Below are 226,942 nucleotides of genomic sequence, written 5' to 3' on the forward strand. Positions count from 1 at the left end.
AACGAGTTCGCCCATGTCAACAGGTCGAGATATCCTGCCGTGTCGGTCGTAACCGACAGCGTTCCGCGAAGCTTGCCTGTGTCGCTGCTCACAGCCCCGACATGCGTATCCAGATGCGTGTCAACCCCCAGAATCACTTCGTTTTGTTCCATGCGTGTATCCGTTGTAGTGGGCGCATCGCCAACCCCACTCGCAGGACAGGACACTCATGGTGCAGTACAAAGCTCCTATCAGGTCACAGACGGTGAGCCCGGCAACGCTCGGGGAACGCCGGAACCCGATCGACAGGTCAACGCCAGGGCAGCTCGGCCAATCCCAACACGGGTCAGATCGGTCCGACGTTCGAGGCGTATTCTGAACTGAGTATCCCAACAATTTCCCTTGCGACTCATCGAGCAACGCATGCCGTAGGCGGCCAGCCTCCGCTGGAACTCGTGGCTTGCATACTGGCTGCCGCGGTCCGAATGGCACAGCGCGCCGGTGGCGGGACGGCGGCGAAACCATGCCATCGTCAGCGCGTCCGTCGCGAGATCCGCCGTCATACGCGGTTTGATCGACCAACCCACCACTTCTCGGTTGAACAGATCGAGCACCACGGCCAGGTACAGCCAACCCTCGTCGGTCCAGATGTACGTGATGTCCGAACTGAACACCTGATTGGGCTCGGCGGGCGTGAACTCGCGGTTCAACAGATTCGGTGCAACCGGCAGCTTGTGCTTCGAATCCGTCGTCACGCGATAGCGGCGCTTGTGCAGGGCCCGGATGCCGTTTTCGCGCATCAGTCGTTCCACTCGTGCCTTGCTGGCCGGGTAGCCTCGATCACGAACTTCGTGGGTTATGCGTGGCGAGCCGTATGCTCCCTTGACCTCGGCATGCACCGTGCGGATCAACGTCAGCAATTGCGTGTCCGTCAGTCGCGTTCGTCCCGGTGTTCCGCCGCGCTTCCATGCGCGATAGCCGTTCATGCTGACCGACATCACGCAACACAGCGACGACAGCGGATACTGCCCGACCTGCCGGTCGATCCAGGCATACCTCACAGCAGGTCCTTCGCGAAGTATGCTGCCGCTTTTTTTGCGATCTCAAGCTCCATCTGCAGGCGCTTGTTCTCCGCTCGCAGACGAGACAGTTCCATCTGCTCCGGCGTGACCGGCTTTGCTCCGGCGCCGTTGAGCTTGCCCGACGCCTCGGCCTTCATCCAATTGCGAAGTGTCTGCTCTGAAATGCCCAGCTCACGGGCCACCACGGCCACTCCCTGGCCATCCTTGACACGCTGAACGGCGGCCAGCTTGAACTCCGCCGTGTACACCTGTTTCGGTACCTTGAACATGCCTGATTCCCTTCCTTTCCGTCGAGTTTATACACGACCTCATGGAAGGCGAAATTTCAGGGGAAGCTCATAGTAGGAGTAAGCAGGCCTTCGCCTGCCACCTTGTCGTCGGCGGCCGCACGCTCCCACTGCCCCGGCACTGTTTGCCAAGCTGTGGCGGCTTGTAAGGAGGCTCCTGGACGTAACGGAACCCGCGTGGCCAACTTTTGGGGCACCTTGCCGGGAATTCACTCGGAGTCCCTTTGCCAGCAAGGCATTGCGGCCGATATTTGATCGCCGCCGAGCCAAATATGGGTAGGATCGTGGGTAGGGGGCCATCCGCAAATGAGGGAGTCTTACCTGGCGGGTCTGTGCGAGCGGTGGTTGTAGTCTGCTGCCTTCCGCCACATGGTCTTTCCGGGCTATTCCGACCTCTTCCGTTGATGTCCTCTAGGTCGCTGATTTTAAAGCGGTTTATGGGTAACGACGTGCTTGCGGCTACCGCTGGCGTCCCGCGCAATTTCCTCACGAAGTATGGGGAGCGATGTGGGTTTGTGGGTAGGGAGGGCGACATGGCTGGACGACAGTTGCATCGGCTCAGCGCACTGCGGGTCGCGAAAGAGGTGACGCCGGATCATTACGCGGATGGCGGCGGTCTCTATATGCAGATCGAGGACAGCGGTGCACGTTCATGGGCGTTCCGGTTCAATGTGACTAATACTGATCCGTTGCTCCAGCAGTTTCGCGATCGGCTAGCCTCAGTCTTTATGAAACCGTCTCTAAGCCCGGCCTCGCGTCGGGGGCAGGAGCAGGGGCACGGACCGGGGCAGGACCCGCTAGCGGAACGCCCGCATCTGCCCCGTCATCATCTGCAGCATCTTGTTGGCGGCCACCGAGAGCTTGCGACCTACGCGCGTGACCATATGCGCCTCGGCGTTCTCGAGGATCGGATGCGCGATCTCGATCGCGAACAGCTCCTTGGCCTGTAGCTCGGCCGCCACTGCGAAGGCCGGCATCACCGAGATGCCGAGTCCCGATTTCACGAACTCCTTCAGGATCGCGAAGGAATTGGTGGTGACGATCGGCGCGAGCCGCACGCGCTCGGCGTATTCCACAGCCTCCATCATCTGCCGCGTGCCGTAGGACGGGTGGGTGGCCGCCAGCGGGTAGGTGGCGAGTTGCTGCACCGTCAGCACCTTGTGGCTGCGGCGCGGGAAGTCGGGGCCGACGATCGCCATCATCGGCTGCCGCTTCGAGGCGCGCGACACCAGCTTGGGCTCGGCGGGCGGGTTGTAGACCAGGCCGATCTCGCCCTCGTCGTTCGAGATCTTGCGGATCACGTCGTTGGTGCTGCCCACGTCGAGGTTGACGCGGATCCCGGGGAACTGCCGGCAGAACTGCTGCATCGGCCCGGCCAGTAGGTCGGAGACGAAGCCCTCGCCGAGCACCAGGCTGACCTGGCCGGTCTTGAGCCCGCGCAACTCCTGCAGGCGCGAGATCAGGTCGTCGCGGTGCGCGAGCTGCTCGCGGAAATACTCGATCACGCAGCGTCCCGCCTCGGTGGGCGTCACGCCGCGTGCGTGGCGCTCCACCAGGGTGGCGTCGAGCTCCTTCTCCAGCAGCCCGATCTGGCGGCTCACGGCCGAGGGCGCCACGTCGAGCCAGTCAGCCGCGGCGCGGATCGTGCCGCAGCGCACGGCCTCGTAGAAATAGACGATCCGGCTGTCGGTAAGGGTATCGCTCATGATCCTGGTGTTCTAAAAAAGAGAACAATATCAATATTGGCGTTGATTGATTATACGGGTCGCCGGACCGAACATCGTGGCTATGCAAGGCGGGCCGACGCTGGCGCGCCGGCCTCGAACCAACAGTTATCAGGAGTCGTCGGATGAAAACGGTGGGCGTGATCGGTTTGGGCAACATGGGGCGCGGCATGGCCGGTTCGCTGCGGCGCGGCGACTACACGGTGCTCGGCTACGACGCGGCGCCCGGCGTGGCGCTCGCGCTGGCCGGGCAGGCGGTGCTGTCGGCGCGCGATTCGGTGGCCCAGATCGCGCGCGACGCCGACGTGCTGCTGCTGTCGCTGCCGACCTCGGCGGTGGTCGAGGCGGTGGTGCTGGGTGCGGGCGGCGTGCTCGAGAACGCCAGGCCGGGCAGCATCGTGATCGACACCACCACGGCCGATCCGGACAGCACGCGGCGCGTGGCGGCGGCCCTGGCCGAGCGCGGCATCGGCTTCGTCGACGGCCCGGTGAGCGGCGGCCCGAAGGGTGCGGCCACCGCCACCATGACCATGGTGCTGGGCGGCTCGGACAGCGATATCGCGGCCATCGAGCCGATCCTCGCGGTGATCAGCGCCAAGCGCGTGCATGTGGGCCCGGTGGGCGCCGGCCACGTCACCAAGCTGCTCAACAATCTGCTGACCGGCGTACACCTGCTGGCCGCCAGCGAGGCGGTGCGCACCGCGCGCGCGGCCGGCGTCGATCCGGAAAAGCTGGTCGAGGCGCTCAACGGCGGCTCTGGCCGCAACAGCGCGACGCTGACCAACTACCCGACCTGGATCTTCAACGGCAAGTTCGATTCCGGCTTCACCATGAAGCTGATGCGCAAGGACGTGCGGCTCGCGCTGGGCCTGCTCGACCAGTTCGACAGCGTCGCGCCGGTGGCGCGCCAGGCTGCGCGCGTGTGGGCCGCCAGCGAGGTATTCGTCGCCGACGGCGAGGACTTCAACCGCATCGTCGACTTCCTCGACCCTGCCTGAGGCCGGGCAGCCCGCGCCACGATCCCGCTCGACCCGTATACGGAAACCTGACATGACCCAGCACGCAGACCAGTTGCTCGCCGCCTTCGCGCATTTCTTCCCCGGTGCCGCCACGATCGGCTCGTATATCGACGGCGAACTCGTCGCCGGCCAGGGCGACACGATCCAGCTTTACGATGCGGCGACGGGCGAGGCCACGCTCGCCTATCGCGACGCCGGCGCAGCCGTGATCGACCATGCTGCCGAAAGCGCGCGCCGCGCGCAGTGCGAATGGTGGGCGCTCACGCATGCCGCACGCGGCCGCGTGATGCAGGAGGTGGCGCGTGCGATCCGCGCCGAGGCCGAGGCGATCGCGCGGCTGGAGGCGCTGGGCTCGGGCAAGCCGATCCGCGACTGCCGGGGCGAGGTGGCCAAGGTCGCCGAGATGTTCGAGTACTACGCGGGCTGGACCGACAAGTTCTACGGCAGCGTGATCCCGGTGCCGACCTCGCACCTCAACTACACGCGCCGAGAGCCGGCCGGCGTGGTGCTGCAGATCACGCCCTGGAACGCGCCGGTGTTCACCTGCGGCTGGCAGGTGGCGCCCGCGGTGGCGATGGGCAACGGCGTGCTGCTCAAGCCCTCGGAGCTGACGCCCTTCACGTCGCTGGCGGTCGCCCGGCTCGGCGAGCGGGCCGGGTTGCCGCGCGGCCTGGTCAACGTGCTGGCCGGCTTCGGTCACACTACCGGGCAGGCCGCGATCGCGCATCGCGTGGTGAGCAAGGTGGTGTTCGTCGGCTCGCCGGCCACCGGCGCGCGCATCGCCGAGGCCGCCGCGCGCCGCGTGCTGCCCTGCGTGCTGGAGCTGGGCGGCAAGTCGGCCAATATCGTGTTCGCCGATGCCGACCTCAAGCGCGCCGCGCTGACCGCCCAGGCGGCGATCTTCGCCGGCGCGGGCCAGAGCTGCGTGGCCGGCTCGCGCCTGCTGGTGCAGCGCGCCGTCTATGACGAATTCGTCGCGATGGTGGCTGCCGGGGCGAAGAAGATCCGTGTCGGCGCGCCGCTCGACGATGCGACCGAGGTGGGCCCGATCAACAATCGCAAGCAGTACGACCACGTGATGTCGATGATTGCGCGCGGCGTGGCGGCGGGCGCCACGCTCGCCTGCGGCTCGGCCGAGGCCGTCGGGGAGGGCCGCGGCGGCTACTTCGTGGCGCCCACCGTGCTGGCCGGCGTGTCGAACGCGATGGAGGTGGCGCGCACCGAGATCTTCGGGCCGGTGGTGGCCGCCATCCCGTTCGACACCGAGGAGGAGGCGATCGCGATCGCCAACGACACCGACTTCGGCCTGGCCGGCGCGGCCTGGACCACCGACGTGGCGCGCGCGCATCGCGTGGCCGCGCAGGTGAATGCCGGCACCTTCTGGGTCAACGGCTACAAGACCATCAACGTGGCCTCTCCGTTCGGCGGCTACGGCATGAGCGGCTACGGCCGCTCGAGCGGGGTCGAGGCGCTGTACGAATACACGCAGACCAAGAGCGTGTGGGTCGAGACGGCTGAAGCGCCGCCCACCGCGTTCGGTTATTTGTAACACCGCCCGCATTCGACGGCAGCCGGGCTTCAAGGGGAGATTCGTCATGGAACACGCACTGGGTATCGAGCGCCGCGAGCTTGGCGGCGCGGCCACCGCCAAGGTCCTGCTTTACGCGGCCGGCATCCTGCTGGTCGCCGAATGGATCGGCTCGTTCACGTTCAAGCTCGGACCGGGCAAGGTCGTGCTGCTGCCGATGATCTGGGCGCTGTTGCTCGGCGCCGCGGTGGGGCTGGCCAGCGCGCGCTGGAACAGCAGCGCGCGCCTGAGCGTGCCCGACCAGTTCTTCGCGGCCGCGATCCTGCAGCCGGCGCTGCTGTTGTTCGTCTCCAAGCTCGGGCTGATGGTGGGCAGCGCGCTGCCCAAGCTGGCTTCGGCGGGCTGGGCGCTGGCCTTCCAGGAATTCGGCCACTTCGTCGGCACCATCCTGCTCGGCCTGCCGCTCGCGTTGCTGCTCGGCATCAAGCGCGAGGCGATCGGCGCGACCTTCTCGGTGGGGCGCGAGCCGAGCCTGGCGATCATCGGCGAGAAGTACGGCATGGATTCGGCCGAGGGCCGCGGCGTGCTGGCCGAGTACCTGACCGGCACCGTGTTCGGTGCGGTGTTCATCGCCGTGTTCGCGGGTTTCGTGAGCAGCCTCGGCATCTTCGATCCGCTCGCGCTGGCGATGGGATCTGGCGTCGGCTCGGGCAGCATGATGGCGGCTGCCTCGGGCGCGATCGCCGCGCAGCAGGACCCGGAGACGGCGAAATCGGTGCTTGCCTTCGCCGCGGCCAGCAACCTGATCACCACCACCATCGGCACTTACTTCACGCTGTTCATCTCGCTGCCGCTCGCGGTCTGGGGCTATCGCGTGCTGGAGCCGCTGATCGGCCGCACCACCAAGGCGTCGGCACAGCCCGAGGCGGCCAGCCCGTCGCTGGGCGAAGTGCGGACCGAGGCGCCCGCGCTCGGCTACGGCGGCAAGCTGCTGGCCTGGATCGTGACGGCCGCGATGGCGCTGGTGTGCGACTGGATCGCCCACGGCACCACACCGCTGGCGGGACTGCCGGGAATCGCGATCATGGTGTGCGCGACGATCGTCGGCGATGCGCTGGCGCGCGTGACGGGGCGGCGGATTCCGGCGGTCTGCTGGGTATCGGTGGTGGCGATGTTCCTGACCTCGCCGTGGTGCCCGTGGGCTTCGCAGATCGCCGCGCTCAGCTCGCACAATGATTTCCTCGGGGTGACCACGCCGATGCTGGTATTTGCGGGGCTGTCGATCGCCAAGGACATCCCGGCCTTCCGCCGGCTCGGCTGGCGCATCGTGCTGGTGTCCTTCGTGGCCAATGCCGGAACCTTCATCGGCGCGACCCTGGTGGCGCAGCTGTTCCATATCTGATGCCTCCCGGCACGGCGGTGGGCGGCATGGACCGGCCCACCGCCGTGCCGCGACGACCGACAAAAGCGTTCCCATCCGCATGAAATTGATCGATTCCATCGTCGCGCACGCCGACGAACTGACGGCGATACGCCGCGATATCCATGCCCATCCGGAGGTGGGCTACGACGTGTTCCGCACCGCGGAGCTCGTCGCCGAGCGGCTCGAGCAATGGGGTTATGCCGTCACGCGCGGCGTCGGCCGCACCGGTGTGGTCGGCACCTTGAAGCGCGGCAGTAGCGCGCGCGCGATCGGCCTGCGCGCCGACATGGATGCGCTGCCCGTACAGGAGGCCAACACCTTCGCGCATCGTTCGACGGTGCCCGGCGCGATGCATGCCTGCGGCCACGACGGGCACACCACCATGCTGCTGGGGGCCGCGCGCCATCTGGCGCGGCATGGCGAGTTCGACGGCACCGTGCAGCTGTTCTTCCAGCCGGCCGAGGAGGCGGGCGGCGGCGCGCGCGCGATGATCGAGGACGGCCTGTTTGAGCGTTTCCCGGTGGATGCCGTGTTCGGGCTGCACAACTGGCCCGGCATCGCGGCCGGCGATTTCGCGGTGCGGCCGGGGCCGCTGATGGCCTCGACCAGCCTGTTCCGGATCAACCTGCGCGGTGCCGGCTGCCACGCGGCCATGCCGCACCTGGGCCGCGATCCGGTGTTCGCGGCGGGACAGGTGCTGAGCGCCTTGCAGGCGATCGTCACGCGCAACCGGAATCCGATCGACGGCGCGGTGCTGTCGGTCACGCAGGTGCATGCGGGCGAGGCGATGAACGTGGTGCCGACCGATGCCTGGCTCGGCGGCACGGTGCGGACCTTCTCCGATGCGACGCTCGACCTGATCGAGACGCGCATGCGTGCGGTGGTGGCCGCGACGGCCGCGGCCTTCGATTGCGAGAGCGAGGTGGATTTCCAGCGCCAGTATCCGGCTACCGTGAACGACGCCGAGCAGACAGCGGTGGCGGTGGCGGTGATGCGCGAGCTGGTGGGCGAGGCGCATGTGAACGCGGCCGCCGATCCGACCATGGCGGCGGAGGATTTCTCGTTCATGCTGCGCGAGAAGCCGGGTTGTTATGCGTTCCTCGGGAATGGGGCGGGCGATCATCGCGTGCATGGGCATGGCGGCGGGCCTTGCCTGCTGCATAACGCCAGTTACGACTTCAACGATGCGTTGCTGCCGGTGGGGGCGAGCTATTTCGTGAGGTTGGTGGAGCGGGTTTTGGCGCGATAGGGAAGCGGTGCCGACTTTTCGGGGCCGATCGTGATGAACGAGCGCCGCCGGGGTGATCTCGGTATGGGTGGCGCTCGTTGGTAAACGTTAATTCGACCCGAGCGGATCAGTGCATCGCATGGCAGCTCGTCGTCTCGAAATTTGGGAGACGATACGCTTTCATGTGGCCGCTTCCCAGCGTTTTTAACGGCGTCTTTCAACATCTGCGGAATCGCTCGGAATCGCGATGCGTCGACTGCGGCTGGCGGCCGGGCATCGGCGCATTGGCGCCCCGCACTCAGGTGTCGACCAGCCGGTGCATCGGCGGCGCAGCCGCCGCGTCGGCCGCGCCTGGCTCGCGCGTGATCGCGAAGAGCAGCGCATCGGCGGCGGCCAGCCCCTGGTTGGGGCGCGGTTCCCAGTTCGTGAGCCGGCCTTCGAACCGGAAGCCGAGCCGCGTGAGCGTGCCGGCGGCGGCGCCTTCCGGCGCGCAATACGCGTGAATGCGGCACAGGGCAGGCCGTGCCAGCAGCCAGCGCAGGAGCTTGAGCAGCGCGGCGAGACACGCCCGCCGGCGCCGGTGACCGTCGAGCCGGCTGATCACGACGCCGATCTCCGCGCGCGGCGGCTCGGGCCGCAATTCGATCGCGGCGAGCAGCGTGCCGCTGGCGGCGTCCTCGAGCGCCCACGTATAGCGGCATCCGGCGTGCCAGGCCGCGTCGCAACCGACGATGAACGCCTGCGTTTCGGCGACGTTCGCATGGGTGCGCATCGGCAGCCACGCCGTCACGCCGGGATCGCCGAGCAGGACCGCGAACAGGGCCGGCGCATCGTCCGCGCGAAACGGGCGCAGCCGCACGGCGCCGGCCTCGATGACGCGCGGAACCGCGAAGCGGGGCGCGGCGGCGTCCGGCATGGACGGGCATGTGGCGCACATGTGCGTCAGCGCGCGAGCGTTTCCGACGGCGCTTCGTTGAACAGCTGACGATAGCCGTTCAGCAGCGTCGAGCGATGCTGGACGCCCCAGCGGTTCGCGATGCGCAGCACGCTCGACGTGTGCGCGTCGTCCTCGAGCAGGTCGTGGCGGATATGTTCCATGCGCCGCGTGCGGATCAACTGGCTCGGCGTATAGCCGAGATTGGCCTTGAATGCGGCCTGCAACGCACGTTCCGTGACGCCGATATGGCTGGCCACTTCGCGTACCGACAGATCCGGCCGCTCGAGGTGCTCGACGAGGTAACGATAGGCGCGCCGGTATTTGCCGGGCAGCCGCGCGCTGATGTCGTCGGCGGCGGGCTGCGCGCGTTCGGCGGCCACCGCCGGCACGGCGGCGCTGTCGGCGCGCACGTGGCGCAGCGACTGCAGCGCATAGCGCGCGTACATCTGCGCGTAGTCCTGCAGGCGGCCCTGTTGCTGGCGCAGTTTCGACTGGCAATAGAGCAGCTCGTTGTACCAGTGTGCATGCTGGTTGCCCTGGAACGCGCGTTCGCCGAACACGTGGAGCGTGGTTTCGGCAACGTGCGTGAGGCGCCCCGCGAGCGCGGCCAGCGTGACTTCGAGCCGCAATTCGCGATGGTATTCCGCGAGCCCGGCACCCTGGCTCCAGCGCAGATGCGTTTCGATGCGGGTGAGCGAGGATTCGGCGCCGCCCGCGAGCGCCCGCAGGTGATTCAGATAATCCGCGTGGCGTGACAGGACGCCGATCGGCGGCGTGGCGTCGGGTTGCGCGGGCAACGTCTCGTCGAATGCCTTCGAGCGCGTTTCGAGTGCCGCCGAATGCCAGTAGATGTGATCGGCCAACTGGGCACTCGAACGCAGCTTGTACTGATCGACGATGTCGCGGTTCAGCATGTAGGCGACGCGCGCCCAGCGCGCATCCTGCGCGCAGGCCGCCTGTCCGTGCAACGCGGTAAGCAGCGCATGCACGCCGTCCAGCCGGCCGAGCCTGAACAGCACCAGCACCGAGCCGACGAGGCTTTCGAGCCGCTGGCCGGCGCTGGCGTCTTCGTCGTCGCTCACGCGCTGGAAGCATTTGAGCGCCGTCCCGAGATGGTTCTGGAACAGGGCCTGCCAGCCGGCGTTGCGCGACAGTGCGGCGCGGGCCGTCCGGTGCTCGCCGCGAACGGCCTTCTGCGCATGCCGGTATGCGTCCTCGGCTTCTTCGTACTGCCCGAGCACCAGCAGCACGTCGGCGTACGTCTGCAGGCTCGCATAGTCGGCCGGCACGCCCGGCACGGCCGGCTCGGCGCGCGTCGCCGCGGCAACCGACGCCTCGCGGAACTGGCCGTTCAACATCATGGTGAACAGCGGCGATTCGGCGTCGACCGACGCGAGGGTCGACGCCACGGCGAAGTAGATCGATGAGGACATGAGACGCTCCCGTGATGGATGACACGAACGTGTCGGTGAGCGCATCGTGGCACCGTCGCTTCGCCGCGGCCGGCATTTGTGACGTTCTGTTACTTTCGACGGCCCGTGTGTCCGCGCCGCTCAGGCGCGGCCGCGTCGTACACCCGCAGCGAGCGGTAGCCGCGGAACGCCCCTTCCTGCAGACGCGAGTGCGCGCCGGGTTCGAGCATGAGGCCGGGCATGCGGGCGAGCAGCGTTTCGAATACGACGGCCAGCTGCATGCGTGCGAGCGCGGCGCCCAGGCATCCGTGCGAACCGGCACCGAATACGAGGCCGCCGTGCGCACGATCGAGACGGATGTCGCCCGGCCCGGCGAATTCGTCGGGATCGCGGTTCGCGGCGGCGGCGACCACGGCGACGACATCGCCTTTCGCCATGCGGAGCCCGTCGAGTTCGACGTCGGCGCGCGCGAAGCGAATCATCACGTGCACGGCCGGTTCGACCCGCATCAGTTCGCGAAGCGCGAGCGGCACGCGCCGCGGCTCCTGCACGAGCGCTTGCCACAGATCGCGGCGCGCCAGCGCCTGCGCGAACGTGTTGCCCAGCGACAGCATGGTCGTGCCGTAGCCCGCGATGAACGTCAGCAGCACATTGGCGAGCAACTGGCGGCGCGCGAGCGCCGGGCGCGTGCCGCCGGCCTGCAGCACGGCGCACACGGTATCGAGATGCACGTCCAGCTCGTCGACGAAACGCCGTGTCTGTGCGACGGCCAGCGCGTGGTCCGCAGGCCCGATCGGCATCGCGCTGATCAGCCGGATCGGCCCCATCGACTGAGCCTGCAGGCGCGGCGCGTGCACGGGGTCGATGCCCAGCAGTCGGCATGCCGCGAGCGCCGGCAGGCGCTGCGCGATGTGCTCGACGAGGTCGAAGCGCCGCGGATCGGGAATCTGCTCGAGCAGCGCGTCGAGGTCGCTGGCGAGGTGCGTGCGCAGCGCCGCCAGGCGCGGCTTCGCGAACAGCGGTGCGAACGTCTTGCGCATGCGTTCGTGCATCGAATCGTCGGCAAACAGCATCGTGTCGAGCAGGCCGGCTTCGTCGCGCACGACGTCGCATTCGACCAGCGGCGAACGGGTCGTCAGCGCCGGGTGGTCGAGCACGGCGCACGCGAGCCGATAGCGGCCGACCATCCAGGTGCCGCTGACGTCTCGATAGGCGCCGGGCAGTGCAGGCATCGCGTCGTAGAACGCGTCGCGATCGTCGGTGGCGTCCGTCAGCAGCTCGAAAAGCGTCTTGTGCGGCAGGGTTTCGTCGAACATGGGCATCATGATGAGGTGGGTTTGGTCAACGACGCGTCAGCGAAACGAGCGCGTCGCCCCATTTCTCGAAGATCTGCGCGATCGACTGCACGACGCTGATGATGGTCCTCGCCATCATCGCCATCACGCTGGCCCCGCCTTCGATGACGTTTTCCCATGGCCGGAGCCGCGAGGTCCAGCGGTTGTCGGGCGCGTTCATGCCGGGGCGGCGCGGCTGCCCGGGGCGCTGCATGCCCGGCGTGAAATCGTTCTGAAACGACGGATCCTGCCAGTTGCTCGACGCATCGTACGTGGCGCGATCAGTGAACGCGGACGTGCCGGCACGGGTATCGCGATCACTCGGGTCGAACGTTGTCGAAGGGGTGACCGGCCGCGACGGGAACGGCGTGCGCCGCGGGTCCGTGCGGAAAGCGTCGTCGTCCGACAGCAGCGGGACGCGGCCGTCATCGGATGCCGGTGCGTGGCGGTCGAGCGGCGTGCGCCGCTCATGCAAGGACGAGATCGGACTGACGGAGCGCGGCGGCATTGGCATCCACGATTCGCCCACCTGGGACCGGCCGTCCTCGGACGGTAACTGCGCATAGTGCGCATGGTCGTCGTTTGCCGTCGGCCCGTGACGCGACGGCATCGCACCGACCGGCCGGCGTCCCGGCGGTGCCGACGTGAACGGGGCAGGCGCACCGGGCAGGGGCGACACACCTTCCGCCAATCGAGACGATTCGGGATGCGACACCCACGCCGGAGGCAAATCTTCGCCGTGAATCGATCGGTGGACGTTCGCCCTCCACTGCGCAATTCGCGACTCGCTGGCGGACCTCGGCCGCAGCGCGTGGAATCGCTCGCGGTCCAGCCGCGACGACGCGACGCGGCCGTCATCGCTTCCGGCGTCATGCGCGAGCGCATCGTGCCCGAACTCGTCGGGATGAAGGTTCGAGGCGCGTTCCTCGGTTCTCGGCATGGCGGTCTCCAGACGATCCAGGTGGCCGGCCGAGCGGCGTCGGCGCGGGGGGATGAACGTTTTATACCGGGCCGCCGCGGCCGCGCGGCGCGGCGCGCGAAGCCCCTCGCGCGAGCGCGAAGCAGATGCATCGGCCGCTTTCGCACGCGTCGATGCGTGCCGAAGCGAACGGCGTCAATCCGAAGCGCGGCACCCGCAGCCGCCGATCGACGCTCGACGCGCCCCGCGATACGTCGCTAAGTTTCGCTTCGACGCGGTCGCTGACCGCCATTCCCGATCTTCTCGAGGTCGACCATGAACCAACGTCATTCGGCGCCGCCACGGCAGCGCCGCTGGGTACCGCGCGTCGCGTTGTGCGTGTGGCTCGCCTGCGCCGGCACGGCCGCGCACGCCGATTGTTTCGAATCGGCCGCCGCGTATCACGGTGTCAACCCGATGATCCTGCGGGCCATCGCGAACGTCGAGTCGCGCGGCAATCCGCAGGCGATCCACCGCAACAAGAACGGTACGACCGACATCGGCGAGTTGCAGATCAATTCGATTCATCTGCGCGAGCTGGCCGCCTTCGGCATTCGCGCCAAGGATCTGCTCGACGAATGCGTGAACGTCTACGTGGCCGCGTGGCATCTGCGCAAGCAGATTGCCGCCTACGGCAATACCTGGGACGCGGTCGGCGCCTATCATTCGCGCAGCCCGCGCCTGCGGGACGAGTACGCACGGCTCGTCAAGGCGACGCTCGTGAAGTGGGGGGCGATGTCGATCGACGGTGCGGCGCAATGAACGCGCGGGCGAGCGGCATGCACGACGCGCGGCACGGCATCGCCGTCGTGCCCGGCCAGCGCGCGGTCACCGTATGGCTGACCGGCCTGAGCGGCGCGGGCAAATCGACGCTGTCCGTGCACCTGTGCGCCGCGCTGTCGGCGCGTGGCGTGGTCGCCGCGACGCTCGACGGCGACGTGCTGCGCGGCGGCGCGAGCCGCGATCTCGGTTTCACCCCGTCGGATCGTACGGAAAACGTGCGACGCGCGGCCGAATTCGCGCGCCTGCTCAACGATCAGGGACTCGTCGTCATTGCGGCGCTCATCACGCCGTATCGACGCGAACGCGCGCTCGCCCGCGCGATCGTCGGCGCATCGCGTTTCGTCGAAGTATTCGTCAGCACGCCGCTCGCGGTTTGCGAAGCCCGCGATCCGAAAGGGCTGTACCGGCTCGCGCGGGCCGGCGGGCTCGACGGCCTGACCGGCGTCGGATCGCCGTACGAACGCCCGACTTCGCCGGCGATGGTCGTCGACACCGGCGGCCGCACGCCGGCGCAGTGCACCGACGACCTGCTGCGCCGCCTGGTACCGATGATCGTCCGTGCACCGCGACCCGTGCGGTAGCGGCGCATCCGCCTGTTCCTTCACGACCCGATGCCTTCATGACCCAACTGCTATTGAGCTTCTGCTACGCCAAGCCGTCCGGACACGTGCTCGCGCGCTTCGATGTCGATGCCGACACGTTCGAATGGATCGATCTGGGCGATGTCGCCGCGCAGGTCGTCGGCGCGACCGGGCTGTGCCGCGTCGATGCGAGCTACTACGCGGCGCTGCAGATTCGCGTGCCCGGCACGGTCGGCACGCTGCTGGCCGAAATCGATGCGTCGGCGCGCATCCGGCGCGTGGCGCGGCTTGCGCCGGTGCTGGATGCGCATTCGCTGCTGGCGTGGGATGGCGAACTGCTCGTCGTGAGCAGCGGCACCAACCAGGTGTTCGCGATCGACTGGCCGCGCGACGGCGCGCTGCACCTGCGCGTGTTCTTCGAGATCGAGCCGGGCGTGGATACGCTGCACATGAATTCGCTACAGGCATTCGGCGGACACGTCTATCTGTCGATGTTCGGCTGCAAGCCCGGCGCGTCGTGGCGAGACGCCTGCGACGGGCAGATCCTCGATCTCACCGATGCGGGCCGCGTCGTCAGGCGCGGGCTGCGCCATCCGCACTCGCTGTTCATCGATCGCGGGACCTTGCTGTGCGTGTCGTCGCGCGACGGCAGCCTCGTGCATGTCGCGGGCGCGCCGCGCGGTGCCGACCGGCCGCTCGACGGGTATGTGCGCGGCGCGCTGGCGCATGCCGGGCGATTGTTCGTCGGCACCAGCATGGCGCGCACGCGCAGCAAGAGCCGGAGCGTGGCGTGGCCGGCCGCCGCCGCGCCGGCGCCGCGGGAAGCGGGCACCGGCTGCGGGTTGCACGTGATCGAAGGCGGGCGCCGCGCGCCGCGCTGGATCGACCTGAGCCCGTTCGGCGCCGAACTGTACGACATCGTCGCGTGGGACGGCGAGCCCGTGCGCGGCGCGCGCGCGGACGCGATGGCGAGCCGCCTGCGCGCGGTCAACGCGGAATTCGGCGAGCTGATCGTCGAGTTGTACCGCACGCGCAGGCACCACGGCATCGTGGGCGACATGGTGCGGGCGATGATCGACGCGGGTGTCGACCCCGGCTTCGCGCGCGACGCGCTGTCGACCCTCGCCAACGACGTGCCCGCGCTTCCCGAATGGAGCTATCTGCATGCGCGCCTGCTGCTGGCGAGCGGCGGCGACGCGAACCGGCGCGCGGCGCTGCCGTTCCTGATGAGCGCGCTCGAAGGCGGCTACGACACCTTCGACGTGCTGAGCCGGCTGGCGGAGATCTATGACGCGCTCGGCGATGCGGTCAATGCCGCCGCGCATGCGCAGCGCGCCCTCGCGACGGCGCCGGCCACGCTCGATACACCGCTGCGGGACGGGTTGCATACGATCGCGCGCCGGCCCGGCCGCTGAACGCACGGGCCGGCGCGGCGGCGCTTCGCGCGTCGCGCGACGGCTTCGCGCAAGCGGGGTGGCCGGCCGCGACGAATCCTATTCTCGTATCGGGAACGACGCCGTGCCGTGGATGCCGGCCACGCCTGGTCGCCGGCGCGCGAGCGCCTCCCCGTGGCGCGTGCGGCATTCGCCTCGTCGACTGAAAACCGATCTATCAGGATACCTATGGAACCCTCCACGATTGCGCAACACGAAGCGACCGGTGAACTGCCCGAGGAAACCGAACGTACTCGGGAGGATGCGACGACGTCCCGGCCGGAGTCGACGTCGATGGCCCATCACTCGGCGAGGTTGCCGGCCGCGCGCACCGGCCCGGCCGCCGCTTCCGGCCACGAACCCGTCACGACCCTGCGCCTGCGGCGCATGCCGGTGCCGCGCGACATCGATGCCGAAGTCGGGCGCGCGACATGCGAACACAGGCTGGCGGCGCTCGGCGGCTCGGGCGTACCGGCCGGGCATGTCAGGATCGCGGCCACGACCGCACACGTGCTGTACGGCAAGCACGCCGACCGCATGCCCGACGACGTGCTGCGAAGCCTGCTCGAACGCGCGCCGCTGTACGAACGGCATGGCGTGACGGACGAGAAGGCGCTGCGCGGCTTCCTGAAGATGTCCATCGCGGAGATGGCGGCCCCGCTCGTCGGGCGTTCGGGTTACCTCGTCGCACTGTCGCTTGCCGGCACATACGTGGGCAAGCACGTGCCGTCGCCGGCCACCGGTTTGCCGATCGGTGCGACGGTCATGTTCACGACGACCAACACGACCGGTGCGCGCGAAGGCCTCGAGGCGCACTACATCCCGCCGCTGGAGACGACCGGATTGCCGCCTTCCGTGCAGCGCCGCTACAACCGGTATGCGGAAGAAGCCTTGCCGCCGGGCATGCGGGCCGAGATGGAGCGTCAACTGGTGCGCGCGACGGTTACGATCGTGCCCGTATTGCATGCGATGCATACGGGCGGTTCGCTCGACCAGCAACTGACGGTATTGAACGACGTGTATGCCGACGCTGCGACGTTCTTTGGCGCGGAGACGCTCGAAAGCGCGCTGAGCGCCGTGGGCGGCGCGGTGAAGTCGGCGCTCGGCCGGTTGCGGCAATCGGGCGATGCGATGCGGGAAAAAGGCATCGAGGTGCCGACGCATGGCGAACTGATCGCGCATCAACCGCTCGACCGGCTCGAAGCGAGACTCGCGAACCACAACAAGAGCCTGCTCGAATCGGGCAGCGACGCCGCGCGCGCCATGGGGCAGGGCATCAAGACGCTCTGGACGGAAAGGTTCGTCCGACTGGCGGGCGTGCCGGCGCATGCGGGCTTCGTCATCGCGATCGCGCTCGTGCTGACCTCGCACCTGATCGAACAGGATCCCGACAACGCCAATCTGCCGAAAGGCCGGATCTCGCCGCGTTCGGCGCTGGCGGTGCCCGGTGCGCTGATGATCATGGAGTTCCTTGCGACCGAGGCGTTCGGCACGCTGATCCAGACCTGCGACGCGCTGATATCGAGAAGGCCCGCGCTGGCCCATGACGAGGACGACGTGTCGTCGCGCATCGAGGAAGTCGACGAACACAGCGGCAGCGAACACGGCAGTGAGCCGGTCGTATCGGGTGCGTTGCCCGCGCCGGCGTCGTCGTCGCCCGCCGACGTGTCGCGAGCACTGCCGCCGGCGGAGTCGCCGCGGCGAACGTCGACGGGCGACGCGTCCTGACGTCGCCGTCGTCGCCCGGAGCATCGCGGCCCGAGCGTCGCGGTGTGCCGGGACCCCCGATTCGGGCCGTCACGCATCCGGCACGGCCCGTTTCACCCCATCGTTGTCTCAATCCCCTTCTGCAACCCGAAAGGAAACGTCGAAATGGAATCGGTCAATCCTCACGTTCACACCTCCGACAGCGCGGAACACGCGACGCTCGAGCGTCCGGCATCGCCGTCGTCGCCCGTCGGCCCGTCGAGTTCGACGCTGCCCGAAGTCACGGGCGTGACGCGCCGCAGTGCGATCCCGACGCAGGGCAGCCCGCGTGCGTCGACCACCGAACTCGAGGCCGCCACCAAGCGTTCGCGTGTCGACACGCCCAGTGGCTGGCCGTCGAGCCGCGTGGATACGGCGGCCTTCAGCTTGGGCGCCGAATCGTCCAAGAACAGGGCGCGGCCGACACGCGAACAGCTGTCGTCCCAAGGGCGCGACATCCCGCCGCTCACACCGCAGTCGCTCGGCCACTACTTCTCGCAGGCGGCGGGCAAATGGCCGTCCGCAGACAATCGCGCCAAGCTGCTGGAAGCGATGACGACCAACCTGACCACGCTCTCGACCTTGACGTCGGCGCCGGAGGTCAAGCAGATGCGCCGCGAACTGACGCTGCACTGGCACGCACTGTCCGAGCGCGAGAAAAGCGACGTGCTCGACACGGTCGGCGCCGGGAACAAGCGGCTCGCCGGCAAGCCGAACGTCGCGACGTGGCTCGAACACACGGCGGCCCACATGCCGACCGCGGATGCGGAGCGCCTGCTGGCCGCCTGCGGCGCGCCGGCGCGCACGGCCCTGGAAGAGTCGTTCGGGCGGACGGCCACCGACGAAACGCATCGCGGCACGGTCCGCGCACGCGATGCCGACATGCGCATGACGTTGCCGCTCGATCACATGTACGACTACAAGGGCTTCTACTGGGACAACGGCCGCAAGGTCGGAACCCTGCCGAAGGACGTCGCGGAAAAGCTCCGGGTGTGCGTGATCGGCGCGGGCCCGGCGGGGATCATGGCGGCCGACAGCCTGAACCGCATCGGCGTGACGTCGACGGTGCTCGAGGCGGAAGATCACATCGGCGGCCGCCTCGCGACGCATCGTCGCCAGCTCGAAGACGGCACCCAGAGCCCGACGGCCACGCACCCCGGCGGCATGCGTTTTCACACGACGCACGGCAACTTCTACTGGAGCTTCGCGGAACACTACGAACTCAGGCATATCGATTTCACGAACCCGAGCCAGGTCGGTGCGCTGCTGCTGCTCGAGGACAGCGTGCGCAAGGTGGAGCCGGGCAAGGAGCCGGCCAACCCGGTGTCGAGGCAGGTGAGATCGGACTTCCTCAAGGCGATGGGATCGCTAACGCAGCCGATACGCGACGCGCGGGACGCGGGCGATACGGCGAAATTTCGCGAGTTGTGCGAGGCCGCGAAGAACCGGTTCGATCCGTTCACGTTCAAGGAGGGCGTCGAGCATCTGCTGAAGGAAAACGGCATTCACTGGGACGACAAGCACTGGGAAACCTTCGGCGCGGACGGCATCGGCGTCGGCGGCTACAAGGGCTACTTCAACACGGGCTTTCTGGAGGAAATGCGTTTCCTCGTCGACGAACGGCTCGAAAACCACCAATTGCTGGTGGACGGCGCAGACGAGCCTCTCAAGCGCGTGATCGCGGACACCGACGGGCTGCCGCCCGGCCGCAAGTCGCTCGCGGATCAGGGTGCGATCCGGTTGAATGCGCCGGCCACGGACGTCGAAAAGACGACCAACGAAAAGACCGGCAAGGATGAATACCGCGTGTCGTGGCAGGAAAACGGCGAAACGAAGAGCGAAACGTACGACGAAGTCTTTTTCGCGGCGAGCCCGAAGATTGCGACGCAACTGGGCCTGACGAAGCAGGGCGAGGGCAGCCTCGTCCCGGCGGAACTCGCCGTGGCGCTGGACAGCGTCAACATCGTCGGCGCGACCAAGATGACGATGACCGTGCCGGCCGACGAGTTCCATCCGGAGGAATTGCCGAAGAACCTGCAGTCCACCGCGGAGTTCCAGCAACTGTATCTGCACGCCCCCCCGAAGGAAGGCGCCAACGCGGTGATCTACCTGAGCTACACGCTCGGCGACAACGCGAAGAAGGTCGAGGGCAAGACGAAGAAAGAGCAGATCGAGAACCTGCTCGGCACGCTGCGTGAATCGGCGAAGCGCGCCGAACCCGAGGACGGCCGGAAGCTGCTCAATCTCGCGAACCTGATCGACAAGCACTGGGAAGCGCGCAGTCATTACACGCACTGGACCGAGGTGCCGACCCAGGGCGGCGCATTCAAGATGGACGCGCCGAACGATCTCGACAATACGCGCACGCTGTACGCCAACACGCTGAAGTCGAGCGGGCTGCATTTCATCAACGAGAAGGTGACGGCCGAGGCCGGCTTCGCGAGCGGTCCGCTCGCGGCGGCGATCAACGCGGTGCAGAGCATGGTGAAGCACCGCGGCGGCACGTTGCCCAAGAACCCGCCGCTGGATCAGCAGATCCTGTAGTCGCGCCGGGGCGGCCGCGACGGGCCGGCAGACGTCGCGGCCGCACGCGAAAAGTGCGTCGAAAAGCGGGGTGGCATGAATCCGCAACGACGACGGAGGAATCGCTTGACACGTCCAAAATGGCTTCATATATTCGGCCGGACTGAGGCGCCATGCTCGACGGCGCCTCCGCGGCAATGTTGCCGCGCCACATATGGACGGCTACGAAGCCCCCGAACTTGCGTCGCACGACGCCGGTCCGGGGGCTTTTTGTTTTTCGGGAGAAACGACAGATGGCGGAATACGGCCCTGCGAAAGCGGATGCGGCGCACGCGCGTGCATTCGTGATCGCCTGCGTGCAGATGGAGCCTCGGATCGGCGCGGCGCAGTACAACCTCGCAGTTGCGCTCGAGCGGATCGAGACAGCCGCACGCAACGGCGCGGCGCTGATCGTGCTGCCCGAGCTGGCCAACAGCGGCTACGTGTTCGAGGATCGCGACGAGGCGCTGGCGCTCGCGGAGCCCGTGCCCGATGGCCCGACCGCGCGGGCGTTCGAAGCGATCGCGCGGCGGCTGAATGTCCACATCGTGAGCGGCATCGCCGAACGCGATGGCGCGCGGCTCTACAACTCGGCGCTGTTCGTGGGGCCCGGCGGGTATCTCGGCGTGTACCGGAAACTGCACCTGTGGGACAACGAAAAGCGCTTTTTCGAGCCGGGCGACCGCGGTGTGCCGGTGTTCGACACGCCGCTCGGACGCATTGCGATGGCGATCTGCTACGACGTGTGGTTTCCGGAGACGTTTCGACTGGCCGCGATGCAGGGCGCCGATCTCGTCTGCGTGCCGACCAACTGGGTGCCGATGCCGTCGCAGCCCGACGACCGTCCGGGCATGGCGACCACGTTGACGATGGCCGCCGCGCACAGCAACGGTGTCGCGATCGCGTGCGCGGATCGGGTCGGCATCGAGCGCGGCCAGCCGTTCATCGGCCAGAGCCTGATCGTCGGCGGCGATGGCTGGCCGGTCGCAGGCCCGGCCAGCGTCGATCGCGAGGAGATCGTCTACGGGACGATCGACGTGGCCCGCACGCGTGCCGGACGCGCGCTGAATGCGCGCAACCACGTGTTGCGCGACCGGCGCGCGGATATCTACGACCCGATGCTCGGCACCGGCTGGCCGGTGTCGCCGCCATGACCGCGGCGCCCGTTCCCCGTGCCTCACCTGGCGTCATTCACCCCCGATGCGCCGCGACTCACCACCACTACAAGGAAGCATCATGAGGTCGTTGAACAAGACAATCGCCGCCGCCTTCATCGTCGCGGCATCGATGGCCGCATCGGCGGCCGAGCCCATCCGGATCGGCGTCGCGGTCGGGCTGTCGGGCGCCAACAGCGTCGTCGCGCCGGCCGTCGTGCAGTCGTCGCAACTGGCCGTGGCCGAGATCAACGCGGCGGGCGGCATTCTCGGGCGTCCGGTCGAACTCGTGATCGCCGACGACGGCTCAGGCGCGGTGGGCGCGCAGAAGGCGTACGACACGCTGGTGTTCCAGAAGAACGTCGACGCGATCATCTCGATGGAAACGAGCGCCGCACGCAACGCGGCCCTGCCGATCGTCGCACGCGGCAAGAAGCCGTTCATCTACACGTCGTTCTACGAAGGCCGCTCGTGCAGCCCGTGGATGTACGTGAACGGCTGGGTGCCCGAACAGGTGGTCGCGCCGATCGTCGATTACTTCAACAAGCGCCGCGGCGCGAAGACGTTCTACCTGGTCGGCAACGACTACGCGTTCGGCCGCGGCATGCTCGACTTCACGAAGCAGTACATCGAACAGCACGGCGGGAAGGTGATCGGCGAGACCTACCTGCCGATCGACGGCACCGACTGGACGCCGGTGCTCTCGAAGATCCGCGCGGCGAAACCCGATGCGCTGATCAGCGCCACGGCGGGTGGCGCGCCGAACGTCGCGCTCGCGAAGCAGCTCAAGAGCTCGGGCCTCACGCTGCCGTACGGCAACCTCGCGATCGACGAAGGCACGGCCAAGGGCATGGGCGACGTCGCGACCGGCGTGTTCATGACGGCGTCCTACCTCACCGGCATCGATTCGCCGCAGAACCGCAAGTTCATCGCGGCGCTCGACGGCAAGTTCGGCAAGGACGTGAAGACGCCGAACGAGTTGTCCGAGCCGCAGTACGAAGCGTTCTTCCTTTACAAGGCGGCGGTCGAGAAGGCCGGGTCGACCGATTCGTCGAAGGTCGTGAAAGCGCTCGGCGAGGTGTCGTTCGACGGGCCGCGCGGGACGGTTGCGATGAACCGCAGCCGTCACGTGCCGCTCGCGATGCGCCTCGGGCAGATTCAGCCGGACGGCTCGGTGAAGGTGCTGCAGACGTTCACCGACGTCGACCCCGGCATGCAGTGCCCGAAGCTCAAGTAGGGCGCATCGCGGCGCACACGGGTTCGCCGGCGGCGAACCGGACCTGAACCGGGAGAGAGACATGGGACTGGCATTGGACATCTGTACGACGGCGGCCGTGCTGTTCATCGTGACCGTCGGCCTGATGGTGATCTTCGGCGTGATGCAGATCGTGAACTTCGCGCATGGCGCGCTGCTCACGCTGGGCGCCTACGCGAGCTTCGTCGTGACGCGGCTGGGCCTCGATCCGTGGGTGAGCGTGCCGCTTGCGATCGCGGTGGGTACGGTGGTCGGCATGGCGGTCGAATGGATCATCGTCCGGCCGTTGTACAAACGGCCGCTCGACGCGATTCTGGCCACCTGGGGGCTCGGCATCGTGATCGGGCAAATCATCGTGATGGTGTTCGGCCGTGAAGTGCAGTTCGTCGAAACCTCGATGAAGGGCGCGGTGTCGATCGCGGGCACGGAATACTCGGCCTACCGGCTGGTGCTGGTGCCGATCGCGCTCGGGCTCTGCGCGGGATTGACGCTGCTGCTGTCGGGCACGCGCTTCGGCGTGAAGACGCGGGCGGTCATCATGAACGAAGACCTCGCACGCGGGCTCGGGATTCATTCGGGCCGCATCCGCTTCATCACGTTCGCCCTCGGCGCGGCGCTCGGCTCGCTCGCCGGCGCGCTGATCACGCCGCTGTCGAGCGTCGATCCCGACATGGGCGTCGGGTGGATCGTCAGCGCGTTCATGCTGGTGATGGTCTCGGGGCATTCGATGGCGAGCCTGCTCGTCACGTGCGTCGTGTTCGGCGCATGCCAGGTGCTCGTCAGCACGTTCGTCAGCCCGGTGCTGGGCGGCCTGACGATCGCGGTGCTCGCGGCACTGACGCTGCGCATCCGTCCGCGGGGGTTCGCTCATGGCTAAGGTCGACGCCTCGTTCGAGCCGCATCACGCCGATTCGGCGGCGCAGGCCGCGCGTGCGCCGCGTGCGCAGGCGTGGCGAGATCTCGCGATCATGGTCGCCGTGGCGGCCGCGCTGCTGGTCGCCGGTCCGTTCGTGTTCGGTTCGTATTTGCTGAACGTCCTGATCCAGGCGTTTTTCTTTTCGATCGTCGTGGTGACGGTCGACCTGTTGTGGGGCTATACCGGCTACCTGACCTTCGGCCAGTCGGCGTTCTTCGGCATCGGCGCATACGCGGCCGGGCTCGTGTTCACGCATGGCGGTTTTTCGGTACCGCACGCGATGCTCGCGATCGGCGCGGCGCTCGCCGCGACGGCGGCCGTCGCCGCGGTGCTCGGCTGGCTGTCGTTCTATCGCGGCGCGTCGCCGTTCTTCGCGACCGTGATGTCGCTGGTGCTGCCGATCGTGCTGACGCAGTCGCTGCTGTCGGGCGGCGAATGGACCGGCTCGAGCTCCGGGCTGACCGGCTTCGAGACCTTCGACCTGTCGCTCGCGCAGTGGTACGGGATCGCCGGTGCGGCGCTGCTGGCCGTCGCGGTGCTGGCCTGGGTGTTCGTGCGCAGCGACGGCGGCCGCCTGCTGGTCGCGATCCGCGACAACGAGGCGCGCTGCGCGTATCTCGGCATCAATACGTCGGTCGTCAAGATCGTGCTGCTGATCGCGACCGCGATGATCGCCGGGCTGGCCGGGTTCGGCTACGGCGCGTTCAGCGGCGTGGTCGCGCCCGAGCTGTCCGGTTTCCTGCTCGGGACGCAACTCGTCGTGTGGGTCGCGCTCGGGGGGCGCGGCACGTTGTGGGGGCCCGTGCTCGGTTCGCTGCTGATCAACGTCGCGACGGCCTACCTGAGCGGGAGCATGCCGTTCGCATGGCAGTTGATTCTCGGCGCCGCGTTCGTCGTCGTGATCGTGCTGCTGCCGAAGGGCCTCGTGCCGCTGCTCGCGAGGCCGGTGCGCCGCTTCATCGCGAGCGGGCGGCCGTTGCCGGTGCTCGTGGAGCGGCCGGTACGCGCACGCGAAGCCACGGCCTGCGCCTTGCCCGCCCTCGACATGCGCGCGGTCGAGCGGCATTTCGGCAGTCTCAAGGTATTGCAGGGCATCGACCTGCAGGCGACCGGCGGCGAGCTCGTCGGCCTGATCGGCCCGAACGGCGCGGGCAAGACGACGCTGATGCGCTGCATGAGCGACGGCGCCGAGCGCTCGTCGGGCGCGGTCGCGCTCGGCGGCACGGAGATCGGCCGGATGCCGCCGGAGCGCTGCGTGCGGCTCGGCCTCGGCCGGAAGTTCCAGAACGCCAACGTGTTCGACAGCCTCACCGTGGCCGAATGCCTGCGCATCGCCGGCACCATCGTCGAGCGACCGTCTCTGATGCGTTCCGCGACGACGCTCGCGCTGCCGCCGTACGCGCTGGAGGTGATCCGGGCGACGCGCCTCGACCGCAAGCTCGACGCCGTCGCGAAGGATCTGTCGCACGGCGAGCAGCAGGCGCTCGAACTGGCGATGGTGCTCGCGCTGGAGCCGCGCATCGTGCTGCTCGACGAGCCGACGGCGGGACTGACCAAGGTCGAGCGCACGCAGATCGGCAACGTGCTCGCGGCGCTCGCGCACCGGTACGGGCTGTGCTGCCTGCTCGTCGAGCACGACCTGGATTTTGTCGCGGAAGTCGCGACCCGCATCGTCGTGCTGCATCAAGGCAGGATCGTGATGCAGGGCAGCTTCGCCGACGTGGTGGCGTCGGAACTGGTCCGGACCATTTATTCCGGCAGCGCGCAGGGCGGCGCCGCGGCCGCGCAACAGGAGGCACCATGAGCGGGATTGCGCTCGACGTGAACGCGGTCACGAGCGGCTATCGCGATGCGATCGTGCTGCGTGGCCTGACGATGCGCGTCGCCGCCGGCGAGGCGGTGGCGCTGCTCGGCAAGAACGGCATGGGCAAGACGACGCTGCTGAAGACCATCATGGGCTACCTGCCCAAGACGGGCGGCTCGATCCATGCGCACGGCGCGGACATCACGCGGCTGCCGCCGCACCGGATCGCGCGTGCGGGGATCGCCTATGCGCCGCAGGAGCACGCGCTGTTCCACGACCTGAGCGTGCGCGACAACCTGCGGCTCGGGCTGGCGCAGGCGTCGACGTTCGACGAACGTTTCGCCGAGATCGAACCGGTGTTTCCGGTATTCGCGAGCCGGCTGAAGCAGTATGCGGGGACGCTGTCCGGCGGCGAGCAGAAAATGCTGCTGGTGGCGCGCGCGCTGATGATGCGACCGTCGACGATCCTGCTCGACGAAATCACCGAGGGCCTGCAGCCGTCGGTGATCGACCGGCTCGCCGACGTATTGCTGTGGGAGCGCGAGCGCCGCGGCACGACCTTGCTGCTGATCGAGCAGAACGTGCCGTTCGCGCTGAAGGTCGCCGATCGCTATGCGGTGCTGAAGCAGGGCGCGCTGATCGACGACGGCGATGCGAAGGCGCCGTCGGCTGCCGCGTCGGTCTTCGCGCACCTGCAGGTCTAGCCGGGAGGACGGCCACATGCACGAAACCGGTTTTTATCGCCCGCGCTCCGCGCTGCAGATGCTGGCGCGAATCGATGGTGCGCATGGCGAGCGCGGTCGCGCGATGCACGACGCGTTCGCGCGGATCGACGCAGTCGAGGCGTCGGTCCGCGCGCTGACCGCGGTGGCGTCGCGGGAGGCCGCGCTGGCGGCGGCCGGCGCGGCGGACGGGCCGCTGGGCGGATTGCCCGTCGTCGTCAAGGACATCTTCGACACGCAGGCGTTGCCGACTTGCTACGGTTCGCCGATCTATGCGCAGCACCGGCCGGCCGCCGACGCGGCCATCGTCACGATGCTGCGGCGCGCGGGCGGTGTCGTGTTCGCGAAGAGCGTGACGAGCGAGTTTGCGTACATGGCGCCGACGGTCACGCGCAATCCGTGCGATCCGGGCCGTACCGCGGGCGGCTCGTCGTCGGGATCGGCGGCGGCGGTCGCCGCGGGCTACGCGCCGTTCGCGATCGGCTCGCAGACGGGCGGCTCGACGATCCGCCCCGCGTCGTTCTGCGGGATCGCCGGCTACAAGCCGACCGTCGCGATGCTGCCGACCGCCGGCATGAAGAGCTTCTCGTGGACGGCCGACACCGTCGGCCTGTTCGCGGCGACGGTGCGCGACGTCGCGTACCTGGGCGCCGTCCTGGCCGCGCGCGATCCGCGGACCGTCGCCGCGGCGCCGCTCGACAGTCCCGTGTTCGGCGTGCCCGAGTCGTGGCCGTGGACGCAGCCGTCGGACAATGCGTGCGCGGTGCTCGACACGGCGATCCGCGCGATCGAGCGGGCGGGCGGTCGCGTGCGCCGCGTGCGCTTCGCGCCGTGGATGGCGCGCATGACCGATGCGCACGAGACGATTCAGCGTTACGAGGCATACCGGACGCTGGGTTTCGAGTACGATCGACATCGCGGCGCGTTGACGCCGATGCTCGCGACGTTTCTCGAGCGTGCATCGCAGGTGGACACGGCGAACTATCTTGCCGCCTGTGCCGAACTCGCGGCCGCGCGCGACGCACTCGGCGGCTGGTTCGACGGATTGAGCGCGCTGCTGACGCCCAGCGCGCCCGACGAGGCGCCGGACGGTCTCGCATCGACCGGCGATCCGGCATTCAACCGGAACTGGACCCTGCTCGGCACGCCATGCGTGAACGTGCCCGGCCTGCGCGGCGCACGCGGCGCGCCGATCGGCGTGCAGGTGATCGGCCCGCGCGGCGACGACCTGCGCTGCCTCGCGGCGGCGCGGTTCGTCGAGCAGGCGATCGCCGTCACGTAAGCAAGCGCGTGCCGAAGGCTCGCGCGGGCAGTCACGGCGCGGGCCCGGCACGGTGGGCACGGACACTGGAGGAAACGACATGCAGGCGAAGTCGCAGCAGTCGTCGGGACAGTCGGGCACGGATGCCGGATGGCGCATCGGCGTGCTGTATTCGCGCACGGGCGTGACGGCGGCGACCGAATCCGAGCACTTTTTCGGCACCGTGCTCGCGATCGAGGAAATCAACGCGGCGGGTGGCGTCGACGGACGCCTGCTCGACCCGGTGGTCTACGATCCGCGCAGCGATCCGGACGAGTACCGCCGGCTGGCGTCGCGCCTGATCCAGGACGACGACGTCACGGTCATCTTCGGCTGCTCGACGTCGTCGAGCCGCAAGGCGGTGCTGCCCGTCATCGAGCGCAACAATGCGCTGCTCTGGTATTGCTCGATCTACGAGGGCTTCGAATATTCGCCGAACGTGATCTATACGGGTGCGGTGCCGAACCAGAACAGCATGCAGCTGGCGGCCTATCTGCTGCGCAACCGCGGGCGGCGTTTCTTCCTGGTGGGCGCCGACTACATTTACCCGCGCGAATCGAACCGCATCATGCGCGACATGGTCGAGCAGCACGGCGGCGAAATCGTCGACGAGATCTACCTGCCGAACGACGCCGATCCGGAAGCGCTCGCGGAGGTGGTCCGCCAGATTCGCGCGGCGCCGCCGGACGTCGTGTTCTCGACGCTGATCGGCCGCAGCGCGCGCGCGTTCTACCAGTTGTACCGCGAGTACGGCATCGATCCCGCGCGGGTGCCGATCGCGAGCCTGACCATGACCGAGGGCGAGACGCGCATGATCGGCCCGGAACTGTGCGGCCACCATATCGTGTCGGCCAGCTACCTGAATACGCTCGATCTCGACGGCAACCGGCGCTTTCTGGAATCGTGGCACGCGCGCTTCGGCGAGCAGCCCGCGAGCATGTGGTCGGAGATGGCGTACAACCAGGTCCGCCTGTTCGCGCTCGCGCTGGCGCGCACGCGCAGTCTCGACACGGCGAAGCTGGTCGACGCGGTGCACGACGTCGAATTCGATTCGCCCGAAGGCGTGCTGCGCATCGACCGGGACAACAATCACGCGATCCTCACGCCGCGCATCGCCGTGTGCCGGCCCGACGGCGCGTTCGACATCGTTTGGGAGGGAAGCGGGCCCGTCAAGCCCGATCCGTACCTCGTGTCGTACGGATTCGCCGAGTTCTGGCTCGATGGAGAACGGCCATGACCACGTGGGCGCACCGGCTGTTCGACGATCTGCGCACGTTGCGCGTGCTGGTGATTCATCCGCCCGGCGAGGACCGCAACGTGCTGGTCGAGCAACTGGGCCGGATCGGTTGCCCGGTGACGGTGCTGTGGCCGTTTCCCGCGCAGTTGCCCGACGATGCCGACGCGGTGTTCTTCCTGGTCGGACCGGAGACGCGCCGCGCGGGCAACTGGTGCGCGGCCGATACGCGGGCGACGCTGATCGCGCTGTCGGACTATGAAAATCCGACCGTGCTGAAGATCCTCGTCGATACGCAGGCGCACGGCGTCATCACCAAGCCCTATCGCTCGACGGGCATCCTGAGCACACTGGTGCTCGCGCGAGCGTCGTCCGGCTATCAGCAGCGGCTGCAGAGCAAGATCGGCAAGCTCGAGGACGCAATCAAGGCGCGCCGCCACATCGAGCGCGCGATGCGCATCCTGATCGAATCGCACCAGCTGAGCGAAAACGACGCGTACGAACATATCCGCTCGCGCGCGACCCGCCTGCGCGTGACGGTCGGCGAAGTCGCGACGATGGTGATCGATGCACACGAGGCGATGGAAAAACTCGGCCTCGACAAACCCGCCCGATCCTGATTGAAAGCAGCAGTGAATCGCGTACGGCGAGCGTTCGCGCGCCCCGTGTGCGGCCGGCGCGGCGCGAATCGTAACAGATTGTCAAAGATTGTCTTCGCGCGTTATCCGGCTGGCGAGAATGACTTCAACGCAGACCGGTTTGCTGAAGCATTTCGTTGAGTTCGATGCGGTTGTAGGTCGCACGCAGTGCGTCGCGCGCGGTGATGGCATTCCGGGCGACGAGTTGCGCGAGGCTTTCGTTGAGCGAGCGGGACATGTTGTCCTCCTTGCGCCGGACGAATTCCGCGAGCATCGGGATCTTCGACGGATCGGTGAGGAACGCGCTGATCTGCTGGTTGTGGTTGAACAGCAGTTCGCTGGCGAGCACGAGCTGATCGCCGCTTTCGCTGGGCACGAGGCTCTGGCAGATCACGCCGATCAGCGCGTTTGCGAGCGATGCCGCGTGACGTTCGCGCTGCTCGGCGGGAAAGAACGAAAGCAGGCGCGTGACGGTGGTGAGTGCGCTGCCGGTGTGCATGGTCGCGAACACGAGGTGCCCCGATTCGCTGGCCTGCAGCACGGCCTCGGCGGTTTCGATGTCGCGGATCTCGCCGACCATGATCACGTCGGCGCGCTCGCGCAGCACTTCGCGCATGCCGGCGGAGAAGCTGCGGGTATCGGTCGGGACCTCGCGCTGGGAAATGATCGACTGGTGGCTGTCGAGCGCGTATTCGATCGGCTGCTCGATCGTGACGATATGGCAGTTGCGGGTGCGATTGAGGTGGTCGAGCAACGACGCGATCGTGGTGGTCTTGCCCGAGCCCGTGACGCCGGTCACGAGCACGAGCCCCATGCTCGCGGTCTCGATCGTGGAGCGGATGTACGCGGGCAGGCCGAGCTTGTCGAGCGGCAGCGGGGCGAGCGGCAGGCGGCGGATCGAGATGACGGTCTTGCGACCGTTCGAGGTGCGGTAGACGTGCGCGCGCAGGCGGCAGCCGGTCAGCACGAACTGGCGGTCGATCGCGCCGTCGCGCAGGCGGTTGTCCCAGTCGTCGTCGACGGCATCGAGCATCGGCGCCATCTCGTCGAGCATGATCGGACCGCCGTCGGTCTCGACCCAGCCGCGCGGCGTCTTGATCATGATGGGCCGGTCCTGCTCGATGTGCAGGTCGGTGAAGAAGCGGCGCTGATCGACGAGGTCGAGGATCTCCTGGGTCAGGTCGCGCGGTTCGGACGGGTGACTGTGCATATCGTGTGTCGATTGCAGCGAAGGGGGTAACGCGATCCTCGCAGGCCTCCGCGCGATTGTCCAGCGCGGCGGCGGGGACGCGGCAACCGGCAGGCAAATCATCGGGCGTCGGCGACGCCGTGGCTGGAGGAACGACCTGAATGCGTACGTTGAAGGCATGCATGGTAGCGCTCTGGATGGTCGGAGGCTGGGGGGCCGCGCATGCGCAGGCCACCGGCCCCGGCGGCGCGGCGCTCGACGATCAGGTCTCGGTGGCCGGCGAGGCGCACGATACGCCGCGCGTCACGACGCAGGGCGCGGGCGTGCCGCTGCGCGCCGCGCTGCGCAGGATGGTGCCGGTCACGTACAGCATCAACCTGCCGAATGCCGGCGCATGGGCGGCGACGCCGGTGTCGTGGAGCGCGGGTCATTCGCTCGCGCAAACGCTGCGCGAGATGCTCGCGGGGCATCCGGAACTCGCCGCGCAGGTCGACACCGATTTCCAGCTCGTCACCGTCCGTTACCGGCAGCCGTTCGGCTCCGACACGGTGGGCGCGCTGATGCCGCCACCGGTGCCGCCGATGCCGTCCGCGACACTGCCGGGCGGCGTGGCCGATGGCGGGCCCGCATCGGGTGTCGTGGTCGGCGGCCCGATCGGCGGCGCGGCGCCCGCGAGCCCGATGCCGGATCGCGCGAGCGCGGCCGGCAAGACCGGCGCGTCGCGTCCGTCGGCTCCGGGCTCGTCGCGCGCATCCGCGGCCGCGCCCGCGGACGCGCGTCCGGCGACCCAGGCCGACCGCACGCCGGACACCGAATTGCCGCTTCCCGGCGCGCGCGGTGCCGCGGCGGACCGTCATCCCGTCGCGGGCGCGCTGCCCGCCGGCGCGGGGCCGTTGCCGCCGCCGGCGCGGACGTGGCGCATCGAGCTGTCCGATCGCACGGTACGCGGCGCACTCACGCGCTGGACCCAGGAGGCGGGCTGGCGATTGATCTGGGAGGCGCCGGTCGATTTCGCCGTCGACGCGCCCGCGACCCTGACCGGCACGTTCGACGAAGCGCTGCAATCGGTGATCGGCGCGCTGTCGGCTACCGACGCGCCCGTGCAGGCGATTCTCTATCGAGGCAACAAGGTGCTTCGCATCGTTGAAAAGGGAGCCGGTTAATGCGCCATCTCGCGATCACTCTCGCGCTCGCCGCGACCCTGACGGCCGGCTGTACCGGCCTGTCGGAGAAATTGTCCGCCGCCGTCGACCACGATCACGCGCAGTCGAAGCAAGCGATCGATGCCGCGTTTGCCGGCGACGTCCGCCCGCGCTCGGGTGCCGACAGCGTGATCGTCAAGGATACGCTGTGGCTGTCGGGCACGACGATCAAGCTGAATCATGCGGACGTCCTGCCGCCGGTGTTCCTGCAGCCGGCCACCTTCGACAGCGACGTCGGCTCGCTGGCTGAATTCTCCGAGCGCATTTCGCGGCTCACGCATATCCCGACGCGCGTCTCGCCGAACGCGACCGGCGATGCGCCGGCGAGCGCCCGCGGCGTGTCGACGCCGGTGCTCGGCAACGTGCCGCCACTGCCGCCGTTGCCGGGGCTCGACGCGTCGCGCGGCAACGCGCCCGGCGCGAACGCGATTGCGGGCCTCGCGGCGCCGACCCACATTTCGTATCGCCATGGCGACCTGCGCGGCCTGCTCGATGCCGCCGCCGCACGCTTCGGCGTCTCCTGGAAGCTGGTGAACGGCGCGATCCTGTTCTACTTCACCGACACGCGCACGTTCCAGGTCAACGCGATTCCCGGCGATGCGTCGGTTGATGCACACGTGATGAGCGGCGCGACGAGCGACAACATCGCAGGAGGCGGCAACGCGTCGGCGGGCGGCACGGGTTCGAATTCGAACCAGCCGAGCGTATCGGCCACCAATACGGCCAACACGGTGGTCAACTCGCAGCTGTCGGTGTTCAACAGCCTGAGCGCGTCGATCAAGGCGATGCTGTCGCGCTACGGCAGCGTGGTGTCGTCGCCGGCGACCGGGTCGATCACGGTCACGGACACGCCGGACGTGCTCGATCGCGTCGGGCAGTTCATGGACGCGCAGAATCGCTCGCTGTCGAAGCAGGTGCTGATCGACGTGACCGTGCTGTCGGTCGACCTGTCCGACGACGACAGCTACGGCATCAACTGGCACGCCGTCTACCAGGCGCTCGGCACGTCGTTCTCGCTCGCGAACACGTTCTCGACGACCGCGACCAATCCGGTCTCGTTCACCGCGCAGGTGATCACGCCGAACAGCCGTGCGTCGGGAACGCTCGCGATGATCAGCGCGCTGTCGCGCCAGGGCAAGGTGCGGCGCAAGACATCGGCGTCGATCACGACGCTCAACGATCAGCCGGTGCCGGTGCAGGTGGCGACCCAGCAGGGCTACCTGGCGTCGGTGTCGACGACCAACACCGCGAACGTCGGCTCGCAGACGGCGCTCACGCCCGGCACCGTCACGACCGGCTTCAACATGACGCTGCTGCCGCACGTGCTCGACAACGGCACGGTCCTGCTGCAGTTCTACACGAACATCTCGGCGCTGCTGGAGCTGAAAACCGTCGAGAGCGGCGGTCAGAAAATCCAGACGCCGGAGATCGACACGCGCAATTTCCTGCAGCGGGTGTCGATGAAATCGGGGCAGACGCTGGTGCTGAGCGGTTACGAGGCGTCCAACGACAATCTCACGAAGTCGGGCATCGGCACGCCGAACAATTACGCGTTCGGCGGCGGATACGACGGCGTTCGCGACCGGCAGGAAATCGTGATCCTGATCACGCCGATCATGATGAACGGCGCCTGACGAGCGCGCGACGGATCCCGCCATGGCCACTCACGTCATTCAGATCGGGCACCAGCGCTTCGTCTGCGGGTTGTTCTGGCAGTCGCTGTCGCGGCGCCACGAATTGCGCAAGGAGGCGATCGAACTCGGCAGGAAGCTGAGCTTCGACCTGATGGTGCTGCGCATGGACCGCAGCGTCGCAGCCGCGGGGTTCGCGAACGCCGGCGACGGCGTGCAGTCGGGCGTGGCGTCGCTCGGCATCGTCGTCGCGAAGGCGATCGCGAAGCAGGGCGCGTTCTACAACGGCCGCCAGCAGCCCGCGCCGAACTGGCTGGGCGCGTTCAGGCTGCCCGACGGACGCTGGGCCTTTTTCGCGATCCGCGACGGCTCGTTCTTGCCGAACGGCGATTTCATCGGGTCCGCCGACGAGGTGTTCGAGCGGCTGAACTCCGACTACGCGCTCGGCGGCTGGAACACCGTGATCGGCGATCCCGAGATCGAGCCGATGGGGTTCCACAATTTCTACGCGCGGCGCATCGACGATCTGCTCGACAGCCGGCGCGGCCGCGTGCGGGCACCGCAATGGACCCGCCTGCGTCCGGTTCGGCGCGGCCTGCCGTGGCAGGCGCTCGGGCTCGCCGCGGGCGTCGCGGTCGCGGCGACGGGCGTGTCGGTCTGGTACGCCCATCATCGTGCCGCCGAGCAGCGCGAGCGGGACCGCGCGCTCGCGCTGGCGCGTGCCGGCCTGCGCGCGCGCGCGTCGGGGCCCGCTACCCACCCGTGGGCGAGGCTGCCCGATCCCGGGCAGTTCGCGCGGGCATGCCAGCGGCATTTCGCGCTGCTCGCGCCAGGCGGATGGACGCTCGATCGCTATGTGTGCGATCCGCAGGGCGTGCAGTACGCGTGGTCGCGCAACGGCTCGACGGTCGCGCTGCTGCTCGCGGGCGCGCCGTCCGCGCAACTGGATGCGAGCGGCGAACACGCATCGTTCAGCGAACCGTTCGAGATGGGCACGCCGCGCGACGAAGCGTTGCTGCCGGGCGCGGGCCTGAAGGCGGAGCTGCTCGCGCGGTTCCAGGCGATGAACGTGCCGGCGACGCTGTCGCCGGTCGCGGCGCCGCAGCAGGACGCACTCGCGCCGGTCGGCAGCACGCCGCCGCCGTGGCATCAGTGGCGCTTGCTGGCACGGCTCGGCGGCTTGCCGCCCGAACAATTCACGCCGCTGCTGAGCGCGGCCGGCGTGCGCCTTGTGAAGTTGACCTACCAGGCGGGCGACTGGTCCGCGGAGGGAGTCGTCTATGCGAATTGATACGAGATCTTGCGCCCGTGCCGGGCTGATCGTCGCGGCGCTGATCCGGGCCGGCGGCGCGGTCGCCGCCGCGTCCGAGCCGGCCGCGACCGTGCCGAAAGCATCCGCGGGCGTCGCCGTGGCGAAGCCGCTCGGCGCTGCGCCCGCGAGCGGTGCCGCACAGGAGGCGCCGCCGGCCGGCTGGTCGACCGGGGCCGCCGCGCAACTGACGCGGCTCGAGGAGCAAACCGTGTTGCTCAAGGCCGAGATCAGGAAGCTCGACGCCCAGGCCGAAGTCGCGCAACGGACGGCTGCGCTGGCCCGGCTCGGCAGCGCGGCGACGATCGACCCGGTCGCGCAGAACGTGCGCGTCATCGCGATCGAGGGCTTCGGTCATCGCTATACGGCGATCGTGCAGACCGGTATCGGCGAGCGTTTCGACGTCGCCTCCGGCGACGAATTGCCGAACGGCATGAAGATCGTGTCGATCGGCGCGAACGAGGTCGTCGGGCGCTGGGGCAACGGGCAGAAGATGCGCATGGTGCCGGTGCTCGCGTCGCGCAGCGGTGCCGTGTTCAACGGCGGACCGAACCCGGCCGCGAACGGCGCCGCCAATACCGGTGTGGCGACGGGTGGCGGCGCGCCCGCCGGCACGCTCGTGCCCGCCGCCGATCCCACGGCGGCAGCGGGTTTGCCGCCAGCGTACCAACCGGCCCAGTAGCCAGGCGAGGCTTCCGATGAGCTCACTTCGATTGGGGCGCCCGGGCGCCGCGGCGCCGCAACGGGGCGCCGCCGGCGCCGACACCGCGCATCCGTTGTCCGGCGAAGGCCCGTGGGCCGCAAGCGCGGAAGAGCGCAAGCTGCTGTGCCTGCTCGACGACGGCCGCCTGCTGATCGCCGAGGGCCACGAACTGAGCCCCTACGTGCTGTCCTATCGCGCGCGGCTCGACCGGCTTCGCCATCACTACCGGATGCAGGCGGTCGGGCTCGACGAGGTGCGGCGCGCGTACGAGGGGATGCGCTCCGACGGGACCGGCGAACGCGTCGATCACACGGCGATGCAGGTCCTCGCGAAGGAACTGATCGCGCACGCGTGCCGCGAACGCGCGTCCGACATCCACATCCGCGTGAAGCGCTTCAGCACGGAGATCCTGTTTCGCATTCACAACGAGCTGGTGCGCGTGAGCGAGCAGACCCGCGAGCAGGGCGCGCGCCTGCTCGCGACGCTCTATGCGGCGATGGCGAGCGTCTCTGACAACACGTACAAGCCGCACGAACGCCAGGACGCGGCGATCGGCGACCGCGACAAACTGCCTGCCGAGCTGTTCGGAGTACGCATTGCAACGGCCCCCACCAGTACCGGCAACGTGATGGTGCTGCGACTGCTGTACAACGATGCGGGCGATTCGATCGACCTGCGCCTGCTCGGATTCTCCGATGCGCAGGCCGCGGAGATCGACGAGTTGCGGCGCCTGCCGCACGGCATGAACATCATCAGCGGGCCGACGGGCTCGGGCAAGTCGACTACGCTGCAGCGCGTGCTGGCCGGGCAGATCGCCGAGACCCACGGTTCCGTCCACGTCATTACCGTCGAGGATCCGGTCGAGTATCCGATCGCGGGCGCGGTGCAGACGCCGGTCGTCAACGCGCCGACCGAGGAGGCACGCTCGCTGGCGTTCGCCGGCGCCATCGCCAATGCGATGCGGCTCGACCCGGACACGATCATGATCGGCGAGGTGCGCGACCGCGCTTCCGCGCAAAGCGCGTTGCGTGCGTCGATGACCGGCCATCAGGTGTGGACCACCGTCCATGCCAACAGCGCGCTCGCGATCGTCGACCGGCTCGTCGATCTCGGCCTGCCGCTCGCGATGGTGACCGACGAATCGTTGATCACGGGGCTCGTCAGCCAGCGCCTCGTCAAGCTGCTGTGCCCGCATTGCAAGCAGCGCCTCGCGGGTTCGCCGCAGCAGGACGACGCGCTGGCGGCGCGCGTGCGACGCGCGGTCGGCGCATCGTTCGACAAGGTTTTCGTGCAGGGGCCCGGCTGCGAGCATTGCGGCGGGCGCGGCACCGTCGGCCGTACGGTGGTCGCCGAGGTGATCCGGCCGGATGCGCGGTTGTTCGCCTATCTGCGCGAGGGCGACAGACACGCGGCGCGGGCGTACTGGCTCGACGAGCTCGGCGGCCGCACGACCGTCGAGCACACGATCGAGAAAGTCGCCGCGGGGCTGGTCGACCCGCGCGCGGCCGAACGCATCGTCGGCCCGCTCGTGGCGCGCAACGAACCGGTGCGGCTGCGTCCGGTCGACACGACGGAAGGCCGGCGCGGGAACCCGGGCGGCGCGGTCGCGGGAGCCGGCCATGAATCTTGATCCGCACTTGCGGTGGGCCAAGCTGCAGGCGACGCCGCAAGCGCGCCTGCGGCACTATCGCAAGATCGAGAAGATGCTCTCGAACGGCCTGCCGCTGCTGAAGGTGCTCGAGGAGCTCGAACTGCGCGCGTCGCACGACGGACGCAAGCCGACGCTGCCCGAAGCGATCCTGTTCGGCGAATGGCGCCGCACCGTGCAGAACGGCGGCAGCCTCGCGGAGGGGATGGACGGCTGGGTGCCGCAGGCCGAACAGATGATCGTGCTGGCGGGCGAGCAGTCGGGCCGTCTCGAAGGCGCGCTGCGCTCGGTGACCGGCATCGTGACGTCGGGGCGGCGCATCCGCAACGCGATCGCGCAGGGCCTCGCGTATCCCGTCGCGCTGCTCACGATGATGCTGGCCTATCTCTACCTGTTCGGCGCGAAGCTCGTGCCGCAATTCGCCGCGATCGAGGATCCCGAACGCTGGCACGGCTCGGCACGCCTGCTGTACGACCTGTCCGTGTTCGTGCAGGCGTGGCTGCCCGAATGCCTGATCGTGGTCGTCGTGCTGGTCGCGCTGCTCGTCTGGTCGATGCCGCGCTGGTCCGGGCGCCTGCGCAGCCGTTTCGACAATTACGCCCCGTGGTCGCTGTACCGGCTGATGGTCGGCTCGAGCTTTCTGACTGCGTTCGCGTCGATGCAGGCGGCTGGGTTCACCGTCGAGAAGTCGCTCGCGCAACTGGCCGATCATGCGAAGCCATGGCTGCGCGAGCGTATCGACGACACGCTGTTCGGCGTGAAATCGGGCTTGAATGTCGGGGAGGCGATGCGCATGAGCGGGCACCGGTTTCCGTCGCAGGAAATCGTCGACGACCTGTGCGTATACGCGCAATACAAAGGCTTCGCCGAGTCGCTCAAGACGCTCGCGGACGAATGGATCGAAACGGGCGTCGAGCGGGTGTCCGCGCAAATGCGCGTGCTCAACGGCGTCGCGATCGTGGCGATGGCGATCATGCTGGGAATGCTGATCGTCGGGTTCTTCGGCATCCAGCAGGAACTCGCCGCGATGAGCAGGGCGATGCATTAGGGTCTGTTTAACCACGCAGGTTCATCAACAAGGGGAAAGGCGATGAAAGCGGTCATCACGCACCATGGGATGCCGATGCGAGCGAAGCGGCGCGACGTCGCGCGCATGCCGCCGCCGGCATGGGGGCCCGCGCACCCGGGCGCCGCATTGCAGCGCGGCGCGTCGTTGCTCGAGGCGATTTCCTATCTCGGCATCGCGGCGATCGTCGTGATCGGCGCGATCGCGCTGCTGGCGGGCGCGTTCAGCAGCGCGAACACGAACTCGATCACGGAGCAGGTGAACGCGATCCAGAGCGGCGTGAAAAAGCTGTACATGGGGCAGTCGGCGAGCTATGCGAACCTGTCGAATTCGGTCCTGGCGAGCGCGGGCGTGTTTCCGTCGACGCTCGCGCCGGCGTCCGGCAGCGGCGCCATCACCAACATGTGGAACGGCACGATCACGGTCGCGGCGGCCACGAACAACAGCAACCAGTTCACGATCACCTATACGAACGTGCCGCGCAGCGTGTGCGTCAACAGCGTGACCGCGGGCGGCAGCTGGATCTCGATCACCGTCAACGAGACGGCGCTCACGTTGCCTGCGACGCCGGACAGCGCGGCGACCGCCTGCGCGAGCGGCGACACGAACACGGTGGCCTGGACCTCGACCTGATGCCGGTGAACCGACGCGATGACCCTCGAAACCGAATCGTTGCAGCGGCTGGCTTTTTCCTACCTGTACCTCGGGCATACCCGCATCGGCGACTGCTTCATGGACGGGACCGCCCGGCGCGTGCAGGCGCTGCCCGCGCACCCGGCGCTGCGGGCCGAGCTGGATGCGCTGAAAGCCGCGTGCGGCAGCGCCCGGCCCGGGGCACGGGCGTTCCGGCTCGACTCCGGCGGCGTGTCGTACCGGGTGCGCGTGATGCAGACGCCCGACGGGCCGATGTACGTGCTGCGCCGTCTCGACCCGACGCTCGCGTCGCTGGCGGGGCTCGGCCTGCCCGGCGCCTACGTGCGGCGGCTGCTGCGCGCGGACCTCGACGGCCTCGTCGTGATCTGCGGCGCGGCCAAGAGCGGCAAGACCCGCACGGCCGGCGCGCTCGTGCGCGACCGGTTGACGCTGCACGGCGGCATCGCGATGACGATCGAGGAGCCGATCGACGCGGCACCGGGCGGCGCATACGGTGACGGGATCTGCATCCCGACGCTGACCAGCGCCGACCGGCAGGAGGATTTGCGGGCGGCGCTCGGCTGCGGCGCACGCGTGATCTTCGTCGGCAACCTCGACGATCCGGCGCTGCTGATCGACGTGCTGCTGGCGGCCCGCGAGGGCCACCTGATCGTGAGCACCGTACACGCCGACGACGTGGGCCGGGCGATCGCGCGGTTGCATACGGTCGCGGCCCGCGTGCTCGACGCGTCGTCGGTGCGCTCGCTGCTGGCCGACGGCCTGGCGGCCGTGCTGCACCAGCGGCCCGCATGCCGGGCGCCGGGGCAGCGGAGGTTCGAGGCCCGGTTGCTGATGCTCGCGGACAGCGCGCCGGCGCGGGCGCAGGTGCGCGACGGACGCTACGACGAACTTGGCGACGCGCTGCGCCAGCAGATGAAGTCGATGATCGCGTCGGACGCGCTGGCGTCGCTCAAGGGAGGAGGCTGAATGTTCGCGCTCTGGATCGCGGCTGCGATGATCGGGCTCGCCGGCGTCTACGCGCTCGTCGATGCGCGTGCGGTCGATGCCGCGCCGACCGTCACGGCGATGTCGATGGGACAGAGCATGGCGGCTTACCGGCTCGCCGGCGTGCGGTACGCGCTCGCGAATCCGGCCGCGGCCGGCACGGTATCGGACGGGGCGCTCGCGCCGTATCTCGGCGCAAGCGCGGCCAATCCGCTGTGGCGGGTCTATGTCGCACCGAACATGACGGTCGCGGGCAGCACCGTCGTCGTCTATACGACGTCGACGGTGGCCGGCGCGGCGATTCCCGTGATCGAGGCGCTCGCGTTCCATTCGGCGCTTGCCGGGGCGGCGCACGCGGGCGCGATCGTGTCGCCGGGGAATCCGGCCGTCGTCCTGCCGGCAATCGTCGCCGCCGCCGTTCCGGACGGTGCGCCGGTCTGGATGGCACAAGCGTATTGACGGGCGGCGCGGCGCTGCCCCTGAACTCGTCGACTTCATCATGAGCCCATTACGGAAACGTCAGCGCGGCTTCACGATCGTGGAGATGCTCGCGGCCCTCGCCATCGCATCGCTGATGATCGTCGGCGTCACGGCGATGATCGATACTTCCCTCGCGGACGCGAAGGGGCAGCAGGCGGCTGCCTGGCAGGCGCAGATGACGCAGGCCGCCGCGCAGCTGATTACGCAGAACCAGAGCGCGCTCGCGAGCGCGGCCACGCCGACCGTGCCGGTCGTCGTGCCGCTCGCGGGCGGCGGCTACCAGCTCGCGCGCTATTTGCCGCCCGGCGTGTCCGGCAAGAACGCGTACGGGCAGACGCCGTGCCTGCTGGTCTACGGCATCGACGCGACGACCGTGCAGGGGCTGCTCGTGACCGAGGGCGGCGCGACGATCGGCGACGTGCAGCTCGGCTACATCGCGGCGAATGCGGGCGCGGGCGGCGGCTCGATTCCGCGCACGAACAATGCGGCCGGCGCGGCGTTCGGCGCGTACGGTGCGTGGAGCATCGCGACACCGAACCCGTCGCGCAAATCGTGCTCGGGCAACGCGACCGGGTTCGGCCATCTCGTGAGCCAGGTATTTCCGGCCAACGCGCAGGCGCAGAACGGCGATTTCCTCTATCGCGTCAGCGTGCCGGGCAATCCCGCGCTGAACACGATGCAGGTGCCGGTCACGCTCGCGCAGCAGGACGACTACGCCGCGTGTACGTCCGCGACGGGCTCGATCGCGGCGGATGTGTCGGGTCATGTCGTCACCTGCAGCGGCGGCATGTGGAAACCGATCACGTCGCTGCACTGGCGCGACCCGGTCGCGTCGGCCGCGGCGCTCGGCAGCCTGCCGAATCCGCTGCCGGGCGACGTCGCGGTGACGCTGGCCACCGGCCGCGCGTACACGTTCAACGGCACGGCGTGGCAGGCGCTCGCGGTCAACGAGGCCGGCTATCTCGACCTCGGCAACGCGCAGACGGTCGGCGCACCGTGCGCGCCGGACGAGGCGAACACGACGCCCGTCACCACCGATGCGTCGGGCCGCGTGCTGTCGTGCCGCGACGGCACGTGGCAGACGCAGGCCGAAATCGAACCGGTCACGAACCAGACGGGCTGCACGATCCTGATGGCCTCGCCGAACGCCACCGACTATGCGGGGTGCGGCGGCGTGCCCGGCGGTGCATGGTCGAGCGGACCGTTCACCTACAACGGCGCGAACGGCACTTATTCGTACTACTACTATGTGCCGGTGACGATGGCCAAGCCGGGCATCGTCGCCGTGACGACCTGGGGGCACCTGAACGACGGCGTGAGCACCGGCAAGCGCGGCGCGCAGGCGCAGCTCTCGCAGGCCGTCGACGTGATGAACGATGCGCTCTCGGCGAGCTACGGCCATACCGAAGCGCAATCGCCCACGCTGATCGACGATTCGGGCGGCATCACGACGTCGCTCACGCAAGCCGTGAAGCCGGGCACGTACCGGGTCCGGATCGTCACGAGCTGGGCGACCTACGCCGTCATCACCACGCCGTGGACCAGCAGCCTGCTCGGCCAGCAGAACCAGGCGATTCCCAATACGCCGGTCGTGCATGGATGGACGATCAATACCTACTACTGACCGGGCGCGATGCGAACGGACATGCATGCACCGGAAGCGGGGGCGGTGCGACGGGGCGCCGGGCGTTGACGCGACGGGGCGGCCGGCCAATCATCGATCCCACGACCAGCCTTTCGTGCGAGCGAGACGACCATGCCCACCTTCCGCTTCGGCCTGCTGTTCATCCTCGTCGCCGCATGCATGGCGGCGACGGTCCACGCCGCGCCCGTCAACTGGCATACGCGCATGGTCGACTACACGGCCGACTCGAAGGACATCAAGGACGTGCTGCGCGATTTTGCCGCCAGCCAGGGCATTCCGGCCGATATCTCGAAGGACGTGCAGGGCAGCGTCACGGGCAAGTTCCACATGCCGCCGCAGCGCCTGCTCGACACGCTCGCGTCGTCGTTCGGCTTCGTCTGGTACTACGACGGCCAGGTGCTCGACATCGTGACGCCCGACGAAATGAAGAGCACGCTGATCAAGCTCGATCACGGCAGCACCGCGCAACTGCGCAGCACGCTCGCGGCGATGAACGTGACCGATCCGCGCTTCAGGATCACCTACGACGACGTGCAGGGCGCGGCGATCGTGAACGGGCCGCCGAACTACGTCAAGCTCGTCGGCGATGTCGCGCAGCGGCTCGATACGACGACGCGGCACCGCGCCGGCACGGTCGTGCAGGTCTATGCGCTGCATCACGCGTGGGCGATGGATCGCTCGGTGGTCGCCGACGGGCAGAGCATCAATCTGCTCGGCGTCGCGACGGTGCTCAACAACGTCTATCACCCGCAACAGGGCGGCGGCGGCAATTCGGGTGGCGGCGGCGGGCGCGCGCCGAACGTCCAGCGCGCGCAGCCGATGGGCAACGTCGGCGGCGCGCGCATGCAGGCGGGCGGACCGTCGGCGCCTCTACCGCCGGGCACGACGCTGGCGAACGGCGAGTCGTCGCTGGGCTTGCTGTCGGGCCTGTCGGGCCGGCCTTCGCAACAACTGTCGTCGGCCGTCGCCAGCTCGGGGCCGAATGCCGGCGGGCAGGCGTCGGGCGGCGGCGACGAGGAAGCGCTGCCCGTCATCGAGGCCGACCAGCGCACCAACTCGGTCCTGATCCGCGACACGCCCGACCGGATGTATCAGTATCCGGCGCTGATCCAGCGGCTCGACGTGAAGCCGCGCCTGATCGAGATCGAGGCGCACATCTTCGAGGTCGATACGTCGTCGATCCGCCAGCTCGGCGTGAACTGGACGGCGCACAACAGCCATATCGACCTGCAGACGGGCAACGGCCTGGGCGCGCAGAACACCTACGGCGGCACGCTGACCCAGAATTTCGGCAACACGACGCTGGCCGGAAACGTGACGGCGGCGGCGATGCCGGTGGGCGGCGTGCTGTCGGCGGTGATCGGCAACGCAGGCCGCTATCTGATGGCGAACGTGTCGGCACTGGAGGAGCAGAACCTGGCCAAGATCGACGCCAGCCCGAAAGTCACGACCCTCGACAACATCGAAGCCGACATGGCGAACCAGACGCAGTTCTTCGTGCGCGTGAGCGGATACACGTCGGCCGACCTGTACAGCGTGTCGACCGGCGTGTCGCTGCGCGTCCTGCCGATGGTCGTCGACGAAGGCGGCCGAACGCAGATCAAGCTCGACGTCGCGATCCAGGACGGGCAACTCACGTCGCGGACCGTCGACAATATCCCGGTGATCTCGAGCACGAACATCAATACGTCCGCGTTCGTCAATGAGGGCGAGGCGCTGTTGATCGCCGGCTACAAGAACGACGGCCGCAGCGATACGACGACGGGGGTGCCCGTTCTTTCAAAAATCCCCGTAATAGGTAATTTGTTCAAATATACGGATCGCGAGAACAACCGGATGGAACGTCTGTTTCTGCTGACGCCTCGAATCATCGAGCTATGAGCGTGAAATGCTAAACGAAAGCATTTAATTTTCTAAACACGGCAAGTCGAATTTCGATCGCGATTTACTTTGGCATTTGACGCCAATTTGCGGGTATAAATAAATTTAATATTATTAGCTTTATATTACTAATGATATGCTCGCCGGATTGCCCGCTTCTGATAAACGGAAACCTGAATGGCATCGATGTCGACGAAGCCTGGATCCGATGTGCGTCCGCCATCCGCGATCGACTGGGCGCAGGTCCTGTTCGACGCACAGCCGCAGGGCGCGATTGCCGTCGACGGGCACGGCGCGATCCTGTTCGCGACGCCGGTCGCGGCGCGCCTGCTCGAACGGCCGCTCGACGCCGGCGTGCCGCTGTTGCCGCTGCTGCGCGCGTATCGGCCGGATGACGAAGCGGCCGACGATACGGCTGCGCATGGCACGCTGCAGCGCGATCTCGAACGCGGCATCGAGCTGCAGGCGGCCGACCGCTGGCTGTGGGTGAAGCTCGAGCGAGCCCGCCCGGGCAGTCCCGCCGCGGCCGTCGCGTGGCTGCACGACGTGACGGACCTGCATCAGGCGCTCGACCGCCGTACCGAATCGCTGCGCTTCCTGTCGCACGACCTGCGCTCGCCGCAAAATTCGATCGTCGCGCTCACGCAGCTGCACGAGCACGATCAGGCGGCGTTCGAGGCGTGCGGCGGCATGCAGCGGATCGCCGAACTCGCGCGTTACGCGCTGTCGCTCGGCGATCAGTACATCTTCTCGTCGGTAGCCGATGTCGTTCGTCATCGCGATTTCGTGCGCTTCGATCTGCGCCGCGCGATCCGCAGCCTGATTCCGAAACTCGAGGTGGCCGCCGTCTATCGCGACGTCGCGCTGCGGCTCTGGCTTGCCGACGGGCCGGCCGTATGGATGAGCGGCGTGCAGGTGTTCGTGATGCGCGCGCTGCAGAACCTGATCGACAACGCGATCCAGGCATCGCGTGCCGGGGCGCGCGTGACGGTGTCGCTGCGGGTCGAGGACGGCACGGCGGTCGTGGTGGTCGGCGACGAGGCGGGCGGATTGCCGGGTCTGTCGCCCGATCGCCCGATGACGGACTTCGACGCGCTGTCGCCGAAGGCATCGGGCGGCTACGGCATCGGCCTCAAGCTGGCCGCGCGCATCGTCGCGCTGCACGGCGGCACGCTGCATGCCGAGGTCAATCGCGAGTCCGGCACGGATTTCGTGTTGCGCCTGCCGCGCCTCGTGCTGCAGGCAGGTATCCGAAACTCGCCGGCCGGCCGGCGCACTGGCCCTGCGGCGCTGGAGCGCCAGCCGCTCGACCAGGCCCCTCGTCAGCGGCGCTTGACACCGGGCTGAGGGCCCGAGCGGATCGTAATCATGCTCAATCAGACGCGAATCATGTTGTTGGAGGATGACCGGATCCAGCAGACGATGCTGGTCTCGTGGCTCAAGGCGGAGGGGTATCAGGTCGAGGCGTTCGACAATGGCATCGAGGCACGCAACCATCTGTCGGATCACTGGGCGGACCTGATGATCCTCGACTGGGACGTGCCTGGCCTGTCGGGCGACAAGCTGCTCAGCTGGGTGCGTGGGCGGTCGCGCTCGACGGTCCCGGTGATTTTCCAGACCGTGCATTCCGACGAAGAGGAAATCGTCCGGATCCTCGACACCGGGGCCGACGACTTCCTGATCAAGCCGGTCGACCGGATCGTCTTTCTCGCACGCATCCGCGCGCTGCTGCGGCGTTTCCAGACGGCGGGCAGCGAACGGCGCCGGATGATCGTCGGCGACTACATCCTCGACCGCGCCAACCTGAACATCAGCCGCGGCACGACCTCGCACTCGATCGGCGCGAAGGAGTTCGACCTGCTCTGGCACCTCGCGTCGCATCGCGGCATCGTCGTGCAGCGCCAGGACCTGTATTCGGTCGTCTGGGGCTGGGACGGCGGATCGCAGAGCCGCTCGGTCGACATGTACGTGAGCCGCCTGCGCACGCGCTTGAAGAACCTGAATGTCGACTGGGTGATCCAGTCGGTGTACGGCCGCGGCTACCGGCTGAACCTGGCCGACATGCCCGTGGACCAGGAAGTCGAGCAAGGCGAAGGGGCGATCGAGTACAAGCGTTGAGCGGTTTTTTCGCAAGCGTCTGCATGCTGCTGCATCTCGCGTGCGGCGAGCCCGAGCCGGTCGCGGCGACACCCCGGCCCGCGCCGGCATCGGCCGTGTCCGCGCCGGCGGCAACCGCGCCGCCGCATGCGCGCCGCACGACGCGCACGCGCCCCGCCGGCAAGGCTGCCAGCGACGCGCGCGCTTCGCCGCCTCCGCGGCATAGATCACCCGACTGCCGCGCGCATGCGTGCGCGCTGCCCAACCTGCCGCCGTGGCCGTCCGCGCCGTACCGCTATTCCACCAGCGGCGCCTCGCTGCCGGACACGCTGCGCGCGCTGTCCGCCGCGACGCATGTGCCGATTGCTTTCGACGCCGGGTTGCCGGGCCGCGTCGAAGGGCGCTTCGAGTTGCCGCCGCAGCGCTTCGTCGAGATGCTCGCGCACGGGTACGGGCTCGTCTGGTATTACGACGGCACGGTACTGCACGTCGATGCGGCCGGTACGCAGACCACGCTGATCGTCCGTCTCAACTACGCGCGCCCGGCGGACCTGCATGCACTGCTCGCGCAGACCGGCATCGACGACGTGCGTTTCGTCGCGCGCGACGACACGCCGGCCCGCGGCCTCATCACGTTTCGCGGGCCGCCTGCGTGGATCGCGCTCGTGGGCCGTGCGGCGCAGCGGCTCGACGCCGACGCGCGTGCGCGCGTGAAGACCGCGGTGCGCATCGTGCCGCTCCGCTACGGCAACGCGGCGGACCGCACGGCGTTCGCGAACGGTCGAACCAACGTCGTGCAGGGCGTCGCGACCCGCGCGGCGCGCGTGCTCGATCCCCAAGACAGCCTGCGCGCGACCATCACCGAATACGAGGCGCCGCTGCCGGCGCTCGGCGCCGATGCGGGTACGAACGCGGTGCTGGTGCGCGACCGGCCCGAGCGGCTCGACGCCGACGTGCGGGCGATCGTCGCGCTCGACCGGCCCCGCCAGCACGTCGGCGTCGGCCTGCTGGTGGCCGAAGTCGATGCGGATGCGCTGGGCGCGATCGGGCTCGGCGCGCAGGGTGCCACGGTGATGCGGGCCCGCGCGGCGCGCAACCTGGGCGCCGCGCTGCGCGGCACGCCAGGCGTGCGCATGCTGACCGACAGCGCGCTTCAGACGGACGACGGCGTGGCCGTTGCATGGGAACGGCACGTCGAACAACCCGTCGCGCCGACGGGCGGCCAGCGGGACCCGGCGGCATCGGACGGCACGGCCGCGGCCACGGTGGCGGCCTCCGATCCGGGCCCGGCCACCGACGACGCGTTGCGCATCGTGCCGGCGCTCGACATGCGGACCGAGCCGCCCCGCGTGGTGCTGGCCGTCGAATGGCGCGGTGCGGCGATCGACGTCGCGCGTGCGTCGCTCGGGCCGGGCGAGATGCTCGCGATGGTGGAACCCGGTGCGTCCGCGCCGGCGGCCGGGCATGGATCGATGCGAGTGATCCTGCTCGCGCCGCATCCGGTCGACGGTTGCGCGTCGCTCGCCGAGGCGGGTGAAAGGGCGCCGCCCGGGCAGCCGGCCGCGGCGTGCCGATGAGCGCGGCCCGCGCCGCATGCGCCGGCCGCGACCGCGCGATGGTGCGCGGCCGACACCAACGCCCACGCCGACGCTACGCGCGCAGCCACGCGTAATCGCCGTTGACGATGTTCTGGAACATCTCGTCGGTCGACTCGATGATGTTGCGCCGCCAGTAGCGGCCGTGTTCGGTGTAGTGCGAGACGGTATCGGCGACGACGGCGCCGTCGACATCGGGCGTCAGCGGCAGCCTGAGGATGAGGATGATGCCGCCGGTATCGGCGTCGAGCCCGAGCTGCGCCTGGTCCTGCGCATAGATCAGCAGGTTCGCCTCGAGCATCAGGCGGAAGATCACGAGCGTGCGCCCGGCAGTGACGGTGCCGTAGTGGAAATTCACGTACATGGCCTCGGGATCGTTCTCGAAATGATCGAGCCGCACGTCGAAGCCCTCGACTTCGATCGTGCGCGTCTGCAGCACGTAGTCCGCATCCGGCAGGCCGACGACGGCACAGGTGTCGCGGACGATTTCCGCGAAGCGTTCGATGCTCATGACCGCGACGATCCGGCGCGGGCGAACGCGGCGCGCGCCGCGTCCGCCACGCCCGACGGGATCAGCCTTTCTTCGAATCCTCCTCGGTATCCTGCGCGCCCGTCTTCGCGATGTTGCAGACCGACTGGATCATCGACATCATCACCTGGATCATGGTGGCCTCGATCATGGTGCTGACCATCGTCTGCATCATGCCCATCATTGCCGCGCTGGCGCCAAATGACATAACTTCCTCCGGAACAAGTTGAATGACATGCGGATCGGCACACGACGCCCGTGCGGCTTCGCGTACCGGCCGATTACGCCGGGCACCCGCGCCCGGCGGCTGGACGAGACGCCCAACACCGGTTCAATGGCTGACGGTCGAATCGTCCGCGGCCAGTTCGTTCAGCCGATGGACGAGGCGCTGGCCCGCGATCATCCCGCGGTAGATTTTCTGCAGCGCCGCGCGCTCGTCGGCATCGGCGCAGGCGGCGGTCGCGTCCGATACGCGCTGCGCGCAATCCTCGAACGCGGCCGCGATCGCGCCGATCCGCGCGCCCGCATGGCCGCCCGCGAGCGTCTGCTCGAGGTTCTTCATTTCGTCGATCATGGCTTCCAGTGCGTCGTACATGGCAACTCCTTCGATGGCCCGCGACGGGCCGGGTTGACGGGGAACTAGCGGATCGCATCGCGCCCGGGCACGATCGATTCGCGCAATATCCGCGGGCCGCCGGCGGCGTCGCCGGTACTCGACGTGAACACGTGCTTGACGCCGTCGGTCGTCTGGACGTAACGCGTGGCGCCCACGTCGAGCATCGCGCTGTACAGCACGCCGCTGGTCGCGGGCGCTTCGGTGACGTTCACGTCGAGGCGCCGGATGTTGGCATTGAGGTCTGCGCGCAACTGGCCCAGCGCTTCCTGGAGACGCGCGATCGACGGTGCGACGCCCGTCACGTCGAACACGCCGTCGCCCGCATAGCGCACGCGCACGCCGTCGATGCCGATCGACTCCTCGATGCTGGCGACGTCGTCGTGCGCGACGTCGTACTGGCGCGCGATCGCGTGGTAGTCCGCGCGGGCGAGCAGGGCCCGTGCGGCGATGTCCTGCGAGGTTTCGTCGACGATGCCGTCGACGACGACCGTGTCGCCTTGCGCGCGAACCCGCAGCCCGGCGATGCGTGCGTCGCGGAACTGGCGCTCCAGCCGTGCCGCCACCGAGTGTGCATCGGGCGGCGGCGGCACGTTGCCGCGATCGGGCCAGACGTTGGCGATCACGGAGCCGCCTGCCGCCAGCAACGCGACGACGGCCGCCGCCGCGAGCAGCAGCCGGGTGCGGCGCTTCGCACGGGGCGCGTGTTCGCCGCCGGCCGGCCTGTCGCCGGTGCCGTGGTACAGACCTGCGAGCAATTCGATGTCGGGCGGCCATGCGGCGTCCTCGTCGCCGAAGCACAGCACGGTCGTACCGAAAGGGAACGCGACGAAATCGGGAATCCACACGACCGACTGATCGGGCGCGGCCGCATCCGCGCGCCGCGCGCTGACCGCGCCGTGCGCGTCGAGCTCGACGAACACGTCGTCCTCGTCCCAGTCGGTAATGCAGATATCGGTGTCGTCGGCTGCGCCGATCCGGTAGCGACCGGGCGTCAGGCGCGCCTGAATCCCCGCATGGGTGCCGGTCAGGATGCGCAGTGTCTTCATGGGATGAGAGCAGGTCCGTTGGCAGGCAGGGATTCGGTGATCGGCGCCGCAGATGCATGGCACCGCCGCTTACCGCATGTTTGCGAGTGTAGGCAGCGGCGCGCCGCGATCCGGCCGCGATCGCGAACGCATCGCCCGTGCCGCGAACCGGCGTGCGTTCACGGCGCGTCGCTCCGGGGTACGCCGTTGCGGACGCGCACGATCGCGTCGAGCCGGACCAGCGAACGCGCGCGCAACGCGGCGGTCGACGGGCGCAGGTCGTGGAAGGCCAGCAGCGGGGTGAGCGCGCCGCGTGCGCCGGTTCCGGCGCTCAGCCGCTTGAAGTCGACGAGGAAGCGCAGCAGGTCGTCGTAGCTGCTGGACGCGTCGTCGCCCGCCAGCTGACGGGCTTTCAGGACGTCGGCCGCGACCGCGAACGCGTCGTGCCCCGCGCAACGCTGCAGGATGACCGCTTCGCGCATCGCGTCCGGGTAGACGAGCGGCTGGTCGGCCGTCGATGCGGCGAGCGCCTGGAGTTCGGTGCGGGTGGCGGCGGCCACGCGCCGGATCGCGTCGATGCGCCGCTTGCCGTCCTCGGGCGCGTCGCGGCGCCCCCCGTTCGATTGCGACCCGCCGTCGTTGAACGACGGCATCCGCGCGCCGGGCGCGGCGTCCCGACGCGGCGTCCAGCTGCCGTGTGCGGGATGACGGGACGGGCGACGTTCGTGCTTCGGCGTTTGCTGCGGGCTTTTCGGATGCCGGGACTGTTGCTGTTGTTGCCGATGCTTCTGCTGCGGGTCGGGCCGCGCATTCGGTTGTCGTGGCCGCGGCGCACCGTTGCCGCCGTGGCCTTCGTGGCGCCCCGGCAGGTGCGACGTGTGCGGCAGCCCGCCGTGCGCGGCGAGCAGGTGACGCAGGTGATCGGCCGCGGCCTGGCGCGCGTGCGTGGCGCCGTGCGATGGATGCCATGCGCGCGCCGCGTGCCGGAACATGCTGTTCCGGTACAGCCGCGCACGCAGGTCGATGCGCGCACGCGCGTGCGCGGCCGTGTCCGCCGTGGCCGGAGCGACCTCGTAAGGGCCGGACGCGCCGGGGTCGTGACGGACGGTCGTCATGTCGGCACCGCCGCGCTCAGGAGCCGGAGGGCGAAGCGCAGGATGGTGGTGCCGCCCCAGCCGGCAGTGAGCAGCAACGTCCCGATGACCGCGAACAGCTTGACGCTGTGCGAAATGGTCTGGTCCTGCAGCGACGTGATCGCCTGCAGGAACGCGACGATCAACCCCGACAGCGCCGACACGATGATCGCCGGCAGCGAGATGTAGAGGCAGAGCAGCAAGCCTTGCGAGGTCAGTCCGATCAGGGTGTCCGTATTCATCGCGCGCCTACTTGTAGGTGAGGATCAGGCCGTGAATCAGCGCCGACCAGCCGTCCATCGCCACGAACAGCAGCAGCTTGAACGGGATCGCGACGTTGGTCGGCTGGATCTGGTTGAGGCCCATTGCCAGCAGCACGTTGGCGATCACGAAATCGACGACGATGAACGCGATGTACAGCAGGAAGCCGATCCTGAACGCGTCGGCGAGCTCGGTCAGCGTGAACGCGGGCGCGAGCACGATCAGGTCGTCCTCGTGCAGCGCGTTCGCGAGACTCTCCGGCCAGATCACGTGCGCCGAGCGCATGAAGAACAGGCGCTCGCGTTCGCGCGAATGCGCCTTGAGGAAGGTCCGGAACGGCGCCTGCGATGCGCCGAACGCCTGGACCATGATTTCCGCCGGCGAATTCGCGAGTTGCTCGTGGCGCATCGTGTCGGCCGCGCTCATCCCGATCGGCGCCATCACGTAGAGCGTCACGAGGATCGCGATGCCGTTGAGCACCATGTTCGGCGGCACCTGCTGCACGCCGAGCGCGTTGCGCAGCAGCCCGAGCACGACGACGATCTTCGCGTACGAGGTCACGACCATCGCGACGAACGGGATCAGGCCGATCGCGATGACCGCGACCAGCAGCGCGGTCAGTTCGTTAATCTGCGTCATGGCTGCCGAATACGTCGATGACCCGTACGCCGAGCTGCTCGCCGACCGTGACGAGTTCGCCGATGCCGATCAGTTGCCCGTACGCGACGAGCCGGATGCGCGCGTCGCGCAGCGTGCCCCGCAATTCGATCACGTAGCCCGGCCGCAGCGCGGACAACTGCGCGAGCGGCAGCGTGACCGTTTCGATTTCGAAACTGACGGGCAGCTCGAGTTCGTCTAGCGAGGTCTGGGTCTCGGCGTCGGCGGCGCCGGGCACCGGGTGGTCATTGCGGTCGGTCATGGCAGGTTCCGTATCGAGAACGAGTCGGGGGCCGTCGAGCGTGGCTTGCGCGACGTACTGATGCGTGCCGGCAACGCCCCAGCGCAGTGCAAGCGCGTGGACCGGCGCGGTGCCGTCCGATCCGACGAATGCCGGATCGGCGAAGCGCAACACGACGTCGCCGGGACGCAGGCGCCTGAGCGTCGCGATCGGCAACGCCTTCTCGCCGACGATCAGGTAGCCGGGCACGCGAATCCGGCCGAGCCGCGCGGGCAGCGACAACGGATACCGGGCCATCCGGCGTTCGATCAGGTCGATCCAGCCGGGATCGGCCGGCCCGATCCGACACGCATGGCGGTGCGCACCGTGTATGCAGAGCATGCCGACGGTCGCCGCGCGGCGGCCGTCGCGATGCACGGGGGCATGACGCCCGATCGCCGCGACGCCGACGTTCACGGCGCCGAGCGTGTCGAGCAGGTCGATCAGCGGCGTGAGCAGCAGGCCCGCGATCGCGCACGACAGCGGCGAGCCGTCGTCGTCCGCGAGTGCCGCCAGTGCCGGGTGCGCGTCGGCGTCCAGCCCGATCCAGGCCAGCGCGCCGTCGTACTGCAACGCGACCCAGCACAGGTTGCCGTCCGCCACGTCGCAGGGCACCAGCCGCCGGTCCGCCGCGCCGTCGAGCCCGGCAACGCACGCATCGAGACGCGCATCGCCCAGCAGACGGGCAACGCTCGCGAGTTCCGCATCGATGCGCGGCAGCCCGTTCGGGTCGTCGCGCAGCGCGCGGACGGTGTGGCGAGCAGGTTGGCCGGTGGCGTTCATCGTGTCGTGTGTGAGCGGTTCTTTCGACGGGGCGGTGGGTGCGTGCGCAACCGTTCGTATCGGCTGGCGGTCATGCGACTTCGATCGACACGTGGCGCGCAACGGCGAGGCGATGCAGCAGGTTCGCCAGTTGTTCGTGCAGCACGTGCACATGACGACAGACTAGTTGGCGGATGTCGGGCGCATCGGCGTCGAACCGAAGCGCGAGGTCGAAATACGAAAGGTGCAGTTCGAGCGTGCAGCCTGGCAGCAGGTCGGGATCGAGCCTGAGGCGGACGGTCCAGTTGCCGTTCTCGAGCACGGCCGCGTCGCTGCAGAAATCGGCCACATGCGCGGCAACGAAGCGCATCAGTTCCACCACGCGTACCTGTTCGGCGCCGAGCGCCGCGACGAACGGCCGGACCTGTGCATCGAGCCGCCGCGCGCGCTCGGCCGGCGGCGCGTCGGCGTCGAGATCGTCGTCTGTGCCGTTTGCGCCGGCGTCCGATTGATCCGCTGCGTCGGCAGCGGTGTCGTCGGACGAGACCGCGTCCGTCGGCTTGCGGAGCGCATCGCCCCGTGTGCGCCGGCCGTGCGTACGCAACGCGTCGTGCAGCGCCGCGCGCTCGCCGCGTTCGCGCGCATCGCGTACCAGTTCCGCATAGTCGATACCGCGCCGGCTCCGCGCCGGGCGAGGCGCGCGGTGCGCACCGTCGTCCGCGTCGTCGTCAGGCGCGTGGATGCGCGGCGTGATCGGGTGGGTCGTCATGGCTGTCCCTGCGCGCGGCCGTCATGTCGTGACGCGACCGAGCGGGCGCAGTTCGACGTAATCGCCGAGCTCCTGGTACGAGTACACGCGCAGCCACGGCAGGTGCGCCTCGACCATGCGCCGCACGTAGCGACGGATGTCCATCGACGTGACGAGCGCGACTTCGTCGTGAGGCACGTCGCCCACGTAAGCGCCGATCTGCTCCGCGAGCGTGCGGACTTCGTCGGGCGAGAGCGCGAGATAGTTGCCGGTCGGCGTCTGCTTGATCGACTGGCGAATATGCTGCTCCAGGTCGCTCGTGAACAGGACGGCCTGCAGGGACGCTGCGCCGCCCGTCGCGCTGTACGCGATATACCGGGAGAGATCGCCGCGCACGTATTCGGTCAGCAGCAGCATGTCCTTCTCCTTGGGCCCCCAGTTCACGAGGCTCTCCATGATGCTGCGCGCGTTGCGGATCGGGATGTTCTCTTCCAGCAGGCGCCGCAGCACGTCGGCGACCCGTTGCAGCGGCAACGCCTTCTGCACCTCGGCGACGAGGCCGGGGAATTCGGCGCCGAGCTGCTCCAGCACCCACTGGGTTTCCTGGATGCCGACGAACAGCTTCGCGCGGGCGCGCAGCAGCGCGATCGTGTCGTTGGCGATCACCTGTTCCGCGCGCCACACCGTCGCGCCGCCGGGCGGCTGGCGTTCCGGCGCCCAGTAGCTGTCCGCCTGTCCGCCTGCCGCGCCGGCCTTCTCGCATTGCGCGGCCAGCGCCGGGTCGGCCGCCGCGCCGGGCACCATGACCTTGCCGGGCGGAATCGTCACGGTCAGCGACGGGACGTCCAGCACGAGAATCTCGAACGTACCGGCCGCCAGGTCGGACGCGGTCCACATCGTGATGCCCGGGAACGGCAGGCCTACCTGCTCCTGGAGCAGCATGCGCTGCGCCTCGAACGCGTCGTTCAGCGCGGCGGCCGACAGGCGGTCGGCGAGATCGGGGGCGAGTCGCACGCCGAGCGCGCTGGTGAACTGCGGCGCGTGCCGGAGGATCGTCGGCGCGTCGCCTTTCGATCCCGCGCGCTGCAGCGCGGAGACCGTCTTTCCCGGCGCGGCGGACGACGTGCCGTCGCCGCGCCGCGCGAGCCGGTAACCCGCGACCCCAAGCAGCGCGGACAGCAGCAGGAACAGTTCCCATGGAAAGCCGGGCACCATCGCAAAGCCGAGGAGCAGCACTGCCGCGAACAGCATCGCGCGCGCGTTGCCGCCGAGCTGGCGCAACATGTCCTCGCCGAGCGAGCTGCCTTGCTTGGCCGACTCGTCGGATACCCGCGTGATCATCACGCCCGCGGATACCGCGATCAGCAGCGACGGGATCTGCGACACCATCGCATCGCCGATCGACAGGATCGAAAAGCGGTTCGCCGCGTCGCCGGCCGTCATGTCGTGATAGGCCACGCCGACCGCGATGCCGGCCGTCATGTTGACGAGCGTGATGATGAGGCCGGCGATCGCGTCGCCCTTGACGAACTTCATCGCCCCGTCCATGCCGCCGTAGAGCTGGCTTTCGACCGCGAGCCGCGCGCGCTTGCGGCGCGCCTCGTCGGGCGTCAGCAGGTTTGCGCGCAAGTCCGCGTCGATGCTCATCTGCTTGCCGGGCAACGCGTCGAGCGTGAACCGCGCGCCGACTTCGGCCACCCGCTCCGAACCCTTCGCGATCACGATGAACTGAACGGTCGTGATGATCAGGAACACGACGAGGCCCACGACGAGGTTGCCGCCGACCACGAGCTCGCCGAAGCTCTCGATGATGTGTCCCGCGTCGGCGTGCAGCAGGATCGACTTGGTCGACGCGATGTTGAGCGACAATCGGTAGAGCGTCGTGAACAGCAGCACCGACGGAAACGCCGACAGCTGCGTGATCGACGGCACGTACAGCGTTACCATCAGCAGCACGACGCTGATGCAGATGTTGACCGACAGCAGCATGTCGATCACGAACGGCGGCAGCGGCAGGATCATCAGCGAAACGATGGCCGTGACGAGGGCCGCGATGCCGACTTCGCCGCCCGCGGGCAACTTCAGATTCTTGAACATGTCGCGCTCCAGGTGCGAATCAACGGGGTTCGGCTGCGGGCGTGCCGGGGCCGACCGCTTCGACCCAGCGCAGGATCGCAGCGACGACTTCGAACAGATCGGACGGAATCGGCCGATGCTCGGCCACCTTGTAAAGCGCGCGCGCGACGGGCGGGTTGGCGACGATCGGTATGCCGCGTTGCGTCGCCAGCGCACGAATCTCGAGTGCCGCGTCGTCGGTGCCCTTCGCAAGCACGACCGGCAACGGCGTTTCGCCGCGCACGTAACGCAGCGCGACCGCGTAATGCGTCGGATTGACGACCACCACGTTCGCGCGGCCGACTGCCCCCGACAGGCTTTCGCCGCCGCCGTTGACGAGTTCCTTCGCGCGCTTGCGCCGCTCTTGCTTGAGCTTCGGCTCGCCTTCGCGCTCCTTCATTTCGCGCTTGACCTCGTCCTTCGACATGCGCTGCGCGCGCATCATCAGCCAGTGCTGGATCTTCCAGTCCACCACGCCGACCACGAGGAACAGCACGGCAGCCGCGAACAGCAGCTTCAGCAGCGCGTGCCACAGAATCTGCGAGAGCGCCGCCAGCGGCTCGGCCATCGCGGACGTGATCAACGGAAACAGCGACACGATCACGTGCCACAGCGCGGCGGCGATCACCACGGCCTTGACGCTCATCTTCAGCAGGTCGATCAGCGCGCGCTTCGAGAAGATCTGCTTGAGCCCGGCCGCCGGCGACAGCCGGTCCATCTTCGGCATGACCGGGTCGAACGATACCTGCAGGCCCACCTGCGCGCCGATCGACAGCGCGGCCGCGAGCGCCGCGGCCACGCTGATCGCGCAGCACGCGATCGCGCCGTTGGCCAGCTCGTGCATCAGGACGGACCAGAGCGCGTCCATCGAACGCGCGGACGCGCAGAAATCGATCGCGCGCGAGATGTTCTGGTGGAGGGCGTCGAGCAGCGGATGCCAGGCGAACGTAAAGAGCGCGAGCGAGACGAGCACGAGTACCGCCGCGACGAGATCGACACTCTTCGCCACGGTGCCTTTCTTGCGCGCCTCCTTGAGCTTGCGTCGCGTGGGCTGTTCGGTTTTCTCGTCGCTCATGAACGCTCCGTTCGCGTCGTCATGCGTCGTCGCACGGTAGCGCGGCCGCCGCCCGGGCGCGTGCATGCACGCGAAGGCGGCGCGGCCGGCCCGAAGCGAGCGGCGTCCGTGCCGGCGATGCGCCGCGTGCGCGATGCGGCCTTCGCCGCGCGGGAAATGCCTTCGCACGCATGGCGTTGCCGCCGTGGCGGTTTGCTAACTTGGGAGCGTGGACGGCAGCCGCGTCCCGACATTCCCGTTACCTGAAGGCGGACTCGAACATGGACGGCAAACCCGAATACATGCAGTGCAGCAACAGGCTCGTCAGTGCAATGCGCGAGATCGTGCGCCTTGCGCTGGTCGACAAGTTTCCGAATCCGCGCATGACGAGCGACGAAGCCGAACATCTGCTCGATGCGCTGCACGTGATGCGGCCCGCGCGGCCGGAGCTGATCCTGTACGACGGCTACGTGCACATCGTGCATCGCAACTGGATCGATGCGATCGCGGTGTTCGACGGGCTCGCATCGCGCGGCGAATGCATGCCCGGCGCGCGGGCCATGCTCGTCTATTGCCTGGCGGCGAGCGGCAATGCCGACTGGCGCATCGTGGCCGGCAAGATGCGCGAGGACGAGGGCAGCCTGACCGACGACGCGCGCGCGTTGCTCGATTCGGTCGAGTTGCGCGACGAACTCGAGCGCGCGAATCGCGATGCGCAGGCGACCGGCGTGTTCCACATGACCGACATGATGAAGCGCCTACGCGACCGGCTCGGCATCAAGACGCCGACGTTGCATGACGCGAACGGGCCGGATGCGAATGCCGACGGCGCCCAGCCGTCCGCAGCGACGCCGACCGCGGAAGAAAGCCAGTACCTGCGTCTTTGAACGCGTCGCTCGCATCTTCGAAAAGGGGCTCCCGATGAATCCGATTCCTCCCGTACCCGATTTTCAACTGGCGATCGCACGCGGCGGCGGTGCGACCGGCCTGGCCGACGCGATCGATCCGGGCGTACCGGCATTGCCGGTCGTCGTACCGCCGCACGAGGTCGCGAGCTTCGAGCAGATGATGGCGAGCGGCGTCACGGCGCCGCCGAAGCCGCAGGGCTCCGAGGCCGGATCGCTCGCCACGCACCTCGTGCTCAGCGAGGACGAGGCGCTGCAGACCGTATCCAACGACGCGCTGTACATGCTGCACAACGCGGGCGACATGTCGTTCAACCAGATCGCGGCCGCCTCCGTGCAGATGCAGATCGAGACGGCGAGCCTGCAGGTCGACATGTCGATGAAGATCAGCGTGGTCGAATCGTCGAAAGGCGCGCTGGAAACCCTGATGAAGAACCAATGACCATGAACGCCCGGATCCGGATCGTCGGCCACACGAGCGTGCACGTGTGCGTGGTGTTGTGCGTCGCGCTGTGCATCGCGCTGGCCGGCTGCAAACAGGAACTCTATGGAAACCTCAGCGAGCAGGACTGCAACGAGATCGTCGCGGCGCTGCTGCAGGCGGGCATCGACGCGAAGAAGGAGAGTGCGGACGGCGGCAAGACGTGGAGCGCCAAGGTCGACGATGCACACATCGTGCAGGCGATGAACGTATTGCGCGAGCATGGCCTGCCGGCGCACAAGTACGACGATCTCGGCGATCTCTTCAAGAAGGACGGCCTCGTGTCGACGCCGACTGAGGAGCGCGTGCGCTTCATCTACGGCGTCTCGCAGGAGCTGTCGAAGACCCTGTCGCAGATCGACGGCGTGATGGTCGCGCGCGTGCATATCGTGCTGCCGGACAACGATCCGCTTGCGATGCACGTGAAGCCGTCGTCCGCGTCGGTGTTCATCAAGTACCTGCCGACGGCGAATCTCGCGACGATCGAACCGCAGATCAAGAACCTCGTGGTCCACAGCGTCGAAGGGTTGTCGTACGACAAGGTCAGCCTGACCGCGGTCGCCGGCAGTCCGCTCGACGTGACGCCGCGCGCGCCGTCAGGCGGCGGGGTGTGGCGCACGATCGCGATCGCCGGATGCGTACTCGCGGCGCTCGCGCTGCTCGTCGTCGTGACGCGCAAGCGAGGCCGGCGCGCGAATGACGCAGACGCGCCCGAGGCGTCCGGCGCGCCAGGTGGAAACGCGGCGGGCGGCCTGGCGGCGAAGCTGCCGGTGGGCCCGTTCCGAGGCAAGCCGGCCGCCGACGGCGCAGGGCGCTGACCGGCGCGCGGCACGGCGGACGATCATGGATATCGACAAACACGGCAGTGTCGCCTTCGGTCTCGCACGGCGTCTCGTGCAGTACCAGGCGAATCGTATCGGGCTGCCCGACTGGATCGGGCCGGGCTGGTTTCCGGACGCATGGCGCCGGGCGGCCGGCACGGGCGGCGCGCAGCTCGCCCGGCTGCGGGCGAGCGCGCTGGAGGGCTGGCTCGCGCGGGAAGGGCTGCCGGTGCCGGCATATCGGACGTTTCGCGGCGACACCGGGCGGCTCGGCGCGCTGGCGCTGGACGATGCGCTCGGCGTGCTGTGCCTGCGCGCGCTTTACGGCCGGCGCGCCGAGCTGCGTTACTGGGTCGACCGCGAGAGCCGCGACAAGGTCTGCGGCTGGCTCGGCCGGCACGGCGCGGTGGCGTTGCGCTGGCTGATGGCCGAGCCGCGCGTGCAACCGGTCGACCGCTGGATCCGCGACTTCGGCATGCATCCACTTGATCATCTCGACGAGTACACGCTGAGCTGGGAAGGTTTTTGCCTGTTCCGGACGAGCGGCATGTGCGAACCCGATGCGCCGGCCGGATTGTTGCGCCTGGCGTGGGCGCGCGATGCGGTGGTGGCGCCGTGGCTGCATGCGAATGACGCGGACGCGACGCGCGAGGACAGCCGGCGCGTGCTGATGCGGCTCGACGATTTTTTTGCGGAGGAGGAAACGCGATGATCATCTGGCTGAGACAACCGGGCACCGAACAGGCGGCACGCGCGTGCAACACGGGCGTCGGCGTGCACGCGGATGTCGTGCAACGCGAGGCCCTGGCGTCGCTGGTGCAGCTCGACGCGGGCTATCTCGCGTTGCAGCGCCAACACGCGGAAGTCCTCGCGCAAGCGGCGCGCGATGCCGACAGCATGCTCGCGGCGGCCCGCGCGGACGCGGACGCGCTGCGCGCCGAAGCCCGCGGCGAGTACGACACCGCGCAGCAGCGCGGTTACGACGCAGGGAGCCGCGATGCGCTTTCGCAGTGGTACGCGCGCACCGCGCAGCTGCTCGAGCGGCGCTATGAACTGCAGATGTCGTTGAAGCAGCGCATCGCCGGGCTGGTGGTATCCGCGGTCGAGAAGATCGTCGCGAACGAACAGCCGGCGGCGCTGTTCGCCCGCGCCGGCGATGTGGTCGAACGCATCATCGAAGGCAGCCGGACCCTGCAGGTTCGCGTGCATCCGGACGAGCACGACGCGGCCGTCGAAACCTTCTCGCATGCGGTGGCGCAGTGGCGCGCGCGCGGCCAGCCGGTCCAGCTGACGGTCCATGCGGACCGCACGCTCGACCCGGGCGCGTGCGTGTGCGACACCGACATCGGTTCGGTCGACGCGAGCCTCAAGGTACAGATCGACGCGGTCCGCATGGCGGCCGATGCGGCGCTGCGGCGTGACGCGAACGCGCGGGACGTGCCGGAGACGCTCGCACCGGAGGCGTTCGCCGAAGTCAGGACGCATGCGGCAGCGCCCAGGTTGCCGGAGCCGCCGGAACCGGAACCGGAACCCGCAAGCGGCACGGGCCCGGCCGAGGATATCGGGGTACGAGCATGAGCGAAGTGTCGCGGGACGCCACCGGCATCGATGCGCTGATCCGGCTCACCGACACGCTCGAACAGGAGTTCGACCGTGCGGCGCACCTGTCGACACGCGGCAAGGTGATGGACGCGCTCGGCACGCTGATCCGCGTGAGCGGCATCGACGTCCGCTACGGCGAGCTGTGCGAACTCCGGACCGGGCAGGGCGAGCTGATGCAATGCGCCGAGGTGGTCGGCTTTTCCCGCGACACGGCGCTGCTGTCGCCGTTCGGTCGCCTCGACGGCCTCTCGCGGGACACCCAGGTGGTTGCACTGCGTCGGCCGCTCGCGATTCCGGTCGGTTCCGCGCTGTTTGGCCGCGTGGTCGACAGCATGGGCAGGCCGATCGACGGCCGCGGCCCGATCGACACGACGGAAACCGCCGCGCTCTACGCGGCGCCGCCGGACGCGATGAGCCGCCCGCTGCTCGAGCGTTCGCTCGACACCGGCGTGCGGGTCGTCGACGGGCTGATGACGCTCGGCGAGGGCCAGCGCGTCGGCATTTTCGCGCCGGCCGGCGTCGGCAAGAGCACGCTGATGGGCATGTTCGCGCGCGGCACGCGCTGCGACCTCAACGTGATCGCGCTGATCGGCGAGCGGGGCCGTGAAGTGCGCGAGTTCATCGAACAGATCCTCGGCCCGGAAGGCATCGCGCGGTCCATCGTGGTGTGCGCGACCTCCGACCGCTCGTCGATCGAGCGCGTGAAGGCCGCCTATTCGGCCACCGCCATCGCGGAATATTTTCGCGATCGCGGCAAGCGCGTGCTGCTGATGATGGATTCGCTGACGCGCTTTGCGCGCGCCCAGCGCGAGATCGGGCTGGCCGCGGGCGAGCCGCCCGCGCGGCGCGGTTTTCCGCCGTCGATCTTCGCCGAGCTGCCGCGCCTGCTGGAACGTGCGGGGCTGTCGGAGCACGGCTCGATCACCGCGCTCTACACCGTGCTTGCCGAGGACGAATCGGGCAGCGATCCGGTGGCCGAGGAGGTGCGCGGCATCCTCGACGGGCACATGATCCTGTCGCGCGAGATCGCCGCGCGCAACCAGTATCCGGCCATCGACGTGCTGGCAAGCCTGTCGCGCGTGATGCCGCAGGTGACGGACGACGCGCATCGCGACGCGGCCGGTCATGTGCGCCGGCTGCTTGCCAAGCATCGGGACATCGAAACGCTGCTGCAACTCGGCGAGTATCGGGCGGGCGGCGATCCGGTCGCCGACGAAGCCGTGCGCAAGATCGAGGCCATCCGGCAATTCCTCTGTCAGCGCACCGACGAATTCAGCACACGCGAAGCGACGCGCGACGCGTTGCGCGGTCTGCGTGCGTGAGCGCGGCCGCCGATGCCACGGGCGAAGGGTGACGACGATGAAAGACAGGCGCGTCATGGCATTCTCGACGATCCGGAATCGCCTCACGCGGGCCCGGGCCGCGCTGCGCGACACGCTGGCCGAGCAGCAGCGCGAACGCGACGAGGCCGATGCGCGGCTGGCCGAGCAGCAGCGCGTACTCGCGCACGCGGCGGAAGAGGTCGACCGGCGCACCGCGCGCATCGACCGCCTGCTCGACGGCCGCGGGCCGGTGCGGATCGACGAACTGCTCGACTGGGAGAAGCTGCTGGCCGACGCGCACGCACGGCGCGCGCGCGAACTCGACACGTTGGAGCGGTTGCGGGACGGCGTTGCCGCGATCGAACAGGCGATCGGTACGACCCGCACCGCGATTCTCCGCCACGACGTGCGGATCGACCTGTGCAGCGTGCGGCTGGATCGCCTGGGCCGTCTCGCGGAGGCCCGCGCGGACGATCTGCAGGACGAGGAGAGCGAGGAAACGTTCGTCGCGCGTCGCGGCGCCGCGTCGACCGCGCACACGCCGCGTCGCAGCGCCGCGGAGGGCTCGCGATGATCGATCCGTTCTCGACCGGCATTCCGCAGCTCGGGCGCGCGCTGCTGTCGTTCATGATCCTGGTCGCCGTCTGCGGTGTGCGTCTGCTCGTGCTGCTGACGATCTTTCCGCCGACGGGCGGCGAGCTGATCACGAAGCGCATCCGCAATGCGATGGTCGTGTTGTGGTCGATCTACGTCGCATACGGGCAGCAGGCGATGATGACGCAACTGCATGGCGGATTCCTGCTTGCCGTCGTCGTCAAGGAGGCCGTGATCGGGCTGGTGATCGCGTTCGTCGCATCGCCGGTGTTCTGGGTCGCGGAAGCCGTCGGCACCTATATCGACGATCTCACCGGCTACAACAACGTGCAGATCACGAATCCGAGCCTCGGACAGCAGACGACGCTGACCTCCACGCTGCTGATGCAATGCGCGACCGTTGCGTTCTGGACCCTCGGCGGCATGACGTTCCTGCTCGGCGCAGTGTTCCAGACATACGTCTGGTGGCCGCTCGGCAGCCTGACGCCGGTGCCGCGCGCATTCATCGAGGCGTTCGTGATGCAGCAGACGGATTCGCTGATGGTCACGATCGCGAAGCTCGCCGGGCCGGCGGTGCTGCTGTTGCTGCTCGTCGACGTCGGGGTGGGGCTGCTGTCGCGGATTGCGTCGAAACTCGATCTCATATCGCTCGCGCAGCCGGTCAAGGGCGCGCTGGCCGTCCTGTTGCTCGCGCTGATGATCGGCATGTTCATCGGACAGGTGAAGGACCAGGTTGCGTTGCTGCATGTCGGCGACCAGTTGCGTGCGCTCGCGCTGCCGAGGTAAGGCCCGATTCGCGCCCGGTGCACCGCGCGGGACGACACGCGGCGCAAAGTACCCGTCGAGGAGACATCCCATGCCCGTCGCACCGAGTGTCAGACAGTTTCTCGAGCGTCGCGCGAGGCCCGGCGCGGTGTCGCTCGACCGGTTGCCGCTGGAAGAGGCGCGCCGCTATTTCGCGTACTACGTGCCGCTTGCCGATCTCGCGCCGCGCGGCGTCGACAGCATCGACGAATGCCTGATCGAGATGCGCGACGGCGTGCACATCGCCGCGCGCATCTACTATCCGCGCACGCCCGACTGGAGCGCGCCGCAGCCGGCGTTGCTTTATTTTCATTCCGGCGGCTATGTCGTCGGGTCGCTCGATACGGCCGACGCCGTCTGTCGGATGCTGGCGGCCGACGCACGGTGCGCGGTCGTGTCGGTGTCTTACAGGCTCGCGCCCGAGCACAAGTTTCCGTGTGCGGTGGACGACGCGCTCGACGCGTTACGGTGGCTGCACCGCAAGGCGCTGACCTACGGTCTGGATGCATCGCGTCTGGCCGTCGGCGGCGAAAGCTCGGGGGCCACGCTGGCGGCGGTGGTTGCCGTTCGGGCCCGCGAGATGGACATTGCGCTGGCGATGCAACTGCTGATCTATCCGGCGCTGTCGGCGTCGCTGGGCAGCGCGGCGCACCGGCGTTACGGCGAAGACCATTTCCTGACGCACGACGTGATCCGCTGGATCCATCGCAACTATCTACGGCATGCGGCCGATGCGGCGGACTGGCGCTTTGCGCCGCTCGACGGAGAGCGTCACGCGCCGGCCGATCTGTATGGCGTCGCCCCGGCGTGGCTGGTTTCCGCCGAATACGATCCGTTGCGCGACGAGCATGCCGGTTATGCCGACAAGTTGCGCAGCGCCGGAAATCGCGTGGAGGCGCGGTGCTACCGGGGAATGATCCACGGATTTTTTTCGATGGGGCGCGTGATTCCCGAAGCCGCGTACGCACACCGCGAGGCCGCTGCCGCGCTGCGGGAAGCGCTGGGCAGCACGGATTGATGCAATGGCCGGGAGGCGGCGCGAACGACGGCGGCTCGCGGCTGCTGTTGAAGTGCTTGGAAACTGCTAATCGTGCCCAGAGATTCCGCTAATGTAATACTGCCTGCCGGCCCCATCCGATAAGGCACAGCGGCGGTTTCGAACACTTTTCGAGGTGTTGTATTGCAACAATGTCTGCATGTCGGATGTCCGTTTATTTTGCTGACGCGGTTGTGCGGTCCTTTGATTCCGCCAGCGCGTCTGACGGAGCTCGATAAGGAGCAGCAATGGTGAGTTCGGAGGAATTTGATAGCTATACTAATGAAGTGGCGAATGGCATGAGCCACCAATTGAATCCTGTCGCATGCACCGCCCCCTCTTTGAAACCCTCCGCGCTTCAATTTTTCGCCGGTCAGGTCATTTCCGGGCTGCGCTGCGCGTGATGAGCTGCGACCGAGAGAGAAGCGCACTCGAGAACTATCGGCGGTTACGTTAGCGGAATAAACGGACACCATTAGCAGAATCTACGAACTTCAACAACGGTCGTATTCGGCCAGCCGATCCTCGAGGTTGCCGGTGTGCTCGGGTGCTTGAGCCAACCCGCAATCTGCTCCGGCGACCACTGCAATCGGAGCTTGCTTGCCGCAACCTGGGCGAGTGTCCGATTCCTGACCAGCTTACATGTCTTTGGGCGCCGTGCGCGGTCCCGGGCGAGCGCGTCGGCCTGGCTCGCCCGATAGCTGCTGCCTTCCGCCAGTCAAGGGTTCGCGGGCATTCCGATTTCTTCCGCAGACGTCCTGCAGAGCGCTGATTTTAAAGCGATTCATGGGTAACGATATGCTTGCTGCTTCCGTGGCCGTCGCGCTTGAATTTGCCTCTGCCGGGGCACGCAGCTGGCCGTGAGATGCTGCCATCGGTCCGGCCTTCGTCGCACCGGGCAGTCCGTGGCAAATCGGGGTCGTTGAGAGCGTTGGCCGCAAGCCGCGCGAGGAATTGCTGAACCGGGGAGGGTTCCGCAGTCGTGCCGCAGCCAAGGTGCTCATCGAACGCTGGCGGCAGTTTTACGACGGGCGCCAGCCTCATGCCACACATCGCTATAACTTCCCGCCACCGTCCGTCCGGCCTGGCTGGGTTCCGATAATATCGACGCGAGACTCAGCGTCTGACTGGCTACAAAATTCCGCCGCATGTCACGTAGTCGCGTCGTTGATTTTTGGCAGCCAGGCAAACGCGATTGTCACCAGCGTGACGCCGACGACGAGCATCGGCACCACCATTGGCCACGCGCCCAGTTGATAGCGCGGATCGGTGAAAGCCGCTGCCGTCTGTCCCACGCTGAAAGCGAAGAACATCATGATGAAGCCAGACCAGGATACCGCGCGACCCGCAAGATGAGGCAGGCTGCTGACCGCCCCCGCCTGCCCGCATGGCTGATGGATCCCGTGGCCGAGGCAATACACGCCATGCCCCGCGAGCAGCGGCCAGATGCTCCCGGGAAGCAACGCGCAGCCCACCGCCTGAATCACCGCGCCGGAGAGGCTCAACGTTGCGCCTTGTCGCACCGTTCGCAGCATGCTCTGACGTCGCAACAGCAGGCGGCAGCCATACGTACTCAGGACATAGACGAACGTACCGCTCGCCGGTATCCAGCCATATCGCTGGGGCGACAGGCCGAGATGCCGGATGTAGATTGCGGGAGAGAGCAATAGAAAGCAGAACATGCCGGTGTACGTCGAGGCGGCCAGCAACGCCCATACCCTGAACGTGGCATTGCCGAATATCTCGCGCACGTCCCGGATCGAGCCTCGGCTCGAAGCGATTCTGGCGAAGCTTTCCTCGAAGCCGTACCAGCACATGACGAGCAGCCCGAACGCATACAGGCTCATCCCCGCGAGCACCCATCGCCATCCGGCCAGCTGCGTGACATACGCACCGAGAATCGGCGCGAGGAACGCCATCATCCCCATTCCCATGAAACCACGCGCCATCACGTACGGGCCATCGGCTGCCGAATACCGGTCGCGCACCGTCGCGCGCGCGCATACCAGGATCGCGGCCATGGCAAAGCCCTGCATCGCGCGAGCGGCTACCAGCAGCGCTGCGGTTGAAGCGAGCGCAGCCGCGAGCGCTGCAAGCGCATAGAGCGCCAGGCCACTCAGCAACACGGGGCGGCGGCCGTATCGGTCGGAAAGACTGCCCATCGGCAATTGCCCGATACCGAATATCAATGCGAAAACCGTGAGGCTGACGCTGGCAGACCCCAGCGTTGCGGCGATTTCAGGCAGCGCCGGCAGGTAACTGTCGGTCGCCACCGGCTGGGCCGCCAGCAGAAGCGGCAACATGAGCGCGAAGTTCAGGCGAGCAGGGCGCGTGGTGTCCGGCATGACGGTTTTCGGTACGGTATCGGGCATCGGTAACGCAAGTTGGCTCTGTCAGTGAGGGCGCAGCAGCAAGCTGGAAATGATTGGCGGAAGGGGCGCCGAACACGACGCCCCGTCGAGTGCCGGCTAGCTGCCGACGGATCCTGGCACGTGTTCGCGCACGATGCGATTGCGCGACATCGCCGCGACGCGCAGCCGGTCGTATTCTGCCGTGTCGACCGGTTGAGCGTTCGCTCGTCCCAGGTCGTTCATAGGGACACGATGGGTCTCGCGTGCGCTCAAGGCTGCGAGCGACGCAATCACGGTGATGCCGAACGCGATCGCACCGACGATCAGCCAGACGTGGTGTCCGCCGGGCGGCGCGACCGCCGTGAACAGAGCCGGCAGCATCGCCGTGGCTGCGGTACCGAGGTTCTGCGCGATCGCCATTGCCGAGACGCGCGTGCGGGTCGGGAAGAGTTCCGGATAAAAGGCGGGAAATACGGCGTTGTAGCCCTGATACACGACACCCCACATGAGCATCGACATCGCGAATGCGAGCGGCACGTTCCGGATGCTGATCGCATACAGGTAGGCGAACGCGAGCAGCCCGGCGGCCAGCGAGCCGACGATGATCGGCGGCCGGCGTCCGACCCGGTCGGACAGGTTGCCGACGAACGGAATCACGATCATCGCAACGATATTGCCCACCACCGTGATCCAGAGATAGATATCTTTCTGGAATCCGATTCCATACGCCGGCTGGACCGCATAGGCTGCGCCGAAGATCGTGGCGACGACCGGAATCACGTTCATCATCGACATGCACGCGACGCGCACCATGTCGGGAAAGTGGTGCCTGAAAGCGTCGGCAACGGGCGAGCCGGCTTGCGACCGGTTGCGTACCGCTTCGTCGAAGGCCGGCGACTCGTCGACCTCGCGGCGAATGATCAAGCCCGCAACGATGACCAGCGCACTCAGCAGGAACGGAATGCGCCAGCCCCAGCTATCGAATTGCGCGGACGGCATGTAGTAGGCGAGCGGCAGGAACACGGCGGCGGCCAGCACCTGCCCGGCCTGCACGCCCTGTAGCGTGAAGCTGACGAAGTATCCGCGTCGACCGAACGGCGCGTGCTCCAGGATCATCGAGCTCGCGCCGGTGATCTCGCCGGCCACGGCGAAACCCTGCAGCAGGCGAAGCGTCACCAGCAATGCCGGCGCGATCAGCCCGGCTTGCTGATAGGTCGGCAGGAGGCCGACTCCGACGGTCGAGATTCCCATCAGGAACATGCAGAAAAGCAGGACGGTTTTCCGTCCGCGCGTGTCGCCGAGATGGCCCAGCACGAACGCGCCGATCGGGCGGGACACATAGCCGACACCGTAAGTGGCCAGCGACGCGATGATGGCTGTCGTGGGGCTGCCGTGCGGAAAGAATATCTGCGGGAAGATCAGCGCCGATGCCGTGGCGTAGATGAAGAAATCGTAGTATTCGAGCACCGAGCCGATCCAGCCGCTGATGGCGGCTTTTCTCGATTGGTGCCTGCCCCGGGGCTCGTCTCGCAAGGTCGTGGTCATCGTCGTCTCCAGATATTGATATGTGTGCCGGGCAACGCGGGTGATGCGGGGAGTCGTCACTGCCCGATGTATCGACTCCGTTGTGTGACCTGACCGAGGCCGATCGATACGACGCGCGGCGAGCAACCGCGGTGCGCAACGCCGTGCACCCGGCAGCGATTGCGCATGTGCGTCGGTCCCGCATCGGCAGCCGATACGGGAATCGGCCTATTCCTCGCCGAGCGCCGAGACCGCGGCCCTCAGCGCCAGCAGATAGCTTTGAACACCGAAACCGCAAATCTGCCCGCTGACGATCTCGGCCAGGACGGAGTGATGCCGGAACGGCTCGCGTGCATGAATGTTGGACATGTGCAGTTCGACGATCGGGCACGTGAGGATGGCAAGGGCATCGCGAATGCCGTAGCTGTAATGCGTCCATGCGCCCGCGTTGATCAGCACCGCATCCTGGCGTTCCTCGAAGGCGCGATGAATGCGCTCGCACATCGCGCTTTCGCTGTTTGTCTGGAACGAGTCCACCTGTACACCCAGTTCCTCCGCCAACCCTTGCAGCCGTGCATCGATCTGTGCGAGCGTGATCGTCCCGTACTGTGCCGGGTCGCGCTTGCCGAACATGTTGTGATTGATGCCGTGCAGCATCAGGATCTTCTTCATGCGAATCTCCATTGCGTGTTCAATCAAAGGGCACGGCCAGCCGATCGATCACCGAACTGGTCTCGGGGCGCACGCCGCGCCACCACGCGAACGCTTCGGCCGCCTGCTCGACCAGCATGCCGACGCCGTCCGCGATTCCGTGTACGCCTGCGTTTTTCGCGAGCCGGAGAAACGGCGTCAGACGCTTGCCGTATGCAAGTTCGTAGGCCGTGCCGGCCGGACTGAACACGCTCGGCGGGACCGGCGGCAGGTCGCCGGTCAGGCTGGCCGACGTCGCATTGACGATCAGGTCGAAACGCCCCATCCGTGCGAGGTCTGCGTAGCCGCCGGCAATGAGCGGACCGCGTCCGGCAACCTGCGCGGCCAATGCGCGCGCCTTGTCGACGTCGCGATTCGCGATGACCAGTTCGGCCGGTCCGGCTTCGAGGAACGGTAAAAGCGCGCCGCGTGCCGCGCCGCCTGCACCGAGCACCAGGACACGCTTGCCGGCCATCGGCAGATTGAGGTTCGCTTCGATATCGCGAACCAGTCCGATGCCGTCGAAGTTGTCGGCCAGGATGCGGCCGCCGTCGAACTTGAGCGCGTTGGCCGCGCCCGCGAGCTGCGCACGCTCGCTGCGTTCGTCCGCCATCGCGAACGCGTCGAGCTTGAACGGCGCAGTGACGTTGATGCCCTTGCCGCCGCCCTCGAAAAACGCGCGAACCGCGGCAGCGAAAGCGCCTGCCGGCTCGACGGGCCCCTCGATGGCCGTATAGCTGAGGTCCTGCCGCGTCTCCTGCGCGAAAAGGCCGTGAATCAGCGGGGATTTCGTGTGTCCGATCGGATTGCCGATCACCGCGTACTGGTCGGTCATCATTGGCTCGCTTTTGAATAGAGGACGCCGTCGGCCTGCATCGCATCGATTTCGGCCGAATCGAACCCGAGGGAGCGCGCGACTTCCGCGTTGTGCTGCCCGAGATCGGGCGCGACGTCGCGAATCGTCGTATCGCAATCGGAAAACCGGAACGGCAGGTTGGGCAGGCGCAGTGTCCCGTAGCGCGGATGCTGTTGCTCGACGACCATGCCTCTCGCCTGGATCTGCGGATCGTTCAATACCTCGTCGATGCGCTGCACCTTCGCGCACGGAACGTCGATGCCGTCCAGCAGTTCGAGCACCGACGCGACGGAACGCGCGGCCACCCACGGCTCGACCGCCGACAGAATCTCCGCGCGGTGCGCGTTGCGGCCGGTGCTGTCGTGAAACCGTGTGTCGGCGCCGAAATCCGCCGGGCCGCCGTGCGTCGCGATCAGATCGGCGAAGCGTTTCCACGCGTCGTCGACTTGCGCGGCGATCACGAGATCGCCGTCCGCGGCGCGGAATACGCCGTAGAGCGTCGAGGTCGGCATGTCGTGCCCGGTCTGCGCGGGCAGCACGCCCTGCAGCGTGTAGCACTGCACCGCATATTCGTGCATCGATACCAGCGTGTCGTACAGCGCCATGTCGATGTGTTGCCCGCGGCCGCTCTTCACGCGCCCGAGCAGCGCGGCGTTGATGGCCGCGACCGCATGAATGCCGGTGTACATGTCGCCGAGCGAGATGCGCAGCAGCGGCGGCCGCTCGCCCGGCGTGCCGACCATCTGCATGATTCCGCTCTTGGCTTCCGCGATCAGCCCGAAGCCTGCGCGATGCGCATCGGGACCGGTATGCCCGTACGCCGAAATCGAACAGTAGACGAGGCGCGGATTGCGCGCCGACAGTTCGGCATAGCCGAGCCCGAGCTTGTCCAGCGCGCCCGGCCGATAGTTCTCGATGAACACGTCGGCGGAGTCGCACAGCCGCTGCATGAACGCCTTGCCGCGCGCGTCCTTCATGTTGACGCTCACGCCGCGCTTGCCCATGTTGAGCTGCAGGAAGTAGCCGCTTTGCTGGTCGTCGAGCACGGTCGCGTGCTGGCGTCCGGCGTCGCCTGACCCGGGGCGCTCGACCTTGATGACTTCGGCGCCGAGCGCCGCGAGACAGCGCCCGACATACGGCCCGGCAAGGAAGTGGCTGTAGTCGACGACGCGAATGCCTTCGAGTGGGCGAGCCTGCATTACAGTGCCTCCGGGCGGCGCGGCACCATCAGGCGATGCTCGCCGTGTTGAACGACCTGACCGTCCTGATTGATCAGCTCCGACGGCAGCACGACGATGCCCCAATCCGGGCGACTCTTGCTGGCCCGCATCGAACCGACGCGGAATTTCACGTGCAGCACGTCGCCGACCTTGATCGGCAGCAGGAAATCCCAGGTCCAGCCGAGCGACATGCCCGGCAGAAAGCGATAGTCGCTCTGCGTCTTCAGGCCGTCGGCGATGGACAGGCCGAACAGTCCGTGTGCGACGAGGCAGCCGAAATGGCTCGCGTTTGCGTATTCCTCGTCCACGTGGACGGGCGTATGGTCGCCGGTGAGGTCGGCGTACGCGAGAATGCGCTCCTTGGTCACGATGTAGCTCGGGCTCGTGCACGTGTCACCCTCGCGGGCGTCGTCCCAGTATTTCTCGGCGATCGTCATGGCCGTGCCTCCGCGCGCGGGTTGATCGCCAGTGCCTGCGCGACGCAGGAAGCCGGCCTGGCCTGGATCAGTTCGACGGCGAGCCCGTCGGGCAGGCGAAGCCAGTTCCGCCCCTGCGGCATCTCCGTCACGCCGAATCGTTGTGCCGCGGCCAGTGCGGCCTCCAGGTCCTCGCACATCACGCCGAGATGGGCGAGCCGGCCTTCCGGGCCATCGTGTTCCGGCGCGTGGATGAACTGCAGGCCGCCGAGCGTCCAGTACTGCCGCGGTGCGTCGAGCGTGCCGTCCACTTCGCGCAGGGTCATGCCGAGCACGTCCTCGAAGAAGCGGATGTGCCAGCGGATGTCCTTCACCCAGATCGCTACGTGTTCCAGATAGGCTTTCGGGGCACTCATGCTGCAGCCTCCTCGCGCTGGCGATCGGCCATCGCGCGCTCGAGCCCCTTGATGCAGGCGACGAGCGTGGCATTCACCGGGGTCGGCACGCCGTAGCGCTGCCCGCAGCGCACGACCGAACCGTTGATGAAGTCGATCTCGGTGATCGAGCCCTTCTCCAGGCTTTGCAGCATCGACGTCTTGAAGGACGCGGGCAGCCCCTCGGCGGCGAGCGTCCAGGCCTGTTCGGGATCGGTCATCGACAGCTTCACGCCGGCTGCCTGCGCCGCCGCGATCGCCTCGGCCACGGCCGCGAGCGACGTCGCCTTCAGCAGCGCCTCGTCGTAAAGCTGCCCGTAGGTGAGGCCGGTCAGCCCCGTCAGCGCACCCGTCGCGACATTTACCAGCAGCTTGTCCCACATCGTGCCGACGATGTTGTCGCTGATCGTCGTGGCGAGGCCGGCGGCATCGAACGCGGCGGCGATCGCCTGCACGCGCGGTGTGACGCGGCCGTCGAGTTCGCCGATATAGGTGGTTTTGCCGATCACGCCGGATTCGATGTGACCCGCGCCGCGCAGCACGCCGCCGACGTAGGTCTTGCCCGCGAGGACGCGCTCGCGGCCGACGACGTCGATCAGGATGTCCTCGTGTCCGAGGCCGTTCTGCAGCGACAGCACGGCGGTATCCGGCCCCACCAGCGATTGGGCGCCGCGGATGGCCGCATCGGTCTGGAACGACTTGACCAGCACCACCACCAGGTCGGCCACGCCGACATCGGCAACCCGAGTCGTCGCGTGAACGCGGACGTGGCGGGTGCCGCCCGCGTCGTCGACGCGCAGGCCGTCACCGCGCATCGCATCGACGTGCGCGGGCGAGCGGTCGATCAGCCAGGTCTCGTGGCCGCCTTGGGTAAGGGTGGCGCCGATCGCGCAGCCCAGCGCGCCAGCCCCCAGAATCGCTATTTTCAATGGCTTCTCCTTGACGTATGGCACCACGATAGGAGTCGCCGCTCATGCCGACAATGCAATGGATACAATGGCGTCATTGCCATGGACAATAACGCCGCGATGCCAGCCGATCTGCCCGACCTGAAGCTGCTTCAGCTTTTCGATCTCCTGTACGACATGCGCAGCGTCACGCGCGTCGCCGAGCAACTGGGCCAGAGCCAGCCGACGGTCAGCATCTGGCTCGGGCACTTGCGGGAACACCTGCACGATCCGCTCTTCATCCGGACGCCCGGCGGCATGGCGCCGACGCCGCAAGCCGACGCGCTGATCGGGCCATGCCGGGAAATTCTCGAATCCCTGCGGCGCTTCACTGCATGGGAGATCGCGTTCGATCCTGCGACGGCCCAGCGACGCTTTCGCATCTGCATGACCGACGCGAGCCACATCACGCTGCTCCCGCGGCTACTGGCCCATGTCCGCGCGCAGGCGCCCGGCGTCCGGCTGGAAGCCGCACGGATCGACGGCAATACGGAGCGCGCGCTCGAATCCGGCGAAGCCGATCTCGCGATCGGCTATGTGCCGTGGCTAGGCGGCGGCATTTATCAGCAGAAGCTGTACGACCAGGACTGGGTATGTCTGGCCAACCGGCATCACCCAAGGATTCGCGGTCGCCTCGGGGCGAAGCAGTATCGTTCCGAAGGACATGTCGCCATTACCGCGGGAACCGGGGCGCAACTCCTCGAACAGGCGCTGCGGCAGGCGCGCATCGAGCGAGACGTGGTGCTGGAGTTACCGGGTTTTCTGGGGCTGGGTGCGATCGTCCAGACGACCGACCTGATCACGACGCTACCCCGTCATATCGGCCAGACACTGGCTCAGGCGAGCGATCTGGCGGTTCATGCGTGCCCGATCCCGGTCGAAGGCTTCGCGGTACGGCAGCATTGGCATGCGCGCTATCACCACGAGGCCGGCAACCGGTGGCTGCGCGGCGTCGTGATTCAACTGTTCGGCGCCTCGCATCCGTCCACAGCGTAGGGATGTGCGCTTATTCCGCGTTGCTTGGATCTATCCGTGTCGGGCAGCACGCCGGGTTCGAAGCCTGTGGCTAGTGCCGTGGCCGATTTTCGAGGAGGCGTTTGGCAACGGGTTGGGGCGAGTCGCGCGCGTTGGGTAGGATCATGGGTAGCGAGCCATCTGCGACTGCGGGAGTCCTACCTGCCGGTTCAATGTGAGCAGTAGTTGTAGTCCGCTGCCTTCCGCCATCCCGCTTTCCTGCGAATCGGCGTGCTTCGGATGGCGCGCACTTGCGCCGCGGCGCCGGCGCTGCACAGCGGCCGTAAACGAGCAAACTTGATCGGGAAAAGCACTGAAAGTTTGCGAATTATTTCCCGGTTATAGTGGAACTACTGGTGGTAGGCGAGGCGCGTTTTGCCGATACCGACCAGGTAATGACTGTAGACGGGTGCTGCATGAAAAATAAAATCGAAAAGACCGCCGGACCGATCTGGGGTGTGGCTGCAGGATTGCTTCTTGCCGCCGCAGGACTGAGTCTCGGCATCTTCCCGACGTCCCTGCACAGCTCGGGAACCGCAAACGACTTCATGGCGTCCGGTGCCGCGATGCTGGGCATCTTCCTCGTCGTTTATTCCACGCACGAGTTACGAAGAAAGCGCGCGCACTGAGCGGCCGCGCGGCCGTTGTGATCCACGAAAAACGACTCGGGCCGGCGACGGCTCGGGAATGCGCTTGTCCTCTATGCGCACGAGCCGACGGGATTCGTGCGGGCTACGACTTGCGGATTTCGTGGTTATGGACGAGTTCGACGATTCGCTTCGTCGGGATGCTCGCGCGCAGTTTGTCGACGCCGTCGACTGGAAACCACCGGCATTTCTCGATCTCGTTGTTCGCTTGCGGCGTCTGGTCCGGGCCGACTTCCGCGAAGAACACGTGATGTACCTTCGCGAGCCCGGTGAAATGCATCGAGTAAACGAGGTGCTGGCCGGTCATGCCGGTTTCTTCGCACAACTCGCGATGCGCCGCTTCGAGCGGCGTTTCCCCGCGCTTGATCGTGCCGCCCGGAAGGGCCCAGCGCGACGACGCGCGCGCGACGAGCAACACCTGGCCGTCGCGGTAGCAGACGATCGTCGCTCGTTCTTTAACGGGTACTTCGGTCGGTTGGAGAGAACTCATGGGCTCGGGAGCATGGACACTGGCGTGATTCTAGCCAGCGTTAATCACGGTGCCAAGACGGCATCTGCCGGAGCCGCTCGATCATACGGAAACCGGTCATGTCCAGGATGACTAATGCGAGCACCGGGAACCGACGGGTTGAATCCGAGATGCAAAACAAACCCGAGCGATCGGCACCGAAATTGCACCGATAAGTCAAAGCTGCTCGCAGCGAGCGAATAACCCGCGAATCGACTGGAAATGGAGCGCTTACAGGAGGATTCGCCCGGGTATAGGGGCGCATACTTGAGACCCCAATAACCAGACCGGACACGGCGATGACTACCCTAAGCATGCAAACGATCGTTTGCGGCAAGACCATTCAGGTAGCCCTGATGACCGACACCGCGACGGCCAGCATTTTCGTGATGGACAACGATGACGGTTCTCATCAGCCGCAGATCATGAAGGTGCGCCAGTACCTTGATGCGGGTATGACGGGTGAGGACGTCGTCCGCCATGTGTTGAATATCGTTGTGGCCTCGATCGAGCGGCGTGGCCAGCTATGGGCGCACTGAACTTCTTCTGAGCGGTCGTCTGCACCGGTCGTGCTCCGCCGCGGTTTGCTCGAAAGGGATTCGGTCAGGATGGCGAAACGCACTCGATGCAGGTGTCATGCCTGCGATCGGATCGGAAGCAATCCGCGATCGCGTCCGCCGTCAGGGACAAGCGAAAACCAGCGGCGATCTGGCCGGCTTCGAGGCGCGTGACGATGCAGTTGCATACGCGGCAAAGTGGGCGAAAGGATGGCTGGCCTCCAGGTTGAAGGCAACGCTTGCCTGGGGCGAGTCTCCACGGAGTTCGCTCGCGTCGACCGGGCTTTGCGCGACATCGCCCGTCTTCGGGCCCGGTGTCGATTCAGCTTGCGGCGTCAGGATCGTGCCCGACGCATTCGCTCCACCTTTTGCAAGCGGCAACGATGCGGAAGGGCGACACAAAGGCGATGAAGATCGGGACGGCGGCGCAGCTTCGGTTCGACTTTCGGATCTGGACGCGCGCTACCGCCTGGGGTGTTTCATCTCCTCGGCTTCCATTGCCGCGTTTCGTTCCTCACTCGCGGAAACAGGTTCCATGGCCTCGTCGATCGAGGCCAATGCGTACTCGCAGGCCAGCTTCGTTTCCTCGACGTCGGCGTCGGGCTCCTCGTCGTCATTGACGGGAGGATCGAGCATGTCCCTGAGCATCGTCTCCAGCTCCGGGGTGTCCCATGGTTCGCCCCGTTGTTCTTTCTTCCTGATGTAGTGCCGGATTTCCGCATCCTGTTCGGGCGTCAGTGGAAGGTGCCGGAAGGTGCTGTTCGGGTTGGCGTCAGTCATGATGTTGCTCCGAAGTCCGGCATGAGCCCGGTTTGGCTGCTTCCCGGGATGCATGCCGGAAAAACGATATGGATGACGAACCGACTCGCGAGTAAGGCCGGGTCAAGGCGACTCGCGCGACGGCCGCCGCCGCGGATCCTGCGTTCGCCGAGCTGTTCTGCAGCCTGCAATCCGGCATTCAAGATGTGTTGGGTCCCGAATTGATGTGCAACCGAATTCTCGGACGTGCGTGGCAGATTCTTATTTGCGGAAGTTCGGATCCCGGATTCGATCGAGGCGAGCGGAAAGCTCGGTGATCTGGTATTCAAGTACCTTATTGCGCTCGAATCGTGTCCGGAGTGTGTCGAGCTTGACTCGCCAATACGCCGGATCGCTCACCGGCGATCGGTTGGTGAAGGCGTCGTGTGTCTGCTCGAGCAGTCCGATCGCTCCCCTGATATGAGCCAGTTCGCGCTCCACATCGCAGTACCAGCTCATGTTTTTCGACTCCCGGTTATGGTTCACTTCTTGGCTTGCTGCACGGCCAGCACGTTTGATTTCACTCGAAAAGCCGCCGTGCGGGCCAATTTCGAGCGATGTTGTCGTCAGTGCCCGCACGTAAAATCTCGACCACGGTGACGAAGCCGGCGTCGTCGTCATGCGGGCGGCCGTTCTGCGCCGGCACATGGGGACAAATGAGCGGGCAATATGCGAATCCACGATAGAGACGCACGCTCATGACGAGCTCCTGAACGTTCGGTCGCGACGAATCGCGGGGACGAACGCGTCCGGCCAGTATCGCCAGTGTGGCGCGACGGGGTGGGGCGAAAGGCGTAACGCTGCGCGCGAACGTGAGCGCGATGCAGCAAGAGGGGAGATGGAGGGCGAGCAGTCGAACGGCTCACGAATGCCCTGATGAGTTCATCATACGCGCGTCGCCCTTCGGGTGGCCATCTTATTTCGGGCGACGCGGATCGCCTCTGGTGCGAGGCTGTGGCGGTCTGGCGCGGGCGGGTTGAACCGGCGTGCGGGCTGGCCGACGCGGTGCCTGAAACACCGCGCGGTTGCCGCGCATTCCGTCCTTACTTCTTTTCCGGCAGGAACCAGTTCATCACGAGCGCGCAGATGCCGCCCGTTGCGACGCCCGATTCCAGCACGTTCTTCAGCGCGTGCGGCAGGCTGTTCAGAATGTCCGGCACCTGCGACACGCCGAGGCCGAGCGCCAGCGACACCGCGATGATCAGCAGCGCGCGGCGGTCGAGCTGGACGCCCGCGAGAATGTTGATGCCCGATGCGGCCACCGCGCCGAACATCACCATCGCCGCCCCGCCGAGCACGGGCTCCGGCACGGCCTGCAGCACGCCGGCGACGACCGGGAACAGGCCGAGCACCACCAGCATCCCCGCGATCCAGATGCCGACATGGCGGCTCGCGACGCCGGTGATCTGGATCACGCCGTTGTTCTGCGCGAACACGGAGCTCGGGAACGTATTGAACACGCCGGCCAGCAGCGAGTTCGCGCCGTTGACGAGCACGCCGCCCTTGATTCGTTGCATCCACACCGGCCCTTGGACCGGCTCGTTCGAGATCTTGCTGGTGGCCGTGACGTCGCCGATCGCTTCGAGCGACGTGACGAGGTAGATGATCAGCATCGGCACGAACAGCGACCACGAGAAGCCGATGCCGAAATGCAGCGGCGTCGGGACCTGGAACAGCGCGGCCTGGTGCATGCCGGTAAAGTCGAGGCGGCCGAGGAACGCAGCCGCGAGGTAGCCGATCGCGAGCGCGATGACGAGCGCGGTGCTGCGCACCCAGACGATCGGCACGCGGTTCAGCAGGATGATCGTGCCGAGCACGAGGCCGGACAGCGTCAGGTTCTCCGCGCTCGCGAACGTGCCCTTGGCCATCGCGCCAAAGCCGCCGCCCATGCTGATGAGGCCGACCTTGATCAGCGTGAGGCCGATCAGCAGCACGACGATGCCGGTGACGAGCGGCGTGATCAGGCGCTTCACGAACGGCAGGATGCGCGACACGCCCATCTCGACGAACGAACCGGCCATCACGACGCCGAAGATCGCGGCCATCACGGTCTCGACCGGCGTGCCCTGCTTGACCATCAGGCTGCCGCCCGCGATCAGCGGGCCGACGAAGTTGAAGCTGGTGCCCTGGACGATCAACAGGCCGGCGCCCAGCGGCCCGAAGCGCTTGCACTGGACGAAGGTGGCGATGCCGGAAATCACCAGCGACATCGACACGATCAGGGTCGTATCTCGGCTGGACACGCCGAGCGCCTGGCAGATCAGCAGGCCGGGCGTGACGATCGGCACGATGATCGCCAGCAGGTGCTGCAGCGCGGCGACGAAGGCGACCATCGGCGCGGGCCGGTCGTTCGGGCCGTAGACGAGATCGCGGGCCGATTCTGCGGCGTCGGCGCCGTGGGAGGCGGGTTGGGCGTGGGAAGCGGGTTGCATGGCGAGCGGGCCGGACAAGGTGGAAAGTGCGGCATTTTAGCCGAAGGGCCCGCGGGAGCCGCCGGGGCGCCCTGCGTCAGCCGGCCGTGCGTGTTCCCGCGCTGCGCGCCGGTGTGCGTGGCGCGCGGGAATCCGGATACGCGCGCTGGCAGACCGCAATCACCGCGTCGCGCAGGCGGCGATGGACGGGATCGCCGTGATTGCGCGGATGCCACAGCGCGGCGACGAGGATCGCGGGCAGGCGGACCGGGATCTCGAAGCTGCGCAGCCCGAGGGCTTCCGTGAGCCCGGATGTGAACACGTTGCCGAGGCTCGAGCGCGGCACCAGCGCGATCAGGTCGGTGCTGGCCGCGACACGCATTGCATCGGGGTAGCCGGGGACGACGACGTGCACGGTCTGGCCCGGCCCGGCCCGGTCGGTCGAGTCGTCGGCCGGTCCGCCGAAATCGCCGAGCTGCGATGCGATCACCTGACGGCAGGCCGCATAGCGTGCGGGCGTGATCCTGGCCGACGCGAACAGCGGATGTCCGGCGCGCGCCACCGCGACGTGCCAGTCGTGACCGAGCATGCGGGTGTGCAGCTCGGGTGCGTCGTCGCCGCGCTTGCCGATTTCCAGATCGACGGTGCCGTCGCGCAGCGCTTGTGGATCGCGGTCGGGCTTGGGCACGAAGCGGATGCGCACGTGCGGCGCGACTTCGCCGATCGCGGCGACCACCGGGCCGGACAGCATTTCCATGAACGACGCCGACGCACGAATGGTGAACGTGGATGCGAGCGTCGCCATGTCCACGTCGGCCGTCGCCGGCCGCAGCACGGCGCGCGCGTCGCTCGCGATCGCATGCACGCGGTCGCGCAACGCGGCCGCGTGCGGCGTCGGCACGAGCTTGCGCCCGGCGCGCACGAGCAATTGATCGCCGGTGGAGAGCCGCAGCCGCGTGAGCGTGCGGCTCATGGCGGACGTGCTCAGGCCAAGCCGGCGCGCGGCACCCGTCACGCTGCCTTCCGACAGCAGCGCGTCGAGCGCGGTAACGAGGTTCAGGTCGATGTCTTCCATGCGGACAGGATACGCCACTGCGCGGTCTGGCATGGCGTTCGATGCAACTATCGATTGTATCCGGTGCGTCTGGTGCATGGTCCGGTGCGCGCCTATAGTGGGCGCATCGTGAAACCCGGCAAAGGCGGCAACCATGCAATCGACCGTATCGAACCCCAACGCACTCTCGATCCTGCTCGTCGCGGCTTCGCGCGGCCTCGGGCTTGCGATGGCGGAGCAATTCCTGAACAAGGGCTGGAACGTAACGGGCACCGTGCGTGCAGGATCGGGACGCACGAAGCTGCACGACCTGGCGGACCGCGTCGACGGCCGGCTCGGGATCGATACGCTCGACATCTGCGAGCCGGCGCAACTGGCGGCGCTGCGCGAGCGCCTGTCGGGCGGGCGCTTCGACATGCTGTTCGTGAATGCGGGGACGACCAACGACCCGAACGAAACGATCGGCGAAGTGACGACCGACGAATTCGTGCGCGTGATGATCACGAATGCGCTTGCGCCGATGCGCGTGATCGAGGCGTTGCAGGATCTCGTGACCGCGGACGGCCTGATCGGTGCGATGTCGTCGGGGCAGGGCAGCGTCGCGAACAATGTCAGCGGGATGCGCGAGGTCTATCGCGGCAGCAAGGCCGCGCTGAATCAGTTCATGCGCAGCTTCGCGGCGCGGCAGGCCGACACGCCGCGTGCGCTGGCGCTGATGGCGCCCGGCTGGGTCCGCACGGAGCTGGGCGGGCCCGATGCGCGCCTGACCATCGACGAGAGCGTGCCGAGCCTCGTCGACGTGCTGATCGCGAAGCGGGCGCGCCCCGGGCTCGAATACCTCGACTATCTGGGGCGGACGGTGCCGTGGTAGTCGTCGGCGTGTCGGTGGGCGGAGGGTTACGAACCGACGCGTCGTGAATATGCAGCGAGATTCGACATGTTTTTCGCAGTTCGGTCACGGCGCTGCGAAGGTATTGCCGATTCAATACAATGCGACGACGAGTCAGTGACACGGTGTCGCGCCATCGCGTTTGAATCCATCCGGTTCGCAGCGGATTGCGTGCGCCCCCGTCGCGACGGGCGATTGTCGAACACGGAGCCCCGCATGAATGAACCTTACCTGCAGGTCATTGCACATTTTTACGCGAAGCCGGGCAACGGCGACCGCGTGATCGAACTGCTCGCGGAGCTCGCGCCCGCGACGCGCGCCGAGCCGAAGAATCTCGACTATGCGTATTTCCGGTCACCGGAGGATCCCGATCACATCGTGATCCTCGAGCGTTACCGCGACGCGGACGGCCTGGACGTGCATCGGGAAACGCCGCATTTCCAGCGCATCGGTGTCGGGGCGATCATTCCGTTGCTCGATCGCCGCGACGTGTCGCGCTACATGGTGCAGCCGGACACCGGCACGGCGACGCCACCGGGAGGCACTCGATGAACCCGTTTCAATTCCGTACCGTTCCGACGCAGATCGTCGAATTCGGCGCCGCGCGCCGGCTCGGCGCGTTGTTGCGCGAACGCTTTCCGGCGCTCGTGCGGCTGTGCGTCGTCACCGATGCGTTCCTGCATCGCAGCGGCGTGCTCGCGCCCGCGCTGGAGAGCCTCGCCGCGCACGGCTGGCAGGTCACGGTGATCGACGACGTGATCGCCGATCCGCCCGAGCACGTGGTGCTCGAAGCGACCGCGCGGGCCGTCGCGGCCGATGCCGAGATCGTGCTCGGCCTGGGCGGCGGTTCGTCGATGGACGTTGCGAAGCTGATCGCGGTGCTCGCGCCGGGGCAGCAGGCGCTGGCCGACATGTACGGCGTCGACAAGGTCGCGAGCGTGCGGCTGCCGCTCGTGCAGATGCCGACGACGGCCGGCACGGGCTCCGAAGTGACGGCCGTATCGATCGTCACGGTCGGCGAGGCGCGCAAGATGGGCGTCGTGTCGCCGCACCTGTTCGCGGACGTCGCGATCCTCGATGCCGAGCTGACGCTCGGCCTGCCGCGAGCGGCGACGGCCGCGACGGGCATCGACGCGATGGTGCATGCGATCGAAGCCTATACGTCCGCGCGGCTGAAGAATCCGGTGTCCGACATGCTGGCCGTGCACGCGCTGACGCTGCTGTCGCGCAACCTGCTCGCGGCCTGCGACGACGGCCGCAACCGCCACGCACGCGAGTCGATGCTGGTCGGCGCGATGTTCGCCGGGCAGGCGTTCGCGAACGCGCCGGTCGCGGCCGTGCATGCGCTGGCCTATCCGGTCGGCGGGATCTTCCACGTGCCGCACGGGCTGTCGAATGCGCTCGTGCTGCCGCACGTACTGCGCTTCAACGCGCCGGCCGCCGCGCCGCTGTATGCGGAACTCGCGGCGATCGTCGCGCCGTCGGCGACGGGCAGCGACGAAGCGAGAACGCATGCGCTGATCGCGGAGATCGACCGGCTGATCGCGGCGACGGGCATCCCGCGCACGCTGCGCGAAGTCGGCATCGGCGAGGGCGACCTGCCGAGGATGGCGTCGGACGCGATGCTGCAGACGCGCCTGCTCGTGAACAATCCGCGCGAGGTGACGGAGGCCGACGCGCTGGCGATCTATCGGCAGGCGTGGTGATGCGGCGGACAAGCTGCGCGCTCAGGCCCGCGACGCGCTCGGGTGGTCGGCCACCACGTACGCCGATGCCTGCTTCGTGCCGTCCGGCTTCGTCTGCAGGTAGACGCCCTGAATCTCCGGCTCGAAACCGGGCAGCGCGTTGATCCCGGCTTCGAGCGCGCGGAAGTAGTCGAGCGCCGGGCCGCCCCACGCTTCGCCGGGCACCACGCAGAAGATGCCGGGCGGATAGGGCAGCGCGCCTTCGGTCGCGATCCGGCCTTCGATGCGATCGAGCGTGACGAGTTCGACGTTGTTGCGGATCAGCTCGGCATTCGCGGCCTGCGGCAGCATCGCCTGCTTCGGGAACTGCGCACGCCGGAACATCTGCTTCTGCAGATGCTTCATGTCGTGGCTGCGGTAGAAATCGTGCATGCGCTGGCACAACTGCCGCAGGCGCATGTTGCCGTACAGCTCCGGATACGCTTCGCACAACGACGGGATCGCTTCGCGCAGCGGCGTGTCCTGGTCGAGGTGGCGTTCGAACTGCGCGAGGTGCGCGATCAGATGCTGCAGCTTGCCGAGGCTTTCCGACGGCGTGAGCAGGAACAGGATCGTGTACAGGTCGGCCTTCTCGGGCACGACGCCGTGCTCGCGCAGGTAGCGCGCGAGGATCGGCGCCGGCGCGCCGAACGGCGCGTACTCGTGCGTGTCGCGATCGATGCCGGGCGTCGTCAGCAGCAGCTTGCACGGATCGACGAAGTACTGGTCGTTCGCATAGCCTTCGAAGCCGTGCCACGTGTCGGCCGGATGGAAGCGGAAGAAGCGCAGGTCGTCGACGATCTGCTCGGTCGGGTAGTCGGCCCACGGGCGGCCGTCGACATGCTGCGGAACGAACGGGCGGATCTGGCGGCAGGTCTTCAGCAGCAGCTTGCGTGCATCGACGCCGTGCGCGACGCAGTCGCGCCACAGGCGCTTGCCGGCCGGGCCCGCATGCATCTGCGCGTTGACGTCGAGCGCCGCGAACATCGGGTAGAACGGGCTCGTCGACGCATGGATCATGTACGCGTTGTTGAAGCGCCGGTGATCGCAGAAGCGCTTCTGGCCTTCGATGTGGCTGTCCTTCTTGTGGATCTGCGACGTCTGCGAGAAGCCGGCCTGCTGCTTGTGCACCGACTGCGTGACGAAGATGCCGGGATCGTCGGGGCCGAGCGTCAGCATCAGCGGCGAGCAGTCCTGCATCATCGGGATGAACTGCTCGTAGCCGACCCACGCGGAATCGAACAGGATGTAGTCGCACAGATGCCCGATCCGGTCGACGATTTCCCGCGCGTTGTAGATCGTGCCGTCGTAGGTGCCGAGCTGGATCACCGCGAGCCGGAACGGGCGCGGCAGGTCGGCGCGCTCGGGCGCGACGTCGCGGATCGCGTCGCGAATGCGTGTTTCGTCGAGCGCCGCGCTGTCGACGCCGCCGATGAGGCCCCACGCGTTGCGCGCGGTTTCGAGGTAGACCGGCCGCGCGCCGGACACCACGAGCGCGCCGAGGTGCACCGACTTGTGGTTGTTGCGATCGAACAGCACGAGATCGTCGGGCGCGAGCAGCGCGCTCGTGACGACCTTGTTCGACGTCGACGTGCCGTTCAGCACGAACCAGGTCTTGTCGGCGTTGTAGATCCGCGCGGCGTTGCGCTGCGCTTCCAGCGCGGGGCCTTCGTGGATCAGCAGATCGCCGAGCCGGACGTCCGCGTTGCAGAGGTCGGCGCGAAACAGCGTCTCGCCGAAGAAGTCGACGAACATCCGGCCGAGCGGATGATTCGAGAAGAACTGGCCGCCCTGGTGGCCGGGGCAGTCGAACTCGACGTAGCCGCGCTGCACGTATTCGCGCATGACCTTGAAGAACGGCGGCAGCAGGTTCTCGCTGTAGATATCGGCGGCGGCTGAAATCTGCCGGCCGTAATAGTGGCGGCTGCCGTGCCCGAGCTGGATCACGCCGCTCGCGCTCGGCAGGACCGACGGCGGCACTTCCTGGTCGGGCTCGACCGCGACGAAGAACGGAATCGCGAAGCCGGTTCGTTCGACGGCTTTCAGGATTTTTTGCGCCGAATCGATTCCGACCACGATTGCCGCGATATTCGTGAAATCGGTCTGAAATACGTCGACCTGTTCGTGCGTGGTGAGGAAGGCGCCAATCAGCGCCGGCTCGACTGCGATTTTCAACAGGCTCACGCGAATTCTCCCGTAAATGTGCGGAAACGGGAGCCGCATTCACGCCGGCGCGCAATCCGCGTAATCCGATACGCGCTGCAGCCGATTGAAACGCTCCCGCGAATGCTGAATGCCGAATGCGCACCGCACGAATCAGCCTTGCGCAGCGAGGCTCGGCTGCCGACGGTCAGTGCGCGACGCAGCCGATCGTAGCAACAAAATCCGGCGAATTCAATCGACCGGAAACGGCAATGTCATTGAAAGATGAGTAGGATCAAACAAGCGGGAATTGGCGTGCTGCAATGCACATAAAAATGATCCAATTATGAAATCCGATTTGAAAGGGATCGACGATTTTGCCGAATCGTCGGCTTTTCATCGAAAGGCATCCATGGCATAGTCGGCATCCGAATCGGATGGCGAATCAAACCGGAATGACGAGCGTCTCATGTCGCCGACCGTGGCCTGCTGTCCGCGTGCTCGTGAGACGAACAACACCAACGAAGCATCGGAACAGCGAGGGCAACATCATGAATACATCCACCGGAGGCGTTCGTCGTCTCGGCATGCGTGCGCTGCTGGTCGACGACGAAATCACGCAGGAAACGGCGACCGGGCGCGCGGTCCGCACACTGAGCGCGGAGCTCGCGCAACGCGACATCGACGTGCTCACGGCGACATCCGCCGACGATGCGATCATGCTGATCCGTTCCGATCCGTCGATCCAGTGCGTGCTGCTCGACTGGGATCTCGGCGTGGATGGCCACGGGCCGTCCGAGGCGGTGGTCGAAGCGATCCGGCATCGCAACGCCAACGTGCCGATCTTCCTGCTGGCCGACCGCAGCGTCGCGTCGTCGGTGCCGTCCGCGGTCATGGGCCAGGTCGACGATTTCGTGTGGCTGCTCGAGGATACGGCCGACTTCATCGGCGGGCGCATCCACGCGGCGATCGAACGCTATCGCTCGACCGTGCTGCCGCCGATGTTCGGCGCGCTCGCGAAGTTCTCGCGTGTTTACGAATACTCGTGGCATACGCCCGGCCACACGGGCGGCACGGGCTTCCTGAAGTCGCCGGTCGGCCGCGCGTTCTTCGAATACTTCGGCGAATCGCTGTTCCGCTCCGACCTGTCGATCTCGGTCGGCGAACTCGGCTCGCTGCTCGACCACTCGGGCCCGATCGGCGAAAGCGAGCGCTACGCGGCGCGCGTGTTCGGCGCGCATCGCACGTATCACGTGACTAACGGCTCGTCGACGTCGAACCGCATCATCCTGATGGCGAGCGTGAGCCGCGACCAGATCGCGCTGTGCGACCGCAACTGCCACAAGTCGGCCGAGCATGCGATCACGATGTCGGGCGCGATCCCGACGTACCTGGTACCGACGCGCAACCGCTACGGGATCATCGGGCCGATCGCGTCCGAGCGCCTCACGCAGGTGGCGATCCGCGAGGCGATCGCATCGAACCCGCTCGCGGCCGGGCTTGCCGATCGCCAGCCGAAGCACGCGATCGTCACGAACTCGACTTACGACGGCCTCTGCTACAACGTCGCGCGCGTCGAGGAACTGCTCGGCGCGAGCGTCGACCGCCTGCACTTCGACGAAGCATGGTACGGCTACGCGCGCTTCAACCCGATCTACCGCGACCGCCATGCGATGCACGGCGACCCGCGCGACCATCGTGCGGACCGGCCCACGGTGTTCGCGACGCAGTCGACGCACAAGCTGCTGACCGCGCTGTCGCAAGCGTCGTACATCCACGTGCGCGACGGCCGCAGCCCGATTCCGCATGCTCAGTTTAACGAAACGTTCATGATGCACGCGTCGACGTCGCCGAACTACGCGATCATCGCGTCGAACGACGTCGCGGCCGCGATGATGGACGGCCCCGGCGGCGAAGCGCTGACGCACGAGTCGATCGAGGAGGCCGTCGCATTCCGGCAGATGATCGCGCGGATGAACAACGAGTTCGACGCGAAGGGCGACTGGTTCTTCGAATGCTGGCAGCCCGACACCGTGCTCGAGGCACGCACGGGCCGCACGCTGCCGTTCCACGATGCGCCGCCCGAGCTGCTCGCGAGCGATCCGTCGTGCTGGGTGCTGCGCCCCGGCGCGCAATGGCACGGCTTCGGCAATATCGAGGACGGCTACTGCATGCTCGATCCGATCAAGGTGTCGATCGTCACGCCGGGCGTCGCGCCGGCCGGCGGCCTGATGCCGGTCGGCATTCCGGCGAGCGTCGTCACGGCCTATCTCGATGCGCGCGGGATCGTCGTCGAGAAGACGACCGATTTCACGATCCTGTTCCTGTTCTCGATCGGCATCACGAAGGGCAAGTGGGGCTCGCTCGTCAGCGCGCTGTGCGACTTCAAGCGCGACTACGACGCGAACCTGTCGCTCGACATGGCGATTCCGTCGCTCGCGAAGGAACACGGCGCGCGTTATGCGGGCATGGGGCTGAAGGACCTGGCCGACACGATGTTCGCGGCGATGGAGCAGCTCGGCACGACGCGGCTGATGTCGGAGGCGTTCTCGATCCTGCCGAAGCCGGAGATGAGCCCGGTGCGCGCATACGAGCATCTCGTGCAGGGCCGCGTCGAGCAGGTCACGCTCGACGAGCTGGCCGGTCGTACGGTCGCCACCGGCGTCGTGCCGTATCCGCCGGGCATTCCGCTGCTGATGCCCGGCGAGAACGCGGGGCCGGCAGGCGGCCCGGTGCTCGGCTACCTGAAGGCGCTCGAAGCGTACGACCGCCGTTTTCCGGGCTTCGCGCACGACACGCACGGCGTGGAAGTCGAGGACGGCACGTACCGCGTGTACTGCCTGACGGCCTGAACGAGCGACCGGCCGCGCGGCGGCATCACATCGAAGGATCGAGATCATGGAAAACGCAGCGAGCATGTCCGCCGCGGCCCCGGCGGCCGCGGCGAAGAACCGGATGAACGTCTGGCAGCTCACCATCCTCACGGCGGTCAACATGATGGGCTCCGGCATCATCCTGCTGCCGGCGAAGCTTGCGCAGGTCGGCACGATCTCGCTGCTGTCGTGGATCGTCACGGCCGGCGGCTCGCTCGCGCTGGCCTATGCGTTCGCGCGCTGCGGGATGTTGAGCCGCAAGCCGGGCGGGATGGGCGGCTACGCGGAATACGCGTTCGGCAAGGCCGGCAACTACATGGCGAACTACACGTACGGGCTGTCGCTCGTGATCGCCAACGTCGCGATCGGCGTCACGGCGGTCGGCTATGGCACCGTGCTGTTCGACGCGACGCTGTCGCCGCTGCAGACGGGCCTGTGGACGATCTTCCTGCTCGTGCTGACGACGGTCGCGAACTTCGGCGGCTCGCGCATCACCGGCCGGATCGGCTCGGTGACCGTATGGGGCGTGATCATTCCGGTCGTCATCGTGTCGCTGATCGGCTGGTTCTGGTTCAGCGGCGCGACCTGGGGCGCTGCGTGGAATCCGCACGGCATGTCGTTCGGGCCGGCCGTCGGCAGTTCGATCGCGGTGACGCTGTGGGCGTTCCTCGGGCTCGAATCGGCGTGCGCGAACTCGGATGCGGTGGAGAACCCGGAGCGCAACGTGCCGATCGCCGTGCTCGGCGGCACGATCGCATCGGCGATCTTCTACATCGTGTCGACCAACGTGATCGCGGGGATCGTGCCGAACGCGATCCTCGCGAAGTCGAACGCGCCGTTCGGCATCGCGTTCGCGACGATGTTCACGCCGACCGTCGGCACGATCGTCACCGCGCTGATGGTGATCGCGTGCATCGGCTCGCTGCTCGGCTGGCAGTTCACGGTCGCGCAGGTGTTCAAGAGCTCGGCGGACGTCGGCTACTTCCTGCCGGTGTTCGCGCGTGCGACGCGCACGGGCACGCCGATCGTCGGCATGGTGATCCTGCTCGTCGCGCAGGTCGTGCTGGCGCTGATGACGATCAGCCCGGAGCTGAGCAGCCAGTTCCAGAAGATCGTCGATCTCGCGGTCGTCACGAACCTCGTGCCGTACGTGATGTCGATGGCCGCGCTGATCACGATCCAGAAGGTCGCGAAAGTGCCGCCGGCCAAGGCGCTGGTGACGAACGTGATCGCGATGGTCGCCACCGCGTACAGCTTCTATGCGCTCGTCAGCTCGGGCGAGCAGGCGCTGATGCTCGGCGGCCTGTGCGTGTTCCTGGGCTGGACGCTGTTCGGCTTCGTCAGCGCGCGCTTCTACCAGATGGAAGTCGACGCGCACGTGAAGGAACCGGGGAAGTCGCTGCAGGCGTGAGGGCGGGGTTCTCTGCTGCTAACGGACGCGCCGCTTCGGCAGCGGCGGGATTTTCTTCTTCAGCAAGTCGACGACAGCGCGCACGCGCGGCGGCAGCGGCCGCTGCGCCTGCACGAGCGCGTTGAGCGCGAAGTCGGGGTTCTCGTTCAGCGGAAGAATCCTGACGTCCCGCGGACGACCGGCTCCAGCGTACCGCGTCACCGAAGCCGCGTGTGTTCATCGAAGCGATGAGCGAAAATCGGCATTCGCGCGACCGACAGGAGACGGCGACATGACGCAACAGGATGAAGCGATGCGCACGCGATGCGTCGCATGGCAGATCGCGCAGACGTGGCAGGCGGCCGAATGGTGCCGGCTCGCGGAGACGCGAACGGGAATCGATCTGTCGGGTTCGGTGTCGGGTGCAATCGACGGCGCGCCGTTTCGCATCGACTATGCGATCGCATGCGGCGCCGACTGGCTCACGCGCTCGGCGCGCGTGACACGCTGGCTCGGCACGTTGCCACCGCAACAACTGGACCTCGCATGCGAGGAAGGGCGCTGGACGATCGACGGCGTCGACGCGTCTATGCTCGCGGGCGCGACCGACATCGACCTCGGTTTCAGCCCGTCGACCAATACGCTGCCGATCCGGCGGCTGGCGCTGGCCGTCGGCGACGCTGCGACGATCCATACCGCATGGCTGCGCTTTCCGGATTTCGCCATCGTGCGCGGCGAGCAGCGTTATACGCATACGGCGCCACACGTGTATCGCTACGAGAGCGGCACCTATGCGGCCGATATCGCGATCGACGAAGCCGGCCTCGTCATCGACTACGACGAATGGCGGCGCATCGGCGCGGCGCCTGCGCCGTAACGCGTCGCATCGTGTGTCGGCGACACATCAGCGCGCGTTGGCGACCGTCAGCTTGCCCGGAATCAGCTTCAGCGTGCTGAACGTGTCGGCGATGTTCTGCTGATACGCGACCGTCGCGTCGGTGACGGGCTGCACGCCGTAGCCGGCGCGCTTGAGCGCGACTTCGAGCGTCGGCGCGTCGAGGCCGACGAGCGGCGACAGTTGCGCGGCGACGTCGGGCGTGTGGTCGCGCGCCCAGCGATCGACCGCGTCGACTTCGTCGAGCAGCGCGCGCAGCACCTGCGGGTGAGCGGCCGCGTACTTGCGCGCGGCGAGGTAGTACTGCGTGTTGCGCACGAGCCCTTCGCCGTTCGCGATCACGCGCGCGCCGAGCTGCCGTTCGGCGGCCGCCAGATACGGATCCCAGATCACCCACGCATCGACGCTGCGCTGCACGAACGCGGCGCGCGCGTCGGCGGGCGTCAGGTAGATCGGCTGGATGTCCGCATACGCGAGGCCCGCATGTTCCAGCGCCTTCACGAGCAGGTAGTGGACGTTCGAGCCCTTGTTGAACGCGACCTTCTTGCCGCGCAACTGCGCGACGTTGCGGATCGGCGAATCGGGCAGCACGACGATCGCTTCGCCTTGTGGCGCGGGCGGCTCGTTGCCGATATAGACGAAATCGACGCCGGCCGCCTGCGCGAAGATCGGCGGTGTTTCGCCGACCGTGCCGACGTCGATCGCGCCGGCATTCAGCCCTTCGAGCAGTTGCGGGCCGGCCGGGAATTCGAGCCATTGCACCGCGACGCCCTGGCTCGCAAGGCGTTTCTCGAGCGTGCCGCGGGCCTTCAGCACGACGAAGTTGCCGTATTTCTGGAAACCGATGCGCAGCCGCGTGCCGTTGTCCTGGGCTCGTGCGGGCAGGGTCGCGAGCGGCCCGAGCGCAAGTCCGGCAAGCCCGGCGGCCGCGCCATGCAGCCATTGGCGTCGGCGCGGGTTCGCCGGGGTCGTTTCCACGTCTGCGTGCGGTGTGTCGCTCATCTGGGTGTCCTGCGTGCGGGTTCACGGGCCGCGCGCCAAGGCGGCGCGGCCGGCGCAGGACGGGGCCGGATGCGGGCGATGCTCGCAACGGGCCGGCCCGCGCCGGATTCAGGACGATACGGCCGCGCGGGCCGGCGGCCAACCAATGAATGCGCATATGCAAATCAGCGGCGCTCAGGCTGCGTCTGCGGCGCTTTCCTCGATCGAATCGACGCGGTCCGGATAGAACGCGAGGTGTCCGCGAATCGCTTCGACGGCCGGATACGGATGCTCGTAGGTCCACACCGCGTTGGTCGCGCGTTCGCCGCCGGCCGGGATCGAGTAGTACGCGCAGTCGCCCTTGTACGGGCAGTACGTCGCGTGGTCGGTGCGGCGCAGCAGCGACATGTCGGCGTCTTCGCGCGGGATGTAGAGCACGGCCGGATAGCTGGCCTCGCGCAGCGCCAGCGCGCGGCGCGTATCGGCGACGACCTTGCCGGCCACCGTGACCACCACGCGCGACGGATGCGGCTCGATCGCGATCGGATGATCGGGGCCCGGCGACTTCACGGGACGAGAGGGCGTATCGGAGCTGATCGACATCGTGGGTCCTCCAGGAATCGGCGGCGCGGCGTCGTCGGGCGGATCCCGGCGCGCCTTTGCCGGCGTTTGCCAGCCGATACGATGCGCCAATTCCGGAGAATCTGCAGGGGGCCGGAAGGCGGTGGCGCGGTCGCGTGCTTTGGCGTGGCGCGAAGGATCTGCCGGGCGATGCCCCGGCGCTTGCACGGACATATTCATGCACGGGCAGCGGGATGCGCCCGCGGCGATAAGCAACGCCGAATTAATTGGTAAGCGATCGGCGGGAGGCGCGCGAAGATCGGCGGTCGTCATTCGCATGACTCATTCCTCCTTTCCGCCACCATGAAGCATTCTTTCGTTTCGTCAGCCGCACGTCGCGTGCGTCGCGCACCGCATGCCGTTGTTGCACTTCGTTGCGTGGCTGCATCGCTGCTGCTCGCCGGCGCGGCCACGCAGGCGCTTGCCGCGCCGGCCGGCAAGACGCTCGTGTACTGCACCGAAGGCAGCCCGGCCGGCTTCGATCCCGGCCAGCACACGACGAGCACCGATTTCGACGCGAGCACGTACACGATCTACAACGGACTCGTGCAGTTCAGGCGCGGCACGCTCGATCTCGAACCGTCGCTCGCGACGAGCTGGGACATGTCGCCCGACCAGCGCACGATCACGTTCCACCTGCGGCGCGGCGTGAAATTCCAGACGACCGCATGGTTCAAGCCGACGCGGCCGTTCCAGGCCGACGACGTCGTGTTCACGTTCCGCCGGATGCTCGATCCCGACGATCCGTTCCGCAAGGCCTACCCGGTCAGCTTCCCGTACTTCAGCGATCTCGGCTTCGACCGCAACGTCGAGCGCATCGACAAGGCCGACGACTACACGGTGCGCTTCGTGCTGAAGACGCCCGACGTCGTGTTCGTGCGCAACCTCGCGATGGCGTTCGCGTCGATCCTGTCGGCCGAATATGCGTCGCAGCTCGCGGCACGCCATCGCGAGGCCGACATCAACCAGTTCCCCGTCGGCACCGGGCCGTTCCTGCTGCGCACGTACCAGAAGGATGCGCTGATCCGCTACGAAGCGAACCCCGACTACTGGAAGCCGGACGACGTGAAGCTCGCGCGGCTCGTGTTCGCGATCACGCCCGATCCGGCCGCACGCCTGCAGAAGCTGGTGGCCGGCGAGTGCCAGGTATCGGCGTTCCCGCGGCCGGCCGATCTCGACACGGTGCGGCGCGACCCGAAGCTGGAACTGTTCTCGGGAATGGGCTTCAACGTCGGTTTCGTCGCGTACAACACGCAACATGCGCCGCTCGATCGCGTCGACGTGCGGCGCGCGCTCGACATCGCGATCGACAAGACGGCGATCGTGAAGACCGTCTTCAACGGCGACGCGAAGATCGCGACGAACCCGATGCCGCCCGCGCAATGGTCGTACAACCCGCGCCTGAAGGATGCGCCGCGCGATCCGGCCGCCGCGAAGGCGCTGCTCGCGCAGGCCGGCTTCCCGAACGGCTTCGACCTGACGCTGTGGGCGATGCCCGTGCAGCGCCCGTACAACCCGAATGCGCAGTTGATGGCGCAACTGATCCAGCAGGACTGGGCGAAGATCGGCGTGCGCGCGAAGATCGTCAGCTACGAGTGGGGCGAATACAACCGCCGCGCGAAGCACGACGGGCAGCACGACGCGATCCTGTACGGCTGGTCGGGCGACAACGGCGATCCCGACAACTGGCTCGGCACGCTGCTCGGCTGCGACGCGGTGCATGGCAGCAACCTCGCGAAGTGGTGCAATCAGGATTTCGAAAAGCTGGTGAGCGCGGCGCGCTCGAATGCGGACGTCGCGAAGCGCACGGCGCTGTACGAACAGGCGCAGGTGGTGTTCAAGGACCAGGTGCCGTTCACGCCGATCGCGACGTCGATCGTGTCGCTGCCGGTGTCGAAACGTGTGCACGGGCTGACGTTCTCGCCGCTCGGCGGGCACCGGTTCGACGGCGTCTGGCTGGATTGACGGAGATCGATGGGCGAAGGGCCGGCGCGCTCGCGCGCGCCGGTGCCGGTTCAGGTTGCGGTCAGTTGAGCGCGACGGCCGCCGCCGTTTCGACCGGCGAGCCTTCGAGCGCGACCGATGGCCGGCCGTCGGGGCCGACCGGTACGTCGCCGGTGAGCGTCGTACGGTAGAGCTGGCGGTCGAAGTCGAGATCGAAGATGTCGACGGGTGCGAGATGCGCGGTCGCGCGGTTGTCCCAGAACGCGATGCTGCGCGGTTCCCATTTGAAGCGGATCGTGAATTCCGGCCGCGTCACGTGTTCCCACAGCAGTTCGAGCAGCGCCTGGCTCTCGCGCGGCGTCAGCCCGACGATCGATTTCAGGAAGCTCGGGCTCACGTACAGCGCACGTTCGCCGGTCTCCGGATGCACGCGGACGAGCGGATGCTCGGTCACGAGCGGGCGGCGTTCGACCGCGTCATCGAACGCGCCGGTGGCGCGCGCACCGGCCGGCGGCGTGAAGCGGTGGATGCCGCGCAAGCCGTCGACGAAACCGCGCAGCGGCGCGGACAGCGTTTCGTACGCGCGTACGAGATTGGTCCAGTGCGTGTCGCCGCCGTACGGCGGGATCGTCACGCCGCGCAGGATCGACGCCCACGGCGGGTTCACGGCGGCCGTCACGTCGGTGTGCCAGCCCGTCCACGGCCGGCGCACCGGTTCGCCTTCGAAGCGCGTCGCCTTGCGGTGCTTCGCGATCGAATAGACGGCCGGATGACCATCGACGTGCCCGAACACCGGGTGGCCGACCGTCGGCTCGCCGAATTGCGCGGAGAACGCGACGTGCTGGTCATGCGTGAGGAATTGTTCGCGGAAGAAGACGACGCGCCATTTCAGCAGCGCGGTGCGGATGGCCGCGATCTGCGGCGTGGTCAACGGTTGCGTGAGGTCGACGCCGCGAATTTCCGCACCGATATGGGCGGACAGCGGGATCACGTCGACTGGCTGGGCAGCGGGTTCGGGTAGGGCGCTCATGCGACGCTCCTGGCGGAAGTGAATGGGGCGGATGGCCGACATCGTTGCGCGTGCAAGCGTCGATGCGGTGGCGGGAGGTTCATGGTGGTGTGTCCGGTGGCGATTGGAGCGGAACACGCGGCGGCGCGCACGAAACGGCGCCGCCGCGGTACTCGAACGTTATTGCAGCGTCGCACCCGGCCCCTTCAGCACGACGCTCCGGCGGCCGTCGATGCCGACCGGCACGTCGCCGTGAACGGTCGCGCGGCGCACGACGCGGCGCGCATCGCCGTAGTCGTTGATCGCGTAGTGCTGCGTCGCGCGGTTGTCCCAGATTGCGACGTCGCCTTCCTGCCAGTTCCAGCGCACGGTGTTCTCGAGACGCGTCACGTGCTCGTGGAAGACCTGCAGCAGGTGCGCGGAATCCTGTGCCGACAGCCCCTTGAGCCGCTGCACGAAGTGCCCGAGCACGAGCGTGCGTTCGCCGGTTTCCGGATGCACGCGCACGACCGGATGCTCGGTTTCGTAGACGGTCGACGTGAACACTTCGCGGTAGCGCTTCAGTTGCGTGTCGTCGGCATGCACGTGCGTCGACGCGTAGTCGTATGCGTTCGTATGGATCGCCCACAGCGTGTCCGCAAGTGCGCGCAGCGGGTCGGGGAGATGCGTGTACGCGGCGGCCGTGTTGGCCCATACCGTATCGCCGCCGAACGGCGGAATCACGACCGCGCGCAGGATCGAGATCTTCGGGTACGCATCGACGAACGTGACGTCGGTGTGCCACGAATTCGCCCGGGCGCCGTGCGCGGAATCGAGTTCGAGCAGATGCGCGCTGCCGTCGACGGACGGCACGGTCGGATGCGCGACCGTGTCGCCGAAGCGGCGCGCGAACGCTTCCTGCGCGGTGTCGTCGAGATGGTGCTGGCCACGGAAGAACAGCACCTTGTGGCGCAGCAGCGCGGCCTGGATCGCGTCGAACGTCGCGTCGTCGAGCGTGGCCGACAGCCGGACGCCGGCGATCTCGGCGCCGATCCGGCCGGCAACCTGACGAAGCTGGAGCGGAGCGGCGGCCGTGCGCGGCGCGGCGTGCGAAGCATGCGAAGACGGGTGGGCGGCGTGCTGGACTTCGGACATCGGGAGTCTCCTGGAGTCGGGTCGGTCGAGTCTCCATTCAAGCAGGGAGCGCGCGGAACCGGAACCGATGAATCGTCACAACCTTAGCGTGCGTGCTGCGATGATCGATATGTGTCGTCATGCTGAGCAATGCGGTCGCGACACGTGTCTACCACGCAAGCCGGAATTCACCGATCCGGTGCGCGTGCGGCGTGTCGATGCGCTTGCCGCCCGCGCCGTCGTCGCGCGGCGGTTCGCTATCGTCGAAATCGGCGAACACCGTATCGCGCAACCGCGCGAATTCCGGCGAATCGCGCCGGCGCGGCCGCGGCAGTGCGACATCGACGATGCGTTCGATGCGGCCCGGGCGCGGCGCCATCGTGACGACGCGGTCGCCGAGATAGACGGCTTCGTCGACGTCGTGCGTGACGAGCATCATCGTGATGCGCTCCTGTTCCCAGATGCGCAGCAATTCGTTCTGCATCCGCGCGCGCGTCTGCGCGTCGAGCGCGCCGAACGGCTCGTCGAGCAGTAGCACGCGCGGCCGGTTCACGAGGCCGCGCGCGATCGCGACGCGCTGCGCCATCCCGCCGGACAACTGGTTCGGAAACGCGTGCTCGAAGCCGTTCAGCCCGACGAGCGCGATGTGGTCCGCGATCGCGCGCCGCTTGGCGGCCGCGTCGAGCGGCGAGTTGCGCAGCGCGGCGCCGATGTTCTGTTCGACGGTGAGCCACGGAAACAGCCGGTGATCCTGGAACACGATCCCGCGCTGCAGCGACGTGTCGCGCACGCGTTCGTCGCCGGCGCGAATCTCGCCCGTGTAGTCGGTGTCGAGCCCGGCGATCAGCCGTAGCAGCGTGGACTTGCCGCAGCCGCTCGCGCCGACGATCGTGACGAATTCGCCGGCGCGCACGTGCAGCGATACGTCGTCGAGCACGGCGAGCGACGCGCCGCGTTGCGCGTAGTGCTTGCTTACATGGCGGATGTCGAGCGAGTCGGAGGCGAGGGTCGTCATGGCGGAGCGAGGAAGGTTGTGACAGGAAAGGAGAGGGCGATCACCGCGGCAGGTCGCCTCGCCCGGCCAGCACCTTGCGTTCGATCGCACGCGCGACCGCGTTCAGTGCCCAGCCGGTCACGCCGACCACGATGATCCCGAACAGCACGAGATCCATCCGGAACTGCTCGCTGCCGTCGATCAGCGTGTTTCCGATCCCGCTGCCCGCGACCAGCAGGTATTCGGCGCCGAGCGTCGCGAGCCACGAATAGATCAGGCCGAGATACAGCCCGGTGAAGATCGACGGCAGTGCGGCCGGCAGGATCACGTAGCGGACGAGCTGGAGCCGCGAATAGCGCAGCGCGCGGGCGACGTCGACATACGCGCGCGGCACCGCGTGAATGCCGTCGCAGGTGTGCGCGGCGACGGGCAGCAGCGCGGCGAGCGACAGGAACACGACCTTGGCGACGTCGCCGAGGCCGAACCACACGGAAATCAGCGGAATCCACGCGAACAGCGAGATCTGCTTGAACGTGTCGAAGCTCGGGCCGACGATGCGCGCGGCGATGCGCGACAGCCCGAGCGCGATGCCGAGCAGCAGCCCGCCCGTCGCGCCGATCGCGAAACCGCAGGCTTCGCGCGCGAGCGACGCGGACAGTGCGCGGCCGAGCGCACCGCTCGTGACCTGCGACCACGCGGTGTGCAGGACGTCGGCCGGGCCGACGAGCAGCCCGCTTTTCACGACGTGCGCGGAAGCGATCGCCCACCAGAGTGCGAACGCGACGAGCGGCAGCACGAAGCCGCGCCAGTCGGGCGCATGCAGGCGGCGGGCGGCTGCGACGGGCGACGGCGCGGCAGCCGGCGCGAGCGTCGACGTGGCGGAGTGCGGCATCGGGTAGTCTCCTTCGGTTGGGCGGGCAGGCCGGTTCAGCCGCGAAACGCGGACGGCACGCCGCGGCGCAGGCGCGCTTCGAGTGCGTCGAGCAGCCGGTTGATCAGCAGGCCGACCGCGCCGACCACGACCACGGCCGCCATCACGAGATCGAGCTGGAACAGTTGCCGGCCGTACACGATCAGGTAGCCGAGCCCTTCGGAAGACGCGACGAGCTCGACGACGACGAGCGCGAGCCACGACTTCGTGAAAGCGAGCCGCACGCCGGTCGCGAGCGTCGGGATCGCGGCCGGCAGCACGACGTGGACGATGCGTTGCCGGCGCGTGTAGCCGAACCCGCGCGCGACTTCGTCGAGCGCAGGCGGCGTCTGGCGAAACCCCTGCAGCGTGCTCATCGTGACGGGGACGAGCGCCGCATGCGCGATCAGCAGGTACTTGAGCGGTTCGCCGACGCCGACGAGCAGCAGCAGGAACGGCAGCCAGCCGAGCACCGGAATCTGCACGAGCGCGTTGAAGCTCGGCAGTACATAGGCTTCCAGCGTGCGCGACAGGCCGAGCGCGACGCCGATCGCGAAACCGAGCAGCGAGCCGGCCGCGAAGCCGACCAGCACGCGCTGCAGGCTGATCAGCGTGTGGCGCGCGAGATCGCCGCTCGTCGCAAGCTCGGCGAGCGCGTCGTACACGCGTTCGGGCGGCGGCAGGATCTGCGGTGCGATCCAGCCGCGCGCGCTGCCGACGCTCCACAGCGCGAACAGCAGCGCGGGCAGCACCCACGGCGCGAGCTGCCATGCCAGCCGCTTCACGCTCGCCGCGCGGCGCGGCTGCGCGGCGAGTGCATGCGGCTCGGACGACTGAATCGGGATCGCGGTGTCGCTCATCGGGGCGGGTCCGGGTCAGGAAAGGGGCTTGCCGGCCGCGTCGTAGCGCGGCCAGTAGTGTTCGAGCTTCAGCGTGCGCAGCGCGTTGTCGAGATACTTCGGCTCGAACCAGCCGTCGACGTCGACCGGCTGGCGGATCAGCTTCAGCTTCAGCGCATCCTGTGCGACGGCCTTGTAGCGCGCGACGAGGAACGGATCGATCAGCGGCGACAGGCGATCCTTCAGGCGCTGGTTCGCATAGTCGGCCTGCCACGACGAATACGGGACGCCGCTCTTCGCCCACAGCTTGAACAGCGCATCGCGGTTCGCCTCGTCGGACGACCATTGCGCGCCCTTGACCAGCGCGGTGACGACGCGCTGCACGATGTCCGGATGCGCGCGTTCGAAATCGTCGAGCACGAGCAGATGCGTCTGGCGCGTGTACTGCGGGCCGTCGTTCTGCGATTCGTAGATGATCTTCGCGAGCCCCGCGTCGCGCAGCTTGTATAGCTGGTAGTCGCCCACCGACGCGTCGATGCCTTTCGACGCGAGCGCGGCGAGCGAGCTTGCGGCGTCGAGATTGATCACGCGCAGGTCGCGTTCGCCGAGGCCGTTCTTCGCGAGCGCGTTGTCGGCGACGAGCTGCAGGTTCGTGCCGCGGAAGATCGATACGCGGCGGTCTTTCAGGTCGGTGATCGAACGGATGCCGGAGTCGGGCGGCACCGCGATCTTCACGCCCGAGCGCACGCTCGCAGCAAGCAGCAGGTGCGTCTTGATCCCGTTCGAGCGTGCGAGCACGGCCGGCAGGTCGCCCTGGTATGCGAAGTCGAGTGCCTTGTTGGCGATCGCCTCGTTGACGGCCGGCCCCGCGCCCTTGAAGAACAGCCACTGCACGTTGATGCCGTCGGCCGCGAACTCCTTTTCGACCAGTTGCTGCAATTGCGCGGTGGCGGCGCTGGAGCCGCCGAAGGTCGGCGGATCGCCGGCGCCCTGCTGGGCGACGCCGATGCGGATGGTGGCGGGCTTGTCGGCGTGCGCGGCGGCGGCCGCCAGTGTCATCAGCGTGGCCGCCAGCAGCGACCGCAGCAGGTGCAGCGGAAACGGGAATCGATCGGTCATGGTGCGTCGGGTAGCGTGAAAATGAAATCGGAGGGGGAGGCGTCGAGCCATTCTGGTGGACGCTTCCGGCGCGGGACAAACAACGATTTGAACTATGCTTATCGCCGCCTGGCGGGTTGCGCTTTGCGGGGCCGGGCGCGCCGGTTCCGCGAACGGAAAGCAGATTTGCATATATCGCGGAATCGTTCAGGATTCCGATCATGTTGATTGGCGTGGCCTGCTAATCAGGCAAGCGCCGGCTGGAAAATTCCTGAAATGGCGAAATCGCGGATTTGCGAGATCGCGGATTCGCATGTCGATCGGCATGCGAATCAGGGCGGTGAAATCGACATCAGTCGGTTCAGAAAAACTGATCCGGACCTGTCATGTTTGCCGAATTGTCAGGCGGAGCGTGAACGGATTTCCGGCCGGCACACGCGAACCGCTGCGTGAAACGGTGCGCACGGCCCATCCGGCATACCGAAAAATCGAATGGAAACAGGTTATCCGCCAGACGGAAAATGACGCATCGCGACAGTTAACATGCTTACATCGACGTCCGAATGCCGCGACAAAGAATTTCGACAGACACCTTCATGAATTTCATCATTGCAGGGTGCTATCCATAAATACATTCCGACGCCAAATTATTTGAAATCGTCTCAAAAATTGTCTATACCCTAGACGAATCAGTGCGGTCGGCGTCGTACCGGCGCGGCTGCACGACAGATGTGCGAATGAAACGATCGATGCCGTCGTTGCATGCCGCGCGTCGCAGCGATCGAATGGACTTCGGGGAATGCGAACGGCCTCATGCGGGCGGTCCGCATGAGTCGCAAATGGGCGAACGCCATATGCAGCCGCCGGACCCATGCAGCGTCTTTACGTTCAACGGTCGATCATCGACCCCGTCACACGGAGGTTGCCATGCTGCAATACGTCAAGTCCCTGCTGCGTGATGAACGCGGCGTCAGCTCGCTCGAGTATGCGGTGCTGGCCGGCATCGTCGTGGTCGCGCTGGCAGCGGTCGGCGTGATCCTCAGCAGCACTTCCGGCGGCTTGCCGAGCGTGTTCACGGCGCTGATCACGAAGGTGACGAGCCTGATCTGATCCCCTGAACCCGCGCGCCGCCGACGAATACACGGATCCGCAGCGGTAGAACGTATCCAGCCGGGGGTGCGCCGATGGACGGCTCTCCCATGCTCACTCTCGTGCAGTCGGTGGCCACGGTCGTGCTGGCGTCGCTCGCGGCGCAGGACCTGCGCGACCGGCACTTGTCCAATCGCGCGGTGCTGGCGTTCGCGATGCTGTATTTCGTCGCGGCGGCGCTCGCTCGCGAAGGGCTCGCGCCGCTGGCCGGCCACCTCGCGACCGCCGCGGCGATGCTGCTGCTGTTCGGCGGCTTGCGCCACGCGGGCTGGATCGGCGGCGGCGACGTCAAGCTGGCGGCGGCGGTATTCCTGTGGGCCGGCCCGACGCTGGCGTTCCCCGTGTTGACGATCGTCGGCGCGGGTGGCGCGTTATGCGGCCTCGCCGCGCTCGCGGCCGTCGCGTGGCAGCGGCGCGTCACGCCCGCCCGCGCGGTCGCCGCGCGCGGCGTGCCGTACGGGCTCGCGCTCGCGCTCGGCGGTGCGCTGGCCGTCTGGGCGCCGTTTCCGCACGCGGTTTCGCTTACCTAGCCGGGGGACGCACGCCGCCATGCCCAAACCTCTGAGAATGGCCGTGCTGATCATCGCTGCCGGCATCGGCGCATTCATCCTGCGCGAACTGTACGTCGCCGCGTCGACGCCGTCGGCACCCGGCGAACCGGATCAGGCGCGCGTGCGCGTCGCGGCCGCCGATCTGCCGGAAGGGCTGCTGCTGCGCGACAACGATCTCGCGTGGAAGCGCATGCCGCGCGCGCAGGTGCCGCCGGGCGCATTCGTCGAGTCGCAGCCGGGCGCCGACCTGAAGGGCGCGCTGCTGCGCAACCGCGTCGGCGCCGGCACGCCGATTCGCACGGACAACGTGATTCCGGCCGACGCGCCGGATTTTCTCGCGGCCGCGCTGCAGCCCGGCATGCGCGCGATCTCGGTGCCGGTCGACGACGTGTCGGGCAACGCGGGGCTGATCCAGCCGGGCGACTTCGTCGACGTGGTGCTCACGCAGCAGATCGGCGGCTCGGCGACGTCGCCCGGCACCTTCGAAGCGGAGACGGTCGTGCGGCGCGCGCGCGTGCTTGCGGTCGGCTCGGAATTCCAGCGCGCGAAGACGCCCGCGAGTGCGCCGGACGCGACGGCGCGCGCACGCACGGTCACGCTCGAGGTCGCGCCACGCACCGCGCAGGTCGTGCTGGTCGCGACGCGCCTCGGCTCGCTGTCGCTCGCGCTGCGCAGCTTCGCGACCAGCGACCGGCGGCAACCGGCGGGCGGCGACGAGCAGGAGCCGGATACGCAGCCGGTGTGGGCCGGCGACGTGTCGCGTGCGGCCCGCGAGGCCGCGCGCGCGCAGTCCGCCGGGCCGGCGGCCGGCAGCGCACGGCCGACGGGACAGGGCAGCACGGTCGTGATCTATCGCGGTTCGTCGATCGACGACGGGTCGCGCGGCGGCGGCATCGGCACGCCGGGCCTGCCGCCGCTGCCGTCCGGCCTGCCGGGGCTGTCGGGGATGCAGGGAATGCCGGCGCTGCCGGGCGGCGGCAATGTGGCGGCGGCGGACGGGACGGCGCAGCCGCCGCGGGCGGCGGTGCCGCAATGACGGATCGACGGAGCGGGCCGGCCGTGCGGCGGCCGGTATTTGACGGGATGACGGGAACACGCATGGTGCGCATCGTTCGCTGGATCGCTCTCTGGTGCCTGGCCGGCCTCGTCGCGCCCGGCGTTGCGTTCGCGCAGGGCGTGCGCACGCCGGACGCCGGCGCGGCGCTGTCGATCGCGACCGGCAAGGGCGAGCTGTTGTCGCTGCCGGAGCCCGCGGTCGCGATGTTCGTCGCCGATCCGACCATCGCCGACATCCAGGTGCCGTCGCCGCGCACCGTGTTCGTGTTCGGCAAGAAGGCGGGCACGACCACGCTGATCGCGCTCGGCGCGAACCATCGGCCGATCCTGCGCAGGACGGTGATCGTGCAGGTCGACACGGCGTCGCTGCAGACGGTGCTCGACAGCCGCTTTCCACAGATGAAGCTGACGGTGTCCGGCGCGCCGGGCTCGCTGATGGTGTCGGGCAAGGTGCCGGGCGCGGCCGACGCGGACGCCGTGATGCAGTCGCTCGCGCCGTACCTGCACGACAAGGAAAAGATCGTCAACCGGCTGACGCTGTCGCGCCCGATCCAGGTGAACCTGCGCGTGCGGGTGACCGAGGTGAGCCGCAACGTCACGCAGCAACTCGGCATCAACTGGAGCTCGCTCGGCGCCGCCGGCAACTTCGTCGGCGGGCTGTTCAACGGGCGCACGCTGTTCGACCCGACGAACGGCCTGTTCAACCTGTCGCCGACCGGCGCATTCTCGGTGCTCGGCGGTTTTCGCGCGGGGCGCTGGTCGATCGACGTCGTGCTCGACGCGCTCGATCAGGAAGGGCTGATCACGATGCTCGCGGAGCCGAATCTGACCGCGATGTCGGGCGAGACGGCGAGCTTCCTCGCGGGCGGCGAGATTCCGATTCCGGTTGCGCAGAGCGGCAACACGGGGGTGATCACGGTCGAGTACAAGCCGTTCGGCGTGTCGCTCGACTTCACGCCGACCGTGCTCTCCGACAACCGCATCAGCCTGAAAGTGCGGCCGGAAGTGAGCGAGGTCGACGCGAGCAACAGCGTGACGACGGGCAGCATCAGGGTGCCGGCGCTCACCGTGCGACGCGTCGAGACGACGGTCGAGCTGTCGAGCGGGCAGAGCTTCGCGATCGGCGGGCTGCTGCAGAGCCAGACGGCCGACACCGTGTCGCAGATCCCGGGGCTCGGCCGGCTGCCGATCATCGGCCGGCTGTTTTCGTCGAAGAATTTCCAGGACAACAAGACCGAGGTGGTCGTGATCGTCACGCCGTACATCGTGCAGCCGACCGGGCCCGGCCAGCTCGAGCAGGCGATCGACACCGTCGCGCGGCCGAGCAGCGATCTGGAGTTCGCGGTGCAACACAACCTCGGGCTCGACCTGCTGTCGGGCGACACGCCGCGCCTCGTCGGCGCCGCGGGCTTCGTGTACTGAACCGGAGGGGCGCCCATGCGAGTTCGAACCACCGTCTCCGCACTGCTGCCGCTGGTGCTGGCGGGCTGCATGTCGGCGCCGCCGCCGCTTAACCTGCCCGACGCGCGGTCGATCGGCTTCGACGGCGTGCAGGCGGTGCGGCCCGACTGCGCGAAGCTGATGCAGCCGTCGCATCTCGTCGACGCGGGCTTCGGGCGGCCGGGCGTGCCGTTCGGCTGCGCGACCTACACGAACCTCGCGGCCATGCTCGCGCGGCCGCAGGATCTCGTCGCGCCCGTGCCGTACGGCGGCGCCGACGCGGAAGTCGCGGCCGGCGCGGTGCGCCGCTACGTCGAGGATCGCGTGAAGCAGCCGACGCCCGGCAGGACGCAGACGACGACCGGCTCGCCCGGCCATTGAACCGATTCCCGAGGCTATCGCGATGCTGCCCATGAACGTCCTCGATCGCCAGAACGCCAAGCGCGCCGCGTCCGCCGGCGCGACGGATCTCGTCGCGGTCGTGTCCGATCCCGGCAGCGAGGACGTGATCCGGCGCGTCGCGCACGATTTGTCGATCACGCGTGCGCACCTGCAGACGGGCACCTGCGACGACGCGATCCGGTTGCTGCAGCAGCACGAGCGTTCGCCGCGCCAGCTGGTCATCGACGTGTCGGATTCGGTGCTGCCGGTGTCGGACCTGATGCGTCTCGCCGACGTGTGCGATCCGTCGGTGCGGGTCGTCGCGATCGGCACGCAGAACGACGTCGGGCTGTTTCGCAACCTGCTCGGCATCGGCGTGCAGGACTACATCGTCAAGCCGCTGACCGTCGAGCTGATGCGGCGCGCGCTGACGGCGACGGAATCGGTCGTGCAGGTGCGCACCGGCAAGATCGTCAGCTTCGTCGGCGCACGCGGCGGCGTCGGCGCGACGACCATCGCGGTGAGCCTCGCGCGCTGCCTGGCGGGCGAGAAGCGCCGCCGCGTCGCGTATATCGACCTGAACCTGCATGGCGGCGGTGCGAACTCGATGCTCGGGCTGTCCAGCAACAACGGGCTGGTCGAGTTGCTGAACATGGAGCAGCGCCCCGACGACGCGCTGTTCGACCGCATGTTCGTCACCAAGGGCGACCGCCTGCACGTGCTGTCGGCCGAGCTCGCATACGGCGCCGACGTGCCGCTGGGCGACGGGGCAATCGCGCGCCTGGTCGACATGCTGAAGGACCGTTTTCATTACGTGCTGTTCGACGTCGGCAGCGGCGCCGGCAAGCTGTTCGAGGAGGCGCTCGAGGCGTCCGATCTCGTCTACGTCGTCGCCGACCGCTCGGTGCACGCCGCGTACGAATCCGCGCGGCTCGCGCGCTTCATGCAGGAGCTGCCGGGCGAGCGGCAGCTGTCGATGGTGCTGAACAATCCGCTCGCGCCGGTCGCGGGCCGCGTCGAGCCGGCCGATTTCGCGAGCGCGTTTAGCGGCGCGACGCTGCGGGAGCTGCCGCACGAGCCGCAGACGCTCGCGGTCGCCGAAAACCTCGGCGAGCCGATCGAAGGCGCGAAGCGCCACGGCTTCCTGGACGGGATCCGGCAGCTCGCGAACGGCATCACCGGCGAACCGATGGCCGTCGTCGAACCGTGGTATGCGCGCTTCGTCAAGTGGAGGAAAGGATCGTGACGTTCGGTAACCGCAACCGTCCTTCGCCGGACCCCGCGCCGGCCGCCTCGCCCGCGGCGCCGCGCGCGCCGGCGCCGGAAATCGCGCCCGCGCCGCCGCCGGCCCGCGGGCCCGCGGCCGCCGATGCTCACGAGTCGCTGATCCGCTCCGGCAAGTTCGACGCGATTCGCACCGCGGTGTTTGCGTCGATGAACATGTCGGCGGCGCTGATGAAGACGCGCGACGAAGTGCGCGCGGGCATCGAGCAGGTGGCGGCGCACACGGTCGAGCGCGAGCGCCTGAAGATCACGGCCGGCGAGCAGGTGCTGATCGTCGACGCGATCCTGAACGACATGTTCGGCGTCGGGCCGATCGAGCCGCTGCTCGCCGACGAGACGGTCACCGACATCCTCGTCAACGGGCCCGACCAGGTCTACGTCGAGCGTGCGGGCCGGCTCGAGCTCACGTCGCTGAAGTTTCGCGACGACGCGCACGTGACGAGCGTCGCGCAGCGGATCGCGGCGGCGGTGGGCCGGCGCGTCGACGAGAGCAGCCCGATGGTCGACGCGCGCCTCGCCGACGGCAGCCGCGTGAACGTCGTGCTGCCGCCGATCGCGATGCGCGGCCCGTCGATCTCGATCCGCAAGTTCGCGAAGCGCGACATCACGCTCGCGCGGATGGCGCATCAGGGCAACATCTCGCATCCGATGCTGCAGGTGCTGAAGGTGGCGTGTACGTGCCGGCTGAACATCGTGATCTCGGGCGGCACGGGCTCGGGCAAGACGACGCTGCTCAACGCGCTGTCCCAGCATATCGAGCAGCACGAACGGATCGTGACGATCGAGGACGCGGCCGAGCTGCAACTGTTGCAGCCGCACGTCGTCAGCCTCGAGACGCGGCCGGAGAATACCGAGGGGCTCGGCGGCATCTCGCAGCGCGACCTCGTGCGCAACGCATTGCGGATGCGGCCCGACCGCATCATCCTCGGCGAGATTCGCGGCCCGGAGGCGTTCGACGTGCTGCAGGCGATGAACACCGGCCACGACGGCTCGATGACGACGATCCACGCGAACTCGCCGCGCGACGCGATCAGCCGGCTCGAGAGCATGGTCATGATGGCGAACGCGAACCTGCAGCTGCTGTCGATCCGGCGCCAGATCGCGAGCGCCGTGCACCTGTTCGTGCAGGTCGAGCGGATGCGCGACGGCGTGCGGCGCGTCACGCGGATTACCGAGATCGTCGGGATGGAGGGCGAGGTGGTCATCACGCAGGATCTGTTCGCATTCCGTCAGGAGGGCGAAACGACGCGCGACGCGGTCAAGGGCGTGTTCGACGCGTCGTCGCTGCGGCCGTCGTTCGCGGCGCGCGCCGCGTATTACGGCGTCGAGGACGCGCTCGCCGAGGTGTTCCGCCAATGAGGGCCGCCGACGTGTTCGCGGCCGGCGCGTTCGTCGTGATCCTCGCGATCGGGCTCGCGCTGTCGTCGCTGCTCGATCGCGCGCGCCGCACGCCGGCGCAGCGTATTCGCGAGCGGATGCGGCGCCTGTCGCCGTTGCTCGCGGGCCGCGACGGGGGCGCGGCCGACGGGGCCGCCGTCGCGCTGTTCAATCTCGAACGCCGGCAGGGCCGCGCGCGCACGTGGCTGCGGCGCCACCTGACGCGCGTGCGCGCGGTCGGCGGCGAAGGCGGCGTGCGGATCGTCGTGGCCAGCACGATCGCCGGCGCGATCGCGGCGATCGTCGCGGTGAAGCTGATCGGGCCGCCGGACTTCCTGCGTCCGCTGATCTTCATTGGACTGCCGCTGCTCGCGATGCGCGCCAGCTACCGCTCGCTGATCGAGCGCTTCCGGATCCGTTTTCTCGAAGCGTTCCCGGACGCGATCGACCTGATCGTGCGGGCCGTGCGCGCGGGCATTCCGGTCACGCAGGCGATCAGCACGGTCGGCGACGGCGCGGCCGAGCCGGTGCGCTCGACGTTCCGCACGATGGGCGACAGCCTGCGGGTCGGCGCGGATCTCAAGGACGTGCTCACGCAGGCGGCGGACCGGCTGATGATCGCGGACTTCTCGTTCTTCACCGTCTACCTGCTGCTGCAGCGCGAAACCGGCGGCAGCCTCGGCGAGACGCTCGACGAATTGTCGAGCATCATCCGCACGCGTCGCGACATCCGCCTGAAGACCCGCGCGCTGACCGCCGAAGGGCGGATCACGACGAAGATCATTTCGGCGGTGCCGTTCGTGATGATCGGCGCGCTGTTCCTCGTGAACCGCCCCTACGTGATGCTGCTGTTCACGACGCACGCCGGCAACACGATGCTGACGATCGCAGCCGGGCTGCTGACGGTCGGGCTGCTGTCGATTCGCAAGATCTCGAGACTGGATACCGCGCGATGACGATGTCGATGCTGGCCGCCCGCGGCCTCGAACTGCTGCTGTTGCTCGCCTGCGTCGGCGTGGCGCTCTTCACGCCCGGCGGCGGCACGCGCCGGCGCATCGCCATGCGCGTGCAGCAGGCGGCCGGGCAGCGCGCGCCGTCGCTCGCGGCGGGGCGGCTGCAGCCGGGTGAAGTCCGCCAGGGCCTGACGCGCCGGCTCGCGCAGCTCGGCGAGCGGCTGCCGGTGCTCGACCCGATGCAGCGCGTGAAGCTCGGCCTGCAATTGGCGCGTGCGGGCTTTCGCGACCGCCGCGCGGTGTCGTCGATGATCGGCATCAAGCTGAGCTGCGGCGTGCTGTTCGCGGGTGTCGCGATCGTGTTCAGCCCGTACATTCCACGGCTCGGCGAATACTTCGTGATCCGCGCGCTGGCGATGATCGCCGCGTTCGTGATCGGCGTGATCGTGCCCGAGTACGTGCTCGGCGCGATGATCCGGCGGCGGCGGCGGATCATCGCCGCGTGCTTTCCGGACGCGCTCGACCTGCTCGTGATCTGCACGATGGCCGGCAACAGTCTCGCTTCGGGCATCCGGCGCGTCGCGCACGAACTGGCGCGCATCTGCCCGCCGCTCGCCGACGAGCTGACGGTGTGCGCGGACGAGCTCACGCTGAGCGGCAACGTATCCGCCACGCTCACGCATTTCGCGACGCGCGTCGATTTCGCGTCGGCGCGCTCGCTCGCGACGACGCTCACGCAGTCGCAGCGGTTCGGCACGCCGATCACGCAGGCGCTGCGAACCCTGTCGCGCAGCGAGCGCACCGAGCAGATCGTCGCGCTCGAGGAAAAGGCTGCGAAGCTCGCGCCGAAGATCACGCTGCCGATGATGCTGTTCATCCTGCCGACGGTCGGCCTGATCGCGGCGGGCCCGGCGGCGATCCGCCTGCTCGAGGTACTGAAATGACACGATCCGTCGTACGCGCGTTTGCGCTCGCGGCCGTGCTGCCGCTGCTGGCCGGCGGCTGCGGCGCGCCGGGCGTCCAGACGCGGCCGGTGCTGTCGCACAAGAGCGACGACCCGCAGGCCGAACTGCGCATCGCGGACAGCGCGCTCGCCGGCGGTAACGTCGATCTCGCGTCGACGCTGTACGAGAAGGTGCTCGCGAAGCATCCCGATTCGCTCGCGGCGCGGCTGGGGCTCGGCGACGTCAACTATCGCGCCGGCGACCTGGAGCGCGCGCGGATCCTCTACGACGAAGCGCAGCGGCAGTCGCCCGCGGAGCTCGGCCCGCGGCTCGGGCTCGCGCGCGTCGCATTGCGGCAGCGCCGGCTCGACGAAGCCGCGCAGCGCTATCGCGACCTGCTGGCCGCGCAGCCGAACCATCCGCTCGCGGCGGAAGGGCTCGGCACCGTGCTCGACCTGCAGGGGCGCCATGCGGATGCGCAGGCCGTGTATCGCGACGCGCTGCGCGCGCACCCGGACGCGCAGGGGCTGCGCATCGACCTCGGGCTGTCGCTCGTGCTGAGCAACCGGCCGCGCGAGGGCGTGAACGTGCTGCTCGACGTCGCGGGGCTGCCCGATGCGCCGTGGCAGGCGCGCCAGAACCTCGCGTTCGCATATGGCGTGCTCGGCAACACCGATTCGGCGAAGAAGCTGCTGTCCGCGGACCTGCCCGCGTCGGCGGTGGCCGACAACCTGCGCTTCTACCAGGCGGTGCGCGCGCGGCTCGCGTCGCGCGGGGCTGCCGGCGGCGCGCCGCCGCTGTCGGGCGCGGTGCTGGAGTCGGGCGTCGCGCCGCCGGGAGCGGGGGCCGAAAAATGACACGCGGGGCGACGCTCGCCCGCCGCGCGCGCGGCGTCGTGTCCCTCGAGTTCGTGCTGATGCTGCCGTTCCTGCTGATGGTGCTGATCGGCATCATCGACACGAGCCTGATCCTGTGCGACAAGGCCGTCATCACGAACGCGAGCCGCGAGGCTGCGCGCGCCGGCGTCATGCTGCGCGTGCCGATGCTGACCACGACGCAGATCGCCAACGTCGCGCAGACCTACATGCAGAACAGCCTGATCACCGGCGGCACACCGACGTCGCCGGCCGTGACCGTGACCCAGGCGAACGGCACGACGTCGGGCACCGCGCTGACGGTGACGGTGACCTACACGTATTCGGGGATGGTGCTCGGTTCCGCGTTCAGTGCGCTGACCGGCCCGGTGACGGTCTCGGCCACTTCGGTGATGCTTTATGAATGACGCGGGCGACAAGCGCGCTCCCGGCCCCGCGCGGCAGCGCGGCTCGGTCGCGCTGTTCTTCCTGCTGTTCCTGATTCCGCTGCTGTCGTTCGGCGCGCTGGCGATCGACGTCGCGTGGGTCGCCACGGTGCGCAACCAGTTGCAGAACGCCGCCGACGCGGCCGCGCTCGCGGGGGCCGACGCGATGATGTCGCCGAGCGGCGGCGCGCTGAACTGGTCGCAGGCCGCGCCGGCGGCAAACGGCGTGATCGCGCAGAACTCGGCGGCCGGCGCCGCGCTGTCGACCGGCACGGTGACCACCGGCTACTGGAACGTGACGCGCAGCCCCGCATCGATGCAGGCGACGACCATCACGCCCGGCTCGTACGACGTGCCGGCCGTGCAGGTCACCGTGACGCGCGCGCCGGGCGTGAACGGCGGCTCGATTCCGCTGCTGCTCGGCGGGCTGCTGGGGATTCCCGGCGCGTCCGGCAGCGCGACCGCGGTGGCGGTGCTGGCCGCGCCGGGCGGAGTGGCGGCCGGCGGACTGTTTCCGATCGCGATCGACCAGTGCGTGTACAACCAGTACTGGAACGCGGCGACCAACCAGCCGCTGATCAATCCGCTGACGGGCCAGCCGTACGAGTTCTCGATCACGAACGGCCAGACCTACGGCACGCTGTGCATGGGCGGGCAGTGGACGTCGTTCCAGTCGACGGCGTCCGACACGACGACGATGGGCGGGCTGATGGTGACCGGCAACCCGACGACGCTCAATATCGGCGACAGCATCTACCTCGCGACCGGCGTGAAGGCGACGCTCTACACGTCGGTGCCGGTCGGCACGACGGTGGTGCTGCCGGTCGTCACGCAGACGTCGACCAGCACCTACGTGCCGATCGTCGCGTTCGCGGCGTTCCGCATCGACGTGTCGCTCGGCGGCACGTACAAGTACATCCAGGGCCACTTCGTCGCCGGCGTGAAGATGACCGGCGTTGCGACCGGCGTCGGGCCGTACTACGGCGTGTACGTGCCGCCGCGGCTCGCGCTGTGAGCGCCGGACCGCGCACGGCGCAGCAGCACGAGGAGGGCGGCGAGCGTCACGACCGGGCCGATCTGCGGCAGCAGCAGCCCCGGGTTCAGGTATTCGTAGAGCGGCAGCGCCCACATCAGCGCGATCGTGGCCTGCTCGCCGCGCAGCCAGCCGTCGCGCCAGCCGATCGCCAGCATGCACGCGACCGCGATGCCGAGCCACGCGAGCTCGTAATGCCACACGTACGGGTTCGCCGCGAGCGTCGCGACCGCCAGCACCGCCGCGCGTAAGCGGGTGTCGCGCGAGCGCGTCCACACGACGCATGCGGCCGCGATCGCGATCGCCGCGACGCACGCGTGCGCGGCATACGCGGCGCCGAGCGGCAGGCCGGCGAGGCGGAACGCTGCGAACGGCGTCGGCGACGCGAACCAGAACATCACGCCGTGCTCGAGAATGAGCGCCCGCGCGAGCCCCGTGTTGGCGACGAACAGGCGCAGCGACTCGACGCCGCACACCAGCACGCTCAACGCGCCTAACGCGGCGGTGGCGAGCGCGGCCCACGCGATCGTGCGCCACGCGCGCGCGGCGACCAGCACGAACGGGAACAGCAGCGCCATCTGCGGCTTGACCGACAGCAGGCCGATGCAGAGGCCTGCCCACATCGGCCGCCGGTCGGCCCAGTAGACGGCCAGCGCCGCGCACGAAGTGGTCAGGAACGCGTTCTGCCCGAGCATCGCGGTGACGAACACGCACGGGGCGCTGACTAGCGCGAATGCGCCGATGCGCCGCACGCCGGGCGTCGCGCCGAGGCCCGACACGCGCCATGCGGCAAACCCGAACACGACGATGCCGAGCGCGACGAACAGCGGATAACCGATCGCAAAGGGCAGCAGTGCGAACGGCGTCACGAGCAGCAGGTAGGTGGGCGGGTACAGCCACGCGACGAGGCCTTCTGTGCGGAAATACGGGAACATCGAGGCCGCCAGCCGCGAGAAGGTCGGGAAATCGTACGCCTGCCATGGTGCGCCGTGCAGCATCACGTACGACGCCGACCAGAACACCGAGTAGTCCGCGCCCGGGCTCGCGATGGTCGTGCCCGGCGTGTAGCGGATCACGTACGTCCAGATCGCCAGGAACAGCGCGTGGAACACGAGCACGAACGCGCTGTACGCGACGACGCGCCGCGGCGTCAGCCACGCGCGGACGGGGCGCTCCGCCGAGCGCATCGATTGCCGGGGAATGTCCATGCGCCGCGTGCCGGTTACTTGACGGAGATTTTCCTGGCGGCGTGGCTGGCGGCCGCGGGTGTCGCCGGCCGGCGGCGGGCCGCATGCGCGCGCTTGAGCGGGAACTGCAGCAGCTTCGACGCCGGATGCGTGGCGGCATCCCGCTCGGCGCGGTAGCGCCCCCGCACCAGATAGACCGGGCGCTGCTTCGACTCGTGATAGATGCGGCCGAGGTATTCGCCGATCACGCCGATGCCGACCAGCTGGATGCCGCCGATGAACAGCACGACGGAAATCAGCGACGCGTAGCCATGCACCGGGTTGCCGAGCAGCAGCGTGCGCACGACGATGAACGCGCCGTAGACGAGCGCGAGCATCGCGAACGTGAGGCCGACGTAGGTCCACACGCGCAGCGGCACCGTGCTGAAGCTCGTGATGCCTTCGAGCGCGAAGTTCCAGCGCTTCCATCCGGAGAACTTCGACCGGCCGCCGCTGCGCGGCGCGCGCGTGTATTCGACGATCGCGGTGCGAAAGCCGACCCACGCGAACAGGCCTTTCATGAAGCGTCGCCGCTCGGGCAGCGCGCGCAGCGCGTCGACGACCTGACGGTCCATCAGCCGGAAATCGCCGACGTTCTCCGGCATCTCGACTTCGGAGAGCCGGTTATGCACGCGGTAATAGAGCGCGGCCGCCGCGCGCTGCAGGTAGGGGTCGCACATCCGGTCGGTGCGCTTCGCGGCAACGACCTCGGCGCCCGCGAGCCAGCGTTCGATCATTGCGGGAATCAACGCGGGCGGGTCCTGCAGGTCGGCGTCGATCAGGATTACCGCGGCGCCGGCCGCTTCGTCGAGGCCGGCGGTGAGCGCGGCCTCCTTGCCGAAACGGCGGGTGAGATCGACGACGCGCACGCGCGGGTCGCCGGCCATGACCTCGAGCAGCCGGTCGAGCGTGCTATCGCGGCTGCCGTCGTTGATGCAGACGATCTCGAAGCGGACCGTGTCGAGCGACTCGAGGACGGGCAGCGTTTCGGCAAAGAATGCGTCGATCGTTTCGTCTTCGTCGTGAAACGGCACGACGAGCGAGACCAGCGGCTTTCTGGCGTGCGTGGGCATGCGTCCCCCGAGAGATCCGGCCTGCGCTGCACCGTATGGATTCGGTTGTCGTCCATCGCAGGCCGGACGACAGGCGTTACGATCATTGTAGGCAGAAATCGGCGATTCGTAATACCGATGCGCGGGTTGTGCGGCGGGTTGTTGCGCCGTCGACGCACGGTTCGCCGCCGGCCGGCCGAGGGTACGCGGGCGCCGGGATGAGGTTTTTCGATGTCGAAGGAGAGCGCGATGCAAGTTCAGGACCTGACCGGCGCAGCACTGGACTACTGGGTGGCGCTGGCCGAAGGCCTCGGCGCGCCGTGCGTCGCCGGCGGTGCATGCCGGGCGATCCGTGAGACGGGCGGCGCGAGCGTGTCGTTCGCGCCGTCGTCGTCGTGGACGGACGGCGGCCCGATCGTCGAGCGGCTGCCGTTCGACGCGTTCGAGCGCGACGGCGGGCGCGGCGCGTGGCGGGCCGTGCTGCACCGTGCGGTGCCGGCCGCCGGCGAGCGCTGCACGTTCAACCAGTCGGGGCCGACGCTGCTGATCGCCGCGATGCGCACGCTCGTCGCGTCGACCTTCGGCGAGGACGTGCCGGATCTCGACATGTCGAAACCGCGTTGAGCGTAGCCCGTCGCGTTGCGGCGCGTGGTGCTCGTTGCTTCTGGTGCCTCCTGCCTTCTATCCGGCGGATAGATTCCGGATCGCGATCGACGCGACATCGACGCGCCGCGGCAGGATCGCATCCGCCGCCGCGCGATCGGCGACGCGTTGCAGCACGTCGATGTCGGCGCCGCTGAGGCTGCGTTGCGCGAGCGCTGCGCGGCGCGCGATGTCGGCGGCCGCGTCGGGCGGCAGGCGCGTCAGCGACGCATAGACGCTCGCGTAGTCGGCCGGGTGCGCGAGCGCCCATTGGCCCGCGCGGGTCAGCCGTGCGAGCACGTCCGCGAGCGCCGCGCGTTTCGCGCGGTCGTCGAGCGTGTCGACCGGCGACGTGAGGAACGCGAGCCCCGAATTGATGCCGCTGCCGTCGCGGACGATGCGCGCGCCGCGTCGTACCGCGTGGCCGTAGTACGGGTCGAACGTCGCCCAGATGCCGATCCGCCTGGCTTCGAATGCGGCGAACGCATCGACGGGCAGCACGAAACGCACGTCGACGTCGCGCGGCGCGAGACCGTGTTCGCGCAGCGCGCCGTACAGCTGATATTGCGAGATGCTGCCGCGCGCGGACGACACGACGACGGTTTGCCCTTTCAGGTCGGCGACGGTGCGGACCGGCGAGTCGGGCTGCACGACGATGCCGAGCGACGCCGGTGAGCCGACGCGCGTCGCGACGATCCGCAGCGCCGGATCGCCGAGCGCGGCCGTCAGCACGGGCAGGTCTCCGGCCGGTGCGAGATCGATCGCGCCCGCGCGCTGTGCCTCGAACAGCGGCGCGGCGCCCTGGAAATTGGCCCAGCGGAACCGGTACGGCGTGCCGTCGAGCACGTGTGCGGCTTCGGCCAGCGCGCGCAGGCCGCCGGCCTGGTCGCCGAGCACGAGCGTGATGCCCGACAGGTCGGCGCCGGCCGCGCGGGCTGGCAGTGCGATGCCGCCGGCGAGCGGCGCGGCGGCGAGGGCGGCAAGACGCTGCAGCACGCGGCGGCGTGTCGTGGCGGAAGAGGTGTTCATTGGCGGCATGTCCTCGGTGATCCGCGCGCGTGCGGCGCGGCTGCCGGGCAGGTTACGGAATCGGGTTCCGGCCGACAAACATCGAATCGTGAAATGCATATTCGCGCGGCGACGGCCGGGGCGGCCGATCTCGACGCCCGACGCGCGCGGGCGGCTTATGCGGCCGACGAAACCGTGCGCAGGAACGCCCGCACCGCCGGCGCCTTTTCGAACCGCCGGTGCGCGAGCGCGAGTTCCGACATGATCGGCTTGCCGGCGATCGGCCGGTACACGACGCCCGGCAGCGACACGCAACCGGCCAGCGCATCGGGAATCACGGCGACCCAGCCGTTCACGGACACGCACGCGAGCACTGCGAGCAAGCCGCCCGGCCGCGCGGCGATCACCGGCGCGAAGCGGCCGCGGCGTGCGACTTCGAGCGTGCCGAGCTCCTGTTCCGGCACCGCGAAGCGTGCATCGGCGAGGTCGGCCGCGCGCACGGCCGCCATCGACGCATAGCGCGAATCGGCCGGCACGGCCGCGACGAACACGTCGCGCTGCAGCGTGACGATCCGCAGGCCGCCGGGCAGCGGCAGCGGCGGGCGCACGTACGCGAGGTCGAGCCGGCCCGCGTCGAGCTGGTTCGCGACGTCGTCCATCGGCACTTCGCGCAGGTTCAGCTCGATGCGCGGGTGCGCGGCGCGGAACGCGCCGACCGTGCGCTGCAGCGTGCCCGAATAGACGGCGGACGATACGTAGCCGATCTCGATCCGGCCGAGTTCGCCGCGCTCGGCCAGCGCGGCGAGTTCGCGGCCGCGCTGCAGGTGCTCGAACGCGGCGCTCGCCTCGGCGAGATAGGCCTCGCCGGCCGCGCTCAGCGTGACCGCGCGGCGCGACCGGTGAAAGAGCCGCACGCCGAGCACGCGTTCGGCTTCCTGGATCTGCCGCGTGAGCGCGGGCGGCGCCATGTCGAGCGCGTCGGCCGCCCGGGCGAAATGCAGGTGCTGCGCGACGCTCAGGAATGCGCGCACGTGACGGAATTCGAGCCGGTCCATAATTGCAATTTTCGTCAATAAAACAGTATCGGAGTGTCAATGACAGGCAATACCGGGCAAGCCTAGCATACGGCTCGTTCATCCAGCTTCGGAGTTGCCGATGTCCCAATCCTCCCCGGCGTCGCGTGCGGCCACCGCACCGCAAGCGGGTGCCCGCCTGCCGGCCGCCGTGACGCTTGCCGTCGCGTCGGCGACCTGTTCGCTGATCGTGCTCGACACGAACGTCGTCGCCGTGTCGCTGCCGAGCATCGCGCGCAGTTTTCATGCGAGCTTCGCCGATATCGAATGGGTCGTCAGCGCGTACATGACTGCGTTCGCCGCTTGCCTGCTGCCGGCCGGCGGGCTCGCCGACCGCTTCGGGCGCAAGCGGATGCTCGGCGCGGGGCTTGCGCTCTTTTTTCTCGCGTCGCTCGGCTGCGGCGTTGCGCCGTCGGCCGGCTGGCTGATCGCCGCGCGCGCGCTGAAGGGCGGCGGCGCCGCGCTGCTGCTGACGGCCGCGCTCGCGGTGATCGCGAATCGTTTTCCGGAAGGGCGCGAACGGGCGCGCGCGTGGGCGATCTGGGGGATGTGCATGGGGATCGCGACGGCGATCGCGCCGCTCGTCGGCGGCGCGATCACGCAATGGATCGGCTGGCGCTGGGTGTTCCTGCTGAACCTGCCCGTCTGTGCGCTGCTGGCGGTGGGCGCGCGCGTCGCGATCGACGAATCGCGCGATCCGCACGCGAAACGCGTGGACGCCGCCGGCAGCCTGCTGTTCGGCGCGGCGCTCGCGTGCGCGATCGCCGCGCTGATCGGCGCACCGTCGCACGGCTGGCTGTCGGCCGCGACGCTCGGCCGGCTCGCGCTCGCCGCCGCGCTGTTTGCCGCTTTCATCGGCGCCGAGCGCTGGCAGGCGCGGCCGATGATCGATCTCGCGCTGTTCCGTCAGCCGCGCTTCGTCGGTGCCGTGCTCGCGATGTTCGGCTATGCGGCGTGCGCACAGGTGATGATGACGTTCCTGCCGCTGTATCTGCAGAACGCGTTCGGGATGTCGGCGATCGACGCGGGCCTCGGGATGCTGCCGTTCGCGTTCGCGATGATCGCCGGGCCGTCGCTCGGCGCGGCGCTTGCCGCGCGCGTGTCGTCAGGCGGCGTGCTGGCGGGCGGGCTCGCGCTGATCGGCGCGGGCAACCTCGCGACCGCGGCGCTGACGGCCAGCGGCGACTACCGGCTCGTCGCTATCGGCATGTTCGTGACGGGTTGCGGCGCCGGGATCATGAACGGCGATACGCAGAAGGCGATCATGGCGTGCGTGCCGCCGGACCGCACGGGCATGGCATCGGGCATCAGCACGACGACGCGCTTCTCGGCGATCGTGACGGCCGTCGGCGTGCTCGGCGCGGTGCTGGCGGCGAGCACGCATGCGCGGCTCGACCGGCTGCTGTCGGCCGCGCCCGGCCTGCGCGCGTTCGCCGACGCGCCGTTCATGTCGAGCCTGCTGGCCGGCGATCTGGCGCAGGCGCTCGACCGCGTGCCGCCGTCGGCAGCCGGCGCGCTCGCCCAGGCAGCGCCCGTCGCGTTCGCGAGCGGGTTTGCCGATGCGCTCATGGTGAGCGGCGTGCTCGCGCTCGTTGCGTCAGTCGTTGCATACAAGTTGCTTGCGCAACCGATGCGCGACGCGTAGCGGGGCGTTTTGGGCATGTTTCGCACGCGCCACGACAGAATCATCAAGCTTGCGCGTTCCGGTTTCGTGCAGCGTATTCAAGATGTCATCGACGATCGAGAATCTGTTGCACGTGCTCGCTGCGCTGTCGATCGGCACGCGGCCGTACATGCCGGCAGAATTCCATGGACGCGAAGCGTGTGACGTCACGCACGATCCTGTTGTCGACGCTCGGGTCGATCGTGTTGCTGTCGGTGTTGCCGATGATCGCGCGCCACGGCTGATGCCGTGCGCGGCCCGCGGATCGGGTTGCGTCAGCGCTTTAGCGCGTCGCGACCGGTTGCGGCATCGTGCAACGTGCGGGTCGCGTCGTGCAGCTTGCGCTGCTTGTCGGCAAGCTTGCGCTGTGCCTTCGCGAGCTTGCCCGTGTCGCCGCGTGCTTCGGCTTGCCGCAGGTCCGATTCCGCGTTGCGCACTTCAGCCTGCGCCTTCTCGACGTCGCGCTGCTCGTCACGCACCTTGCGTTCGGCGCGCGCGAGCTGGCCCGCGTCCGTGCAGTTCGCGCGGACCTTCTCCAGCGCCGCCTGCTGGTGCATGGCCTGTTGCGTATTGCCGTGCTGCTTCGCGTAGTCGATCTGCGTCTGCAGCGCGTGGATGCGCGTCGCGCAGTCCTGCGTATCGGCCATTGCGGCGGAGCTGGCGAGCAATGCGATCGGGAGCGTGATGGCGATCAGGGTGTTTTTCATCAGGGATTCCTCGGCGTGCTGCCCGTGGCAGAGCTTGTTGTTGGAGACGTGCATGACGACGCATGGCCGTTCGCTGGACTGCATTGTGCAAGGGCGGACCGGCGCTGGTAAATAGGATCAGTCTGACATGCGGTCTGCGACGCGCAGAGGAAAGCGGAGGAAAAGCGCGATCGGATTGGCGGATCGAGCCGGATCGCCGATGTATTGGCCGCGAGCAGGGTACGCGTAGCTCCGTGGCGATCGATGCGACGACAACCGGTGCGATGCGCGTGCGGCGACATGACGCGCGTTCGCCGTGGTTTAGTGCGATTTCGTCGTGTGGCGCTGATGACGCGCGACGCGTGCGACGAGCGGCCGGCGCGCGGCATGGCAGTGCGTTGCCTTGCGTGCTCGCGGCGGACGCGGCGACTCGGGCGCGGGCGCCGCCGGTTCGGTTGCGGACGCAACCGCCGCAACCGCCGGCAGCGCGGCCTCGGCGTCGAGCCAGCCGCGCGTCGCTTCGGCGATCAGCCCGCGCAGCCAGCGCACGCCTTCGACGCACGATCCCGATTCGTTCCACGTCATCCGGTACACGATATCCGGCGGTTCGACCGGCAGCGCGACCGCGGCGAGCGGCAGCAGCTTCGCGTAGTGCCGCGCGAGCCGGTACGTGGTGGTCAGGATCATGTCGGAGCGCACGAGCGCATGCGCGGCGAGTTCGAAGTGCGGCAGCGTGACGACGATTCGCCGCTGCAGGCCCACGCGTTCGAGCTGCCGATCGATCGCGCCGGACGCTTCGAGCCACGACGGCGTCGGGCACAGCTGCGGCGCTGCCGCGAAATCGGCGGCCGTCATCGCGCCGCGCCGCGCGAGCGGATGCGTCGCGCGCATCAGGCATACGACGCGATCGTCGAACAGATCGTCCTGCCGGAACCGCGACGAGCGGGCCGGGCGATTGTCGATCACGACGTCGAGTTCGCCGTCGGCGAGTGCGCGCTCGTCGTCGAAACCGTCGCCGAGCGGATGGAACACGAGCTGCGCGTTCGGCGCGCGCTCGCGGAACAGCGCGACGAGCTTCGGCACGAACAGCACGTTCAGATAGTCGGGGCAGCCGATCCGGTAGGTGCGCACCGACGTGCGAGCGTCGAACGTCGGCTGCTGGATGCGGATGAAGTCGATCACGCGCAGCGCGTTGCGCAGCGGTTCGATCAGCCGCGCGCCGAACTCGGTCGGCACCATCCCGTAGCGGCTGCGCACGAGCAGCGGATCGCCGAGCAGCGTGCGCAGCCGCTTGAGCGCCGCGCTCGTCGCCGGCTGCGACATGTTCAGGCGCACGGCCGCACGCGACACGGTGCGCTCGGTCAGCAGCACGAGCAGGATGCGCATCAGCCGTGCATCCAGTACGTCGAGCACGTCCGTGGCGGCGGACTCGCTGCGGGGCCGGGCGTTCGGGTCTATTGGGTCCCGCATGCCGATACGCCTCCCGGCGGCACAGAGCACGAACCCGAGCCCGAGCGCGACGCGGCAGCCGGCCGGCGGCCCGTCATTTTGCGAAGGTTCCCGGCCAGCCGACGATCCGCTTCGGACGCGGCGGCGCATACGTGCGGACCTTCGATGTCTTCAGCTTCAGGCGCACCAGCGACTCGGCGAGCGCGACCGCGGCCGATACGCCGTCGACCACCGGCACGCCCGTGCATTCCTCGATCTGCCGGTCGAGGCCGGCCATTCCGCCGCAGCCGAGGCAGATCACTTCCGCGCGATCGTCCTTCACCGCGCGCTGCGCCTGGCCGACGATCGACTCGATCGCGCGGGCCGGATTCTCCTCGAGTTCGAGCACCGCAAGGCCGCTCGCGCGCACCGACGCGCAGCGCGCGTCGAGCCCGGCGAGCTTCAGGCGATCCTCGATCAGCGGCACCGTGCGGTCGAGCGTCGTGACGACCGAGTAGCGATGCCCGAGCAGCATCGCGATGCTCGCGGCCGCTTCGGTGATGTCGACGACGGGCACCGTCAGCAGTTCCTGCAGGCCTTCGCGGCCATGTTCGCCGTAGCCGGCCTGAATCACCGCGTCATACGGCTCGTCGTAGCTCAACACGCGATCCATCACGGCGATCGCCGCGAGGTAGCTCTCGAAGTTGCCTTCGACCGACTCCGCACCGAAGCGCGGCGTCAGCCCGACGATCTCCGTGCCGGGCGACGCGGCGGCCCGCGCCTGCGCGGCGATCGCGTCGGTGATCGACTCGGTCGTGTTGACGTTGACTACCAGGATCCTCATCGGGCACTCCGTATGTGTGGGTTCAGTGTTGCGCGCAGGCGACCGCGATGTGTTCGCCCGAGCGCTCGTCGTATTGCCGTTTGCGATCGGCCAGCAGCCAGTACACGCTGCCCGCGATGGCCGCGCCGAGCAGCCAGGAGAACGGCGTCATCGCGCTGAAGGCCGGCACGACGGCGAGCGTGATCGAGATCAGCGCGGACGGCACGAGCGCCGCGAGCGCCTTGCGGTTCACGCCGCGCGTGTAGAAATAGGCGCCGGTCGGCGCTTCGGTATAGAGGTCGGGCACGTTTACGCGCTGCTTGCGCACGAGCCAGTAGTCGACCGTGATGATCCCGTACAGCGGGCCGAGCAGCGCGCCGAGGCCGGACAGGAAGTAGACGATCACGATCGGGCTGTTGTACAGGTTCCACGGCAGGATCAGCACGGCGATCGTCGCGCTGATCAGGCCCGCGCGGCGGAACGACAGGCGGTGCGGCGCGAGGCTCGTCAGCACGAAGGCCGGTGCGACGAAGTTCGCCATGATGTTCACGGCGACCGTGACGATCAGGAATGCGAGGCAACCGAGCACGAGGAACAGCTTGTTCGGCACCGTCGCGATGATTTCCGTCGGGCTGTGGATGATCTGGCCGTTCAGCTTGAACTGCGCGCCGGCGAGCACGAAGCTGATCGTCGCGAACACGAGGATGTTCACCGGCAGGCCCCAGAAATTGCCGACCCGCACCGTCTTGGCGCTCGGCGACGAGCGGGCGAAATCGCAGAAGTTGAGCACCAGCGTGCCGTAGATCGCGAGCCACAGCGAACCGCCCGCGAAGACCTCCGTCCACATCTTCAGGCCGGTCATCGGCTTGCCGATCGACATCGCGAGATGGCCGCCCGTGCGGCTGAACATCCACGCGGCGAGCGACAGCGTCGTGACGAGGATCACCGGGCCGGCGAGCCCCTCGTACTTGCGGACCATTTCCATCCCGTACGTGAGGATGCCGATCTGCACGAGCCAGATCGCGACGAACGTGATCCAGCCGAGCGTCGACAGCCCGAAGATCGCGTTCCGGTCGAATGCGGCGAGGCCCGGCCAGATCGCGGTGAGCAGCACGCGCAGCACGACGGACGCGAGATAGGTCTGGATACCGAACCATGCGATCGCGATCACCGCGCGGATCATCGCGGGCAGCAGCGCGCCGTAGATACCGAAGCTCATCCGGCTGATCACCGGGAACGGCACGCCGGTCTTCTGGCCCATGTAGCCGGTGAGGTTCATGAAGCAGTACACGAGCACCGCGCCGATCGCGAGCGACGCGAGCATCTGCCAGCCCGACAGGCCGAGCGCGAACAGCCCGATCGCGAACGAGTAGTTCGCGATGTTGTGCACGTCGTTGGTCCACAGCGCAAAGATGCTGTAGCGGCCCCAGGTCCGGCCCTCGGCCCTGGTCGGCGCGAGGTCGGGGTTGTGCAGCCGCGGGCTCAGCGCGGGGGCGCGCGAGGCCGTGTCGGATCGATGCGATGCGTCGTCCGCGCCGAGCACGAGGCCCGGGCGGTGAGTGGCTTCCAGTTGCACGCCGTTGTCTCCTTCCATGTGCGGGGCGCGAAACCGGCAGCGTGTACACGCTGCGCCGGCCTGGCCGCCGTGGACCTTATGTCTCGGATTTGTTCGCGAGTATGGGTGGCCGGCGCGATGATGGGAAATTAAATATTCGGCTGGGCGTCATTTGAAAAATGAATGGAATGCCGTCGGCAGTGGTGGCCCGGTGCGGCATGCGAATTGCTCGCCAGCGGGCTCCATCCACATCGACATCAGCGGAGGTGTCATGCAGCGATATTCATTTCGTCATGTATCGCGAGCCGTCTTCGCCGGCATCCTGATTGCGGGCCTTGCGGCAGGCGCGGGTTGCCAGAAGAAGAGCGACAGCGGCGAGTCGGGCGCAACGAGCGGCATGTCGGCCGCGCCGTCCACCGCGCCGTCGGGCATGCCGGGCAGCGGAGCGGCCGGAAGCGGCGCAAGCATGCCTGGCGCGGCTTCCGCGCCGGGCGGCGCGAGCGGCGGCTGAAGGGCGGCTGAACGACTGGGAGGACGGCGCGCAAGTGCGCCGTTCGCGGATCGAGTGCCGTGCGGGCTTCGCACGGGCGCCGGGTGGCGCGCGTGTGCGCGGCCGTGCGCATGAAAGATTTGCAAGGACCGTTGTAGCGATTCCAGGACCGGGCGGCGCCGGCTCGAGCCGGCGCACGCCGGCCGGACAGGAGGTGCGATGCAGAACGCGGAATCGAACCCTGACCCGCAAAAGCAGCGGGAACAGATCGAGAAGAGCCCGGTAAAGACGCCGGCGGCCGGCGATATACCCGACGCGGCGACCCAGGCCGCCGAGGTGGCGCGGCACCCGCTGACGCCGGAGGCGGTCGCGGGGAAAATGCCGACCGGCCTGCCGCCGATCGACGTCGGCGCGCACGCGGTCGACAGCGGAGACCCCGTGCGGCGCGCGGCCGGCCGGATCGTCACGCTCGACAACGCGAACATGGCGATGACCGACAACACGGTCGACGTCGACGGCAAGGGCATGGAAGCGGCCGCGGGCGCATCGGAGTGGCACGACAACGTGATCCATTCGAATGCGTCGCTCGACGACGCGGTCGATACGCCCGACGAAGGGCTCGGCGGGATCGAGAGCCGCCCGTCCGGCAACCTGCCGCAGATCGCGACGCGGCCGGGCTGGCGCGTGCGCCATGTCGGCGATGTCGATATCGCTGTCGAGCATGGCACCGGCACGCGCGCCGAGCATGTGATCCGTCTCGAGCGGGTCGACTGACACCGAGGCTGGGGATCATCCGGCGGCCGGCGCAACCGCACCGGCCGCCGCGACCGTTTGGAGCCCTTACTGCGGGCCCAGCTCCAGTGCCGACGTATCGGCATCGTTGCCCTGTGCAACGAGCACGTGAATGTCGTTCGGCGTCACGTCGCCGATCCCGCCCGACGGAATCGTCAAGAGCAGCCAGTCGGCGTTGTTGTTGATGGTGACCGGCGCGGTCTTGAGGATCGGTGCTTTGCTGCCGGCCACCGTGACGATCACCTGGTAGCTGCCGCCATTGAGGTAGATCGAATCCTGCGTCGATGCCGGCACTGCGTTCTGGTAGGCCGCGCCCGCCAGCGTCGGGCTTTGCGTCGAGATGTCGGTGCCGGGCGGAACGACGTATACGTCGACGTTCTGCGCGTTCGGCGACGCGTTGAAGCTGCGCACGCGCGCCTTGTCCGACAGCAGGCCCTTGTTGTACGGATCGTCGATGACGGAAATCGCCGACGACTTGCTCGGCAGCGCGATCGTCGTGTAGTGATGGCCGTTCGCCGCGCTGAACGATTGCGCGGCGATGGTCGTCGTCGTGCCCGAGATGTCGTAGCTCGCGTTCTGCGTGCCCGAGTCGATGTCGTGATAGCGCGTCACGCCCTTGTACGCGACACCCGCCTGGTCGATCTTCGCGTTCAGGTAGTAGTCGAGGTTCGGCCCGGCCGGGACCGCGTTGATGAAGCGCGCCTGCGGCTTCGAGATGCCGAGTTCGGTGCCGACGTCGTTGCCGTCGCCGCCGCACGCCGCGAGCACGGAAATGACGGAGCACAGGGCCACCAGTGTTCGTATTGATTTCATGTCGTCCTCTCGTTCAGGGAACCTGCTGGCGACGCGGGAACGCCGCGCTGGATCGCGCGGTGCGCAGCGCAGGTTGGGTGAAGGATGCTGTCCGCCGGGGAGGCGGGCGCGTGGATGGCGCAAGCGATGTGCCTGCGCGGTCGACGAGGGCGGGAAACCCGCGCCCGCGCGCGTGGGGTGGCGGCGCGGGCACGAAACGAGGGCGGGTGTGTGGCGAACGAGCCTGACGCGGGCGGTTGTAAAAAAGGACAGCGTCGCGGCAGGCGACGCGATGCGTCAGCGGTTCACGAGTTTTGCCGGATACGCGAGCGCGAGTGCGCAGCCGACCAGCATGCACGCGGCGAAGCCATACAGCCCCGCGCTTTGCGAATGGAACGTGTCGCGCAGCCAGCCGATGAAGTAGGTGCTGCCGAACCCGCCGAGGTTCGCGATCGAGCACGCGAACGCGATCCCGCCGGCCGCGGCGGAGCCCTTCAGGAACGTGGACGGCAACGCCCAGACGACCGGCATCGCGGCAGCCGCGCCTGCGTTGATCAGCGAAAACAGCAGTACCGTCCCGAGCGTGCCGTGCGACGACGAGGCCGCGATCGCCAGCGCGACGGCCGACACCACGAACGGTACGACGATATGCCAGCGGCGTTCGCGCGCGCGATCCGAGCTCGCGCCGCAATACAGCGTGGCGAGCACGGCCGCGGCATTCGGAATCACCATCAGCCAGCCGATGTGATACGCATCCTTCACGCCGGTGTCGCGCAGGATCGTCGGCAGCCAGAAGCTCACCGCATACAGCCCGAGCAGCACGCACAGGTCGATCAGGCCGAGCGCCCACACCTTCGGATCGGAGAAGGCCTTGCCGAGCGCGTGGCTCTTGTTGCCGGACGGATCGGCGTCGAGATTCGCGCGCAGCATCCGCTTTTCGTCCGCGTTCAGCCATTGCGCGGATTCGATGCTGTTGGGCAGCCAGCGCAGCACCGCGAAGCCGAGCAGCACCGACGGCAGCGCTTCGAGCAGGAACAGCCACTGCCAGCCGCCGAGCCCGTGCGTGCCGTCGAACGCGCGCATGATCCAGCCGGAGATCGGGCTGCCGATCATGCTCGACAGCGGCAGGCCGACCATGAACAGCGCGACGATCCGTGCGCGGCGCGCATCGGGATACCACTGCGTCAGGTACAGCAGCACGCCCGGCAGGAAGCCGGCTTCGGCGGCGCCGAGCAGGAAGCGCACGACGTAGAACTGCATCGGCGTGTGCACGAACATCGTCGCACCCGACAGCAGGCCCCACGTGATCATGATCCGCGCGATCCACAGCTTCGCGCCGACGCGCTGCAGCACCAGGTTGCTTGGGACTTCGAACAGGATGTAGCCGGCGAAGAACAGGCCGGCGCCGAGCCCGTACACGGTATCGCTGAACTTCAGCGCGTCGAGCATCTGGAGTTTCGCGAGCCCGATATTGATGCGGTCGAGATAGGCCGCGAAGTAGCACAGGCAGAAGAGGGTGATCAGGCGCAGCGTGACCTTGCGATAGAGATTGCCGTGCTGCGCGTCGTCGGGGGAAACGGCGGCGCTCGGGTGTGCGGTAGACATGGGATTGCCCCTGTTCGAGTGTGACGGATGAATGGGTGGCCGATCGACGCGGGCGGACATTTCGCCGCGCACTGGAGTCTGTATATCACGGCAATTAAATAGCGTACACACTAGAAAATACCGAATCGCACAGGCATGAATCCGGCCGCTTGAAGGTAAGTGTTTGCATGAGAAAAACCGCGCTTTTGATAGGGCTTTTGACGATCTAAAACGCATGTGAAAATGGCCTGCGAGCGCGCGAAAGCATGCACAAAATTCGTGCGTATGCGCTCAAAAGTGAAGTGTGTGCGCGAGAGTGTGTCGCAGCGTGCAAATGCACGTGAGGCAGCAGGCTCGGACCCACGGGGCGACCGTTCGGCGACGGCATCGGCCGGTGATCCGCCGCTGTCAGGCGATCGTCAGGCGCGATGCGTGCCGGGTGCCGCTAATCCTGATGCACCGCAATGAAGCGGCCGCCCGGCCGCCGGTTGCGCCGAATTGAGGGTGTACACTGCTTGTCTTTCACTTGTATGCGGCACAGGCCTTCACTTTCATGGCGTCTTCCAAGGATTCCTACGACTTTCACGACCAGATCGGACATTTGCTGCGCCGTGCGTATCAGCGGCACGTGTCGATCTTCCAGGAAGCGATCCCCGATTCGGATCTCACGGCCGCGCAGTTCGTGACGCTGTGCGCGGTCAAGGAACGCCAGGCGTGCTCGCTGAACGACATCGTCAAGGCGACCGCGATCGACCAGGCGACGATTCGCGGCGTCGTCGAGCGCCTGAAGACGCGCGCGCTGATCGAGGTGCTGCCCGACCCGAACGACGGCCGCAAGCTGATCGTGCGCGCGACCGCGACCGGGCTCGCGCTGATCGACCGTACTGTGCCGTTCGCGAGGCAGGTGACCGAGCGCACGTATGGCGCGCTCAATCCGGGCGAGCGGGTCGCGCTGCAGTTCCTGCTGCGCAAGATGATGGAAGAAGACGGCGAAGCGTGATGCGCACGCGGGGCGCCGGCCGGGCCTACGCAGCGCCGGCGGTTGCGGGCGCAGCGGCTTCGTCGGCGCTCATCAGCCGGCCAGCCTCGCGCAGCGCGGCGCGCACCGCTTCGGGCGTAAACGGCGGCGCGTAGAACCGCACGCCGGTCGCGTCGAACAACGCGTTCGCGACCGCCGCAGGGCCCGGCACCGACGCCGATTCGCCCGCGCCGAGCGGCGGCTCGCCTTGTCTCGGCATCAGCACGACATCGACGTCCGGCACTTCCGCGAACGTCAGGATCGGATAGCTCGCCCATTCGCGCGACGCGACCTTGCCGTCCGCGAACCGCACGCGCTCCTTCAGCGTGCGGCTCAATACCTGGATCACGTTGCCGTGGATCTGGTGGCGCACGCCATCCGGGTTGATCATCGTGCCGGTGTCCTGGCCGACCGTCACGCGTTCGATGCGTATCTCGCCCGACACGCGATCGACGCTCAGGTCGACGATCCATGCCGACCACGCCGCGCCGAAACCGGGGAAGCGGCTGTGCACGTAGCGCGCATACGCGACGCCGCGGCCGCGCGCGAGCCGCGCGCCGTCGTGTTCGCGATGCGCGTGCGTCGGGCGCGGCGTCCAGCCCGCGCGGTCGGCCACGGCCTGCAGCAGTTCGGTCGCGCGCGTGTCCTGCAGATGGCGCACCCGGAATACGAGCGGATCGATGCCCGTCAACGCCGCGCATTCGTCGACGAACGCATCGTGCGCGAACGAGTTCGGCAGTGCCGACACGCCGCGCAGCCACGACGCGCGCACGAGCGGCGCGAGATCCTCGCAGACGAAGCGGCGATGCGGGCTCGCGTACGGCGACACGGCCGTGCGGTCGCCCATCTCGAACACGCGCGGCTCGGGCGCGATCGTGCCGGTCAGCAAGGCCGCGAGCAGCGGCGCGTCGTTCGACGGATAGCGCGTCGTGAAGTCGTAGCCGAGCAGGCGGCCGTCGCGCGTGACGGTGCCGGTCACCTGCATCAGCTGGCCCGCGCCTTTCGGTTCCCACAGATGTTCGTCCGCACGCGACAGTTGCACGCGCACCGGGCGGCCGACCGCACGCGACAGCAGCAGCGCGTCGCCGCACACGTCGTCCCCGCCGTTGCGGCCGTAGCAGCCGGCCGCTTCCATCCGCACGACGTCGAAATCGGCTTCGTCGCGCGCGACGAGCGTCGCGAGGTCGTAGCGCAGCGATACGGGATTCTGCGTGCCGGACCACACGGTGATCCGGCCGTCGCCCGGTTCCCGGTAGTCGGCGAGCGCGCATGACGGGCCGATCGAGCCGTGCATCTGGAACGGCCACGCATAGGTGCGCGACAGCGTGATCGTGTCGGGCAACGCGCGCGCCGCGTCGACATCGCCTTCGTCGAGCAGCACGCGGCGCTTGGCCGGCGCGGCGGCGATCGCGGCGGCCGGCTCGTCGAGCGGCGGCAGCGCGGCATGCGGCCGCCACGTCACGCGCAACTGGCGCGCCGCGCGGATCGCATGTTCCTCGCGTTCGGCAACTACGCCGACGAAATCGCCGATCGCGACGACAGCCACCAGCCCCGGCACGTCGGCGACCGACGCGCGATCGACGTCGACGAGCGACGTGCCGACGAACGGGCCGCTGTCGTGGCCCGCATACGGCGGCCGCACGACACGGCCGTGCAGCATGCCCGGCACGCGCATGTCGTGCACGAACGTGAGCTGGCCGGTCGCTTTCGCGGGCAGGTCGACGCGCGGCGCCGACTTGCCGACGATCCGGTACAGCGCGGGGTCCTTCGTGGGGGTGTTCAGGTCCAGCGTCAGCGCGATGCGATGCATGGTGACGAGCGCCGCGAACGTCGCCGTTTGCCCGTCCGCCGAAATGGTCCCGTTGTCGATAACCAGCCGCTCCACGTCGACACTGAACCGCTCGGCGGCAAGCGCCAGCAGCGCGTGGCGCGTCTGCGCGGCCGCGCAGCGCAGCGGCGTCGCGGAAATCTGGATCGTCGCGCTCGCGATGGTCGGGCCCTGGTTCGGTGTCGCGGCCGTGTCGCCGAGCACCATCGTCACGCGTGCGGCCGGCACGTCGAGTTCCTCGGCGACGATCTGTGCGAGCGACGTGCGGATGCCGGTGCCGAGATCGACGTGTCCGTTGAACGCGAGGATGCGGCCGTCATCGAGAATCGCGACGAAGACTTCGGGCAGTGCCGGCACGTAGGACGACAGGCTGCCCGGCTGGCCGGGCGCCGGCTTGGGCGGAGGTGCGGGCGGGCGGATCACGGTCAGGCAGCCGTCGCGCACGAGCAATTCGGAACGGTTCACGGGGAAGGTGTCCTGTCGGGAGCGGCGCGGCCGGCGACCGGTTGCGTCGGAGCGGGTTCGGGCGGCGCGCGTCAGGCCAATCTAGGCCGCCAAAAGCGCAGCGTCAATCGCGGGCGACGCATGCGCCGCCCGCGATCCGTCGCGACTCAGCGTGCGTGTGCGTGCATGGCGTCGATCGCCGCGATCGCGTCGTCGAGCGGCATCACGGCCGCATATTTCTGCTGCATGTCGAACAGGTTCGCGTCGTGCGGCGCGATCGCGCGATCGCCGACGCAATCCGCGAGCACGAGCGGGCGGAACCCGTGCGACATTGCGTCGACGACGCTCGCACGCACGCAGCCGCTCGTCACGGCGCCCGCGACGAGCAGCGTCTGCACCGCGCGCTGCGCGAGCCAGGGCGCCAGTTGCGTGCCGAAGAATGCCGATGGCACGGTCTTGCGCACGACGAGTTCGCCGGCCGCGGGCGTGAGCTCGGGCACGATCGCGCTGTTCGGATGATGCTCGGTCAGCGTCGCCATGCCGGGCACCTTCAGCGAGAAGACGTTGTCGTCGCTGCCGTCGTCCGCGTACACGATGCGGCTGTGCGCGACGGGCCAGCCGCGTTCGCGCGCCAGTGCGAGCGCGTGCGTCGTGCGTGCGATCGCCGGCGCGATGTTGCCGCCGCCGAACGTCGCGGGATCGGCGAAGCCGACCACGAAGTCGACGATCAGCAGGCCGATGTTGCCGTGCGGCGGCAGCGGCGTGCCGAAACCCTGCTGGCGGTAGACGTTCGCTTCGGCGTGATGGGAAAGATCGTTCATGGTGTCGGGCGCTCGTCGGTCACGCGGGTTGATCGGTCACGCGGCCGTCGCGCACGACGGTTGCGCCGTCGAGTTCGACCGTGCAGCGGCGCAGCGGAATGTCGATGTGGCAGGTGGTCGTGCGGTTGCCGCCGCCTTCGTTGTTCGGGCCGAGCGAGAACAGGAAGTTGCCCTCGAACGCGCGCGCGTCCATCCCGATCGTCGCCTCGCGGTCGTACAGCCCGAGCGTCGACCAGCGCGCGCGCGGCTGCAGCCCCCAGCCGATATGCGAGATCGCATAGCCTTCGGGGTCGGCGAAGGTCTCCATGTAGTCGCGCAGCAGGTCGGCGTCGACGCCGCCTTCGATGCGCGTCGCATAACCGCCTTCGACGGTCAGCGCGATCGGCTCGCTTACATAGTGCTTCTGCGGCAGCAGGATGTCGCCGCGGTCGATCACGATCGTGCCGCGCGCGGTGCGGTCGTTCGGGTAGGTCAGCGCGAAACCGCTCGGCCAGTGATCCCAGCGGCCGGGCGCGTCGACGAAGCCGTATTCGGCAGTCGGCGGGAAGTCGCCGAGCGGGCAGGTGAGCGCGGTGCCGGCCGCCGACGTCACGCGCATCTCGCGGGCGGCGGCGATTTGCTTCGCCGCGGCGAGCACGCGTGTGCGGTCGGCCAGCGTCGGCACCATCCGCACGAGCACTTCGGGCGGCTCGACCGCGAGCAGGATCTTCGTGCCGGATTTCAGGATCTCGTGCTGTTCGGGCGAGAACAGCAGCGTCATCAGGTCGAGCACGAGGTCGCTCTCGCGCAGCGCGGCGATCGCGGCCTTGTTGCCGGTCAGCGGCGTCGTGCCGAGATACGCGAGCGGGTCGCGGCTGAACGCTTTCTCGCCGTTCACCGGCGGCAGGTCGAGCCGGTTGACGATCGCGCCCATCGATTGCGTCGCGATCAGCGCGCACGACAGCGTCTGCGGGTGGGTGGCCGCGCTCGTCAGGATCGTGACGGTCTGGCCCGGTTCGAGGCGCGACAGCGTGAGCACCTGCTTCCACGCGTCGATCAGTTGGGTGTCGCTGACTGGCATCGTCGGCTCCGGTAAAGGCGTGAGGGAAAAGGGGCGGGCGCCGAGCGATCAGGCCGCGAGCGGCGCGCCGAGAAAGCTGCCGAACGCCGCGTAGAAGCCCGGCGCGTTGTCCCACGGGATCATGTGGCCGGCGTCGGGCACGCGCACGTGCTGCATCGACGGCGTCGCGCGCTGCAGTTCCGCGACGTCGTCGTCGCGCACCACGTCGCCGCGTTCGGCCGTGATCAGCAGCGATGGCACGGCCAGTTGTGCGGCGTCCGCATGGAAATCGTCGGTATGGAATCCTTCATAGCTCGCGCGTACCGCGCGCTCGTCGCAGGTATGCAGCCACTCGGCGCGCAACTGCAGTTCGGCATCGGTCCAGGTCGGGCAGAACGCGCGCATGCCTTCGGCGTCGGTGCCGGCGCGCGCGAGCGCCATCGAGTCGATGTACCACGGCAGCTTGCCCGGATAGTCGCGGCGGTTCGGGCCCGACACGGGCGGATCGACGAGCACGACGGATGCGAGCCCGCGGATGCCGCGCCGCGCCGCACGCGCGGCGATCCGCGCGCCCATCGAATGGCCGACGAGGCTCGTGCGCGGCAGGCCGAGCGCGGCGACGAGCGCCGCGACGTCGTCGGCCTGCGCATCGAGGCTGTAGTCGAGCGATGGCGATGCGTCGGACAGCCCGCGGCCGCGCACGTCGAGCACATAGGTGTCGAACGTCGCGCCGAATGTTTCACCGACGAAACCCCAGGTGATCGCGGGGCTCGTGATGCCGGGAATCAGCACGATCGCAGGGCGCGATGCGCGCGCGCCGGTCGCGCCGCCGTAGCGCAGGTAGTGCTGGCGGATGCCGTTCGCGCGGATGTTCGCGCCGTACAGGAAAGTCGAGGGCATGAATGGACTCCGTCGGAAGGGCAGCGTTCAGTACGCGCCGGACAGCAGCGCGCCGGCGCCGGGCACGACCGGCTCGAGGTCGAGCTCGCGCAGCATCGCGTAGGTGGTCGCGATCGCGGCCGTGATCACCGGCTTGCCCGTCATCGCCTCGACCTTCGCGACGGCCGGCAGCGACGGCATCTGCACGCATGCGGACAGCACGATCGCGTCGGCGTCCTGGTACGGCAGCGTTTTCACGATGTCGGGCAGGCGTGCCGGATCGTGACGGCCGACGTCGAGGTTGTCGGGAATTTCCAGCGCGCGGTAGCCGAGCACTTCAAAGCCTTCGTTGCGGATGTAGTCGACCACGAGTTCCGTCAACGGCTTCATGTACGGCGCGACGACGACGATGCGCTTCGCGCCGATCACCTTCAGCGCGTCGACGAGCGCACCCGCGCTCGTCAGCACGGGCGCCTGTGCACCGTTGTCGGCCGTGTGCTTGGTCAGGCGCGCCTGCGACACGCGGTGGTAGCCGTGCCCCATCGCCATGATCGCGACGAGGCATGCGTAACCGAGCACGTCGACGCGCGCGTCGCTCAGTTCGAGCGCGCAGCGGTCGGATTCGGCATCCATCGCCGCCAGCTCCTCCTTGACGACCTTCTTCATCCGCATCCGGCTCGAGTGATACGTGAAGCGCTCGGGGCGGATCGTTTCGCGCAACCGCAGCATCGCGGGGATCTCGGTTTCCATCGTCGTGTTGGAACTCGGCACGATCTGGCCGATGCGGTAGGTCTTGCTCATGACGGGAGGCTCCGTGTCGGTAAGGGAGGGGCGGCACGCTGGCGCGGGATCGCCGGATTTCGAGCAAAGTCTAGTGTGTACATTTGAAAATGGCAATGGATCAAAATGATGCTCGGCACGTGTTGAGCGTTTGAGCACGTGGATATCCGAGTATTTATCGGTGTTTTCCCGAATGAGATTGCAGCGATCAACAATCCGCTTGTCCTGAATAAATTGAGTGTGTACGCTAAATAAACGCCATTCAATCCGCCCGTTCTAGCGCCGTGTCAGGCGACGGGCTCACGATCAGGAGATCCGCATGAGCACACCCCGTATCGCAATCATCGGCGCCGGTCTCGGCGGCACGGCCGCCGCGGCGCTGCTTCAGCGCGGCGGCTACGACGTCGCGCTGTACGAGCAGGCGCCGGCGTTCTCGCGCCTCGGCGCGGGCATCCACCTCGGCCCGAACGTGATGAAGATCATGCGGCGCATCGGCTGCGAGGACGCGCTGAACACGATGGGTTCGCATCCGGATTTCTGGTACAGCCGCGACTGGCAGACGGCCGACGTGCTCGCGCAGATCCCGCTCGGCGACTACGCGCGCAAGACCTACGGCGCGAGCTACCTGACCGTGCATCGCGGCGATTTCCACGCATTGATGACGCAGGCGGTGACGCCCGGCACGATCCGCTTCGGCAAGCGGCTCGCGGCGGTGGAGGACACCAGCGACGCGGTGCGCCTGACGTTCTCCGACGGCAGCGTCGAGACGGCCGACATCGTGATCGGCGCGGACGGCGTGAATTCGCGGATCCGCGAGCACCTGCTCGGTGCGGAGCCGCCGCGCTATACGGGTTATGTCGCGCACCGCGCGGTGTTTCCGGCATCGCTGCTCGGCAACAAGCCGTACGACATGTGCGTGAAGTGGTGGTCGGAGGATCGCCACATGATGGTCTACTACGTGACCGAGAAGCGCGACGAGTATTACTACGTGACCGGCGTGCCGCAGGCCGAATGGCCCGAAGGCGTGTCGATGGTCGACAGCAGCCGCGACGAGATGCGCGACGCGTTCGCGGGTTTCCACGCCGACATCCAGCACCTGATCGACGTGTCGCCGTCGATCACCAAGTGGCCGCTGCTCGAACGAGATCCGCTGCCGCTGTGGAGCCGCGGCCGGCTCGTGCTGCTCGGCGACGCATGCCATCCGATGAAGCCGCACATGGCGCAGGGCGCGGCGATGGCGATCGAGGATGCGGCGATGCTCGCGCGCTGTCTCGACGAGGTCGGTGCGAGCGACTACGCGGGCGCGTTTGCGCTGTACGAGGCGAATCGCGCGGCGCGCGCGTCGAAGGTGCAGCTCGTGTCGCACAACAACACGTGGCTGCGCACGAACGAGGATCCGTCGTGGGTGTTCGGCTACGACGTGTTCGACGTGCCGCTCGTCTCGCCGTCGCGCAACAACGTGGCGGCCGCGGCCTGACGCGCGCGCGATTCCCGCGCCGGCCGGCGCTTCGCTGTCGCGGGGATCGATGTGCCGGAACCCGTGTTTTTCGGCGTGTTATATGTCGTCGGGCGTGCGCCGGCCCTCGGCCTGCACGCCGCATTCCGGATCCATTCATGTCCCATCCCGCTTCTCCGTCGCGGCCGCTGGCGTTTCGCGTGAACGGCACGCCGCACACCTTCGACGAGGCCGCGCCCGACGCGCCGCTGCTGCTGGTCCTGCGCAACGACTGCGCGCTCAACGGCCCGAAATACGGCTGCGGGCTCGGGCAGTGCGGCGCGTGCACGGTGCTCGTCGACGGGCAGGCGACGCGTTCGTGCGTGGTGCCGGCCGCCGCCGCGAGCGGGCGCGACGTCACGACGCTGGAAGGGCTCGGGTCGCGCGACGCACCGCATCCGATCCAGCGCGCGTTCATCGACGAGCAGGCCGCGCAATGCGGTTATTGCCTGAACGGGATGATCATGAGCACGAAGGCGCTGCTCGACCGCAACCCCGCGCCGGACGATGCGGCGATCCGCGATGCGCTGCGTTTCAACCTGTGCCGCTGCGGCACGCACCTGGAGATCATCCGGGCCGTGCATCGCGCTGCACGCTATCTGCGGGACGGCGATGAAGCATGACCTGAACCCGCCGGTCGAGCAGGGGCGCGTGACGACGCACGAGCCGCGCGACGAAGGCACCGCCGACGTATCGAGTACGCATCACGCACGCTACGAATGGCCGGTCGGCGATACGCGCACGCACGCATCGCTCGATATCGAAACCCGGACCGCACCCGACGGGCGGATGACGAGCTGGCGCTATCGCGCGCAGGCAGCTAGCGCGATAACGGACGATCTTCGCGGTTCGACGATCGAGGGTAAGGAATCCGGCCCCGCATCGCCGTTCGTCTACCGGCACGCGCAGACGTCGATCGAACTGGCCGACGTCGGTCATGCAATTCCCGGCCATGCGCACGTGTTCGCCCGTGAATCCTTCGTCGACGAACTCGCGGGCGCGTTGCGGCGCGACCCGGTCGCGTTGCGCCTGCAGCATCTCGATGCAGCGCGGGATGCGGGGCCGCGCGAGATTATCCGGATGGTCAGCGAACGCGCCGCATGGGGCGCGCCGGTCGCGGCCGACGCGAACGCGCGTTCGCGCGTCAGCGGTCGCGGCTTCGCATTCGATGGCGCCGGCGCGCTTGCGGCACCGTCCGGCGGCGAACCACCGGCAGCAGCTGCCGCACGTGAAGGCGACACGCGCTGGTCCGCATGGGTCGTCGATCTCGATGTCGACCGCGCGACCGGCGACGTCGCGGTGCGGCGCGTCGTGGCCGGACAAGGTGCGGGCAAACCGGGCGACGCATCGATGGCCGGTTTGCCCGCATGGCAGATCGAGGCGGCGATTTCGCGCGTGATGGGCGCGCGGTTGTCGGCGCGGCCCGCGCACGACGAGAGCGATGCCGGTGCGCAGCCGGACGCGATCGCGCATGAACTGGTTGCTTCCGACGATGCGGCGCACCGCGCGCACGGCGAACTGTCCGCGCACGATGCGCGCCGGATCGAGCAGGCGGCGGCACCGGCCGCGGCGGCGATCGCGAATGCGCTGTACGACGCGACGGGCGTGCGTTTTCGCGCACCGCCGTTCGATGCCGAGCGCATTCGCGCGGCCCTCGCGCAACCGGCGCCGGTCGATTGCGGCGATGGGCCGCATGTCGGGCCGCGCCGCGTTTCACGCTGGCGCCGCTGGCTGGCCGGCGGCGGCGCGGGCGGCGTGGTCGGCGGGCTGATCGGGCTCGCGTGCGCGATCCTGCCGGGGCCCGCGCCGATCGCGCCTGTCGCACCCGGCGGCGCGGACGGCGCGATGTGGAGCGCGGCGATGCTCGAACGCGGCCGCCAGGTCGCGATCGCCGGCGATTGCGCGGTATGCCACACCGCGCCCGGCGGCGCGACCAACGCGGGCGGGCTCGCGCTCGATACGCCGTTCGGCACGATCTACACGACGAACCTCACGCCCGATCCGGAAACCGGCATCGGCACATGGTCGTATCCGGCGTTCGCGCGCGCGATGCGCGAAGGCATCTCGCGCGACGGTACGCACCTGTACCCGGCGTTCCCGTACACGGCGTTCGCGAAGCTGAGCGAGCCGGACCTGCTCGCGCTCTATGCGTACCTGATGTCGCAGCCGCCGGTGAAGCATGTGCCGCCGAAGACGAAGCTGCCGTTCCCGCTCGATCAGCGGCGCCTCGTCGCCGGCTGGAACTGGCTGTTTCACGACGCGCGGCCGTTTGCGCCGGACCCGGCACTCTCCGCGATGTGGAATCGCGGCAAGTATCTGGTCGACGGCGCCGGGCACTGCGGCGCGTGCCACACGCCGCGCAATGCGCTGGGCGCGGAGAAGGGCGGCTTCGCGTACCTGTCGGGCGGCGAAGCGGAAGGATGGGTCGCGCCGCCGCTCGTCGCGTCGCCGGCCGCACCGGTGCCGTGGACCGAAGGCGCGTTGTTCGACTACCTGCGCACGGGCTTCTCCGCGCAGCACGGCGTCGCGGCCGGGCCGATGGCGCCCGTCGTCGCGGGGCTTGCGTCGCTGCCCGAGCCGGACGTACGGGCGATCGCGCACTACCTTGCGTCGCTGTCGCCACCCGTCGACGCTGCGGTGGCCGCAGACGCGGCCAGCCGTCAGGCACGCGGTGCGGAAACCGTCGCGACGCTCGGCCTCGAGAACGGCCGCCGCGCGTTCGACGCGGCGTGCGCGGTCTGTCACGCGGAATCGGGCGGCGTCGGGCATTTAGGCGTGCGTCCGCTGATGGGGCTCAACACGAGCGTCAGCCAGGCGGCGCCGGACAACCTGCTGCGCGTGCTGCATCACGGGATCGACCAGCCGGCCACCGACCGGCTCGGTTACATGCCGGGCTTCGGCGACGCGTTCGACGATCGGCAGATGGCCGAACTCGCCGCGTACATTCGCGCGCGCTATGCGCCGGGGCAGCCGGCGTGGCGCAACCTGGCCGAAGCATCGGCGAGGATCAGGCAGGAGCGCGTGCATTGACCGGCGCACGAGCGTGAGGGCACGAAATGGCGCGACGACCGGGCAAAACTACTTGTGCGATGAAAACGGGCGCGGCGCCGGGCTGTAAATCTTGCCTGCATCGGCCATCGTTTAACCATTCGAAACAATGTGTTCGCTGAAAAGGGCATGATCTCCGGCGATCGGGCAGGCATACTGTCGCCTATGTTGTTCAATGCACGTCGGGCCGACGTGTGCCTGCCCTCATGTCCATGTCAGTTTCTTTTCGAACCCTGCGATGGTTGACCGTCGCGGCTGCCGCATGCTTGCTCGCCGCGTGTTCAACCGCTTCCGACGTGACCGCGACGTCGAACCCGAACGTATTCACCGTGACGACGCGCACGGTCGGCGTGTCGACGACGTGGGCCGATGCCCATGAGAAGGCCGTCAACGAAGCCACCAACTACTGCACGCAGCGCGGGATGCGCGCGAGCATGAAGCAGGAGTCGCTGACCGGCGGCCGCCGCGTCGACGCACGCTCCGAACTCGCGTTCGAGTGCCATCCGACCTTCGAGACGGCGTCGAACCCGCGCGGTTGAACGGCTCGCGGCATTGCCGTGCGACTGCCGCCTGAAGCGGCACCTGCGTTTTCCTTCCCCGCATGCAATCCGACCCGCGATACGCGCAAGCGCATCGCGGGTCGGCGCACGTCCGGCGTCGGCTGCGCAGGCTATGCCGGCTGTGCCTCGTACAGCTTCACGCATGCGGAGAAGTCGAGCGTGCCGAGCCCCTGCTGGCTCATCGACTGATAGAGCTGCTGCGCGACCGCGCCCATCCACACCGGCTGGTGCGCGCTTCGTGCGGCTTCGGTCGCGAGCCCGAGATCCTTCAGCATCAGGTTCGCCGCGAAACCGCCCGCATAACCGCGCGCGGCCGGCGCCGCGTCGTTCACGCCCGGATACGGGTTGTATGTGTCCGAGCTCCAGCAGCGGCCGGTCGACGTGTTGATGATGCCGGCCAGCACGGCCGGCTCGATGCCGAGCGCGGCGCCGAGCGCCATTGCTTCCGATACGCCCATCATCGATATCCCGAGCAGCAGGTTGTTGCAGATCTTTGCGATCTGCCCGGTGCCTGTGCCGCCGCAATGCACGACGTTCCTGCCCATGTCGAGCAGCACGGGGCGGATCCGCTCGAACAGCGCGGCGTCCGCGCCGACCATGAAGGTCAGCGTGCCGGCCTGCGCGCCGCCGGTGCCGCCCGACACGGGCGCGTCGGCGAGCGGGAAGTCGCGCTGCGCGGCGGCTTCCGCCACCGCGCGCACGGTGCCGGGGTCGATCGTGCTACAGTCGATCAGCGTTGCGCCTGCGCGTGCGCCGGCCAGCACGCCGTCGTCGCCGAGGTAGACGGCGCGCACGTGCTGCGCGGCCGGCAGCATCGTGATCACGACCGCCCCGCGCGCGGCCGCGTCGCGCGGCGAGCCGGCCGCCGTCGCACCCGCGCGCACCGCGGCGTCGACCGCGTTCGCGTCGAGGTCGAACACTGTCAGCGCGTGGCCGGCCTTGAGCAGGTTGGCGGCCATGGGGCCGCCCATGTTGCCGAGCCCGATGAATGCGATTTCCATGTGCAGTCTCCTGTGTGTCGACCGGACTTGGCGCTTCAGCGCTTAGTCCGGTCCCATGCTTCGCGGTCGACCGGACTTGGCGCTTCAGCGCTTGGTCCGGTCCCATGCTTCGCGGTCGACCGGACTTGGCGCTTCAGCGCTTGGTCCGGTCCCATGCTTCGCGGTCGACCAGACCTGACGCTTCGACGCTTGGCCCGGCCGCATGCATATCTATCAGCGCAGCGCGATCGTCGTGTTCACGCCGCCGGCCGTCGCATCATCGTCGAACCAGCGCGCGGTGACCGTCTTCGTCTGCGTGTAGAACTGCACGACCTGCTTGCCGTACGGGCCGAGATCGCCGAGCTTCGAGCCGCGCGAGCCCGTGAAGCTGAAGTAGGGCACCGGCACCGGAATCGGGATGTTGATGCCGACCTGGCCGATGTCGATCTCGCTCTGGAACTTGCGCGCGGCCGCGCCGCTCTGCGTGAACAGCCCGACGCCGTTGCCCATCGGGTTGCGGTTGACGAGCGCGATTGCTTCGTCGAGCGTGTCGGCTTCGAGTACGACCACCACCGGCCCGAAGATTTCTTCCGTATAGATCGACATGTCGGTCGTCACGCCCGAGAAGATCGTCGGGCCGACGAAGTTGCCGCGCTCGTAGCCGGGCACCTTCACGTTGCGGCCGTCGAGTTCGAGCTTTGCGCCGGCCTTCACGCCTTCGTCGATCAGCGACAGGATGCGTTCCTTCGCGGCCTTCGACACGACCGGGCCGACGTCGGTGCCGGCTTCCGCGCCCGCATTCACCTTCAAGCGCTTCGCCTTCTCGACGAGCTCGGGCAGCCAGTCGCGCGCCGGGCCGACGAGCACGACGACCGACGTCGCCATGCAGCGCTGGCCGGCCGCGCCGAAGCCCGCGCCGACGAGCGCGTTGATCGTCTGCTCGCGGTGCGCATCGGGCAGCACCACCGCGTGGTTCTTCGCGCCCATCATCGACTGCACGCGCTTGCCGTGCTGGCTGCCGAGGTTGTACACGTGCGTGCCGACGCGCGTCGAGCCGACGAACGAGATCGCCTTGATGTCCGGGTGCGTGCACAGGCGGTCGACCACCGTCTTGCCGCCGTGCACGACGTTCAGGACACCTTTGGGCACGCCGGCCTCGATCGCGAGTTCGACGAGCTGCATCGTCGACAGCGGATCCTGCTCCGACGGCTTCAGCACGAACGTGTTGCCGCACACGATCGCCATCGGGAACATCCACAGCGGGATCATGCCGGGGAAGTTGAACGGCGTGATGCCCGCGCACACGCCGATCGGCTGGCGCAGCGTGTAGGTGTCGACGCCGCCCGCGACGTTCTCCGCGAATTCGCCTTGCTGCAGCGTGCCGATCGAGCAGGCATGTTCGACCACTTCGAGGCCGCGGAAGATGTCGCCCTGCGCGTCGGGCAGCGTCTTGCCTTGCTCGGCCGTCAGCGTGTGCGCGATCCGTTCGAGATTGCGGCGCACGAGATCCTGGAACTTCAGCATGATGCGCAGCCGTGCGCCGATCGGCGTCGTTTTCCACGTCTGGAATGCGCGCTGCGCGGACGCGATCGCGGCGTCGACCTCGTCGAGCGTCGCATACGGCACGCGGCCGATCGTTTCCTGCGTCGCGGGGTTGACGATGTCGCCCCATTCGGCGCTTTGCGATTCGACGAACGCGCCGTCGATCAGCAGCTTGGCGGTAGGCAGGGCGAGGGTGGTCTGGGGAACTGCGGCGTTCATGGAACTCTCCGAGAGGGAAGCGGTGTTGCAATGAAAAGGCAGCCTGTATCCGCCGCACGTGCGTGCGCGGCGGACAGCAGGGCGAACCGGGTTCGGACGGATGCCGGCCGGCGTGCTCAGGCGCGCGGCGGCCGCATCAGTGCGGTACACACGAGCGCGAACACGCCGAAGCCGACGAGGTATGCGATCACGTAATGCGGCTGGCCGCCGCCGGCCTTGAGCAGCGACGTCGCGATCATCGGCGCGAAGCCGCCGCCGATCACGCCGGCGAGCTGCACCGACAGCGAGATGCCGCTGTAGCGGATTTCCGCCGGGAACTGCTGCGCGAACAGCAGCGATTCCGGCGCATAGAGGATCGGGAACACGACGCCGAGGCCGAGCACGATCGCCCACCATGCGTACGACGTCTGCTGCGTGCCGAGCATCATGAAGAACGGCGCGGCGAACGCGCACATCAGCACGAGGCCGATCGCGAACATCCGGCGCTGGCCGATGCGGTCGCTCAGGTGGCCGCACAGCGGCATCGTGACGAGCGACAGCACGGCGCCGGCCGTGATCGCGTGCAGCATCTCGGCCTTCGGCAGATGAAGCTGCTGCGTCGCGTAGGCGAGCGCGAACGTGACGACCATGTAGAACCACGTGTTCTCGGCGGCGCGCGCGCCGACGATCGTCAGCACCTCGCGCGGATGGCGGCGCAGCGCGGCCGTCACCGGCGACTTCTCGGCCTTGCCCTGGCGCTGCATCTTCTCGAAGTCGGGCGACTCGGGCACCTTCGCGCGGATGAACCAGCCGAGGCCGACGAGCGCGATGCTCGCGAGGAACGGCACGCGCCAGCCCCACGACAGCATGTCCGCTTCCGGCAGCGCGGCCACCGCGGCCATCGCGAGCGACGACAGGATCAGGCCGAGCCCGACACCCGTCTGCGGCAGGCTGCCGAACAGCCCCTTGCGGCCCTTCGGCGCGTGTTCGACGGCCATCAGCACCGCGCCGCCCCATTCGCCGCCGACCGCCATCCCCTGCAGGAAACGCATCGCGATCAGCAGCGCGGCGGCCCAGTAGCCGATGCTGTCGTACGACGGGATCAGCCCGATGATCATGCTCGGCACGCCCATCAGCAGCAGCGTGATCATCAGCATCGACTTGCGGCCGATCCGGTCGCCGAAGTGGCCGAACACGATGCCGCCCATCGGCCGCCCGATGAAGCCGACCGCGAACGTGCCGAACGCGGCGAGCGTGCCGACGACGGGGTCCAGCGACGGGAAGAAGATGCGGTTGAACACGAGCGCGGCGGCCGTGCCGTAGAGGAAGAAGTCGTACCACTCGATCGTCGTGCCGGCCATGCTGGCCCAGCCGGCCAGCAGGTAGTGCTTCGCGGTGCGGGCGGGGGCCGGCGTCGCGACTGTCGCATGCTCATCGAGGGTGGATCGGGTCTGCATGGTGTCTCCGTGGTGGGTGCCGCGGCTCATGGTCCGCAGGTCACGGTCGAGTATAGTTATGCGCAGATTCATGATGTACCGATAAAGAAACCGGTTGGATGTGCATTTATGCATATCGGCGGCCGGCCCGGAGACTCCAGCCCCTTTTTCCTCGCCGATGCGACATGCCACCGAGCCGGTTTCCGGCAACCTGAACTGGGACGACCTGCGCTTTTTCCTCGAAGTCGCGCGCACGCAGCGCGCGAGCGGTGCCGCGAAGCGGCTCGGGGTCGACTACACGACCGTCGCGCGTCGCGTTCGCGCGCTCGAGGCCGCGATGGGCACGCTGCTGTTCGACAAGTCGCGTTCCGGCGGCTTCACGCTGACGGCCGAAGGGCAGCGGCTCGTCGCGTATGCGGACGCGATGGAGACGACCGTGCAGTCCGCATGCGACCAGATCGCGAACACCGGCGAGGCGCTGTCGGGCCACGTGCGGATCGGGTCGACCGAAGGGTTCGGCTGCTTTTTCCTGGCGCCGCAGCTCGCGCAGTTTCGCGCCGCGCATCCGCACGTGACGGTCGACCTGCTGCCGGTCCCGCATTTCGTCAACCTGCCGAAGCGCGAGGCCGACCTGGCGATCACGCTCGAGCGGCCCGAGCGCGGGCCTTACGTGGTCACGAAGCTGTGCGACTACCAGTTGCGGCTCTACGCGACGCGCGACTATCTCGCGAGCCATGCGCCGATCGCATGCACCGACGATCTCGCGCGGCACGCGTTCATCAGCTATGTCGACGATCTCGCGTTCAGCAACGAGCTGCTGTACCTGGACCGCGCGGTGCCGGGCGCGACGGCCGGGCTGCGCACGACGAGCGTGATCGCGCAATATTTCGCGGCGCTGCAGGGCGGCGGGCTCGCGATCCTGCCGTGCTTCATGGCGGCCACGCAGCCGGCGCTGGTGCCGGTGCTGCCGGACGACGTGGTCGTCACGCGGTGCTTCTGGCTGACCTGCCGCGAGGATCTGCGCAAGCTGCGGCGCGTGACCGCGCTGTGGGATTACCTGCGCGCGGCGGCGGATGCGAACCGGGAATTGCTGATGGGGGAGTCGGGGACGTTGAAATTCGTCGGCGAGCCGGCATAGCGGGTGACGGAAGCGGTGGCGATTCGCGCTGCGCTCGCGGCGAAGGGGCGAACCGCGCAGCCGGCATTCAACCCGGGCAGCCGAGCCGATCCGCGAGTTCGTTCAGGTCCCTGACATCGAAGTCCCACGCATCGTCGGCTTCCAGGTCGGTCGTCTGGCCGGGCCCGTGTTCGGTCGGTCGCAGCACGAACGCGGTCGACAGCCCGAGCCGGCGCGCGGCGGCGAGATCGCCGTTGTGCGCCGCGACCAGGCACAGCTCGGCCGGCGCGACGCCGAGAATCTCGACCGTGTCGCTGTACACCTGCGGCGACGGCTTGTACGCGCGGACGACTTCCGCGCCGAGGATCGCGTCCCACGGCAGCCCCGCGCGTTTCGCGACGTCGACCATCAGCCGGATGTTGCCGTTCGACAGCGGCGCGATGATGAAGCGCCGCTTCAGCCGGTGCAGCGCGGCGACGGCGTCGGGCCACGGGTCGAGGCTGTGCCACGCGAGGTTGAGCGCATCGATTTCCGCGTCGGGCACGTCGACGATTCCATAGCGGTCGAGCGTGCGCACGAGGTTCTCGCGATGCAACACGTCGAGCCGCACATAGCGGCGGCGGCCGCTGCGGATTTCTTCCATCGACGGCGAATATTCGGCGCGCCACGCATCGGCGAACGCGAACGGATCGAGCGCCGGCGCGTGGCGTTCCAGAAAGGTCGCGGCGCCGCGTGCGACGCCGCTTCTCCAGTCGACGATCGTTCCGAAGACATCGAAAACGAGCGCCTTGATTTCGGCAGGGTTCGTCATGGTGATCCAGTGAAGGTCGTTCGATGAGGACACACATCGCCGTGCCGCCGGAATGCGCGACGCCGGTTCGATCGACATTGAATCACGGATACGAAAACGCGGCTTGGCGGGGCCGCGATGTCTTCCTGGTGCCGCCGGAACGGGGGGGAAACGGCAAGGGCGGGGCAAGGGCGCGACCGCCGGCCGGAAAACACCGGCGGCCGCGCGCGCCGGGCCGGTCAGCTCCTGTCGTATGAGAACTGGATGCCGGCCGTGCCGCCGGTTTCGATGAACAGGTTCACGAACGCCGGCGCATCAACCGCGCGTAAGCCCTGATGCGCGCGGACGCGCGGGGTGTCACGGATTGGTGTTAAATACATTTCGGCGCGTTCTGGCTCGGCGCGCAACGGGGCGCACCGGGCATCCGCGTAAACCCGGAGCGAAAACGGCACGAAGGATCGAAAACGAATCGGGCGCATCAGACCCGATCGGACTGACGGCAGGATTCAACTTGAATACCGAACCGCAAAGTTCTCGTTACAGCCTCGGGCTCGCCGCGGAAGTGCTCGCGTCGGAGCAGAGCGTGCTGAGGCTGATCACGCGCAACACACCGCTGCCGGAACTGTTGATCGAAGTTTGCCGGCGCGCCGAGACTTTGCTCGGCGACGGCGCATCGTGCACGATCCTGCTGCTCGATACGGACGGCGTGCACGTGCGTGTCGGCGCGGCGCCGTCGTTGCCCGCGCAGTACAGCGCCGCGATCGACGGCGCGTCGATCGGGCCGGCGGCGGGCTCATGCGGCACGGCGATGTACGAGCGCCGGATGGTCGCCGTCGAGGACATCGAAACCGATCCGCTGTGGGCCGACTACCGTTCCGTCGCGTTGCCGCTGGGCCTGCGCGCGTGCTGGTCGGTGCCGTTCCTCGACGAGGCAGGCACGGTGCTCGGCGCGTTCGCCGTCTATCACCGCACGCCGCGCAGGCCGAGCGACGAGGAAACCGCACTGTTGCGCGATATCGGCAACAGCGTCGGCCTCGCGGTTCACCAGGACCGGATGGTGCGGCAGCTCGCGCGCAGCGAGGAACATCACCGGCTCGTCGTCAACAGCCTGAACGAAGGGATTCTCGTCGTGTCGCGCGACGGCATCGTGGTCGCGAGCAACCCGAGCGCGAACCGGATGATGCGCGTGAGGGGCGACCTCGTCGGCCGCCGGCTGTCGACGGTGATCCTGCGCAAGCTGCACGAGGACGGCACACCGATCGCGCCGGACGACTGGCCGAGCCGGATCGCGCTCGTGACGGCCACGCCGCAGCTCGGCTACACGGTCGGCTTCGGCCTGGCGGACGGCGACATCATCTGGGTGCGCGGCAACGCGGTGCCGATCGTGAAGCCGGGCGAGACGCAGGCCGACTCGGTGCTGGTGTCGTTCAACGACATCGGCCCGGTGCGCGAAGCGCAGCAGCAGTTGCGCTACCTGGCGACGCGCGATGCGCTGACGGGCCTCTACAACCGCCGCTGGCTCGGCGACCGGATGCGCGAGTTGTTCGGCCGGCACGATGCGGCGGCCGGGCCCGCGCGCGTCGCGATCCTGTTCATCGATCTCGTCGGTTTCAAGAAGGTCAACGACACGGCCGGCCACGATGCCGGCGACGCGCTGCTGCGCAGCGTCGCGGCGCGGCTCGAAGCCTGCGCGGGCGGGCGGCATGCGCTCACGCGCGTCGGCGGCGACGAGTTCGTGATCCTCGTCGAGGACTGCGACGATCCCGACTGTCTCGCGGTGCTCGCACGCGAGGTGATCGACGCGATCGCGAAGCCGTTCGAGATCGCGAACAACGAGTACTGGCTCGGCGTGTCGATCGGGATCAGCGTTGCACCGCGCGACGGCGACGACGCCGTCACGCTGATGCGCAACGCCGACTCGGCGATGTACGACGCGAAGCAGCGCGGCCGCAACCACTTCACGTTCTTCACTGCGCAGCTCAACCTGCGGCTGCAGCGCCGCTTCGCGGTCGAGCAGTCGCTGCGGCGCGCGCTCGCGTCGGACATGCTGCGGCTCGCGTATCAGCCCGTCGTCGATGCGCGCAGCGGCCGCACGGTCGGCGCCGAGGCGCTGCTGCGCTGGACCAGCCCCGAACTCGGGCCGATGTCGCCCGCGGAATTCATTCCGGTCGCCGAAGATACGGGGCTGATCGTCGCGATCGGCCAGTGGGTGCTCGAAACCGCGTGCCGGCAGATGGCCGAATGGCGCCGCACGATCGCGCCGGACCTGATGCTGGCCGTGAACCTGTCGCCGCGGCAGTTCCACGAAGGGCTCGTCGAATCGGTCGGCCGCTGTCTCGCGCAAACGCGGCTCGATCCGTCCGCGCTCGAGCTCGAGATCACGGAAGGACTGCTGATGAACGACACGGACACCGTGCTGCCGATGCTCGAAGCGCTCACGGACATGAACGTGCGGATCTCGGTCGACGATTTCGGCACAGGTTATTCGTCGCTCGCGTACCTGAAGCGCTTTCCGCTGCACAACCTGAAGGTCGACCGCTCGTTCGTATCGGGCGTGCCCGATCATCACGATTCGGTCGCGATCACGCAGGCGGTGGTCGCGATGGCGCATTCGCTCGGGATGAAGGTCACGGCCGAAGGCGTCGAGACGCAGGCGCAATCGTGGTTCCTGCAGCAGATCGGCTGCGACATGCAGCAGGGCTACCTGTTCAGCCGGCCGCTGGAAGCGAACGACTACGCGCGCCGTCTCGGCGCCGCGTGAGCGCGGATTGCGCGGTGCGGGCTCAGTCGTCGCGCGGCGCGCCGAAACCGCCGGCGCCTGGCGGCGGTGCCGACACATCGATCTCGACGCGGTTCTTGCCATCGTGCTTCGCACGGTACAGCGCGCGGTCGGCGGCCTCGATCAGCACGGTCGTCGGCAGGCCGGGCGCCGGCACGATGCTCGCGCCGCCGATGCTGATCGTCACGGTGTTGCCCGTCGACGAATGCGCGTGCCGCAGCCGCAGCGCCTCGACCGCGAGACGGATCTTCTCGCCGAGCAGCCGCGCGGCGCCCGGCGACGTGGCCGGCATCACGACCGCGAATTCCTCGCCGCCGAAGCGCGCGGCGAGATCGCCCGACTGCCCGAGACAGCGCTCGATGGTCGACGCGATCTGCTTGAGCACGCTGTCGCCCGACACGTGCCCGTACGTGTCGTTGTACAGCTTGAAATTGTCGACGTCGATCATCAGCAGCGACAGCTCGCTGCGCTCGCGCGTGCCGCGCCGCCATTCGGCGGCCAGGTATTCGTCGAGATAGCGGCGGTTGGACAGTCCGGTCAGCCCGTCCGAGTGCGTGAGACGCCGCAGTTCGAGATTGGCCTCGAGCAGCTGCTGCTGCGATTGCCGCAGCGCGCGATAGGCCTCGTCGCGCTGCAGCAGGTTCAGGTACGAGCGCGAGTGGTAGCGGATGCGCGCGACGAGCTCGATGCGATCGGGCAGCTTCACGAGGTAGTCGTTCGCGCCGGCCGCGAACGCGGCGCTCTTGATCACGGGCTCTTCCTGCGTCGACAGCACGATGATCGGCACGTCGCGCGTCGCCGGATTCGCGCGGTACGTCTTCACGAGGCTCAGCCCGTCGGTGCCGGGCATCACGAGGTCCTGCAGGATCACGGTCGGCCGCGTCTCGATCGCGGTGGCCATCGCGTCGTCCGAGCGCGGGCAGTAGTGGAAGTCGATGCCTTCCTCGTCGACGAGCGCGCGTCGCACGGCTTCTGCGACGATCGTCTGGTCGTCGACCAGCAACACCATTGCCGGCACGTCGACGGGCGGCGTGTACGGGCCGCCCGGCGGGCGAGTCAGGTCGCTAGTCATGATCGATGCAGGTTGTTGCTAGGGCAGGCATGGGTGTTGCGCGTGTTCATCGTCGGGATCAGATTCGCGCGAGCGCCGCCAGCTCGCCCGCGATGCGGCCGAGCGGCAGGATCGCGCGCGCCGCGCCGAGCGTCGCGGCCGCCTTCGGCATGCCGTACACGGCGCTCGTCGCCTCGTCCTGCGCGATCGTATGGTAGCCCTTCATCCGCAGCGCCTTCAGGCCGATCGCGCCGTCGCGCCCCATCCCGGTGAGCAGCACGCCGATCACGCGACCGGGCCAGTGCTCGGTCAGGCTGTTGAAGAACACGTCGACCGACGGCCGATACGGCGTGGCGGCCGGCTCGCGCGTGTATTCGAGCGTGCCGGCATGCGTGATCCGCAGGTGATCGTCGGTCGCGGCGAGCAGCGCGACGCCCGGCTGCGGGCGGTCGCCTTCGCGCGCGACGCGCACGGCGAGCGGCGTCTGGCCGTCGAGCCATTGCGCCATGCCTTCGGCGAAGGCGCGGTCGACGTGCTGCACGATCACGATCGGTGCGCTGAAATCGGCCGGCAGCGCGCCGAGGATCGACGCGAGCGCGCCGGGGCCGCCGGCCGATGCGCCGATCGCGACCAGCGGGCCGCCGCCGGCGCGGGTGGTCGTGCCGGCAACGCGCGTGCCGCCGGGCGCATCGAGCAGGCGGCCGATCTGGTCGATCTTCGCAAGCAGTAATTTGGTCGTATCGCCGGCCGCGCCATCGCCGAGCCGCGGCGTGTCGACCGCGTCGAGCGCGCCGGCGCCCATCGCCTCGTACACGCGCCACGCGTTCGCGCCGATACAGCTCGTCACGATCAGGATCGCGCACGGTCGTTCGGATCGCATGATCCGCCGCGTCGCTTCGATCCCGTCGAATTTCGGCATGACCAGGTCCATCAGCACGACGTCGGGCGGCTGCGCGGCGCACAGTTCGACGGCCTGCGCGCCGTCGGTCGCGACCCACAGCACGCGATGCTCGGGCCGGCGCGCGATCGCGCGGCGCATCGCCTCGACGGCAAGCGGGAGGTCGTTGACGATGCCGATGTTCACAAGCGGAATTCTCCGGTCGGTTCGTAGTGTTGGAGGTAGGCCGGGTTCATGGAAGGGGCTGCCTGTTCGGCGCCGACGGGCGGCATCTGCGGCCGGGCGGCACGGCATTCTTTTTGGTTGGCGACGCCCCGAATGCTGTCATGCGGCGCGGGCGGCGGCAATCGAAAAATTTGCGCATTGCGCCGTTTCAGTGAGTTTCCTCTATGACGATGCGGCATTTCCGGCCGCTAACGGAACCGGGCCGGCGCAGTCGTGCATACCGGGGCCATGCGATCTCGGCATGGCAGGCCGCCGAAGCACGCATGTTACCGTGCCGGCTTCGACAACAGGAACGAGGAGAACCGGATGGCTGCGCCCGACACCACGCTCGTCAGCCGCGACCCATACGCGCCGGTCGTGATCGAACGCGACGGCCGGTTGCTGTACCGGATCGACATCGAGAGCGGGCACGCGTCGTTCTACCGCGAGTTTCCGGTCGAGCCCGATGCGGTGCGCGTGCTGTGCGACGACGCCGAGCGCTACTACTTCCTGTTCGCGGCGCTTCATCATCCGTACCAGTTGCGCGCGACGAACCTGTCCGACGCCGAGCGCGAACGCTACTTCAGCACGATCCTGTTTGCCGGCCGCGACGAAGTCGAAGCGTTCCTGACACAGCTCGACCGCGACAGCAACGGTGCCGTATCGAACCTGTTGAGGATCTTCACGCAGGTCGACTACGGGCAAATGCGCGCGGGCCGCTGGTTCGGCGCGGGCGCCGGCACGCCGGCCGCATAGCGGCACGCCACCGGGCACCCGGCCGCGCACCGGATGCGCGGCCGCGCCGTCAATGGCTGCGCGCGTACCCCTGGATCAGCGCGCGCATCATCCCTTCGACCGTCGCGTCGAGCAGGTCGGATTCCTGCTCGGCCTCCTCGACGAGTGCGGCATAGGCGGTCGCGAGCGTCACGCGGTCGACTTCATGGCGCTGTTCCATCAGCGTGACCATCCCGTCCTTCGCCAGATGAGCGGAGAACGCGCGGCTGCCGATGGTCTGGAATACGTCAATCATGGCGGCTCTCCCGTACGTTGCAGATGCTTTCCAGTTTAGTCGGCGCACCGGGGCTCCGCCACGCGCGGCGGCCCGTGCCGGCGGCCGCCGGCCGCGCGAATGCGGGGAAGCGCATGCCGCAACGCGTGCGGCCGCGCCGCCCGACCGGCGATGTATTCCTCTGATGAAACACTGCCGACACATGGCCCATGCACGGTGTCCGCATGCTTCAACGTTTACCCGAACCGGCAAATCGTCGACTTTTTATCGATAAAGTCTCGTGTTAGATTTCGCGGTCAGAGCCCGGTCCAAACCGGGCAGGCGGCCGCTGCACAGGCGCCGCGCGTCCAACACAAGGAGGAGCAATGCTGGTGCTGATTGGGGTGCCGATCGTCGTGATCGGTTTCGCGCTGCGCTTCAATGCGCTGCTGGTGGTCACGATCGCGGGGCTCGCGACGGGGCTGGCGGGCGGGCTGAATCTCGTCGACATCGTCAGCGCGTTCGGCAAGGCGTTCACCGAAAACCGCTACATGGGCCTCATCTGGCTGACGCTGCCGGTGATCGCGCTGCTCGAGCGCAACGGGCTCAAGGAGCAGGCGAAGCGGATGATCTCGCGCGTGCAGGCGGCGACCACGGGCCGCGTGCTGATGCTGTACTTCGTGCTGCGCCAGGCGACGGCCGCGCTCGGCCTCACGTCGCTCGGCGGCCATGCGCAGATGGTGCGGCCGCTGATCGCGCCGATGGCCGAGGCCGCCGCCGTCGACCGGCACGGCGAACTGCCCGAGTCGGTGCGCCAGCAGATCCGCGCGCATGCGTCGGGCGTCGACAACATCGCCGTGTTCTTCGGCGAGGACATCTTCATCGCGATCCAGTCGATCCTGCTGATCAAGGGCTTTCTCGAACAGAACGGGATCGTCGTCGAGCCGCTGCACCTGTCGGTATGGGCGATCCCGACCGCGATCGCCGCGCTGCTGATCCACTGCACGCGCCTCGCGCTGCTCGACCGCCGGCTCGCGCGCGGCTGCGGCTTGCTGGCGCAGGAGGGCGCGCGATGATCGGCCTCGAATCGCTGTACACGCTCGCGGGGCTGATGTTCGCCGCGTTCGCATGCTTCAACCTGACGGACCGCACCAACCCGCGGCGCGTCGTCAATTTCGCGTTCTGGGCGATCTATGCGGTCACGTTCCTGTTCGGCGCGCTGTTGCCGCATTTCGTGACGGGCTGCCTCGCGATCGGGCTCGCGGTGATCGCCGGCTCGGGCAAGCTCGGGCGCGGCAAGTCGGTCGAAGCCGGCGAAGCGGCGGCCGTGCGGCGCGAAACCCTCGCGCAGCGCTTCGGCAACCGGCTATTCCTGCCCGCGCTGCTGATTCCGGTGGTCACGCTGATCGGCACGTTCGCACTGAAGCGCGTGCCGTTCGTCGACCCGAAGAGCGTGACGCTGATCTCGCTCGTGCTCGGCACGATCGTCGCGTTCGTCGTCGCGCTCGCGACGCTGCGCGATTCGCCCGTGCATGCGCTGAAGGAAGCGCGCCACACGATGGACGCGGTCGGCTGGGCCGCGATCCTGCCGCAGATGCTCGCGGCGCTCGGCGCGCTGTTCGCGGTCGCCGGTGTCGGCGGCGTGGTGTCGGGGCTCGTGAAGGACTGGGTGCCGATCGATTCGCCGTTCGCGGTCGTCGCGGCCTACACGGTCGGCATGGCGCTGTTCACGATGATCATGGGCAACGGCTTCGCCGCTTTCCCGGTGATGACGGCCGGCATCGGCCTGCCGCTGATCGTCCACCAGTTCCACGGCAACCCGGCGATCGTCGGCGCGATCGGGATGCTGAGCGGCTTCTGCGGTACGCTGATGACGCCGATGGCCGCGAACTTCAACATCGTGCCGGCGGCGCTGCTCGAACTGAAGGACAAGAACGGCGTGATCAAGGCGCAATGGCCGACGGCCGTGCTGCTGCTGGCCGTGAACACGCTGCTGATGTACGCATTCGTATTCCGCTTCTGACTCGATGGACGAGATCCTCATGACCGATCGACTCACGCCCGAACTCGCGTCGAAATTCGCGTCGCTCGCGCTCGCGCACCTGACCCGCGAATATCCGAACAAGCTCACGCATTCGCTCGAAGGCCCGCACGACGTGCAGGGGCCGCGCGCGCTGCATCCGATCTTCTACGGCAGCTACGACTGGCACTCGTGCGTGCACGGCTACTGGCTCGTGCTGCGCGTGCTCGAACGCTATCCGGCGCTGCCGGAGGCCGAGCGCATCGTCGCGATCGTCGACGCGCACTTCACCGACGCGAACGTCGCCGGCGAGCGCGCGTATCTCGCGCTGCCGCACAACAGCGGCTTCGAGCGGCCGTACGGCTGGGCGTGGCTGCTCGCGCTGTCCGCGCAACTCGAGCGGCTCGCGCTGAAGGGCGTGCTGCCGCAGGCCGCGCGCTGGGCGAAGACGATGGCGCCGCTCACCGACCTGTTCGTGTCGCGCTTCGAGACCTTCCTGCCGAAAGCGACCTATCCGCTGCGCGTCGGCACGCACTTCAACACCGCATTCGCGCTGGCGCTCACGCTCGACTTCGCGCGCGACACGCAGCGCGACGGGCTCGCGGCGCTGATCGTCGACACCGCGAAGCGCTGGCACCTGAACGACGTCGCGTGCCAGGCGTGGGAGCCGTCGGGCGACGAATTCCTGTCGCCCGCGCTGATGGAGGCCGAGCTGATGCGGCGCGTGCTGCCGGCGGCCGAATTCGACGGCTGGTTCGCGCGCTTCTTGCCGGATCTCGCGCGCGGCGAGCCGGCGACGCTGTTCGAGCCTGCGACGGTCAGCGACCGCAGCGACGGCAAGATCGCGCACCTCGACGGGCTGAACCTGAGCCGCGCGTGGTGCCAGCGTGCGCTTGCCGGCGCGCTGCGGGAAGGCGACGCGCGGCGCGCGAAGCTGCTCGACGCGGCCGGCCGGCATCTCGCGAGCGCGCTCGCGCACGTGGCCGGCGATTACATGGGCGAGCACTGGCTCGCGACGTTCGCGTTGCTTGCGCTGGAAGCGTAGCGCGAGAGCGAAACCCCGCCGGCGGCAAGGTCATCGGCGCGCGGCTATACTCGCCGCTCGGTCCGCTTCGCGCCGCATTCATCGCGCGAAGCGGCCATCCGCCAGTTCGCCTCTTCGCCATGCACAAGCTCATTTCCTACGTCGCCGCGATCCACGGGCTCGCCGGCCCCGTGTCGATCGTGTCGCATGCGACGTCGCACGACCGCTGGACCGACGACGATGTCGAGGTCACGCGCGACGAAACCGAATACCGCTTCGACAACGGCGCGATCGTGCGCCGCTCGGTCGAGCAGGACCGCGCGCCGTCCGACCTGCTGTGCGCCGAATGCTGGATCGACTACGACGTGCTCCGCCATCCCGATGCACAGCCGATCAGCCCGTCGCGGCTGACGTTCGACAACGCATGCCGCGAAACCTTCTGGCTGCGCTACCACCTCGCGTGAACGTGCGGACGTGTGCGGCTGCATCATCCTGGCGGCACGCCGGCAGGTTCGCGCGTATGTCTGCGCGGTCGGGGGCGGCGTGCGTCCCGGAATGGTGTGCGCAACAGAAATGAATTTGAATGGTTTTGTGCTGAATCGGTCAGGTTTGGTCGCAACGAGGCTGCCTTTGCGTGGCATGCAACACCGCTTTCCATTGCCCGGCCGGCGCGCGGCGGCGGCGACTCGATACACTTCCGTACCGGTTGGACGGGCCCCGGCAACCAGGCCCGAGCAAGGAGGAGACAGGACACGATGGACATCCAACGCGCAGCGGTCGTCACGTACCGCGGCAATGCGATCGAGAACACGCACGTCGCCCATGTGGCGGTGGTGGATGCAAGCGGCAGGTTGCTGGCCCGGTTCGGCGATCCGTTCCGGATGACGCTGGCGCGCTCGGCGGCCAAGCCGGCCCAGGCGCTGTCGGTGATCGAGACGGGCGCGCCCGAGCGCTTCGGCTTCGACGACGCGGACATCGCGCTGATGTGTGCGTCGCACAGCAGCGAGGACCGGCACATCGAACGCACGCGGGCGATGCTCGCCAAGGTCGCCGCGCACGAATCGGATTTGCGTTGCGGCGGCCATCCGCCGTTGTCCGACGCGGTGTACCGGTCGTGGATCAAGCGCGACTACACGCCGACCGGTGTCTGCAGCAACTGTTCGGGCAAGCACGTCGGGATGCTGGCCGGCGCGCAGGCGATCGGCGCCGCGATGGACGATTACCATCTGCCCGACCATCCGATGCAGGTGCGCGTGAAGCATGTCGTGGCTGACGCGTGCGGCTTGCGCGACGATGAAGTCGACTGGGCGATCGATGGATGCAACCTGCCGACGCCGGCGTTCTCGCTGGATCGGCTGGCGCGACTTTACGCATCGCTGGCCGACGGCGCGGACAAGGTGGAGGCGGGCGGCGGCGAGATCAGCGATCGCGTTCGCGCGCTGGCGCGCATTCATCGTGCGATGACGGCGCATCCGGAACTGGTCGCCGGTGACGGGCGCTATTGCACGGTGCTGATGAACGCGTTCGACGGGCAGGTGGTCGGCAAGCTCGGCGCCGATGCGTGCTACGGGATCGGCGTGCGTGCCTCGGAGAACACGCGGCGGCTCGGCGCCGACGGTGCGCTCGGCATCTCGGTGAAGATCGAGGACGGCAATCTCGACGTGTTGTACATGGTCGTCAGCGAGATTCTCGATCGGCTGCAGATCGGTACGTTCGTGCAGCGCGCGCAACTGGCCGGCTTCCACCGGCCGAGGATGCTCAATACGCAGGGCGTCGAGATCGGGCACGCCACGTTCCCGTTCGAACTGCAGCCTGCCTGAGCGGTGCCGCCGCGCCGATGCCGCCGCCCGCGAACCGGGCTGCGCGCATCGGCGTCCGCCCGCTAGCTGATCGGCACGAACGCGAACGCCAACGCGCGCGCTACGCGCGAGCGCCGCGAATCTTCGCCAGCTCGACGTCCGACAGCTCGCCGATCTGCGCGAGATGTTCCGCGAGAAAGTCCTTCAGCACGCGCAGCTTCGCCGAGCTGCGCCGGTTCGCCAGATACGCGATGTAGATGAATTCGCCGGTCAGCCGGTTCTGCAGCCGGTAGCGCGGCAGCACGGCTTCGAGTTGCCCGCTCGCGAGCAGGTCGCGCACCAGCCAGATCTCGAACTCCGCGATGCCGAGCCCCGCGCAGGTCGCTTCGAGCAGCAGCTCCGAATGGTCGGTGACGAGATTGCCGGCCGGCAGCACGCTGTGCCGCACGTCGCCGTGCACGAAATCCCAGCGTGGATCGCCTTCCGGGTGCACGTAGCGCAGGCAGTTGTGGTGCTTCAGGTCGTCCGGCGCCGACGGGCGCCCGCAGCGATCGAGGTAGCCGGGCGCTGCGCACAGGATGCTGTCGTTGCGCGACAGCCGGTGGACGACCAGGTTGTCCAGGTAGTTCTCGCCCTCGTGAATGTCGAGATCGAAGCCGCCGGCCACGAGGTCGTTGTGGTTGTCGGTGAGCCGCACGTCGAGCTGGATCGTCGGGTAGCGCGCGAGAAACGGCGCGATCAGCGGCGCGAGGTGACGGCGGCCGAACGCGACCGGCGCGGTGAGTTTCAGCGGGCCGCTCGGCTGCGCATTCAGCTCGGCGACCACGCGCAGCGTGTCGTCGAGATCGGCGATCAGCGTGACGGCGCGCTCCAGGTAGATGTGGCCGGCCTCGGTCAGCGTCACGCTGTGCGTCGAACGGTGCAGCAGCGCGACGCCGAGCGCCTCCTCGATTGCCGTCACCTTGCGCGCGACGGTCGACGTCGACACGTGCATCTCCTTCGCGACCGCCGAAAAACTTCCCGTTTCGACCACTCTCACGAACGCGCGCATCGCGCCGAGGTGATCGATGCCTGTCTCTCTCATGCCTTTCTTCATTCGATTCTCGTTGTTGCATTCCACGCAAAACCGCTTTCGATAATACAGAGGCGAGCTTGTTTTTGCAAAGGCATAGAATGCGAACCCGTCGCGTCGGGAAGCGGCGCACGACGAGCGGCACGAGACACCCAGGAGGGGCACGATGGCAGAAAACGGCTTCCGCGTCGAAGCGGATCTTTTAGGTAAACGAAGCATTCCGGATGCGGCCTACTACGGCGTTCATACGCTGCGCGCGAAAGAGAATTTCGACATTTCCGGCCGCAGTATCGCGACGCTGCCGTACTTCGTGATGGCGCTCGCGGCCGTGAAGGAAGCCGCGGCCGACGCCAACTGCGAGCTCGGGCTGCTGCCGCAGCCGTATCGCGATGCGATCGCCGCCGCGTGCGTCGAGATCCGCGAAGGGCGCCTGCACGACCAGTTCGTCGTCGACGTCATCCAGGGCGGGGCCGGCACGTCGACCAACATGAACGCGAACGAGGTGATCTGCAACCGCGCGCTCGAAATCATGGGGCACGCGCGCGGGCAGTACGAATACCTGCATCCGAACGAGCACGTCAATCTCGCGCAGAGCACCAACGACGTCTATCCGACCGCGATCCGGATCGCGACGTGCTTCGCGGTCGAACACCTGCTCGAGGCGATGGCGCGGCTGCGCGATGCGTTCGCGGAGCGGGCCGACGCGTTCGCGGGCCTGCTGAAGCTCGGCCGTACGCAGTTGCAGGACGCGGTGCCGATGACGCTCGGCCAGGAATTCTCGACGTACGCGGTGATGCTGACCGAAGACATCGCGCGGCTGCAGGAAGCCGGCTGGCTGATCCGCGAGATCAATCTCGGCGCGACCGCGATCGGCACCGGGATCACCGCGCATCCGGAGTATGCGGAGAAGGCGCTGGCGGCGCTGCGGCGCATTACCGGGCTCGACCTGAGCACCGCGCCGAACCTGATCGAGGCGACGCAGGATTGCGGCGCGTTCGTGCAGGTCTCGGGCGTGCTCAAGCGGATCGCCGTCAAGCTGTCGAAGATCTGCAATGACCTGCGGCTGCTGTCGAGCGGCCCGCGCGCGGGGTTCGGCGAGATCAACCTGCCGCCCGTGCAGGCCGGCTCGTCGATCATGCCGGGCAAGGTGAATCCGGTGATCCCGGAAGTCGTCAACCAGGTCGCGTTCGAGGTGTTCGGCAACGACCTGACCGTGACCTTCGCCGCCGAGGCCGGACAGCTTCAGCTCAACGCATTCGAGCCGGTGATCGCCAGCGCGCTGTTCCGCAGCTTCAGCCACCTGACGGCCGCATGCACGACGCTGGAGCAGCGGTGCGTGAGCGGGATCACCGCGAATCCCGAGCGGCTGCGCGAAACGATGGAGCGCTCGGTCGCGCTCGCGACCGCGCTGAACCCGTACATCGGCTACAAGCGCGCGACCGCCGTGGCCGCCGAAGCGCACGCGACCGGCAAGTCGATCCGCGAGGTCGTGCTGGAGCGCGAACTGATGACCGATGCGCAACTGGACGACGCGCTGCAGCCCGAAACACTGATCCGGCCGCGCGTGCTTTGACACCGGCCGCGCGGCGCCGGCGCATGCCGCCGGCGGCCCGCGCGCGGCCGTTCAAAAAGCGCCCCGGAGCGGGGCGCGACACATCAATACACGGAGACTCAACATGAAACACACCAGCGAGCGGCCGGCCGATACGGCCGGCGGCGCGGATTCCCGTCATGCCGATCCCGACGCGATGTTCGCGTCGCACGAAGCCGGTTATGCGAAGCATTTGAAGCCGCGGCACGTGCAGATGATCGCGATGGGCGGTGCGATCGGCACCGGCCTCTTTCTCGGCGCGGGCGGCCGCCTGCAGAGCGCGGGGCCCGCACTGGCGCTCGTGTACCTCGTCTGCGGCGTGTTCGCATTCCTGATCATGCGCGCGCTCGGCGAGCTCGTGATGCACCGGCCGACCAGCGGCAGCTTCGTGTCGTATGCGCGGGAATTCATGGGCGAGCGCGCGTCGTTCGTCGCGGGCTGGATGTACTACCTGAACTGGGCGACGACCGGCATCGTCGACATCACCGCGGTCGCGATCTACATGAAGTACTGGGCCGTGTTCACGGACGTGCCGCAGTGGGTGTTCGCGCTCGGCGCGCTCGGGATCGTGTCGGTGATGAACATGATCGGCGTGAAGGTGTTCGGCGAGATGGAGTTCTGGTTCTCGCTCGTCAAGGTGGGCACGCTCGCGGTGTTCCTCGCGGTCGGCGCCGTGTTCCTCGCGAGCGGCCATCCGGTCGCCGGCCAGATGCCGGGGCTTCACCTCGTCGCGGATCACGGCGGGATCTTTCCGCACGGCATCCTGCCGGCCGTGCTGATCGTGCAGGGCGTCGTGTTCGCGTATGCGAGCATCGAGCTCGTCGGCGTCGCGGCGGGCGAGACGGCCGATGCGCGCAAGGTGCTGCCGAAGGCCATCAACGGCGTGATGTGGCGCATCGCGCTGTTCTACGTCGGTTCGGTCGTGCTGTTGACGCTGCTGCTGCCGTGGACCGCATACAGCGCGCACGAAAGCCCGTTCGTCACGTTCTTCGGCAAGCTCGGCGTGCCGTACGTCGGCACGGTGATGAACGTCGTGGTGCTGACCGCCGCGTTGTCGAGCCTGAATTCGGGCCTCTATTCGACCGGGCGCGTGCTGCGCTCGCTCGCGATGGGCGGGTCGGCGCCGCGCTTCGTGTCGCGGATGAATGCGCGCGGCGTGCCGTACGGCGGGATCCTGATCACGGTCGCGATCAATGCGATCGGCGTGCCGCTGAACTACATCGTGCCGGCCCAGGCGTTCGAGATCGTGCTGAACATGGCGTCGCTCGGGATCATCACGACGTGGGGCTTCATCGTGATGAGCCAGATCCTGTTCCGCCGCGCGGTCGATCGCGGCGAGCTGAAGGCCGTGTCGTTCCGGATGCCCGGCGCGCCGTTCACGTCGTGGCTCACGCTCGCATTCCTCGTCGGCGTGCTGGTGCTGATGGCGTTCGACTACCCGGGCGGTACGTGGACCGTCGCGACGATTCCGGTTGTCGTGCTCGCGTTGGTGATCGGCTGGAAGCTCGCGAAGCGCGGTGCCGAGCGTGAGCGGGCGGTTGCCGCGCCCGCGGTCGTGCGCGCCGTCGCGGATCCTGCGCAGAACGCGTGACGGTACGCGCCGGGGGCGCCGGTCCGTTCGCGGGCAGGCGCCCCCGGTGCGGTCAGTTCAATCCGGTGCGTTCGCCGACCCATCGGCCGAAATCGGCGGCCATTTCCTGAGTCAGTTCGTGCCCGGCCGCATACAGCCGCGTGTCGTGTGCGACATCGAGCGCCGTGAGCTTCGCATCGGCGGTGCCGGCCCATGCGACGGGCAGCTTGTCGTCGAAGCGGCCATGCACGATCAGCGCGTGCAACGGGCGAAGCGCGTCGCGCGGCGCGATCAGCGGATCGATTTCCGGCAGGATGCGTCCGCACAGCACGGCGAACCCGACGACGTCGGCCGGCGACGTGAGGCCGACGCTCGCGCTCATGATGCCGCCCTGGCTGAAGCCGGCGATCACGGCCGGCAGCGCGGAGCCCGCGCCGTCCCGCGCGCGGAACGCATGCAGCAGCGTGATCAACTGGAGGCGGCTGGCGTCCGCGCGGGCCGCATCGATTTCGGGGCCGTTCGGGCCGAAGCGCACCGGAAACCACGCGTGCTGATTGGGCCCGAAGGTCAGCGGGCCGCGTACGAACGCGATCTCGATGCGCGGATCGATCACATCGGCCACGTTCAGCAGGTTGGTCTCGTTGCCGCCGACGCCATGCAGCAGCAACAGGCGGGCGGCGGGGCGGCCTGCAGCCGGGCGCAGCCGGTACTGGAGGCCCGAGTCGGGATCGGTGGTCAGCGGCAGGGCGTCGGTCATCGCGTGGGTCCGGAAAGGGGAACGATGCGACAGTCTAGAGCGTGCGGACGGGGAGGTGAATCGCCGGGTGGCGATTGATTATTTCTTGCCAGGAATGAATCCGGTCGCGCGAGTATTCGCGACGCGGTGATCGCGGCGGGGCCGGGAGGCTCGGCTGAACCAAGCGTTCCTGATTTCTCGTGCGCGAACGACGCATCGATTATATAAAGACGCCGAAACAAACCGGTTCATCGATAATGCGCAAACGTTTTGCCGATATTCAATAATTTTGAATTGCCGGAATGCGAATAAAACAATGAATATCCGCTACTCCGCCGATTCGACAAAGCCAGCAGCCGTATGGGCGCTGAAGCCCGGAGGTTAACGGCAAACTCGCGAAAAACTTTAGCTTTTTTCCGCCGCAATTAATCATTCCAATTTCCTCAATGATCGATTGATTAACGGTCATCGGACAGTCATACACCATCCCCGATAATTCGGCGCTCATATTCTTTCATTAGACCAATGGGCGGTCGAAGCCGGATCGCTGCGGGGAGCTGTACTCATGACCATCCGTCATCGCATTACGCTGCTAGTCGTCCTGACGTTCTTCGCGCTGTCCGCGATCGGCATCTATGCCGTGTACCAGACGCGCAAGAGCGCGTCCGAGGTGCGCCAGGTCACCCAGGGCATCGTGCCGAGCGCGCTCGCGTCGGCCGATCTCGTCGCCGATGTGAAGAACATCCAGATCGCGACGATGACGCTCGTCTACGCGCCCGACGCGAATACCGCCGCGCAGGCGCGCGACGAGCTGAAGGCGAAGCAGGCCGCGCTGCGCGCCGCGCTCGACGCGCAGGCGCGATCGGCAGTCGGCCGCGCGCAGGAAGGCCTCGTCGCGCAGGCGAAGGACAGCGCCGCGAACTATTTCGCGGCGATCGACGACACCGTCAAGATGAAGGCCGACGGCAAGGCCGAGATGGCGCAGGCCTACCTGTTCGCGAACGTCGCGCAGTATCGCGACGAACTCGAAAGCATCGTCGACACGCTGCGCGTCGAGAAGAACCGCCAGAAGGACGACGCGATCAGCGCGCTGAACGGGATGCTCGCGACGACGGCAACCGCGATCGCGGGCGTTGCCGGCACGGTGATCGTGCTGCTGACCGCGCTCGGCTTCGTGCTGTATCGCCAGATCACGCGTCCGCTGATCGGGATGCAGACGATGATGAGCGAGATCGCGACGAGCCAGGATTTCACGCGCCGCGTGCCGGTGGGCCGGATGGACGAGATCGGCCATTCGATCGTCGCGTTCAACGGGATGATCGAGAAGATCCAGGAGAACGCCGCGCAGCTCAAGCAGAAGACGGCGGACATCCAGGCGATGCTGCAGAACATGCAGCAGGGGATCCTGACCGTCGTCGAAGGCGGCGTCGTGCACGCGGAGTATTCGGCGTACCTCGAAACCATCTTCGAGACGAACGACATCGCCGGCCGCGACCTGATGGCGCTCGTGTTCGACGATTCGGCGATCGGCGCCGACGCGCGTTCGCAGGTCGATGCGGCCGTGCACGCGTGCCTCGGCGAAGACAGCATGAACTTCGAATTCAACGCGCACCTGCTCGTCAACGAAGTCGCGAAGCGGATGCCGGACGGCCGCGAGAAATGGCTCGACCTGAGCTGGTCGGCGATCACCGACGAGACCGATACCGTCGTGCGCCTGATGCTGTGCGTGCGAGACGTGACCGAGATTCGCGAGCTGACCGCGCAGGCCGGCGAGCAGCAGCGCCGCCTCGAGATGATCGGCGAGATCCTGTCGATCAGCCAGGACAAGTTCCATGACTTCGTGCACAGCGCGAAGGGCTTCCTCAGCGAGAACGAACGGATGATCCGCCAGCACGAGCGCGCCGATCACTCGATCGTCGCGGCGCTGTTCCGCAACATGCACACGATCAAGGGCAATGCGCGCACGTACAGCCTGCAGCACCTGACGAACATCGTCCACGAAGCGGAGCAGGCATACGAATCGCTGCGCCGCGCGGATGGCGGCCCCGAGTGGAACCGCGATGCGCTGATGGACGATCTGGCGCGCGTGCGCGATGCCGTCGAACGCTACGCGACGATCAACGCGGTCACGCTCGGCCGCAGCGGCGAACCGGCGCAAGGCGGCGCCGACTTCCTGATGGTCGAACGCGCGCACATCAGCGAGAGCCTGCGTGTGCTCGACGGCGCCGATCCGGCGAACGCGGCCGACTGGCATGCGGCACGCGATGCCGTGCGCCGCATGCTGAGCCAGCTCGGCACGCAGGGCATCGGCGATGCGCTCGGCGGCGTGATCGAGTCGCTGCCGTCGCTCGCGGCCGAACTCGGCAAGCCGGCGCCCGTCGTGCATATCGACAGCCACGGCCATCGCGTGCGCAGCGAGATCGGCGCGACGCTGAAGAACGTGTTCATGCACCTGCTGCGCAATTCGATCGACCACGGGATCGAATCGTCCGAAGAGCGCCGCGCGGCCGGCAAGGCGGCGTCCGGCACGATCGACATCGCGGTCGGCGTCGGCGGCGGCGAGTTGTGGTTCGTGTTGAGCGACGATGGCCGCGGCCTCGCGCTCGACCGGATTCGCGGCATCGCACGCGAGCGCGGCTGGATCGATGCCGGCAACGAAGCGGCGCTCACCGACGAAGCGGTGGCCGAGCTGATCTTCCGGCCGGGCTTCTCGACCGCGCACGCGGTAACCGAGGTGTCGGGGCGCGGCGTCGGCATGGACGCGGTGCGCAACTTCCTGAAGCGCGACGGCGGCGACATCGCGCTGCGCTTCACCGACGATCGCGTCGGCGCGCCGTATCGCGCGTTCGAGACGATCGTGTCGCTGCCGGCGCGCTTCGCGGCGGACGGTGCCGGTCACGGCGCCGCGCACGAGCGCATTGCAGACGTCGGTGCAGCGGAGTGACGGCGTGATCGTGCAGGCGTGGATGATCCCGATTGCCGCCGCGCTGGCTGGCGGCTTCGTCGTCGCGGTGGCGGCGGCGATCGCGTTTCGCGTGACGCGCAAGCGGCTCGTCGCGGCGATGGAGCGTGACGTGAACGCGTTGCGCGGCGCGCTCGACGCGGCCACCGCGAGGGCGGCAGAAGCGGCGTCGGCACATGCCGAGGCCGCCGACGCATGGGCGCAACGCGAGGCGCAGCTCGAGGATGCGCTGGCGCGCGAGGCATCCGCGGCCGGCACGCAGCGCGACGCGCTGCAGGCGCTGTCGGCGGACCGCGCCGCGCTCGCGCAGCATGCGATGAAGATCGCCGACGAAGCCGCGCGCTTGCGCGGGCTCGCCGGCACGTTCGAGCGCTGGCACGAGCAGATGATCTCGCTGACCACGCAGAACCAGGACATGCGCGCGAAGAACCAGGAGCTGTCGGCGATCGTCGCGCACGTGTCGATCGTGTCGCTGAACGCGTCGATCGAGGCGGCACGCGCGGGCACGGCCGGGCGCGGCTTCTCGATCGTAGCAAGCGAGGTGCGCGGGCTGGCCGCACGCTCGCAGCAGTTGTCGAACAGCTATCGCGACAGCCTGAACCGCAACGATCTCGTGACGGCCGCGACGTTCCAGGACATCCAGGCCGGCGGCAAGATGATCACGGCCGCGCTCGCGACCGTCGAGACGCTGGCCGGGCAGCTGCACGCGCGGATCGAAGGAGCGGCGGCGTGATCAGCGCGCAGGCGAAAGCCGGCTTCGAGCGGATCTTTTTCGACGCGGCGCGCACGCGGCTCGCGTCCGGCGGCGCGTGCGACATCCGGCCGTCGGGCGGCGATGCGCCCGATTCCGCGCGCGCGACTTCGCGATCGAAACCGAAGGTGCCCGAGTACGTCGTGGTACTGACGATCTCGGCGCTGCATTTCCGCCTGCTGCTCGCGCTGCGCTTCAGCGACGACGATGCGACGCGCGGCCATTTTGCCGGCGCGACGGCGGGCACGAGCGGCCAGCGGCCGCTGCCCGAAGCATTCATGGAAGTCGCGAACCTGTGCTGCGGTGCGATCAACCAGGCGCTGACCGTGTCGTTTCCCGATCTCGGGATGTCGACGCCTTCCCTGCTGAGCGGCGCGAGCATCGACTGGCTGCCCGCGCTCGCACCCGATTACGTGGGCGCCTACGACCTGACGCTCGACGGCGACGTGCGGGTCGGCGCGACGCTGTGCGTGTGCGCGAACGCACCGGTCGATTTCCATGTGCCGGAAACGGCCGCGGTAGATACCGGCGGCGAGCTCGAACTGTTCTGATCGACCATGAGGATCCCTTGAGATGACCGAAGACCAACCCGTCAGCAAGGTGCTCGTGCTCGACGACAGCCGCACGCACGCCGATGCGATCAAGCGTTTCTGCGACGAGCACAACCTGGTCGGCCTGACCGTGCGGCGCAGCCGGCTGCTGAAGGTGCTGCGCTCGAACATCGATCTCGGCGCGATCCTGCTCGCCGAGGATTACGGCGGCTCGCCGGTCGAGAGCGCGATCATCGCGACGCAGATCGACGCGCTGCGGCCCGAGCTGCCGATCATCCTGCGCCGCGAATCGCTCGCTTCGCGCGACGGGCTGCCCGACGCGCTCGCGCGGGTGGCATGCGCGGCCTACGCCGCGGACGACATGACGCCGCTCAAGCGCGCGATCGACGAATACCTGTTCGGCCGCGATTACCCGAACGCGCTCGTGCGTGGTATCTCGGAGATTACCGAGGCGCGCATCGACAGCCTGTTTCCGGGCATGACGATCGAGCACGAGACGCCGTGCATCGTCCGCGACCAGATCATCTTCGGCGAGGTGTTCAGCCTGATCGCGCTCGAAAGCGCGTGGTGCCGCGGCTACATGCTGCTGCAGACGAGCGAGCAGCCGCTGCTCGACATGATCGGCGGCACGCGTGGCGACGGCCGCGCGCCGGATTTCCGCGACGTGAACAGCGTGCTCGGCGAGCTGACCAACCTCGTATGGGGCGCGTTCAAGAACCGCTATCTCGGCGATGCCGAGGCGCTCGCGCGCCATCCGGTGCAGGTGCCGCTCGTCGTCAATCACAAGCAGAAGTTAATTTCGTTCGGCGGCGACTGTCCGCAGCTCTGCTTCAAGTACCGGATGACCGATCCGGCATCGGGGCGCTTCGTCTGTCTCGACCAGCGTTTCGTGTTCAGCCTGAGCTGGTCGCCGGAGGATTTCCGCGAATCGGTGCAGGACGTGGGGCCGATGGTCGAATCGGGTGAACTCGAACTGTTTTGAATTTTGAAGTCCGAAAGAAAGGAAGGGGAATACGACATGGCAAAGATTCTGGTGGTCGACGATTCGGGCACGGTGCGCGACGAGGTCGCGGGCTTCCTGCGCAATCACGGGCTCGACGTCGCGACGGCCGTCGACGGCAAGGACGGGCTCGCGAAGCTCAAGGCGACGCCCGGCGTGCGCCTGGTGATCAGCGACGTGAACATGCCGAACATGGACGGCCTGACGATGGTCGAGAAAATCCGCGGCGAACTGGCGAACACGGCCGTCAACGTCGTGATGCTGACGACCGAAAGCAGCCCGGCGATGAAGGAGCGCGGCAAGGCGGCCGGCGTGAAGGGCTGGATCGTGAAGCCGTTCAAGGGCGACGCGGTGCTCGACGCGCTGAAGAAGCTCGCGGGCTGACGCGCGTTTGGCTGGAGCGGGTCCGATACCGGTTCCGGTTCCGCGTTCGACGCTGCGGCTCGGGTTGCGCGGCCGCCACGGCGCGCCGCCGCGCACATCTGGCTGCGGAGACGACCGCGCGCGTCGCGAGCGGCGGGTAGTGCCTGATAGCGGCGAATAGCGCGCGCAATTTACAGCGCACTGCGATATCCGTATCCTGCCGGATGCCGAGGGCGGCGTGCCTGCGCGTCATGCGCATCACGCCCGGCATCCATAACAGTCGGGAACGGGATTCCAATGAAAATCAAAATCGGTCAGGCAGCGCCCGCGCGAGGCGCATGCGTGGCGCTGGTGGCCGCGCTGACGGGCGGATGCGCAAGCACCGGGCAGCAGGCCGGACAGCAGGCCGTCGCCGACAGCGGTTCGTCGTACACGTGCAATCGCACGCAAGCCGACGGGCAGGTGTCGGCCGGAGGGGGAGCCAACGGGTGCTATTTCGTGCTGCACGATCCCGCGACGAAACGGGTGCTGCCGAATACGCGCTATGCATTTGCGCTTTACACGAGCGCGGCCCGGAACACCAAGGAGCTCGAAGTCGAAGGCACGACCGACGAGAAGGGGCGCACGGCGTATGTGCGCTCCGCCGCGCCGATCGATGCTTCGCGCATGGTGCTCGTCAGCATGATCGGCATTGGCCCGACCGCGCGTATTCCGGTGCTGGTCCGGCCGACGGACGGCCGGCGCATCCCGTTCGCGGCTTACAAGGTCACGGGCTGCAACGGCCCGTACGAAGGTGTGACCGACGAAACGGGGCACGGCGTGATGTACCGCTGCAAGACACCGTCGAAGATCGACGTGTCGTTCCATCAGTCACGCCCGTAGGGCTGGCGACATGGTGCCAGCATCGTCTCACGCGACCGCACAGCACACGGAGAGGCTGATCGTGAAGGGCGTCTTTTTTACCGTGGTGGGCACGTGCATGCTGATCGGCGTCGTCATGTATGCGCAATCGACGCGCGAGTTCCTGCGGACGTCGGTCGTCGTGCCGGGCCACGTCGTCAGGCTGAACGCGGGCCCGCATCATCCGGAGATCGCGTTCACGACGCTCGCGGGCGAGCATGTCGAATACCCGCAGGGCGGCGACGTCAGCGTGAAGGACGGCGCGACGGTCGAGGTGCGCTACGCGCCGGAGGCGCCCGCGATGACCGCGCGAATGAATACGTTCGGCGCGATCTGGGGCGACGTGCTGACCTTTGGTGTCATGGGTGCGGTCTTTTTCCTGGCCGGTATCGGGCACCTTTGGTCGGGCGTGCGCGCATGGCACAGCGGGCGCACGCGCGCTTGAGCGCTTGAGCGCCGGCGCCGGTGCCACGCGACTGGACGCCGCACGGAATGTGGAGGACCATTTCATTGGTACGCCGCGAACGCGCGTGCACCATCGCTGCCCGTTCGTGCCGCCCCCAATCCTGCCGAACCCCGTCGAGCGGAACATCATGGAACCCGATCAAGAGACTGCCGAGCCGATCCTGTTGCGCGAGGTGCGCGACGGCGTCGTCACGCTGCGGCTGAACCGGCCGCAGCAGTTCAACGCGTTGTCCGAAGCGATGCTCGCGAGCCTGTACGACGCGTTCGGTGTGCTGGCGGCCGATCCGCACGTGCGCTGCGTCGTGCTGGCCGCGCAAGGCAAGGCGTTCTGCGCGGGCCACGACCTGCGGCAGATGCGCGGCAAGCCGGAACTCGACTACTACCGCGCGCTGTTCGCGCAGTGCAGCCGCGTGATGCTCGCGATGCGCGCGTTGCCGGTGCCGGTGATCGCGCGCGTGCAAGGCATCGCGACGGCGGCCGGCTGCCAGCTCGTCGCCGCGTGCGATCTGGCGATCGCGGCCGACACCGCGCGTTTCGCGGTATCGGGCATCAACGTCGGGCTGTTCTGTTCGACGCCGGCCGTCGCGCTGAGCCGCAACGTCACGGCGAAGCGCGCGTTCGACATGCTCGTGACCGGGCGCTTCGTCGATGCGGCGACGGCCGCCGCGTGGGGGCTCGTCAACGAGGCCGTGCCCGAGGACGCGCTCGACGTGGCCGTCGCGCGCAAGGTCGCTGAGATCGTCGCGAAGAGCCCGGCCGCGGTGCGCTACGGCAAGCAGATGTTCTATCGCCAGCGCGAGTTGCCGCTCGATGAAGCGTATGCGTATGCGGGCGACGTGATGGCCCGCAATATGATGGAAGAGGATGCGGGCGAAGGGATCGACGCGTTCCTCGAGAAGCGGAAGCCGACGTGGCGTTCGTAGTACACCGCCGGATAGGCAGGTCGAGCGGAGCGGAACGGAACGGCTGTAACACACGCGTATTCTCCGGCTCGGGTTTCCCGTCCGCCGGAACGCAAACGGGCCGCCCGAGGCGGCCCGCAAGTGAAGCGGCATGCGTGGCGGCGCGGTAGTGCGTCGCAGCATCGACGTCGATCAGCGTCCGTAGCTCCCGGTCCGCAGCGCCGGCTGCGCGGTCGATGCGCCGGGCGGCACGATCACGACCGGCACGCGGCGCGCGAGCGCGCACATCAACTCATAGCCGATCGTGCCGCTGGCTTCCGCGACATCATCCACCTTCACCTGGTCGCCCCACAGCTCGACGCTCGACCCGATGCCCGCGTTCGGGCACGGTGTCAGGTCGACGGTCAGCATGTCCATCGACACGCGGCCGACGATGCGCGTCATCACGCCGTCCACCGCGATCGGCGTGCCGGTCGGCGCGTGGCGCGGATAGCCGTCCGCGTAGCCGCACGCGACGACGCCGATCCGCATCGGCCGGTCGGCGGTGAAGCGGCGGCCGTAACCGACGGTTTCGTCCGGCGACAGCGTCTGCACGCCGATGATCTTGCTCGTCAGCGTCATCGCGGCCATCAGCGGCGTGTCGGCGATATGCCGCGCCGCACCGGTCGGCGACGCGCCGTACAGGATCGTGCCGGGCCGCACCCAGTCGCGGTGCGCGCGCGGATGCCACAGCACGGCCGCCGAATTCGACACCGAGCGCTCGCCCGGAATCCCGGCCGTGGTCGCATCGAATTGATCGAGCTGCCAGTCGACCTCGCCTTCGTCGGCGTTCGCGAAATGCATCATCAGCGTGATCTTGCCGATCGACGGTGCGCTCGCCGCGCGCTCCCACGCAGCGCGGAACGCGGCGGGCCGGTAGCCGAGCCGGTTCATCCCGGAATTCATCTTGAGCTGGATGTCGATCGGTTGCTGCGGCTTCGCCGCGATCAGCAGGTCGAGCTGCTCGTCGCAGTGCACGGCCACCGTCAGCCGGTGGCGATCGGCCAGCTCGACGTCGGCCGGCTCGAAGATCCCTTCGAGCAGCAGCACGGGCTTGTCCCAGCCGAGTTCGCGCACGCGCACGGCTTCGTCGAGATCGAGCAGACCGATGCCGTCGGCGGCCGCGAGGCCCGGGTAGATCCGCTCGATGCCGTGGCCGTATGCGTTGGCCTTGATTACGGCCCACACGCGCGATTGCGCGGCGGTGCGGCGGATGAAGTCGAGGTTGTGACGGATGGCGTCGGGGCGGATAAGGGCGACGATGGGACGGGGCATGGTGATGGCTCGGGTCGGATGTCGTTCGGCGCGCGGCGGCGCGCCCGGATCGGCAGGCTGGCGCGGTTATGCGCCAAGCCAGTGTTGAGCGCTATCTTATTGGTGTTCGACCAGTTTTAATTAACGTATTTGTCGACGATTTGGTGGAAATTTGGGTGGCGGACCACGCCGGCCGCAGCCGTCGGCGGCCCGTGCAGCCGAGTCTCCCGTCTAGAAAACCGGTGCGCGAACCGCGCGTCGCGATGCTAAGCTCTCGGCGATCTTGTCATTGAGTAATGTAATCATAAAGGAGGAGACTTTGATGACGACGTCCCAGCTGTGCCTGTTCATCGTGGCGCTGTTGCCGTTCCCGCTGACGTTCCTGGCCAAGGCGCGCAAGGGCTACGACAACCGTACGCCGCGCGACTACCTGGCGAAACTCGAAGGCTGGCGCGCGCGGGCGCAGGCCGCGCACCAGAACGCGTGGGAAGCGCTTGCGCTGTTCACGGCCGCGCTGGTGGTCGCGTGGCACAACGGCGCGAACGCGCATCACGTCGACCAGCTCGCGATGGGTTTCGTCGCGATCCGCGTTGTTTATACGCTGATGTACCTGCTGAACTGGGCGTCGCTGCGTTCGCTCGTGTGGTTCGGGGGGATGGCGTGCGTCGTCGCGCTGTTCTTCGCCACGCCGTGAGCGGCCGGTGAGCAGGCGGTGCCGGCGGTACTATGCGCCGCCCGCGCCGCGCGCGTGACTGTCGTTGGATGCGGGCGCAACGATCTTGGCGACGAACGGCGGCGCATCCGCTTCGCGGCGCAGGAACGCGATCAGCGGATCGAGCAGCCGGTGCCGCGTCGACGGATGGCGGCGCAGCACGAAGCGCCATGACGCATCGCGCTGGAGGCCCGGCACCAGCGGCACCAGACGCCCGCTGCGCAGTTCGGGCTCGATGAGCGGCACGCGGCCGAGCGCGATGCCCGCACCGCCCACCGCCGCGCCGATCACCTGGCTGAAACTGCTGTAGCGAACGATCTTCGTTTCGAAATCGTCCGGCAAGCCGAACTCCGATGCCCAGTTGCGCCAGTCGATCTCGGGGCTGTTTTCGTGCATCTCCTGCAGCAGCCGCGAACGGCACACGTACCCCGATGCGTACGGATAGAGCTCGGGGCTGCATACCGGAAACACGGTCTCCCGCATCAGCACGTCGTCGTCGGCCCGCAGCCGGTGCGCGGGCACGTGCACGATAGCCAGATCGATGCCGCTGCGCGCGAAATCCGGTTCATCTTCGAGCACGACGGCATGCAGCGGCGTTTCGGGATGAAGCGACGAGAATTCCGCGAGACGGCGTGCGAGCCACATCGACGAAAACGGCGCATTGGCGGAAACGGTGAGCCGTTGCGCGGTGCCGCGAATCTCGGCACAGGCGTCGGTCAGGCGCGACAGCGCGTCACTGACGGCCGGCAGCAGGCGTGCGCCGGCCGGCGTGAGGCCGATGCCGCCGAGCCCCGTGCTGCGTTCGAGCAGCCGTGCACCGAGCGATTCCTCGAGCGCGCGGATCTGGTGGCTGACCGCGCTGGTCGATACGTTCAGCTCGGCCGCCGCGCGCGCGAACCCGCCGAGGCGGACAGCCGCCTCGAAAGCACGCAGTGCGCTGAGGGGAGGAAGGTGCGACATGCGGGGTATTGTAGTTGACTCAACACCCGTTGAAAAATCATCGTTTGCCGCGCGCGGGCCGCGCGGGTAGCCTCGATCCGGTCAAGAAAAACCGCACCAAAACACCGACTGGAGGGCTTCATGTATTTCGACCGACGACTATGGGCAATGATGGCGGGATTGCGCGGGCGGGTGGCCGCGGCGGTCGCGCTCGGGCTGCTCGCGATGGGTGTCGGCATCCTCCGTTTCGTGTTCCTCGGCCGCGTGCTGGCGCTGGTCTTTTCCGGCGCGCCGGTGCGCAGCATCGTCGAAGCCGTCGTTGCAACGGCGGCTTGCGTGCTGCTGCGTGCGTGGCTCGATCATCGCCGCACGGTGCTCGCGCAGCACACGGCCGGGCGCGTACAAGCCACGCTGCGCGCGCGGCTGTTCGACCGGATCGCCGCGCTCGGCCCCGCATGGTTCAGCGGCGAACGCACGGGCGGCGTGATGCTGGCCGTCGTCGACGGCGTCGAGCAACTGCAGACTTTCTTCGGCGTCTACCTGCCGCAGCTCGTGATCGCCGCGTGCGCGCCGGTGATGATCTTCGCGGTGCTCGCGTGGTGGGACGTGCCAACGGCCGCGATCCTGCTGGTCGCGGCGCTCGTCACGCTCGCACTGCCGCAGCTCGTGCATCGCGCCGACCAGCGCGCGGCGCTCGCACGCTCGGCCGCCTTCAAGGCGTTCGGCGAGGAGTTTCTCGATGCGGTGCAGGGCCTGCCGACATTGAAGGCGTTCGGGCAGAGCACCGCGTTCGGCGCGAAGCTGGCCGCGAAGGCGCGCGCGTTGTCCGACAGCACGTTCTGGGTGCTCGCGCTCGGCCTGCTGACGCGGCTCTTCACCGATCTCGGCACCGGCCTCGGCGCGGCCGCGGCGATCGTGGTCGGCGCGTGGCGCGTGCGGCACGGCGACATGAGCCTCGAGGCGCTGCTGATCGTGCTGATGGCCGGCAGCGAAATCTTCCGGCCGCTGCGCGACCTGCGCGCGGTGCTGCATCAGGGAATGATCGGCCAGTCGGCGGCGAATGCGATCCACGCGCTGTTCGACGCGGGCAGCCACGCGCCGGCCGCCCACGCGCCGCGCGTGACGGGCTTGCGTCCGGAGATCGCGTTCGACCGCGTCAGCTTCGCGTATCCGGGGCGCCGTGCGGACGCGCATGCGGCGCTGAGCTTCTCGGTTCGTGAAGGCGAAACGGTGGCGATCGTCGGCCCGAGCGGTGCGGGCAAGTCGACCATCGTGCGCCTGCTGTTGCGCCAGCACGATGCGCAGGGCGGCGCGATCCGCATCGGCGGCCATGACGTGCGCACGCTCGGCGCCGACCAGGTGCGCGAGATGATCGCGGTCGTCGCGCAGGATGCGACGCTGTTCGACGGCAGCGTCGCCGACAACCTGCGGCTCGGCCGCCCCGACGCGAGCGACGCGGACATGATCGCGACCGCGCGCGCCGCCAACGCGCACGATTTCATCTCGGCGCTGCCCGACGGTTACGCGACGCGCATCGGCGAACGCGGGCTGATGCTGTCAGGCGGCCAGCGCCAGCGCATCGCGATTGCCCGCGCACTGCTGCGCGATGCACCGATCCTGCTGCTCGACGAGGCGCTGTCGTCGGTCGACGCGGAGAACGAAGCGCTGATCCAGCAGGCGCTCGACCGGCTCACGCGCGGGCGGACAACGCTCGTGCTCGCGCACCGGCTGTCCAGCGTGATCGGCGCCGACCGCATCCTGGTGCTCGACCAGGGGCAGGTGGTCGACGAAGGGACGCACGCGGCGCTGATCGCGCGCGACGGCCCGTATCGCCGGCTGATGGGGCCGCAACTGGAGGCAGTCGCCGAAACGGTCGGCGCGGCGGCGACGGCCGGCGCCACCGCTCGTGCGTCGTCGGGCCCGCAGGTCAGGCCGCTGAACGACGACGCGGCGACGATCGGCTGGCCGGAAACGTTGCGGACGCTGCTGCGCTTCGTGCGTCCATGGAAGGGCAAGGTCGCGCTGACCGTGCTGTTCGGGATCGGCCGCGTGCTCGCGTTCATCGGCGTCGGCGTGATCGGCGCGCTGGTGGTCGGCGCCGTGTCGGCCGGTCACGCGAGCACCGCGCTCGTCGTGGCGCTGCTCGCGATCGCGCCGGTGGCGGCCGTGCTGCACTGGCTCGAATCGTGGCTCGCACACGACATGGCATACAGGCTGCTCGCGGAAATGCGCATCGCGCTGTTCGCGACGCTCGAACGCCTCGCGCCGGCCGGGCTGCTGCGCCGCCGCTCCGGCGATCTCGTCGCGCTCGCGACGCAGGACGTGGAGACGGTCGAGTATTTCTATGCGCATACGCTGGCACCCGCGTTCGTCGCGGTACTCGTGCCGGCCGGCGTGCTGGTGCTGCTCGCGTCGGTCGCGTGGCCGCTCGCGCTCGTGCTGCTGCCGTTCCTGCTGTGGGCCGGGCTGGCACCCGTGCTGGCTCGCCGCGACGTCGACCGGCTCGGCACCGGCGCGCGCGAAGCGCTCGGCCAGCTTGGCGCGCACCTGACCGAAACGATCCAGGGGCTCGCGGAGCTGACCGCGTTCCAGGCGATCGCGCGCCGGCGCGAAGCGTTCGTGGCCGAGGTCGATGCGTACCGGAAGCAGCGCGCGAAGCTGCTCGACGACCTGTCGACGCAAAGCGCCGCGCTGGAAATCGCGAGCGGGCTCGGCGGGCTGGCCGTCGCGGCGCTCGGTGCGCTGCTGTGCGCGCGCGGCTGGTTTCCGCGCGAGTCGTTGCCGCTGCTGGTGCTGGTCGCGGTGGCCGCGTTCATGCCGGTTGCCGAAATCGGCCAGGTCGCGCGCCAGCTCGCCGACACGATCGCGTCGACGCGACGGTTGCGCGCGCTCGAGAAGGAGCCCGTGACTGTGACGGACGGCACGCAGCCGATGCCCGGCAACCCGGCGGTGCGCTTCGAGGAAACGCGCTTCACGTATCCGGGCCGCGGCGTGCCCGCGATCGACCGAGTGAGTTTCGAGGTGCCGCCCGGCAGCACGGTCGCGCTGGTCGGCGCGTCGGGCGCCGGCAAGTCGACGGTCGCGAGCCTGCTGCTGCGCTTCTGGGATCCGCAGCATGGTCGCGTGACGCTCGGCGGCGTCGACCTGCGCGACCTGCGGCTCGACGACCTGCGGCAGCACATTGCGCTGGTTGCGCAGGATACCTATCTGTTCAACGATACGCTCGAAGCGAACATCCGGCTCGCCGCGAGCGACGCTTCAGACGCGGACGTGCAGCGTGCGATCGATCATGCGGCGCTCGGCGATTTCGTCGCGCGGCTGCCGGACGGGCTCGCGACGCGCGTCGGCGAGCGCGGCGTGCAGCTGTCGGGCGGGCAGCGCCAGCGCGTTGCGATCGCGCGTGCGTTCCTGAAGGATGCGCCGGTGCTGATCCTCGACGAGGCGACGTCCCACCTGGACACGATCAGCGAGCAGCAGATTCGCACGGCGCTGGACGACCTGATGACGCAACGGACGTCGATCATCATTGCGCACCGGTTGTCGACCGTGCGCAATGCCGACACGATCCTCGTGATCGAGCAGGGCCGCGTCATCGAGGCCGGGCGTCATGCGGAACTGATGGCGCGGCAGGGTGCGTATGCGCGGCTCGTGTCGCATCAGGCGAGCGGGGTGGCGGCGTGATCGGCGCTGCATCGGCGTGCCGCCGGCCGGTATTGACGTGCGAATCCCACGACGTTCGTTGAACCGCGCCGGCGGTTGCCGGCTTCGCGGGCACGGCCGCTCCGGCATGCCGCCGCGTTGAATTGCTGCTGACACGCTGCACGAACGCACGAACGAGCGAAAGAGCGAAAGAGCGAAAGAGCGAAAGAGCGAAAGAGCGAAAGAGCGAAAGAGCGAAAGAGCGAACGAGCGGGCGGATCTTGGCGAGTGCGTTCGCGGTTGCGCTGTCGCCATCCCGTCGCGCTTGTTGCACGTGACGGCAAACCTGCCGGCGCGCACCAAGCACAGGCCATCCACTCTTCACGTCCAGCCATCCGCCCGCGCGGCACGACCCGGCCCGGGCGCTCCGCCCCGCCCATCTCCCCATTCCTCCGATCTATCCGGCCCGCGCGGCCCGGGTTTGTCTCGATGAAATTCCCCGGTGCGTACTTTTTTGTTGTCGTAGTATCGCCGTTGACAACACATGTTGCACTAATGTCTAATTCGACATCGCATGTTGCGGTGCTGCTTGATGTCGTCGTTCCCGCCGGCCGGCTGGCCGGCAACATCGCCCAATCATGCGGAGAGAAACCATGAGTCGCCGTTCCTTCCTGAAAGCCGTCGCGGTCGTTGCCGCGCTCGGCGCAAGCCTCGCGCACGCGGATACCAAGACGCTCGTCGTCGGGACCGATACGTCGTTCATGCCGTTCGAGTTCAAGCAGGGCGACAAGTATGTCGGTTTCGATCTCGACCTGTGGGCGGAGATCGCGAAGGACCAGGGCTGGAAATACACGATCCAGCCGATGGATTTCGCGGGCCTGATCCCGGCGCTGCAGACGCAGAACATCGACGTCGCGCTGTCGGGGATGACGATCAAGGAGGAGCGCAAGAAAGCGATCGACTTCTCCGCGCCGTACTACGACAGCGGCCTCGCGGCGATGGTGCAGACCGGCAACACGACGATCAAGTCGATCGACGACCTGAACGGCAAGGTGATCGCCGCGAAGACGGGCACCGCGACGATCGACTGGATCAAGGCGCACCTGAAGCCGAAGGAAATCCGCCAGTTCCCGAACATCGACCAGGCCTACCTCGCGCTTGAAGCGGGCCGTGTCGACGCGGCGATGCACGACACGCCGAACGTGCTGTTCTTCGTGAACAACGAAGGCAAGGGCAAGGTGCAGGTCGCGGGCCAGCCGGTCAGCGGCGACAAGTACGGGATGGGTTTCCCGAAAGGCAGCCCGCTCGTGCCGAAGGTCAACGCGTCGCTCGTGAAGATCAAGGCCGATGGTCGTTACGCGCAGATCTACAAGAAGTGGTTCGGCGCCGAGCCGCCGAAGATGTGAGCGTGACGCCGCAACAGCGCGCGGCCGTGCGGCCGCGCCGGTCTTGATTCGAACGGGGAGCGACAAGTGAATTTCGATTGGTCGGCGATCTGGGCGGCGTTGCCGGACCTGATGGACGGGGTCCGGTTGACGGTGTTCATCGCATTTTTCGGGCTGGTGGGCGGTTTCATCGTCGGGATGATCGCGGGCATGTTCCGCGCATACGGACCGAAGGCGATGAACGTGCTCGCACAGGTCTACATTGAATTGATTCGCGGCACGCCGATCGTCGTGCAGGTGATGTTCCTGTATTTCGCGCTGCCGTTGCTCGCGCACATCCGCATCGACGGCCTGACGGCCGCGATCATCGCGATCACGGTGAATTCCGGTGCGTATCTCGCCGAAGTGGTGCGCGGCGCGCTGCTGTCGATCCCGAAGGGGCTGACGGAAGCGGGGCTCGCGATGGGCTTGTCGATGCCGCGCGTGCTGCTGAAGGTGGTCGGGCCGCTGGCGTTCCGGCGGCTGATTCCGCCGCTCGGCAACCAGTGCATCGTGAGCCTGAAGGACACGTCGCTGTTCATCGTGATCGGCGTCGGCGAACTGACGCGCAAGGGCCAGGAAATCATCGCGGGCAACTTCCAGGCGGTCGAGATCTGGAGCGCGGTGGCTGTCATCTACCTGCTGCTGACCGGCGCGATGACGCTGACGCTGCGGCTCGTCGAAAAGCGGATGAGGATCCTATGAGCATGATCGAATTCCAGAACGTGTCGAAGAGCTTCGGCCACGTACCGGTGCTGAAGCACATCGACCTGAAGATCGACGCGGGCGAAGTGGTTGTCGTGATCGGTCCGTCGGGGTCGGGCAAATCGACGATGCTGCGCTGTATCAACGCGCTCGAGAAAATCACCGGCGGCGAACTGCTCGTCGACGGCCAGAGCGTGCGCGGCAACGCGACGACGATCCGCAATATCCGGCTCGAAGCGGGCATGGTGTTCCAGCAGTTCAACCTGTTTCCGCAAATGACCGCGCTCGAGAACGTGATGTTCGGGCCGACCCAGGTGCGCGGCGCATCGCGCGCCGAAGCACGCGACCAGGCGATGGCGCTGCTCGACAAGGTCGGCCTCGAATCGCGCGCGAATCATTACCCGTCGGAGCTGTCGGGCGGCCAGCAGCAGCGCGTCGCGATCGCGCGCGCGCTCGCGATCCGGCCGCGGCTGATGCTGTTCGACGAGCCGACGTCGGCGCTCGATCCGGAATTGCGCCACGAAGTGCTGAAAGTGATGCAGGATCTTGCTACCGAAGGGATGACGATGATCGTCGTCACGCACGAGATCGGCTTCGCGAAGCGGGTCGGCACGCGCCTGCTGTTCATGGAGCAGGGCGGCATCGCCGAGGACGGCCATCCGGTCGACCTGATCGACCGGCCACCGACGCCGCGCCTGAAGGAGTTCCTGAAACACGTGTCCTGAACGAAACCGAAACATTCGACATGCCGCTTTCCCTTACCCCCGTCATCGCCGGCGCGCCGTTCGATATCGGCGTGCGCCTCGGCGAGCTCGCCCGTCCCGTGTTCGATGCGTACATGCAGCAGAGCAGCGCGTGGCAGGCCGTGCGCCGCTGGCGCGGCCATCCGTTCGTCGATGCGCTGCGGCAGGCCGCGCTGGCCGCGTACCCCGATCTCGTCGCGGAACTGGACGGGATCGCGGCGGGCATCGGCTGGCCGGCCGAGGACATCTTCCTGTGGAACTGCCGCGGCGAGCTGATCCACAACGCGCCGGACGGTTGCACGACGCTCGCCGCGCGCGGCGCGGACGGCACCCGCTGGATCGCGCACAATGAGGACGGCGACCCGTTCCTGCGCGAGCGCTGCCTGCTCGTCGACGTGCAGCCTGCGGGCAAGCCGGGCTTCATCAGTTTCTACTACCCCGGTTCGCTGCCGGGCCATACGTTTGCCGTGAACCGCGCGGGCATCGCGCAGGCGATCAACAATCTGCGGATTCGCACGCCGGCACCAGGCGTGCCGCGGATGATCCTCGCACGCGCCGTGCTCGACGCGACGTCGCTCGACGCGGCGGCCGACGTGCTGCGCTTGCATGCACGCGCGAGCGGCTTTCATCACACGCTCGGCGCGACCGGCGATGCGCGGCTGCTGAGCATCGAAGCGAGCGCCGCGCGCTGTTCGGTGATCGATGTCGCGCGGCTCGCGGGTCATGCGAACCATCTCGTGCATCCCGGTTGCGAAGCAGAAGCACAGATCGTCACGCAGTCGTCGGCCGACCGCCAGCGGCGCGTCGATACACTGACGCTCGGCATCGACGCGATCGACGAAGCCGCGCTGCTGCGCGTGCTCGGTGATCGCGCACCGGAAGGGCTGCCGATCTACCGCGACGATCCGGCCGACCCCGACGACGAGAACACGCTCGCAACCGCGGTGTTCGCGATCGGCGCGGCGGCGATCGATTTCACCATTCACCAGCACGGCACGCAGCGCTTCGCGACGCGCATCGTGCCGTCCGGGCGCGCGCACGGCGCGTCCTGATCCATGAGGCAACGCATGACGACCGTTTTCCATCGCGCTCCGCGCGCGACCTTGCCCGTTGCCGTCGCAGGCGACGGCATCGAGATCATCGATTCGACCGGCAAACGCTATATCGACGCATGCGGCGGCGCAGCCGTCTCGTGTCTCGGCCACAGCAACCAGCGCGTGATCGACGCGATCAAGCGGCAGGTGCAGCAACTGCCGTACGCGCATACGTCGTTCTTCACGACCGACGTGGCCGAGGAACTGGCCGACCGGCTCGTCGACGGCGCGCCGGCCGGCCTCGAACACGTGTATTTCGTATCGGGCGGCTCCGAGGCGATCGAGGCCGCGCTGAAGCTCGCGCGGCAGTATTTCGTCGAGAAGGGCGAGCCGCAGCGCCGCCATTTCATCGCGCGGCGCCAGAGCTATCACGGCAACACGCTCGGCGCGCTCGCGATCGGCGGCAACGCGTGGCGGCGCGAGCCGTTCCTGCCGCTGCTGATCGAAGCGCATCACGTGAGCCCGTGTTATGCGTATCGCGACCAGCAGGCGGGAGAAAGCGACGAAGCGTATGCGCAGCGCCTGGCGGACGAGATCGAGCAGAAGATCGTCGAACTCGGCGCGGAAAACGTCGCGGCGTTCGTTGCGGAAACGGTGGTGGGCGCAACGGCCGGCGCGGTGCCGCCGGTGCGCACGTACCTGAAGAAGATTCGTGCGGTGTGCGACAAGTACGGTGTACTGCTGATTCTCGACGAGATCATGTCGGGGATGGGGCGCACGGGCTACCTGTACGCGTGCGATGAAGACGGCGTCGCACCCGATCTGCTGACGATCGCGAAAGGGCTCGGCGCGGGCTACCAGCCGATCGGCGCGACGCTCGTCAGCGACCGCATCTACCGGACGATCGTCGACGGGTCGGGCTTCTTCCAGCACGGTCACACGTACCTCGGCCACGCGACCGCATGCGCGGCCGCGCTCGAAGTGCAGCGCGTGATCGCCGAAGAAAAACTGCTCGACAACGTGAAGGCGCGCGGCGAGCAGTTGCGCGCGTCGCTGCGCGAGCACTACGGTGCGCACCCGCATGTCGGCGACGTGCGCGGCCGCGGGCTGTTCGTCGGCGTCGAGCTCGTGCGCGATCGCGACAGCAAGGCGACGTTCGATCCCGCGCTGAAGCTGCACGCGGCGGTCAAGCGCGAAGCGATGCAGCGCGGCTTGATGGTGTATCCGATGGGCGGGACGATCGACGGCGTCCACGGCGATCACATCCTGATCGCGCCGCCGTTCATCTGCACCGCGCAGCAGATCGATACGATCGTCGAGCGGCTGTCGGGCGCTATCGACGCGGCGCTTGCCGCGGCCGGCGCGTGACGGCATCGATGCACTGAACTTCACCGGATCATCACCATGACAGACAGACTGCCACCGTTCGATCCCGCGTCGGCCTCCGATGCACAGAAAGCCGTGCTGGCCGATATTCTCAGCGGCCCGCGCGGCAACCTGAACGGGCCGTTTCTCGGCTGGATCGCGAGCCCCGAGTTGGCCCAGCACGCGCAGAAGCTCGGTGCGTTCTGCCGCTATCGCACGGGCCTGCCGCTGCGGCTGTCGGAGCTCGCGATTCTCGTGACGGCCGCGCGCTGGCGCTCGCAGGCCGAGTGGCACATCCACCATCCGATCGCACTCGACGCGGGCGTACCGGCCGCGACCGCAGACGCGATCCGGCGCGGCGTCGAACCTGCATTCGAGTCGGACGACGATGCGCTGATCCATGCGTTCGCGAGCGAGCTGTACGACACGCGGCGCGTCAGCGACGCGACGTTCGCGCGCGCGCAAGCGCGTTTCGGCCACGAAACCGTCGTGAATCTCGTTGCGCTGCTCGGCTATTACGCGCTCGTCGCGATGACGCTGAACACGTTCGGCATGCGCGCGGACGGGCAAACCGATTTGCCGTTTCCGGAGTAATCGCCGTGCAAGCGGCCGTGTATTGATCGTGCCGGAACGGCGGCCGCGATACGTCTGACGATCGCGCCGCCGGCATCAATGCAACCAAATGTATTCATGCGGGATCAACGGCCGATGGCCGCGTATCATGGCTTGTTCACGTCGATATGATCGGTGAGCAAGCATGACGAGTACCCGCAAGACCTTGATGATCGCCGGAGGGCTCCTGGTAGCCGCAGCCGGCACTGCATACGTGATGCTCCTGCGCGCGGACCACCGTGCGATCGAAGACGCCGGCATCGGCGATTCGTCCGCGCCGGTTGCTGCGGCGCCCGCGAACAACGATCACGCGGTGCAGGGCGCCATCGCGCCGCCGGCACCGGCTGCCGCGACGGCAGCCCATGCCGATACGGCACCGAAACAGGCGGCTGTCCCGCCGCCTCCCGCCGCAACGGTGACCGCACCGGCGCCTGCACCGGCAGCACCCGCGCGCGTCAGCGCCGCACCTGCATCTGTCCCCGCCGTTCCGGTTGTCAGCGAGAAAGCGCAGCCGGTGACGAAACCGAGCGCGCCGCCGCCGAAGGTCAACGTCGTGACGGTCGATGCGCAGGATTCGACCCCGCCGGCCGCACAGCAGGCGCAACCGGTTCAGCCGGCTGCCCCGGCGCAGGTCGCGCAGCGCGCGCCGCGCAAGCGCGACGGCCTCGAACGCCACGCGGCCGCGGCACCTGCCGCAACAAAATCCGCAACGAAATCCGAAACGCCGGAGACGGCCGAGCTCGTCAGGGAGTCGGCGAAGCTCGATCCGTCATTGCCGCCGCCGCCGATGTCGTCGATGTCGACGTCGTCGAGTTCCGGTTCGTATCGGCAGGGCGGTTCGTCGTCGGGCGCGAATCCGGTTGCCGCCGCGATGACCGAGCAACTGGTCAGGCAGTCGAGCAGTTTGAAGTCGACGACGCCAGTGCCGGCGAACGGCGATTCAACCTCGACCAAGTAACCACGCGCTCGGCTTCCGAATAAAAAGGACCCCGCATGCCGACCAAGGCATGCGGGGCCAAGAGAGACAAACCGTTGCGACGATGCGCTGACGCGCGTTAAGCAGCGACCGCTTCTTCGGCCAGCGGCTGAGCGGCTGCCGCCGGCGTCACGTCCTGCCGGATCAGGTGGTCGAACGCGCCGAGCGATGCCTTCGCGCCTTCGCCGACCGCGATCACGATCTGCTTGAACGGCACCGTCGTCACGTCGCCGGCCGCGAACACGCCCGGCACCGACGTCGCGCCGCGCGCATCGACGACGATCTCGCCGTGCTTCGACAGTTCGACCGTGCCTTTCAGCCATTCGGTGTTCGGCACGAGGCCGATCTGCACGAACACGCCTTCGAGATCGATGCGCTGCGTTTCGCCCGAGCGCAGATCCTTGTAGACGAGCCCGTTCAGCTTGCTGCCGTCGCCGGTCAGCTCGGTCGTCTGCGCCTGCGTGACGATCGTCACGTTCGGCAGGCTGCGCAGCTTGCGCTGCAGCACTTCGTCCGCGCGCAGTTGCGCGCCGTATTCGATCAGCGTGACTTCCTTCACGATGCCGGCGAGGTCGATCGCGGCCTCGACGCCCGAGTTGCCGCCGCCGACCACCGCGACGCGCTTGCCCTTGAACAGCGGGCCGTCGCAGTGCGGGCAGTACGCAACACCGCGATTGCGGTATTCGCGCTCGCCCGGCACGTTGATTTCGCGCCAGCGCGCGCCGGTGGCGAGAACGATCGTCTTCGCCTTCAGCACCGCGCCGTTCGCGAGGCGGATCTGGTGCACGTCGCCCGGGATCAGCGCGTCCGCGCGCTGCACGTCCATGATGTCGACGTCGTATTGCTTCACGTGCTGCTCGAGCGCGGTCGCGAACTTGGGCCCTTCGGTTTCCTGCACCGACACGAAGTTCTCGATCGCCATCGTGTCGAGCACCTGGCCGCCGAAACGCTCTGCGACGACGCCCGTCGCGATGCCCTTGCGCGCCGAGTAGATTGCCGCGGCCGCGCCTGCCGGGCCGCCGCCGACGATCAGCGTATCGAACACCGGCTTGTTTTCGAGCGACTTCGCGGCACGCTCGCTCGCACCCGTATCGAGCTTCGCGAGGATTTCCTTCACGCTGCTGCGGCCCTGGCCGAACGATGCGCCGTTCAGGAACATCGTCGGCACGGCCATGATCTGGCGCGACTCGACTTCATTCTGGAACAGCGCGCCGTCGATCGCGACGTGGCGGATGCGCGGATTGATCAGCGACATCACGTTCAGCGCCTGCACGACTTCCGGGCAGTTCTGGCACGACAGCGAGAAATACGTCTCGAACGCGTAGTCGCCGTCGAGCGCGCGAATCTGTTCGATCACGTCGTCGTCGAGCTTGATCGGGTGGCCGCCCGTCTGCAGCAGCGCAAGCACGAGCGACGTGAATTCATGGCCCATCGGAATGCCGGCGAAGCGGATGCCGGCCGGCTTGCCGGGCTCGCCGATCGAGAACGACGGCTTGCGCTCGGCGTCGTCGCGGCGTTCGGCTACGGTCACGCGATCCGTCAGCGACGCAATCTCGTTCAGCAGCGCCAGCAGTTCCTGCGATTTCGCGCTGTCGTCGAGCGAGGCGACGAGTTCGATCGGGCGCGTGATTTTTTCGAGGTACGCTTTCAGTTGGTTCTTGAGATTGGCGTCGAGCATGGCGTTTCGGATTCCGTATTAATGATTATGGTCGGGCACGTCGTGCCGGAGGAGGGCGCGGGCCGCCCGATGCGGCGGCCCGCCGTCGCGCGCCTCGTGCGAGGCGCGCGACGCGATCGTCAGATCTTGCCGATCAGGTCGAGCGACGGGGTCAGCGTTTCCGCACCCGGCGTCCACTTGGCCGGGCACACTTCACCCGGGTGAGCCGCGATGTATTGCGCAGCCTGTACCTTGCGCAGCAGCTCGCCTGCGTCGCGGCCGATGCCGTTGTCGTGGATTTCGCACAGCTTGATCTCGCCTTCCGGGTTGATCACGAACGTGCCGCGCAGCGCCATCCCTTCTTCCTCGATCAGCACGTCGAAGTTGCGCGACAGCGTGAGCGTCGGGTCGCCGATCATCGGGTACTTGATCTTGCCGATCGTGTCCGATGTGTCGTGCCATGCCTTGTGCGTGAAGTGCGTGTCGGTCGACACGCCGTAGATTTCGACACCCAGCTTCTGGAATTCCGCGTAGCGGTCGGCGAGGTCGCCCAGCTCGGTCGGGCAGACGAACGTGAAGTCGGCCGGGTAGAACACGACGACGGACCACTTGCCCTTGAAGTTCTCTTCGGAGACGGGCACGAACTCGCCGTTGTGGTATGCGGTTGCCTTGAACGGCTTGATTTGGGTGTTGATGATCGGCATGTGGTGGTTTCCTTTGCGTCAGTGGTGAGTGGAGTGTTGCCAGTATCCGGGTTCACCCTGACTTTGTGAAATTGCTTGTTTCAATCCGGGGCATCGGGAATTTCTATCTGCTTCCGGCCCTTGATTGGGTGGGATGGCTGTTCGTCCAGTGGCTGTGGGTCGCGGAGCACGCGCGCGGCCAGGGATACGCGTCCGGCCTGCTCGTGCGCGCGGAACAGGTCGCGGCGGAACGAGGGTGCGCAGCCGCGTGGATCGACACCTTCAATCCCGATGCGAAGCGGCTCTATGAGCGATTCGGCTACGTCGTGTTCGGCGAGTTAGCCGATTTTCCGGCGGGGCACACGCGATACTTTTTGCAGAAGCGGTTCGGCTTGTCTACGTCGAGTTGACGCATTTGCATTGCCGCCGCGCTTATCGGCTCAGATCTGATACGGCATTCGAACACCGGGTTCGGTGGGAGGGAAGTCTTTCGTGTTGCGCGACACGAGCAGCAGCCCGTTCACTTGCGCTGATGCCCAGACGATCGCGTCGGGCAGGCGTATGCGGCGTTCCTTGCGAATGATCACGGCACGATTCGCCACCGTGCTGTCGAGCGCGATGACATCGAATGACGAGAGCCATGCGCGAGTCGGCGCTTCGTTACGTGCGGACGTGCCGACCAGAACCTCCATCCACGAGATCGTGCTGATCGCACGATAGTCATAGCGGCCTAGCTCCGCGCGGGCGGATTCCACGCCACCCAGATAGTCGATCAGGATGTTGGTGTCGAAGAGAGCTTTTACCATTCCGAGCGCATTTCCTCCTGATACGCGAGCCCGTCGACCGTGCGATCTTTCCAGAGGCCGAATACGTCGTCGGCGAGCGGGCGCTTGTGCAGGGCAATGTAGGCATCAATCGCGTCGCGGATGATCGCGGCGCGGGGGCGACGTTCAGTCTCGACGATGACGGCCAACTCGTCGAGCTGGCCATCCGACAGATCAACCAGAATTCGGCTCATGACAGCCTCCGATATATGATATGCATATCATATATACCAGATCGAGGGTATGCAAGACCCGGACTGGGTGCGGCGGGAGGCGCCTTCGCGTAAACCGTTGTCCGGCAAGCGACAGGGCGCCTTCGCTCAAATCCCCGCCATCTTCCTCAACCACTCCGCCAGCCGTCGTGCCCCGTCCGGCATGTCCGCGTCCTCGCGCGTGCACAGGTAATAATCGCGCCCGTCGTCGAGCGGGTGATCGAACAGCTTTACGAGTTCGCCGTTCGCCAGTTCGCGCTCGACCAGCGGCGCGCGCAGCAGCGCGGCGCCGAGATCCGCGCGCGCCGCGCTCAACGTGAGCTGACCATCTTCGAACATCGGCCCCACCGCATGCGACACATGCCGCACGCCGGCGCCCTGCAGCCAGTTGACCCACGTGCTGCGATCCTCGTCGTGCACGAGCGGCGCGCGTGCGAGATCGGCCGGCGTGCGGAACGGCCCGTGGCGCTTCAGGAACGACGGGCTGCACATCGGCACCATCGCGCCCGGCAGCAGCCGCTCGCAGCGATAGCCGGGCCAGTCGCCGGTGCCGAAGCGGATCGACAGGTCCGAAGCATCGCTTCGGTAATTGCGGTGATGCGCGTACAGCACGGTCACGTCGACATCCGTGTTGTCGGCCAGGAACGAATGCAACCGCGGAATGAACCAGCCGATGCCGAGCAACGGAATCAGGCTGACGGTGATCTGCCGCAGCGACGAGCGGTCGCGCACGAAGCGCGTCGCGCTGCGCAGCACCGAGAACGCGGCGCTGATCGAGCGGTAGTAGTCGCGCCCTTCGTCGGTGAGCGCGAGCAGCCGGCCCTCGCGCACCGTCAGCGGCGTCTGGATGAATGCTTCGAGCAGTTGCAGTTGATGGCTGACCGCCGACGGCGTGATGTCGAGTTCGCCCGCCGCCGCGGTGACCGACCCGAGACGCGCAAACGCTTCGAACGCACGCACCGCGCGCAACGGCGGATCGTGCGGCAATTGTTCGATATTTTTCATGTATCGAATTTTATAGAAAAGTCAGGGTAAGCGACAACAAGAAAATATCTATTATTTACAAGGCTTTGAGTTAATGTATTGAGAACGGTATAAGCATCCAACAATTGAGTATTTGGGGTGTGAGTGCTGAATATTTAATATTTTTCATGTTTTGATCCGATTCCCCGATCCCCGCACATGAAAATCGCCTTCCTTCACGCCAGCCTTGTTTTCTCGGCGGCCGCCCTGGTCGCCTCCGTTCCCGCGTTCGCGCAGTCCGCGCCGCAGACGATCCTGATCGGTCTAGCCGCACCGCTCACCGGCCCGTCCGCACGTATCGGCAAGGACTTGCAGAACGGCGCGCAACTCGCGATCGACGACGCGAACGCGAAGCATCCGACCATCGGCGGCAAGCCGGTCGTCTACAAGCTCGTCGCGGCCGACGACCAGTCCGATCCGCGCACGGCCGTCGCGGTCGCGCAGCAGCTGGTCGACCAGCACGTGATCGGCGTCGTCGGTCACTGGAACACCGGCTGCAGCGTGCCGGCGTCGCGCGTGTACCGCGATGCGGGCATTCCGCAGATCGCGCCGGCTTCCACCGGCCATCAATACACGCAGCAGGGCTACGCAACGGCGTTCCGCATCATGGGTCACGACGATGCGGGCGGCAACTTCACCGGCGCGTATGCGGTGAAGACGCTGAAGGCGAAGCGCATCGCGGTGATCGACGATCGCACGTCGTTCGGCGCGGGGCTGGCCGACCAGTTCATCAAGGGTGTGCAGGCGAACGGCGGCGCGATCGTCGATCGCCAGTACGTGAACGACAAGACGACCGACTTCAGCGGCGTGCTGACCGCGATCAAGGGCAAGCGCGCGGATCTCGTGTTCTTCGGCGGCCTCGATGCGCAGGCCGCGCCGATCGCGCGCCGGATGCGCCAGCTCGGCGTGAACGCGCCGCTGCTCGGCGCGGGCGGCTTCGTGAGCCAGACCTTCCTGTCGCTCGCGGGCAAGGACGGCGACGGCGTGACCGCGCTCGAACCGGGCCTGCCGCTCGACCGGATGCCGGGCGGCAACGCGTTCGACACGCAGTACCAGGCGCGCTTCCGCGCACCGATCGAACTGCACGCGCCGTTCGCGTACGACGCGGCGGCCACGCTGATCGCAGCCGCGCAGAAGGCCGGCACGACGCAGCCGGCGAAGCTGGTCGCGGCGGTCCGCGCGATCGACCGGCCCGGCGTGACGGGCCGGATCGCGTTCGACGGCGAAGGCAACCTGAAGGACCCGGCCTTCACGATCTACCAGGTGCGCGGCGGCAAGTGGAGCGTCGTCGACGTGCTCGGCGGCACGCGCACCACGACCAAATAAAACGACACGGACGATCCCCATGACCGAACCGACCCCGACATCCGCCGCCGCACCCGAGGACACGCGCCTCGGAATCCTCGCGCGGCGCCGCATCGAAGCGGAAATCATCAAGCCGATCTACGAGATCATGAAGCGCGAGTTCGGCGCCGAGCGCGCGCAGGCCGTGATCGCGGAAGCCGTGCGCGGCGCGGCCGTCGACGCGGGCCGCACGTTCGCCGCGCAGGAGCCTGGCGGCACGAACGTGAAGTCGTTCATCGCGCTGCAAGTGCTGTGGGAGAAGGACGACGCGCTCGACGTCGAGGTGCGGCGCGCGGACGACGCGCACTACGACTACGACGTGCATCGCTGCAGCTACGCGGAGATGTATCACGCGATGGGGCTCGGCGAAATCGGCCACCTGCTGAGCTGCGCGCGCGACAGCTATTTCATCCAGGGCTATGCGCCGAACATCGCGCTGACGCGCACGAGCACGATCATGCAGGGCGGCAAGCGCTGCGATTTCCGCTACGCACTGCAATCCGCGCCGGAGAACGGCGATGCGTGATGACAACGTGAATGCGCCGCGCGTCGACGGCGATCGCCTGTGGGCGTCGCTCGAGCGGATGGCGCAGATCGGCGCGACGCCGAAGGGCGGCGTCTGCCGTCTCGCGCTGACCGATCTCGATCGCGAGTCGCGCGACCTGTTCGTGCAGTGGGCGCGCGACGCCGGCTGCACGGTGCGGGTGGACCGGATGGGCAACGTGTTCGCGCGCCGCGCGGGCCGCAATCCCGATGCCGCGCCGGTGCTGACGGGCTCGCATGCCGATTCGCAGCCGACGGGCGGCCGCTACGACGGCATCTACGGCGTGCTCGGCGGGCTCGAGGTCGTGCGCGCGCTGAACGACGCGGGCATCGAAACCGAGCGCCCGATCGACGTCGTGATCTGGACCAACGAGGAAGGTTCGCGCTTCGCGCCGGCGATGATCTCGGCCGGCGTGTTCGCGGGCGTCTATACGCTCGACTACGGACTGTCGCGCACCGACAGCGCGGGCAGGACGATCGGCGAGGAACTGGAGCGGATCGGCTACGCGGGCACCGAGCCCGTCGGCGGTTATCCGGTGCACGCCGCGTACGAACTGCATATCGAACAGGGCGCGATTCTCGAACGGGCAGGCAATACGATCGGCGTCGTGACGGCCGGGCAGGGGCAGCGCTGGTACGAGGTGACGCTCACCGGTGTCGATGCGCACGCGGGCACGACGCCGATGGAATTCCGTCGCGATGCGCTGGTGGGCGCCGCGCGGATGATCTCGTTCGTCGACGCGCTCGGCCGCCGTTACGCGCCGTACGCGCGCGCGACGGTCGGGATGATCGAAGCGCGGCCGAATTCGCGCAACACGGTGCCGGGCGGTTGTTTCTTCACGGTCGAGTTTCGCCATCCCGACGATGCGGTGCTCGACGAGCTGGACGCGGCGCTGCGCGCGGAACTCGCCCGCGTGGCGGACGAGAACGGCCTCGGTGCGCAGATCGAGCAGATCTTCAAGTACCCGCCGATACCGTTCGCGCCGCGCTGCATCGACGCGGTGCGTGACGCGGCCCGGGCGCTCGGGCTGTCGCACATGGATATCGTGTCCGGTGCGGGGCATGACGCGTGCTACGTCGCGCGCGTCGCGCCGACCGGGATGATCTTCGTGCCGTGCGTCGACGGGCTGAGCCACAACGAGGCCGAAGCGATTACGCCCGAATGGGCGGCGGCGGGTGCCGACGTGTTGTTGCGCGCGGTGTTGCAGAGCGCGCAGGAAGCCTGAGTGTGACAAAGGCGGCCCGGCGGGCGGGTGTTCGCCGGCAGTTCGCACGCGTTCGGATCGCCGTTCAGCAGGGCCATTGCCCTGAGCGGGTGCGTCTGCGCGGCCTCGATCGATGCGATGGCGAACGGCGTGTCGCCTGACATCATCAACGCCTTTTATTGTCCGGCCGTGCGTTCCTTGCCCGCCTTGCGCCGCGCCATATACGCGAGATACGCGACGATCTGGTCGAGCTCCCGATCGCTCAACTGATCGGGCGGAAACGCCGGCATGCTCCGGCCCGGCCAGTCGCGCACCGACGCCGGGTTGCGGATGTAGCGGCGCAGCGCGGCGGGCTGGAAGTAGTCGACCGGATTCATCGGTGCGTTCAGGTCGGGGCCGGCATGACTGCTGCCCGCGCCGTCGACGCGGTGGCACGCGAGGCATTGCGTGACGAACAGGTGCTGGCCCGCGCGGGCCGGATCGCTTGCGGGCAACGCGGGATCGACGGCGAGCGACGGCCAGCGCGCGACCGGCGACGACTCGATCGTGACGCGCACGATCTGGTAGGGCCACTGCTCGCCGCGCACCGACGACGCGTCCGGCCCGAGCCACACGAGATAGAACGGCCCCGCGCTGACCTGCTTGCCGGGCAGCTTCGGCCACGGATGGGCCGAATCCTCGATCGCGAGCCATGCGACGGCGCCGGCCGGCGCGCGGCGGCGCACCAGATCGAGCGGCAGTTGCGCGGCGAAGCCGTCGGCCGCGCGCGTTTCGAGCACGCCGTCGGCCGGCAGCGGCGTGTCGCCGAGCAGCGCGGCGAACGGCACGGCGCGGAACGTCATCGGCCGGCCGTATGCGATGTCGCGCGGCACGTGGATCTCCGTCGCATCGGGGCGCGCGAGCAGCATCTGCCGGGTGAGGGTGCGGGCCGTGCCGTCGGTCTCGAGTTCTAGCGTGGACTGGGCCGACGCGCGTTGTCCGATCAGGCAAACCGTCAGCAGCACAAGCGAAAACCACTGGCGCTTCAGCATTCGTTCTCCGGGAAGGGGCGTTCCGGCGGCGGCAGGACATGGAAGCCGCGGCCGATGGAAGGAATCGGGCGACAGTCTATCCGGTACGCGCGGCGCTGGCGACTTCGGTGCGGGAAAGGTTGGGTGGCTACGATCGGGCAGGCACGCGACAGCGTGTCCGGCTACCGGGCCGCCAAATTGGTATGGCGTTGCCGTAGCGCGGTTCGGGCAGGAAGAAAACGAAGGCAGGGTGGCGCACGCGGACCGCCCGCGTTCACGAGATTGCCGTTACCGGACCGCCGTCAATGATTCGCACACGGCACGTCGTTCTTCGACAACGGCGCGTCCCGCTGCGGTTCGAAATCGGCTTCGCGCGCGCCCGCCGGCGTCAGCGAAACGAAATGCATCGCCGCGCCTTGCGCCGGGAACCCGGCAATGCCCGTCGTGCCCCACGGAATCGGCGAGCGCTGCGCGCCGCTCACCGAAATGTCCGCCGGCGCAAGTGCCAGCGTCAGCAGCCGCCCGTCGCGGGTCGGCACATATGCATGCGTGCCGGAGACACCGATGCCGGATTCGCGCACCGACGCCGGCAGGCAGTCGAGCGTCGCCGTGCGGCGGCCGTTCGGGTCGATCAGCATCGCGACGCCGCGATCGTCCGCCGTCGTCGCGACGACGATGAAGCGGTCGATCGCCGGCACGTAGGCCGACGAATACACGTAGTACCGGATCGCGCCGTTCAGCGGCCCGAGCTTGTCGAGCTTCGCCGTGACCGGATCGAACATTGCGTATTCGAGCGTCGCGTCCGTGCTGCCTTCGATGAATTTCTGCCAGACGAGCAGCGCGTTGCGCGGCGAACCGGCGATCACGGGCCACCATTCGCGGCGGTGCGGCGCGACCGCGACATGGTTCAGCTCGCGCCCGGCCGCATCGTAGGTTTTCAGGTAGACGCCGTTGCCGGTGCCGAGGTTGTCGACGCCGCCGCCGTCGACCCAGTCGGCGGAATAGAACACGACGAAGCGTTCGCCCGCCGTCGCGACGTGCCCCGAGTGGCCGCCCGGCTCGACCTCGTTCGGGTAGGGCTTGACGGGCTTCAGGTCGCGGCGGTAGACGCCGTAGCGCTGGCTGACTTCCTGCGGCGCGTTCCAGCCGTCCTCGAACGTGACGAAGATGTCGCCGCGCGCGTTCTGCGCGATCGACACGGGCTCCTGCGCCTCGGGGCGGCTGATGAACGGTCGAATGCGCAGCAGGTGCGGCTTGCCGGGCAGCCACTCGCCGACGTACACGTCGTGCGGCCAGTTGCCGTTGCGCATCGCGCCGCGCGGCACGATGCCCGAACTGCTGAAGAACACCCAGCGTTTGCCGTTGCCCGCATCGGCCACGCCGATGCCGTGCATGAAGCGCCGCGAGTCGCCGGTGTCTTGCGGCGCTGCCGGGCCCTGCACGGTGACCGTATGCACGACGGATGCGGCGGCCAGCGCCGACGGCGGCGTCGCGACGACGCAGCACGTGCCGCACAGCGCAGCCGCGACGCGGCGAGCCACGCTCGGCCGCGTGCCCGCCTGCGCCGCGCGCGTTCGCCCCGTCATTCGACGGTCACCGATTTCGCGAGGTTGCGCGGCTTGTCGACGTCGGCGCCGCGCGCGCAGCCGACGTGATACGCGAGCAACTGCAGCGGGATCACGTTGACGATCGGCGACAGCAGGTCGCCCGAATCGCGCACGCGGATCAGGTGTGTATCGCGATCGGCGTCGATCGCGAGCTGGTTGCCGGCGAGCACGTAGAGCCGCCCGCCGCGCGCGCGCACCTCGGCCATGTTGGACTTCAGCTTCTGGAACAGGCGGTCGTCCGGCGCGATCGTGACGACCGGCATCGCGCTCGTGACGAGCGCGAGCGGGCCATGCTTCAGTTCGCCGGCCGGATAGCCTTCCGCGTGGATGTACGACACCTCCTTGAGCTTCAGCGCGCCTTCCATTGCGATCGGAAAATGAATGCCGCGCCCGAGGAACAGCGCGTTCTCGGTGCGCGCGAACTTCGCGGCCCAGCCCATGATCTGCGTTTCCAGCGCGAGTGCGTGGCTGATGCGGTCGGGCAGCGCGTGCAACTGCTTCAGGTGCATCGCGACCTGCGCGGCGTCGAGCCGGCCGCGCAATTGCGCGAGTGTCAGCGTCAGCACGAACAGCGCGACGAGCTGCGTCGTGAACGCCTTGGTCGACGCGACGCCGAGCTCGATGCCGGCCCGCGTCAGGAACCGCAGCGGCGCGTTGCGAGCGATCGTGCTGGTTGCCACGTTGCAGATCGCCATCGACAGATCCTGGCCCATCTCGCGTGCACGCTCGATCGCGCCGATCGTGTCGGCCGTCTCGCCCGACTGCGAAATGCCGACCACGAGCGTGCGCGGATCGGCCACGGTGTCGCGGTAGCGGAATTCGCTGGCGATCTCGACCTGCGCGGGCACGCCCGCGATGCTTTCGAGCCAGTACTTCGCGGTCAGGCCCGCGTAGTAGCTGGTGCCGCAGCCGAGCAGCAGCACGCTCCGAACGCGCGACAGCAGCGCGCGCGTGCTTTCGCTCTCGTCGAACAGCGCCGGCGAGATCGTGTCGATGCCGTCGAGCGTGCTGGCGATCGCCTTCGGCTGCTCGAAGATCTCCTTCTGCATGAAGTGCTGGTACGGGCCGAGCGCGGCGTCGCCGTCGCGCGCCTTCACGTGGCACAGCGGGCGCTGTGCTTCGTGGCCGCCCGAGTCGACCACGGCGATGCGTTCCGGCGTGATCAGCGCGACGTCGCCGTCTTCCAGGTAGACGAAGCGGTCGGTCAGGTCGCCGAGCGCCGCGCAGTCCGACGCGAGGTAGTTCTGTTCGGCGCCGATGCCTATCACGAGCGGCGAGCCGGCGCGCGCGGCGACGAGGCGCTGCGGCTCGCGCGCGCTCAGCACCGCGATCGCGTACGCGCCGTGCAGCCGCTTGACGGCGCGCATGACCGCATCGAACAGGTCGTCGCGATAGAGGCTGTGGATCAGGTGTGCGATCACCTCGGTGTCGGTTTCGCCGCGAAACGCGTAGCCGCGCTGCCGCAACTCGGCGCGCAGCGCGTCGTGGTTCTCGATGATGCCGTTGTGCACGACCGCGATCGTGTCGCCCGACATGATCGGATGCGCGTTCATTTCCGACGGTGCGCCGTGCGTAGCCCAGCGCGTATGCGCGATGCAGGTCTGCGCTTCGAGACCGAGCGTCAGCACGCGATCCTGCAGGTCCGTCACGCGCCGCAGCGTGCGTTCGCTGAGCAGGCGTCCGTTGCCTTGCACGGCGATGCCGCACGAATCGTAGCCGCGATACTCGAGCCGGCTCAGCGCATTGACCAGTTGCGGCACCTGATTGCCGATGCCGCTTGCTCCGACGATTCCGCACATGATTCACCTCGTCCACAAGAAGTTGCCGGCCTGCCGGCGATGCACGGCAGCGCGGCGTCAGGAGCGGCGCCGCGCTGCACGGATGCCGTCCCGTGCGCGGCGGCGCGTCTCCGCTGACCTACTCGCGGGGCGGCGGCCCCGCATGGGCTACCCATTCGATGCCGGAAATCGATCCGTTCGCGTCGTGCGACGCGACGAGAATGCGCGTCGTGCGCCGCACGCCGCGCCGGCGGGCGCCGGCCAGCGCGGTCGGCGGCACCGCGCGCACCTTCGCGCTGGCCGAGCGCCGCAGCATCTTCGACACGCGCAGCCGGTACGCGAGCGGATGCACGACGCGCCCCGCGATCAGCCACGTGACGGTCGTGCCCGCGATGATCGCGATGCAGGTCGCGTAGAACACGATCTGTTCGATCGGCATCTCGGCCTCGTTGAACGGCAGCAGGTAGCGGTACGTGTAGATGCAGATCGATGCCCACACGGCGCCCACCAGCGCGGGCCGCACGAGACGGAACCAGACGACCAGCACGAACCCGATGATGCGGCCGCGCTCGGCGATCATTTCGCGCGGCGTGCGCAGGGAAAGGTCAATAATCGGTGCGTTCTTCATGTTGAATGCCTCGGTCGGGGCTGACCCATACGGCCCGCTTGCCGCGGCCCCGCAATACGACGGCGGGCAGGGCGACGACGGTGGTGATCATGCTGATCAGCCAGAAGGCCACGGGATACCAGACGGTGTCCAGGAAATACATCAGGAGTTTTTCGTCGTAACGACGGTCGATCATGCTGCCGATGATCAGCTGCAGGATGCAGGTGGCGACCAGCAGCATCCCGTGCCAGTGCGGCACGACCGATACGTGCCAGTCCAGCGGCAACGGATGGAAGACATCGACGAGCGCGAGCAGCAGGATGAACGACATCGAGTAGGCCCATGCGATGCCGATCAGGTATTCGACGAACAGCGGCCACATCATCATCTGCGTCGGCCGTGCGAGCGTGCCCGCATACTTCATCAGCACCTGGATGCCGCCTTTTGCCCAGCGCAGCCGCTGCCGGTACAGCCCCTTCACCGTTTCGGGCATCAGGATCCAGCTCAGTGCGTGCGGTTCGTATACAACGCGCCAGTCGCGGCACTGCAGTTTCCAGCTGATGTCGATGTCCTCGGTCAGCATGTCCGAGCTCCAGTAGCCGACGTCGGCGAGCGCGGTCTTGCGGAACATCGTGATGACGCCCGATACCGTGAAGATGCGGCCGTACACCTGCTGCGTGCGCTTGATCAGCCCGACGATCGACGAGAATTCGCCGACCTGCATGCGGCCGAGCAGCGACGTGCGCGTGCGGATGCGGGGGTTGCCGGTCACGGCGCCGACGCCGGGATCGGTCAGGAAGTGCTCGAGCATCCAGCCGATCGCGTCGTGCGCGAGCAGCGAATCGCCGTCGATGCACAGCAGGTATTCCGCGTTCGATACGGCCGCCGCGGTCGTGAGCCCGACCGCCTTGCCTTCGTTGCGCGCGTGATGGATCACGAGCAGCCGCGGGATCTCCACGGCCAGCTCGTTGAGGATCTCGCCGGTGCGGTCCTTGCTGCCGTCGTTGACCGCGATGATGTCGTAGTTCGGGTACTGCATCGCGTTCAGGTGGCCGATCACGGCGCGCGCGTTCGCGGCTTCGTTGAAGCAGGGCACGATGATCGAGATCTTCGGGATGCCGCTCGACGCGATCGTCCGCGTCGACAGCACGCGGCCCTCTTCGAGCAGGAAGTAGTGCACGACGCCGCCGATCATCCACAGATACGACATGAAGAACGGGTAGTAGAAGACGAAATCCTGCAGGCGCTGGATGATGCTGTGGGTCGTCATGGTGTCTTCGTCCCCTGCGGATGCTGCCCGTGCATCAGCGCGTTGATCGACGTCGGATCGAGCCGCGACTTCAGCGACATCACGTCGCGCATCGTGTCGAGATCCGGCTGGTTGTTCAGGAATTTGTCCGGGTAGTAGCCGAAGTTCACCGCGCCCTTGCTGCGCAGCCGCCGCATCTGCGCGATCAGCGCGCTGCCGGAAATGTCCTTGCGCTCGCGCCAGTCGTACGACTGCAGTTCGAACACGGTGCGCGCGAGGCCGCGCTGTTTCGCGCGGACGGCGCCGACGAGCTGGTCCATCCAGCGCTGGGGGTCCGGCGCCTGTTCCATGTACGGCATCGCCATCAGCGCGACGAAGTCGTAGGTGGCGAGGAAATCGTCGTAGTTCTGCGCGTACCACGCTTCGGACTCGGGCTTCAGCACCGGCAGCGCGAAGATGTTGCGCGCGGTCAGCACGTCGCCCGCGTTCTGGTTCGCGAGCACGATCTGTTCGAGCTGGCGCGTCAGGTCGATCAGGTAGCGCGTCTTCTGCCGCGTCCAGCGGCTCATCAGGTCCGGCGTCGCGCGGATCTTGCCGATGTCGGCCGGCAGCCCCCACTGCGAATACGTGCTCAGCGCGTGCCGGCCCGCGTCCTCGTAATCGTCGAGCACGGCGTCGTCGCTGAACAGGATGCCGCCGAACGACGCGTACTTGCCGAGATCCTCGTAGATCTGCTCGATCATCAGCCGCGCCTGCGGATCGAACGGGCTCAGCCGGTACACGCGCGAGCCGTTTTCGCGCGCGGGCGCGCCGCCGTACGCGCTGACGGCCTCGAGCCCGCGATGCTTGTCGGCCGGCGGGCGGAACGCCAGCACCGGCATCCATGCGTACACCTGCACGTTGGCGCGCGTGTTGAGCTGCCACGCGGCGCGCGAGAACAGGTCGGCGCGCATCGGCAGGTGCCGGTTCGGGAAGTACAGCGATTCCGCGACGCCCGTGCCCTTCGGATCGGCGAACGCCTGCAGGTACACCGATTTCGGCTGCATCCGGTAGATGCGCTCGATGAGCTTGCCGAGATTCGTTTCCTGCCGCGCCGGATCCGGATCGTAGACCTGGTCGAGATCGACCTGCACGACGCGCTCGGGGATGTCGACGTCGCCGCGGTTGGTCGCCGGCTCGCGCATCGACCGCTCGAACCCGCCGATGTCGACGTCGTACATCATCAGGATCCGCCGCAGCCGGTCGAGCGGCACGTCCGGCGTATTCGGGCCGGCGTCGAGGCTGAACTGGATGTCCATGCCGAGCGACGTCGAAATCTTGCGCACGGGCTGGTTTTCCGCGCCGTATGGCCAGACCATCGAGCGTGCGACGATGCCGGTGCGTTCGCGAATCTGCCGCACGCATGTCTGAAGGTCGTCATGCACGCGGGCTTCGAACTCCGCATCGGTTTCATAGCGCTTCTCGTTCTGGAGGTACAGGTGCGACGTGGTGGCCGGCAACTCGTTGCCCTGCGGATTCGCGACCGCGCCGTGATGGAGGTTGTGCGTGTGGCACGCGAGCTCGACGAGATTCGACTTGCCGACCTTCTGCACCTCGTCCCACGACATGAAGTAGTCGCGCGGCATCTGGATCCTGTCGCTGATGCGGATCGGCGTATCCGGCGGCGCGTCGATCCATGCGGTGACGATGCCCATCACGGCCGGATACTTGAAGCGCTCGAGAAGCGGCAGGACTTTCGTGTAGTGGCTGCGGTAGCCGTCGTCGAACGTGAGCAGCACCGCGCGCGGCGGCAGCGGCTTGCCGCCGTGCCGCGACGCCTCGATCTGCTTGACCGTGACGGTGTGATAGTTGTTGGTCTGCAGCCACGAGAAGATGGCCGTCAGCGTACCGGTGTCGACCGCGTAAGGATCGACCATCGCCGACGTGGCGAACGTCGACAGCAGGTTGTCGCGCACGTCGTGCAGGCAGATCACGCGGAACGTCTTGCCGTCGACGGGATCGGACGGCGGCAGCAGGTCGATCATCCGCGCATTCGTCACGCCCGGGAACAACGAACAGGCCGCAAACGTGCCGAGGCATCCGCACATGAAGAACCGTCTGGATTGCATCGTTCGAGCTCCTTTCTAAAACGGCAGGTTGAGCGACAGGAAGCCGGTTTCGGAGCGCTCGCGCTGGCCGTCGTACGCATGGCTGCTGACCTCGACGCCGTAGGTCAGCGTGATGTCGTGCTTGAACGTCCACGTGTGCGCGAGGCGGGCGCTCCACAGCGGACTGGTGCCGAAGCCGCGCTCGTTGTATACGCCGCCGGACGCCGACAATCGCTGCTGCAACGACATGTCGCCCTTCTTCCACAGCGTCAGTTGATGCATGACGGTCGCCGCGGCAGCGTAGTCGCGGCCCGGGCTGAAGTAGGGCGCGTCCCGCCGCGTGTTGCTGTCGGTTCCGAGATTCAGCGACACGTTGACGAGCTGGTTCGCGGACGTATATACGCGCTGCGTACCCGTCGCGGAAATCTCCTGGTGCAGGTTCGAATCGCTGTAGCGGCTCACGCCGTAGCTCAGCCTGACTTCGCGGCGGTCGTTCTGGCGATACACGACCTCGACGTTCGCCGAGCGACCCCAGATGTGCGCGAGATACGCCTTCCACGGCAGCGAGTTGTCGTTGGAGTCGAGCGCGCCGCTGACCGTCCAGTAATCGTTGAGGTTGTACGTGATGGAGCCGCGGCCGCCCGTGCGCCCGTCGCTGCCGAACGAACGCGTGACTTCGCCCTGGATCGTGAGCGGCCCGTGCCGGTAGTCGCCGCCGACACCCGTGCGCGTGCGGCTGACGCTGCCGGCGTCGGTTTGCGCGTGGCCGAAGAACGTGTGGGAAAACACGCGCCAGTTGTCGCCGAACGGTTGCGAATACACATAGCTGTCGGACGAGAAGCTGTTGTCGGCCAGTGCGCTGTTGCCGTGCTCGAAGCTCAGGTCGGTCGTGAACAAGGGGCTGCGGTACGCGTTGTAGTCGCGCTTGAACGCGCGCACGGAGCCGCTGTCCGGGAACGTGTTGCCGAAGGTCTGGTCGACGCTCTTCGCGGTCGCGTAGTCGTCGGCCGTCAGCGATGCGCGGCCGAGCCCCGCGAGCATTTCCACGTTGTCAGGGTGGTCGGTCAGCGACGCGCGATACATCGCGATCGCCTGGCGCGGATGCGACTGGCCCGAAACGGCGTCGGCGTGCGCGGCGCGGACCTCGGCATTGAACGGCACTTCCTTCTCGAGCTTTTCCAGCGCGGCGATCCCTTCTTCAACCCGGCCCGTATAGATCAGATATTGCGCCTGCAGCCGGTAGTAGCGCAGGTAGTCGTCGTTTTCCGGCCCCCAGGTCCGCACCTGGTTGGCCGGCGGCAGCGATTTGCCCATGTCGTCGAGCACCCGGCTCGCATCCGCCGCGCGTGCCTGGTCGACGTACGACCAGAACAGCCCCTCGCGCAATTCGATCGGACGCGTGCGCGCGCCGTACAGGAAGCCGCGCGTCGCACGGTCCGTCGGCGATGCGGTCGCCTGCGTCAGCGCGCGCTGGTACACGGCGTTGGCCTTGCCCGGTTCGCTCAGGTACAGGTACGCGTCGCCGACGGCCGCCAGCGCGTCGATCGAGATTTCCGCATCCGGCGGAATCGTCTCGAACGTCGCGACGGCCGTCTTCATTTCGCCGCGCGCGGCGTAGGCGATCGTCCGGTCGCCGGCGAGCGCCGTCCTGACCTGCGAATACTCGGGCGTGGCCGGCATTCGCTTGTCGAGGTCGTCCGCGGCGCGCAATGCGCTGTCGAGCCCGTCGAAGCGGTCGGCGCTCGTCATCGAGCGCGACTTGTCGCGTCCGCCGCGCACCTGCTGGCGAATCGACAGTTCCTCGAGCTGCGCGAGATCGACGGCGGAGAAGACGTCCGGGCGCGCTTTCGCTTCCTCCAGCGCCATGACCGCGCCGCCGCTCGACGCGAGCCCGAACACGTCGTTGCGGACGGTGGCCGGATCGGCGGTGCGGAGGTCGGGCATCTGCGCGTTCGGGGTTTCCGCGTCGGGGATCTGGGCGCCTGGGGGTTGGGTACCCGGTGATTGAGCACCCGGCGCCTGCGCATTCGGCATCGGCGTGCCGGGTGTCTGCGGTGTCGGCGTCTGGGCTGCGGGCGCCTGGGCATTCGGCATCTGGGCACTCGCGGCCTGCGCGATCGGGGTCGGCGCATTCGGCGGTGGCGCGTCCGGCGCGAGCGTGCCCGGTGTCGGCGCGCCCGGCGGCTTCGGATCCGGCGCACCGCTGGTTCCGGCGATTTCGCCGACGCTGCCCGGTTCCGTGTCGCCTTCGGCGGAGAAGCAGGGGCCGGACGCGACGAGCAGCAACACGAGCGGCGCATGCAGGAGGATCCGCCGGCTGGACGGGGCGACGGTGGTGCATTGTTGTTTACGATTGTTGGCCACGGTATGTCCTCACTTCGAAACGATCACATCGGTTGCCCCCGACGATGCACGCCGTCGCTCGCCATGCTGCCGGACGGCGAGGGCCCGGTCATGCGGAACCGGCTTACAGGCGATTGCGGATCGCCTGCCCGAGTAACGCACGTGATTCGCTGTTCGTCGGGTCGATCGCGAGCGCCCGACTTGCGTTTTGCTCCACACAGTTCCATTCGTCGATCTGCGCGCACCAGCGCGCCTTTGCCAGCGCGCGGGCGCCTTCCAGTTCCGCGTGCGTGACGCTTGCCGTCTGCATGCGTGCCGTGTCGGTGCCGTACGACTGCGGCTTCGGCGCGAGGTCCATGCGCTTTCTCGTGCCCGCCAGCGTCTCGGTTCGCGGTGCGCGATGTGCATCGCCGAGCCGTGCATTGGCGCGGTCATGGGCCGGCGCGGCATGCGTATTGGCCGCGAGTTTCACGGGTGGCGCATGCGACGGTTGGCGGTGTTTCGCGGCGGCGCGGGACGCTGCCCGCGGCGCGGCTTCCGGTTCGGCCGCGAGCTTGACGGGCGGCGCTGCAGCAGCGGATGGCACCGGCGGCGCGGGCGGAGTGGCGGCCTGTGCGATCGTCGGCGCCGGCCCGGGGGCGGCCGATGTTCCGGACACGCCGGACGCAGCGGTTGCGCGGGACGTCGCGGCCAAGATCGCGTTGCGGTATTTCCCGACGGCGGTTGCGATCACGCCGGAGAAGTCGTGCGTCACGCTTGCATGGCCGAGCGCCGTGCCGCGCTCGGCATACGCGAAGACGCCGAAGATCGTGGCAAACGCGACGAAGCTGAGTGCGGCATTCTTGCCGGGACCCCAGGAGGGTTTCGACTGGCTGGCGGGCGGGTCGTCCGGTCGTTCTGCGCGAGTCATTCGATGCTCCTCGATTCGATACGTTGTGGTGAATGACACAATCGGAGCGGCTTCAGGCGGCGCTCACCATCGCAACTGCGTGGTAAGTACGCCCGTTTCGACGATCGCGAACTGCGTGGCGCCTTGATAGGTCCTTTCGACCCGGTAGCTCGCGTCGGGCACGCTGAACAGGCAGCGCGATCCCGATGCGTTGAATTCGACGAGCACGCGGCCGTGTCGCCTCAGGCGCACCTGTACGTTGGCAAGCGGTTGCCCGGTCCGGGCCGACGCGAACGACACGCCGAGGTTGTACGGACGGCCGTCGGGGGGAAGCGGCGCGGTACCGTCGATTTGTGCATCGCCGCAGATATACGAAATCACATAGCGGCCTGAGCCGGAACCGGACGCGGGTGTCTGGGCCGTGGCATTCAGGCAGAGCGCGGATACGACGACGCTCAGGAAAGGGCGAGCATGTTGTCGAAACGAGGAAGACATTGCAACCTCCCGTCCGGAATCAATGCAGCGCATTTATTCCGGGTCTCCGAGTCAAATTTCAAGCGTTCTTTTTTTGCGACACGCTATTGATACACGATGGATTTTGAATCAACAACCGCGTGTGGCTTGAATGGAACGGCGCTGAAAGATATTATCTAAACAGGATTGCGGCGGATTTGCATGACCCGCTTACCGCTGAAGAAAGTCGATATTGCCAGATATGAATATTGCTTTCGGTACGGCTGATCGAGCACGCATTGAATCAAGTCGGAGGTATTGAAATTCGTACCGAAAAATAACGACTGATAAAAGAAAGTTTTGCGCCTGTGTTCGAGGCGAATCGATGAATTTCAGACACAGGTTACGCGATTTTAAATGGGGCGAGACGTCTTTTTTGATATTCGTTTCGTTACATGCAAATAGAAACTTTTTATTTGTTCTGTAACAGGGTATTTCTGATATGAAAATAAGAAGAGATATTCGGGATCGGCGCGACGGGCTTAAAGGATGCTATTTTGAATCGCAAACGTTTGCATTTTATTCGATATCGATTCCAGGCCCGAAAAGTGATTTCGCGAGCTGCGGCGGGATTGCCGATTGCTGCAGGAAAGGAGGGCGCGTTCGATATGAAGCGGCGCGACCCACAGGCACGCGGACGCAGCATTGCCCGGGATCGCACCCGCACCCGCGCCGTTGACGCGCACGGCGCGGACGCGAATGTCAGCGGCTGCCGCCCGCGCTTCGCCGCGCGATGCGCATCGCCGGCGCGGCCGCTTGCTCGGCACCGCTCGCGCCTTCGGCCGCCGTGCGCGGCCGGTTCATGATGTAGCTCCACAGCTGCTCGGCCGCGAGCCCGCGCTTGCGCGCGGATCGATACAGGCGGATTTCGAGTTCGGTGATCCAGTCCCCGGAACCCGCGCATACGAGCGTGCCGTCCGCGAGCTCCTTCTCGACGCAGCTTTCGGGCAGCCAGCCGATCCCGTGCCCGGCCACGACCATACCCTTCAATGCCTCGGACATATGCGTCTCGAAGCACCGGTGCAGCACATACGGCTCGGTCGCATTCAGCAGCAGCATCTCGACGATGTTCCCGAGAAACGCGCCCGACGAATAGGCCAGCAGCGGCAGCGGGGCATCGGGCGTGCCCGGCAGCTGGAACACGGGCTTGCCGCGCGCGTCGGGCGTCGACACCGGCAGGATCCGCTCGACGCCGAGGCTGACGAACGGGAAGTGGTTCGGGTCGAGCACGATCGGCAACTGCGGATGGTGATAGCCGAGCAGCAGGTCGCATTCACCTTCGACGAGCTGCTGCACGCCTTCCGGCACGTTCACCGCGTTCACGCGCGCGGTCACGTGGCCGACCTCGCCGTTGAGCTGCTTGAGCCATTCGGGAAACAGCGTGAAAACCAGCGTGTGCGCGACGGCAAAACGCACGACCTGGTCGCTGGCCGCGAACTGGTCGTAGCCGTTCACGAGATTGCGCGCCGCATACATGCTGCGCAGGATGTCCGCGGCGAGCCCGCGGAACATCTGTCCGGCCGGCGTCAGCGTGATCGGGTTGATGCTCCGGTCGACCAGCTTCGCGTCCATCCAGGTTTCGAGTGCGGCGATTCGTCTGCTGAATGCAGACTGCGTCAGGTGCCGGTTACGCGCGGCACGGGAAAAGCTCTTGGTATCCGCAAGGCTCAGGAAATCTTCCAGCCACTTTGCTTCCATTTCGATCTTCGCTTTTTATAGTCGGGCGCCGGGAGGGCGGCGGCGGCGCCGCTTCGCTGCAACAATTTTCTAGCGTACCGCGCCTCGCGTCGGTCGTCCCGATGTTTTTTTTCGATGGGTGTCAGTCGAAATATGCATGGGCGTTGTCGGCGGGATTACGGCTGCATAGCGTTGAGGTGCCGGACCCGGCTAACCGGTTAGTTCATCGCGTCGAACTGCCGGTGCGGCCGCAGACGGTACTTCCCCAGGGCCGGCCGCGCGGTGCGCGTGCCGGCCCGCCTTCCCGCCCTTCGGTGCAGGCGGCCGGCGATCCGGCGGCCGGCGCTCCGGCGGCCGGCGCTCCGGGCGGGCCGTCTTTTTGTGCAGTGCAGATTGCACATTCGTGACACGCGGGAGAACTATGTTCGGCAGACGCGGCGCAGCATCGGCCGTGCGCGATCGCGGCGCATCGATGCCGCCATCGGCGTCGCGTGCTGCACCGTGATGGTGCGGCGGGCCGCGCGGGCATGCCCGGCGCGGCGCAAAAGGGGGGATATCGCAAGGCACGGTCCTTGCAGAGTAATTGTTACGCCGGTCCGGCATGCGCAATGCCGGGGAAAACGATCGATGGAGAAAAGATCGATGAAGCCATTCGATGAAATGCTGCAATCCGGCGACATGGTAAGGGCGCCTTACGCGCGCCTGAAGCAATGGCTCGACACGCAGAATCCCGCGAGCCTCGCCCAGAAAGCCCACGATGCGGAGGGCGTGTTCCGCAAGACGGGCATCACGTTCGCCGTTTACGGCGACGCGGAGGCCGCCGAGCGGCTGATTCCGTTCGATATCGTCCCGCGCATCATCTCGGGTTCGGAATGGAGCCGGCTGTCGCTCGGCATCGAGCAGCGCGTGATGGCGCTCAACGCGTTCCTCGACGACATCTACCACCGCCAGGAGATCGTGCGCGCGGGCATCGTGCCGAAGCACCTGATCGCGCACAATGAGGCCTTCATTCCGGAGATGATCGACTTCCGGCCGCCCGGCAACGTTTACACGCACATCATCGGCGTCGACATCGTGCGCACCGGCGAGAACGAGTTCTACGTGCTGGAGGACAACGCGCGCACGCCGTCCGGCGTGTCGTACATGCTGGAAAACCGCGAGACGATGATGCAGCTCTTCCCCGAGCTGTTCCAGCAGGTGAAGGTGCGCCCGGTCGAGACCTATCCGCAGATGCTGCGCCAGTCGCTCGCGGCCGTGTGCCCGCCGGGCGGCAACGCCGACAACCCGACCATCGCCGTGCTGACGCCCGGCATCCACAATTCCGCGTACTACGAACATTCGTTCCTCGCCGACCAGATGGGCGTGCACCTCGTCGAGGGCAGCGACCTGCAGGTGATCGACGGCCGCGTCGCGATGCGCACCACCGAGGGTTTCCAGCCGATCGACGTGCTGTACCGGCGCGTCGACGACGCGTTCCTCGATCCGCTCACGTTCCGCCCCGATTCGGTGCTCGGCGTCGCGGGGATCATGGACGTCTACCGCGCGGGCAACATCACGATCGCGAACGCGCCCGGCACCGGCATCGCCGACGACAAGGCGATCTACTCGTACATGCCGGAGATCGTCGAGTTCTACACGGGCCGCAAGGCGTTGCTGGAGAACGTGCCGACCTGGCGCTGCGGCGATGCGGACAGCCTGAAATACGTGCTCGCGCATCTCGACGAACTGGTCGTGAAGGAAGTGCACGGCTCGGGCGGCTACGGGATGCTCGTCGGGCCGTGCGCGTCGAAGGCCGAGCTCGAGGCGTTTTCCGCGAAGCTGCGTGCACGGCCCGCGAACTACATCGCGCAACCGACGCTGGCGTTGTCCACGACGCCGATCCTGACCGAAGCGGGCCTCGCGCCGCGCCACGTCGACCTGCGCCCGTTCGTGCTGGTGTCGGACCGGATCCGCATCACGCCGGGCGGGCTCACGCGCGTCGCGCTGAAGGAGGGCTCGCTCGTCGTCAACTCGAGCCAGGGCGGCGGCACCAAGGACACCTGGGTGCTGGCCGACTGAGCCGGACACGACCGCGCGCGCCGGAGCCGGCGCGCCAACCGAACGAAGACGGAGTGGACACGAGATGCTTCTGGGACGTACTGCAAGCGGTCTCTACTGGATGTACCGCTATATCGAGCGCGCGGAGAACATCGCGCGCATCGTCGATGCCGGGCTGCGGATGGCGCTCACGCGCACGTCCGACGCGCCGGCCGAATGGTCGTCGGTGCTCGTCAGCTCGGGCGCCGACGACGGCTACCGGCAGAAATACGACGCGTATGCGGCCGATACCGTGACCGACTACCTGCTGCGCGACCGCGACAACCCGTCGAGCGTGCTGTCGTGCATCGAGGCCGCGCGCTCGAACGCGCGGATGGTGCGCACGGCGCTCACGCGCGAGGCGTGGGAGAGCGTGAACGGCGCGTGGCTCGCGCTGCGCCGTGCATTCGAGCGGCCGGTGCCGGAGAGCGAGCTGCCGGCGGTACTCGACGAGGTGAAGCGCGAAACCGCGCTGATCCTCGGCAGCTTCTACAGCACGATGCTGCGCAACGAGATCTTCGATTTCGCGCAGATCGGCGCGTTCGTCGAGCGCGCGGACAACACCGCGCGGATCATCGACGTGAAGTACCACCTGCTGCTGCCGTCGGTGTCGCACGTGGGCACGATCCTCGACAACTACCAGTGGGAAACGATCCTGCGCTGCGTGGCCGCGCACCGTTCGTACCGCTGGGTGTACGACGTGCAGTACAAGCCGATGAACATCGCCGACTACCTGATCCTGAACGGCCGCATGCCGCGTTCGCTGCGTTATTGCTACGGGCGCGTCGTGTCGAGCCTGAACCTGCTCGCGAAGGATTACGGCGTGACACACCCGTGTCACGACACGGCCACGAAGATCCTGCAGATGCTGTCCGATACCTCGGTCGAGCGGATCTTCAAGAGCGGCCTGCACGAGTTCCTGACCGACTTCATCGGCCGTAACAACAGCCTCGGGCTCGAAATCGCCCAGGCCTACAACTTCGACTGAGACTAGCCATGCGACTCGCCATCCGACACATTTCGCGTTATCAGTTCGACGATCAAGCCACCCATGCGCTGCAACGGCTGCGGCTGCGCCCGCAGTCCGGGCCCGGGCAGACGGTGCGCGCGTGGCAGGTCACGATCGACGGCGTCGAGCCGACGCTGTCGTACGCCGACGGGCTCGGCAACCGGATCGACCTCGTGCGTCACGACCGCGGCGCGAAGGCCGAGATCGTCGTCGTCGCGGCCGGCGTCGTCGAGACCCAGGACCGCGCGGGCATTCTCGGCAATCCCGAGGGTTATGCGCCGCCGTGGATCTTCGAGCGCGAGACCGCGCTCACGAAGGCGGGCGACACGGTGCGCGCGCTCGCGCAGGCGCTGCCGATCGAGCCGTACGGCCTCGACGCATTGCACTGGCTGATGACGGAAGTGCACGGCCGCATCGCGTATGCGCCGAACCTGGCCGCCGACGCGCCCGTCGATGCGGAAACCGCGCTGCAAAGCGGCGAGGGCACGAGCCGCGACCATGCGCACGCGTTCATCGCGGCCGCGCGCGCGCTGAAGATTCCCGCCCGCTATATCTCGGGCTACGTGCTCGCCGACAGCGCGATGCAGCGCATCGCCGACGCGAAGCAGAACGCGGGCGACGAAGACGACGAGGAAGCGCTCGCGTTGCAGAGCGGTGAGGGCATGCAGCAGGTGCTCGGCGCGTCGCATGCCGCGCAGTCGCAGTCGCAGACTCAGTCCCAGGGCCAGTCGCAGGCGGCGCTCGGCGCGCAGCCGCAAGCCGCCGCGCTGATGCAGCAGCCGGCCGGCCATGCATGGGCCGAGGCCTATGTCGAAGGGCTCGGCTGGGTCGGGTTCGATCCGTTCATGAACCGCTGCCCGGACGAGCGCTACGTGCGCATCGCGGTCGGCCTCGACTATCGCGACGCGCAGCCGGTGACGGGGCTCGGTGCGACGGCCGTCGGCGTCGAGATCAGCGTCGTGCAGACGCCCGAACTCGTCTGACGCGACGCGCGCTTTCGCCGAATCCGCCATGCCGGGCCGCCGCGTCGACAGCGACGCGGCGCGCGCGGCCGATCCAACCCGAATCGAGCTCCCATGTCCATCCACGTCGCGCTGCATCACACCACCCGCTACCGTTACGACCGGCTCGTCAACCTCGGCCCGCAGGTCGTGCGGCTGCGGCCCGCGCCGCACTGCCGGACGCCGATCCTCGCGTATTCGATGACGGTCGAGCCCGCGCAGCACTTCATCAACTGGCAGCAGGACCCGTTCTCGAACTATCTCGCGCGGCTCGTGTTTCCGGAGCGCACCGAGTACTTCGAGGTCACGATCGATCTCGTCGCCGAGATGTCGGTGTACAACCCGTTCGACTTCTTCCTGGAAGCGAGCGCGGACCAATACCCGTTCAGCTATGACGACGCGCTGAAGACCGAGCTCGCGCCGTATCTCGCATGCGATCCGCAGACGAGTGCGTCGCCGCTGTTCCGCGCGTATGTCGACGGCGTCGACCGCACGCCGGCCGGCACCGTGAACTTCCTCGTCGCGCTGAACCAGCAACTTCAGCACGACATCGGCTACCTCGTGCGGATGGAGCCGGGCGTACAGACGCCCGAACAGACGCTGAAACTCGCATCCGGCTCGTGCCGCGACAGCGCGTGGCTGCTCGTGCAGCTTTGCCGCCATCTCGGCATCGCCGCGCGCTTCGTGTCGGGCTACCTGATCCAGCTCACGCCCGACGTGAAATCGCTCGACGGCCCGAGCGGCACGTCGGTCGACTTCACCGACCTGCACGCATGGTGCGAGGTCTACCTGCCGGGCGCCGGCTGGATCGGCTTCGATCCGACGTCGGGCCTGCTCGCCGGCGAAGGGCATATCCCGCTCGCGTGCACGCCGCAGCCGACCAGCGCCGCGCCGGTCGAAGGGCTGATCGACGAATGCGAGGTGTCGTTCGAGCATGAGATGGCCGTGACGCGCGTGTACGAATCGCCGCGCGTGACGAAGCCGTATACGGAGTCGCAATGGGATGCCGTGCGCACGCTCGGCACGCAGGTCGACGGCGCGCTGGCGGCCGGCGACGTGCGGCTCACGCAGGGCGGCGAGCCGACCTTCGTGTCGATCGACGATCGCGACGGCGCCGAATGGAACACCGATGCGCTCGGCCCGACCAAGCGTGGTTATGCGACCGAGCTCGTGCAGCGGCTGCGCGCCGAATACGGCGACGGCGGCTTCCTGCATTTCGGGCAGGGCAAGTGGTATCCGGGCGAGCAGCTGCCGCGCTGGGCGCTGTCGATCTTCTGGCGTGCGGACGGCCAGCCGGTATGGCACGATCCGTCGCTGTTCGCCGACGAGCGCGAGCCGTCCGCGTATACGACCGACGACGCGAAGCGCTTCATCGACGCGCTGGCCGCGCGGCTGAACCTGACCGACGAATTCATCCGCCCCGGCTACGAGGACGTCTGGTATTACCTGTGGCGCGAACGCCGGCTGCCCGTCAACGTCGATCCGTTCGACTCGCGCCTCGACGACGAGCTCGAACGCGCGCGGCTGCGCAAGGTGTTCGAGCAGCAGCTCGACAGCGTGGTCGGCTACGTGCTGCCGGTCAAGCGTACGGACGACGAGTCGGGTCTCGACGGGCCGCGCTGGCAGACGGGCCCGTGGTTCTTCCGCGACGAGCGGATGTACCTAGTACCCGGCGATTCGCCGATGGGCTATCGGCTGCCGCTCGATTCGCTGCCGTGGGCCGCCCGCGCCGACCATCCGTATCTGGTCGAGCGCGATCCGTTCGCGCCGCGAGATGCGCTGCCGGAAGCCGCCGCCATCCGCGCGCGCTATACCGGCCCGGCCGATGCGCCGCGCTACCTGTCCGGCGTGCATCGCGAAGCGTCCGCGCAGACCGTGATGCAATGGCGCGGCGACGACACGGCCAGCGCGCGGCATGCCGCGCATGCGCACGACCCGCAGCGCCGGCCCGAGCGCTTCGAATCGGCCGCGTGGATCACGCGCACCGCGCTGTGCGTCGAAGTGCGCAAAGGCATCCTGTACCTGTTCATGCCGCCGCTCGCCGCGCTCGAGGATTATCTCGAACTGCTCGGCGCGATCGAGCTGACCGCGCATGCGCTCGGCGTGAAGCTCGTGCTCGAGGGTTATCCGCCGCCGCGCGACGCGCGGCTGAAGCTGCTGCAGGTGACGCCCGATCCCGGCGTGATCGAGGTGAACATCCATCCGGCCGCAAGCTTCGACGAGCTCGTCGATCACACCGAATTTCTGTACGACGCCGCATGGCAGTCGCGGCTGTGCAGCGAAAAGTTCATGGTCGACGGCCGCCACGTCGGCACGGGCGGCGGCAACCACTTCGTGCTCGGCGGCGCGACGCCGGCCGACAGCCCGTTCCTGCGCCGCCCGGACCTGCTCGCGAGCCTGATCGCGTACTGGCACAACCATCCGTCGCTGTCGTACCTGTTCTCCGGGCTTTTCATCGGGCCGACGAGCCAGGCGCCGCGCGTCGACGAGGCGCGCAACGACCAGCTCTACGAACTCGACATCGCATTCGCGGAGATCCAGCGCAACAAGCTGCTCTACGGGCAGGACATGCCGCCGTGGCTCGTCGACCGCGTGCTGCGCAACCTGCTGATCGACGTGACGGGCAACACGCACCGCAGCGAGTTCTGCATCGACAAGCTGTATTCGCCCGATTCGTCGACCGGCCGCCTCGGCCTGCTCGAACTGCGCGCGTTCGAGATGCCGCCGCATGCGCGGATGAGCATCGTGCAGCAATTGCTGCTGCGCGCGCTGGTCGCGCGCTTCTGGGCCGCGCCGTACACGACGCCGCTCACGCGCTGGGGCACCGCGCTGCACGATCGTTTCATGCTGCCGGCATTCCTTCAGATGGATTTCGACGACGTGCTGGCCGAACTGCGCGACGCCGGTTTCGCGTTCGATCCGGCGTGGTTCGCGCCGCACTTCGAATTCCGCTTCCCGCTGTTCGGCCAGATCGCGGTGAACGGGATGCAGCTGTCGCTGCGCGGTGCGCTGGAGCCGTGGCACGTGATGGGCGAGGAGGGCGCGCCCGGCGGCACGGTGCGCTACGTCGATTCGTCGGTCGAACGGCTCGAAGTGCGCGTGACGGGGTTGAACGACAACCGGCACGTCGTGACGGTCAACGGCCGCGCGCTGCCGCTGCAGCCGACCGGCACTGTCGGCGAATACGTCGCGGGCGTGCGCTACAAGGCGTGGTCGCCGCCGTCGGCGCTGCATCCGACCATCGGCGTGCACGCGCCGCTCACGTTCGACATCGTCGATACGTGGCTGCAGCGCTCGCTCGGCGGCTGTCGTTATCACGTCGCGCATCCGGGCGGGCGCAACTACGCGACGTTCCCCGTCAATGCGTACGAGGCCGAGAGCCGCCGGCTCGCGCGCTTCGTCGAGATGGGGCACACGCCGGGGCGGATGGACGTGTCGGCTACCGCGCCGAGCCGCGAATTCCCGTTCACGCTCGACTTGCGGCGGCCGTGACGGGCCGATGACGGGGCGGACGACGATGCGCGGTTCGCGATTTCCCGGCGCGGCGGGAAGTCGCGCCCCCGCCGGAATGCTAGGATGCGGGCAGATTGCGGCCGCGCGCCGCGGCCCGCCGCCCGTGCGGCGGCGTGCATGCGCGGCCGTGCCCTGACGACGAAACGACACCGTGCAGCCCATTCACTCCGACCATCTCGCCGACCCGGACGCGATGCCCACGCTATTCGATACCGGCGCGCAGCCGGACGCCGCCGAACTGGCCGCCGCGCTTGCGGCGCCGGCCGCCGCCGGCCGTTACGACGAACTGCGCGGCAGCGCGGCCGGCCTGAACGCGCCTGCGCTCGCGCCCGCATGGCGCAGTTTCTTCACATCGATCGGCAGCGACGGCGTGGCCGACCTCGATCGCCGTGCCGACGCGCTGCACCGGCGCATGCGCGAGAACGGCCTGTTCTACCAACTGCACGAGCAGCGCGCCGGCGACGGCGCGGCCGGCCCGTGGTCGCTCGACCTGCTGCCGCTGATCGTCACGCCGGAGGACTGGGTCGCGATCGAGCGCGGCGTGCTGCAGCGCGTGCGGCTGCTCAACGCGACGATGGCCGACCTGTACGGGCCGCAGACGATCCTGCAGCGCGGATTGTTGCCGCCCGCGCTCGTGACCGGCCATCCGGGCTACTTGCGCGCGATGCGCGGCGCGCGCGTGCCGGGCGACACGTGGCTGCACGTCGTCGCGTTCGATCTCGCGCGCGGCCCGGACGGGCAGTGGCGGATCGTCGCGCAGCACACGCAGGGCGCGGCCGGGCTCGGTTATCTGCTCGAAAACCGGCTGATCGTGTCGCGGCTCTTTCCGCGCGGGTTTCGCGGGCTGCGCGTGCAGCGGCTCGCATCCGCGTACCGCGCGCTGCTGCAGAGCATGCAGGCGCTCAGCCCGGCCGCCAGGAATTCGCGGATCGTGCTGCTGACGCCGGGGCCGCACAGCGCGACGTATTTCGAGCATGCGTATCTCGCGCGCTACCTCGGCCTCACGCTCGTCGAAGGCGGCGACCTGACCGCGCGCGACAACCGCGTATTCCTGAAGACGCTGCGCGGGCTCGAACCCGTGCACGGCATCCTGCGGCGCGTCGACGACGCGTGGCTCGATCCGCTCGAACTGCGGCCCGATTCGATGCTCGGCGTGCCGGGGCTGCTGCAGGCCGTGCGCGCCGGCAACGTGCTGCTCGCGAACGCGCCGGGTTCGGGTTTCCTCGAATCGCCGGCCATGCTCGGCTTCATGCCGCGTCTCGCGGAAGGCCTGCTCGGTGAAACGCTGACGCTGCCGGCCGTGCATTCGTGGTGGTGCGGCGAGGCGGCCGCGTGCGACGACGCGCTGCCGCAGCTCGCGCGCGGCATCGTGAAGGCGTCGTATCCGGCTGACGTGCAGGCGGGCGGCCCGTTCGACCCGGTGATCGGCGCGCGGCTCACGCAGGCGCAGCTTGCCGACTGGCGCGCGCGGATACTCGCGCGGCCCGAACACTACACGGTGCAGGCCGACCTGCCGCTGTCGCAGGCGCCGACCTGGCCGGGGCACGGCACGCCCGACGGCAACGGCGGCGCGCGCATCGTGCCGAAGCCGCTGCTGCTGCGCGTGTTCGCGCTCGCCGACGGCGCGCAGCGCTGGCGGCTCCTGCCGGGCGGGCTGTCGCGGGTCGGCACGCGCGACACGCTGTTCAACGCGCCGATGCCGCACGGCGGCAGCACCGTCGATACGTGGGTGATGACCGAAGGCATCGTCGATTCGACGACGCTGCTGCAAACGCACCTCGGCCCGGACGACCTCGTCGAGCGGCCGCGCGCGATCGCGAGCCGCGCGGCCGAGAACCTGTTCTGGCTGGGCCGCTACACCGAGCGCGCGACCAACCTGATGCGCCTCGCGCGCGCCGCGCTCGAACGGCTGCGCGGCGAGGACGACGTCGACAGCCCCGCGCACCTGGAGCTGCTCGACACGCTGTGCCGCGATACGGGCCTGATCGCGGCCGACGCGCCGAACGCCGTCGATGCGCCGCGCGGGTTCCTGCACGCACTCGCGACATCGCTGACGCGCGGCGCGGATCGCACGTCGGGAATCGCGTCGTGCCTGTTCGGGATGCGCGGCGCGGCCGCCGCGATCCGCGAACGGCTGTCGAGCGATCAGTGGCGGCTGATCGACGACGCGACGCAACTGTTCGCGGACAGCGCTGACCATCCGGAAGCCGACGAGCAGATCGGCAACGAGGCGCTGCAGTTGCTGGAGCGCCTCGGCCTGCTGCTCGGCGCGATCACGGGCGCGCAGACCGACAACATGACGCGCGACGACGGCTGGCGGCTGCTGTCGATCGGCCGGCAGATCGACCGGCTGGACTTCCTGTGCAGCGTGCTGAAGTTCGCATTCGACGAAGGCGCCGTATACCGGCAGGACGGCTTCGAGCTCGTGCTGGAGTTGTTCGACAGCACGATCACGTTCCGCTCGCGGTTCCAGCGCGGCTTCGACGTCGCGCCGCTGCTGTCGCTCGTCGTGCTCGATACCGACAACCCGCGCTCGCTCGGCTGGGTCGTGCAGACGCTGCGCGGCCGGCTGGCGAAGGTCGAGCGCAGCGAAGGCTATGCGCTGTCCGAACTGGCCGAGACGATTCCGAACGTGCCCGCGTGGTCGCTGCACGAGCTGTGCGAAACCGCCGACGGCGGCCGGCACGACAAGCTGCTCGGCATGCTCGACGCGACGGCGAAGGCGGTCTGGGAGCTGTCGAACCGGATCGGCGAGCGTTATTTCAGCCACGTGCGCGAGGCGGGCAGGACGCTATGGTGACGACGAAAGGCACGACGAAAACGCCGCCCGGTTCCGGCAACGGACGACAGACAGCGGCACCGGCGGCGCCTGCCGCACCGGCCGCCATTGCGCCCGGCCGATTGCTGCGCGTCACGCACGATACCGAATACCGGTACGCGGCGCGCGTCGAATCGGCACAGCACCAGGCGCGCCTGCAACCGCTCGCGACGCCGCGCCAGCAGGTGCTGTCGTTCTCGCTCGACATCAACCCCGCGCCGGAATCGATCTGCACGGAGATCGACGCATTTGGCAACGCGCGCGCATCGTTCGCGCTGAACCAGCCGCACGACGCGCTGCTCGTGCGCAGCCGCAGCACGGTGCGCGTGACGCCGCCCGTGTGGTCGCTCGGTGCGCGCGGCGAGCCGCCGCCCGCGATCGCGCATCCCGACGGAAAGCACGCGACTGCATGGGAAGCCGTGCGCGATCGCTTGCGGTTCCGTGCGGGGCAGCCTTACGACGCGGCGAGCGAATTCGTGTTTGCTTCGCCGCACGTCGCGTGCGACGCCGAACTCGCCGCGTATGCGGCCGCGAGCTTCACGCCGCAGCGGCCGCTCGTGCAGGCCGCATGGGACCTGATGCGGCGCGTGCACGCCGAGTTTGCGTACACGCCGAACAGCACCGACATCACGACCTCGGCACTCGATGCGCTGCGATTGCGCAAGGGGGTCTGCCAGGATTTCGCGCACGTGATGATCGGCGCGCTGCGCTCGCTCGGGCTGGCCGCGCGTTACGTGAGCGGCTATCTGCTCACGCAGCCGCCGCCCGGGCAGCCGCGGCTGATCGGCGCCGACGCGTCGCATGCGTGGGTCGAGGTGTACGACCCGGCGTGGCCCGAGGACAACGGCTGGCTGCAGCTCGATCCGACCAACGACCGCGCGCCGGGCGACGACTACGTGATGCTGTCGATCGGCCGCGACTATGCGGACGTGACGCCGCTGCGCGGCGTGATTCGCGGCGGCGGCGCGGATCAGGAACTGAAGGTCGGCGTGACGGTCGAGCCGCTCGACACGCCGTGATGTCGCGCGATGCCCCCCGCTCGGGCGATTCGCCGTTTAAGTCTTCGTTAATTCTGCACGCCTAGCATGGTTGTGCCGGCGAACGGATCGAGCCTCGGTCCGGCGCCGGCGGCACGCGCGGGTGCGTCGACGTCACGGCGCCGCACCGTCGCGCATCGCCATTCCCCAGCAACGGCGACAGATCATGATCAAGAACTTCGACTACACGCTCGGCAGCGAGACGATTGCGCTCTGCGCGAGCTTCGGCGCGGGGCCGGCGTTGCGCCGCGTGCTCGTGAGCCGCGCGGATTCGATGGAGACGCTGGTGGTGCTCGACGCGCGCGGCCTGTCGGGCCTGCTGAAGGTGGCGACCGAAGAGCCGGAAGGGCTGCTCGACGACGCAATCCGCAAGGTCGGCGACGAACAGCTCGTCGAGCGGGCGATCAGCGGCAGGACCATCGTCGAAACCGCGCTTTGATCGGGCGGCGCGGCGCGTGCCGGCACGCATGGCCGCACGCGCCGCATTGCGTTTCGTTTTGCGTTGCGTCGATTACGCGGCAAACCGGTCCGTCGCCGCGAGCAGCGCCTGCAGGATCCCCGGCTCGTTGTATGCGTGCCCGGCGCCGGGCACGATCTCGAACGTCGCGTCCGGCCACGCCTTCGACAGGTCCCATGCGGTGCGTGCGGGCGTCGCGATGTCGTAGCGGCCTTGCACGATCACGCCCGGAATGCCGGCGAGGCGATGCGCGTCGCGCAGCAACTGGCCTTCTTCGACGAAGCCCTTGTTGACGAAGTAGTGGTTTTCGATCCGCGCGAACGCGAGCGCATAGTGGCCGTCCGCGAAGTGCTCGGCGAGCGCGGGATCGGGCAGCAGCGTGATCGTGCGGCCTTCCCAGATGCTCCATGCGCGCGCGGCTTCGAGCTTCGCGGCTTCGTCGTCGCCCGTCAGCCGGCGATGGTAGGCGGCCATCAGGTCGCCGCGCTCGGCCTCCGGAATCGGTGCAACGAAGGCTTCCCACAGGTCGGGGAACAGCCACGACGCGCCTTCCTGGTAGTACCACAGCAATTCCGCGCGACGCATCGTGAAGATGCCGCGCACGATCAGCGCGCTCACGCGTTCGGGGTGCGTTTCCGCGTACGCGAGCGACAGCGCGCTGCCCCACGAGCCGCCGAATACGAGCCATTGCTCGGCGCCGACCATCTCGCGCAGGCGTTCGATGTCGGCGACCAGATGCCACGTCGTGTTGTTCTCGAGGCTCGCATGCGGCGTCGAGCGCCCGCAGCCGCGCTGGTCGAACAGCAGGATGTCGTAGCGTTCCGGATCGAACAGGCGGCGATGGTCGGGGCTGCAGCCCGCGCCGGGGCCGCCGTGCAGGAACACGGCGGGCTTGCCGGCCGGGTTGCCGCAGCGCTCCCAGTAGATGCGATGGCCGTCGCCGGTGTCGAGGTGGCCGTGGGCGTAGGGTTCGATCGGTGGGTACACAGGCAGGCTCCGGGTGAGGGTCGACAGGAGGCGGACGAGGCGCGGGCCGGTGTGCGGGCGGGGCACGGTACGGGGGTATTGCGGCGCCGCAAAAACTCGTTGCGTGGGCATCGGACCGGCCGCCGCCGGACAAGGCTTGTCATTATGCCCATTTGCCGTCGCGGACGTCGGCTCGCCAGACGGCGCGCCATCGCCGGTGTCCGCTCCGGGATTTTTGAAGTAATTTCATTCCGATATTTTTCATACAAAATCCCGGCGGCATATCGGTGCGCCGAATCGGGGCGCCGGTCTATCTCCTGCTCCTTTACCGTGCCAACGGGAACCAGCCGATGAACCATCGCGTCACGCAGTTGACCGGGTTGCGCGCCGTCGCGGTGTCGATGGTTGTTATCGGACACGCCGAGCACATGCTGCCGGGCGGCTACACGGGCTGGTACGCGCCGTTGCGGCTGATCGCCGACGGCCGGCTCGGCGTGCTGATCTTCTTCGTCCTCAGCGGTTTCCTGATCACCAACGTGCTGCGCGCCGAGTTCGCGCGCACGGGCGGCATCGCGCTGACGTCGTTCTACGTGCGCCGCGCGCTGCGGATCTGGCCGGCCTGTTATGTCTATCTCGCGGCGGTCGCGATCGTGGCCTTCGCCGGCTGGTTCGACGTCGATCGCCGGCAGTGGCTGTATGCCGCGCTGCACCTGTGGAATTACTCGGCGTGGTTCGGGCTGACCGGCGATAACGCGCTGCATCCGGATGGCGCATGGTATCTCGGCCATTTCTGGTCGCTTGCGCTCGAGGAGCAGTTCTACTGGTTCTGGCCGCTGCTGTTCGTGTACGGCGCCCGCCGCGGCGGCACGCGCTGGCTGGCCGCGCTGATCCTGATCGTGCCGCTGGTGCGCACCGTCACGTATTTCGCTGCGCCGGCGCTGCGCGGGCAACTCGGGATGATGCTCCACACGGGCGTCGATTCGATCCTGATCGGCTGCTATGCGTCGCTCAACCGCGAACGGCTCGAAGCGTGGATCCGCTCGTGGCGCGGCGAGACGCAGATCGTGACGGCGATCGTCGTCATCGTGCTGCTCGGCATGCCGCTCGCCGAACATCGGCTCGGCGGCTTCTGGAACGCGACGTACGGCGTGACGCTCGAAGCCGCGCTGATCGCGATCGTGATCGTCGTGCTGAATTTCCGCGGCGAGTTCTGGTGCGCGCGCTGGCTGCGCGCGCGGCCCGTCGTGTTCATCGGCACGATCTCGTTCAGCCTTTATCTGTGGCAGCAGCCGTTCGCGAATCCGGATCTGCCGGTCGCGCATGCGTTTCCGCTCGGCATCGTGTGGGCGCTGCTGGCCGCGACGGCCAGTTATTTCCTCGTCGAGAAGCCGTTCCAGCGGTTGAAGGATCGGTATATGGCGCGTGAGGCGCGAGGTGTGCGCGACGATGCACTGCGGATGCCGACGCCGACCGATGCGATCGGGCCGAAGGTGGTGGAGTAGGCCGACGGCGAGCAAACGGGCAGGGCAGTGCGACGCGTCCGCTGCGTCACTTCATCGCCGAAGGCGGATACCAGAAGGTTCGGAACATGTCGATGCCATACGACTTGCCGTCGTAACGCACGACCGTACGCGCCGTTCGCTTGCCCGTATCCGAGTATTCGCCGTCCTTGCGTTGCGTCTTCGTGATGCGGGCCGTGATCGACAAGTCCGCGAAGCCGTGGTTCGACGTTTTCTCGACGGCGATCGTCATGCGTGCGTCCTCGCTGCGCGCATCGCCGACGCCGGCGCCGCAGGCCGTGCCTTCGCTGCTGACCCAGCCGTAGAGGTTGGTGCCGAACACGGGGCGGATGCGGTTGCCTTCGCGCACCCACAGCGTCAGTTCTTCGCTGGCAGCGGCATCGGGGCAACTCGGCCCACGCGCGCTGCTCGTGAACACGACACCGAACGCACGCACGTCGGGCGACAGCCGGTACGGTGCGGTGTCGATGCGATAGCTGCTTGCGTCGATCTCCGTCGCTGCATCTTCCTGAACCACCGACCGCTCGGCCGCGACGACCTTGCCGCCCTCGACGAGCGCGACGACCTGCAGCTTGCTGCTTTCGTTCGGGTCCTTGCTTTTAGGCAGCGAATCGAACGCGACGGCCGCGATCGTCGTGCCCGGCGCGTTCGGCATGACCTTGCACGCCGACGCGACGACGAGCCGGTCCGCGTCGCGCGCGGCGATGCGTGCGCTTGCGATGCCGGCCCAGCGGGCGATGGCCGTGACGGTATCGTCGCCGCACGTTTGGTTGTCGGCGGCGTGAACGACGGGCGCGGCGGCGAGCGCCAATAAAGGAACGAAGCGACGGATTTTCATGGTCTCGATGGGGAAAAGAGTTCTTCGCAGATTTCCTGGGGGCGTGGGGTAGAGCGTCGGTGTTCGCCATGAACGGTCATTGGTCGCGCACCCAACCGTACTTCAGGAATGGCCGGTTTCTGTTCCTAAGCGTAGGTTCACCGTTGGCGGACGTGTCGCGCGACGGAAGGTGGTCGTATGTGCCGTCGGGGATGTCACCGAGCGACGATCGGCGTCGCGAGCATGTGAACCGATACCTAGACGCGCAGCGTACGTCGACTTACACCAAACTCCACATCGGCAACAATTGCAGCGGCCACATCTACAGGTTCAATTTTCGCAGCTCTTAGCAGTGCAAGGTGCCGACGTTCGCCGATATGCAGAACAGCGGCACTTGCCAACTGCAGAGACTCGACGTCAGATTTTGTGTCAAGCCAACTGCCGACGACATTCATGATGTCGTCAAGCGACGCTCCGGACTTAAGGTATTCGTCAAGCCAATGATCGATCATCCACCTCCGATTTCCCAAAAAGCCATCGAGAGCTTGCGCGGCGCGCGTCTTGTCGAGATAGTCTGACCCGCGCATCGTTGACGGGCATCTCGAATCCAGGTGCGCACGCCTCAATGCAAATAATCCGTTTTCGTTGCATGCAGTCCATAGGTCGTAGATCGATAGCTCGTCAAGTAAGTCCAGATAGGGCAAGACGGCTTCAATCTGTTCGGTTCGAAACAGTCCTGAACGCCCGCGCCGGTTCTGACCGAAAAGCATTGAAAAATGTTTGAGCAACCCCTTCGGATCGGATGCTATTTTCAGCGAGTCAGAAACTCGCGCCTGCAGGCCGGGGGTCGCTATGTAAAGCGCAGCAATAACATAATAATTTGACGAGGCCAGATGGTCCCAATGCTTGCTCAAAACCGCCTCTGCTTCTCTAGTTGGCAGGGATACAACGATCTCAGAGAGTATCCAATCGGAATTCTCTTCCTCGACGTCATCGTCGACAGTTGATGTACGTGCAACCCTGCGGCGCTCAAACGCCTTATCCAGCGCCGTTGTTAATTCGCTGGACCAGATGTAGCGGCCAAGCTGCCACCAGTACCCGTACCTATCCGTAGAAAGTTTCGAAACTAATTCAGGGATCGCCTCGCGATCACCTAGTTGCAAGCGCCGCCAAAGCGCTTTATCTGCGAGCACGTTATCTGTATTCACCACGGCGCGAAGAATGTGGAGATCGCCTACGCGATACGTCGACGCCCAAATTCTGAATGCCTGTTCGCGCAGATGCTTGCTCGAGGCCTGATCTTGCCAGATCTCCAACAGCCTTTGCCTCGACGCAACGGACATTGCACGGCCACCGTTTTTCTGTCGGCGCTCCCACTCGTCCTTCGCGCTTATGACGAATGGTGAGAATCCAACAGTTCCCTCCAGGCGCGCACTAATGGCGGCGAGTTTTCGAACGATGAATTCAACCGCATCGGGATGGTCCAAGCCATGCAGCATATACGTTATTGGCCATTCAAGCTCCGATGTGCCCGCACGCTCTATGAAGTATCTGACGGCGCCATCTGGTAGCCGAATATGAAATGCAAACCTGACGTTATGCGCAGCGAGGCTATCGCGCGGCGATGGCATTCCCTTACCGCTGCTATCGTTCGACAACAATGCCCATGCATCACAGACAGGTCCAAGTAGTGTTGCTGGATCAGTATCTACACATTGCGCACACGCCCAAAGGTATTCGCCAAGGTGTTGGGTCGGCTCTTCGTCGTTGTGCCAGCAAGCGCGAATCGCATTCGCGAGCGTAGGTTCTCCAATATGACCCGCCAGCCGCAGAGCACCAGTACGTATCGGGCCCTCAAGTTGAGATTTGCTCAAGAGCGTCGCAAGAGCGCGAACCAAATTGGCACCAAGCCGTGTCCTTACGTGGTCAAGAAAGGCATCATGTCCAGCCACGATTACGCCAGGCTCAATTTGCATGCAGAGACCAATCCCGCCCATTAGATCGCCGTTCCGGTACCGTGCCCGCAGAGCGGACCATGAGTTGTCGTTGAATCGAGAGACAAGAGGTAGCACACTAGGCCCTTCCGCGTCCGCGAGCACTCGCATTGCCTCCCAGCGAAGATGGCTATCGCGGGGCATCTTCGCAGGGTGATTGTTTAGCCATTTTTCCAGCGCTGCAACGATAGTTTCCGGAGCGGGTGACGCAGGCTTACTGAGATGCGGAACGGCGCAAAACAGTGCTAACGGATTACGGTCGGCGATTGTGGCAATGTTGCCAGCGGAGAAATCTTGACGCGTTATGGCCAGCCCGAAAAGCTCTGCAAAGTAAGGTTCACCCACAATTTCGTCGGGCATGGCGTTCGAGTGCAGCAAGTCAAATGCAGCCTGCGCGAGTAGCCACTCACGGACGCGATCATGCCTAAACGCGAGCTTCTCGTCGGTTGAGGGGCCGGCAAGGCGGATAACGCTACCCTGATGAACGAGGTGCCTGAGCGCCGTGGCATGCTCAATAAGCTCTGGCCGTGCAAGCAGGGTCAGCCAACCCGGTTCTAGCTGCCGGTTAAGCAGCATTGACTTAGCAAGGTCTAACAGTGTCTTGCGGTACTCTGATGCGGAAAACTCGCCTTTCGTTGCGGTTAGTTGCTGTAGATTGGCCTCGACAAATTGGGCGATCGTCTGCGAAATATCGGGAGAATTAGCTGGATCATGAAGAGCAATCAACAGCGGATCGTGTCCAAGTCCTGCGGATATTCGAGTAGCTTCGAGCTTGGTCATCAAACGACCGTCGAGCTCACGGCGACGTTCTACGGCCTTGGCGCCTTCATCGGCAGTAAACACAGTTCCAACGATCGCCCGATTATTAATCCGTCTACGCGCCTCGTCGTTCAACGACGAAATCACCTGTGGCCAGACAGGGCATAACAATTGCCACGATCGAGCATTATCTTCTCTGCTTTCGACACTATTCCAGCGCGCAATCTTTTCGATGAGGGTTGCACCGCGACCCGAACGACTAACGTCCTCAACGGAGAGAAGAAGCGGTTGGCTCGGGTTTGTCAATTCGAAAGCGACGCGCCCACAGCCCATCATCAATGACGGATGAAGTTGCATCAAAGTCTTCTCAACCGCTTGTTCAAGTGAAAGTGATGATGCGATCGCCTCATCGGTTAATACAAAACTGAATCCGCCAGATTGTGAATTTGTCCATAAGCGTTTGTAACACGCAACGCTCTTTCCTGCCCCTGACTCGGCAATGACGAATACAATCTTTTCCTCGTTCGCTTCTTCGATCGCGCGGTCTAAGTTTCGTTCGACCCACGCCTCGGGGCGATCGGGCGGGCGGGACATATCAAGATTTTTTTTCGAGAGCTCACTCAGCAGTTCTTCGGAGAGGCGGACCTGCTCGATTCCCAAGAACTGCCTTCGCAGCCACTGTCCTCGCGCATCGTTGTCAAGAATATCGGCCAGTCGTGAACGCGCCCATATGTCAATGGCGATTCCGGCCGCAATACCGGCTGCATTGACATTACGCATGAGGCTTTCGCTAGGCTCCTGATTCGTCGTCAAAATAAGGGTGGCGCGAAGGTTTGGCGTCCGCTTTCTTTCCTCTTCGATTATTTCAATCGTCTTAACGACATCGCCGGCGGGCGCGGTTGGACGTTTGCTACGGCCACGCGCCTTAACGGTAGCGGGATCATGGAGCCATTTCTTCTCAAGATCCTTCGCGGCGCAGATTGTGTGATGTACCGCGACCATTTGCGGCGGATCGTTGCCGAGCACGAAGGTTATACCGTCGACGGGAGATTTGACGGTTTTGCCATCAGCATTTACACCGGGATGGCTAAGGGAATGAAGCTGACTATCTGAACAGCGCAGAACGGCCGTCGCAAGGCGCTCGAAGGCGCCTTCATCAGTCATATCGGCAAGCTTCCGGACCGTGTCTTCCTGTCCCATTGTTGTTTCACCTATACTTAACCGCTACATTCTACGATACCGTTAGATTTGCCGTGCCTTGCCTGAGAAGATACATTTTGAAACTCGCTTTACGGCGTACGCTCTGCCATTGTGGTACGAACACCTAAATGATAAGAGGCCGTGGGCGACGATGCTAAAAACGGGCGCACGGATGTCCAGTCTGACTGGAACGGGTGAATAGATTGATCGCTCAACGTGTCTTCGGTGCCAAAATGCTTGTTCAAATCCCGATCCAAGTACCTCTGTAGATGCGCTTACGACCGCACGAGAGTCCGTATTGCGACCAGTAGCCGCCGTCGAGCTATCGCATCATCGACAGACCCTTTAGGGTCGACAAGCGACACCCAAGAAATCCGCAGAGAACAAAAAAGGCCCTCACGGGCCTTAGGTCGACGAGAAAAGTCAGCCGCTTACCGCGTCAACTCGGTAAACCCATCCAGCAACCGATCGACATCAGCCGCTTCGATCGCGCCCATCGTCGAGATCCGGAACAGTTCCTTCGACAGCCCGCCTTGCCCCGCATAAATCACGAAGCCGCGCGCCTTCAGGCCGTCGTGCAGCGTCTCGTACGTGACGCCCTGCGGCAGCCGGTACGCGCGCAGCACGACCGACGACGCGCCTTCCGGCAGCACCAGCGGCATCCCGCGCGCGGCGAGGCCGGCCTGCACCCGGTCGGCGAGCGCCTTGTAATGCGCATGGCGCGCACGCCAGCCGCCGGCCTCGTCGAATTCGCGCAGCGCCTCGACGAGCGCGTAATACGCATGCACGGAAGGCGTGAACGGCGTATTTCGCTGGTCCTGCAGTTTCGCGAGACGGCCGAGGTCGAGGTAGTACGTGCGGCTCGCCGCCTTCGCGAGCGCGCTGCGGCGCACGATCACGAACGCCGCGCCCGGCACGCCGTGCAGGCACTTGTTCGCAGTCGCGGCAACCGCGTCGATGTCGCCGCCGGCGAAGTCGATCGCTTCCGCGCCGAAGCTGCTGACGCCGTCGACGAGCAGCTTCACGCCGCGCGAACGACATACATCGGCGATCGCGCCGAGATCGTTCAGGCGGCCCGTCGTCGTTTCGTGATGGATCACCGCGACGTGCGAGTAGCCGCCCGCGTCGAGGCGCGCGGCGATCTGCGCGAGATCGGGCGCCTGCATCCATTCATGCTTCAGCACGTCGTGCGCGATCCCGTACTGTGTCGCGATCTGCGCGATCCGCTCGCCATACACGCCGTTCTCGATCACGAGCAACTTGCCGTCCCGCGGCACGAGCGCCGCGATCATGCTTTCGACGGCGGCCGTGCCGGAACCCGTCATCAACACGGCCGCCCATTCGGCCGGATCGAGTTCGTAGGCGGCGACGAGGCGCGCGCGCGCTTCGTCCTGCAGATCGAAGAATTCGCTTTCGCGGTGGCACAGGTCGGGTTGCAGCAGGCTGCGGCGCACGCGTTCGGTGAGCGTTACCGGGCCGGGGTTCAGCAGCAGCATCAAAGGGCTCCTTCAGCGTGGGCTTCGGCCTGCGCGGCGCCGATGTGCCGCATCAGACGGGTCTTGACCTCGACCGGCGTGACGGTCGGGCGGGGCAGGCCGTCGGGCACGCCGGTGCGGATCGCGAGACGAACGAACTGCACCCCGTCGCCCGGCGCAACCAGCGTCGCATCGAGCACGTCGAGCGTGTCGCCTTCGACCGCCGACGCATAGCCGCATGCGGCTGCGACGCCCGCGAACGACACATGCTGCGACACGGTCGCCTGGCCGCCCGTCGATTCGTGCGCACCGTTGTCGAGCAGCACGTGCGTGAGGTTGGCCGGGCCGTAGGTGCCGAGCGTCGCGAACACGCCCATGCGCATCAGTGCCGCGCCGTCGCCGTCGACGGCCACCACGCGCAGGTCGGGGCGTGCGAGCGCGAGGCCGAGCGCGAGCGGCGTCACGCAGCCCATCGAGCCGACCATGTACAGCTGGTTTTCGCGATCGTCGATCGCGTAGAGTTCGCGGCCGCAGAAGCCGGTCGATGCGAGCACGACGGTCGAGTCGACCGGCGTGTGCGCGATCACGCGCTGCAGCGCGTCGTGACGGGTCGGCCATGTGTCGGCCGACGCGGCATGCGACGACGCTTGCGCGGCGACATGCGCGCGCGGCTTCGCCGCCGGGTTCGCCTTCAGTTCATACGGCGCGACGCTGCCTTTCTGCATCACGAGCGCGTACGGGCGGCCCGTCGCGTCCATGTGCGCGATCGCGCGGTCGAGTGCCGGGCCGACCTGTTCGGGGTCGGTCGGGAACGTCTCCCACGGGATCTCCATCGTGTTGAGCATCGCGGGCGTGATCGGGCCCATCAGCGCGTGCTGCGGCTCGTCGGCGACGCCCGGCTGGCCGCGCCACGTGACGATCAGCAGTTGCGGCAGGCGGAACGTCCAGGTCAGCGACGTCAGCGGGCTCACCGCGTTGCCGAGCCCCGAGTTCTGCATCATCGCGATCCCGCGCTTGCCGCCGAGCGTCGCGCCCGCGATCAGCGCGACCGCGTCGCCTTCGTTCGCGGCCGACACGTAGTGCAGCGTCGGGTCCTGCAGCACGTAATTGATGAACGGCGTCAGGTACGAGCAGGGCACGCCCGCGTACCAGTCGAAACCGCGTTCGCGCGCGGCCTCGACGAACTGGGCCGCTTCGATCATTGCGCGCCCCCGTTGCCGGAGCCCGGTTCGGACAGCGGCGTCTGGCCGTGCGCGAAGTCGCCCGCGCGGCGGAAGTCTTCGAGATCGTTGACGCCGCGCCAGTGGCCGTGCACGTACTGCACCTCGATCTTCTCGCCGGCGGCGATCAGTTCGTTGAGGAGCATCGGGATGTCGAGCGTGTCGAAATCGTCGCGCGCCTGCAGCGTCGCGAGCATCACCTTCAGGCGATCGACGCCGGCGCCGCGCACGTTCAGCAGGCCGATCCAGCGGCCGTGCGGCGTGCCTGCGGCGACGTCGCTCGATACACGTTGCAGATAAGTCTTCTGGCCGAACAGGCCGCGATCGTCCGCAGCCGAGCAGAGCGCGAAGTCGCGCACGCTCTGGTTGGTCGGCTCCGTCAGCGACGAATCGACGACGACGCTGAATTCGGCCTCGCTTTCGGCGAGGTCGCGCAGGATGTAGCTGCGGAACAGCAGGTCGCCGTACGAGATCACGGTGTCGCCGGTCAGGCGTTCCGCCGCGCACGCGAGCGACGCGAGCTCGCCCGTCTGCGCATGGCGCTCGTTGACGACGAGCTTGATGCCGGACGTGTCGATCGCGTCGGCGCGATAGCCGCCGACCACGGTGATGTCGTTCACGCCTTGCTTCTTGAAGCCGTCGACGAGCCAGCGCAGCAGCGGCTTGCCGGCCACCGGCAACATGACCTTGGGCTTGTCTTCGGTGACGGCTTCGAGCCCCTTGCCACGGCTCGCGGCGAGCACGACCGCCGCATTCGACGCGCGCGACGACGACGACAGGTAGATGCGCTCGGCTGCCGAGTATTCGTCGGCGTCCTGCAGGCGGAAGATCTCGTTGACCGACGCGACGCGATCTTCGACGTTGATCAGCGTTTCGTTCTCGTGGATCTCGCGCGCGACGGCCTGCATCGCGGAAGCCGATGCGCGGATCAGGTGGTTCGCCCAGATCACGGTGCTGATGCCGGCCTGGCGGAACACGTCGGTCGGCGTGCTGTAGTACTTGGTCGGCACGATCACGAGCGGCGCCTTGCCGCTCCATTCGCGTGCGAACTGCAGGATCTCGTCCGGGCGCGACAGCTTGCTGTGGATCAGGATCGCGTCGGCGCCGGCTTCCGCATACGCGTTCGCGCGGCGCAGCGCCTCGTCCATCCCCCAGCCCGCGATCAGTGCCTCGACGCGCGCGACGATCGAGAAGTCCGGATCGGTCTGCGAATCCTTGCCGGCCTTGATCTTGCCGCAGAACTCGTCGATCTCGGCGAGCGGCTGGCGCTCGCCGTCGATGAAGCTGTTCGTTTTCGGGAACTGCTTGTCCTCGATGCAGACGCCGGCGATGCCGCGCTGTTCGAGCTTCCTCACGAGGCGGCGCACGTTGTTGAAGTTGCCGTAGCCGGTGTCGCCGTCGAGCAGGATCGGCAGGTCGCTTGCGTCGGCCATGAATTCGAGCACGTCGACGACCTGCGTCCAGCTGGCCTCGTTGTTGTCGCGCACGCCGAACTGCGCGGAGATCGCGAGGCCCGATGCCCAGATCCCCTTGAAGCCGGCTTCGCGGACGATCCGCGCGGACAGGCCGTTGTGCGCTTCCATCAGGAATTCGAGGTCGCTGCTGACGAGCATGCGGCGCAGGCGCGCGCTGCGCGATTCGGTGAAGTTGGGTTCGCGTGCGTTCATCGTGCGGCTCCTGCGGTGGTGCGTTGAATCAGGGGGAGGATTTCTTGCGTCGCGCGTGCGACATCGTTCGGGAAGTCGATCTCGATCCACGGCGAGCCGGTGACGTCGGCGACGTCGAACGAATGGCCGCCTTCGAGCAGCAGGTCGCGCACGGCTTCTTCGTGCGGCATGTTCGCGCGGCCGCTGTCGACGTAACCCGCGACGATCGTCGCGAGGCGGCGCGCGGTGCCTTCGGTGAAGCGGAAGAAGCCGACCGATTCGCCGATCGTGTCGTAGTCGAGGTCGACCGCGAGCTGCTTGCGCAGCTCGACCGGTACGCCGTTCTTCACGCACAGCTTGACGGGTTCGTCGCCGGCCTCGAAGTCGCGGTCGATCAGCAGGCGATCGACCGCCTTGCCGGGATCGGCCACCAGCGCGTGCAGGATGTTCTCGTCATACAGCACGTCGGCGTCCATCAGCAGCACGTCGCCGCCGCGCGTCATCGCATCGGCGACGGTATGCACGGTCAGCACGCTGCCGAGGTCGTAGCGCTCGTTCAGCACGATCTCGGCCTGACGGCCGAGGCGCTTCAATTCCTGCTCGACCTTCCCGGCCTGGAAGCCGAGCCCGAGCACGATCTCGTCGACGCCCACGGCGTCGAGCACACGCAGATGGCGCTCGAGCAGCGAAACGTCGTCGAAGCGCAGCAGGCACTTCGGGAACTGCGCCTCGGGCGGTTGTTGCAGGCGCAAGCCGAGGCCTGCCGCAAGAATGATGGCTCGCATGGGTTCTCCAACCAAAAAGCCGGCGGATCTGAACGATCAGTCGGCGAGCGGCTGCGGCGCACGGCGCCGCTGCCAGTTTCTTTCACTGAAATGCAGATAGAGCAGGCCGGGCAGGCCGAGCGCGAGTTCGCGCGCGCGCTTCGCGAGCGACAGCGCGAGCGCCGCGTCGGGCGGCAGTCCGACCAGCGGCGCGAGCAGCAGGTAACCGCCTTCCTGCGCGCCGAGCGAGCCCGGGATCGCGAAGGCCGCGCCGCGGATCGCCTGGCCGACGCTTTCGAGCAGCAGCGCGTCGAGCCAGCTCACCGGGTGCCCGAGGAAGTGCAGTGCGAGCCACACTTCCGCGGTGCCGACGATCCAGCCGACGAGGCTCAATGCGAAGGTCTTCGCGACCCTCGCACGATCGCGGTACAGCGCACCGACCGCGTCGTCGATCGCGTCGGCGCGGGTCGCGAGCGACGACCAGTCGCGCGGGCCCAGCAGCTTCGACGCGAGGCGCAGGCCGCGGCCGAACAGCCCGCGCCGCTGCGCCACGTAGAACAGCGCGGCGAGCGCGCCGAGCACGCCGGTGGCGATCAGCGCGGGCGTGCGCAGGTGCGCGACCGATTCGTGCGTCGCATACAGGCTGAACGCGGCGATGCCGATCAGCGCGAACGCCATCTGCGCGAGCGCCTGCATCGTCGTGCCGACGGTGACGGCGGCCGCCGCGTCGGCCATCCGCGTGCCGCGCTGCGCGAGGTGGCGCACCATCAGCACGGGGCCGCCGATCTGCCCGGCGGGCAGCAGGCTGTTGACCGATTCGCCGACCCAGCGCGCGCGCAGCGCGTTGCCGAGCTCGGCGCCCGGCTGGCCGCGGCGGAACATCACGGAGATCGCGATCGCATCGATCACGAGCGGCACGACGTGGAACGCCGCGACGAGCGCGAGGCCCCAGCCGGCCGCGAGGAACGTCGACGCGACCGCGCCGACGCCCTGCCATGCAAGGAGTGCGACGAAGAGTGCGGTCCCGAGGGACAGCAGGATCAGGCCGGCGCGTGTCATGACCCGGCCGTGCGCCGCGTGGCCAGTTGCTTGAACACCTGGCGGAAACCGAAATACGCGATCGCGTCCTTCATGTTCGAGATGAAGCGTTTCCACGGCCGCATGCCGGGGTTCGTCACGTATTCGAAAGTCAGCGACACGCGCATCTCGTTCTGGCCGAGCGGCGTGATGCGGTGGCGCAGCTTGTCGCCGTCGAACAGCACGATGCCGCCGTCGGCGATCTGCACGGAGCCCGGTTCGTCGGGCATGTCCGGGTTGCGCGTGTGCAGCTCGTAGTCGAGGCGGCACGACGATTCGTCGATCACGCCGATCAGCAGC

At 67.7% G+C, this 226,942-nt stretch carries 200 protein-coding genes and 6 pseudogenes (1 of these 206 cut by a window edge); 111 read left to right on the forward strand and 95 right to left on the reverse strand.

The genetic code is table 11. The features are described from left to right. Positions 1 to 365: 365 nt before the first annotated feature. Positions 366 to 1,330: pseudogene (locus tag KVT39_RS26630) on the reverse strand (IS3 family transposase); the annotation flags it as partial. A gap of 815 nt (positions 1,331 to 2,145) precedes the next feature. Next, on the reverse strand, positions 2,146 to 3,054 hold the full coding sequence (locus KVT39_RS26635; protein ID WP_105390816.1) for a LysR family transcriptional regulator: 909 nt from the start codon (positions 3,052 to 3,054) through the stop codon (positions 2,146 to 2,148). A gap of 122 nt (positions 3,055 to 3,176) precedes the next feature. Here KVT39_RS26635 and KVT39_RS26640 point away from each other — a divergent pair. The 4 genes and pseudogenes from KVT39_RS26640 to KVT39_RS26655 form a co-directional block, all read left to right on the forward strand. Then, positions 3,177 to 4,070, forward strand: a pseudogene (locus KVT39_RS26640) (NAD(P)-dependent oxidoreductase); the annotation flags it as partial. A gap of 52 nt (positions 4,071 to 4,122) precedes the next feature. Continuing rightward, positions 4,123 to 5,640 carry an aldehyde dehydrogenase gene (locus tag KVT39_RS26645; protein WP_217590590.1) on the forward strand — a complete coding sequence of 506 codons (1,518 nt, stop codon included), beginning with the start codon at positions 4,123 to 4,125 and terminating at the stop codon, positions 5,638 to 5,640. A gap of 46 nt (positions 5,641 to 5,686) precedes the next feature. Beyond that, on the forward strand, positions 5,687 to 7,021 hold the full coding sequence (locus KVT39_RS26650) for a DUF3100 domain-containing protein (protein ID WP_034179959.1): 1,335 nt from the start codon (positions 5,687 to 5,689) through the stop codon (positions 7,019 to 7,021). A gap of 79 nt (positions 7,022 to 7,100) precedes the next feature. Continuing rightward, positions 7,101 to 8,291: a M20 aminoacylase family protein gene (locus tag KVT39_RS26655; protein ID WP_175748650.1), complete on the forward strand. Its 1,191-nt coding sequence runs from the start codon at positions 7,101 to 7,103 to the stop codon at positions 8,289 to 8,291. Positions 8,292 to 8,568: 277 nt separating this feature from the next. Here KVT39_RS26655 and KVT39_RS26660 read toward each other — a convergent pair whose 3' ends face one another. The 4 genes from KVT39_RS26660 to KVT39_RS26675 form a co-directional block, all read right to left on the reverse strand. Beyond that, on the reverse strand, positions 8,569 to 9,186 hold the full coding sequence (locus tag KVT39_RS26660; RefSeq protein WP_217590591.1) for a GNAT family N-acetyltransferase: 618 nt from the start codon (positions 9,184 to 9,186) through the stop codon (positions 8,569 to 8,571). Between the two features lie 26 nt (positions 9,187 to 9,212). After that, complete coding sequence (locus tag KVT39_RS26665; protein ID WP_217590592.1) at positions 9,213 to 10,640, reverse strand: helix-turn-helix transcriptional regulator; 1,428 nt, start codon at positions 10,638 to 10,640, stop codon at positions 9,213 to 9,215. A gap of 89 nt (positions 10,641 to 10,729) precedes the next feature. Then, entirely contained in the window at positions 10,730 to 11,935 is a 1,206-nt protein-coding gene (locus KVT39_RS26670) for a cytochrome P450 (protein ID WP_217590593.1), read from the reverse strand. Positions 11,936 to 11,960: 25 nt separating this feature from the next. Further along, entirely contained in the window at positions 11,961 to 12,893 is a 933-nt protein-coding gene (locus tag KVT39_RS26675) for a hypothetical protein (RefSeq protein WP_034179955.1), read from the reverse strand. Positions 12,894 to 13,187: 294 nt separating this feature from the next. Here KVT39_RS26675 and KVT39_RS26680 point away from each other — a divergent pair, with 294 nt between their 5' ends. The 13 genes from KVT39_RS26680 (at position 13,188) to KVT39_RS26740 (ending at position 29,021) form a co-directional block, all read left to right on the forward strand. Beyond that, positions 13,188 to 13,673: a lytic transglycosylase domain-containing protein gene (locus KVT39_RS26680; protein ID WP_034179953.1), complete on the forward strand. Its 486-nt coding sequence runs from the start codon at positions 13,188 to 13,190 to the stop codon at positions 13,671 to 13,673. After that, positions 13,670 to 14,275, forward strand: a complete 606-nt coding sequence (gene cysC / locus KVT39_RS26685) for an adenylyl-sulfate kinase (protein WP_217590594.1) — start codon at positions 13,670 to 13,672, stop codon at positions 14,273 to 14,275. Before KVT39_RS26680 ends, cysC begins: the two co-directional genes overlap by 4 nt. A gap of 38 nt (positions 14,276 to 14,313) precedes the next feature. Next, a complete protein-coding gene (locus KVT39_RS26690; RefSeq protein ID WP_175748646.1) occupies positions 14,314 to 15,690 on the forward strand; it encodes a DUF4915 domain-containing protein in 1,377 nt (458 codons plus the stop codon). A 108-nt stretch (positions 15,691 to 15,798) separates the two neighbouring features. After that, positions 15,799 to 17,436, forward strand: a complete 1,638-nt coding sequence (locus tag KVT39_RS26695) for a hypothetical protein (protein ID WP_161785052.1) — start codon at positions 15,799 to 15,801, stop codon at positions 17,434 to 17,436. Positions 17,437 to 17,580: 144 nt separating this feature from the next. Then, positions 17,581 to 19,998 (forward strand): NAD(P)/FAD-dependent oxidoreductase, encoded by a 2,418-nt coding sequence (locus KVT39_RS26700; RefSeq protein ID WP_217590595.1) that lies wholly within the window; start codon positions 17,581 to 17,583, stop codon positions 19,996 to 19,998. A 272-nt stretch (positions 19,999 to 20,270) separates the two neighbouring features. Further along, positions 20,271 to 21,170, forward strand: coding sequence for a nitrilase family protein (locus tag KVT39_RS26705; RefSeq protein ID WP_034179949.1), 900 nt, complete (start codon positions 20,271 to 20,273; stop codon positions 21,168 to 21,170). A gap of 82 nt (positions 21,171 to 21,252) precedes the next feature. Then, a complete protein-coding gene (locus tag KVT39_RS26710) occupies positions 21,253 to 22,407 on the forward strand; it encodes a substrate-binding protein (protein ID WP_034179948.1) in 1,155 nt (384 codons plus the stop codon). Between the two features lie 61 nt (positions 22,408 to 22,468). Then, the gene (locus KVT39_RS26715; RefSeq protein ID WP_105390827.1) at positions 22,469 to 23,302 is read left to right on the forward strand and encodes a branched-chain amino acid ABC transporter permease; all 834 of its coding nucleotides are present in this window, start codon (positions 22,469 to 22,471) and stop codon (positions 23,300 to 23,302) included. Next, on the forward strand, positions 23,295 to 25,145 hold the full coding sequence (locus KVT39_RS26720; RefSeq protein ID WP_217590596.1) for an ATP-binding cassette domain-containing protein: 1,851 nt from the start codon (positions 23,295 to 23,297) through the stop codon (positions 25,143 to 25,145). Before KVT39_RS26715 ends, KVT39_RS26720 begins: the two co-directional genes overlap by 8 nt. Further along, positions 25,142 to 25,849 carry an ABC transporter ATP-binding protein gene (locus tag KVT39_RS26725; RefSeq protein ID WP_034179945.1) on the forward strand — a complete coding sequence of 236 codons (708 nt, stop codon included), beginning with the start codon at positions 25,142 to 25,144 and terminating at the stop codon, positions 25,847 to 25,849. Before KVT39_RS26720 ends, KVT39_RS26725 begins: the two co-directional genes overlap by 4 nt. Before the next feature lie 16 nt (positions 25,850 to 25,865). Continuing rightward, the gene (locus KVT39_RS26730) at positions 25,866 to 27,149 is read left to right on the forward strand and encodes an amidase (RefSeq protein ID WP_034179944.1); all 1,284 of its coding nucleotides are present in this window, start codon (positions 25,866 to 25,868) and stop codon (positions 27,147 to 27,149) included. A 79-nt stretch (positions 27,150 to 27,228) separates the two neighbouring features. Further along, positions 27,229 to 28,404 (forward strand): transporter substrate-binding domain-containing protein, encoded by a 1,176-nt coding sequence (locus KVT39_RS26735; RefSeq protein ID WP_217590597.1) that lies wholly within the window; start codon positions 27,229 to 27,231, stop codon positions 28,402 to 28,404. Then, positions 28,401 to 29,021, forward strand: coding sequence for an ANTAR domain-containing response regulator (locus tag KVT39_RS26740; protein WP_034179942.1), 621 nt, complete (start codon positions 28,401 to 28,403; stop codon positions 29,019 to 29,021). The genes KVT39_RS26735 and KVT39_RS26740 overlap by 4 nt, the downstream gene beginning before the upstream one ends. A gap of 124 nt (positions 29,022 to 29,145) precedes the next feature. Here KVT39_RS26740 and KVT39_RS26745 read toward each other — a convergent pair whose 3' ends face one another. Then, on the reverse strand, positions 29,146 to 30,249 hold the full coding sequence (locus KVT39_RS26745) for a type IV pilus twitching motility protein PilT (protein ID WP_105390830.1): 1,104 nt from the start codon (positions 30,247 to 30,249) through the stop codon (positions 29,146 to 29,148). A 140-nt stretch (positions 30,250 to 30,389) separates the two neighbouring features. Here KVT39_RS26745 and KVT39_RS26750 point away from each other — a divergent pair, with 140 nt between their 5' ends. From KVT39_RS26750 to KVT39_RS26815, 14 genes are all read left to right on the forward strand, one after another. Continuing rightward, positions 30,390 to 31,391 (forward strand): toxin co-regulated pilus biosynthesis Q family protein, encoded by a 1,002-nt coding sequence (locus KVT39_RS26750; protein WP_146120824.1) that lies wholly within the window; start codon positions 30,390 to 30,392, stop codon positions 31,389 to 31,391. Then, entirely contained in the window at positions 31,391 to 33,064 is a 1,674-nt protein-coding gene (locus tag KVT39_RS26755; RefSeq protein ID WP_217590598.1) for a PilN family type IVB pilus formation outer membrane protein, read from the forward strand. Before KVT39_RS26750 ends, KVT39_RS26755 begins: the two co-directional genes overlap by 1 nt. 22 nt (positions 33,065 to 33,086) lie before the next feature. Then, positions 33,087 to 34,352 (forward strand): type 4b pilus protein PilO2, encoded by a 1,266-nt coding sequence (gene pilO2, locus KVT39_RS26760; RefSeq protein WP_217590599.1) that lies wholly within the window; start codon positions 33,087 to 33,089, stop codon positions 34,350 to 34,352. Beyond that, positions 34,342 to 35,052, forward strand: a complete 711-nt coding sequence (gene pilP, locus KVT39_RS26765) for a type IV pilus biogenesis protein PilP (RefSeq protein ID WP_051983637.1) — start codon at positions 34,342 to 34,344, stop codon at positions 35,050 to 35,052. The genes pilO2 and pilP overlap by 11 nt, the downstream gene beginning before the upstream one ends. Positions 35,053 to 35,068: 16 nt before the next feature. Further along, the gene (locus tag KVT39_RS26770) at positions 35,069 to 36,703 is read left to right on the forward strand and encodes a GspE/PulE family protein (RefSeq protein WP_105390833.1); all 1,635 of its coding nucleotides are present in this window, start codon (positions 35,069 to 35,071) and stop codon (positions 36,701 to 36,703) included. Next, positions 36,693 to 37,769: a type II secretion system F family protein gene (locus tag KVT39_RS26775; protein ID WP_034179937.1), complete on the forward strand. Its 1,077-nt coding sequence runs from the start codon at positions 36,693 to 36,695 to the stop codon at positions 37,767 to 37,769. The genes KVT39_RS26770 and KVT39_RS26775 overlap by 11 nt, the downstream gene beginning before the upstream one ends. A gap of 42 nt (positions 37,770 to 37,811) precedes the next feature. Further along, positions 37,812 to 38,420, forward strand: a complete 609-nt coding sequence (locus KVT39_RS26780) for a type 4 pilus major pilin (RefSeq protein WP_034179936.1) — start codon at positions 37,812 to 37,814, stop codon at positions 38,418 to 38,420. An 18-nt stretch (positions 38,421 to 38,438) separates the two neighbouring features. Next, a complete protein-coding gene (locus tag KVT39_RS26785; protein ID WP_217590600.1) occupies positions 38,439 to 39,407 on the forward strand; it encodes an ATPase, T2SS/T4P/T4SS family in 969 nt (322 codons plus the stop codon). After that, positions 39,408 to 39,884: a pilus assembly protein PilM gene (locus KVT39_RS26790; protein WP_217590601.1), complete on the forward strand. Its 477-nt coding sequence runs from the start codon at positions 39,408 to 39,410 to the stop codon at positions 39,882 to 39,884. A 40-nt stretch (positions 39,885 to 39,924) separates the two neighbouring features. Further along, positions 39,925 to 41,529, forward strand: coding sequence for a shufflon system plasmid conjugative transfer pilus tip adhesin PilV (pilV, locus tag KVT39_RS26795; protein WP_217590602.1), 1,605 nt, complete (start codon positions 39,925 to 39,927; stop codon positions 41,527 to 41,529). A gap of 132 nt (positions 41,530 to 41,661) precedes the next feature. Continuing rightward, positions 41,662 to 43,431: a type III secretion system outer membrane ring subunit SctC gene (gene sctC / locus KVT39_RS26800; RefSeq protein ID WP_034179932.1), complete on the forward strand. Its 1,770-nt coding sequence runs from the start codon at positions 41,662 to 41,664 to the stop codon at positions 43,429 to 43,431. Positions 43,432 to 43,608: 177 nt separating this feature from the next. Beyond that, positions 43,609 to 44,778: a HAMP domain-containing sensor histidine kinase gene (locus KVT39_RS26805; protein WP_105390837.1), complete on the forward strand. Its 1,170-nt coding sequence runs from the start codon at positions 43,609 to 43,611 to the stop codon at positions 44,776 to 44,778. Positions 44,779 to 44,799: 21 nt separating this feature from the next. Continuing rightward, positions 44,800 to 45,549 (forward strand): response regulator transcription factor, encoded by a 750-nt coding sequence (locus tag KVT39_RS26810; protein WP_034179931.1) that lies wholly within the window; start codon positions 44,800 to 44,802, stop codon positions 45,547 to 45,549. Next, a complete protein-coding gene (locus tag KVT39_RS26815) occupies positions 45,546 to 47,105 on the forward strand; it encodes a secretin N-terminal domain-containing protein (protein ID WP_105390838.1) in 1,560 nt (519 codons plus the stop codon). The genes KVT39_RS26810 and KVT39_RS26815 overlap by 4 nt, the downstream gene beginning before the upstream one ends. A gap of 73 nt (positions 47,106 to 47,178) precedes the next feature. On the opposite strand, the gene KVT39_RS26820 is transcribed toward KVT39_RS26815, so the two are convergent. From KVT39_RS26820 to sctU, 11 genes are all read right to left on the reverse strand, one after another. After that, positions 47,179 to 47,634 carry a hypothetical protein gene (locus KVT39_RS26820; protein ID WP_012339989.1) on the reverse strand — a complete coding sequence of 152 codons (456 nt, stop codon included), beginning with the start codon at positions 47,632 to 47,634 and terminating at the stop codon, positions 47,179 to 47,181. A gap of 61 nt (positions 47,635 to 47,695) precedes the next feature. Next, positions 47,696 to 47,860, reverse strand: a complete 165-nt coding sequence (locus KVT39_RS26825) for a hypothetical protein (RefSeq protein ID WP_012339990.1) — start codon at positions 47,858 to 47,860, stop codon at positions 47,696 to 47,698. 123 nt (positions 47,861 to 47,983) lie between these two features. Continuing rightward, on the reverse strand, positions 47,984 to 48,247 hold the full coding sequence (locus KVT39_RS26830) for a hypothetical protein (RefSeq protein ID WP_034179930.1): 264 nt from the start codon (positions 48,245 to 48,247) through the stop codon (positions 47,984 to 47,986). A gap of 44 nt (positions 48,248 to 48,291) precedes the next feature. Beyond that, on the reverse strand, positions 48,292 to 49,314 hold the full coding sequence (gene hrpD5 / locus KVT39_RS26835) for an HrpD5 family protein (RefSeq protein ID WP_175748629.1): 1,023 nt from the start codon (positions 49,312 to 49,314) through the stop codon (positions 48,292 to 48,294). A 158-nt stretch (positions 49,315 to 49,472) separates the two neighbouring features. Then, the gene (locus KVT39_RS26840) at positions 49,473 to 50,408 is read right to left on the reverse strand and encodes a hypothetical protein (protein ID WP_217590603.1); all 936 of its coding nucleotides are present in this window, start codon (positions 50,406 to 50,408) and stop codon (positions 49,473 to 49,475) included. Further along, on the reverse strand, positions 50,405 to 50,668 hold the full coding sequence (sctS, locus tag KVT39_RS26845; RefSeq protein ID WP_012339994.1) for a type III secretion system export apparatus subunit SctS: 264 nt from the start codon (positions 50,666 to 50,668) through the stop codon (positions 50,405 to 50,407). The genes KVT39_RS26840 and sctS overlap by 4 nt, the downstream gene beginning before the upstream one ends. A 7-nt stretch (positions 50,669 to 50,675) precedes the next feature. Then, positions 50,676 to 51,326 (reverse strand): type III secretion system export apparatus subunit SctR, encoded by a 651-nt coding sequence (gene sctR / locus KVT39_RS26850; protein ID WP_217590604.1) that lies wholly within the window; start codon positions 51,324 to 51,326, stop codon positions 50,676 to 50,678. Further along, positions 51,313 to 52,407, reverse strand: coding sequence for a type III secretion system cytoplasmic ring protein SctQ (sctQ, locus tag KVT39_RS26855; protein ID WP_217590605.1), 1,095 nt, complete (start codon positions 52,405 to 52,407; stop codon positions 51,313 to 51,315). Before sctQ ends, sctR begins: the two co-directional genes overlap by 14 nt. A 70-nt stretch (positions 52,408 to 52,477) precedes the next feature. Continuing rightward, positions 52,478 to 53,155, reverse strand: a complete 678-nt coding sequence (gene sctP / locus KVT39_RS26860) for a type III secretion system protein SctP (protein ID WP_217590606.1) — start codon at positions 53,153 to 53,155, stop codon at positions 52,478 to 52,480. 21 nt (positions 53,156 to 53,176) lie between these two features. Continuing rightward, the gene (gene sctV, locus KVT39_RS26865; RefSeq protein WP_217590607.1) at positions 53,177 to 55,231 is read right to left on the reverse strand and encodes a type III secretion system export apparatus subunit SctV; all 2,055 of its coding nucleotides are present in this window, start codon (positions 55,229 to 55,231) and stop codon (positions 53,177 to 53,179) included. A 19-nt stretch (positions 55,232 to 55,250) separates the two neighbouring features. After that, positions 55,251 to 56,324, reverse strand: a complete 1,074-nt coding sequence (gene sctU, locus KVT39_RS26870) for a type III secretion system export apparatus subunit SctU (protein ID WP_034180117.1) — start codon at positions 56,322 to 56,324, stop codon at positions 55,251 to 55,253. Between the two features lie 260 nt (positions 56,325 to 56,584). Between sctU and KVT39_RS26875 the strand changes: the two genes are divergently transcribed. From KVT39_RS26875 to KVT39_RS26915, 9 genes are all read left to right on the forward strand, one after another. Continuing rightward, the gene (locus tag KVT39_RS26875) at positions 56,585 to 57,190 is read left to right on the forward strand and encodes an HrpB1 family type III secretion system apparatus protein (protein WP_181152223.1); all 606 of its coding nucleotides are present in this window, start codon (positions 56,585 to 56,587) and stop codon (positions 57,188 to 57,190) included. A 34-nt stretch (positions 57,191 to 57,224) separates the two neighbouring features. Further along, positions 57,225 to 57,650: a hypothetical protein gene (locus KVT39_RS26880; RefSeq protein WP_051983630.1), complete on the forward strand. Its 426-nt coding sequence runs from the start codon at positions 57,225 to 57,227 to the stop codon at positions 57,648 to 57,650. Between the two features lie 2 nt (positions 57,651 to 57,652). Then, on the forward strand, positions 57,653 to 58,507 hold the full coding sequence (gene sctJ / locus KVT39_RS26885) for a type III secretion system inner membrane ring lipoprotein SctJ (RefSeq protein WP_034180114.1): 855 nt from the start codon (positions 57,653 to 57,655) through the stop codon (positions 58,505 to 58,507). Positions 58,508 to 58,532: 25 nt separating this feature from the next. Then, a complete protein-coding gene (locus KVT39_RS26890; protein WP_051983629.1) occupies positions 58,533 to 59,222 on the forward strand; it encodes a type III secretion protein HrpB4 in 690 nt (229 codons plus the stop codon). Beyond that, complete coding sequence (sctL, locus tag KVT39_RS26895; RefSeq protein ID WP_217590608.1) at positions 59,219 to 60,088, forward strand: type III secretion system stator protein SctL; 870 nt, start codon at positions 59,219 to 59,221, stop codon at positions 60,086 to 60,088. The genes KVT39_RS26890 and sctL overlap by 4 nt, the downstream gene beginning before the upstream one ends. Further along, positions 60,085 to 61,434, forward strand: coding sequence for a type III secretion system ATPase SctN (gene sctN, locus KVT39_RS26900; RefSeq protein ID WP_051983627.1), 1,350 nt, complete (start codon positions 60,085 to 60,087; stop codon positions 61,432 to 61,434). Before sctL ends, sctN begins: the two co-directional genes overlap by 4 nt. 37 nt (positions 61,435 to 61,471) lie before the next feature. Further along, a complete protein-coding gene (locus tag KVT39_RS26905) occupies positions 61,472 to 62,008 on the forward strand; it encodes a hypothetical protein (protein WP_217590609.1) in 537 nt (178 codons plus the stop codon). Beyond that, positions 62,005 to 62,814: a type III secretion system export apparatus subunit SctT gene (sctT, locus tag KVT39_RS26910; RefSeq protein ID WP_217590610.1), complete on the forward strand. Its 810-nt coding sequence runs from the start codon at positions 62,005 to 62,007 to the stop codon at positions 62,812 to 62,814. Before KVT39_RS26905 ends, sctT begins: the two co-directional genes overlap by 4 nt. A 70-nt stretch (positions 62,815 to 62,884) precedes the next feature. Further along, positions 62,885 to 63,850 carry an alpha/beta hydrolase gene (locus tag KVT39_RS26915; protein ID WP_034179924.1) on the forward strand — a complete coding sequence of 322 codons (966 nt, stop codon included), beginning with the start codon at positions 62,885 to 62,887 and terminating at the stop codon, positions 63,848 to 63,850. A gap of 565 nt (positions 63,851 to 64,415) precedes the next feature. Here KVT39_RS26915 and KVT39_RS38100 read toward each other — a convergent pair. Then, positions 64,416 to 64,571: pseudogene (locus tag KVT39_RS38100) on the reverse strand (IS30 family transposase); the annotation flags it as partial. Between the two features lie 37 nt (positions 64,572 to 64,608). Between KVT39_RS38100 and KVT39_RS26920 the strand changes: the two are divergent. Continuing rightward, positions 64,609 to 64,995, forward strand: a pseudogene (locus KVT39_RS26920) (integrase core domain-containing protein); the annotation flags it as partial. A gap of 24 nt (positions 64,996 to 65,019) precedes the next feature. Here the strand turns inward: KVT39_RS26920 and KVT39_RS26925 are convergent. From KVT39_RS26925 to KVT39_RS26960, 8 genes are all read right to left on the reverse strand, one after another. Continuing rightward, a complete protein-coding gene (locus KVT39_RS26925) occupies positions 65,020 to 66,213 on the reverse strand; it encodes an MFS transporter (RefSeq protein WP_034179923.1) in 1,194 nt (397 codons plus the stop codon). A gap of 123 nt (positions 66,214 to 66,336) precedes the next feature. Beyond that, positions 66,337 to 67,764 carry an MFS transporter gene (locus KVT39_RS26930; RefSeq protein WP_034179922.1) on the reverse strand — a complete coding sequence of 476 codons (1,428 nt, stop codon included), beginning with the start codon at positions 67,762 to 67,764 and terminating at the stop codon, positions 66,337 to 66,339. A gap of 207 nt (positions 67,765 to 67,971) precedes the next feature. Next, positions 67,972 to 68,415 (reverse strand): type II 3-dehydroquinate dehydratase, encoded by a 444-nt coding sequence (aroQ, locus tag KVT39_RS26935; RefSeq protein ID WP_217590611.1) that lies wholly within the window; start codon positions 68,413 to 68,415, stop codon positions 67,972 to 67,974. Positions 68,416 to 68,434: 19 nt separating this feature from the next. Further along, a complete protein-coding gene (gene aroE, locus KVT39_RS26940) occupies positions 68,435 to 69,268 on the reverse strand; it encodes a shikimate dehydrogenase (RefSeq protein ID WP_217590612.1) in 834 nt (277 codons plus the stop codon). Next, on the reverse strand, positions 69,268 to 70,488 hold the full coding sequence (locus tag KVT39_RS26945) for a CaiB/BaiF CoA-transferase family protein (protein WP_217590613.1): 1,221 nt from the start codon (positions 70,486 to 70,488) through the stop codon (positions 69,268 to 69,270). The genes aroE and KVT39_RS26945 overlap by 1 nt, the downstream gene beginning before the upstream one ends. Then, positions 70,488 to 70,946 (reverse strand): MaoC family dehydratase, encoded by a 459-nt coding sequence (locus tag KVT39_RS26950; protein WP_217590614.1) that lies wholly within the window; start codon positions 70,944 to 70,946, stop codon positions 70,488 to 70,490. The genes KVT39_RS26945 and KVT39_RS26950 overlap by 1 nt, the downstream gene beginning before the upstream one ends. Next, a complete protein-coding gene (locus tag KVT39_RS26955) occupies positions 70,943 to 71,341 on the reverse strand; it encodes a VOC family protein (protein WP_034179919.1) in 399 nt (132 codons plus the stop codon). The genes KVT39_RS26950 and KVT39_RS26955 overlap by 4 nt, the downstream gene beginning before the upstream one ends. Beyond that, positions 71,338 to 72,288, reverse strand: coding sequence for a ketopantoate reductase family protein (locus KVT39_RS26960; RefSeq protein WP_175748619.1), 951 nt, complete (start codon positions 72,286 to 72,288; stop codon positions 71,338 to 71,340). Before KVT39_RS26960 ends, KVT39_RS26955 begins: the two co-directional genes overlap by 4 nt. An 81-nt stretch (positions 72,289 to 72,369) precedes the next feature. Here KVT39_RS26960 and KVT39_RS26965 point away from each other — a divergent pair, with 81 nt between their 5' ends. After that, positions 72,370 to 73,302: a LysR family transcriptional regulator gene (locus KVT39_RS26965; RefSeq protein ID WP_034179917.1), complete on the forward strand. Its 933-nt coding sequence runs from the start codon at positions 72,370 to 72,372 to the stop codon at positions 73,300 to 73,302. A 434-nt stretch (positions 73,303 to 73,736) separates the two neighbouring features. Beyond that, a complete protein-coding gene (locus KVT39_RS26970; protein WP_034180109.1) occupies positions 73,737 to 73,949 on the forward strand; it encodes a hypothetical protein in 213 nt (70 codons plus the stop codon). A gap of 103 nt (positions 73,950 to 74,052) precedes the next feature. On the opposite strand, the gene KVT39_RS26975 is transcribed toward KVT39_RS26970, so the two are convergent. Further along, entirely contained in the window at positions 74,053 to 74,457 is a 405-nt protein-coding gene (locus KVT39_RS26975; protein WP_217590615.1) for an NUDIX hydrolase, read from the reverse strand. Between the two features lie 317 nt (positions 74,458 to 74,774). On the opposite strand from KVT39_RS26975, the gene KVT39_RS26980 reads away from it, so the two are divergent. Next, complete coding sequence (locus KVT39_RS26980; RefSeq protein WP_034179915.1) at positions 74,775 to 75,014, forward strand: hypothetical protein; 240 nt, start codon at positions 74,775 to 74,777, stop codon at positions 75,012 to 75,014. A gap of 480 nt (positions 75,015 to 75,494) precedes the next feature. Here the strand turns inward: KVT39_RS26980 and KVT39_RS26985 are convergent, their stop codons facing one another. The 5 genes from KVT39_RS26985 to KVT39_RS27005 all read right to left on the reverse strand — a co-directional run bounded on the left by KVT39_RS26985 (position 75,495) and on the right by KVT39_RS27005 (position 79,316). Beyond that, positions 75,495 to 75,812, reverse strand: a complete 318-nt coding sequence (locus KVT39_RS26985; RefSeq protein WP_034180108.1) for a hypothetical protein — start codon at positions 75,810 to 75,812, stop codon at positions 75,495 to 75,497. Between the two features lie 240 nt (positions 75,813 to 76,052). After that, positions 76,053 to 76,289, reverse strand: coding sequence for a hypothetical protein (locus tag KVT39_RS26990; protein WP_034180107.1), 237 nt, complete (start codon positions 76,287 to 76,289; stop codon positions 76,053 to 76,055). Between the two features lie 61 nt (positions 76,290 to 76,350). Beyond that, positions 76,351 to 76,530: a hypothetical protein gene (locus KVT39_RS26995; RefSeq protein WP_146120827.1), complete on the reverse strand. Its 180-nt coding sequence runs from the start codon at positions 76,528 to 76,530 to the stop codon at positions 76,351 to 76,353. 343 nt (positions 76,531 to 76,873) lie between these two features. Continuing rightward, positions 76,874 to 78,262, reverse strand: coding sequence for a nucleobase:cation symporter-2 family protein (locus tag KVT39_RS27000; protein ID WP_034179914.1), 1,389 nt, complete (start codon positions 78,260 to 78,262; stop codon positions 76,874 to 76,876). A 76-nt stretch (positions 78,263 to 78,338) separates the two neighbouring features. Continuing rightward, on the reverse strand, positions 78,339 to 79,316 hold the full coding sequence (locus KVT39_RS27005; RefSeq protein ID WP_217590677.1) for a LysR family transcriptional regulator: 978 nt from the start codon (positions 79,314 to 79,316) through the stop codon (positions 78,339 to 78,341). A gap of 133 nt (positions 79,317 to 79,449) precedes the next feature. Between KVT39_RS27005 and KVT39_RS27010 the strand changes: the two genes are divergently transcribed. The 3 genes from KVT39_RS27010 to KVT39_RS27020 all read left to right on the forward strand — a co-directional run bounded on the left by KVT39_RS27010 (position 79,450) and on the right by KVT39_RS27020 (position 81,890). Next, positions 79,450 to 80,166 (forward strand): SDR family oxidoreductase, encoded by a 717-nt coding sequence (locus KVT39_RS27010; RefSeq protein ID WP_217590616.1) that lies wholly within the window; start codon positions 79,450 to 79,452, stop codon positions 80,164 to 80,166. A gap of 234 nt (positions 80,167 to 80,400) precedes the next feature. Then, positions 80,401 to 80,736 (forward strand): putative quinol monooxygenase, encoded by a 336-nt coding sequence (locus KVT39_RS27015; RefSeq protein ID WP_105390862.1) that lies wholly within the window; start codon positions 80,401 to 80,403, stop codon positions 80,734 to 80,736. Continuing rightward, positions 80,733 to 81,890, forward strand: a complete 1,158-nt coding sequence (locus KVT39_RS27020; protein ID WP_217590617.1) for an iron-containing alcohol dehydrogenase — start codon at positions 80,733 to 80,735, stop codon at positions 81,888 to 81,890. Before KVT39_RS27015 ends, KVT39_RS27020 begins: the two co-directional genes overlap by 4 nt. Positions 81,891 to 81,911: 21 nt before the next feature. Here the strand turns inward: KVT39_RS27020 and KVT39_RS27025 are convergent, their stop codons facing one another. Continuing rightward, positions 81,912 to 84,092, reverse strand: a complete 2,181-nt coding sequence (locus KVT39_RS27025; RefSeq protein ID WP_175748614.1) for an ornithine decarboxylase — start codon at positions 84,090 to 84,092, stop codon at positions 81,912 to 81,914. A 509-nt stretch (positions 84,093 to 84,601) separates the two neighbouring features. Here KVT39_RS27025 and KVT39_RS27030 point away from each other — a divergent pair. Further along, positions 84,602 to 86,902 carry an Orn/Lys/Arg decarboxylase N-terminal domain-containing protein gene (locus tag KVT39_RS27030; RefSeq protein WP_217590618.1) on the forward strand — a complete coding sequence of 767 codons (2,301 nt, stop codon included), beginning with the start codon at positions 84,602 to 84,604 and terminating at the stop codon, positions 86,900 to 86,902. 46 nt (positions 86,903 to 86,948) lie between these two features. Then, positions 86,949 to 88,334, forward strand: coding sequence for a putrescine-ornithine antiporter (gene potE / locus KVT39_RS27035; RefSeq protein ID WP_131947746.1), 1,386 nt, complete (start codon positions 86,949 to 86,951; stop codon positions 88,332 to 88,334). Between the two features lie 18 nt (positions 88,335 to 88,352). On the opposite strand, the pseudogene KVT39_RS27040 reads toward potE, so the two are convergent. Then, positions 88,353 to 88,472: pseudogene (locus tag KVT39_RS27040) on the reverse strand (LysR family transcriptional regulator); the annotation flags it as partial. Positions 88,473 to 88,605: 133 nt separating this feature from the next. Between KVT39_RS27040 and KVT39_RS27045 the strand changes: the two are divergent. Further along, positions 88,606 to 89,190 carry a putative glycolipid-binding domain-containing protein gene (locus KVT39_RS27045; protein WP_034179906.1) on the forward strand — a complete coding sequence of 195 codons (585 nt, stop codon included), beginning with the start codon at positions 88,606 to 88,608 and terminating at the stop codon, positions 89,188 to 89,190. Between the two features lie 27 nt (positions 89,191 to 89,217). Here the strand turns inward: KVT39_RS27045 and KVT39_RS27050 are convergent, their stop codons facing one another. Both KVT39_RS27050 and KVT39_RS27055 read right to left on the reverse strand, forming a co-directional pair. After that, the gene (locus tag KVT39_RS27050) at positions 89,218 to 90,210 is read right to left on the reverse strand and encodes a sulfonate ABC transporter substrate-binding protein (RefSeq protein ID WP_217590619.1); all 993 of its coding nucleotides are present in this window, start codon (positions 90,208 to 90,210) and stop codon (positions 89,218 to 89,220) included. Positions 90,211 to 90,384: 174 nt separating this feature from the next. Continuing rightward, entirely contained in the window at positions 90,385 to 90,792 is a 408-nt protein-coding gene (locus KVT39_RS27055; RefSeq protein ID WP_105390868.1) for a DUF427 domain-containing protein, read from the reverse strand. A 321-nt stretch (positions 90,793 to 91,113) separates the two neighbouring features. On the opposite strand from KVT39_RS27055, the gene KVT39_RS27060 reads away from it, so the two are divergent. Further along, positions 91,114 to 92,775 carry an ABC transporter substrate-binding protein gene (locus KVT39_RS27060; protein WP_217590620.1) on the forward strand — a complete coding sequence of 554 codons (1,662 nt, stop codon included), beginning with the start codon at positions 91,114 to 91,116 and terminating at the stop codon, positions 92,773 to 92,775. Between the two features lie 61 nt (positions 92,776 to 92,836). Here KVT39_RS27060 and KVT39_RS27065 read toward each other — a convergent pair whose 3' ends face one another. From KVT39_RS27065 to KVT39_RS27090, 6 genes are all read right to left on the reverse strand, one after another. Next, positions 92,837 to 93,784 carry a TauD/TfdA family dioxygenase gene (locus KVT39_RS27065; protein WP_034179902.1) on the reverse strand — a complete coding sequence of 316 codons (948 nt, stop codon included), beginning with the start codon at positions 93,782 to 93,784 and terminating at the stop codon, positions 92,837 to 92,839. A gap of 159 nt (positions 93,785 to 93,943) precedes the next feature. Next, complete coding sequence (locus KVT39_RS27070) at positions 93,944 to 94,897, reverse strand: TauD/TfdA family dioxygenase (RefSeq protein WP_034179901.1); 954 nt, start codon at positions 94,895 to 94,897, stop codon at positions 93,944 to 93,946. A 148-nt stretch (positions 94,898 to 95,045) separates the two neighbouring features. Then, positions 95,046 to 95,891, reverse strand: a complete 846-nt coding sequence (locus KVT39_RS27075; RefSeq protein ID WP_217590621.1) for an ABC transporter ATP-binding protein — start codon at positions 95,889 to 95,891, stop codon at positions 95,046 to 95,048. Positions 95,892 to 95,931: 40 nt separating this feature from the next. Then, the gene (locus tag KVT39_RS27080; RefSeq protein ID WP_034179899.1) at positions 95,932 to 96,762 is read right to left on the reverse strand and encodes an ABC transporter permease; all 831 of its coding nucleotides are present in this window, start codon (positions 96,760 to 96,762) and stop codon (positions 95,932 to 95,934) included. Between the two features lie 35 nt (positions 96,763 to 96,797). After that, a complete protein-coding gene (locus KVT39_RS27085) occupies positions 96,798 to 97,640 on the reverse strand; it encodes an ABC transporter permease (protein WP_034179898.1) in 843 nt (280 codons plus the stop codon). A gap of 15 nt (positions 97,641 to 97,655) precedes the next feature. Beyond that, a complete protein-coding gene (locus KVT39_RS27090; RefSeq protein ID WP_034179897.1) occupies positions 97,656 to 98,738 on the reverse strand; it encodes an ABC transporter substrate-binding protein in 1,083 nt (360 codons plus the stop codon). 906 nt (positions 98,739 to 99,644) lie between these two features. Between KVT39_RS27090 and KVT39_RS27095 the strand changes: the two genes are divergently transcribed. The 12 genes from KVT39_RS27095 (at position 99,645) to KVT39_RS27150 (ending at position 110,167) form a co-directional block, all read left to right on the forward strand. After that, on the forward strand, positions 99,645 to 99,827 hold the full coding sequence (locus tag KVT39_RS27095) for a Flp family type IVb pilin (protein WP_034179896.1): 183 nt from the start codon (positions 99,645 to 99,647) through the stop codon (positions 99,825 to 99,827). A gap of 89 nt (positions 99,828 to 99,916) precedes the next feature. Then, entirely contained in the window at positions 99,917 to 100,396 is a 480-nt protein-coding gene (locus KVT39_RS27100) for a prepilin peptidase (protein ID WP_034179895.1), read from the forward strand. Positions 100,397 to 100,415: 19 nt separating this feature from the next. Further along, entirely contained in the window at positions 100,416 to 101,453 is a 1,038-nt protein-coding gene (cpaB, locus tag KVT39_RS27105; protein WP_034179894.1) for a Flp pilus assembly protein CpaB, read from the forward strand. Between the two features lie 62 nt (positions 101,454 to 101,515). After that, on the forward strand, positions 101,516 to 102,895 hold the full coding sequence (locus KVT39_RS27110) for a type II and III secretion system protein family protein (protein WP_034179893.1): 1,380 nt from the start codon (positions 101,516 to 101,518) through the stop codon (positions 102,893 to 102,895). A 15-nt stretch (positions 102,896 to 102,910) separates the two neighbouring features. Further along, the gene (locus tag KVT39_RS27115; RefSeq protein ID WP_034179892.1) at positions 102,911 to 103,294 is read left to right on the forward strand and encodes a CpaD family pilus assembly lipoprotein; all 384 of its coding nucleotides are present in this window, start codon (positions 102,911 to 102,913) and stop codon (positions 103,292 to 103,294) included. 22 nt (positions 103,295 to 103,316) lie between these two features. Continuing rightward, positions 103,317 to 104,540 (forward strand): AAA family ATPase, encoded by a 1,224-nt coding sequence (locus KVT39_RS27120; protein ID WP_034179891.1) that lies wholly within the window; start codon positions 103,317 to 103,319, stop codon positions 104,538 to 104,540. Beyond that, positions 104,537 to 105,937, forward strand: a complete 1,401-nt coding sequence (locus KVT39_RS27125; protein WP_034179890.1) for a CpaF family protein — start codon at positions 104,537 to 104,539, stop codon at positions 105,935 to 105,937. Before KVT39_RS27120 ends, KVT39_RS27125 begins: the two co-directional genes overlap by 4 nt. Further along, entirely contained in the window at positions 105,934 to 106,911 is a 978-nt protein-coding gene (locus KVT39_RS27130) for a type II secretion system F family protein (protein WP_217590622.1), read from the forward strand. The genes KVT39_RS27125 and KVT39_RS27130 overlap by 4 nt, the downstream gene beginning before the upstream one ends. Beyond that, complete coding sequence (locus KVT39_RS27135) at positions 106,908 to 107,852, forward strand: type II secretion system F family protein (RefSeq protein ID WP_217590623.1); 945 nt, start codon at positions 106,908 to 106,910, stop codon at positions 107,850 to 107,852. Before KVT39_RS27130 ends, KVT39_RS27135 begins: the two co-directional genes overlap by 4 nt. After that, complete coding sequence (locus KVT39_RS27140; RefSeq protein ID WP_217590624.1) at positions 107,849 to 108,709, forward strand: tetratricopeptide repeat protein; 861 nt, start codon at positions 107,849 to 107,851, stop codon at positions 108,707 to 108,709. The genes KVT39_RS27135 and KVT39_RS27140 overlap by 4 nt, the downstream gene beginning before the upstream one ends. Then, positions 108,706 to 109,134 (forward strand): TadE/TadG family type IV pilus assembly protein, encoded by a 429-nt coding sequence (locus tag KVT39_RS27145; protein ID WP_105392121.1) that lies wholly within the window; start codon positions 108,706 to 108,708, stop codon positions 109,132 to 109,134. Before KVT39_RS27140 ends, KVT39_RS27145 begins: the two co-directional genes overlap by 4 nt. Further along, positions 109,127 to 110,167: a TadG family pilus assembly protein gene (locus tag KVT39_RS27150; RefSeq protein WP_034179885.1), complete on the forward strand. Its 1,041-nt coding sequence runs from the start codon at positions 109,127 to 109,129 to the stop codon at positions 110,165 to 110,167. Before KVT39_RS27145 ends, KVT39_RS27150 begins: the two co-directional genes overlap by 8 nt. Here the strand turns inward: KVT39_RS27150 and KVT39_RS27155 are convergent. Together KVT39_RS27155 and KVT39_RS27160 are read right to left on the reverse strand one after the other, a co-directional pair. Beyond that, the gene (locus KVT39_RS27155) at positions 110,131 to 111,393 is read right to left on the reverse strand and encodes a glycosyltransferase family 87 protein (protein ID WP_217590625.1); all 1,263 of its coding nucleotides are present in this window, start codon (positions 111,391 to 111,393) and stop codon (positions 110,131 to 110,133) included. The two genes, KVT39_RS27150 and KVT39_RS27155, sit on opposite strands and share 37 nt — an antisense overlap. A 14-nt stretch (positions 111,394 to 111,407) precedes the next feature. Then, on the reverse strand, positions 111,408 to 112,484 hold the full coding sequence (locus KVT39_RS27160; protein ID WP_217590626.1) for a glycosyltransferase family 2 protein: 1,077 nt from the start codon (positions 112,482 to 112,484) through the stop codon (positions 111,408 to 111,410). A gap of 228 nt (positions 112,485 to 112,712) precedes the next feature. On the opposite strand from KVT39_RS27160, the gene KVT39_RS27165 reads away from it, so the two are divergent. Beyond that, the gene (locus KVT39_RS27165; protein WP_105392174.1) at positions 112,713 to 113,087 is read left to right on the forward strand and encodes a phage protein NinX family protein; all 375 of its coding nucleotides are present in this window, start codon (positions 112,713 to 112,715) and stop codon (positions 113,085 to 113,087) included. A gap of 57 nt (positions 113,088 to 113,144) precedes the next feature. Here the strand turns inward: KVT39_RS27165 and KVT39_RS27170 are convergent, their stop codons facing one another. Beyond that, positions 113,145 to 114,134: an ABC transporter substrate-binding protein gene (locus KVT39_RS27170; RefSeq protein WP_217590627.1), complete on the reverse strand. Its 990-nt coding sequence runs from the start codon at positions 114,132 to 114,134 to the stop codon at positions 113,145 to 113,147. A gap of 155 nt (positions 114,135 to 114,289) precedes the next feature. Continuing rightward, positions 114,290 to 115,168 (reverse strand): LysR family transcriptional regulator, encoded by an 879-nt coding sequence (locus KVT39_RS27175; RefSeq protein WP_034179881.1) that lies wholly within the window; start codon positions 115,166 to 115,168, stop codon positions 114,290 to 114,292. A 100-nt stretch (positions 115,169 to 115,268) separates the two neighbouring features. Here KVT39_RS27175 and KVT39_RS27180 point away from each other — a divergent pair, with 100 nt between their 5' ends. Continuing rightward, positions 115,269 to 116,831, forward strand: a complete 1,563-nt coding sequence (locus KVT39_RS27180; protein ID WP_034179880.1) for an MFS transporter — start codon at positions 115,269 to 115,271, stop codon at positions 116,829 to 116,831. 293 nt (positions 116,832 to 117,124) lie between these two features. Here KVT39_RS27180 and KVT39_RS27185 read toward each other — a convergent pair whose 3' ends face one another. From KVT39_RS27185 to KVT39_RS27200, 4 genes are all read right to left on the reverse strand, one after another. Beyond that, positions 117,125 to 117,556 carry a DUF1090 family protein gene (locus KVT39_RS27185; RefSeq protein ID WP_217590628.1) on the reverse strand — a complete coding sequence of 144 codons (432 nt, stop codon included), beginning with the start codon at positions 117,554 to 117,556 and terminating at the stop codon, positions 117,125 to 117,127. Between the two features lie 300 nt (positions 117,557 to 117,856). Beyond that, positions 117,857 to 119,005: a LysR family transcriptional regulator gene (locus tag KVT39_RS27190; RefSeq protein ID WP_217590629.1), complete on the reverse strand. Its 1,149-nt coding sequence runs from the start codon at positions 119,003 to 119,005 to the stop codon at positions 117,857 to 117,859. 73 nt (positions 119,006 to 119,078) lie between these two features. After that, positions 119,079 to 119,807 carry an aspartate/glutamate racemase family protein gene (locus tag KVT39_RS27195; RefSeq protein WP_034179877.1) on the reverse strand — a complete coding sequence of 243 codons (729 nt, stop codon included), beginning with the start codon at positions 119,805 to 119,807 and terminating at the stop codon, positions 119,079 to 119,081. 22 nt (positions 119,808 to 119,829) lie between these two features. After that, positions 119,830 to 121,380: an NCS1 family nucleobase:cation symporter-1 gene (locus tag KVT39_RS27200; protein ID WP_217590630.1), complete on the reverse strand. Its 1,551-nt coding sequence runs from the start codon at positions 121,378 to 121,380 to the stop codon at positions 119,830 to 119,832. 232 nt (positions 121,381 to 121,612) lie between these two features. Between KVT39_RS27200 and KVT39_RS27205 the strand changes: the two genes are divergently transcribed. Both KVT39_RS27205 and KVT39_RS27210 read left to right on the forward strand, forming a co-directional pair. Beyond that, positions 121,613 to 121,852 (forward strand): hypothetical protein, encoded by a 240-nt coding sequence (locus KVT39_RS27205; protein ID WP_161785049.1) that lies wholly within the window; start codon positions 121,613 to 121,615, stop codon positions 121,850 to 121,852. Between the two features lie 198 nt (positions 121,853 to 122,050). Beyond that, complete coding sequence (locus tag KVT39_RS27210; RefSeq protein WP_217590631.1) at positions 122,051 to 122,605, forward strand: DUF3005 domain-containing protein; 555 nt, start codon at positions 122,051 to 122,053, stop codon at positions 122,603 to 122,605. 66 nt (positions 122,606 to 122,671) lie between these two features. Here KVT39_RS27210 and KVT39_RS27215 read toward each other — a convergent pair whose 3' ends face one another. Both KVT39_RS27215 and KVT39_RS27220 read right to left on the reverse strand, forming a co-directional pair. Next, positions 122,672 to 123,436 carry a DUF4397 domain-containing protein gene (locus KVT39_RS27215; protein WP_034179873.1) on the reverse strand — a complete coding sequence of 255 codons (765 nt, stop codon included), beginning with the start codon at positions 123,434 to 123,436 and terminating at the stop codon, positions 122,672 to 122,674. A 276-nt stretch (positions 123,437 to 123,712) separates the two neighbouring features. Then, positions 123,713 to 125,020: an MFS transporter gene (locus KVT39_RS27220; protein WP_175748591.1), complete on the reverse strand. Its 1,308-nt coding sequence runs from the start codon at positions 125,018 to 125,020 to the stop codon at positions 123,713 to 123,715. 532 nt (positions 125,021 to 125,552) lie between these two features. Here KVT39_RS27220 and KVT39_RS27225 point away from each other — a divergent pair. Then, positions 125,553 to 125,999, forward strand: coding sequence for a MarR family winged helix-turn-helix transcriptional regulator (locus KVT39_RS27225; RefSeq protein ID WP_034179871.1), 447 nt, complete (start codon positions 125,553 to 125,555; stop codon positions 125,997 to 125,999). A gap of 25 nt (positions 126,000 to 126,024) precedes the next feature. Here the strand turns inward: KVT39_RS27225 and KVT39_RS27230 are convergent, their stop codons facing one another. From KVT39_RS27230 to KVT39_RS27250, 5 genes are all read right to left on the reverse strand, one after another. Beyond that, positions 126,025 to 128,310 (reverse strand): molybdopterin cofactor-binding domain-containing protein, encoded by a 2,286-nt coding sequence (locus tag KVT39_RS27230; protein WP_217590632.1) that lies wholly within the window; start codon positions 128,308 to 128,310, stop codon positions 126,025 to 126,027. 146 nt (positions 128,311 to 128,456) lie between these two features. Next, positions 128,457 to 129,110, reverse strand: a complete 654-nt coding sequence (locus KVT39_RS27235; RefSeq protein ID WP_034179869.1) for an isochorismatase family protein — start codon at positions 129,108 to 129,110, stop codon at positions 128,457 to 128,459. Positions 129,111 to 129,129: 19 nt separating this feature from the next. Then, the gene (locus KVT39_RS27240) at positions 129,130 to 130,170 is read right to left on the reverse strand and encodes a 2,5-dihydroxypyridine 5,6-dioxygenase (RefSeq protein ID WP_034179868.1); all 1,041 of its coding nucleotides are present in this window, start codon (positions 130,168 to 130,170) and stop codon (positions 129,130 to 129,132) included. A gap of 48 nt (positions 130,171 to 130,218) precedes the next feature. After that, a complete protein-coding gene (locus KVT39_RS27245) occupies positions 130,219 to 131,049 on the reverse strand; it encodes an alpha/beta fold hydrolase (protein WP_034179867.1) in 831 nt (276 codons plus the stop codon). Between the two features lie 27 nt (positions 131,050 to 131,076). After that, positions 131,077 to 131,829 carry an Asp/Glu racemase gene (locus KVT39_RS27250; RefSeq protein WP_131947776.1) on the reverse strand — a complete coding sequence of 251 codons (753 nt, stop codon included), beginning with the start codon at positions 131,827 to 131,829 and terminating at the stop codon, positions 131,077 to 131,079. Between the two features lie 298 nt (positions 131,830 to 132,127). Between KVT39_RS27250 and KVT39_RS27255 the strand changes: the two genes are divergently transcribed. The 4 genes from KVT39_RS27255 to KVT39_RS27270 all read left to right on the forward strand — a co-directional run bounded on the left by KVT39_RS27255 (position 132,128) and on the right by KVT39_RS27270 (position 136,890). Further along, positions 132,128 to 133,285: an FAD-dependent monooxygenase gene (locus tag KVT39_RS27255; protein ID WP_217590633.1), complete on the forward strand. Its 1,158-nt coding sequence runs from the start codon at positions 132,128 to 132,130 to the stop codon at positions 133,283 to 133,285. 137 nt (positions 133,286 to 133,422) lie between these two features. After that, on the forward strand, positions 133,423 to 133,926 hold the full coding sequence (locus KVT39_RS27260; protein WP_105392134.1) for a (2Fe-2S)-binding protein: 504 nt from the start codon (positions 133,423 to 133,425) through the stop codon (positions 133,924 to 133,926). Then, the gene (locus KVT39_RS27265) at positions 133,916 to 136,333 is read left to right on the forward strand and encodes a c-type cytochrome (RefSeq protein ID WP_217590634.1); all 2,418 of its coding nucleotides are present in this window, start codon (positions 133,916 to 133,918) and stop codon (positions 136,331 to 136,333) included. Before KVT39_RS27260 ends, KVT39_RS27265 begins: the two co-directional genes overlap by 11 nt. A gap of 224 nt (positions 136,334 to 136,557) precedes the next feature. Then, positions 136,558 to 136,890: a hypothetical protein gene (locus tag KVT39_RS27270; RefSeq protein ID WP_034179862.1), complete on the forward strand. Its 333-nt coding sequence runs from the start codon at positions 136,558 to 136,560 to the stop codon at positions 136,888 to 136,890. A gap of 131 nt (positions 136,891 to 137,021) precedes the next feature. Here the strand turns inward: KVT39_RS27270 and mmsB are convergent, their stop codons facing one another. The 3 genes from mmsB to KVT39_RS27285 form a co-directional block, all read right to left on the reverse strand. Then, on the reverse strand, positions 137,022 to 137,912 hold the full coding sequence (mmsB, locus tag KVT39_RS27275) for a 3-hydroxyisobutyrate dehydrogenase (protein WP_217590635.1): 891 nt from the start codon (positions 137,910 to 137,912) through the stop codon (positions 137,022 to 137,024). Positions 137,913 to 138,125: 213 nt separating this feature from the next. Next, on the reverse strand, positions 138,126 to 139,652 hold the full coding sequence (locus KVT39_RS27280) for a CoA-acylating methylmalonate-semialdehyde dehydrogenase (RefSeq protein WP_217590636.1): 1,527 nt from the start codon (positions 139,650 to 139,652) through the stop codon (positions 138,126 to 138,128). 116 nt (positions 139,653 to 139,768) lie between these two features. After that, positions 139,769 to 141,088 carry an MFS transporter gene (locus tag KVT39_RS27285; protein ID WP_034179859.1) on the reverse strand — a complete coding sequence of 440 codons (1,320 nt, stop codon included), beginning with the start codon at positions 141,086 to 141,088 and terminating at the stop codon, positions 139,769 to 139,771. 157 nt (positions 141,089 to 141,245) lie between these two features. On the opposite strand from KVT39_RS27285, the gene KVT39_RS27290 reads away from it, so the two are divergent. Further along, positions 141,246 to 142,205 (forward strand): LysR family transcriptional regulator, encoded by a 960-nt coding sequence (locus KVT39_RS27290; RefSeq protein WP_217590637.1) that lies wholly within the window; start codon positions 141,246 to 141,248, stop codon positions 142,203 to 142,205. Between the two features lie 67 nt (positions 142,206 to 142,272). Here KVT39_RS27290 and KVT39_RS27295 read toward each other — a convergent pair whose 3' ends face one another. Together KVT39_RS27295 and KVT39_RS27300 are read right to left on the reverse strand one after the other, a co-directional pair. Continuing rightward, positions 142,273 to 142,995, reverse strand: coding sequence for a haloacid dehalogenase type II (locus KVT39_RS27295; protein WP_105392139.1), 723 nt, complete (start codon positions 142,993 to 142,995; stop codon positions 142,273 to 142,275). Between the two features lie 218 nt (positions 142,996 to 143,213). Continuing rightward, positions 143,214 to 143,285, reverse strand: a pseudogene (locus tag KVT39_RS27300) (hydrolase); the annotation flags it as partial. A 200-nt stretch (positions 143,286 to 143,485) separates the two neighbouring features. Between KVT39_RS27300 and KVT39_RS27305 the strand changes: the two are divergent. After that, positions 143,486 to 145,735 carry a bifunctional diguanylate cyclase/phosphodiesterase gene (locus tag KVT39_RS27305; RefSeq protein WP_175748580.1) on the forward strand — a complete coding sequence of 750 codons (2,250 nt, stop codon included), beginning with the start codon at positions 143,486 to 143,488 and terminating at the stop codon, positions 145,733 to 145,735. 22 nt (positions 145,736 to 145,757) lie between these two features. On the opposite strand, the gene KVT39_RS27310 is transcribed toward KVT39_RS27305, so the two are convergent. Together KVT39_RS27310 and KVT39_RS27315 are read right to left on the reverse strand one after the other, a co-directional pair. Next, complete coding sequence (locus tag KVT39_RS27310; protein WP_217590638.1) at positions 145,758 to 146,825, reverse strand: diguanylate cyclase; 1,068 nt, start codon at positions 146,823 to 146,825, stop codon at positions 145,758 to 145,760. A 58-nt stretch (positions 146,826 to 146,883) separates the two neighbouring features. Further along, on the reverse strand, positions 146,884 to 147,888 hold the full coding sequence (locus KVT39_RS27315) for a chemotaxis response regulator protein-glutamate methylesterase (protein WP_034179852.1): 1,005 nt from the start codon (positions 147,886 to 147,888) through the stop codon (positions 146,884 to 146,886). A 345-nt stretch (positions 147,889 to 148,233) separates the two neighbouring features. Between KVT39_RS27315 and KVT39_RS27320 the strand changes: the two genes are divergently transcribed. Next, entirely contained in the window at positions 148,234 to 148,662 is a 429-nt protein-coding gene (locus KVT39_RS27320; RefSeq protein WP_217590639.1) for a hypothetical protein, read from the forward strand. A gap of 49 nt (positions 148,663 to 148,711) precedes the next feature. Here KVT39_RS27320 and KVT39_RS27325 read toward each other — a convergent pair whose 3' ends face one another. After that, positions 148,712 to 148,936 (reverse strand): hypothetical protein, encoded by a 225-nt coding sequence (locus tag KVT39_RS27325; RefSeq protein ID WP_034179850.1) that lies wholly within the window; start codon positions 148,934 to 148,936, stop codon positions 148,712 to 148,714. A 344-nt stretch (positions 148,937 to 149,280) separates the two neighbouring features. Between KVT39_RS27325 and KVT39_RS27330 the strand changes: the two genes are divergently transcribed. From KVT39_RS27330 to KVT39_RS27350, 5 genes are all read left to right on the forward strand, one after another. Further along, a complete protein-coding gene (locus KVT39_RS27330) occupies positions 149,281 to 149,970 on the forward strand; it encodes a DUF969 domain-containing protein (protein ID WP_034179849.1) in 690 nt (229 codons plus the stop codon). Continuing rightward, positions 149,967 to 150,917: a DUF979 domain-containing protein gene (locus KVT39_RS27335; RefSeq protein ID WP_034179848.1), complete on the forward strand. Its 951-nt coding sequence runs from the start codon at positions 149,967 to 149,969 to the stop codon at positions 150,915 to 150,917. The genes KVT39_RS27330 and KVT39_RS27335 overlap by 4 nt, the downstream gene beginning before the upstream one ends. A 19-nt stretch (positions 150,918 to 150,936) precedes the next feature. Beyond that, entirely contained in the window at positions 150,937 to 151,959 is a 1,023-nt protein-coding gene (locus tag KVT39_RS27340) for a DUF2891 domain-containing protein (RefSeq protein WP_217590640.1), read from the forward strand. 119 nt (positions 151,960 to 152,078) lie between these two features. Next, a complete protein-coding gene (locus KVT39_RS27345) occupies positions 152,079 to 152,402 on the forward strand; it encodes a hypothetical protein (RefSeq protein ID WP_034179847.1) in 324 nt (107 codons plus the stop codon). Positions 152,403 to 152,693: 291 nt separating this feature from the next. Continuing rightward, a complete protein-coding gene (locus tag KVT39_RS27350) occupies positions 152,694 to 153,758 on the forward strand; it encodes an asparaginase (RefSeq protein WP_105392144.1) in 1,065 nt (354 codons plus the stop codon). Between the two features lie 100 nt (positions 153,759 to 153,858). Here the strand turns inward: KVT39_RS27350 and KVT39_RS27355 are convergent, their stop codons facing one another. Then, positions 153,859 to 154,833 carry a LysR family transcriptional regulator gene (locus tag KVT39_RS27355; protein ID WP_034179845.1) on the reverse strand — a complete coding sequence of 325 codons (975 nt, stop codon included), beginning with the start codon at positions 154,831 to 154,833 and terminating at the stop codon, positions 153,859 to 153,861. Between the two features lie 142 nt (positions 154,834 to 154,975). Between KVT39_RS27355 and aspA the strand changes: the two genes are divergently transcribed. Continuing rightward, complete coding sequence (gene aspA / locus KVT39_RS27360; protein ID WP_217590641.1) at positions 154,976 to 156,382, forward strand: aspartate ammonia-lyase; 1,407 nt, start codon at positions 154,976 to 154,978, stop codon at positions 156,380 to 156,382. Between the two features lie 103 nt (positions 156,383 to 156,485). Next, complete coding sequence (locus KVT39_RS27365) at positions 156,486 to 157,991, forward strand: amino acid permease (RefSeq protein WP_034179843.1); 1,506 nt, start codon at positions 156,486 to 156,488, stop codon at positions 157,989 to 157,991. A 52-nt stretch (positions 157,992 to 158,043) separates the two neighbouring features. Here KVT39_RS27365 and KVT39_RS27370 read toward each other — a convergent pair whose 3' ends face one another. Both KVT39_RS27370 and KVT39_RS27375 read right to left on the reverse strand, forming a co-directional pair. Further along, complete coding sequence (locus KVT39_RS27370; RefSeq protein ID WP_131946184.1) at positions 158,044 to 158,727, reverse strand: alpha/beta hydrolase; 684 nt, start codon at positions 158,725 to 158,727, stop codon at positions 158,044 to 158,046. A gap of 259 nt (positions 158,728 to 158,986) precedes the next feature. Next, entirely contained in the window at positions 158,987 to 159,214 is a 228-nt protein-coding gene (locus KVT39_RS27375; protein WP_217590642.1) for a hypothetical protein, read from the reverse strand. A gap of 57 nt (positions 159,215 to 159,271) precedes the next feature. Between KVT39_RS27375 and KVT39_RS27380 the strand changes: the two genes are divergently transcribed. The 8 genes from KVT39_RS27380 to KVT39_RS27415 all read left to right on the forward strand — a co-directional run bounded on the left by KVT39_RS27380 (position 159,272) and on the right by KVT39_RS27415 (position 166,621). Continuing rightward, positions 159,272 to 161,650, forward strand: a complete 2,379-nt coding sequence (locus KVT39_RS27380) for an MCP four helix bundle domain-containing protein (protein WP_217590643.1) — start codon at positions 159,272 to 159,274, stop codon at positions 161,648 to 161,650. A gap of 22 nt (positions 161,651 to 161,672) precedes the next feature. Beyond that, positions 161,673 to 162,401: a methyl-accepting chemotaxis protein gene (locus tag KVT39_RS27385; protein WP_217590678.1), complete on the forward strand. Its 729-nt coding sequence runs from the start codon at positions 161,673 to 161,675 to the stop codon at positions 162,399 to 162,401. Then, positions 162,398 to 162,970, forward strand: a complete 573-nt coding sequence (locus KVT39_RS27390) for a hypothetical protein (protein ID WP_217590644.1) — start codon at positions 162,398 to 162,400, stop codon at positions 162,968 to 162,970. Before KVT39_RS27385 ends, KVT39_RS27390 begins: the two co-directional genes overlap by 4 nt. A 22-nt stretch (positions 162,971 to 162,992) precedes the next feature. Next, positions 162,993 to 163,952 (forward strand): chemotaxis protein CheX, encoded by a 960-nt coding sequence (locus tag KVT39_RS27395; RefSeq protein WP_217590645.1) that lies wholly within the window; start codon positions 162,993 to 162,995, stop codon positions 163,950 to 163,952. Between the two features lie 36 nt (positions 163,953 to 163,988). Beyond that, a complete protein-coding gene (locus KVT39_RS27400; protein WP_006486240.1) occupies positions 163,989 to 164,354 on the forward strand; it encodes a response regulator in 366 nt (121 codons plus the stop codon). Between the two features lie 276 nt (positions 164,355 to 164,630). Beyond that, complete coding sequence (locus KVT39_RS27405; protein WP_217590646.1) at positions 164,631 to 165,215, forward strand: hypothetical protein; 585 nt, start codon at positions 164,631 to 164,633, stop codon at positions 165,213 to 165,215. 10 nt (positions 165,216 to 165,225) lie between these two features. Then, positions 165,226 to 165,678 (forward strand): DUF3592 domain-containing protein, encoded by a 453-nt coding sequence (locus KVT39_RS27410; protein ID WP_131946190.1) that lies wholly within the window; start codon positions 165,226 to 165,228, stop codon positions 165,676 to 165,678. Positions 165,679 to 165,826: 148 nt separating this feature from the next. Next, positions 165,827 to 166,621, forward strand: coding sequence for an enoyl-CoA hydratase (locus tag KVT39_RS27415; protein WP_051983624.1), 795 nt, complete (start codon positions 165,827 to 165,829; stop codon positions 166,619 to 166,621). Positions 166,622 to 166,792: 171 nt separating this feature from the next. On the opposite strand, the gene alr is transcribed toward KVT39_RS27415, so the two are convergent. After that, positions 166,793 to 167,914, reverse strand: coding sequence for an alanine racemase (alr, locus tag KVT39_RS27420; protein WP_217590647.1), 1,122 nt, complete (start codon positions 167,912 to 167,914; stop codon positions 166,793 to 166,795). A 301-nt stretch (positions 167,915 to 168,215) separates the two neighbouring features. On the opposite strand from alr, the gene KVT39_RS27425 reads away from it, so the two are divergent. Continuing rightward, positions 168,216 to 168,587 (forward strand): MAPEG family protein, encoded by a 372-nt coding sequence (locus KVT39_RS27425; protein WP_105392154.1) that lies wholly within the window; start codon positions 168,216 to 168,218, stop codon positions 168,585 to 168,587. A gap of 30 nt (positions 168,588 to 168,617) precedes the next feature. Here the strand turns inward: KVT39_RS27425 and KVT39_RS27430 are convergent, their stop codons facing one another. Beyond that, a complete protein-coding gene (locus tag KVT39_RS27430; protein WP_105392155.1) occupies positions 168,618 to 169,565 on the reverse strand; it encodes a LysR family transcriptional regulator in 948 nt (315 codons plus the stop codon). A gap of 120 nt (positions 169,566 to 169,685) precedes the next feature. Here KVT39_RS27430 and KVT39_RS27435 point away from each other — a divergent pair, with 120 nt between their 5' ends. The 8 genes from KVT39_RS27435 to KVT39_RS27470 all read left to right on the forward strand — a co-directional run bounded on the left by KVT39_RS27435 (position 169,686) and on the right by KVT39_RS27470 (position 180,024). Continuing rightward, complete coding sequence (locus KVT39_RS27435; protein WP_217590648.1) at positions 169,686 to 173,225, forward strand: ABC transporter ATP-binding protein; 3,540 nt, start codon at positions 169,686 to 169,688, stop codon at positions 173,223 to 173,225. 611 nt (positions 173,226 to 173,836) lie between these two features. Further along, positions 173,837 to 174,589 carry a glutamine ABC transporter substrate-binding protein GlnH gene (glnH, locus tag KVT39_RS27440; RefSeq protein ID WP_047903570.1) on the forward strand — a complete coding sequence of 251 codons (753 nt, stop codon included), beginning with the start codon at positions 173,837 to 173,839 and terminating at the stop codon, positions 174,587 to 174,589. Between the two features lie 66 nt (positions 174,590 to 174,655). Continuing rightward, positions 174,656 to 175,312: a glutamine ABC transporter permease GlnP gene (gene glnP / locus KVT39_RS27445; protein ID WP_034179830.1), complete on the forward strand. Its 657-nt coding sequence runs from the start codon at positions 174,656 to 174,658 to the stop codon at positions 175,310 to 175,312. Continuing rightward, the gene (gene glnQ / locus KVT39_RS27450) at positions 175,309 to 176,037 is read left to right on the forward strand and encodes a glutamine ABC transporter ATP-binding protein GlnQ (protein WP_217590649.1); all 729 of its coding nucleotides are present in this window, start codon (positions 175,309 to 175,311) and stop codon (positions 176,035 to 176,037) included. The genes glnP and glnQ overlap by 4 nt, the downstream gene beginning before the upstream one ends. A 20-nt stretch (positions 176,038 to 176,057) precedes the next feature. Further along, a complete protein-coding gene (locus KVT39_RS27455; protein ID WP_217590650.1) occupies positions 176,058 to 177,107 on the forward strand; it encodes a C45 family peptidase in 1,050 nt (349 codons plus the stop codon). Between the two features lie 15 nt (positions 177,108 to 177,122). Continuing rightward, complete coding sequence (locus KVT39_RS27460; protein ID WP_034179827.1) at positions 177,123 to 178,457, forward strand: aspartate aminotransferase family protein; 1,335 nt, start codon at positions 177,123 to 177,125, stop codon at positions 178,455 to 178,457. 36 nt (positions 178,458 to 178,493) lie between these two features. After that, complete coding sequence (locus tag KVT39_RS27465) at positions 178,494 to 179,048, forward strand: carboxymuconolactone decarboxylase family protein (protein WP_131945776.1); 555 nt, start codon at positions 178,494 to 178,496, stop codon at positions 179,046 to 179,048. Between the two features lie 163 nt (positions 179,049 to 179,211). After that, complete coding sequence (locus KVT39_RS27470) at positions 179,212 to 180,024, forward strand: extensin (RefSeq protein ID WP_217590651.1); 813 nt, start codon at positions 179,212 to 179,214, stop codon at positions 180,022 to 180,024. A 97-nt stretch (positions 180,025 to 180,121) separates the two neighbouring features. On the opposite strand, the gene ahpF is transcribed toward KVT39_RS27470, so the two are convergent. Both ahpF and ahpC read right to left on the reverse strand, forming a co-directional pair. After that, positions 180,122 to 181,720 carry an alkyl hydroperoxide reductase subunit F gene (gene ahpF / locus KVT39_RS27475; RefSeq protein WP_217590652.1) on the reverse strand — a complete coding sequence of 533 codons (1,599 nt, stop codon included), beginning with the start codon at positions 181,718 to 181,720 and terminating at the stop codon, positions 180,122 to 180,124. A gap of 119 nt (positions 181,721 to 181,839) precedes the next feature. Beyond that, positions 181,840 to 182,403, reverse strand: a complete 564-nt coding sequence (gene ahpC, locus KVT39_RS27480; protein WP_034179823.1) for an alkyl hydroperoxide reductase subunit C — start codon at positions 182,401 to 182,403, stop codon at positions 181,840 to 181,842. 65 nt (positions 182,404 to 182,468) lie between these two features. Between ahpC and KVT39_RS27485 the strand changes: the two genes are divergently transcribed. Next, positions 182,469 to 182,792, forward strand: a complete 324-nt coding sequence (locus tag KVT39_RS27485) for an N-acetyltransferase (protein WP_235212450.1) — start codon at positions 182,469 to 182,471, stop codon at positions 182,790 to 182,792. A 30-nt stretch (positions 182,793 to 182,822) separates the two neighbouring features. Here the strand turns inward: KVT39_RS27485 and KVT39_RS27490 are convergent, their stop codons facing one another. From KVT39_RS27490 to KVT39_RS27500, 3 genes are all read right to left on the reverse strand, one after another. After that, positions 182,823 to 183,188: a type II toxin-antitoxin system VapC family toxin gene (locus tag KVT39_RS27490; protein WP_034179822.1), complete on the reverse strand. Its 366-nt coding sequence runs from the start codon at positions 183,186 to 183,188 to the stop codon at positions 182,823 to 182,825. Continuing rightward, positions 183,182 to 183,400 (reverse strand): ribbon-helix-helix protein, CopG family, encoded by a 219-nt coding sequence (locus KVT39_RS27495; RefSeq protein WP_034179821.1) that lies wholly within the window; start codon positions 183,398 to 183,400, stop codon positions 183,182 to 183,184. Before KVT39_RS27495 ends, KVT39_RS27490 begins: the two co-directional genes overlap by 7 nt. A gap of 126 nt (positions 183,401 to 183,526) precedes the next feature. Beyond that, positions 183,527 to 184,423, reverse strand: coding sequence for a LysR substrate-binding domain-containing protein (locus KVT39_RS27500; RefSeq protein ID WP_217590653.1), 897 nt, complete (start codon positions 184,421 to 184,423; stop codon positions 183,527 to 183,529). Positions 184,424 to 184,600: 177 nt separating this feature from the next. Here KVT39_RS27500 and KVT39_RS27505 point away from each other — a divergent pair, with 177 nt between their 5' ends. Genes KVT39_RS27505 through KVT39_RS27515 form a run of 3 tightly spaced genes read left to right on the forward strand, consistent with a single transcriptional unit; the run spans position 184,601 to position 187,554 of the window. Continuing rightward, positions 184,601 to 185,767 (forward strand): branched-chain amino acid ABC transporter substrate-binding protein, encoded by a 1,167-nt coding sequence (locus KVT39_RS27505; RefSeq protein ID WP_217590654.1) that lies wholly within the window; start codon positions 184,601 to 184,603, stop codon positions 185,765 to 185,767. Positions 185,768 to 185,786: 19 nt separating this feature from the next. After that, positions 185,787 to 186,311, forward strand: a complete 525-nt coding sequence (locus KVT39_RS27510) for an L-2-amino-thiazoline-4-carboxylic acid hydrolase (RefSeq protein WP_175748561.1) — start codon at positions 185,787 to 185,789, stop codon at positions 186,309 to 186,311. Further along, positions 186,304 to 187,554, forward strand: coding sequence for a Zn-dependent hydrolase (locus tag KVT39_RS27515; protein WP_217590655.1), 1,251 nt, complete (start codon positions 186,304 to 186,306; stop codon positions 187,552 to 187,554). The genes KVT39_RS27510 and KVT39_RS27515 overlap by 8 nt, the downstream gene beginning before the upstream one ends. A gap of 155 nt (positions 187,555 to 187,709) precedes the next feature. Here KVT39_RS27515 and KVT39_RS27520 read toward each other — a convergent pair whose 3' ends face one another. The 10 genes from KVT39_RS27520 to KVT39_RS27565 all read right to left on the reverse strand — a co-directional run bounded on the left by KVT39_RS27520 (position 187,710) and on the right by KVT39_RS27565 (position 201,314). Continuing rightward, positions 187,710 to 188,564 (reverse strand): cytochrome c, encoded by an 855-nt coding sequence (locus KVT39_RS27520; RefSeq protein ID WP_131948671.1) that lies wholly within the window; start codon positions 188,562 to 188,564, stop codon positions 187,710 to 187,712. A 281-nt stretch (positions 188,565 to 188,845) separates the two neighbouring features. Then, positions 188,846 to 190,129, reverse strand: coding sequence for a hypothetical protein (locus tag KVT39_RS27525; protein WP_217590656.1), 1,284 nt, complete (start codon positions 190,127 to 190,129; stop codon positions 188,846 to 188,848). Continuing rightward, positions 190,126 to 191,949, reverse strand: coding sequence for a glutamine--fructose-6-phosphate transaminase (isomerizing) (gene glmS, locus KVT39_RS27530; protein WP_217590657.1), 1,824 nt, complete (start codon positions 191,947 to 191,949; stop codon positions 190,126 to 190,128). The genes KVT39_RS27525 and glmS overlap by 4 nt, the downstream gene beginning before the upstream one ends. A gap of 118 nt (positions 191,950 to 192,067) precedes the next feature. Beyond that, positions 192,068 to 192,556 carry a Biofilm PGA synthesis auxiliary protein PgaD gene (locus tag KVT39_RS27535; protein ID WP_105392169.1) on the reverse strand — a complete coding sequence of 163 codons (489 nt, stop codon included), beginning with the start codon at positions 192,554 to 192,556 and terminating at the stop codon, positions 192,068 to 192,070. Beyond that, a complete protein-coding gene (pgaC, locus tag KVT39_RS27540) occupies positions 192,534 to 193,805 on the reverse strand; it encodes a poly-beta-1,6-N-acetyl-D-glucosamine synthase (protein WP_034179812.1) in 1,272 nt (423 codons plus the stop codon). The genes KVT39_RS27535 and pgaC overlap by 23 nt, the downstream gene beginning before the upstream one ends. Next, a complete protein-coding gene (gene pgaB, locus KVT39_RS27545; protein WP_217590658.1) occupies positions 193,802 to 195,892 on the reverse strand; it encodes a poly-beta-1,6-N-acetyl-D-glucosamine N-deacetylase PgaB in 2,091 nt (696 codons plus the stop codon). The genes pgaC and pgaB overlap by 4 nt, the downstream gene beginning before the upstream one ends. 15 nt (positions 195,893 to 195,907) lie before the next feature. Continuing rightward, a complete protein-coding gene (pgaA, locus tag KVT39_RS27550) occupies positions 195,908 to 198,235 on the reverse strand; it encodes a poly-beta-1,6 N-acetyl-D-glucosamine export porin PgaA (protein WP_034179810.1) in 2,328 nt (775 codons plus the stop codon). A 103-nt stretch (positions 198,236 to 198,338) separates the two neighbouring features. Continuing rightward, positions 198,339 to 199,124, reverse strand: coding sequence for a hypothetical protein (locus KVT39_RS27555; RefSeq protein ID WP_217590659.1), 786 nt, complete (start codon positions 199,122 to 199,124; stop codon positions 198,339 to 198,341). A gap of 63 nt (positions 199,125 to 199,187) precedes the next feature. Then, entirely contained in the window at positions 199,188 to 199,598 is a 411-nt protein-coding gene (locus KVT39_RS27560; RefSeq protein WP_217590660.1) for a hypothetical protein, read from the reverse strand. Positions 199,599 to 200,318: 720 nt separating this feature from the next. Further along, a complete protein-coding gene (locus KVT39_RS27565) occupies positions 200,319 to 201,314 on the reverse strand; it encodes a LysR substrate-binding domain-containing protein (RefSeq protein ID WP_034179807.1) in 996 nt (331 codons plus the stop codon). A 621-nt stretch (positions 201,315 to 201,935) separates the two neighbouring features. Between KVT39_RS27565 and KVT39_RS27570 the strand changes: the two genes are divergently transcribed. The 7 genes from KVT39_RS27570 (at position 201,936) to KVT39_RS27600 (ending at position 213,186) form a co-directional block, all read left to right on the forward strand. After that, complete coding sequence (locus KVT39_RS27570) at positions 201,936 to 203,351, forward strand: circularly permuted type 2 ATP-grasp protein (RefSeq protein WP_034179806.1); 1,416 nt, start codon at positions 201,936 to 201,938, stop codon at positions 203,349 to 203,351. A gap of 64 nt (positions 203,352 to 203,415) precedes the next feature. Next, on the forward strand, positions 203,416 to 204,357 hold the full coding sequence (locus tag KVT39_RS27575) for an alpha-E domain-containing protein (RefSeq protein ID WP_034179805.1): 942 nt from the start codon (positions 203,416 to 203,418) through the stop codon (positions 204,355 to 204,357). An 8-nt stretch (positions 204,358 to 204,365) separates the two neighbouring features. After that, positions 204,366 to 205,361, forward strand: a complete 996-nt coding sequence (locus KVT39_RS27580) for a transglutaminase family protein (protein WP_105391281.1) — start codon at positions 204,366 to 204,368, stop codon at positions 205,359 to 205,361. Between the two features lie 93 nt (positions 205,362 to 205,454). Continuing rightward, positions 205,455 to 208,871: a DUF2126 domain-containing protein gene (locus tag KVT39_RS27585; protein ID WP_217590661.1), complete on the forward strand. Its 3,417-nt coding sequence runs from the start codon at positions 205,455 to 205,457 to the stop codon at positions 208,869 to 208,871. A 214-nt stretch (positions 208,872 to 209,085) separates the two neighbouring features. Beyond that, positions 209,086 to 211,692 carry a circularly permuted type 2 ATP-grasp protein gene (locus KVT39_RS27590; protein ID WP_105391289.1) on the forward strand — a complete coding sequence of 869 codons (2,607 nt, stop codon included), beginning with the start codon at positions 209,086 to 209,088 and terminating at the stop codon, positions 211,690 to 211,692. Then, the gene (locus KVT39_RS27595) at positions 211,686 to 212,729 is read left to right on the forward strand and encodes a transglutaminase family protein (protein ID WP_217590662.1); all 1,044 of its coding nucleotides are present in this window, start codon (positions 211,686 to 211,688) and stop codon (positions 212,727 to 212,729) included. The genes KVT39_RS27590 and KVT39_RS27595 overlap by 7 nt, the downstream gene beginning before the upstream one ends. A 184-nt stretch (positions 212,730 to 212,913) precedes the next feature. Then, complete coding sequence (locus KVT39_RS27600) at positions 212,914 to 213,186, forward strand: hypothetical protein (protein ID WP_034179800.1); 273 nt, start codon at positions 212,914 to 212,916, stop codon at positions 213,184 to 213,186. A gap of 72 nt (positions 213,187 to 213,258) precedes the next feature. Here the strand turns inward: KVT39_RS27600 and pip are convergent, their stop codons facing one another. Beyond that, positions 213,259 to 214,191: a prolyl aminopeptidase gene (pip, locus tag KVT39_RS27605; RefSeq protein WP_105391278.1), complete on the reverse strand. Its 933-nt coding sequence runs from the start codon at positions 214,189 to 214,191 to the stop codon at positions 213,259 to 213,261. 329 nt (positions 214,192 to 214,520) lie between these two features. Between pip and KVT39_RS27610 the strand changes: the two genes are divergently transcribed. Next, complete coding sequence (locus tag KVT39_RS27610) at positions 214,521 to 215,672, forward strand: acyltransferase (RefSeq protein WP_217590663.1); 1,152 nt, start codon at positions 214,521 to 214,523, stop codon at positions 215,670 to 215,672. Positions 215,673 to 215,718: 46 nt separating this feature from the next. On the opposite strand, the gene KVT39_RS27615 is transcribed toward KVT39_RS27610, so the two are convergent. The 8 genes from KVT39_RS27615 to KVT39_RS27650 all read right to left on the reverse strand — a co-directional run. Next, positions 215,719 to 216,528: a multidrug ABC transporter ATPase gene (locus KVT39_RS27615; RefSeq protein WP_131948681.1), complete on the reverse strand. Its 810-nt coding sequence runs from the start codon at positions 216,526 to 216,528 to the stop codon at positions 215,719 to 215,721. 236 nt (positions 216,529 to 216,764) lie between these two features. Further along, positions 216,765 to 220,460: a hypothetical protein gene (locus KVT39_RS27620; protein ID WP_217590664.1), complete on the reverse strand. Its 3,696-nt coding sequence runs from the start codon at positions 220,458 to 220,460 to the stop codon at positions 216,765 to 216,767. Positions 220,461 to 220,891: 431 nt separating this feature from the next. Beyond that, complete coding sequence (locus KVT39_RS27625; RefSeq protein ID WP_217590665.1) at positions 220,892 to 221,956, reverse strand: 2-aminoethylphosphonate aminotransferase; 1,065 nt, start codon at positions 221,954 to 221,956, stop codon at positions 220,892 to 220,894. Next, positions 221,956 to 223,137, reverse strand: a complete 1,182-nt coding sequence (gene aepY / locus KVT39_RS27630; RefSeq protein ID WP_217590666.1) for a phosphonopyruvate decarboxylase — start codon at positions 223,135 to 223,137, stop codon at positions 221,956 to 221,958. Before aepY ends, KVT39_RS27625 begins: the two co-directional genes overlap by 1 nt. After that, positions 223,134 to 224,822, reverse strand: a complete 1,689-nt coding sequence (aepX, locus tag KVT39_RS27635) for a phosphoenolpyruvate mutase (RefSeq protein ID WP_217590667.1) — start codon at positions 224,820 to 224,822, stop codon at positions 223,134 to 223,136. The genes aepY and aepX overlap by 4 nt, the downstream gene beginning before the upstream one ends. Continuing rightward, positions 224,819 to 225,586 (reverse strand): NTP transferase domain-containing protein, encoded by a 768-nt coding sequence (locus KVT39_RS27640; protein WP_217590668.1) that lies wholly within the window; start codon positions 225,584 to 225,586, stop codon positions 224,819 to 224,821. Before KVT39_RS27640 ends, aepX begins: the two co-directional genes overlap by 4 nt. Positions 225,587 to 225,622: 36 nt before the next feature. Further along, the gene (locus tag KVT39_RS27645) at positions 225,623 to 226,624 is read right to left on the reverse strand and encodes an HpnL family protein (RefSeq protein WP_105391271.1); all 1,002 of its coding nucleotides are present in this window, start codon (positions 226,622 to 226,624) and stop codon (positions 225,623 to 225,625) included. Next, positions 226,621 to 226,942: the 3' end of a 2OG-Fe(II) oxygenase gene (locus KVT39_RS27650; protein ID WP_175748548.1), read on the reverse strand. The gene runs 488 nt beyond the window's last position; only the last 322 of its 810 coding nucleotides appear in the window; the start codon falls outside the window, past its right edge; the stop codon is at positions 226,621 to 226,623. Before KVT39_RS27650 ends, KVT39_RS27645 begins: the two co-directional genes overlap by 4 nt.

It is taken from the genome of Burkholderia sp. GbtcB21 (assembly GCF_019091065.1).
Lineage (GTDB): Bacteria > Pseudomonadota > Gammaproteobacteria > Burkholderiales > Burkholderiaceae > Burkholderia > Burkholderia pyrrocinia_C.

Excerpts from the sequence above, each read along its gene's own strand:
- KVT39_RS26635 (WP_105390816.1), bottom strand. The coding sequence starts at position 3,054 with ATGAGCGATACCCTTACCGACAGCCGGATCGTCTATTTCTACGAGGCC.
- KVT39_RS26645 (WP_217590590.1), top strand. The coding sequence starts at position 4,123 with ATGACCCAGCACGCAGACCAGTTGCTCGCCGCCTTCGCGCATTTCTTC.
- KVT39_RS26650 (WP_034179959.1), top strand. The coding sequence starts at position 5,687 with ATGGAACACGCACTGGGTATCGAGCGCCGCGAGCTTGGCGGCGCGGCC.
- KVT39_RS26655 (WP_175748650.1), top strand. The coding sequence starts at position 7,101 with ATGAAATTGATCGATTCCATCGTCGCGCACGCCGACGAACTGACGGCG.
- KVT39_RS26660 (WP_217590591.1), bottom strand. The coding sequence starts at position 9,186 with ATGCCGGACGCCGCCGCGCCCCGCTTCGCGGTTCCGCGCGTCATCGAG.
- KVT39_RS26665 (WP_217590592.1), bottom strand. The coding sequence starts at position 10,640 with ATGTCCTCATCGATCTACTTCGCCGTGGCGTCGACCCTCGCGTCGGTC.
- KVT39_RS26670 (WP_217590593.1), bottom strand. The coding sequence starts at position 11,935 with ATGTTCGACGAAACCCTGCCGCACAAGACGCTTTTCGAGCTGCTGACG.
- KVT39_RS26675 (WP_034179955.1), bottom strand. The coding sequence starts at position 12,893 with ATGCCGAGAACCGAGGAACGCGCCTCGAACCTTCATCCCGACGAGTTC.
- KVT39_RS26680 (WP_034179953.1), top strand. The coding sequence starts at position 13,188 with ATGAACCAACGTCATTCGGCGCCGCCACGGCAGCGCCGCTGGGTACCG.
- cysC (WP_217590594.1), top strand. The coding sequence starts at position 13,670 with ATGAACGCGCGGGCGAGCGGCATGCACGACGCGCGGCACGGCATCGCC.
- KVT39_RS26690 (WP_175748646.1), top strand. The coding sequence starts at position 14,314 with ATGACCCAACTGCTATTGAGCTTCTGCTACGCCAAGCCGTCCGGACAC.
- KVT39_RS26700 (WP_217590595.1), top strand. The coding sequence starts at position 17,581 with ATGGAATCGGTCAATCCTCACGTTCACACCTCCGACAGCGCGGAACAC.
- KVT39_RS26705 (WP_034179949.1), top strand. The coding sequence starts at position 20,271 with ATGGCGGAATACGGCCCTGCGAAAGCGGATGCGGCGCACGCGCGTGCA.
- KVT39_RS26710 (WP_034179948.1), top strand. The coding sequence starts at position 21,253 with ATGAGGTCGTTGAACAAGACAATCGCCGCCGCCTTCATCGTCGCGGCA.
- KVT39_RS26715 (WP_105390827.1), top strand. The coding sequence starts at position 22,469 with ATGGGACTGGCATTGGACATCTGTACGACGGCGGCCGTGCTGTTCATC.
- KVT39_RS26720 (WP_217590596.1), top strand. The coding sequence starts at position 23,295 with ATGGCTAAGGTCGACGCCTCGTTCGAGCCGCATCACGCCGATTCGGCG.
- KVT39_RS26725 (WP_034179945.1), top strand. The coding sequence starts at position 25,142 with ATGAGCGGGATTGCGCTCGACGTGAACGCGGTCACGAGCGGCTATCGC.
- KVT39_RS26730 (WP_034179944.1), top strand. The coding sequence starts at position 25,866 with ATGCACGAAACCGGTTTTTATCGCCCGCGCTCCGCGCTGCAGATGCTG.
- KVT39_RS26735 (WP_217590597.1), top strand. The coding sequence starts at position 27,229 with ATGCAGGCGAAGTCGCAGCAGTCGTCGGGACAGTCGGGCACGGATGCC.
- KVT39_RS26740 (WP_034179942.1), top strand. The coding sequence starts at position 28,401 with ATGACCACGTGGGCGCACCGGCTGTTCGACGATCTGCGCACGTTGCGC.
- KVT39_RS26745 (WP_105390830.1), bottom strand. The coding sequence starts at position 30,249 with ATGCACAGTCACCCGTCCGAACCGCGCGACCTGACCCAGGAGATCCTC.
- KVT39_RS26750 (WP_146120824.1), top strand. The coding sequence starts at position 30,390 with ATGCGTACGTTGAAGGCATGCATGGTAGCGCTCTGGATGGTCGGAGGC.
- KVT39_RS26755 (WP_217590598.1), top strand. The coding sequence starts at position 31,391 with ATGCGCCATCTCGCGATCACTCTCGCGCTCGCCGCGACCCTGACGGCC.
- pilO2 (WP_217590599.1), top strand. The coding sequence starts at position 33,087 with ATGGCCACTCACGTCATTCAGATCGGGCACCAGCGCTTCGTCTGCGGG.
- pilP (WP_051983637.1), top strand. The coding sequence starts at position 34,342 with ATGCGAATTGATACGAGATCTTGCGCCCGTGCCGGGCTGATCGTCGCG.
- KVT39_RS26770 (WP_105390833.1), top strand. The coding sequence starts at position 35,069 with ATGAGCTCACTTCGATTGGGGCGCCCGGGCGCCGCGGCGCCGCAACGG.
- KVT39_RS26775 (WP_034179937.1), top strand. The coding sequence starts at position 36,693 with ATGAATCTTGATCCGCACTTGCGGTGGGCCAAGCTGCAGGCGACGCCG.
- KVT39_RS26780 (WP_034179936.1), top strand. The coding sequence starts at position 37,812 with ATGAAAGCGGTCATCACGCACCATGGGATGCCGATGCGAGCGAAGCGG.
- KVT39_RS26785 (WP_217590600.1), top strand. The coding sequence starts at position 38,439 with ATGACCCTCGAAACCGAATCGTTGCAGCGGCTGGCTTTTTCCTACCTG.
- KVT39_RS26790 (WP_217590601.1), top strand. The coding sequence starts at position 39,408 with ATGTTCGCGCTCTGGATCGCGGCTGCGATGATCGGGCTCGCCGGCGTC.
- pilV (WP_217590602.1), top strand. The coding sequence starts at position 39,925 with ATGAGCCCATTACGGAAACGTCAGCGCGGCTTCACGATCGTGGAGATG.
- sctC (WP_034179932.1), top strand. The coding sequence starts at position 41,662 with ATGCCCACCTTCCGCTTCGGCCTGCTGTTCATCCTCGTCGCCGCATGC.
- KVT39_RS26805 (WP_105390837.1), top strand. The coding sequence starts at position 43,609 with ATGGCATCGATGTCGACGAAGCCTGGATCCGATGTGCGTCCGCCATCC.
- KVT39_RS26810 (WP_034179931.1), top strand. The coding sequence starts at position 44,800 with ATGCTCAATCAGACGCGAATCATGTTGTTGGAGGATGACCGGATCCAG.
- KVT39_RS26820 (WP_012339989.1), bottom strand. The coding sequence starts at position 47,634 with ATGAGCATCGAACGCTTCGCGGAAATCGTCCGCGACACCTGTGCCGTC.
- KVT39_RS26825 (WP_012339990.1), bottom strand. The coding sequence starts at position 47,860 with ATGTCATTTGGCGCCAGCGCGGCAATGATGGGCATGATGCAGACGATG.
- KVT39_RS26830 (WP_034179930.1), bottom strand. The coding sequence starts at position 48,247 with ATGTACGACGCACTGGAAGCCATGATCGACGAAATGAAGAACCTCGAG.
- hrpD5 (WP_175748629.1), bottom strand. The coding sequence starts at position 49,314 with ATGAAGACACTGCGCATCCTGACCGGCACCCATGCGGGGATTCAGGCG.
- KVT39_RS26840 (WP_217590603.1), bottom strand. The coding sequence starts at position 50,408 with ATGACGACCGTCCGTCACGACCCCGGCGCGTCCGGCCCTTACGAGGTC.
- sctS (WP_012339994.1), bottom strand. The coding sequence starts at position 50,668 with ATGAATACGGACACCCTGATCGGACTGACCTCGCAAGGCTTGCTGCTC.
- sctR (WP_217590604.1), bottom strand. The coding sequence starts at position 51,326 with ATGACGCAGATTAACGAACTGACCGCGCTGCTGGTCGCGGTCATCGCG.
- sctQ (WP_217590605.1), bottom strand. The coding sequence starts at position 52,407 with ATGAACGCCACCGGCCAACCTGCTCGCCACACCGTCCGCGCGCTGCGC.
- sctP (WP_217590606.1), bottom strand. The coding sequence starts at position 53,155 with ATGACGACCCACCCGATCACGCCGCGCATCCACGCGCCTGACGACGAC.
- sctV (WP_217590607.1), bottom strand. The coding sequence starts at position 55,231 with ATGTTCAAGAATCTGAAGTTGCCCGCGGGCGGCGAAGTCGGCATCGCG.
- sctU (WP_034180117.1), bottom strand. The coding sequence starts at position 56,324 with ATGAGCGACGAGAAAACCGAACAGCCCACGCGACGCAAGCTCAAGGAG.
- KVT39_RS26875 (WP_181152223.1), top strand. The coding sequence starts at position 56,585 with ATGGACGGCAAACCCGAATACATGCAGTGCAGCAACAGGCTCGTCAGT.
- KVT39_RS26880 (WP_051983630.1), top strand. The coding sequence starts at position 57,225 with ATGAATCCGATTCCTCCCGTACCCGATTTTCAACTGGCGATCGCACGC.
- sctJ (WP_034180114.1), top strand. The coding sequence starts at position 57,653 with ATGAACGCCCGGATCCGGATCGTCGGCCACACGAGCGTGCACGTGTGC.
- KVT39_RS26890 (WP_051983629.1), top strand. The coding sequence starts at position 58,533 with ATGGATATCGACAAACACGGCAGTGTCGCCTTCGGTCTCGCACGGCGT.
- sctL (WP_217590608.1), top strand. The coding sequence starts at position 59,219 with ATGATCATCTGGCTGAGACAACCGGGCACCGAACAGGCGGCACGCGCG.
- sctN (WP_051983627.1), top strand. The coding sequence starts at position 60,085 with ATGAGCGAAGTGTCGCGGGACGCCACCGGCATCGATGCGCTGATCCGG.
- KVT39_RS26905 (WP_217590609.1), top strand. The coding sequence starts at position 61,472 with ATGAAAGACAGGCGCGTCATGGCATTCTCGACGATCCGGAATCGCCTC.
- sctT (WP_217590610.1), top strand. The coding sequence starts at position 62,005 with ATGATCGATCCGTTCTCGACCGGCATTCCGCAGCTCGGGCGCGCGCTG.
- KVT39_RS26915 (WP_034179924.1), top strand. The coding sequence starts at position 62,885 with ATGCCCGTCGCACCGAGTGTCAGACAGTTTCTCGAGCGTCGCGCGAGG.
- KVT39_RS26925 (WP_034179923.1), bottom strand. The coding sequence starts at position 66,213 with ATGCCGGACACCACGCGCCCTGCTCGCCTGAACTTCGCGCTCATGTTG.
- KVT39_RS26930 (WP_034179922.1), bottom strand. The coding sequence starts at position 67,764 with ATGACCACGACCTTGCGAGACGAGCCCCGGGGCAGGCACCAATCGAGA.
- aroQ (WP_217590611.1), bottom strand. The coding sequence starts at position 68,415 with ATGAAGAAGATCCTGATGCTGCACGGCATCAATCACAACATGTTCGGC.
- aroE (WP_217590612.1), bottom strand. The coding sequence starts at position 69,268 with ATGACCGACCAGTACGCGGTGATCGGCAATCCGATCGGACACACGAAA.
- KVT39_RS26945 (WP_217590613.1), bottom strand. The coding sequence starts at position 70,488 with ATGCAGGCTCGCCCACTCGAAGGCATTCGCGTCGTCGACTACAGCCAC.
- KVT39_RS26950 (WP_217590614.1), bottom strand. The coding sequence starts at position 70,946 with ATGACGATCGCCGAGAAATACTGGGACGACGCCCGCGAGGGTGACACG.
- KVT39_RS26955 (WP_034179919.1), bottom strand. The coding sequence starts at position 71,341 with ATGAGTGCCCCGAAAGCCTATCTGGAACACGTAGCGATCTGGGTGAAG.
- KVT39_RS26965 (WP_034179917.1), top strand. The coding sequence starts at position 72,370 with ATGGACAATAACGCCGCGATGCCAGCCGATCTGCCCGACCTGAAGCTG.
- KVT39_RS26970 (WP_034180109.1), top strand. The coding sequence starts at position 73,737 with ATGAAAAATAAAATCGAAAAGACCGCCGGACCGATCTGGGGTGTGGCT.
- KVT39_RS26975 (WP_217590615.1), bottom strand. The coding sequence starts at position 74,457 with ATGAGTTCTCTCCAACCGACCGAAGTACCCGTTAAAGAACGAGCGACG.
- KVT39_RS26980 (WP_034179915.1), top strand. The coding sequence starts at position 74,775 with ATGACTACCCTAAGCATGCAAACGATCGTTTGCGGCAAGACCATTCAG.
- KVT39_RS26985 (WP_034180108.1), bottom strand. The coding sequence starts at position 75,812 with ATGACTGACGCCAACCCGAACAGCACCTTCCGGCACCTTCCACTGACG.
- KVT39_RS26990 (WP_034180107.1), bottom strand. The coding sequence starts at position 76,289 with ATGAGCTGGTACTGCGATGTGGAGCGCGAACTGGCTCATATCAGGGGA.
- KVT39_RS26995 (WP_146120827.1), bottom strand. The coding sequence starts at position 76,530 with ATGAGCGTGCGTCTCTATCGTGGATTCGCATATTGCCCGCTCATTTGT.
- KVT39_RS27000 (WP_034179914.1), bottom strand. The coding sequence starts at position 78,262 with ATGCAACCCGCTTCCCACGCCCAACCCGCCTCCCACGGCGCCGACGCC.
- KVT39_RS27005 (WP_217590677.1), bottom strand. The coding sequence starts at position 79,316 with ATGGAAGACATCGACCTGAACCTCGTTACCGCGCTCGACGCGCTGCTG.
- KVT39_RS27010 (WP_217590616.1), top strand. The coding sequence starts at position 79,450 with ATGCAATCGACCGTATCGAACCCCAACGCACTCTCGATCCTGCTCGTC.
- KVT39_RS27015 (WP_105390862.1), top strand. The coding sequence starts at position 80,401 with ATGAATGAACCTTACCTGCAGGTCATTGCACATTTTTACGCGAAGCCG.
- KVT39_RS27020 (WP_217590617.1), top strand. The coding sequence starts at position 80,733 with ATGAACCCGTTTCAATTCCGTACCGTTCCGACGCAGATCGTCGAATTC.
- KVT39_RS27030 (WP_217590618.1), top strand. The coding sequence starts at position 84,602 with ATGAATACATCCACCGGAGGCGTTCGTCGTCTCGGCATGCGTGCGCTG.
- potE (WP_131947746.1), top strand. The coding sequence starts at position 86,949 with ATGGAAAACGCAGCGAGCATGTCCGCCGCGGCCCCGGCGGCCGCGGCG.
- KVT39_RS27045 (WP_034179906.1), top strand. The coding sequence starts at position 88,606 with ATGACGCAACAGGATGAAGCGATGCGCACGCGATGCGTCGCATGGCAG.
- KVT39_RS27050 (WP_217590619.1), bottom strand. The coding sequence starts at position 90,210 with ATGAGCGACACACCGCACGCAGACGTGGAAACGACCCCGGCGAACCCG.
- KVT39_RS27055 (WP_105390868.1), bottom strand. The coding sequence starts at position 90,792 with ATGTCGATCAGCTCCGATACGCCCTCTCGTCCCGTGAAGTCGCCGGGC.
- KVT39_RS27060 (WP_217590620.1), top strand. The coding sequence starts at position 91,114 with ATGAAGCATTCTTTCGTTTCGTCAGCCGCACGTCGCGTGCGTCGCGCA.
- KVT39_RS27065 (WP_034179902.1), bottom strand. The coding sequence starts at position 93,784 with ATGAGCGCCCTACCCGAACCCGCTGCCCAGCCAGTCGACGTGATCCCG.
- KVT39_RS27070 (WP_034179901.1), bottom strand. The coding sequence starts at position 94,897 with ATGTCCGAAGTCCAGCACGCCGCCCACCCGTCTTCGCATGCTTCGCAC.
- KVT39_RS27075 (WP_217590621.1), bottom strand. The coding sequence starts at position 95,891 with ATGACGACCCTCGCCTCCGACTCGCTCGACATCCGCCATGTAAGCAAG.
- KVT39_RS27080 (WP_034179899.1), bottom strand. The coding sequence starts at position 96,762 with ATGCCGCACTCCGCCACGTCGACGCTCGCGCCGGCTGCCGCGCCGTCG.
- KVT39_RS27085 (WP_034179898.1), bottom strand. The coding sequence starts at position 97,640 with ATGAGCGACACCGCGATCCCGATTCAGTCGTCCGAGCCGCATGCACTC.
- KVT39_RS27090 (WP_034179897.1), bottom strand. The coding sequence starts at position 98,738 with ATGACCGATCGATTCCCGTTTCCGCTGCACCTGCTGCGGTCGCTGCTG.
- KVT39_RS27095 (WP_034179896.1), top strand. The coding sequence starts at position 99,645 with ATGCTGCAATACGTCAAGTCCCTGCTGCGTGATGAACGCGGCGTCAGC.
- KVT39_RS27100 (WP_034179895.1), top strand. The coding sequence starts at position 99,917 with ATGCTCACTCTCGTGCAGTCGGTGGCCACGGTCGTGCTGGCGTCGCTC.
- cpaB (WP_034179894.1), top strand. The coding sequence starts at position 100,416 with ATGCCCAAACCTCTGAGAATGGCCGTGCTGATCATCGCTGCCGGCATC.
- KVT39_RS27110 (WP_034179893.1), top strand. The coding sequence starts at position 101,516 with ATGGTGCGCATCGTTCGCTGGATCGCTCTCTGGTGCCTGGCCGGCCTC.
- KVT39_RS27115 (WP_034179892.1), top strand. The coding sequence starts at position 102,911 with ATGCGAGTTCGAACCACCGTCTCCGCACTGCTGCCGCTGGTGCTGGCG.
- KVT39_RS27120 (WP_034179891.1), top strand. The coding sequence starts at position 103,317 with ATGCTGCCCATGAACGTCCTCGATCGCCAGAACGCCAAGCGCGCCGCG.
- KVT39_RS27130 (WP_217590622.1), top strand. The coding sequence starts at position 105,934 with ATGAGGGCCGCCGACGTGTTCGCGGCCGGCGCGTTCGTCGTGATCCTC.
- KVT39_RS27135 (WP_217590623.1), top strand. The coding sequence starts at position 106,908 with ATGACGATGTCGATGCTGGCCGCCCGCGGCCTCGAACTGCTGCTGTTG.
- KVT39_RS27140 (WP_217590624.1), top strand. The coding sequence starts at position 107,849 with ATGACACGATCCGTCGTACGCGCGTTTGCGCTCGCGGCCGTGCTGCCG.
- KVT39_RS27145 (WP_105392121.1), top strand. The coding sequence starts at position 108,706 with ATGACACGCGGGGCGACGCTCGCCCGCCGCGCGCGCGGCGTCGTGTCC.
- KVT39_RS27150 (WP_034179885.1), top strand. The coding sequence starts at position 109,127 with ATGAATGACGCGGGCGACAAGCGCGCTCCCGGCCCCGCGCGGCAGCGC.
- KVT39_RS27155 (WP_217590625.1), bottom strand. The coding sequence starts at position 111,393 with ATGGACATTCCCCGGCAATCGATGCGCTCGGCGGAGCGCCCCGTCCGC.
- KVT39_RS27160 (WP_217590626.1), bottom strand. The coding sequence starts at position 112,484 with ATGCCCACGCACGCCAGAAAGCCGCTGGTCTCGCTCGTCGTGCCGTTT.
- KVT39_RS27165 (WP_105392174.1), top strand. The coding sequence starts at position 112,713 with ATGCAAGTTCAGGACCTGACCGGCGCAGCACTGGACTACTGGGTGGCG.
- KVT39_RS27170 (WP_217590627.1), bottom strand. The coding sequence starts at position 114,134 with ATGAACACCTCTTCCGCCACGACACGCCGCCGCGTGCTGCAGCGTCTT.
- KVT39_RS27175 (WP_034179881.1), bottom strand. The coding sequence starts at position 115,168 with ATGGACCGGCTCGAATTCCGTCACGTGCGCGCATTCCTGAGCGTCGCG.
- KVT39_RS27180 (WP_034179880.1), top strand. The coding sequence starts at position 115,269 with ATGTCCCAATCCTCCCCGGCGTCGCGTGCGGCCACCGCACCGCAAGCG.
- KVT39_RS27185 (WP_217590628.1), bottom strand. The coding sequence starts at position 117,556 with ATGAAAAACACCCTGATCGCCATCACGCTCCCGATCGCATTGCTCGCC.
- KVT39_RS27190 (WP_217590629.1), bottom strand. The coding sequence starts at position 119,005 with ATGCGGGACCCAATAGACCCGAACGCCCGGCCCCGCAGCGAGTCCGCC.
- KVT39_RS27195 (WP_034179877.1), bottom strand. The coding sequence starts at position 119,807 with ATGAGGATCCTGGTAGTCAACGTCAACACGACCGAGTCGATCACCGAC.
- KVT39_RS27200 (WP_217590630.1), bottom strand. The coding sequence starts at position 121,380 with ATGGAAGGAGACAACGGCGTGCAACTGGAAGCCACTCACCGCCCGGGC.
- KVT39_RS27205 (WP_161785049.1), top strand. The coding sequence starts at position 121,613 with ATGCAGCGATATTCATTTCGTCATGTATCGCGAGCCGTCTTCGCCGGC.
- KVT39_RS27210 (WP_217590631.1), top strand. The coding sequence starts at position 122,051 with ATGCAGAACGCGGAATCGAACCCTGACCCGCAAAAGCAGCGGGAACAG.
- KVT39_RS27215 (WP_034179873.1), bottom strand. The coding sequence starts at position 123,436 with ATGAAATCAATACGAACACTGGTGGCCCTGTGCTCCGTCATTTCCGTG.
- KVT39_RS27220 (WP_175748591.1), bottom strand. The coding sequence starts at position 125,020 with ATGTCTACCGCACACCCGAGCGCCGCCGTTTCCCCCGACGACGCGCAG.
- KVT39_RS27225 (WP_034179871.1), top strand. The coding sequence starts at position 125,553 with ATGGCGTCTTCCAAGGATTCCTACGACTTTCACGACCAGATCGGACAT.
- KVT39_RS27235 (WP_034179869.1), bottom strand. The coding sequence starts at position 129,110 with ATGAACGATCTTTCCCATCACGCCGAAGCGAACGTCTACCGCCAGCAG.
- KVT39_RS27240 (WP_034179868.1), bottom strand. The coding sequence starts at position 130,170 with ATGCCAGTCAGCGACACCCAACTGATCGACGCGTGGAAGCAGGTGCTC.
- KVT39_RS27245 (WP_034179867.1), bottom strand. The coding sequence starts at position 131,049 with ATGCCCTCGACTTTCCTGTACGGCGCGAACATCCGCGCGAACGGCATC.
- KVT39_RS27250 (WP_131947776.1), bottom strand. The coding sequence starts at position 131,829 with ATGAGCAAGACCTACCGCATCGGCCAGATCGTGCCGAGTTCCAACACG.
- KVT39_RS27255 (WP_217590633.1), top strand. The coding sequence starts at position 132,128 with ATGAGCACACCCCGTATCGCAATCATCGGCGCCGGTCTCGGCGGCACG.
- KVT39_RS27260 (WP_105392134.1), top strand. The coding sequence starts at position 133,423 with ATGTCCCATCCCGCTTCTCCGTCGCGGCCGCTGGCGTTTCGCGTGAAC.
- KVT39_RS27265 (WP_217590634.1), top strand. The coding sequence starts at position 133,916 with ATGAAGCATGACCTGAACCCGCCGGTCGAGCAGGGGCGCGTGACGACG.
- KVT39_RS27270 (WP_034179862.1), top strand. The coding sequence starts at position 136,558 with ATGTCCATGTCAGTTTCTTTTCGAACCCTGCGATGGTTGACCGTCGCG.
- mmsB (WP_217590635.1), bottom strand. The coding sequence starts at position 137,912 with ATGGAAATCGCATTCATCGGGCTCGGCAACATGGGCGGCCCCATGGCC.
- KVT39_RS27280 (WP_217590636.1), bottom strand. The coding sequence starts at position 139,652 with ATGAACGCCGCAGTTCCCCAGACCACCCTCGCCCTGCCTACCGCCAAG.
- KVT39_RS27285 (WP_034179859.1), bottom strand. The coding sequence starts at position 141,088 with ATGCAGACCCGATCCACCCTCGATGAGCATGCGACAGTCGCGACGCCG.
- KVT39_RS27290 (WP_217590637.1), top strand. The coding sequence starts at position 141,246 with ATGCGACATGCCACCGAGCCGGTTTCCGGCAACCTGAACTGGGACGAC.
- KVT39_RS27295 (WP_105392139.1), bottom strand. The coding sequence starts at position 142,995 with ATGACGAACCCTGCCGAAATCAAGGCGCTCGTTTTCGATGTCTTCGGA.
- KVT39_RS27310 (WP_217590638.1), bottom strand. The coding sequence starts at position 146,825 with ATGACTAGCGACCTGACTCGCCCGCCGGGCGGCCCGTACACGCCGCCC.
- KVT39_RS27320 (WP_217590639.1), top strand. The coding sequence starts at position 148,234 with ATGGCTGCGCCCGACACCACGCTCGTCAGCCGCGACCCATACGCGCCG.
- KVT39_RS27325 (WP_034179850.1), bottom strand. The coding sequence starts at position 148,936 with ATGATTGACGTATTCCAGACCATCGGCAGCCGCGCGTTCTCCGCTCAT.
- KVT39_RS27330 (WP_034179849.1), top strand. The coding sequence starts at position 149,281 with ATGCTGGTGCTGATTGGGGTGCCGATCGTCGTGATCGGTTTCGCGCTG.
- KVT39_RS27335 (WP_034179848.1), top strand. The coding sequence starts at position 149,967 with ATGATCGGCCTCGAATCGCTGTACACGCTCGCGGGGCTGATGTTCGCC.
- KVT39_RS27340 (WP_217590640.1), top strand. The coding sequence starts at position 150,937 with ATGACCGATCGACTCACGCCCGAACTCGCGTCGAAATTCGCGTCGCTC.
- KVT39_RS27345 (WP_034179847.1), top strand. The coding sequence starts at position 152,079 with ATGCACAAGCTCATTTCCTACGTCGCCGCGATCCACGGGCTCGCCGGC.
- KVT39_RS27350 (WP_105392144.1), top strand. The coding sequence starts at position 152,694 with ATGGACATCCAACGCGCAGCGGTCGTCACGTACCGCGGCAATGCGATC.
- KVT39_RS27355 (WP_034179845.1), bottom strand. The coding sequence starts at position 154,833 with ATGAAGAAAGGCATGAGAGAGACAGGCATCGATCACCTCGGCGCGATG.
- aspA (WP_217590641.1), top strand. The coding sequence starts at position 154,976 with ATGGCAGAAAACGGCTTCCGCGTCGAAGCGGATCTTTTAGGTAAACGA.
- KVT39_RS27365 (WP_034179843.1), top strand. The coding sequence starts at position 156,486 with ATGAAACACACCAGCGAGCGGCCGGCCGATACGGCCGGCGGCGCGGAT.
- KVT39_RS27370 (WP_131946184.1), bottom strand. The coding sequence starts at position 158,727 with ATGACCGACGCCCTGCCGCTGACCACCGATCCCGACTCGGGCCTCCAG.
- KVT39_RS27375 (WP_217590642.1), bottom strand. The coding sequence starts at position 159,214 with ATGAGCGCCGAATTATCGGGGATGGTGTATGACTGTCCGATGACCGTT.
- KVT39_RS27380 (WP_217590643.1), top strand. The coding sequence starts at position 159,272 with ATGACCATCCGTCATCGCATTACGCTGCTAGTCGTCCTGACGTTCTTC.
- KVT39_RS27385 (WP_217590678.1), top strand. The coding sequence starts at position 161,673 with ATGATCCCGATTGCCGCCGCGCTGGCTGGCGGCTTCGTCGTCGCGGTG.
- KVT39_RS27395 (WP_217590645.1), top strand. The coding sequence starts at position 162,993 with ATGACCGAAGACCAACCCGTCAGCAAGGTGCTCGTGCTCGACGACAGC.
- KVT39_RS27400 (WP_006486240.1), top strand. The coding sequence starts at position 163,989 with ATGGCAAAGATTCTGGTGGTCGACGATTCGGGCACGGTGCGCGACGAG.
- KVT39_RS27405 (WP_217590646.1), top strand. The coding sequence starts at position 164,631 with ATGAAAATCAAAATCGGTCAGGCAGCGCCCGCGCGAGGCGCATGCGTG.
- KVT39_RS27410 (WP_131946190.1), top strand. The coding sequence starts at position 165,226 with ATGGTGCCAGCATCGTCTCACGCGACCGCACAGCACACGGAGAGGCTG.
- KVT39_RS27415 (WP_051983624.1), top strand. The coding sequence starts at position 165,827 with ATGGAACCCGATCAAGAGACTGCCGAGCCGATCCTGTTGCGCGAGGTG.
- alr (WP_217590647.1), bottom strand. The coding sequence starts at position 167,914 with ATGCCCCGTCCCATCGTCGCCCTTATCCGCCCCGACGCCATCCGTCAC.
- KVT39_RS27425 (WP_105392154.1), top strand. The coding sequence starts at position 168,216 with ATGACGACGTCCCAGCTGTGCCTGTTCATCGTGGCGCTGTTGCCGTTC.
- KVT39_RS27430 (WP_105392155.1), bottom strand. The coding sequence starts at position 169,565 with ATGTCGCACCTTCCTCCCCTCAGCGCACTGCGTGCTTTCGAGGCGGCT.
- KVT39_RS27435 (WP_217590648.1), top strand. The coding sequence starts at position 169,686 with ATGTATTTCGACCGACGACTATGGGCAATGATGGCGGGATTGCGCGGG.
- glnH (WP_047903570.1), top strand. The coding sequence starts at position 173,837 with ATGAGTCGCCGTTCCTTCCTGAAAGCCGTCGCGGTCGTTGCCGCGCTC.
- glnQ (WP_217590649.1), top strand. The coding sequence starts at position 175,309 with ATGAGCATGATCGAATTCCAGAACGTGTCGAAGAGCTTCGGCCACGTA.
- KVT39_RS27455 (WP_217590650.1), top strand. The coding sequence starts at position 176,058 with ATGCCGCTTTCCCTTACCCCCGTCATCGCCGGCGCGCCGTTCGATATC.
- KVT39_RS27460 (WP_034179827.1), top strand. The coding sequence starts at position 177,123 with ATGACGACCGTTTTCCATCGCGCTCCGCGCGCGACCTTGCCCGTTGCC.
- KVT39_RS27465 (WP_131945776.1), top strand. The coding sequence starts at position 178,494 with ATGACAGACAGACTGCCACCGTTCGATCCCGCGTCGGCCTCCGATGCA.
- KVT39_RS27470 (WP_217590651.1), top strand. The coding sequence starts at position 179,212 with ATGACGAGTACCCGCAAGACCTTGATGATCGCCGGAGGGCTCCTGGTA.
- ahpF (WP_217590652.1), bottom strand. The coding sequence starts at position 181,720 with ATGCTCGACGCCAATCTCAAGAACCAACTGAAAGCGTACCTCGAAAAA.
- ahpC (WP_034179823.1), bottom strand. The coding sequence starts at position 182,403 with ATGCCGATCATCAACACCCAAATCAAGCCGTTCAAGGCAACCGCATAC.
- KVT39_RS27490 (WP_034179822.1), bottom strand. The coding sequence starts at position 183,188 with ATGGTAAAAGCTCTCTTCGACACCAACATCCTGATCGACTATCTGGGT.
- KVT39_RS27495 (WP_034179821.1), bottom strand. The coding sequence starts at position 183,400 with ATGAGCCGAATTCTGGTTGATCTGTCGGATGGCCAGCTCGACGAGTTG.
- KVT39_RS27500 (WP_217590653.1), bottom strand. The coding sequence starts at position 184,423 with ATGAAAAATATCGAACAATTGCCGCACGATCCGCCGTTGCGCGCGGTG.
- KVT39_RS27505 (WP_217590654.1), top strand. The coding sequence starts at position 184,601 with ATGAAAATCGCCTTCCTTCACGCCAGCCTTGTTTTCTCGGCGGCCGCC.
- KVT39_RS27510 (WP_175748561.1), top strand. The coding sequence starts at position 185,787 with ATGACCGAACCGACCCCGACATCCGCCGCCGCACCCGAGGACACGCGC.
- KVT39_RS27515 (WP_217590655.1), top strand. The coding sequence starts at position 186,304 with ATGCGTGATGACAACGTGAATGCGCCGCGCGTCGACGGCGATCGCCTG.
- KVT39_RS27520 (WP_131948671.1), bottom strand. The coding sequence starts at position 188,564 with ATGCTGAAGCGCCAGTGGTTTTCGCTTGTGCTGCTGACGGTTTGCCTG.
- KVT39_RS27525 (WP_217590656.1), bottom strand. The coding sequence starts at position 190,129 with ATGACGGGGCGAACGCGCGCGGCGCAGGCGGGCACGCGGCCGAGCGTG.
- glmS (WP_217590657.1), bottom strand. The coding sequence starts at position 191,949 with ATGTGCGGAATCGTCGGAGCAAGCGGCATCGGCAATCAGGTGCCGCAA.
- KVT39_RS27535 (WP_105392169.1), bottom strand. The coding sequence starts at position 192,556 with ATGAAGAACGCACCGATTATTGACCTTTCCCTGCGCACGCCGCGCGAA.
- pgaC (WP_034179812.1), bottom strand. The coding sequence starts at position 193,805 with ATGACGACCCACAGCATCATCCAGCGCCTGCAGGATTTCGTCTTCTAC.
- pgaB (WP_217590658.1), bottom strand. The coding sequence starts at position 195,892 with ATGCAATCCAGACGGTTCTTCATGTGCGGATGCCTCGGCACGTTTGCG.
- KVT39_RS27555 (WP_217590659.1), bottom strand. The coding sequence starts at position 199,124 with ATGACTCGCGCAGAACGACCGGACGACCCGCCCGCCAGCCAGTCGAAA.
- KVT39_RS27560 (WP_217590660.1), bottom strand. The coding sequence starts at position 199,598 with ATGTCTTCCTCGTTTCGACAACATGCTCGCCCTTTCCTGAGCGTCGTC.
- KVT39_RS27565 (WP_034179807.1), bottom strand. The coding sequence starts at position 201,314 with ATGGAAGCAAAGTGGCTGGAAGATTTCCTGAGCCTTGCGGATACCAAG.
- KVT39_RS27570 (WP_034179806.1), top strand. The coding sequence starts at position 201,936 with ATGAAGCCATTCGATGAAATGCTGCAATCCGGCGACATGGTAAGGGCG.
- KVT39_RS27575 (WP_034179805.1), top strand. The coding sequence starts at position 203,416 with ATGCTTCTGGGACGTACTGCAAGCGGTCTCTACTGGATGTACCGCTAT.
- KVT39_RS27580 (WP_105391281.1), top strand. The coding sequence starts at position 204,366 with ATGCGACTCGCCATCCGACACATTTCGCGTTATCAGTTCGACGATCAA.
- KVT39_RS27585 (WP_217590661.1), top strand. The coding sequence starts at position 205,455 with ATGTCCATCCACGTCGCGCTGCATCACACCACCCGCTACCGTTACGAC.
- KVT39_RS27590 (WP_105391289.1), top strand. The coding sequence starts at position 209,086 with ATGCCCACGCTATTCGATACCGGCGCGCAGCCGGACGCCGCCGAACTG.
- KVT39_RS27595 (WP_217590662.1), top strand. The coding sequence starts at position 211,686 with ATGGTGACGACGAAAGGCACGACGAAAACGCCGCCCGGTTCCGGCAAC.
- KVT39_RS27600 (WP_034179800.1), top strand. The coding sequence starts at position 212,914 with ATGATCAAGAACTTCGACTACACGCTCGGCAGCGAGACGATTGCGCTC.
- KVT39_RS27610 (WP_217590663.1), top strand. The coding sequence starts at position 214,521 with ATGAACCATCGCGTCACGCAGTTGACCGGGTTGCGCGCCGTCGCGGTG.
- KVT39_RS27615 (WP_131948681.1), bottom strand. The coding sequence starts at position 216,528 with ATGAAAATCCGTCGCTTCGTTCCTTTATTGGCGCTCGCCGCCGCGCCC.
- KVT39_RS27620 (WP_217590664.1), bottom strand. The coding sequence starts at position 220,460 with ATGGGACAGGAAGACACGGTCCGGAAGCTTGCCGATATGACTGATGAA.
- KVT39_RS27625 (WP_217590665.1), bottom strand. The coding sequence starts at position 221,956 with ATGCTGCTGCTGAACCCCGGCCCGGTAACGCTCACCGAACGCGTGCGC.
- aepY (WP_217590666.1), bottom strand. The coding sequence starts at position 223,137 with ATGATCGAAGCGGCCCAGTTCGTCGAGGCCGCGCGCGAACGCGGTTTC.
- aepX (WP_217590667.1), bottom strand. The coding sequence starts at position 224,822 with ATGAACGCACGCGAACCCAACTTCACCGAATCGCGCAGCGCGCGCCTG.
- KVT39_RS27640 (WP_217590668.1), bottom strand. The coding sequence starts at position 225,586 with ATGCGAGCCATCATTCTTGCGGCAGGCCTCGGCTTGCGCCTGCAACAA.
- KVT39_RS27645 (WP_105391271.1), bottom strand. The coding sequence starts at position 226,624 with ATGACACGCGCCGGCCTGATCCTGCTGTCCCTCGGGACCGCACTCTTC.